This window comes from Clostridium rhizosphaerae, assembly GCF_016765585.1.
GTDB classification, from domain to species: domain Bacteria; phylum Bacillota; class Clostridia; order Clostridiales; family Clostridiaceae; genus Clostridium_AT; species Clostridium_AT rhizosphaerae.
The window spans coordinates 807,400-1,038,085 of sequence record NZ_JAESWC010000002.1 but is presented as its reverse complement, the minus strand read 5'-3'; the positions used below and the strand labels follow the sequence as shown (position 1 = coordinate 1,038,085).

The following is a 230,686-nucleotide window of genomic DNA, read 5'->3' as shown; positions in this document are numbered from 1 at the left end:
ACAACTACAAATTTCGGAAATTATGACCAGATGAAAAGAGAAATTGCATCTTCTGTTATAAATAATCAAACCTATGATATAAATTTAGGTCGAAATAATACTGATATGGGACAAAACTGGAAGTTAGCAGTTAGAAGAGCTTTAGAGCAAGCAAAATAATATTATGAATTCCTAAATACAAATAAATCCTATAGAATGAACTTTAAGTTTAATTTCTATAGGGTTTATTTTTAAATTTAAATAGTTTACAAATTATGATAAAATTATAGTTATTATATATAGGGAAGCAAGTTCAACTATTAACCTATACATGTCCTAAAAAGGTTTAAAACTACCTATTTTATGACATGTATAAATTAAGTTTCACCTTTGTTTCCCTATAGAAAAGAGGAACGTTATGAAATTATCAGGTAAAACAGCATTAGTTACCGGGGCTTCAAGTGGCATAGGAAGAAGTATAGCTGTAGAATTATCAAAGGCTGGCGCTGTAGTAGCAGTAAACTATAATAAAAATGAAGAGGGAGCTTACGAAACTTTAAAAATAATTAAAGAAAATGGCGGCTTTGGCATTATTGTTAAAGGCAATGTAGGCTCCTATGAAGAAGTTAAAAATATGATAGATTTAACTATTCATAAATTTGGAAGGATAGATATCTTAGTTAATAATGCAGGAATATCAAAGGTGGGATTATTTATGGATATGCAAGAAGATGAATGGTCTGATCTTTTAAATATAGATTTAAATGGAGTAATAAATTGCAGCCATTATGCTCTTAAATATATGGCATATCAAAAGAGCGGCAATATAATAAATATATCTTCTATATGGGGAAATTCAGGAGCTTCCTGTGAAACCGTATATTCAGCAGCTAAGGGTGCAGTAAACAGCTTTACAAAGGCTTTAGCAAAGGAAATGGCTCTATCTAATATAAGAGTAAATGCAATAGCACCTGGTGTAATTGATACTGAAATGAACAAGTGGCTTTCATTAGAAGATAAAGAGGCACTTCTTCAGGAAATTCCAATGATGAGGTTTGGTACAGGAGAAGATATAGGAAAGCTTGCTATGTTTTTAGCTAGTGATGAAGCTAAGTATATAACTGGTCAGATTATTACAGTTGATGGGGGAATGATGTAAAAATAATCAGCTGACTAAAAACAAGTAATAATTTCTAATAGTGACCGCATCTTTTATATTTGTAAAAGAAAAAAGCTGATTATAGATAATCAGCTTTTGTAGAGTTGTATTTATTTTACATCTATAAATAAGTTTATATCCCTGCTTATGCTGCCGCTTAAGGATGAGTTTATAGTGTAAGTAGTTCCATTAAAATTGAAATTTTTAAAATAAATCTTTATTCCTTGCTTAACAGAGCTTGGAGGAATTGGAAGCTTTGTAATAGCACTTGGATTATAGCACTTTATAGCTTCATTATTTTCATCTGTAAAATATGTCTTCTCTAAATCTATATTAATTAAGTCTTTGGTTTTATTTTCTATATTTAAATTGGCAATTAGAGTATTGTCAATTAATTGAACGGAATCAACTCCAATGTTAAACTTAGAATTGCTAATTGAAGCATTAGGGTTTAAATTAAATTGAAACTGTAAATCTTTACTTTCATTTTTTCCCTTACCTTTAGCTTTACCTTTCGAGCCGCTACTGCTGCTTTTTAAAGTAATAGCATTATTTTTAAATAGTACACCTCTTGAAATTATATCTTTCTCTTCCGCTTGTTTAGGCTCAGAAGTATTTTCATTTTTTTTGATATCATTATTACCAGTATTTTTAGAAGCTGTATTATCTGGAGTATTAGTGTTTGACAGCTTGCTTTTATTACTGTTTATAAGTGATGTTAATAATATTAATATTACAGCTAATATTATGATTAAAGCAGCTAATATTTTGTATACAGGTTTTTTTGTTTTGATTTTTTTATCTGCTAATTCAGTTTTAGGAGCCAGAATGGTTTTATCATCTCTATTAACAGCTTTAGTTTTAAAGTTATTTAAATTGTAAATATAGTTAATTAAAGTCTCTTTAAGTTCACGTATATCTCTATAACGATTTTCAGGCTCAATAGCAGAAGCTTTAAGCATAATATTGACAAGAGCATATTCCATAGTTTTTGGGTAATTATCCTTATTTATAATTTCTGTTGGATAGGAAGGCATCCTGCCAGTAGTCATAAAATACATAGTAGCACCTAAGGAGTATATATCAGTTTGAACATTAGATTGTACATTCATTAATTGTTCAGGTGCTATATACCCCTTTGAACCAAGTATTATTGTATCACTGTCTTGATTTTCCTTATAGGTTCTTGATATCCCAAAGTCTACCAATATTACTTTTCCATTCTTTTGAAGCATTATGTTAGACGGCTTTAAATCTCTGTATATAATTGGTGGATTAAAGTTATGAAGATAATCAAGTATACTGCAAAGCTGCAGAGATATATCTATTAGTTTTTCAGGATTAAGACTTCCATATTTACTGATATATTCTTTTAAGGTTTCTCCTTCTATGTAGTCTTCAACCATGTATAGATAATTTTGTTCATAAAATATGTCTACTATTCTTGGGATTCCATCATGAACTAAATCTTTTAAAATATTAGATTCTGCTAAAAAATTTATTTTTTCAGACTCATCTATTTTAGTTTCCTTTACGGCCCATAGGTTTCCTAGGCGATTATTTTTACAAAGATATACAGTTCCCATTCCACCTTGGCCCAGAACCTTAATGACCTCATATTTATTATCAAGTATATGTCCTATATTTAACATGCAATTCACCTCAAGCCAAGAATTTTATAGATAAAAAAATATAAAACCCTATAAATTGATTACTATAAAAGTTTAGTATTGTTTATAAATTTTTTCTACAGGAAAATTATAGTATAAAAAGTTACATCTTATTCCACTCTTGAATAATATAAATAATAAGGGAAGTAATATTCTTGCTTATTTTAGTAAAAGGAGTTGGATGCAGTGGGACATAAAAGAAAGCCGGCATTAGTAAGTGATGTTAAAGTTGAAAGCCCAGGACTTAATCTTACCTATCCCAAGGTCAGTGGACTTAAGCATAAGAGTGCTGAGTCTGGAATTAATAGATATATAAAAAAAGAAGTACATCAGATGCTTAAGAAAGAGGAATATGGAAAAAATGAAAATAAAAAATTTACAGGAGGCTATACTGTAAAATTAAACAAAAGAGGTACTTTAAGTATAATTATTGAGATTTATTCTTTTGTAAAAGGTGAGGAGAGAGGAAAGACTATCAGAAAAGCTATTAATGTTAGTCTTAAGGATGCAAGAGTTTACCATATAGATGACTTATTCAGCAGAAAAGTTAAAAAGATTAAATTTATAGCAAGACTTAATGATCTGATTAAAGCTCAAATTGGTTTTAAAGGAATAAATCATGATAAGGTATTTGATACCGTTGCTGTAGAGCAGGCTTATTATCTTACGGAAAATTCTTTAGTAATATATTTTGAGCCTGATTTATTTACACCTGCTGACTATGGTTTCTTGGAGCTTGAAATAGCATTTTCAGATATTGAAGATATAATAAATAGTAAGGGGCCGATAGGAAGACTATTAAGAGATAAAGAAGATAATGAAAGTAATGAAACAGCAGACGAATAATTGTCTGCTGTTTCATTTCTAGTTTATAGCATAGTGTCATCAATACCGTTCAAGTAATTCTCTATAAATCCTATAATGGATTCAATGCATCCATTCTCAAAAGGAGACTTTAAATTTGCAAGCTTAACTAAATTAATAAAGGAATAACTTCCGCCTGCCTTGCAAAGCCTTAGATAATCCGTCCAGGCCGTTTCTCTGTTTTCATTAGCTTTAACAAAGAACTGGAAAGCGCAGATTTGTGCTAACGTATAGTCTATATAATAAAATGGTGTTCCGAAAATATGACCCTGTTGATGCCAAAAACCGCCTTTTTCTAGGTAGCTGTTATCTTCATAGTCTCTATGAGGTAAATATTTCTTTTCAATATTTCTCCAAGCTGTCTTTCTTTCAGAAGGAGTAGCCTCTGGATTTTCATAAACAAAATGCTGGAATTCGTCTACAGATACTCCATAAGGGATAAATAACAGAGCTTCAGACAAATGCGAAAACTTGTATTTATCTACATCTTCTTTAAAGAATAACTGCATCCACGGATATGTAAAAAATTCCATGCTCATAGAGTGGATTTCAGCTGCTTCATAAGTTGGGAAGCCGTACTCAGGTACTTCAAATTTTCTGCTGCAGTATGCTTGGAAGGCATGACCTGCTTCATGAGTAAGTACATCTACATCCCCGGAGGTACCATTAAAGTTAGAGAAAATAAATGGTGCCTTATAGGTTGCAATATAAGTACAATAGCCGCCGCCTGCTTTTCCCTTTTTACTTACTAAATCCATAAGCTCATTCTCTACCATAAAGTTAAAGTATTCTTTAGTTTCAGGAGAAAGCTCATTATACATTTCTTTTCCGCAGTTTAGTATAAATTCTGGGCTTCCTTTTGGTGTAGCATTACCAGTCTTAAAACTGAATCTTTCATCATAGTATTTAAGCTTATCTAAACCAAGACGAACTCTTTGTTTTTCTCTAAGCTTAGTTGCAATAGGAACTATGTAATCTTCTACTTGCTTTCTAAAGTTTGCTACCATTTCTGCATTGTAGTCTGCTCTAAGCATGCGTGCATAACCAAGACCTACATAATTTTCATAGCCAAGCTTTTTAGCAATTTTTGTTCTTACTTTAACTAAACCATCATAAATTTCATCAAGCTTAGCTTCATGCTCTACCATAAAGTTATATTTAGCTTCATTAGCCTTCTTTCTCATAGCTCTATCAGTAGACTGCATAAAAGGAGCTAATTGAGAAAGATTTCTCTCTTGTCCTTCAAACATTATCTTGGCTGAAGCTATAAGCTTTGTATACTCGCTGGAGAGTTTGTTCTCAAGCTGTAAGTCTTCAATAATCTCAGGTTTGAAAGTTTTTAGAGTAAGCTCAGCAATATTGAACAGCTGATTTCCCCACTTCTTCTCTAATTCGCTTCTAAATTTTGAGTTAACTAAAGAATTATAGTACCTTGAAATTAAGCCTTGATAGATAGGCGTATTTTCATCAAAAAAATCTTGCTCCTCTTCATAAAATTTGTCTGTTGTGTCAATTGTATGTCTAATGCTTGCTATTTGAGACAAGGACTCAAATTCATTTCTTAGATTGTTTATTTTTTCCATAAATGAGTTTTGAGCTTCAAAATTTTCCGCATTATCGAATCCTTCTAACAATTGATAAAAATCTGTTTCTAGAACCTTTATATCAGGTCTTTTATATTGAAATTCAGTGAACTTCATAATGTTGCCCCCTTTTAAGTAAATTAAAGCTTTGCTTTATATTACAATTATATGTTTATGAGGATAATTTTACAAGAGAGCAGATATAAAATAATAATATCAAGAAGGCAAAGAATCAAATACATTAATGATGTCCCAAAAATCCTTGAAGATTGTAAGAACTTTATTGGATATAGCATATTTACACAAAGCATATCTTATATTAAAGTATGAACAATAATAGAGGAGGTAATAAGATTGCCGGAAAAGTTAAGAAATAGTAAGCTGGGTAATATTGCTGCTTTAATTGCAAGCATAATAATTGCAGAAGGAGCAGGAATTTTAAGTGCTTATCTTGGGATGTCCAATAGAGAAAATTATGAAAGCTTTATAAAACCAAGCTTTGCTCCTCCAGAGTGGGTATTTGGAATAGTATGGACTATTTTATATTTGTTAATGGCTATTGCAGCATATAGAATTTGGCTTAAGGGTAAAAAAGAAGCCAATGTAAGAAAAGCACTAACTCTTTACGGTATACAATTATTGTTGAATTTTTTATGGACTATAATATTTTTTAGATTTAGGCTTATTGGTTTAGCTTTTTTTGAACTTATGCTGCTTTTAATATTTACCCTGCTTACAACTTTTGAATTTTTTAGAATTGATAAGATAGCAGGAATACTTATGATTCCATACATACTTTGGGTCTCTTTTGCAGGAGTATTAAATTTTACATTTTGGATGCTTAATAATATGTAAAAATTTATTCCTTGACTAAACTAAAGTTTTATCGCATAATAATACAAGTAAGATAAAAGTAAATAGCTAGGGTAGAGGCGCGGTTTTTAATAGTACTTTTGTGGAGGTAAGCACAAGGAAGCAAAAGAAAAGGAAAAATCGCCGAAGCGTACAATCAACGCTTTAAGATTGTACAGCTGGTTTTGCATAGAATATGTGCAAAACTGTCACAAGTTTCTTGTGGAGAGCTATCATTCAGTGGGATTTAACACGATGATTGTTTATTTGCGTGCTTAAAAGCCTTGAGTGTATGCTCAAGGCTTTCTTTACGTTATTCTAGTACATTTGCTTTATCGGAAAAAATCTGATAAGGGGGTTCTGTAATGGAACAAAATACAAAACTTAAAAAAGAATTAGGCTTAGTTATAGCTACAGCCTTAGTTACAGGAAATATGATGGGATCAGGTATATTTATGCTGCCTGCAACCTTAGCTGGAAAGGCAGGTCCAGGAGCTACCATAGGAGCATGGATGCTTACAGCCTTTGGATCAATACTATTAGCTCTTTGCTTTGCAAAGCTAAGCAGACGACTTCCTAAGACAGGTGGTCCTTACAAATATTCTAAGACAGCATTTGGAGAGTTTGCGGGTTTTATGAATGCTTGGCTATACTGGAATGGTTCTTGGATAGGAAATGCAGCAGTTGTTATTGCAGTAGCAAGCTATGCAGGTAAGCTAGTACCTTTCATAGGAAACAGTAATCTGGGAGCATTTTTATTTGCAAGCGCTGTATTATGGATATTCACTATTATTAATATACTAGGCGTTAAAATGGCAGGTAAAATTCAAACTGCTATAACTATATTTGAAATTTTATTATTTCTATTTTTTATTATCGCAGCAGCAATGCATTTTAATGCAGGAAACTTAGTTCCAATGTTTCCAGAGGGAAAGGGCATGGAAACTCTTCCTGTGGCCGCAACCTTAACATTATGGTCCTTTGTTGGACTTGAAAGTTCATCTATTGCTGCTGGTGAAATAAGAAATCCAGAAAAAAATGTTGGAAGAAGTACAATAATTGGTATACTTATTGCCGCTATAATGTACATGGCAATTAATTTCTTTGCAATGGGCGCTATGCCGCAGGGAACACTCCAAAAGAGTACTGCACCTATCGCGGATATTTTATCTCAATATTTTGGTAGTGGAATGGTTCAGTTTATAACTCTAGGTGTAGTTGTAAGCGTGCTTGGAACAACAATCGGCTGGCTTTTATCAACAGCAAGAGTAGCTTTTGCAGCAGGGGAAGATGGGATGTTCCCAAGCTTTTTTAGCAAGACTCATGCAAAGTACAAAACACCACATGTAGCTTTGATACTTGGTTCTGTGCTAGTAAATCTATTATTAGCTATGAACTATGCAAATAATAAGACTTTAGCGTCTGCTTTTAACTTTACAGTACTTCTAGCAACATTGTCCTTCCTTCCTGTTTATGCAACTACTGCAGCAGCAGAAATAAAATATGCCTTAAAGGAAGGAAAGAAATTAACTTTTTTATCATCAGTAAAAACCTTTTTCATCCCAGTAGCAGCACTAATATATTCAGGCTGGGCAATATACGGTTCAGGGCTTGAGGCTATAGAATACGGTATACTTTTAGCTGTAATTGGAGTGCCAGTTTATGCATATATGGCAGCAAAGAATAAGAAAAGAATGAGTTCAAGTGAAACAATTGGAGCATAACTAAAAAAGTTAACTTAAAACTTTTAGTATTAAAATTAAATAGATTTCTCCATTAATTTACCATAGGCCATGTTATTAACTTGAATATAACATGGTCTAATTTATTATGTTGTTTTTAATATTTTGTAATATTATTAATAAATTTGGGAATTATAAGTGTATAAGTTGGTAAGTTGAGGTGAGATAATGAAAATAAGAGTAAGCGCAGCTATACTGTTTGGAATGTTTGTTTTTGGAACTGCAGGGTATATTGGAAACAATATATTTAAGAGTGCTTTAAATTATGAACAGACCACTAAACCTGTTACAGCATTAAATGTTCAAACAAGCAAAATAGACGTAATAAAGAATCAGACAATACTAAAACGAGGGGAAGCTGGAATTATAACTATAAAAGCTAAACCTAATACAACATATACTATAAAGACTTCTTATAAAATGAATGGCAGAACAATAAATGTAACGCAAAGCCGTTCAACTGATTCCATCGGAGAGGCAACCTTTAACTGGGTTGTAGATAAAAAAACAGATTCTGGAACTCAGAATGCTGTAATAACTGGCGGTGGAGAAGCTTTAAATCTTTCTCATACTGTAGTTCAATAAATGTTAAAGCCTCAGGATTTAAAAAGATATCCTGAGGCTTTGTATTACTATTATTTTAATTCATTCATCATTGTATTTGCATCATCTTTAGCCTTTTGTACATCGGTATCTGCAGCATCTTTAACTGCATACCAGCCTTTTTGCCTCATAGCATCGAATACTTTATATTGAGTATCTTGAGCATTTTTTAAATTTGATACTAAGGTATTTCTAAGATTTGGACAAGAAGCCTCAGTAATACCAGTGCTATAGGCTGATATAACTTGTTTTTCTGTTGCGAGCAAATCATGCATTAGGTCTTTTTCGCTAAGTTTATTATTCATTATTTAATCCCTCCAGCTAATAATTTATTATTGATGAGAATCTAGATAGTTTTTCAAACTGTCAAAATTCTGCTTGTGGGTATCACTAGCAGAACAGCACAAATTTTTTAAATTTTGGTCTGTACACATGGATTCATATTCCTTATATTTTTTTGTGAGCAGTGCTTCATAGCCTATTTGATCTTTTATAACCTTTAGGTTGTTATCATCTAATTGTGGCTTTTGATTGTTATTTTCCATATTAAAATCCTCCTTATTAATGTAATCCACTATTACAAAATTATTATTTACATATAAAATTTAAATATATGTGGTAGTTAAAGGAAAGTAAACAAGAGTTTTAATATACCATATAAAATAGTAACAAAATCTTAATAACTAATTAAGTAAATCTTAATAATTTAACATAAAAGTTATGCTATAATAATTTCATGAATAAGAAAGAGAGTGTGAATTCAAATGTATTTTGCTAATAAAGGTATTTCAGGTTTCTTAGTTTTAGCTTTAGTAATAATTATTGGGATTACTTTATTAAACTTTTTGCCATTTATTCTCTTAATAGCCGCAGTAGTTATTGGAGTAAACTATATTATTAAAGCCTTTAAAAAGTGGGACAACAATAGATCTAAAATCTTCAACACAAAAGCTGAAAAAGCTAAAACTGTGAAAAGTGATTTTTCACAAACTTATACAAGTGGAAATGTTATTGATGTTGAGTATACAGAGGTAAAGTAAGGACAGCCTAACTGGCTGTCCTTTTATTGTTTTTATTTATGGGGTGGAATATAATGTTAATATAATCAAATAATCAAAGGGGATGAGAAATTGAAATATGATTTTGATAAGGTGATTGATAGAAAAAATACAAGGTCAGTAAAATGGGATTTAAAGAAAAAGGATATAATTCCTATGTGGGTTGCAGATATGGATTTTGAAGTACCTGATGAAGTTGTGCAAGCTATAAAAAATAGAGCAGAGCATAAAATTTACGGGTATACCGCTCCTGATAAGGAATATTATGATTCTATTATAAACTGGTTTGAAAGAAGGCATGGCTTTGTTATTAAAAAAGAATGGATAAATTATTGTCCAGGTGTTGTTCCTGCAGTTAATATGCTTATTAGGGCTTTCACAAAGCCAGGTGATAAGGTTATACTACAAGTTCCAGTTTACCATCCTTTTTTTACAGCAGTTGAAAATAATGGCTGCGAGGTAGTGGAAAATCCTTTGAAGTTAACTGAAGATAAATATGAAATAGATTTTGAAGATTTAGAGAAAAAAATAGAGGATAATAAAGTAAAAGTATTAGTTTTATGCAATCCACATAACCCTGTAGGCCGTGTTTGGACTAAGGAAGAACTCGTAAGACTTGGAGAGCTTTGTATAAAAAACAATGTAATAGTTATATCTGATGAGATACACTGTGATTTAGTGTATAAGGAATACAACCATATATCCTTTGCATCAATTAAAGACGATTTTGCTCAAATTTCAGCTGTTTGCACAGCACCTAGTAAAACCTTTAATCTTGCAGGACTCCAAACTTCATCAATTATTATAGCTAACAATGATCTTAGGAAAAAATTTTTCGATGTATTGGAGGATAACGGAATCTGGGCACCAAATATTTTTGGAATAGAAGCTTTAGAAGCAGCCTATAACTATGGAGAACAATGGCTTGATGAAGTCATTGAATATTTAAAAGGTAATTTAGATTTTTTAACTCAATATATAAGTAAAAATATTCCTAAGCTTAAAATTATAAAACCAGAGGGGACTTATTTGGTTTGGGTAGATTGTAGAGGGCTCGGTATGGATTCTAAAGAGCTTCATAATTTTTTCTTAAATAAGGCAGGAGTTTGGTTTGATGAAGGTTATATATTTGGAAGAGGCGGCGAGGGATATGAAAGAATAAATATTGCATGCTCAAGAAAGCTTCTTGAAGAGGCACTTAAAAGGATAGAAGCTGCTGTAAGAGACTTATAAAGGAAAAGGGTGTCACAATTTAGGTGACACCCTTTAGTATTACTTGGTTTCAATGTTTGTAGGTTTAATTTTGTTTAGTATTTCTTTTTTGATTCTTTCAGATTCCGGTGAAAGCTCAGACTGTTGGATTTCATTAAGTGAAAGTTTTTCACTTAATAGCAGCATAACAAGACTTTCAAAGGCATTAGGAACAGCTTTACCATCTTCGCTTGAACCGTTAGTTATTATTGTTTTAGGAACGATATCAACCTTCGAAGTTTTTATAGCATCAGCAAAATTATTCATAACATCTTGAACTATCTTGTACTGAGAACCTCCATAAGCATTAACTTGTTCTTTAGCTGCGATAGCTTTAGATATACCAACTCTAGCTTCTCTATCTGCATCAGCTTCACCTACAGACTTAATTTTAAAGGCCTCAGCCTCACCAGTCTGCTTTAAGGTATAAGCTTGAGCTTCGGCTTGCTGCTTAACCTTAAAAGCTTCGGCTTCAGCCTGCTGCTTAACTTTATAAGCATCAGCCTCAGATAATCTTTGAATCTTTTCGGCATCCTGTCTTGATTTCATCAGTTCAGCCTTACCTTGGTTTTCCTGAATTCTAATATTAATATCTGATTCAGTAAGTGAGGTTTGCTGTTTTGCAATTGCTTCGGCTTCTTTAAGTTCTTTTTCTTTTTCAGCGGCCTTTTGCTGGGTTTCATAGGTTTCAAGCTGCTCCTTGGCTATTTGTCTTGAACGGAGCTGAGTTAATATCTGCTCTATATTAGTATCATTTTTAGAGCTTGTAGGAGTACCTATTAAAACTTCTTCAAGCTCGAGATTATAGTGAGAAAATTTAGCTTTCATCTCAACTGAAGATTGATTTTGAATTTCGTTTCTTTGCTGTATAAGTTCTATTAAAGTCTTTGTCTGACCAACATTTTTAAAGTAAGCCGACACCATAGGGTCAAGGGTTTGGTCTACAAGCATTTTTATGTCTCCAAAACGTTGAATAACCATAGGAGCCTTCTTATAGTCTATATGAAATACAACTGAAAGTGGGAGAGAAGGCTCGAAAGCATCCTTAGTTATAAGATTAACTTCTTTAAGATTCTCGTCATATTTATGGTTCCCACTTTGATTACTTATCCATTTTAATATTACATTTGTTGTAGGAACTTGAATAATACTTCCTGCATAAGTGTTAAAAGCATATTTTCCAGGCATAAGAGGATCACTCCATACACCTCTATATCCTCTTTGAACCAGTTCTCCATGCTTGTAGTCATCTCCAGAGCTGTCTTCGCCCTTAGCACCAGTATAAGAAACAACGACTCCAACATAACCGACTTGAATTACAGTCTTTTTAATAAACTCAACTGTTGCAAAAAGCCTGTTTATAAGGTAAGTACCATCTGCTAATACTTGGTATTGTCTACCTCTATAACCGCCAGCTCTCAAAAACTTTTCAGGATCTTGGAAGTTATTATGATAATTTTCGTTTGAAGGTTCATCACCTACTGTAGGACAAATAATATTGTCCTTACCAAGTGAAGGACCATCATGAACAGTAACTATACCGACTAAGTCGCTTTCACCTTGTATAACTATTGGATCAAAACCATTTCGTTCTCTAATCTTTTGAGCCATTTCCATTATTGTCTTCTGTTCAGTGTCATTACCCATTGGAAGATAGTAAGTTTTAGTTTCAGTAATTATTATAAATTGAGCTAAGTTAAAAGCATAAGTACCTTCACGAATAATTCCACGCTGAGGTCCTTTTTGACCACCATTTTGTATAAAAGCTTTAACATTTTGAAAGTTATTTGCTTCAGGTACAATTTTTCCTAAGGTTTGTATAGGCTCAAGAGGTTTTCCGTCTCTAGCAAACACATAAGCAATCTTACCTTGAGGAATGGTTACAAGTGGAACCTTATGCATTTTGTATACTAAAGGACTTAAAAAGTGAATACCTCCTCTTAAAACCTCCGGCTGATAACCAGCCTCGCCGTTTAAAGCTATAATCTGCTCTTTTAAGGAGCCTTTTCCTGACCACCATTTTTCAATAATAGCAACCTTGTCATTAGGTATGATTCTTATCCCTATAATCCAAATCAGAAATAAGAAAGCTACTATTCCAATGCCAACCCAAATAAGTGTAGATGCAAGTTCTGGACTAAGATTCATAATTTTAATACCCCCCATTTATTTTTTAAAAAGTATGTAGTATTATTTATGACTACATATATTATTTTATAATATGGTATTAAATAACTCAACGGTTGTTTTAAATTAAGCTTTGGTAGGGGGATTAAATTTTATTATATTCTACAGTTTTATCTTCATTTATCATAGCTTTGCTTTGATTATCACCCTTTAACAAAGTAAAAAAGTGTAATAGCAGTTTTGCTATTACACTTTAATTTAAGTTGTCATTCCTATATCGTTTGTACCGCTAAGATTTAAGTCACGGGTATCTATATTTCTTAAATTTAGATCTTTTATTCTGTCAGGTATATTTAAGTTAGGACTTTCTAAAGAGCCACCCATTTCTTTTATTATTTTGCTGGCTGCTTCCTTATTATTGTCGTCAACATTTGCAACAACTTTATAATTGACATCCATAACCTCTTCAAACTTTCCGAAGCCGCTAACCATTGGACTTGCTGCAATAAGTGGTGACTTATCTGTAACAGAGCTTGCATCTCCAGATCTTAATACTAAATCAGAAAGACTAGGGGTGTTTTCATTTCCCGGGAAGTTTGTTTCTACATTATTATTTACCATATAATGTTCATTTATATCTGCATAAGAATTATTAAAGCCAGCTGATCTAAGTTTTTCCACAGCTTCATTAGCATTTTTTATTCCACTAAAAAAACCTTCAATTTTCATCTTATTCCTCCTTCACTCGGAACAGTGAGCATCTTGAGAGTAATTGTTTAAATCCAATTCGAATTTCAACCTTCTCGTATTGATGATAGAACTATTTTTTCACTATAAAAAAATATTATTCAATAAAAAAACACGGCTTTGCAGCCGTGTATTATTTTTTTTCTTTACTGTCTTTTTTTTCTTCATGATTTTCTTTATGATTACTATATTTTGAAGAATTATTATTTTTATCTTTAAGTTCATCTTTACTAATATTTCCATTACTCTTAACAGGATTGCTTTCAGATTTTACAGAATTATTATTAGGAACATCTGTTGAGGAATTTCTATTTGAATTACCTTTAGAGTTACTATTATCCGGGTTACTTTTTTTATCCTGAGGATTATTATTATTATTATTATTATTATTATTATTAGTATTTGGTTTAGCATCCTTTGTTTCATTAGTTTCAGATTTTTTAGTGTCCTCTAATTGAGGTTTAAATTCCTCTTTTTTAATTATCTTCACATTAAGCTTATTTTCCTTTGCATGTTCTTCAAATTTGGATAAGTTAAAATCTTTTTTTAATTTATTATCTTCTACAGCTATAGTTATGGTTTTGCCGTTCTCAATATAGTCCTCATTTATAAAATTATCTTTTTTAGATTCATCAATAATTTTATCTAAAGCAGAATTTATAGAGTTGTTATTCAAATTCAAGCTTTGCAATAATGCGCTTCCGTCTTCATTTAAGGGGATAGATTTTATTACTCTATCCCATCTGTTCAATTGTAGCTTTACAGATGGATTTATATTAACTAAGATTGAAGCAGTTGGGGTATAGTAGGCATAAGCTCCGCTGCCTGAAAGAAGAACAAAAATCAGGCTGGCAGCTGCAGCAGCATATTTGTAAAAAGTATTTTTTGAAGAAACTTCACCAGTAAATAATTCTCCTATTTTTGCAGCATTTTTATTTAGCTTAACTTTCAAAAATTCTCCCGTATCAGTCATAATAAAAACATGTCTTTTACTTAGCTGCATTACTATTCCGGTATTACTTTTCATTATCATCACCTACCTTTATATTTAAATATGATTTCAAATAAGGATACTCATCGTTTGAAAGTATCAATATAAGTATTAAAATATATCTTCTCCACTTTTCAAGAAGCTTTCTGCTGCTTGAAGTTAGAAGCATTATTTCTTTAATAGGCAAAAGTTTTTTTTGTTTAATATAATTTACAATGCCGTCTTCTTTAGAACATGTGAAGGCTATATTAAGCAGGGTATCTCTCGTATCTTTATGTGAAGGCGAGGATTTAACCATAATATTAAAATCAAGTTTGTAGTTTATAAGTTCCTTAGAAAACGATGCAATCTCCTCGGCGCGTCTTTTATTTTCATTTTCGATTTCGTAATTATCAATAGAATTTTTATAATCTATATACTCCAAAGTCTCATCTTCATTATTAAATACCACATAAGGCGTTTTGCTCATTTTTCTAAAGTAGTCTATTAAAGCATTTCTTATTATTACTTTTGCATAGCTGTAGAAATTACCCTTGTCATTTTTATAAGTATTGCATGCATTGTTAAAGGCGATGAGAGAGATTGAAAGTTCGTCATCATTTTCTAAGGAAAGATTTCTTTTACATACTTTATAAGTGACATTGTATATAAAAGCTTTATTTTCTTCTATAAATTTATCTCTATTTTCTAGAGACAACATTTCAGTATCCATAGATCCTCCTAACGAGTAGAAACAAATATAAAACAAATATTAGTTTTTCTCTCTCAAATATATTTACGTATATTATAAGATATTTTAAGGTGTAGGTCTTTAACAAAATATTAGTATTTTAACCAATAAAAGATCACCCCCTTAAAATATGAAATTAGCGGCGTACATATATGTGAAAACACAAAAATACACAAAGTGCACATAATTTTATATGTATAAAGGAGAGTTGTAAGATGAAGAAAATAGCGGTATTGGTGGCTTCAGTATTAATAGCAACAGGTTTTAGTGTTAGAGCTTTTGCTGATGATCCGTCAGAATCATTTAAAGCAGAGGCAGGTATTACACCAGACAGTATATTATATCCTATAGATAAGGCAATTGATAACTTAAAAATAACCTTAGCTTCTACAGATGAAAAGAAAGCAGAGGTTATGGATGAAATAGCTCAAGAAAGACTTGGGGAAAGCGAAGTTATGACAGAAGAGCAAAAAGTAGATTTAGCAAATAAGGTTTTAGAGGAATATAATAACACAATGACTCAGGCTGCTGATAAACTTCAATCATCATTAGATAAGGTTTCGGACGGTTCAGATGATAAGCTTGATCAGAAAATAGAAGAACTTCAAAATAATATTCAAGAAACCCAAGAAAAATCCCTTAAGATTCTAAGCAAGATTAAAGATAAAGTAGGGGATAAGGCTAGTGATGTTGTAAATAAGGTAATTGAGGACCAAACTGCTAAGAAAGAAGCAGTAGCTGACTTTGTAAGAGAAAGACATGAGTTTAATGCAGCTAAAAAAGACTTGAATATGGCTAAGGTAGAACTTAAAAAGGTTGAAAAGAGCGGAGATGCAGAGTCTGTTAAAAAAGCTGAAGAAACACTTGCTCAGTATCAAGAAGCCTTTAATAAAGAAAAGTCAGAGCTTCAGGATGCTTTCCAAAAGAAGCAGCAGGCAGCGAAAAAAGCTAATAAGGAAGATGACAATAAAAAAGATGATATAGTAAAAGCTACTGTTCAAACAGTACAGCCGACAAATCAAGTTAAGGCTGACTCTAAGGATATAGTTAATACAGCAGAACAAATCAAAAGCAATAATGGTAATGGAAATGGCAAAAATATAGAAAAAGAAGATAAGAAAGACCAGGAAAAGGGCGAAAAAGAACATGGTAAATCAAACGAAGCAAAAGGAAAAAATAAATAATATTTATTTTATAAATCCGTCATGAAAATGACGGATTTATCTTATAACAGGAAATTGAGCATTTCAGACTGTTCACCGCAGGAGTAAATATATAGTTTGTGAAGAGGTCTTGTCATAGCTACGTATAGAAGCTTTGCATCAAGTTCATTACATGTAAATTGTGTTTTAGAGGCATTGGCTATTATAACCATATCAAATTCCAGGCCTTTAACAAGATAAGAAGGCACAATAACAATACCTCCACTGTACTCTTTCTCATTTCCGGTAATAACCTTGGTGTTTATTTTAAAACCTTTTAATAAAGCTTTAAATCTTATACATTCATCCATAGTTTTACAAATTATTGCTGCCGATTTGTAGCCTTTGCTGCTCATGATTTTTAAGTTGTTTTTTATAGCTATGCATATATTCTCAAGAGAATCTTTTACAATAAGCTCAACTTTATCGCCATGTCTTATTACAGGTTTCGCTGCAGGCAGGTTTGAATCTTTAAGACTTTCAATTACAGTTGAAGCAGCTTCCATTATTTCTATTGTAGTTCTATAGCTTTGCTCAAGAGATAAAAAGTTAGGTGAATCTTCCTTAAATATAATATCTGATACATTATCCCAGCTGTTAATACCTCTATAAGAATGAATTCCCTGGCATAAGTCACCAAGTATTGTGAAGGAGGAGCTGTTTAGTATCTTTTTAAGCACATATAGCTGAAACAAACTAAAGTCTTGAGCTTCATCAATTATTATATGTCTTACTTTTAATTTATCCTCAAGTCCGTAAACAAAAATTTTTATATACATTAAGGGTGCAAGATCTTCAAGTTCTGTTAATCCAGACTGAAGATTTGATATAGTAGACTGTGCCAGGTAGTTCCAAGTCTCGTCATCAATATATTCTTTTACTAGATTGCAGCTGAGTACTTTATCTTGCAGAAAATTTTTATAATATTCTATAGGATTCAGTGGAGAAAACTTGGATAAATACTCACGCACAACTATTTTCGAGTGTTTGTTCACTTTTTCTATTAAGGCTTCTCTCTCATTTGTAATATCTATTATAAGCTGGCGTCTTTCTGCACAATCCTTCATTTCATATCTAATATCCTCAAGCTGTCTGTCGTATTCAAATATTATATTTTCTATTATTTCTAGTTTTTTTCGTTTTAGAGTATTCATAAGATTTTTTTTGATTTCATCTAATCTCTTTGTCAAAGGAAGATATGAGTAGTCTTCAAAAAATAATTTTTTGAGTTCTGATGAACTTATTATTGTAAAATTGGATACTTTAAAATCGGCTTCAGGAATAAAGCTATCTTCAATTTTTCTCATATAATTTTCAGTCAAATCTTTAAACTTTATCGAAGATTTAAAACTTGAGGATTGTTTTATGAGAGTACTATCTCTTGAGTAACTTATAAGCGTTGAAAGTTTTTCGTGAGGCTCTATTATTTTTAGTTTCTGTCCTATAATTTCAATAGCAAAATCCTCAAAGGTAGTCTGTTTTACGTTTTCTACACCCAACTCAGGAAGTACTTCCGATATATAGCTTAGGAAAAATTTATTTGGAGCTATAATCATAAAGTTTTGAGGACTAAAAGATTTTTCGTAATTATAAAGAAGATAGGCAATTCTATGAAGAGCTATAGTAGTCTTTCCACCTCCGGCGGCTCCCTGCACTATTAGGGGTTTCCACATATCAGCTCTTATGACTTTATTCTGCTCTGATTGAATGGTTGAGACTATATCTTTTAATCTATTATCTTTGCTGGAATTGAGGCATGCCTGAAGAAAGTCATCATTTGTTGTTATGTCTATGTCATATATCTCATGAAGATAGGCATTTTCTATGGTGTATTGTCTTTTCAAGAGGAGTTCCCCATTTATTTTTCCTTCGGGGCAGTTATAATGAGCTGTGCCGATTCTCCCTTCATAATATAGATTTGCTGCAGGGGATCGCCAATCAAGCACAATAGGTTCGTTATCTTCATCTCTTAAAAGAGCCATTTTTCCGATATAAAGCTTTTGCAGTTTTGAGTTTTCTTCCGTGAAATCTACACGTGCAAAATAGGGCTTCGAGCAGGCTCTTATTAAATTGTTAAGCTTTTGTTTCATGTTGTCTAAAAGAGTACTGTTAATAATAAGATCATTAAACTGTTCGGCATTATCAGAGTTGTAATGTTTTATTCCATAATCCACGTCTTTAGCAATTCTTTCCTTCTCAGAAAGAATGCGGTTATTATAGTTTCTTGCATATTCAAGTGTGTAGTCTAGATATTTTTTTTCATTTTCATAATCAGGATGAGTTAAGGCAGACATAAGTTTACACCTCACATTTTTTAATGAAGGATATGTACCAGCCGCAATACACACCTATACAATTTTTTACTGCTTCTTAATTTTAATAAAATAAGAACAAAAAGTGAAATCTGCTATTAACTCATATTTTATTCTCAATAGCTGTAAAGACAGAGAAATCTATGTAAAATCTATTTTTCACAATTTTATAAAATATTTCTTGACACTTTGAAGCTTTTGTAATAAGATAAATATGTAAGGTATATAAAAGCTAAATATACCGGTGTTATGTTTAAGAAATTGAATTTGAATGTGAATGCGCTAAACCAAGAGCCCATCTGGAAACAGGTGGGCTTTTAGTATTTAAAAAGGTTTGAAAGGAAGATTACTGTGGATACAGTTTTAAATATAAGAAATATCGGCATATTGGCACATGTAGATGCAGGAAAAACAACAGTAACTGAACAAATGCTATATAAAAGCGGAACTATAAGAACTTTAGGAAGTGTAGACAAAGGTACAGCACATACAGATAGTATGGAGATTGAGAGGCAGAGAGGTATTTCAATAAAGTCTGCTTATGCTAATTTAGTGTGGAAGAATACAGATATAAACATAATTGATACTCCAGGACATATAGACTTCTCAGCGGAGGTTGAACGTTCACTCAGCGTATTGAATGGTGCTGTGCTAGTAATTTCGGCGGTTGAAGGTGTACAACCTCAGACTGAAGTGTACTTTAGAGCGCTGCAGTCAATGCGAATACCTACAGTAGTTTTTATTAATAAGGTTGATAGAACAGGAGCAGATACTAACAAGGTTATTAAGGATATAAATAAAAGCCTTACTAAAGATATAGTTGTTCTAGAAACTCTAGTAGGGGAGAAAAGTAATAATCCAATGGTTACATACAGTGTTAATAGCAGTGTGCTTGAACAAATTGCAGACAAGGAAGAGGAGTTACTTGAAAAGTATATTAATGAAGAAGAGGTTACTGAAAGCTGTTTAAGGGGAAAACTTATAAAACTTATTAAGGAATGCAGGATATATCCTGTTTTATATGGCTCTGCTATTAAAGCTGTTGGAATAGAGGAACTTCTCAACTCTTTGGTTGATTTATTGCCAACACCTGCTGGTACTAAAAGTGAAGAATTATCTGCTTTGGTATTCAAAATAGAACATATTAAAAATTTTGGAAAAGCAGCTTTTATAAGATTGTATAGCGGTGAAATAAAAAGCAGAGATTCAGTATATAATACAGCAAAGAAGGTTGAGGAAAAAATTACTCAGATAAAAAAGCTCAAAGGCCTGAAGGAAGTAGAAGCTGGAGAGATAAAGGCAGGAGGAATTGCATTAGTTTCAGGACTCTCAAGATGCAGCATTGGAGATATTCTAGGAAGTAAAGATAATGTGCCAAAGGTTCCAAGCATTGCAACACCTCTTCTGACGATTCAAGTACTTCCTAAAATAAAAAATGAGTACACAAAGCTTCTGGAGGCTTTAGAAGAACTGCAGGAGGAAGACCCTCTTCTTCATGTTCAAAGAATAAGAGAAAAGGAAGAACTCCATATTCAAATAATGGGAATGATACAACTTGAAATACTTCAAAACATACTTCAAAATAGATTCAACTTAGAAGTATCATTTGGAAAGCCATCTATTATTTATAAGGAAACTCCGAGTAAAGCAGGCTATGGGTTTGCTGCTTATACTATGCCAAAACCCTGCTGGGCTATTGTAAGATTTTATATCGAACCTCTTAAAACAGGTTCAGGGATAGTTTATGAATCGAAGGTAAGAACTGACGATATTAAGTTAAGGTATCAAAATGAAGTGGAAAGACAAATTCCAATTACTCTAGAGCAGGGGATATACGGATGGAATGTAGTTGATTTAAAGGTGACCTTAGTAGAAGGTGAAGACCATATAATGCATAGCAATCCAGGCGACTTTTTAATAGCTACTGTAATGGGAATAATGGATGGATTGCAAAGCATTGGAACAACACTATTGGAACCTATATTAAAGTTTAGGATTACTGTGCCTGAAGAAGCAGGAGGAAAAGTATTAGGAGATATTATAAATATGAGAGGAAGCTTCGACAGCCCTGTAATAACAAATGGCAATTTTACAGTAGAGGGAGAAATGCCCGCTGCTACATCCCTTGATTACCCGGTTAGATTAGGCATAATTTCCGGTGGAAAAGGTATAATCAGTTCCAAGCTTTCAGGCTATAAACCGATTGCCTTAGAATTAGGTGAAGTTAGAGAACGGCAGGGAGTAAATCCATTAGACAGAGCTAAATTTATACTGGCAATGAGAAATGCATTAGGGTAAAGCAAACCTGCTGAAATATTACTTTCAGCAGGTTTGCTTTTTATTCCTCTCTATTGATGCTTCTTTCTACATCCCAGCCGTCAGGATATCTCCTTTTTAATTTTTCAATATTCATTTGAGCAATTTCTTCAAGGCTACAGCCGATTATTTCAGCTGTAGAAGCTAAGTACCAAAGTACATCACCAAGTTCCTCTGCAAGTTTTTCTTTATTTAAATCATGAGAATGAAAAACTACCTTTTTAAGGTAATCTGTTACTTCTCCCGCCTCGCCGGAAATGCCCATGGCACTCCAGCATAAGTTTTCATTTGTAAGCTCAAGATTGCCTGCAGTTCTTTTCATGTTTTCTGTGTAGTCTTTAAAATTCATAAGTTTCCTCCTTTTAGTCGGAAGCACTGAGCAATTAATCACTGGACTGTCTATTCTCGCAGGTTTCCACCAGTTAGACAGCCCGTTAATGTCCATTTAGGACATTAACCTCGCTCCCGCTCGCTAATTGCTCGTAAAAGTCCATTTAGGACTTTTACTTCGTCCACGGGGCAGCCTAAACTCGCTCGTTCTCACTCGCTAGTCTGCCCGTAAAAGTCCATTTAGGACTTTTACCTCCTTAAATAGTGTTAATTACTTTCTTATTAATTTGAATTAGTAATTCCTGAACTGAATCATAATCAGGTTCATCAGGCAAGATGGTATTTTCAGCGGCATATTTAAATTCTTTATCAAATTTATCAACCATTTCAAATATCTCATTGTAATTAAAGCTGCCATTTCTTATATCCATTAAAAGAGATATTTCTTTTTCTCTGTAAGTATGAACCTCTTTACCTTCAAGTATTTCTTTACCCATAATTAAGAGACGTATAAGATGCATGGCGTGTTTATTAAGATGAAGTTCATCCTTCTTGCTGTTTCTATGATTAAGCTTATCATAATCTTTTAAAACATTATTCATATCAGAGTATATATTTTTAAAATCTCTAAGAGGATAGTGTTTTAAGTTTATATCCATAAATATTTCTTCGTCAAAATCTTCTTTCATAGATGTATCTAAATATATATTAAGAGCTCCCTTTGTAATTTCTTTATATCTTTCTGGAAGAGTAAGAAGCTGTTTTTGGATGCTGCTTAATATATGCTTTTCTTTTTCCTTCTGTGGATAACTATCTCTGGCTAGAGCGTTTTGAAGTCTTCTAAGTTGAGCTATAGCATAACCTCCAAAACTTGCAGCTGCTTTTTTTGAAAGAAAAAGATCAGCGTTATTTCTTAAAAGTCTGCCTTCTTCAGTGCAAATAAAAAGATGTTCCTCTTTTGTACCAAGTATTTCTATAGTATTTGGATTACAGTTTAGAAGGAGTGAAACTATTTGCTTTAAAAAGTATATAACTGTGTCTGTAGGTCTGTCTTCTATAGGCTTATCGTTATAATTCATAGTGAGTATTTCTTCTGCAGAGTTTAGAGTAATGCCTCTAATATCTAAATCGCTCTTGGGCGTATCAGTACCATAAGCATGTGAACCGCCTGTTGTTAAAAGAATTATATTTTTTCCTAAGCTCTTATTACGTCTTAAAAAGTCATATTCCACTGAATTAAGCTTTTCCTTAATTTGCAAAGTATTCATTGTTATCCTCCGCGTATATTATACTATTATTTATAATAGTATTTATTTTATATTTCTGCAATAATATAGATATAAAACTTCAACTATAAATTGAGTTTACATATTTTTTATCAATAGGTATTAGTTATTTAATATTAAATTGGGAATAACTATAACAAATGTAATGAAAAAGTTGAAAGGCAGGATTATATAATGAAGAAGTCAACAATGGTAAAAGGTACAGGGAGTTTACTTGGAGCTATGTTTCAATATAACGTATTATTAACAGGGGTTGTTATTGGGGGCATTGCAGTATTGGCAGGAAAAAAAGATTTAGGAAAAAACATAATAAAGACAGGCAAAGTTATAGGAAAGGCTGCAGGCAAAGCAACAAAGCTGTCAGTAAAATTAGTTGGAAACATAATAGAAGTTACTTCTGATGAAGGTTTTATCAGCGGAAAGACTTTAGGAGAAAGATTTGTTAGAACAAGAGTAAAAATATATGGCGATCCAAATGCATTTTATGATAAGGATAAGATCATAGAAGCTGCCTATAATGAAATTGATAAGTAATTATATTTTTTAAAAATTTAGTTGACAATGAATAATTATATTTATATATTAATATTAGATAAATTTCTAATGTTAAATAATATTAATATTAGAAATTAAAATTAGAGGTGATTTTTATAAAAGCTATACATGAACAAATATTAAAAAACGCTAAGTTTGTACTAAATCCTTGTCTGGAGTTTGCATGTGCATTAGGAGCTGTTGGCAAAAGAGAAAATATCTTTGATATGGCTAGAGAAATGAATTTTACTATAGATAAAAGTGATGAAAAGCTTTTGGATGAATTAGAAAAAGGCATGTCTAAATATATAAGAAATGAAATGGAATATTTTTTTGGAGTTTGTGATATTGGAGTTCTTGTAGCCGCTTATATATCAGATTATGAAGATATAAACACAGTGTATAAATTCTTAGATATCTTTGATAAAGAGGATGTAAAAGTATTATACAAATACCTTGGAGGGATTTTTATAGCTTCAGAGCTTCCAAAGCTTAATAGTGACTGGGATGAGGTAAAAAGCGATATATATAAAATGAAAGCCTATATAGAAGCTGCTAAAGTTGAAAATATAAATGCTAAGGGAAAGCTTTTAGAGTGCATGGATAATCCTGAAGAAACTAAACAAAGGCTGAGTTTCTTCTTTAAGCAGTTTTATGAAAAGTCATATTTGCAGGTTGAGAGCATTGTACTTAATGAGATTAAAGAAGCCGAAAAACAATATAAAAAAATAATGGAGAGCAGTCCGGAGGAATTTATATCGAAGTATTTTTTTAATTTTTTTAAGATAGAAAATAAAAGCTGGAATTATAAGCTGAATATTCATCTGAGTTTGTTTCTAAATATTTATTTTTGGACTGTAAATTTACATGATTATAAAGAAAAGCAGGGCTGGGTTGTAGTCGGTATTAGAACTTATAAGTTTTTCTATCAAAAGGAAGCTTTTGAAAAGGTAGATAGGTTTCTAAAAGTCTTAGGAGATAAAAGAAGAGTAGATATTGTAAAAATGCTTTCACATAAGCCTTACTATGGCTATGAGATAGCTGCTAAGTTAGAACTTACTCCAGCAACTGTAAATTATCATATTAATCTGCTTATGGATGCAGGAATTTTAACCTTTGACAGGGAAGAAAACAAAGTTTACTACACTCTTAATAAAGATAGAGTTAAAGAATTATTGAATGAAACAAGTATGATGCTTATAAATGAGCCGTTGAAATAAACGGTTTATTTTTAAAATAGATATTAGAAAAATATCTAATATTATATGTAAAATAAATATAATATGTGGAGGCATATGATGGAAGGTCAAGTAAGTACAGGATTTAAGACTGAAAGTATATTTAAAAATAAAAACTTCATGCTGCTTTTTATAGGAAAGCTGGTTTCACAGTTTGGTGATGTGATATACAATATGGCTATTGGCTGGTATATTCTTAGCGTTACCAGCTCGGCTATACAGATGTCCATATATATGGCTCTTGGAACTGTAGTTTATATAGTTATGGGACCCATTGGTGGAGTAATTGCTGATAGATATGACAGAAAGAAAATAATTATTTGGATGGATATTATAAGAGGAATTGCTGTAGCGGTTACAGGAATATTAATGTATTTTAATATAGAGTCTATATATTTATTTTATATTTCATCAACTATTTTGAGTATATGCGGTGCTCTTTTTGTGCCAGCTTCAAATGCTATGATGCCAATGATAGTCGATGACAATCAGCTTACAAAAGCAAATTCCATGGGTGGATCAGTAGGAAGCATGGCTAATATAGTCGGAACTATTGTTGGAGGGATACTTTATGCTCTACTCGGAATTAAAATAATATTTGTTTTAAATGCAGTTTCATATATTGCATGCGGTATATTAGAAGTGCTTATTACTATGCCTTCTAATAATAGAGATAATAATGGGCAGGAAGATTCACAAGATAAAAAACATATTTTTAAAGAGCTTTCTGAAAGCTATAGTTTCGTTAAAAATCAAAATGGCTTATTTATATTGATGTGGTTTTCTACAATTATAAACTTTATTCTTATACCATTAATGGCTGTCTATGTACCATATATATTTAATCAAATATTAAAGGTATCAACTGAGCAATATTCTTATGTTGGAGCTGCTTCAGCTGTTGGCTTCATTATCGGTGCAACAACAATATCTATGCTTCCGCAAAGAGATAAAATATATAAATATATAAATATGAGCTTAATAGCTTTTAGTATACTTATATTTTCAATTTACTTTGTAATGCTCGCAAGCTCTAAAGGAATACTGCCAAGCAAAATGGTTGTAATTTTATTTATTGCAATATACTTGTTTATAGGTATGGCAAACTCAATCTTAAATATTCCTATTGGAGTCGTTGTACAAAGACTTGTACCAAATGAGATATTAGGGAAAGTTACATCTCTTCTTAATACTCTAATAATGGCTGCAATGCCTTTAGGAATGCTTATGGGGGGGGCTACTGCGGACTTAATGCCCATGAATATGCTTCTTCTTATAACCTCTGTAATTTTCTCAATAATTACTATATACTTGTCTCTTCAAAAAGATATAAGAAGAATTTAGTAAAAATATCATTATTGATTTAAATTACAAAATTAACTAAAATATAAAGTAATAGGGCAGAGTAGATAATTGTGCGTCAAGTGCTAGTTGGACGGGAAGTTGCCGCTAGACGAAAGCTTTAAAAAGCTGCGGTGCATTTATCGCATTCCGCTGCCACAAAAAAAGGGTTCTCCTTCTTTTGTGGTATTATGCCATTAATAAAAGAGGGGGAACTTATTTATGAACAAAACAAGAAAAATTATTCTTATGGGATTATTTATAGCTATTGATATTGTACTAACAAGATTTTTATCGATACAAACTCCAATAGTTAGAATAAGCTTTGATTTTCTACCTATAGCATTAGCAGCCATTATGTTCGGTCCACTAATAGGAGGGACTACTGCAGCTATTGCAGATTTAATAGGAATGATGCTTTTTCCAAAGGGAGCATATTTTCCGGGCTTTACTTTAAGTGCTTTTTTAACAGGCGCAATTTATGGAATATTTTTGTACAAAAAAACTTTAAGTACCATAAGAGTAAGTATATCTGTATTAACAATTAAATTATTTATTGATTTAGGGCTGAATACACTGTGGCTCCACATACTGCTCAACAAGGCAGTATTTGCAATACTTCCAACACGTATAATATCTAATGCAGTCATGCTTCCCATACAAGTTATAGTAATATGCATAGTTTATAAAGCGTTAAATTCTGCTTTTAAAATAAAAATAGTAAATGAAATGGGTAAATAGATGGATAGAAAGATAATTCATGTGGATATGGATGCATTCTTTGCCTCGGTTGAGATTATGGATAATCCGAGGCTTAAAGGAAAACCTGTTATAGTAGGAGGAACCACTGAAAGAGGTGTGGTTGCTACATGTTCTTATGAGGCTAGAGAATTTGGAGTAAGAAGCGCTATGCCTATATACATGGCAAAAGCAAAGTGTCCTGAGGCTGTCTTTATGCCTGTAAGATACGGAAGATATAAAGAAATATCTAATAAAATTTTTAGTATATTTCATAAGATAACAGATTTAGTAGAGCCTTTAAGTATAGATGAGGCTTATCTAGATATCACACACCTAGAAAAAGATCCTGTTGAAATTGCAGTATTTATTAAGCAGGAAGTAAAAAGACAAACAGGTCTTACTATTTCTGCTGGAGTTTCTTATAATAAGTTTTTAGCAAAGCTTGCTTCAGACTGGAATAAGCCTGATGGCTTAAAAATAATTGAGAAACACATGGTTCCTGAAATACTATTTCCGCTTTCAATAAGTAAGGTTTATGGACTTGGTCAGAAGTCGGTAAAGAAGCTTAATGATATTGGTGTTTTTACTGTTAAAGAGCTTTATGGACTTCCAAAGGAGCTTTTGATAGAGTTTTTTGGCAAGTTTGGAGTAGAAATTTATGAAAGAGCACGTGGAATTGACGGTAGAGAGATTAATATAGATAGAGAGAGAAAATCCATAGGTAGAGAGACGACCTTAAGAGTGGATACAGATATTAAAGACGACTTAAAGCTTTATTTGAATGATTTTTCTGAATCAATAGCGGATACCATGAGAAATAAAAACGTCAGTGGAAAAAGTATTACTATAAAAATAAAAACTTCCTCTTTTGTTAATCATACAAAAAGCAAAACATTGAATCATTATATATATAATAAAGAGGATATATATGAGGAAGCTTTAAATATACTAGATGAGATTGAACTAATGGAAAAGATCAGACTAATTGGCCTTTCAATTTCCTCGCTAAGGGAAAATAAAACAGAACAAATTTCTATGTTTTAACAGATTGACAAAAAAATAACAAAATTTTATAATTAAATTATAAAATTAATTGAAAGAAGGTTTATAAAATGAAAGCCTTAGGATTAATAAAACCAAATCTTGTAGCATGGATTGAAAAAGAAAGACCAATTGCAGGACCATATGATGCGATAATTAGGCCAATAGCTATTGCACCATGTTCTTCAGATGTACATACTGCTTTTGAAGGAGGAGCGGAAAAACCTTCAGGGTTTGTTCTTGGACATGAGGCAGTTGGAGAAGTAGTTGAAGTTGGAGAATTGGTTAATGAGTTTAAAGTTGGGGACAAGGTTGTTGTACCAGCAGGTACTCCAAATTGGCGTGCAAGAGGAATTCAAGAACATAATTTTAAGCATGCAGGGGGTCCTTTTTCAGGGCTTGAACTTTCAGGATCAAGAGACGGAGTTTTTGCCGAATTATTTATGGTAAATGATGCTGATAATAACTTAGCTCTTATGCCTGAGGATATTTCCATTGAAGATGCTCTTATGACAGTAGATATGGTTACTACTGGCTTTAGCGGAGCAGAACTTGCTGATATCAAGTTTGGAGATACTGTATGCGTAATTGGTATAGGGCCTGTAGGACTTATGGCAGTTGCGGGTGCAAAGCTTCGTGGTGCTGCTCGTATTTTTGCTGTTGGGACAAGACCAGATTGTGTTACTCTTGCAAAGGAATACGGTGCAACTGATATTATAAGTTATAAAGATGGAAATATTGCTAAACAAGTTCTTGAGCTGACTTCAGGGAGAGGTACAGATGCAACAATTATAGCAGGGGGAAATGCCGAAACTTTTGCATTGGCTGTTGCTATGACTCGCTTTGGAGGAGGAAATATAGCTAATATAAATTACTTTACAGGTTCAGACTATCTGCCTATACCTACATTGGCTTTTGGACGTGGAATGGCTGGAAAAACAATTAAAGGCGATCTTTGTGAAGGTGGACGTGTTCGTATTGAAAGATTGTTAAATATGATTCGATATGGAAGAATTCAGCCTGGAAAGATGGTTACTCATAAGTTCTACGGTTTTGATAAACTTGAAGAAGCCTTCTATCTTATGAGAGACAAGCCAAAAGATTTAATTAAGACTGTTGTTTATATAGATTGGAATAAAGAAAAATAATAAAATAAAAATCCAGCGGTTTAATCTAACTGCTGGATTTTTATTTTATTATAAATCTACGGGCATCTTTTTTCTAAGATTATCTACAGTTGATCTTATTAAATCATCTAAGAATTTATCTACTGCTTTAGGTGTAATTCCAAATACTTTTAGGATATCAAATACCCAAGGAAGGTTACGTCTTAATTCTTCAATCAAGTCGTCTGTAGCATCATCTATGACGTTCTCATATTTATAGTAGTTATTGCAGATATATGTTATGAGAGCAGCCAGCATATAGTCCATTAATCTTGTATCAGTAATGAAATTTTCAATGTCTTTAAATATATGCATAGAATCTTTTCTTATGGATGCAGTTATGTCGTCTATAATATCTTTTGTTATGTTAAAGTTTCTTTCAAGAGTATTTGTGTTTTCGAAACTAGTATCTATAAAATCTTCATCCGTTGATCTGTAAAAGCTGTCATAGTTATTGCTGTAATAATCCTGATAGTATGGTTGCATCTCATAGGATCTGTAATAGTCTTGCATTACGGGACATTCATTGCAATAATAGTAGGAATTTTGATAAGGGTTTTGATAATACTGATTTTGATTATACCAGTAGTTATTGTTCATTTTAAACCTCCAAATAATTTCATCACTATTATGTTATGTAAATTATTTAGAATTGACACAATACTTAATGTTTATCTATAAGCTTTTAATATTGCCATTAAGTGTGATAGAATAAGAAGGATAATTTTATACAAATTGAGGTGCCTAAGTAGTGGGGAAAAAAGTTATAATAGCGGAAAAACCAAGCGTTGCAAAAAATATAGCTGAGGCTTTAAATATAAAATTACGTAAAGATGGATATCTTGAAGGACAGGATTATATTGTAAGCTGGGCCTTTGGACATTTGCTGCAGCTTTATGATGCAAAGGATTATGATCCTAATATGGCAAGCTGGAGAATGGAGAAGTTTCCTTTTATACCTAAGAGATTTAAATATAAGGTTAAAAGTGCTTCTGGAGACAGGACTAAAAAAGACAGCGGCGCAGATAAACAAGTTAATATAATAAAATATCTAATATCAAGAGATGATGTAGAAGCAGTTATTTCGGCTTGTGACTATGATAGAGAAGGTCAGATTATTGGAGATATAATATTAAAATATTTAAGAGTTAATAAACCTATATACAGATTACTGCTTAACGAATGGACACCAAAGGAGGTTTTGGAAGGTCTTAAAAGACTAAAGCCAAATGACTTGATGAAGCCAATGCAGGATGCTGGAATAAGCAGGCAGTGGGCAGACTGGGTAATAGGAATAAATTTAACTTCAGTGGCTACCTTGAAATATCAAAGGGGGATGGGTAAGCCATTAAGCATTGGAAGAGTTATACTTCCAACTCTTAAAATTATTTATGACAGAGACAAGGAAGTAGAGAGTTTTGTACCTAATGATTATTTTAAGCTTCAAGGAACCTTTAAGACAGAAAAGAATGCAGAATATGAAGGTACCTATACACTAAAAGGCGAGGAAAAGTTTAGTGTCAAAAAAGAGCTTGAAGAAGCACTGAAGAATCTAAAGGGTAAAAGCGGTGTTGTAGTAGATAAAGAAGTAGAGAAGAAAAAGGAATATCCTCCATTTTTATTTAATTTATCGAACCTTCAGGGATATGTAACAAGTAAAAACAAGGGGTGGACTTCTGATAAGGTGCTTACTGTAGCTCAAGCCTTGTATGAAAAAAAGCATATTACCTATCCAAGAACAGCAAGTTCTGTTTTGGAAGAGAGCCTTGCGGGAAAGGCTGAGGAAGTTTTAAAGCTTTTAAAGAGAGGACTTCCCTTTGAAGAAGAAATTCAGTTTAAAGTAACAAAAAGAGTATTTGATAATTCAAAGGTAGAAAGCCATAGTGCCATAATACCAACATATATGCTTCCAAAATCGCTATCAAATGATGAAGCAATTGTATACAATGCAATAAAAAACAGGTTCATTGCTCAATTTATGCCAATTGCAGAGGTTGAAGAAACTAAGATAACTACCAGAGTAAATGATGCTTTAACAGAAGGTATGTTTTTATCAAAGGGAAAGGTTCAAATAGTAGAAGGATGGAAGAAGATAGAAAAGATTGAATCAAAGGATGTTATACTTCCATTTGTAAATATTAACGAGTCAGTTGAATTGGTTAATTTGAAAATAACTTCACATAAAACCACACCTCCAAAGCATCATATTGAGAAGACCTTATTAAGAGTTATGGAGACCTGCGGAAAGAAGTTCGAAGATGAAGACAGTAATGAGATGATGGCTGCAATACTGAGCGGCTTTAGTATTGGGACTCCAGCAACTAGGGCAGAAACTATTAAGAAACTTAAGGATATCGGCTATATTTATAGTAAAGATAAATCTCTAATTTGTACAGATTTAGGAAGAAAAATAGTAGAGAGCTTTCCAATAAAGGATTTATTTGATTTAGAGTATACAGGAAGACTTGAAAAGACACTATCAGATATAGAAAAAGAAAAGTTTAATAAGCAGGATTTTTTAAAGCTCGTTTTTGAATTTGTAGCAAAAGCAGTAGAGGATATAAAAAGAGATAAGCCTATTATACTGAAGGATTGTACTGATAAATCAAAGATATATGGTAATAAAAAAGCAGCTTCAGGAGATAAAAAAACACCTGACAAAGAAAATAATGACAAAAAGACTAGAGTAAAAAAAGAAACAGCTGATAAGAAAGAAAGTTCTGATGAAAAAACTAAAATTGAGACCTTTGGAAAATGTCCGATATGCGGACATCCTATTATTGAGGGTCAGAGGGGATTCGGCTGCAGCAATTGGAAGAATGGATGCAAATTTGTTATTTGGAAGGAAGACGAGTTTTTTAAATCCATCAATAAAAAACTTACAAAGACTATGGTAAAAAAACTATTGAAAGACGGAAGCGTTGAACTTAAAGATATTGGTATCCTAAGATATGTGAAAGATATTAAAGACAATAGTTTTAACTGGAAGCTAAATACAATGCAGTAAAGTTCTTATATTAATGATGTCATAAAATATCCAATCTTCAAGGATTTTTAGGATATCATTAATGTATTAGAACTTTTGCATTGTATATAGAGAAAAAATAAGTGGCAGAGGTATTATTCCTCTGCCTAATTAACTTACAGCACAAATTTGGTTTCTGCCGCTGCGCTTTGCTTTGTAAAGTCTCATGTCTGCAGCTCTGAATAATTCGCTAAAGTGCATGGCCATACTATCCAAGTTATCTGTAACACCTATACTAACTGTAATGTCAATAGTTTTATCTCCATAATTTATGTTCAAACTTCTTATAGTTTCTAATATCTGTTCAGCTTTTTTTATGCCATCATTAAGAGAGGCTCCTCTTAAAATTATTACGAACTCATCTCCTCCAAAACGCCCAATCAAATCATCTTCTCTAATAATGTTTGAGCAAGCTCTGCTGACTTGTTTTACAACCTCATCTCCAAAAAGGTGGCCAAACTCATCATTAATACACTTAAATCTATCAATGTCTAAAACCAGGCACACTACGCTTTCATTTTTTTGGTACGCTTCATTAAGCCAGTTATTTGTAGTGTTTTCTAAATAATCCCTATTATATATTCCTGTAAGCTGGTCAGTATAAGCTTTTTTCTCTAAAAGCATTATGTTATGTTTAATTTCAAGCTTTAGAGCTGCTAAAGAAAGCTCACGTTCACTAATTTCCTTTAAAATCGATATATATTCCTTTTGCAATTTATAGCCTAGATTAAAATCATCCATCAGTTCGCATAACTTACAGCGTTCTTCTTGAATAGTTTTTAATAAGTAAATATCATTGTAACTCTCAACAATAACTTTAGCATTAGTAAAAGATTCATAAGCTTGTCTGTATAAATTCTGCTCTCTATACCACTGCCCTTCTAGGTCATAACACTGAGACTTTTCTCGCGGAAAGGAATCTAGAAAAGGACTATTAAGCATTTCGTCAAGCAAAACTTTTGAATCATGGAAATCCTTTAGATAAATATAGGCTTTTGCAATATTTAATTTTACTCTTAATTCTAAAATAGGAGAAGCTGGTTTATGAAGCTTTGCAGCATCAAGGCCCAATATTCCCATTTCCAAAGCTTTATTATAATCTTCATCCAGCATACAAATGTGGCTATAATTACTGTATGCATTGCTTACAATGTTATACTTGTTAAGCTTTTTGCCTAAAGCAATGCTCTTTTCAAGGGTAGCTTTCGATTTATCAATGTTTTTGTTATACTCATATATTAAAAAAGAAATATTGTAGGAATTTAATTTGTCTAAATCATCGCCATGTATATTGCATATAGCTTCATGTTCTTCGATACATTTAAAGGCTTCCTCTATATCTCCAATACAATAATAGGAGGCTGCAAGATTTATATATGCAGTCAAAATAGACTTATAATCTTTCATCTCCATACTCGCATTGAGAAGACTAAAGCAATTTTGAATAGTGTCTTTATATTTTCCTTCTGCTCTAAGCAAAGTAACCTCTTGTTGTAATTTAACCAATTCTTTTTTTGTCATAAGCACAACTCCTTTATAACCGCAGATGTTACAAATATTTTATTATAATTTCGTTTGCAGTTCAATGATAGTTATATAAATTAATGAAGATTCTGATTGATAATAATATATGCTATAATGAATTTTGAAAAGGAAGGTGCATCATGAACGAATTAACAAATGATTTATTGAATTTAAATGCTAAAAAAGCATGGGAAGTTTTATATGGAAAAGAACTGAATACAAAAAAGAATATATTAGAGTACGTTGAACTTTTAAAGGTGTTTAAGCAGGACAATATGCCTAGCGAAAAGATACAAGAAAACTATAATTTTGTATATAAAGCTATTGATGATTTAGGCGGGACTATTAAAGTCAATACAAAACTGTATTTGAAAAATCAGTTAAAAGCACAGCTTGGAAAATTAGTTAAAGAAAAAGATCCAAAACCTATTAATTATTTTATAGAATTTTTCAAGGAAGCCTATCCTGAAAATAGTAGAAGAAAAGATTTTACCTGGGTCCTCATGGATATCAATAAAATCACAGATGAGCAGATCTGGAACACACTGACTTATATTAATTCATGGATATTAAAAGAGGAAAATAAGCTAAATGAAAATCAGAAAAAAGATACTATTAAGATGATAGAGCTTTTGGTTAAAAGAAATAATATAAGATATATTAATAATACTAGAAGCCTAGAGAAATTGCTTATAAGCTTAAATATTAAGATAGTTTCCATAAAAGATAAATTTATAGTTAAATTTAGATAAAGATTTATTAATATAGAAAACTATTGTCTAATATATTTTAGTAATAACCTAAGAAAGAGGGATAAGTTATGGAGATATATTTAGACAATAGTGCTACTACAAAGCCTTATATCAATGTAGTCCATACAGTTTCAAAATGTATGATTGACTTTTATGGAAATCCTTCATCAATACATTCTCTTGGTGAAAAAGCAAAAAAGTATCTTACTGAATGTAGAGAATATATAGCTTTAACTATGAATGCTAAGCCTCAGGAAATAATATTTACTTCAGGAGGAAGTGAAAGTAATAATCTTTTGCTTAAAGGCTTCTTAAACAAAGGAGATCACCTAATAACTACTTGTATTGAACATTCCAGTTTATTAAATTCAGCAGTACAACTACAAGAGAAGGGGATAGAAGTAACTTATCTAAAAGTTGATGAGTCTGGCAGAATTAACATTGATGATTTAAAATCATCAATGAAACCAAGTACCAAACTAGTAAGTATCATGCATGTAAATAATGAGATAGGTGTAATTGAAGATATTGAAGCTATAGGAAAAGCAGTTAGGGAATATAATGCAAATATAAAGCTTCATGTAGATGCAGTGCAGAGCTATGGAAAGCTTAAAATTGATGTTAATAAAATGAATATAGACTTGCTTTCTTTAAGCGCTCATAAGATTCATGGGCCTCGAGGCGTTGGAGCAGCATACATAAGAGAAAATACTCCATTGAAAGCTTTGATTGACGGCGGCGGTCAGGAATTTGGCTTTAGATCGGGAACTGAAAACCTGCCGGCCATTGCTGGTTTTGCACAGGCTTCTAAGCAAATACACAAAAATATAGAACAAAATTATTTGAAAGTATACAAGTTAAGAAATTATTTGGTACAAAAGCTTCAAAATATTAATGGTATAAAAATTAACTGCAGAACTGATGAAGACTTTCTTCCGTATATTGTTAGCATTTCAACAGTAGGAATCAGATCAGGAAAGGTACTGTTCTATCTTAATGATAAAGAAATATATATATCAAAAAGTTCAGCCTGCTCTTCAAGGAATTTAAAAGACAGCCATGTTTTAAAGGCCATAGGATTAAGACCTGAGGAAATAATGGGTGGGCTTAGAATAAGTTTTAGTGAGGAAAATAGTTTCGAAGATGTTGATATACTTGTGTACCATATGGGAAAGTGTTTGGAAAAGTTAAGAGGTGAAGCTGCAAATGAATAATATTTTAATTATTGGTGAGAGACGCAGCAGCAAGTCCTCAGAACTTCTATCAGAAGTAAGGGCTCTATTAAATTGCAGTATCGGAGGGTATTGGGTAGATATAACAAGAGATAGTGAGAATAAGGATATAAGAATTTTTGATTTAACATCGCTTTATGAGGAAGACAGAAATAATGTGTTTTTCAGGAAGGATGATTCAACAGGGTTCTCTAAATTAAACATTGAAATGTTTAACACTAAGGGCGTGGAAATACTTACTAAAAGCTTTAATTATTCAGATGTAATTATTATGAATGAAATAGGCTTTCTTGAGTCAAAGGCGACAGCTTTTACCAGTGAAGTGAAAAAAATACTAGACAGCAAAAAGGTTGTTATTGCAGCATTAAAGGATGTTCCTTGCCTATATATCGATACAATAAAAAGCCGTGAGGATATATATATATTTAAAGTTAATGATAACAATAAGGATAGTATTAGACAGGAGATAATCAAGCTCCTGAGATTGTGGCTGGTCAAGCTGAAATAAATATAAAGGGCTGTGCATAAGTTTAAAAGATGCACAGCCTTTATAAATTTGCGAAATTGATCTAACTAAGTTTAAACTTATTAACTTGTTCCAGCATTTCTTTAGTCATTTCGCTTAGGAATTGCGCGGAAACTGCAACCTCTTCGGAGGAGCTGTTCATTTCTTCTGCAGATGCGGATATTTCTTCAGAAGAGGCAGAAACCTCTTCAGCTACTGATGAAGTTTCCTCAATCTTTTCAAGTATTATATTTTTATCATTGTTAATGCTCACTACAGAAGAACTAACTTCATGAATTTGAGGAAGTATTCCATTGATTGAGTTTATAATATTTTTAAAGGATGAGATTGTGTTATTTATTATTTCAACCTGATTTTCAACCTCTGAGTTCATGTCTTCTGATGTCTTTATAATTGATTCAGAGTTTCCTGATATTCCTTTAATTAATGAATTTATACTTTCTGAAGAAGCTTTGCTTTGCTCAGCAAGCTTTCTTATTTCCTCAGCTACAACAGAAAAGCCTTTTCCTGCTTCACCAGCTCTTGCCGCCTCTATCGCAGCATTTAAGGCTAAAAGATTTGTTTGCTCAGATATACTGTTTATAAAGTTAGTAATTTCATTTATTTTATTTATATCTTTGCTTAAGATAGAAATTTTGTTTGTGAATTCGTTGAAAGCTGACATAACCTTGTTAACCGATTCAACTAAAATCTGCATATTGCTATTGCTGTTATTGGCTACTGAATTAATATTTTTTGCGCTAAGGTCTACTTCTTCTATGGAATGTACGATGTTTTCAAGTTTTATAGCAAATTCATTTAAAATCATAGTTGTACTTATTAACTCTTGAGCTTGAGAAGAAGTACCCTTTGCAACTTCATTTATTGCTGTTGCAACATTTTCAGAGGAAGAAGCCATTTCTTCTGAAATTGAAGATAGATCTTCAGATTTTGAGTCTATTGACAAGGATTTTTCCCTTATTGTTTTAAGCATAGAAGCTATATTGTCTACAGTACGTGATAAAGTCTTCTGAATAATCCCAAATTCATTGTTGCTTTTAGTTTCAAGTTTAATCGTAAAATCTCCATCAGCAATTGTATCCATAGTATTTATTAGTTTGCTTGAAGATTTCTTTATAACGGACATTATATAAAAGCAGATAATAGAGAAGATTACTATACAGGCAGCAAATATATAAAACATGACAGCTCTTGTATTTAAGTACATTTTATCGCTTGAGGTATTTACTTCTCCCGCTTGTTTTTCATTAAAATCTTTAAGAACTGCTAATTTTTCCTCACCCAAAGCACCAAGTTCCGAAAGCTTATCCCTGTCATCATTTGAAACTTTTAAGTTATCTTTTAAGGCAGAATTTATATTTTCCCAGGCTTTAACATACTCATTGAAGTTATCAGAAAATGCAGTTAAAGTTTGCTTTTCAGAATCTGTTAGGTTTGACTGCTGATATTGTTTAATACTATCATTAACCTTATCGATATATTGCCTTATATTATCGTCTGTTTTTGAGTTATATGCCATAAACGCGTTTGAAGCTTCTATTCTCATATTTAAGAAGTCAGCCCTCATGCCTCCTAGTCTGGCTATTGGCTGAAGATTGTTTCTATACATGTTTTCCATATTATCATTAATGTTTTTTATATTAACAAAGCCTAAACCTCCAACTAAAAAGATTAATAATAAAGATAGAACACTAATAATAAAGATAGAAGTTGATATTTTAAGATTTTTAAAGAACCTAGCCATGATTTCCTCCTCTGTATTTATGCAAATTGGTAATTGAGAAATATTTTGCTAATTAACTAAATTATCGAAATAAAATAACAAAACTTTATTCACCTAGCAAAGTTTTTATGTACAATGCAATTTTTTATGTGTATCATATTTTATATAGATAGATTTAATTTTTAAGTATTAAGGTGGGGATTTTATGTATCATTTAAAAAATTATATGGAGATATTGGTTGATGAGATATTGCCAGGTATGCTTGTTAAAGAAAACACTATTTGTAAGTGTGAAAGATGCATTATGGATATTAAGGCTATAGCACTTAACAGACTTCCGGCAAAATATATAGTAAGTGACATTGGGGAAATATACAGAAGATATGATGAATTAGGAAAACAGCTTGAAATAGATGTTATGGAAGCAATAATGAGAGCTATTGAATTAGTAAAATTGTATCCAAAACATGATGCTTAATATACTAAAGAGAGCCAAAAATAAAGGAGGCTTTCTTTTTTTATGAAATTGACACGAACATAAGTTCGAGATATAATATAAATAGAAAGAAGGTGGGTAATATGTATGAACATATTTTAAAAGCTTCACTAGAGAGAAATTTAATAATAACTATAGTGTATTTAAAGGGTAATGAGATCACAATGAGAAACATAAGAGTGTTGGAATTAAAAGAGGATAGAATCAAAGCCTATTGTTATTTAAGAAAAGAGAACAGGGTATTTAAAAAAGAAAATATATTGTCTGCAGCTTTTGCTAAAAGCAATGAACTTATAACCCACAGCATTAAATTTGTATAACTGAATAGATAACTGATAAAGGCTCCAAAGGTATCTATAATCCTTTGGAGCCTTTATCAATTATATGCTTATTTTTAAGAAATGATATCTAGAGGCTCCCCAGGAACGGGTATATGGAATATTCAGAGCTTCGTAAGAATGATGTGAAACTAAAGGGACGCTGCCAGAAAAACCAGTAACAATTGCAGAGTGAAAGATAAGTCCTTTATTGTCTTCGAAAAGAATTAAATCGCCCAGTTCAAGCATAGATGCATTTGAAACTTCCAAGCCTTTTACAGCGGGGTATTTATTAGCCTGATTAATTTTTAGATACCAATAAAGAGAATGTGCAACTGTCCAGGATAAGGACCATTTATTATTATTGTAAAACCAGCTGTATTTTGGATTATAAGTCATAGGAGCACCTCCAGCATGAAGACATTGTGAAATAAAATTTGCGCAATCACCGCTGCTGTCTTTAACTATTGGAAAGTATCTGTAGGCTGGATTTGGTTTTAAGGCATAGGTTACTGCATAATTTACTGCAGCGCTTCTTGAATAAGAACCCTGTCTGTAAAGATGGCTCTCCTCATAAGGATTTGAAATATACATTATTAAATCTCCTTAATATTATTAGGCTGTCATATATATTTTATGATTTTGGAATGAATTTGCTCACTAAGATAATTTTCTTAAAACATTATAATATTTTTAAAATCCGTGATATATGTTACAGCTTTAAAAGGGTTATTTTAGTAATATAGAACCTGTAAGATATGAAAAACAAAGACGACTTAGATAAAACTTATAATATATAGATTTACAGGGAGGTTTTTTAATAATGAGTATGTTCTGTTATCAATGTCAAGAAACAGCTGGTGGAAAAGGCTGTACACTAAGAGGGGTTTGCGGTAAGACTTCAGACTTAGCTAATTTACAAGATTTATTAATGTATGTAGTAAAGGGAATATCTGTTGCTAACGTAAAAGCTAGAGAGCTTGGAGTTAATAAAGCAGAAACTGATAAATTTGTATTTAATGGATTATTCATGACTATAACTAATGCTAACTGGGATAAGGCTAGATTCTTAAATGAAGTTAGAGCAGGGCTTAAGCTAAGAGATGAAATAGTTGCTGCAGTTAAGGCTGCTGGCGGAAATATAGAAAGCAATTATGAAGGTTTAACATGGAATGGTTCTACTGATGCTGAATTAGAGCTTAAGGCAGAGTCAGGAGATGTAAGCATTCTTCAAACTAAGGATGAAGACATAAGAAGTTTAAGAGAGTTATTAACATATGGACTAAAGGGTATGGCTGCTTATGCAGAGCATGCATTTAACTTAGGTTTTGAAGATCAAGGTGTGCATGAGTTCATGCAAAGAGCACTTGCAGCAACAACTGATGACAGTCTTGGTGTAAATGAATACGTAGGAATAGTATTGGAATGTGGTAAGTTTGGCGTAGATGCTATGGCACTTTTAGACAAAGCAAATACAACAGCTTATGGAAATCCAGAAATAACAAAAGTTAATATAGGTGTTAGAAATAACCCAGCTATACTTGTAAGCGGACACGACCTAAAGGATTTAGAGTTACTATTAGCTCAAACAGAAGGAACTGGAGTAGACGTATATACTCACTCAGAAATGCTTCCAGCTCACTACTATCCAGCATTCAAGAAGTATTCACATTTTGCAGGAAACTACGGAAATGCTTGGTGGTTACAAGACAAGGAATTTGAAAGCTTTAATGGAGTTATTTTAATGACAACTAACTGTATAGTACCTCCAAAAGCTTCATACGTAAACAGAATGTTTACAACTGGTGCAACTGGCGTTGAAGGTGTTAAGCATATAGATAAGAAGGAAGACGGAACAAAGGATTTCTCAGAACTAATTACACTCGCTAAGACATTACCAGCTCCAACTGAAATTGAAAAGGGAGAAATCGTTGGTGGATTTGCTCATGCTCAAGTTTTAGCTCTTGCTGACCAAGTTGTTGAAGCAGTTAAGACTGGCGCAATAAAGAGATTCTTTGTAATGGCAGGCTGCGATGGAAGAATGAAGAGCAGAAACTACTACACCGATTTTGCAAATGAGCTTCCAAAGGATACAGTAATCCTTACAGCTGGATGTGCTAAGTACAAGTACAATAAGCTAGATCTTGGAGATATTAACGGAATACCAAGAGTATTAGACGCTGGACAATGTAACGACTCTTACTCCTTAGCAGTTATAGCTCTTAAGCTTAAAGAAGTATTTGGTCTTGAAAACGTGAATGAACTTCCAATTTCCTACAATATTGCTTGGTATGAGCAAAAGGCTGTTATAGTATTACTTGCTCTATTACACTTAGGAGTAAAGAATATTCATTTAGGACCAACACTACCAGGCTTCTTATCTCCAAATGTAACTAAAGTTTTAGTTGAAAATTTTGGTATCGGCGGAATAACAAACGTTGAAGACGACATGAAAATGTTTATGGGTGCATAATTAAATAATAGAATTTTACTAAGGACTTCCTAAAATATAGGGAGTCCTGATTTTTTAGTTAAGTTAGTGTTATAATATAGCTTAATAGGTAAACTGTAAGTTTATAGTTTATGTAATGTTTATCTATAATAGCATAATATTTAAGCAAGGAGATAGGTTTATGAATTATATACCAGCTGAAACTAGATATGATTCTATGAAATATAGAAGGTGTGGCAGAAGCGGGTTAATGCTGCCAGCCATATCACTTGGACTATGGCATAACTTTGGTAATGAAGATTCTTTTGAAAATGGGAAAGCTTTGATTAGAAGAGCCTTTGATTTAGGAATAACACATTTTGATCTTGCTAATAACTATGGCCCACCAGCAGGGGCAGCAGAAGAAAACTTCGGTAAAATATTGAGGCAGGACTTTGAAAACTATAGAGATGAAATGGTTATATCAACAAAGGCAGGACATTTAATGTGGCCTGGACCGTATGGAGACTGGGGATCAAAAAAGTATTTAACAGCAAGTCTTGATCAAAGCTTAAGGAGAATGGGATTAGACTACGTAGATATTTTTTATCATCATAGACCGGATCCTAATACTCCGCTTGAAGAAACCATAAGGACGCTAGATTTGCTTGTAAAGCAGGGGAAGGCTTTATATGTAGGTATTTCAAAATATAGTGCTGAGCAGACAAAACAGGCAATAGATATGTTTAAGAGCTTAGGAACTCCATTTATCATTCATCAGACACCTTACTCAATGTTTGATAGAAAGGCAGAAGAAGAGCTTTTGGATTTATTAGAGCAGGAAGGTATAGGAACTATAGTTTTCAAGCCCTTATATCAAGGAGTACTTACTGATAAATATTTAAACGGAATACCAAAAGATTCAAGGGCAGCAGGTAATTCTATATTCTTAAAGAAAGAAGATATAACAGAAGATAAACTCCAAAAAGTAAAAAAGCTTAATGAAATAGCAAAGAAAAGAAATCAAACTTTAGCTCAAATGGCATTGGCTTGGGTATTAAGAAAAAATGTTGTAACTTCAGCCTTAATTGGAGCAAGCAGGATAGAACAAATAGAGGATAATATAGAAGCTCTTAAGAACTTGGAGTTTAGTAAGGAAGAATTTGATAACATAGAAAAAATCATTTCTTAGAGCAGATAAAAAATATATTACAGATAAATATTATGAAACTATAGAGATTTACAATGAAAACTCTATAGTTTCTTTTTTGTGTTTATAATTTATAATACATGTCCACAATATAATATACCAAAGGATTAATGTTAAAAGGGGTGGACATTTGTTAAGTTTATTAAGAGGTTATAATCTTGAAAAAATAAAAATTAAATTTATAATAATATATTTCTTTAATATAACGGATATAATATTTACCTTGATTCTTTTAAAATCAGGAGTATTTCTTGAGGCTAATACATTCATGAAACATATAGTACAAAATGAGGCAGCAAGTTTAGTGATTAAGTTAGGAATTCCTTTTGTATTATTACTTTTTTTATATAAAAGATTAAAAGATGCCAGTGAAAGGCAGCTGTTCCTGGGGAATATTTTAATAAATATATGCATGATAAGCTATTTTCTTATTAATCTATTACATGTGATTTGGACCTTTTTATTATTTTTATACATAATTTAAATATCTATAGTTAATACTATGTATGTTTTTTATGAGGCTAAAGTCCTAAATGGACTTTAGCGGGTAACTTATGAGCGAAGCGAATGTCTTAAGTTACCCTGTGTCCGAAGCGGAGCGAGAGTTTTAAATTACTCAGTGCTTCCGACTAAAAGGAGGTTAAAGGTCTGAATGACCTTTAACGAGTAATTTTTGAGCGGAGCGAGAGTTTTAAATTACTCGGTGTTTCCGACTAAAAGGAGGTTAAAGTCCTAAATGGACTTTTACGAGCAATTAGCGAGCGGAAGCGAGTGATTTTTAATTGCTCAGTCTTCCGACTAAAAGGAGGAATTCACATGAAATTTAAAAGTTTAGCTGCATTATTAGTTGCAGTTTCTGTAAGTACAGGAGTCAGCGTTCATGCAGCAGTGGTACCGGCAGCAGATGTGCCAAGCCAGCAGGATAAAAAAATTGAAATGAAAGATCACAAGGAAAAGAGTGGTCACAATGGAGGCATGTTTAGAGCTGCTAAGGAAATGGGTATTACAAAGGAAGAAATGAAAGAAGCAAGAAATTCAGGCAAAAACTTTTTTGAACTTGCTAAGCAAAAGGGATTCAATGAGCAGCAGGCAAAAGATATGATAATCAAGAATAAAATTGCAGTCATTGATGAAAAGGTAAAGGAAGGCGAGCTAACAAAAGAAAAAGGTGAAGAAATAAAAACTCATGTTAAAGATAAGGTTTCAAAATGGGATGGAAAATTTAAAGAACATAAGGATGTAAAGCAGGAAAGCAAAGAAGAAGAAAAACAAGACTAATTTAAAACTGAGGCTGGAAATACTTCCAGCCTCAAATTTTTTAAAAAATTAATTATTAATAATACTCAAATTGAAATATGTGTAATAAAATAGGTATAATAATATTAGACTAATTATAGATGCAAAGGAGACATGTTATGGCAATATTAAATTTACCTATAGAAGTGGTTGCAATTTACGATTCGGCAAAAGAAATAAAACCGATACGTTTTTATAGAATAAGCTCAGAGGATACAAATGAGTTTGTGAAAATTCAAAGAATAATAAGACGTGATAAAGAGAAGATTGATGGAGAGTACATAACTACTTTCACTTGCGAGATATTAATTGATAATTCCAGAAAGTTATATGATTTAAGATATAACAATGAAACCGAAGAATGGTTTTTATATAAAATGTAAAATAAATAGTATATTATTTATTTTACTGGATATATTAATTAACGTGGGACTAAGACTTGACAATTTAATACTCCTTTTAAAAAAGCATAGGTTGGTATTTAACCTGTGCTTTTTTAAAATTTAGGCGCTGTTTAATAATAGTGTTGATATAAGCATGTTCATTGATATTGTAAAAAGCAAATCTATTGCAAACCAGCATGACTCAAGTAAATATTTAAATATTTTTATAGGTGTATATATAAATATGTGAATGATAAAAAGGTCATTACTTGCTTTTTATAAAACCCAAATTTAAAATTAAAACAATTTTTACCTTGGTTTAAACTTCATAGTCTTCGTACATTTTCATAGGATATATACTTGTATTTTGAGCAAACTTATACTACAAACCTAAATAAAAATAATTATTTAAATTAAAAGGAGGAGTTAACTATGTCAAGAAGAAATAATAGAGTGTTAGTACCACAAGCTAGAGCAGGTTTAGATAGATTTAAAGAAGAAGTAGCAAGTGAAATAGGAATACCAAATTATGCTTCAATAGACAAAGGAAATCTTCCTTCAAGAGATAATGGATATGTAGGCGGTTATATGGTTAAAAAAATGGTTGAAGCTTACGAAAAAAATCTATAGTACAAGAAAAGGTCAGGCGCTGTGCCTGACCTTTTTATGGGTGTTGGGGATTAGGGAATTATTTAATTTGGGGGATGATGAATTTGGTTAAAATTTTCTTCCTTGAATATATTATACAAGTATAAGTAATAGCTTGTCAATAATAATTTATAATATTTAATAATAATTATTCGAAAAAATATAATTTGAAATTTGTTAGGATTAAGGTATGCTTTAGTATATAATATTAAATTATAATATCAAAGGCAAGGTGATTAAAGGTGTATAAAGTTGAAGTTTTTGAAGACAAGTTTCTAATGTATAAACTTTATGAAGCGAGTACAAACTCTTCTGTTGTTATTTGTCCAGAAAGAGGTGGAATAATAACAAGTTATATAGTCAATGGAGAGGAAGTTTTTTATCTAGATAAAGAAACTTTTTATGATGAAAAGTCAAATATAAGAGGTGGGAATCCAATACTTTTTCCAATATGTGGACAACTTGAACAAGGCAAGTATGAGCTTAATAAAAAAGTGTATAGAATGAAAAATCATGGAGTTGCCAGAACTAATGCTTGGGGAGTTATTGATACTAAAAATAATAATATGGCAGCTGTTAAGTTAAGCTTAAAAAGCAGTGAAATAACTAAGGAAGAATTTCCTTTTGATTTTGAACTAATTTTTACATACACATTAAAAGATGGCAAGCTTACTATAGATCAAGAGTATATTAATAATTCAAATGAAATAATGCCAATTTACGCAGGTTTTCATCCATATTTCAAAGCTAAGGGTAAAGACATCAGTTATGACACAGATGCAGAGAATTATCTTGACTATAATGATATGAAGATAAAAAGGTATACAGGAAATATTGATTTGGAAAATATGAATGAATCGGCCGCTTTTATTGATGAAAAGAAGAATAATATCAGTTTTGAGCTCAAAGATTTAAAACGAAAAATAACTTTAAGTTATGGAAAAGAATTTAAATATATTGTACTTTGGACTGTAAAAGAAAAGGAATTTATATGTGTAGAACCTTGGATGTCAAGAAATGGAGCACTAAACTCAAAAGAAGGGCTTGTTTATATTAATCCTAAAGAAAGCTTAAAAACCTTTCTTACTTTTGAAATTCAAACGAATATTTAATAAAATACTAAGCGAGTTTTCTTTGCTTAGTATTTTAATATAAAAAACTTTAATAAACTTATAATCCTATTCTATGAGAAATAGTTATAAAAATATTGTTTCCTTCATTATGAAAGCTTTCTAAGATGTCACCTCTTAAATTTTCCTCAACAAGTGCTTTAAAAGATTCCATAGACTCTTTTGAAAGGCTGATTGGTGTAGTTATTTCAAGTATATAACTGGAATTGCTGCTTAATGTAATATCTTTTATATCAAAATATTGTTTATACTTGTTTCTGATTTCTTTACTAGATAAAGTATTCTGCCATCTTTTTTTTATTGTTTCTGTAAGTACTATGGGATCTTTGTTTACTTTAACAACAATATAGCCTTTATATTTATCCCAACTTATAGATATATCTCCTCCAAAGCTGTATTCTAATGCCTTTTCTATTTTATAAAGGTTGTCTGGAGTCAAACCAGCAGGTATCTTTGCTTTTAAATCGAAGCTGCCATATCTGTATACATCTATTGATTTAACTTCAAAGGTTTCTTCAAGACTGTTTTTGGTTTTGGTAACCTCCATTATCTTATACCAATCTTTCTTTATTTTATTTTTTCGAAAGGAATCTGTTCTGGGAAGTAAGGAATATATTCCTGCTGCACAAACACTTACTAATAATAAACCTTCAACAATCATTTTAAATCTCCTAACAAATGTATATAGTTAAATTTATTCAAAAGCAGAATTATTTATTACTTGTGCTGATTATTGAATGTAGCCTTTAAATGCAGGTTTTCATATGATGATATTATAGATTTACGGGAGGTGCGGAAAGTTTGAATCTAAAGGCTAAGTTTAATACATTTCAGGAGGAACTGAATTGTTCAATAGGTTTTTTTGAAGATAAACATAAAAGAACAAAAAATAGAGCCTATGGGATAAAAATAACTTCTGTATGCTTTAGTGCTCTTATTACAGTTATATTAGGGTTAAGTGTAAGCGAAAATTTACTTGTTTTATTTAAAGATATAGCACTTGTTTTAGGAGCTGCGGTAACGATAATAAATGCTGTGGATGCATTTTATAATTATGGAGCTCTTTGGATTAAAAATACAGTTACTTTATCAAAGCTTAGGGAATTAAAAATAAAGTCTGAAATGTACTTAGCAGGATGCCAGGACTCTGATCTGTCAGAAAAAAAGATTAATGAATTTATTGGAGAATTTCAAAAAATACTTAGAGAAGACATGAAAGAATGGCTTAGAATAAGAGAAAGGGTAGGCAGGATGGAAGATGTTAAGGAAAATTTAATTGGAGGTTCTACTGCAATTATACAAGATAAGGGCGTAGATAAATTTAGAAGCGAAAAAACGGATATATCTAAAAGTGAAGAAAATAATTAATATATTGTACAAGTGGCTATATCCATTTTTGGATGCAGCCTTTTGTTTTGGAAAAAATATAATAAAATACATAAGATTTATTTTACACATAATAAAATTGACTACGATATGTTGGAGGGTGTTATGTGTAAAGAAGCTAAAATTCTTTTAATCATCAGCGCGATATTTACTTTTGCTATGGGACTATCAGGGATATTTGTAAATGTATTTTTCTGGAGGCAGACCAGTGAATTCATTGTGATAGTAATTTATAATTTAATGCATTACATTTCTACTCCAATTGGTTTTATATTAGCTGGCATAGTAGCTAAAAAGAAAAACGGAATATGGGCTCTTAGAATTGGACTGGCGATTTTTGCAATATTTTACGGATTAATGCTTTTAATAGGAGGAAGAGGGATATTATACATATATCTTCTAGGAATTATATATGGAATGGCTACAGGTTTTTATTGGCTTGCCTTTAATACCTTAAGCTTTGATTTTACTTGTATAAATAATAGAGATACTTTTAATGGGTTTAATGGCAGTTGTGCAGGTATAGCAGCAGCGGTGGCTCCTATAACTTCAGCCTTTATAATAAGCAGGTTTACGAGTAATAAGGGATATAGTATAGTGTTTTCTACAACGCTTGCTTTGTTTGTAGTTCTAATATTAGTGAGTTTAACTTTAAAATGCAAAAATTATGGAAGCAGAATAAATTATAAACTAGCCTTTGGAAGAAATTGCAGGGAGTGGGGTATTATTAGAAAAGCTACTTTGCTTTGGGGGTTTAGAGATGTTATTATTGCTTTTACTGTCAACATATTGATAATTCAGGCTACAGGAAGTGAATTATCGCTTGGAAAGCTTACTTTTATAGCTTCACTTTTATCTTCAGCTTCTTATGTGCTGGTTCAAAAAATAATTAAACCGCCTAAAAGAAGCCTTGCAGTATATGTTGGTACAATAGGTTCCTATGCAGCAGTGCTCATAATAGCTTATAAGGTAATATATAGTACCTTAATGCTTTATGTATTATTAGATGCATTTTTCCTGCCATTTTTCTTGATACAACTAAGCTCTTCTTCATTTAACGTTATAAATAGAGCGCATGATGAGGATATGAGAGTAGAATATATGATTAATAAAGATATAGTTTTAAATATCGGAAGAATAATTAGTGCAGTTATACTAATAATACTTTTAAGTATATTTAAAAAATCTTCAATATTAAAGCTATATTTAATATTCATAGGTCTTGCTCCTATAGTTTCAGGTTTTTTCTTAAGACAGTTAAAGGAAGTTTTAGGCGGAGGCTGTGCGACAGAGCCTAAGGCACCAATGAGTAATGAAGATCAGCAGTAAGGTTATAAACTGTCTCAAGTTTTTGAGGCAGTTTATAAAATATAAGTATATAAAAAAGCTTAAAATAATATAATAAATTAGCCTGTTTAAAAAGAATTTGTATTTGGGGGGCTTAGAATATGATCAATGCTATGGATGAGGATATTATAGAGTTAAATATAGCGGTAAAAAACACTGAAGAAATTTTTCAGCAATTTGGTTACAGCTCTATAAGTGAAAATACAATAAGCAAGGACTTTGAGGAATATATACTAAATTCCATAAAGAATTATCCGTTAGAGGAAAAGTTAAAGCTTATAATACATATACAAAAAAAGGACCAAAGAGAATTAGATAATTTAGATAACTACATACATAAGCATTTTTCCAATAAGCTTTCAGATATTGAACTCAACTTAAAACAACAGTTTAAGGAATGGAAGATTAACATGACAATCGGTATATTATTTTTAGTGCTGTGCCTTGTTTTAGTACAAGTTCTAGAGGCTTTTCAGCATATAAATTTTATGAAGATTATAAAAGAGGGGCTCATTATAATAGGCTGGGTTGCATTATGGGAACCTGTTACTTTTATACTTTTTAGCTGGAGGAATTTAAAGCGCGACAGGCTATACTATAAAAAACTTTGCAGTATACCTATTAGTGTAGTAGAATATTAGTGTTATAACACAATATGAAACACATTAGGGGGTATACTATGGATTTACAGCAAAAATTTCAAAAGCTTAAAGATATTCTTAAGGAAATAGGCAGTGCTGCAATTGCTTATTCAGGCGGTGTTGACAGCACATTTTTATTAAAGGTAGCTCATGATGAATTAGGAGAGAAAATAGTAGCTGTAACAGCAAAGTCCTCTACCTATCCAGAAAGAGAATATAAAGAAGCTCAAAAGTACATAGCACAGTTTGGTGCAAAACATATTACAATAGTTTCAGAGGAATTAGAAATAGAAGGATTTGCAAAAAATCCAGTAAATAGATGTTACTTCTGCAAAACAGAATTATTTGGTAAGGTAAGACAAGAAGCGGATAAATACGGCTTAAAGCATGTGCTTGATGGCTCTAACTTTGACGATATAGGCGATTACAGACCAGGTATGAAGGCTGCTAAGGAGCAGGGAGTAAGAAGTCCTTTAAAGGAAGCAGAGCTTACTAAAAATGACATTCGTGAACTTTCCAAAATGCTTAACATACCTACCTGGAATAAACCTTCATTTGCTTGTCTTTCTTCAAGATTCCCATATGGAAATGAAATAACTGTTCAAAAGTTAACTATGGTTGATAAAGCTGAGCAGTTTTTAATGGATATGGGCTTTAATCAATTAAGAGTAAGACATCATGGAGATATAGCAAGAATTGAAGTTGCTCCAGAGGACAGAGTTAAGTTTTTTGATGTTGAAGTTATGGACAAGGTTGGAAGTGAATTTAAAAAAATAGGATTTAAATATGTAACTTTAGATATGCTTGGTTACAGAACAGGAAGTATGAATGAAGTTTTAAGTGAAAAGGAAAAAGCTTCAGCTAAATAGTATTTATACGAAATGAGGTTTTAAAGTGAGTTTATCTTTTGAAGGTGTAGAGCAGAGCCTTATGGATATACTTGATGCAAGAGAAGAAAGAGTTAGGTATCAGGAACATTTGCTTATTGAGTACAAATGTACAATTATATCATATAAACTTAATATACCTGGAAACAGAAAATATAACTTGCTTATAAAGCAGATTTTTGATGAGGGACTTTCAATATTTAATAAGAAATTAGATGAACTCTCAATAAATAAGATTAGTGAAAAAATAATCTATAAAGACAGCGGTCCTGAATACTTTGCTGTATTTAATGAATCTGAGCATAAGATTAAAAAACTCACAACTGACATTGAAGAAAAGCATGCTTTAGGAAGATTGTTTGATTTTGATGTCATAAGTAAAGAAGGAAAACAAATTTCAAGAAAAGAACTTGGAATAGCATCAAGAAGATGTTTTTTATGCGGCAATAATGCTTTTGAGTGCGGAAGAAGCAGAAGGCATAAAATTAGCGATTTGACTGATAGAATAGAAAAAATGGCGCTTGATTATTTTACAAAACAAAAAAGTATGGATTAAAGACCCATACTTTTTTGTTTTGTAAAATTTATTTACTCTATACGATTGTTACTATTGTGCCTATGGGAACCAGGTTAAATATTTCTATAACATTATTGTTATACGTTCTGATGCATCCGTTTGATACAGCTTTTCCAATAGAAGAGGGATTATTTGTGCCATGGATCCCATAGTCGCCATTTGGAGCATTTAAGCCCATCCATCTTGCACCAAAGGGACCGCCTGGGTTTACTGCTTTATTAATTATCTTAAAAGTTCCTTTCGGGGTTGGTGTTGAAGGCTTACCTATAGCTATAGGATATGTTTTAAACACTTTTCCGTCTCTATACAAGGTCATTCTTTTTTCAGCGGTATTGACAGTTATACTGTATCTGGGAGCACGATAAAGTTCTTCGTAATCCGGATAACTAATGAACATATATTCCTCCAATAATAAATCAATTCATGATTATAATATGAGGGAGGAATAAGGAGTGTGACCATGAGAAATATCTATGGCCTGCGAGATAACTATTTCCTTATGTGATAAACAGGTGGCGTAACATAGGTATTATATAAAATTAAAAGTTTCTACATATAAGTGTTTAAATTAGTAAGCTTTTACCACATCGATGAGGAAGGAAATAGGGCCGCTTGACATATTGAAGGCAGCATATGAAAACGTTATAATAAAATTGTAAGTTGAAATTAATGTAAGGGAGGTAAAATTATGGATAGGCTGCAAAAGATACTGGAGCTGGTTTTGAAAAACCACACACCTGTATCAGTGGATTATATTGCTGAGCAATTAAAGGTATCCAATAAAACTATCAGAAATGATTTTGCCAAACTCGAGAGCCTTGTTTTAAAAGCAGATTTGAAACTGAGTAAAAAACCAGGTGTGGGCATAACCATTGAAGGCCCTGAAGAAAAGAAACTGGAGCTTATAAATAAAATTAAGGATAGTGCAAACTATGTGGAACCATATTCTCCGGAGGATAGGTTGAATCATATCTTGAAGGTTTTATTTATGTGCAAGACTTCAACTACTGCCAGAGAGCTTTCTGAAAGCTTATATGTAAGCCGTGTAACTCTTCAGAAGGACTTGGAAAGGGTAGAAGAATGGCTGTCTAAATTTAATCTGGGTCTTTTGAAAAAGCCAAATCACGGTATAGAAGTAGTTGGCAGTGAAGAGGATTGGAGAAAAGCTGTTGCTTCCTTATTAGTCAGTAATAAAGGATATGTTGAACTAAATGAACTTATTTCTGAAGACTACGAGGGCAAGATAGATCATAACTCAATTTCCAAATTAAAAGACTTAGTTAATATTGATTATAGTCTATTAGAGAAAATAGTTAACAAGGCTGAGGACAAGCTACAATTTAAGTTCTCAGATGAGGCTTTTATAAGTCTAATAATGCATATAGCAATAGCAATCAAGAGGCTTGAGGAAAAGAAGGACATTAAGCTTTCGGAGGAAACTCTTAAAGGCCTTAGAGAAAATGAAGAATATGAGATTGCCAGGCAGATTGCAGCTGATATTGAAAGCTCCTTTAAGGTAAAACTGCCTGAGGCTGAAATAGGATACATACTGCTGCACATACTGGGCACAAAGATTCTGGAGGGAAAAAGCTGTGATATTAAGGTCAGCTTTGAAGAACAAAGTGAAAATGAACTTGCAGTGATTATGGCGAAGGAAATAGTTTCTGTAGCTGAGCGAGCCCTGAATATCAGTTTAAGCAAGGACAAACAGCTGATGAATGGATTAATTCTTCATCTGAGGCCTACAATTAACAGACTAAAATACGGCTTAACCCTAAGAAATACTATTTTAAAAGAAATAAAAGAAAACTACATGGAAATTTTTGGAGCAGCTTGCATGACCAATACCATATTTGAGAGATACATTGGTGTTACTATGCCGGAGGAGGAAATAGGCTATATATGTCTTCATTTAGCAGCAGCTGTAGAGAGAAATAAAAATCCTCTAAGGGCTCTTGTTGTATGTGCCAGCGGAATTGGCACCTCTCAGATAATATCTGCCAGAATTGAGAGAAGCTTTAAGGAAGTAGAAATAGTTGATGTAATATCTGCAATTGAACTCAAACATAGGAAGCTTGAGGATGTGGACATAGTGATATCCACGGTGCCTGTTACGGCTGCAAAGCCTGTGCTTATGATAAGCCCGCTTCTGAGCCAGAATGATATCAGAAGGATTGATCTGTATATAGACCACTTAACAAGCAGAGGTGCAGACAAAAGTACAGTACATGAATTTATTGACAAAAGCATGATTTTCATAAGAAAGGAACAATTCAGCAAGGAAGATTTGCTCAGAGAGATGTGTGAAGGTCTTGTGAAAAGAGGATATGTTGAGAAGGGATTTATTGATAGTGTTTTAGGGAGAGAAAAGGTTTATTCTACCGCCTTGGGCTGGGGGATTTCACTTCCCCATGGAGAACCTAGGTTGGTTAAGACTTCCTGCCTTACCATAAGCATATTAAAGAAGCCGATAGATTGGGGAAGCGAAAAAACGGATATAGTGTTTCTGCTATGTATAAGCCCGGATAATATTAAAAGGTCAACAAAATGGGTTAGAGGCTTATATAACTTTATAGAATCCAGTGAGAATAGAGCCCTTCTGAAAAATTCGAAGGACAGCGAGGAAGTTTATAGGATTATGGAGGAATTTATGTATGTTGATTAACAGGAATCTGATAGCACTGAACATGGAGGCAAAAGATAAGAATGAGGCACTAAGAGAGCTGATAGCCCTAGTGAAGAGGGAAAACAAGATAGCCTCTGAAGAGAAATTTTTAGACTGTGTACTGCATAGGGAAAAGGAATTCAGCACGGGAGTGGGAAATGGAATTGCAATTCCTCACGGCAGATCAGAAACGGTAAACGAGGCATTAGTTGCATTTGCAAAATTAAACAACAGGATAGATTGGAATTCTGTCGATGACGAACTGGTTGATCTGATATTTCTCCTGGGTGTGCCTGAAAAGAATACGGAAAATCTTCATCTAAAGATACTTGCACAGCTTTCTAGAAAGCTTATGGATGAAGAATTTGTCAAGGTGCTTAGAGAGGCGCGCACGGAGCAAGAAGTGTTTGATGCCTTGAGCGATATTGAGGTAGGCTAGTTAACTGATTGATAATCCTTTAAGAGATAATTTTTAAAGGATTTGAAATAATAAATTATTTTAATTATTGGGGGTATTAAAAATGAAACAAGAACTAAAAAGACTGCGTGAGTATCTGATGACGGGGGTTTCCTACATGATACCTATAGTTGTTATAGGTGGAGTACTTATTGCTTTTTCAATCGCGCTTAGTGGAGTTCAGGAAGGAAAAGGTGCAGTTGTTACAGCTCCAATCTTAAAGAACATGATGGATATCGGTTCAGCAGCTTTCTCGCTGATGGTTCCAATATTAGCTGGTTTTATAGCTTATGGTATAGCTGACAGGCCTGGTATTGCTCCTGGTATGGTTGCCGGTGTTCTGGCAAACAACATTAAGGCTGGATTTTTAGGCGGTATCATAGCAGGTTTATTAGCAGGATATATTGCAAGATGGATAAAAGGATGGAAGGTTCATAAAAACTTAAGACCAATAATGCCAATATTTGTTATTCCACTTTTAACTTCATTAATCGTTGGCGGACTTATGATATATGTTTTGGGAAATCCTATAAGCTCATTAATGGCAAGCATGACAAATGGCTTAAAGAGCATGAGCCAGGGAAGTTCAGTATTCCTAGCACTTATTATGGGAGCTATGATTGCTTTTGATATGGGCGGACCGGTAAATAAGGTTGCTTTCATGTTCGGTTCAGCAATGATAGCAGAAGGCTTGTCAACAGTAATGGGACCAGTTGCGGCAGCTATTTGTATTCCTCCGCTTGGAATGGGAGTTGCAACTCTTTTAGCACCAAGAAAATATTCCGAAACTGAGAAGGAAGCAGGAAAAGGTGCGCTGGCAATGGGACTTATAGGAATTACAGAAGGAGCTATACCTTTTGCAGCTGCAGACCCTCTTAGAGTAATACCATCAATAATGATAGGCTCATCAGTTGGTGCAGCTGTAGCTGCTTTAGGAAAAGTTGCGGACCATGCTCCACACGGGGGGCCAATAGTGCTTCCGGTTGTGGATAACAAGCTTATGTTCATAATAGCCGTTCTTGTAGGTATTGCCGTTACAGCTACCATGGTAAATGCCTTGAAGAAACCTGTTTCTCAGGAAGTTGAAGAAGACCAGGGATTAGGAATGTAGCCTTTGCACAGCCTTATCAATTACTTTAAATAAAGCTTAAATGGGAAGAGGGATAAAATGAAAATAGTTGCAGTTACTGCATGCCCAACAGGCATTGCACATACCTACATGGCAGCCGAAGCTCTTGAAAAAGCTGCTAAGACTCTGGGACACCAAATAAAGGTGGAGACCCAGGGATCTATAGGAATAGAGAATAAAATTTCACAAAAGGAAGCTGATAATGCTGATTTGGTTATCTTCGCAGCTGATGTGGCTGTTAAGGAAGAAAAGAGGTTTAAGAACAAGCCAATCTACAGAGTTGAGGCACAAAAGGCAATAAAAAATGCCAAGGCTATTGTAGAGGAAGCAGTAAAAATAGTAAACCTATAAATTAATCAAATATAGCTTGAGCATGTGCAGGGCAAGAAGTAAAGCTATAGCTGATTCTTGCCCTGTAGTTTTAAGAGGATAAGCTTTGGTTTGTTGGGGGAGAAAATGGGAAAAATTAAGAAGAAGCAATCTAAGAAAAAAGGGTTCAATAAGAATCGGTGGATTAAACCTGTCATATTTTTAGCCGTTTTGCTGATCTTTATAGGCATATATGCAGTTTACAGCTATCCGAGAAAAATTGAGTTGGAGTACACAATAAAGCCTTTCTCAGTAGAAGAAAAAATGCTTAATGTGAATGTAAGAATAAAGCCTCTAAAGGCAGCAGAAGAAAAAACTTTTATATTGGTAAAGGGTGCAATGAATACCAGTGAAGAGAAGTGTACGGACAATCTCAACAGAAAGGTGAATTTTAAGGAGCAAAACGGGATTATAGTTATAGATAAATTAAGCGAAGGTGCTGAATATATAAACTACTCCTACAATGTTCAAATTGGAGGCTCTGGAAAACACGGCGACAATGGACAAATTTATCAGGATATGATGACCTTTGCAGGAGAGTCTGTTTTGGCTCTGCCAATGAGGGCTCTTAATTACGATAATCCCAAGGAAGATATCATTAGGAAAATCACAGTAAAGTCTGCAGTGCCGGATACCTGGGAGGCTATTATACCCTATCCCAAACAAGGTACCATAGCCGAATCTGAATTAGAAAACCCAAATTGGATGCAGTTGTACGAGCTTAGGCAAGCAACCTTCACCTTTGGAAGGTTTGAAAAGCATATACATACAGATTCCAAGGGCAAAGGTTATACAGTGTATCTGGATTCAGAGGCTAAGCAGTACTATGATTCAGAAGCCGAAAAAGGCATAGATAGCCTATATAATTATTATTCAGTTTTGTTTGACCACAAGCTGGATAATTACTCGATGATAATTCTTAGAAAAAGCAGGGAAAAACAGAACTATATCATAGGCGGAGTAAGCTCACAGAATTTAGCAAGCACCTTTGATCCTGATAATAAACGGGACTGGCAGCTTCTATCACACAGGATGTTCCATTCCTTCTTTGAAGCAAAACTGCCAGAAGAAAGATATCTCAAAGCACCTCTCCTTGAATTTTATGAAGGTCTTGCTACCTACTATGAAAACCTGTCTCTTGTCAGCTTGCCAGAGAACATAAGGGGCAGCCTAAACCTTTCCTATGATAAAGAGCTTCAATATCTATTTGAACGCTACGCCTACATGAGATTGAAAGACCCTAAAAGTTTAGCGCTTATTCCTCTTAACGAGGCACAGCTTCAGAATTCACCTTCAAGAATAGAATTCCTTCACTATACTCAGATGCCTTTAACTGTGGCTTATATGGAAGAGTTAATAAATCATGACACGGGCAGGAAGGATAATATCCTAAACTACATTCTTAAAAATAGCGGCGATAATAATGTGACTGTGGAAAAGATTGCCGATAAACTCTTAGGAAAGGCTTCAAAGGATTTTGTTTCTAAATATTTAAGAGGAAGTGAGCTTTTGCCGCTTTGGAATACCTATGCTGGAAAGCTTGAAAAGGATGAAGAAGTAGTAAAGAGGCTAAACAATTACGAAATGGAACTTTACACCTGGTTTTCCCAAGAAAATCTTCTATACAAATATGATCTTGCAGATGCAAAAGATATTGAGAAGCTTTATGAGGAAGCAGAACGAGAAAAAGTCCAGTTTTCAGATGAAACAACCGAGGAATTGGCGAAAAACACTTCGCCTGTATTGTATAAGCTTTTAAAGAGCCATGCACTTAGAGCAAAGGTGTGTTCTGTAGAATACAATGATGCCTCCTTAAGAGAAAAGCTCCTGGCAAGCCAGAGCAACCTAAGCAAATGGGATAGCTTTAAAAAGGGTTTAAAGTAATCAACTGACAGCTGGATAAAAAAAGCAGAATAGGGTGCTGCTGAATAATTTATTATTTCAACTATGGTAAACAAATAAATGGGGGGAGAATATGAGAAAAGCATTAAAAAAATTTATAGGCGCGGGTATGACGGCATCTATGATATTGACTGTACTGCCTGCGGGAACCGTTCAAGCCTATGATAAGACATCTACCGTCAATATGATAGGAAATGCCCATATTGATGCTGCTTGGAACTGGAGATATTCAGAGACTATAAAGGATATAATTCCTGATACCTTCAACAGAGCGCTTAGCTTAATGGATGCGAATCCCAATTATCGTTTTACAGCTTCTTCATCTCAGCTTTATCAATGGGCACAGGAATATTACCCTGATATGGCTGCAAAGATTGCAGAAAAAGTAAAGAACGGACAGTGGGAGATAGTAGGTGGACAAGTTGTTGAGCCGGATTTGAACAATACCGATGGTGAATCCATGGTAAGGCAGTCTTTGCTTGCACAGAACTACTTTAGAGACACTTATGGTACTATGCCTAAGGTAGCTTATGTGCCAGACGTATTTGGTTTTGGCTACAACATGCCTCAGTTCTTTAAAAAGAGCGGCATGGACTACTTTGTAACTACTAAGCTTAACTGGAACGACACGAACAGATGGCCCTACGAGTATTTTAATTGGACAGCACCTGACGGCAGCACTGTTACAAGTTACAAGCCAACCAATGATTACGTATTTGGTGATGTAACTCAGGACAGAGTTTTAAACACCTTAGCTTATCCAATAAGCCAGGGACTTACTTCAAGTCTTGTTCTCTATGGTAGTGGTGACCACGGCGGCGGGCCTAATCAGACGGAGATAAGCAGGATTAATCAGTTCGATAGCAACCCTGCTAATCCAAATGTAAAAATGAACACTACCATCAATGTTTTTAAGGATTTAGAACAGCAGGTAAAGGATAAGAATATCAAGGTACCAAATGTTGATAACGAATTATATTTTGAGAATCACAGGGGTGTCAGCACAACCTCAGATCCTATAAAAAAGTATAATCGATACTCTGAAGAAGCTGCTGAGCAGGCTGAAATATATAGCTCTGTAGGCGAATTATTAGGAGCAGTAAGCTATCCTCAGCAAAAGATTAATGAAGCATGGCAGAGAACGCTTTTAAATCAATTCCACGATGTGCTTCCAGGTTCAGCAATAGCTCCTGTATATAATGATGCTTTCAATGATGCTGAAATTGCTTTGAATAAGCTAAACAGTGCAAAGAACACTGCCTTAAACGGTATAGCAAGCAGAATAAAAACACAGGGCGAAGGACAGCCAATAGTACTTTACAACTCATTAGCATGGGAAAGAACAGAAGTTGTACAGGCAGATGTTGCATTAACTTCTGCAGGGAAGCCGGTTGCAATACTGGATGCCAGCGGCAAGGAAGTCCCAAGCCAAATTTTAAGCAGAAGTGGAAGCAGGGCTGTAGTGGCCTTTGAAGTAGCTGTTCCTGCTATGGGCTATTCAGTTTACAGAGCAGTAGAAAAAGATGCTGCTGGGCTAGCTACTACTATTAAGGTAGACGAAAGCAGCGGAAGTTTTGAAAACCAATTCTTTAAGGTAACTATAGACAAAGAAACAGGAAATATATCAAGCATATATGACAAGAAGAATAACAGAGAAGTTGTTGAAGCCGGAAAGCAGTTTAACGAACTTCAATTTCTGGAAGACACTCCAAGAGAGTGGGAAGCCTGGAATGTAGATTATGATGATATGACAGCAACACCTAAGGTGGCTAATACTGTAAAAAAACCTGTAGCGCTAGTTGAGAATGGCCCTACAAAGGCAACCTTTAAGGTATCAAAGGTTTCTCCATCAGGACTTTCTACAATTGATCAGTATATAACTATCTATAACAATACCGACAGAATAGATGTACAGCTTAAAATAAATTGGCAGGAAAAGCAGAAGATGCTTAAGGCGGCCTTCCCAATGAGCGTACATCCTGAAAATGTTACCTACGATATAGCTTATGCTACAATAAGCAGGCCTGCAGTAGATACACAGAGCCAATTTGAGGTAGTAGGCTATAAGTTTGCGGATATGTCAAAGGATGGCTATGGGGTATCAGTACTAAGCGACAGCAAGAGCGGTTGGGACTGTCCTGAAGGAGTTCTCCGTCTGTCATTGCTGAGATCTCCTACGGATAACAGAGGTGGAGCATCAGACATAGGAAACAGAGATATTAAATACTCCTTCTACCCTCACAGCGGAGATTGGAAAGAAGCTGAGGTTGCTTTAAAGGGCTACCAGTATAATTATCCAATAACAGCTTTCGCTGCTTCAAATCATGAAGGTGACCTTCCTTCTTCAGCTTCCTTTGCAAAGGTAAGCTCTGCAGATAATAACGTTGTAATGCCAACCCTGAAGAAGGCAGAAGTAAGAGGAATAGACCAAAAGAATGGCGAAGACAGATCAAGAAGCTATATAGTAAGATTAGTTGAAACTGAAGGGAAAGACAATTCAAGCGTTAAGGTAACTCTCCCAGCGTCAATTACTGAGGCTAAGGAAGTTAACCTTATCGAGGACGTAATTACTGGCACAGCTTCTCCAGAGATAAGCGGAAACAGCTTTACAACCAGCTTAAACAAGTATGAAATTAAGACATTCCTTGTTAATCTTGACAATTCCGCAATGTTTAAGGAAGCAAAGCCGCAATCGAAACCTGTAGACCTTGCATCTTATTACAATATTGACGGCATGTCTTATGATGCAAATAGAAAAGATGGAAATTATAACGGAAACGGAGAAACTTACTCAGCAGACTTAATGCCAGATAAGGTTGTAAATGAGGATGTAACATTTAATTTAGGACCTAAGGCGGATGGAAAGAACAATATAGTTCAGGCAGCGGGTCAGACAATAGAGGTAGCTAATGCAGGAAAGCATCAATATCTATTTATGCTTGGCAGCTCTACTTCAGGTATTGGAATCGGAGAGTTCAAGGTTAATTATACAGATGGAACCTCAGCTATGAGAACCTTCAGCTTCGCAGGCTGGAAGGATATTGTAGGCTACGCTCAAAATACCTATATTAAGGATACTATAGGCCTTCACCTTACACATACACATATGCCGGATGGAAACACCTTTGATATAGATAATAATATGTATGTTTATAAGATGGCGCTTGATGCTGAGAAGACAGTAAAGAGCATAACCTTACCGGATGTAAAGGCTATAAAGCTTGCTGCTATAACTCTGGTTGATGGTAATGTTTTAATATCTACTGATCAACAGGCTCCATCCAAGGTAAATAACCTTACTGCATCTGGAGCAAAGCAGTATTACAACACTGCAATTAATTTGTCCTGGGAGGCAGCCAGCGATAATACTGGAGTTTCGAACTACTTTATTTACAGAGCCACCAAGGAAGATTTCTCTGATGCCAAGCTTCTTGTAAGTACTACTGACACTAATTATACAGATACAGATTTTACAGGTATAAGCAAGTATTATTACGCTGTGTGTGCTCAAGATAATTCAGGCAATATAGGTGCTTTATCAGAGAAGGTTTCAGCCTTTGCTGGAGCAAATATAGCATTACTTAAGCCGACTAAAGCTGATGGAGAGATGAATTCAAACGAGGCAGCTAACCTAATTAATGATGGTAATACGGCTACAAAATGGTGCTATAACAATGGTCGCGCTGATGTTCACTGGAACGTTATAGACCTAGAGACCGAGAGAACAATAGATGGCTTCAAGCTTTATCACGCAGGCGCTGGTGGAGAGTCAGCGGAGTGGAATACAAGGGATTATAAGATATTAGTCAGCAGTGATAATAATAGCTGGACAGAGGTGGTAACACGTACTGGAAACAAGGACAGTATTACTGAAGATATACTTTCAGCTCCTGTGAAAGGAAGATATGTAAAGCTTGAGGTTACAAAACCTACAAATTCCAATGACGTGGCTGCCAGAATTTATGAATTCCAAGTTTATGGAGATGATGCAGACTTCCCGAAGGCTGTGCCGGAGGCACCACAGATAGAGAGCATAGTTCAAAATAATACTTCTGTTACATTAAACCTGAATTTTGCTAAAGACACTGAAAGCGTGGACGTGAAATATGGCACAGAACCAGGTGTATATGGAAGTACAATTACAGCGATTAAGAAAAACACTGTTACTATTGATAATCTAATCATAGGAAAAGCTTATTACTTCAGTGTTGTTCCTCGCAACATACTTGGAGAAGGAAAAGCTTCAGAAGAGATTTCCTATAAGATGCTGCAGAGCAAATCTTCTTCAGTGGATCTTTCTGCTTACTTCGATCTTGATGGTGCAAGCACACCTGACAAACCAAAAGAAGGTATGTTTGACGGAGTGGGCTGGGCCTATGATGGTAATGCAATACCATCAATAATAGAATATGGTAATATTAGATTCAAGCTTGGTTCCATGACCGGAACTGATAAAAATATAGTTTCTAGCTTAGGTCAAACAATTACTCTTCCTCAGGAAGCTTCAGCTCAAACAATTTACCTGCTTGAAGCTGGTGCTAATGGTACTCATACTGGAACTATAAAGGTTAACTATGCAGATGGAACAAGCGACAGCAAAAATCTTACCTTTACAGACTGGTGTCAGGGACCTGGTACCAATGAGAAGGTAGCTTACTCCATTGACCATAGAATATCGAATAATTCTGGTATAGTTGGGCCTGCGACGAACCTGTTTAGTCAGCCTGTAACTGTAGATAGCTCAAAAAAGATTTTAAGCATAACGCTACCAAATAAGAGTGGTGCTAAGATATTTGCAATATCACTTGTTAGCCTGGCAGACCCTGATACTTTATCTCATAATGCAAGCTTAAGCTCAATTAAAGCAGGGGATACTCTGATTGCAAGCTTCGACAAAAATACCTTTGAGTACAATGTACCTCTTCCAGCTGCAACAAAGGTTGCAGCAAAGGTTACTGTAACAACAGAGGATCCAAATGCTTTCGCATTTGTAACTCAGGCAGGAAGGTTCCCAGGAAGCTCCACTATAAATGTAGTTGCAGAAGATGGATTAACAAGAGCAACTTATAAGGTTAACTTCAAGGTTATGCTTGGCAGTGCAGCTCTAACAGTTAATAATGTGCAGCTTGAGAGAAATAATACTTCCAGTGCGACCGTTACAGCAAAGCTTGATAATGGAGATGCTGTTGACTTAAAGGAAGCAAAGGTGGAATTCCTCACAACAAATTCAGCTGTTGCCGCAGTAAATAGTAATACAGGAGTTATCACAGCAGGAAATGTTGGTATTGCAGAAATTTATGCAAAAGTAACACTTGATGGAATAACGGTAGAAAGCAATAGGATTGCAGTAACTGTGGATACAAGCATAATTTCCGTAGAAAAGCTACTTAACGGATATATTGCTGACAAAGAGGTAGTTGGACCACTAGTACCTCAGTTATCGAACAGTCTTCGTCAGGCAAAATTCTTTAGTGACAGCAGCAAAGCTTCTCAGGCTGTACAACACTTAGAGGACTTTGTTAAGCACCTTAACAATGCTCCAATGGACAGCCGAGTATCAGATAAGGCAAAAGAAGTATTAAACCTTGATGCAAAGGCTCTTATAGCTAAGTGGTCAAACTAATAGAGTACATTTGATGAAAAAGATTAGATAATTTTCTAAATAATCTAATCCTATATAAACCAGCCTCAGGAAAAAAGCTTTAGTTTCTGCTTTGTCCCTGAGGCAGGTTTGATTTTACAGCATAAATGGTTGATATGGGTAGCTCGGTTTACAAATTGTAATGTAAGCAGTGAACTGCAACAGGTTAAGCGTGGTAAGCACAAGTAAGGGGTGAGATATATGCAAAACTTTGATTGGCAATTATTGAAATCTGAACATATTGTCAGGGACAGATGGATTTCTTTGAGGGTAGATACATGTAGAATGCCAAATGGCAGGATTATTGCTCCGTATTATGTATATGAATATCCAACATGGGTAAATGTTGTAGCAATAACTACACAAAAGGAAGTTGTTTTAGTGGAACAATATCGTCATGGGTGTCAAAAGACACTTTTAGAATTACCATCGGGTGGGATGGAGCCAACAGATAAGTCTCCTGTTGAAGCAATAAAGAGAGAATTGGCAGAGGAGACAGGCTATACAGGAGAAGAGTTTATTCATACATGTACTATTTCTGCCAATCCAGCAAATCATAATAATTTAACTTATTGTTTTCTCGCATTGAATGTTGAATTAACTAAAGATGCTAGTCTTGATGAAACAGAACAAATAAGAGTAATATTAAAACCATTGAATGAAGTGCTCGAAAATCTTAAAAATAATGATTTTTTACAAGCACTACACGTTTCATCTTTATTTCATGCCTTAATTAATATGGATATCATAAAGATTTAATACTAAATAGTCTTATAAACTTTGTGTTAAAGTAAGAATTTAGTCTGAAATAGAAATATAATATTATAGAAACTATGGAATACCTCCAATGGTTCTTACAGAAAAGCTAAAGTAAATATTAGTTTTGAAAGACTCTGCATCTAGTACCAAGCTAGAAGTAGAGTCTTTTTATATTTTAGATTTTATAAAATATGAGTGTTAATTGAAATTGAATATCGAGGTGCTCTTAACTTTTCTTCAGCCTAAGGATAAAAGTACATTATATCCTCCTAATAATTATGCTCTTAATTATACTATGCATAAGTAGATAAAAGTGATAATAAATTATTATGTCATATAATAAAATAAAAAATCGAATTGAAAGTTATTTTCATTGACTCGTTGAGATTTTTTTAATAAAATATGAATATAATTAAAAATATCATAAAAAGTATTTACAACAAATAACACAAGAAAGGAATTTAATTTATGGAAGCTCGTAAGCTTGATGATCATGTAGAAGATTCAAAAAAGACCCTTAAGAAAGAAATAGGACTCTCAGAAGCTATTACTGTAGTTATTGGAGTAGTTATCGGTTCGGGAATATTTTTTAAAGCCTCTTCAGTTTTTAAAAATGCCGGCACTCCTATGCTTGGAATTTTAGCCTGGGTAATCGGCGGCGTTATAACAATGGCCTCAGCTCTTACTGTAGCAGAGATTGCAGCGGCTATTCCCAAGACAGGAGGAGTATTTGCATACTTAAAGGAACTTTATAGTGAAAGATGGGCCTTTTTATTTGGTTGGGTTCAAGCTTTAGTATATGTTCCAGGGGTTGCAGCAGCGCTGTCAATTGTATTTGTTACACAGGCTACTTATTTTATTCCAATGACTGAAGTTCAGCAAAAGATGCTTGCTATTTTTATGCTGTTTTTCATAACTGGGGTTAATATTATTTCAACAAAGCTTGGCAGTAAAGTACAGTTATTTGCAACTATAGGGAAACTGATACCTATATTTGTCATAATAGTTTTTGGACTTATAAAAGGTCAGGTAAACAGCTTCTCAGCTGCTCAGCCAGCAGTTTCAACGGGCATAGCTGGCTTTGGAGCCGCAATACTTGGTACTCTATGGGCTTATGATGGCTGGGTTGGAGTAGGAAATATGGCCGGAGAACTTAAAAATCCTAAGAAGGATCTTCCAAGATCTATAATAGTTGGACTAGCAGTTACAATAGGAGTTTATATACTTATTAATATTGCAATCGTAAAGATTATGCCTGTTTCAGAGGTTATTAACTCATCAAAACCTGCTTCTGATGCTGCGGTTATATTGTTTGGAAAATCTGGTGCCGGCCTTGTCGCAGCAGGTATAATGATATCTATTTTTGGTGCTTTAAACGGTTATTTAATGACAGGTGTTAGAGTTCCATTTGCTATGGCTTCTGATAATCTGTTTCCATTTGCTAAATTCTTTGGAATGGTAAATGAAAAGTTTGGAACACCGATAAATGTTTTTGTGTTTGAGGTTGTTTTAGCGGCTTTATATGTTCTGAGCGGTTCTTTTGATACACTTACAAATCTTGCTGTATTTGTTATGTGGATATTCTTTGTAATGACTGTTGCGGGAATATTTATATTAAGATCAAAGCACAAACATCTTGAAAGGCCATACAAGGTTCCATTATATCCGATTGTTCCTATAATTGGAATTGTTGGCGGTATCTATATATTGATAAGTACTCTTATAACTGATACAACTTATGCAATATACGGATTAGCAGTTACTTTAATAGGTCTTCCAGTATATATGTTAATTAAAAAAGTATACAAATAAAAAAGATAAATAGTAAAGGCAGATTTTGAATTCAAAATCTGCCTTTATTATTTATCTATAAATTAGTTACCTTTACTTTGAAGATACTCATCATAAGTTACTCTTTTGTCAATAACACCAGTTTCAGTTATTTCTATAATTCTATTAGCTATAGTTTGAATAAACTGATGGTCGTGTGAAGCAAATAACACAACGCTCTTGTAGTCTATAAGTCCGTTATTTACTGCAGTAATTGATTCAAGATCTAAGTGGTTTGTAGGTTGGTCTAGTATTAAAACATTAGCACTTGATAACATCATTCTAGAAAGCATACATCTTACTCTTTCGCCTCCGGAAAGTACCTTTGCCTGCTTTAACGCTTCTTCTCCAGAGAAAAGCATTCTGCCCAAGAAGCCTCTTAAATAGCTTTCAGCTTTTTCATCAGAGAACTGTCTCATCCAATCAACTAAGCTTAAATCTACATCATTGAAGAACTCAGAGTTATCCTTAGGGAAGTATGCCTTAGTTATTGTTATTCCCCATTTAAACTCACCGCTGTCTGGCTCAAGCTCTCCAGTTAAAATCTTAAATAAAGTAGTAGTAGCTATTTCGTTTTCTCCAACAAAAGCTATTTTATCATCTTTAGAAATAGTAAAGCTTACATTATCTAAAACTTTAACCCCATCGATAGTTTTAGAAATTCTATCTACAGTTAATATATCATTTCCAACTTCTCTTTCAGGTTTAAAGCCGACAAATGGATATCTTCTGCTTGAAGGTTGAATATCATCTAAAGAAATTTTATCTAAAAGCTTCTTACGGGACGTAGCCTGCTTTGATTTAGAAGCATTAGCGCTAAATCTAGCAACAAACTCTTGGAGCTGTTTAATTTTTTCTTCTTTTTTCTTATTCTGGTCTTTAGCCATTTGAGTTGCTAATTGGCTTGACTCATACCAGAAGTCATAGTTACCGACATAAAGCTTAATCTTTCCAAAGTCAACGTCAGCCATATGAGTACATACATTATTTAAAAAGTGTCTGTCATGGGATACAACGATAATTGTACCTTGAAAGTTTATTAAAAACTCTTCAAGCCAATTAATAGACTTTATGTCAAGGTGGTTAGTAGGCTCATCTAGTATAAGAACGCCAGGGTTTCCAAATATTGCTTGAGCTAAGAGTACCTTAACCTTTTCAGAACCGGAAAGCTCAGACATTCTTTTAGTATGAATATCTATTCCTATTCCAAGCCCCTGAAGAAGAGTTGAAGCCTCTGATTCTGCTTCCCAACCGTTAAGTTCAGCAAATTCTCCCTCAAGCTCTGATGCTTTAATTCCATCTTCATCAGTAAAATCAGCTTTAGCATAAAGCTCATCTTTTTCCTTCATTATCTCATAAAGTCTGGCATTTCCCATTATAACTGTTTCTAAAACTTCATATTCATCATATTGATAATGGTCCTGCTTTAAAACAGACATTCTAACACCAGGGGCAATGCTTACTTCTCCAGTGTTTGCTTCTATTTCACCAGATAAAATTTTCAAAAAAGTACTTTTGCCGGCACCGTTTGCTCCTATAACTCCATAACAGTTTCCAGGAGTGAATTTTATATTTACATCATCAAAAAGTTTTCTATCACCGTATCTTAAACTAACATTAGTTACTGTAATCAAAGTTTACATCCATCCTTTATTTATAATTTTGACACACAAGTTCAAATTATAACATAAATTCTTCTTAATTTCACTACATTTAAGTAAAGTTAACGTAAATATAAAAACTGCTGAATTAAGCTTCAACAGTTTTTATGGAAAGCTAAGTATTTTATTTTAAAAAGTCTGGTTTAGGCATCATGAATAAGTGAGGCTCCTGTAAATGATCCTGAACTATTCGTAAAGCTTCTCCAAATCTTTGAAAATGAACAACTTCTCTTTCTCGAAGGAACTTTAATGGTTCTATAACGTCAGGGTCATCAGCCATATTAATTAAGTATTCGTAGGTAGCTCTTGCTTTTTGTTCAGCGGCAAGGTCCTCTGTCAGGTCAACTATTGGGTCGCCTTTTACTTGAATATATGCAGCGTTAAAAGGAACTCCTGCCGCACTTACAGGATAAATTCCTCTATCGTGATCCACATAATAGGTGTCTAATCCTGCCTTTTTTATTTCCTCGAGACTAGCACCTTTAACTAGCTGATTAACAATAGCTCCAACAATTTCAAGGTGAGCTAATTCTTCTGTTCCTATGTCGTTTAAAGTTGCAATAGCTTGAGGGGTAATCATTGAAAATCTTTGGCTTAGGTATCTCAATGAAGCGGCAAGTTCTCCATCTGGTCCCCCGTATTGAGTTATTATAAGTTTTGCCATAGCTGGATTAGGATTTTTTATTTTAACTGGGAATTCAAGTATCTTGTCGTATGTCCACATATACTAAATCTCCTTTCCTTAAAGCTTATAATTTGCTTCGTATTCCCAAGGCCAAGGTTCATTAATCCAATGCCATGGGTATGGGCTGAGTGAATCGTCCTGAGATATCATGCCAAAACACTTGTTATACTCGTCTCTTAACATTTTAAATTCTTTAACAAAAGTATTTCGCTTTGCTAAAGCTTCTTTATCTGTGGGATGGGTATTAAGATATAATTGAAGATCTTCAAGCATCATATGAACTGCTGCTATTTGTCTTTTTAGATCCATTTTACTCATATTTTCTTTCATAATAATGCCTCCTTCTTAATCGCATTCATATGACTTTGGTGATTTGTATTTTTTATCTCTTGGTTCATAAGGACTATAGAGCTCAGGAAAGGCTGTGCCCCTCTTTAATGCCTCTATTGGTCTAAAGAGCTCGCACATAAACTGATATGGAACATAGGCAGCTGCAAGTCTTACATTTTTAATCACAGTCTCTTGGGGGATACAATTCATCATAGGCATACAATTTGCATCGTACATTTCTCCATCTGGTTTTGCTATATAAGCCATTTTTTCTCCTCCTTAAAGGTTTCTAAAGTTGCTAACACAATATCAGTATATGATTTAAGAATAACTTTGCTACTGAAAGCATAAAATATAGATTGAAATTTACACGAAAAATATATACGAACACTAGGCTTGAAAATAAATTAATAAATTCGTTAAATGCAAACTATATTGGATATTTTTAATAAATTGTTCGTAAACTATATTGATTTTTTAAAGTAAAACTGATAATATGGACAAGTGCTTAAAAGAAATAACTCGGGAGATGATAAAATGTTACAAACATTTTTTAAATTAAAGGAGAACAAGACAACAGTTAAAACTGAAATTGTGGCAGGTATAACTACCTTTATGACCATGGCGTACATACTAATTGTTAATCCAAGTATACTATCCCAGTCTGGAATGGATTTTGGTGCTGTCTTTACTGCAACTGCTATAGCTACAATAATAACTACGCTATTTATAGGAATTTATGCAAAACTACCTTTTGCTGCGGCACCAGGTATGGGACTTAACGCCTTCTTTGCCTTTACAGTAGTCAAAGGTATGGGGTACTCCTGGCAGTTTGCATTAACTGCAGTTCTGCTTGAAGGAATTATATTTATACTCTTAACTGTATTTAATGTTCGTGAAGCTATAGTTAACTGTATTCCACTTAATATAAAAAGAGCAATTTCCGTTGGAATAGGACTTTTTATAGCGTTTCTAGGTTTTGATAATGCTAAAATTGTAATTCATAAAGAGGGCAGTACAATAGTACAGCTTGGAAACTTAGGAGATCCGTTTACTCTTCTTGCTATAATAGGAATATTAATAACAGCAATATTAGTAGCAAGAAAGGTTAAAGGAGCATTTCTTATTGGAATACTGGCAACAACTCTTATAGGAATTCCAATGGGAATAACAAAAATACCTACAAGCTTTATAAGTGCTCCACCATCCTTAAGACCAACTTTTATGCATTTTGAATGGAATCATGTATTTAGTTTAGATATGCTTGTTGTCTTATTTACATTCTTATTTATGGATATGTTTGATACTATAGGTACCTTAGTAGGAGTTGCCACAAAGGCAAATATGATTGATGAAAAGGGAAATGTGCCAAGAGCTAAACATGCACTGCTTGCTGATGCAATTGGAACAACTTTAGGTGCTATGCTTGGAACAAGTGCCTTAACTGCTTATGTTGAAAGTGCATCAGGAGTAGCGGAAGGTGGAAGAACTGGACTTACCGCTGTTTCTACTGCTGTTATGTTTATAATAGCATTATTTCTATCACCACTATTTTTAATGATACCTGCACCAGCAACAGCACCAGCATTAATATTAGTTGGATTGTTTATGCTTGAGCCAATAAAAGAAATAGACCTTACTGATTTTTCAGAGGCTATACCAGCCTTTATTACACTTATAATAATGCCTTTATCCTACAGCATAGCTGATGGTATTGCATTTGGAATGATATCCTATGTAGTTATTAAACTAGCTACTGGAAAGGCTAAAGATATATCAATTGCAACTTTTATAATAGGAATATTATTTGTGTTAAAGTTTTTTATATAATTATAGTTAAAAAACAGCTGAAGCAAGAATAATAAAATCCTGCCTCAGCTGTTTCTATTAGTAAAAAGTTTTCCAAAAGAAATAACTTGTGTTTTATGGCTGAATATATTATACTTATTAAGTTGATAAAAAAATCAATTAAATTATAGAATAGTTGCAAGTTAAAATTTGCAAAATTGACTTTGTTTTAAATATTAGAAATATAGATAATTAGAATTGACAGGTCTGTTACAATCAATATTGCCCTTCTTTTCCTTCTAATTTAATTCCTGATTATTAAAATTCTGTTTGTGTTTTGTACTAAATGATACTTCTTATAAGTATACTAGTATATTGCAGCGATTCTATAAGAAGACGCAGACTACAGAATTTATGTTGAAATTCAAGGTCTCTAGGAAATTAGGAGGTAAAAATGAACGAAGAAAGAATATTTGTAATAACAGAAGATGTTATTGAAGAATGTTTGGCTGAATCTTTAGCTGACTAATAGTATAAATGCTATCAGTGCTTAAGGTATTGATAGCATTTATTTTATAACATAAGCTAATTTGTTACATATACTATAATAATAAAATAAATTTGTGTTAAACTAAAAGGTAAAATAATGGAGGTGTTATTATTAATAAAAATGCAAATTTAAACGAAGGAATAAGAGAAAAGGAAATTAGATTAGTTTCTGATGAAGGTAGTGAAATAATTAGTACAAGAGCAGCATTGGATATGGCGATAGAGAAGGACATGGACTTAGTTATGATTTCGCCTGGAGCTAATCCGCCTGTATGCAGAATTATGGACTATAATAAATTTCTTTATGAACAATCTAAGAAACAAAAAGAAATGAAGAAAAATCAGAAGATTGTTGATCTTAAAGAAATAAGATTAAGCCCGACTATCGAAGATCATGATATAGATGTTAAGGCTAATAATGCTAAAAGATTTTTAGAAAATGAAGATAAAGTTAAGGTAACTATTAGATTTAGAGGAAGACAAAATGCTAATACTAATGTTGGATATAAAGTAATGCAGGATTTTGTTGATAGAATTGGTGAAGCAGGAGTAGTTGAGAAGCCTGCAAAGCTTGAAGGAAATAATATGATAATGATTATGGCACCTAAAAAGCAGTAATATAATATTTTGATGAATATTTTAAAGCCGGCTTAAACATTGTATTTTATACATTGCTTAAGCCGGCTTTTGTGCTATCTTCGGTATACTCAGCAGTGGCAAGATCCCTCTTTTTATCATTTTGAAACTTCACTTAATAAGCTGACGGTGTACTGTACTGCAATACTTTGCTGCTGAACTGCAGGAATTTTAGCGGGATTATCACCCTTTTGAGCACCATAGCTTCCAAATTGAGCATGATTTCCGCCTTCAATAGGCATAAACTCAGCATCTTTAGGAACTATAGCTTTAGCTCCAGTAACTTTAGAAATGTCCGCACAACCATCTTCACTTCCCCATAATGATAAAACTTTTAGATCATCTTTAGACATATCGTCTTTTGCTTGAGGATAAGCTGCAAACATAACAAGTCCTTTTATTTCATCAGTATGCTTTTTAGCAAAGCTTGCTGCAATAACACCCCCTAAAGAATGTCCACCTATAACCCAATTTTTAATTTCGGGATAAGCTTTTATTACCTCTTGAGCTTTATCGCCATTTAAGACTGCAAGATTTAAAGGCATAGGTACTATTATAACCTTATAGCCTTGTGAAGCTATTTTGCTGCATATAGGAGCGTAGGCTTCAGGAGCTACCTTGCCGCCTGGATAAAATATAAATCCGGTTTCAGTTTTCTTATCTTTTGGTGTAAAAGTTATAAACTTATCATTTAATACTTCAATATTACTATTGCTATTAAATGCTGTAATAGCATCTTCGGTAGGGCGGGAATAACTTAATACCCAGAAAGCAGAGTAACTGATTATTAAGACGATTAATAGAAGAGGGATGAATCTTAAAAATTTTCTTTTATTCATTATAAAATCTCCCTAAAAAATAATATGAAATGAAAAATATCACTTTAAGGATACATTGCATTTCATATTGATTATATTATATATTTAATTAGAGGGCTATAGTAATTGATACTAAAAGGAAACAAAAAATTTCTTTGAAGAAAGCATTATTTTTTCCATGAAGATTGAAGGATTTTCATCTTGTAGATATTCTTCAAAATTATTGTGCTTTTTATCAATATCATTTTCTCCATCTGTTTTTATTATTAGCTTTGAAAATTGAAGTTCTCGTCTGTAAAGCTCCTCAATATGAGAGAGGTACCTTTCTCCTAAGGTTTCTTTAATATATTGATTAGGAACAGTAATTATAATATTTTCTTCTTCAATAAAAGCTTTTTCAGTAAAGAAAAGCCATGCCTTATATATAACCTCATTGTATTCTCCTTTAAGTAAATCACAGATATTTTGACTGATTAATGATAAATTTTTCATACAAAAATCTCCTTTCAAGCTTATATTTATATCAGATTAATATAAAATGTCATAGTTTGATGTAAAATGATGAAGTATGCAAAAATGAATTATTCATCCTTCATAATAATTATTATATGCTTTATTTATGGTTATAGTCAATGCTAAAAATGAATTTTTAAATATTTAAATTGCAAAATTTATATGAACAAAAAATATAAATAATATAAAAATATAATATATTTGTTATATGAAGCATAAGACAACAAAATAAGTGCAAGAATTAGATGGAAAACTTTCAATTAGCTTTGATGGCAAGATGAATTCAAATAGTAAATTGTGTTATAATATTTTTATTAGTTGCAAATACAAGTATTTAAGGGGATGGTCTAGTGAAGCCGTATAAGAAATACATACAAAAATACTGGAAGCTTTTTATGCTTGCAATATGTTTTTTAATGGTGGAGGCAATTTGTGATTTGCTTCAGCCAACGATAATGTCAAAAATTATAGATAGGGGAGTAGCTGGCGGTAAAATGGATTATGTGCTTTCTTATGGAGGATTAATGCTCCTTGTAACAGCGATAGGCGCTGTAGGCGCAGTGGTGAGAAATATTGTTTCAAGCAATGTATCACAAAGCTTTGGAGCAGATTTACGCTCTGACCTATATAAGAAAGTACAAAGCTTTTCCTTTGAAAATATAGACAAGCTGCAGACAGCTTCTCTGATTACAAGACTTACAAACGATGTTACTCAAGTACAGGGTTTTGTTCATGGAACAATGAGAATCTTCGTAAAAGCTCCCATAGTGTGTATTGGAAGTCTTATTATGGCCTATGTACTAAATCCTAAAATGGCAATAATTTTGCTTATAGTAGTACCTGTGGTTGGATTAATAATCTATTTGAGTATGAAAACAGGATACCCTTATTTTGTAAAGGTTCAAAGAGCTCTAGATAAAGTAAACAGTGTTATGAGAGAGTACCTTTCAGGAGTAAGAGTAGTAAAAGCTTTTAATAGATTTAACTATGAAACTGAACGTTTTAATGAAGCTAATGATTTACTTGCTTCTCAAAATATTAAAGCTATGAGAGTAATGGCTATGTTTAATCCTTTTATAACTTTTACTGTAAATATGGGTATAGTAGTTGTACTTTGGCTTGGAGGACTAAGAGTTAGTCAAGGACAAATAAAGGTTGGCCAGATTATTGCGTTTACAAATTACATGACTCAAATTTTGTTTTCTCTGATGATGATTTCAAATGTTTTTATGATGTTTATTAGAGCCAGAGCTTCTGCTGAAAGAATCGGTGAAGTGTTTTTAGAAGAAAATAATCTTATATTTGCAGAGAGTAGTATGGAGTCTTCAGAAATAAAGGGAAGAGTTGATTTTGAAAATGTAAGTTTTTCTTATAATAAGAATTCTGGCGAACCAGTTCTTACAAATATTAATCTAAGTTTTCTTAAAGGAGAAACTGTTGGAATTATAGGTTCTACAGGTTCGGGAAAAAGTACGCTTGTAAGCTTAATCCCTAGATTTTATGATTGCAATTTTGGAAGAGTCTTAGTAGATGGGATAGATGTAAAGCAATATACTCTAAATAACCTAAGAGAAAAAATAGCTTTGGTTCCTCAAAAGAGTATTCTTTTTACTGGAAGCTTAATAGAGAATATAAAATGGGGAAAGGAAGATGCTTCGGAAGAAGAGGTTATTGAAGCTGCAAAGGTTTCAGAAGCACATAGCTTTATACAAACCATGCCAGAAGGATATAATACTCAGCTTGGCCAAGGGGGAGTTAATCTATCCGGCGGACAAAAGCAGCGTGTATCTATAGCTCGTGCTTTAATTAAAAAACCTGAGATACTTATACTTGATGACAGTACAAGTGCAGTAGATGTTACTACAGAAGCAAAAATCAGAGAGGCCTTAAAGGATTATTCTAAAAATCTTACAACAATAATAATAGCTCAAAGAATAACTTCAGTAATGGGAGCAGACAAGATAGTGGTTTTAGATAATGGAAGCATAGCAGGACTTGGAACCCATGAAAAACTTATGGAAAGCTGCAAGGTTTATCAGGATATATTCCGTTCTCAAATAGGCAAGGAGTTGATGCAAAATGGAAAATAGAAGATTTGGCCCTGGCGGCGGAAGAACTCCAGGAGGAATTGGAAGATTTGCTCCTGTTGTAAAACCAAAGGATCTTAAGGGTACTATGAGGAGGCTTTGGAAATACTTTGGAAGAGAACGTTCAATGTTTACAATAATATTTGTGCTTTTATTTATAAGTACGATAATAGGACTTATTGTACCTTACCTCATAGGAAAAGCAGTGGATGCGATGTCTTTAGAAAAAATAGGCGTTGATTTTGTGAGTTTAAAAATAGTTGTAATAACTCTTGTTATAGCATATATCGCAGATTCCTTTATAAACCTTGTTCAAGGATGGCTTATGGCAGGAGTATCTCAAAGGATAGTAAAAAATCTTAGGAGCACATTATTTGAAAAACTTCAAAAGCTTCCTGTATCATTTTTTGATATGAGAACTCATGGTGATTTAATGAGCAGACTGTCAAATGATATAGACAATGTCAGCTCCACAATTTCTCAATCAACAACACAGCTTATGTCAAATGTAATTATGATAACAGGTTCTCTTGTGATGATGCTTGTAAGAAGTCCTCTTTTAACTCTGGCAAGTGTAATAACTATCCCTATGGTTTTTGGACTTACAAAGACAATTGCAAAGAAGACAAAGCCTTTATTTAAAGAGCAGCAGGTTGCTCTTGGAAAGTTAAATGGCCAAATTGAGGAAACTATTTCAGGAATTCAAGTTGTAAAGGCTTTTAATCATGAAGCAAAAGTTATAGAGGAATTTGAAGAAACTAACTCACAGCTTCGAAAGGTTGGTATAAGAGCACAAATTTTATCAGGGTATATTATGCCCTTAATGAATGTGATAAATAATATAGGTTTTGCAGCAGTTGCTGCTGTTGGTGGAGCTTTAGCTGTTAGGAATATGATTACTATAGGGGTAATCGCAAGCTTTTTAAGCTACTCGAGACAATTTTCAAGACCTTTAAACGAAGTTGCAAGTATATTCAATACGCTCCAATCAGCAATTGCAGGTGCTGAAAGAGTTTTTGAGATACTGGATGAGAAAGAAGAAGATAAGGATGTAGAAGGCGCAGAGGCAATGGATAAACTAAAGGGGCATGTTGTATTTGATAATGTTGATTTTGGATACAGAGAGGATGTGCCAATACTCAAAAATATAAGTTTTGAGGCAAAGCCAGGAACAAATATTGCTTTAGTTGGTCCTACAGGTGCAGGAAAGACTACTGTAGTAAACCTCCTAACAAGATTTTATGATGTAACAGGCGGAAAAATATTAATTGATGGGCAGGATATAAGAAACTATACAAGAGACAGTCTAAGAAGATGCTTTGGCATAGTTCTTCAGGATACTTACTTATTCTCTGGAACAGTAAGGGAAAATATAAAGTATGGAAGGCTTGATGCAACAGATGAAGAAATGGAAAAGGCAGCTGCAATGGCAAATGCAGATATATTCATTAGACGTCTTCCAAAGGGTTATGATACGATTCTTACTGAGAGCGGAAGTAATCTAAGTCAGGGGCAAAGACAGCTTTTGGCTATTGCCAGGGCAATACTTAGTGATCCTCCAATACTAATACTTGATGAGGCTACAAGCAGCGTTGATACTCGTACAGAACTTCATATACAGGAAGCTATGCTTAAGCTTATGGAGGGAAGAACAAGTTTTATTATAGCTCACAGATTAAGTACTATTCGCGATGCAGATACTATAATGGTGATTGACAATGGACAGATAATGGAAAGAGGAAACCATGAAGAACTTATAAAAAATCAGGGTAAATATCATGATATGTACTTTAGCCAATTTAAAAACTTGGGAGTTGAAGAAATTTGATTTAAATCACAGCTTATTACTAATACTAAGGTTATAATCTGTATATAACAATTTAACCTAGGGAGGCTAATAAGATGAGTAATTTTTCAGCAACAGTAGATGCAAGACAATATCCGCCAAGAGACAAACATGCAGTTATCTTTGATACATATGGAAATCTAAAGAGCGGAGAAAAAATGGAACTTATAAATGATCATGATCCAAAGCCGCTTTACTATCAATTTTCAGCCGAATTTGCTGGACAATTTGAATGGCAGTACCTAGAGGAAGGCCCAGAAGTTTGGAGAGTTTCAATAGGGAAAAAATAAATATTCTACTAGCCCAAAAAGCTTGAGTTAATTCTCAAGCTTTTTATTTGTTTAAAAACATTAAAAAACAGTTGCAAAAATGAACAGCGTTCACTATAATATAAGTATGGATAATTACTATTATTTAGAAATAAGTTTAGGAGTGACATTTTTATGAAAAAGAAGAAATCACCAATATTAACAATATTTTTTACTGTATTTTTAGATTTATTAGGCCTAGGTATTATTATACCAATACTGCCGGCTGTACTCCTTGATCCAAGAGGAGGGGTTCTTCCATTTAGCTACAGTTTTTCAACCAGAACCATGCTGTATGGATTTATGATTGCTGCTTATCCTCTTGCTCAGTTTTTTGGAGCACCTATACTAGGTACGCTTGCAGATCAAAAGGGGAGAAAGAAACTTCTTATAGTATCGCTTATAGGTACTTTGGCAGGTTATATTATTTTTGCCATAGGAATAATTCAAAAGGATATATATTTACTATTTGCAGGTAGAATTTTAGATGGTTTTACTGGCGGTAATATTTCTATTGCACAATCAGCTATCGCAGATGTAAGTGATGAAAAGACAAAATCAAAAAACTTCGGTCTTATAGGAATGGCTTTTGGTCTAGGATTTATAATAGGGCCTTATATAGGAGGAAAGCTTTCAGATGCTTCAGTAGTAAGCTGGTTTACTTATTCGACTCCATTTTGGCTTTCGGTTATATTAACAACGATAAATATTGCTTTAGTCATATGGAATTTTCCAGAGACACTGCCTAGTGGAAGAAAGGTAAAAGTAAGTGCATTAACAGGAATAAAAAATATAGGTAAAGCCTTTAAATATGAAAACTTAAGAGTAATGTTTTTAGTAGTATTCCTTTTAACTGTTGGCTTCAATTTTTTCACACAATTCTTTCAAGTATTTTTAATAGGCAAATTCAGATTTACACAATCTCAAATAGGCGACTTCTTTGCCTATATGGGACTTTGGATAGCAGTTGCACAAGGGGCTGTTTTAAGACCTTTATCTAAAAAATATAAGCCATCTGCAATTTTAAAGTATTCTATAATCTTATTGGCAGCGACTTTCCCAATACTTTTATTGCCTGATAAAGCTAAGTGGCTATATTTCATTGTACCTTTTATATCAATTTTTCAAGGACTAACTCAGCCAAACAGTACAGCTATAATTTCAAATTTAAGCGACAAAGATAAGCAGGGGGAAATACTTGGAATAAATCAGTCAATTTTATCAGTGGCTCAAGCTATTCCGCCTATAATTGCAGGTTTTGTAACTTCAGTAAGCTTAAATCTGCCAACACTGTTTGCAGCAGGAGCAACTATATTTGCATGGATCATATTTGTATTTTTATTTAAAAGGTCTAAAACCTCAAAAGTAAATGAGGAAAGTATAGCATAAAAATAAAAAATACTGGAGGAGACATATCAGAGCTCTTCCAGTATTTTTTATAAGTTTAGTTCCAAAACCAAAAATCTATATCAGTAACATTTTCAAAACGTATAGCAAGACTATCCTGAAGTTTTAAAAGTTCTTTTGTTGGCCCTGTGAGTTGAAGTCCGTAAATTTTTAAACCGTTTTTTACAACATAGGCTGCCTTTGAGCCTACTCCGTTGTTTATAGAGTTATCCTTCATAAGTTCTGTATCGTTTTTAACATACTTCTTATTATTTTCTAACCACTTCATTTCTTCTATAATTTTTTCACTATATTCTTTTATATTCTTTTTGTTAAGCTCAATGCTATGCATATCAGGCTCTCTTATAAAAAGTGTTCCGGGTATGCCCCATTGAATATATTGATTCTGTCCCATGGACATATTTTTAGGCTTAAAGCTTTCTTCTCCACACTCAACAGCCATCCAGGTTATCTTAACATCATAACCGTTTAGAAGCTTTTCAATTTCATTTAAGTCTATAGTCTTACTTAGCGATAGGTTAATCTTAGCTACAGTATTATCGCCATTTTTAGTCAATATTATTTTTGTATTTTCTGGAGAAGCTTCATCTAGATAACTACTTTCTGGAGAAACCTTCGGGTGAATAAAAGATGGACCTTTAAAATCCTTATATATCATATTTCCGGTTATCAGGCTTAGCTTTGCTTCAATAGGAGCAGAAGGTTTTTTCTTAGTGCCTATCTCCTCATATGTGAAGGCAGACAAGGTAGTAGAATAAAACTGAAGTCCTTTGAAGGAGTTTCCGTAACCTCCCACATTAACCGGCTGTGAAAATTGGGCTAAATCCACCAAGGCTCTGCTGTATTTGCTAAGGTTAAGCATTCTAGTCATATTTAATATTCCAGGTACAACTAAAAATAATATACAAGCTGCAGCTAGTATAACTCCTGTAACTTTTATTGAAATTTTAGCTATAAGTTTTTTTCTAGCTTTGATTAGAGCTTTTTCTACTTCTTTATCGTTAGGTACTATAGCATTGTTGTTGAGGTTGTTTTCATCTAAGGCGGTCATTTCTTTCATACACTCTGGGCATTCGCTCAAGTGTCTCGATATTTTATCTCTTTCTTCATTGCTGCACGTTCCGGAAATATATTTACTGAGGCTTTCTTTAACATCACTGCACTTCATTATTTATTTCTCCTTTCACTCGAAATACTGGGAATCTTAGAGTGCTCACTACCATTCGCAAGATTCCCGCTAAAGTCCATTTAGAGCTTTGCTCCGCCACGGGGCAGTCTAATCTCACTCGCTCACGCTCGTAGACTGCCCGTAAAAGTCCATTTAGGACTTTAACCTCCTTTCATACATTTTTTTAAAATTCTTTCTGGCTCTAAAAAGTGTTATCTTAACTTGCCCTACGCTTATATTCATAAACTTGGCGATTTCTTCGTAGGAAAGCTCTTTAAATTCTCTAAGGATTAAAATATTTTTATAGCTCTCCTTCATAGAGTTTAGGACAACCTCTATATCTTTCCTATCAATAGATTTTGAAAGCTCAGAGTCAGAGGGCGTGCTGGACTTATCAATAAGCTCTTCTATTTTATCAGAGGGCTCCTGCCGGTGCTGTCTCCTGACATAGTCAAAGAAAAGGTTTCGTCCTACCGTATAAAACCAAGCTTTATTAAGTACTTCGTTTCCGAGAAGTATTTGCTCCATGGCTCTGAAAAAAGTCTCCTGAACAATTTCTTCTGATATATCCTTGTTTCCAGAAAGCTTATAGATGTATATATAAAGTTCCTTGCTTATATCACTATAAAGCCTCTCTATATCCAGCACACTCTCACCACCTTTCAACTATATAACGGTAAAAAATACAAAAGGTTACACTTATATTATAAAGTAATGTTAAAAAATATAGTAGCCTAATCTAAGATAAGAATTCAATAATTATTTATTGAAAAACAATAAATAATTATTGAATTAATTTAAAAACTGTAGTATTATAAAGATGGAATTAATGATTTTCGCCTAGGGAAGTTCAAAAGATTTAAGGTTTGAGGAGGTTTTTAAAATGGAACAAAAAAATAGTTTAAATGCGCTATACTGCATAATAATTTCTTTAACTCTCGGAATAATTTTTGATAAATTCTTTTTTAATGGAAATTTAGGTGTTTCATACTTTATTTTTATTGCCTTATGTATAACATTTTTCCTATGGTCAGCAAAAAGTGAGATTAAATTAGAAAAAAATATAGGATGGTTTTTAATGATACCTATAGCACTTCTGGCCTTAAGCTATACAGTTTACACCAATCCGGTTTTTATGGTCCTGAATTTTTTGGCTGTGCCGGCACTGATGATTATAAGTTCCGTACTTATTTATAATCCTAAAATAAAATGGGATAAAATTAGTTTTGTTTTCTATTTAGTGAAAAAAGGTATTGTTGATGTGCTAGAAGGCATAGGAAGTGCATTCAATACTGCAGGTAAGGGTTTTAGGAGAATTGAAAAAAAGGAAGAAAGTAGAACTAGAAATCAAATAATAATCGGTTTAGTAATTTCAATTCCTATAATAGCAATAGTAATTATGCTTTTAAGCTCAGCAGACATGATATTTAACTATTATTTAAATAACATAACAAGAATTTTTGACAATATAGATTTATCAAATGTTGTACCGCACATCATTATGATAGGTATTGTAACTTTTTATCTTTTAGGTTATGTATGGAGTTTTAAAATTGAAAGAAAACAGCAGGAGGATAAAGAAGAACTTGAGGCAGTTAATCTTGAGACTTTGGTGTTTATAACAGTCTTAACTGTAATGAATGTGTTGTATTTAATTTTTACACTTATTCAGTTCTCCTATTTGTATGGAGGAGAAGGTATGGTGCTTCCATCAAACTTTACTTATGCAGAATATGCAAGAAGAGGTTTCTTTGAGCTTGTAGCAGTAACTATAATAAACTTTGTCATCATATTAGGCTGTCTCAAATATGCTAAGAAGGAAAATGAAGTGCTGCTTAAAATATTGGATGTTTTGCTAAGTGTTTTAATATTGTTTACTGTAAATATGCTTTACTCAGCCAATTTCAAGCTTTCTTTATATGAGAGCAGTTTTGGATATACTTATCAAAGAGTATTTGTACATCTCTTTATGATACTTTTATTTATTCTTTGTATTATAACTTTTGCAGGCATTTGGAACAGAAAAATACCTGTAATGAAGAGTATTATCATAACAACAGTTATTGCTTATACCATAGCTAATTATTTAAATATTGATGTCTTCATTGCAAAGAAAAATATAGAAAGATATTATTCAACAGGAAAACTGGACGCACAGTATTTAACGTCTCTTTCCTATGAGGCTGTACCGCTCATATTGGACATGAAAAATATTAAGGATATCAGTATGCAAAATACTATAAATGAAGGCTTGAAATATAAAAAAGAAGAGCTGGCAAGACATAAGAACCTTGGTGAATTTAATTTTAGCAGGAGAAAAGTCCAAAAATTGTTTGAAAATAATTATACAGATAAATAAACGCGAAGAAAATAATCTACAATTAATCAGTCTATATCAATGATGTAGGCTGATTTTTTATATTTAAAAAGCATATTTGTTAAATACATTTTTGCCGTAATTTTTTTGAAGTATTTTGAACTTTATACAGCATGTAAAAGTTAATATAATTAAGTTGTGAAAATGATTACAGTATTTTTAAAGATGAAACAAACCCATAAAGTAACTCAGAGTAATAAAAGGAGGATTAATATGAATATTAAGGATTTGAAGGTTAAAATATATGCCGATGGTGCAGACATTAAAGACATGCTTGAGATTAGGCAAAAAGATTTCATAAAAGGGTTTACTACTAATCCATCATTAATGAAAAAGGCAGGTATCAAGGATTATAAAAGCTTTTCGAAAGAAGTACTTAGCAAAATAACAGATATGCCTGTATCCTTCGAGGTGTTTTCAGATGACTTTAAAACAATGGAAAAAGAAGCTAGAGAAATTGCTTCATGGGGTAAAAATGTTTATATAAAGATACCAGTAACTAATACAAAGGGAGAGTCCTCAGTAGAACTAATTAAAAAACTTTCAGCAGAAGGATTTCAACTCAATATAACTGCTATTTTTACTATAAGTCAAGTAAAAGCAGTAGTAGATGTATTAAAACCTGGAGTGAAAAATATAATTTCAGTTTTCGCAGGAAGGATAGCAGATACAGGAGCTGATCCAGTTGAGCTTATGAAAGAAGCTAAAGTAATATGCAGCTCAGTAGAGGGCGTAGAGTTATTGTGGGCAAGCTGTAGAGAATTCTATAATATAATACAAGCTGAGCAAAGTAATTGTGATATAATTACAGTTCAAAATGAGATTTTAAATAAAGTGAGTAACTATGGGAAAAATCTTGAAGAGTATTCTCTAGAAACTGTAAAAGGTTTTTATAAAGATGCTTTAGGTTTAGGTTACTCAATAATCTAGACAAAAGAGAGGCGGTATAAATATGCTTAAAGAACTACTTAATGAAGATACTATCGAAGCAAATGTGGAAGTGGAGAATTGGGAGCAGGCAGTGATTTATGGAGGTATGATTTTGGAAAAGTGTGGTGCTGCGCAAAGCTCCTATACTAATGCCATGGTTGATACTGTAAAAAACATTGGACCATATATAGTTATTGCTCCAGGTGTAGCTATGCCTCATGCAAGACCTGAAGCAGGGGTTAATAAGGTTGGTATGAGTTTAATAACTTTAAAAAAGCCAGTTGCATTTGGAAATGATGAATATGACCCTGTAAATATCGTTATATCTTTATGTGCATTCGATAATGATTCACATCTTAATATTCTATCAAATTTAATGAATCTTATTGAAGATGAAAAATTTATTGAACTAGCTAAGAAAGCAGAAAGTAAAGATGAACTAGTAAATTATATTAATAACATTGCGTAAAAAGGAGGGATGAAATTATGAAGATAGTAACAGTTTGTGGAAATGGCATCGGAAGCAGCCTTATGCTGGCAATGAAAATAGAAGAACTTTGCCGTGAGAATGGCATAAAGGCTGATGTTGAGTCTTGCGATTTTAACTCAGCACATGGAAAAAATGCAGACTTAATTATTACGGTAAAAGAGCTAGCCGTACAGTTTGAAGGAAAGGAGGTTGGAATAGTAAGAAGTTATATAAATAAAAAGAAAATAGCTGAAGATGTTTTAGACATAATAAGTAAAAAATATGAACAACTAAAATAGGGGGTAAGAATATGTTAGTAGGTATTTTACAAACTTTAAGGGACATTCTTAAACAGCCGGCATTATTAATGGGGATAATGGCATTTGTTGGCCTTGTGGCACTTAGAAAGCCTGCACATAAGGTTATGACAGGAACACTTAAGCCAATTTTAGGATATATAATGCTCGGTGCTGGAGCAGACTTTATCGTTGCAAATCTTGATCCGTTGGGTAAGATGATTCAAAAGGGTTTTCATATAACAGGAGTTGTTCCAAACAACGAAGCTATAGTTTCAGTAGCTCAAAAGCTATTAGGAGTAGAAACTATGTCAATTCTTGTTACAGGTCTTATAATTAACTTAATTATCGCACGTTTTACAAAATATAAATATGTTTTTCTAACTGGACATCATAGCTTTTTCATGGCATGTCTGCTTTCAGCAGTACTTGGAACCTCTGGAATGAAGGGAACTGAACTTATATTATTTGGAGGATTCATATTAGGAGCGTGGAGTGCAATATCACCAGCTATTGGACAAAAATATACTTTAAAAGTTACAGATGGTGATGAAATTGCTATGGGCCATTTTGGAAGTTTAGCGTACTATATTTCAGCTTGGGTAGGTTCAAAGGTTGGAAAGCCTGAGGAAAGTACAGAAAAGATGCAAATTCCTGAACAATGGGGATTCTTAAGAGACAGTACGATTGCAACAGCAGTAACAATGATGATATTTTATGTAGTTGTAGCTTTAGTTGCTGGCCCAGCTTATGTTTCTACAATTTCTGATGGCACAGCTCCAATTCTGTTTGCATTAATGGCAGGACTAAAGTTTGCAGTAGGAGTAACTATTGTTTATAATGGTGTAAGAATGATCCTTGGAGATTTAATTCCTGCATTTCAAGGTATTGCAACTAAAGTTATTCCAAATGCTATACCGGCTGTTGACTGCGCTGTATTCTTTACATATGCTCCAACAGCAGTAGTAATAGGATTTGTAAGCAGTTTTATAGGTGGAGTAATTGGAATGATTGCGCTAGGAGCGTTAGGCGGAGTATTAATTATACCTGGCCTTGTCCCACACTTCTTCTGTGGAGCTACTGCTGGTATATTTGGTAATGCTACAGGAGGAAGAAAGGGCGCTATTGTTGGATCTTTCGTTAATGGGCTTTTAATAACATTTGCGCCAGCGCTTCTTCTACCAGTATTGGGAACTTTAGGTTTCCAAAATACAACCTTCGGAGACTTTGACTTTGGAGTATTAGGAATCTTATTTGGAAAGGCGTCTAATATTGCAGGAAAAGGTGGAGTTATATTGCTTGTAGCTTTACTGCTTGTGGCTTTAATTGTTCCTAGTTTTATAAAAACAAAATCAAATACCTTAAATAACAATATAGAAGCTTAAAACATTAGGGAACTGTTAAGTCAGTTCCCTATAATTTAATGTTATTTGTCTAAGCAGCAGCATGTTAATAAATATACAGTTAGTTCATTTATTAACATCAGGTATTAAGTTGTAAAGAAGGTGATTTAATGCTGAATAAAAGGTGTCTTAGTATATTAAGTACTCTCTTAAAATCAAATAAGCCTGTAATTATAGATGAATTGGCAAAAACTTTTAACATAAGTAACAGAACTATAAGATATGATTTAGATAAAATTGATGACTACCTTAGAGAAAAAAAGCTCCCTTTGCTATCTAGGAAACCTAATTTTGGTATTGAAATAGTATTTACAGAAGATCAGAAAAAAGAAATTATAGGCGATGAGGTAGGAATCGATGTGTATGTACTTTCTCAAGAGGAAAGAGTAAAAGCAATTCTCTTTGAACTTATACAAGAAAGGGAATTTACAACGATTAATAATTTAGCAGACAAGCTTTATGTGAGCAGAGGAACTATTTTAAAGGATATACCCCAAGTAAAAGACTGGCTTAATAACAATAAGATAAAACTAATTACTTATAAAAGCCGAGGTATAAAAGCAGTTGGAGAAGAAAAGTATTTTAGGAAAGCAGCAGCTCTTCTTATGGCAGAAAATATAGATACAAACAAAGAGATAGATATAATAAAAGACAGAATATACAAAAATGATGAAGTTAAGTTAAAGTATCAAGTTAATAGGTTATTTGAAGATATTGATATAGCATATATTGAACATTGCTTAAATATTGCAGAAGAACAGCTGGAAACAACGTTTTCCGATGATGCCTTTAATGCTTTAGTAATTCATATAGCAATTGCAATAAAGAGAATTCAGCTTAGAAAAGATATAGTTATGGATTTAAAGGAATTGAAAAGGCTAGAAAAATCAAAAGAATTTGTTATTGCTGCTTCCGTTGCAAAACTTCTAGAAGATAAATTTAAAATAACTATTCCTAATGACGAAATAGGTTATATTACTATTCATTTATTAGGCAGCAATGTAACTTATACTGACGATATGGATAAAGATAATTGGATAAGACATAGTATAGTTACCACAGAGATAATAGAAAATATGGAAAGACTTACTGGATTAAATCTTCTAAATGATAGGCAGTTATTTGAAGGACTTTTACAGCACATAAGACCCGCAATGTATAGATTTAAACATGAACTTGATATAAAAAATCCTTTAATAGGTGAAATTAAATGTACTTATAATGAATTATTTAATCAGGTCAGAAAAAGCACAGCTTTTTTAGAAGATGAGTTACACATAAAAATAAGTGATGAAGAAATAGGATATATTGTTCTGCATTTTGGTGCTTCTCTAGAAAGAAATAATTCTAGAGAAGCTAAAATACTCGATGTGCTTGTGGTATGTGCTACAGGTATAGGCACGGCTAGACTTGTTTCATCGAGATTGAACTCACTATTTGATGTAAATATTGTGGATAGCATATCTTATCATGGAGTAGATAAAGCGCTTAAAAAGCATAATGTAGACTTAATTGTTACGACAGTTCCTTTAAATATAAAAAATATTAAATGCGTTAAGGTTAGCCCATTTCTAACAGACGAAAATATAACTGAGTTAAGTATTATATTAAGTAAGGCAAAGCAAGTAAAAAATAATAAAAAGTTAGATATAGACAAGCTGATAAAAGTCATTAACGAGAACTGCAATATTAATGATTTCAATAAACTAAGAATTGAACTGTCAGAGTATTTTGGCATACAAAACGGGAACGAAAATTCTAATTATAAACCAAGACTTGTAAATTTTGTTAATGATAAATTTGTCGAAGCTAATTCAGAAGCTTATAGCTGGGAGGAAGCAATACAAAAGAGCGGCGAAATATTGCTTAGAAATGGATGTATAACTAGCAGCTATATATCATCTATGATAAATATAGTTAAAAATATAGGACCATATATTGTAATGGCGCCAGGTGTAGCAATAGCACATGCAAGACCAGAAGACGGCGTATTTAGTGTAGGACTTAGTATTTTAACATTAAGAACTCCTATATGTTTTGGAAATGAAGATAATGACCCTGTTAAAGTTGTTGCGTGTATATGTTCCACGGATCACTCAAGCCATATGACTGTATTATCGGAATTAGTTGAAATTATTGATAAAGAGGGTTTTATTGAACATATTTCAAAGGCGGAGAATAAACAAGGACTAATTGAACTTCTACTTGAAAAAGTTATATAAAGCTATTAAAAAGGATCCATAAGAAATGGGTCCTTTTGTTTGTAAAAATAAATTATGAGAAAATTACAAAGAAGTATTGACATATAGTGGAATAAGAGGTACTATAATTACATAATATCAGTTTGATAATATCTAGTTGAGACTAAGGCGGTGATAAAATGGAAGAACATCTTATAAATAACGAAAAAGAATTTTTGAAAAACTATGACGAGAGTAAATATAAAAGGCCAAGTGTTACAAACGACATAATCATATTTACAACCGCTGATATAGAAGAGGATAACCAGCGAAAGGTTCCTAAAAAAGGAATGCAAGTTATATTAATTAAAAGAGATGATTATCCATACATTAACAAGTGGGCACTTCCAGGAGGTTTCGTAGATATAAATGAAAGCCTTCAAGAAGGAGCAAAACGAAAGTTAAAAGAAAAGACAGGTATAGATAATGTATATATGGAACAGCTTTATACCTTTGGTGATGTTGATAGAGACAAAAGAACAAGGGTAATTAGTGTGGGAAATATGGCACTTGTGGAAAAGAGCAGCATAAAGCATGATGAGTCTGATTCTAAGAAAAGTACATGGTTTTGGATAAATAAAACTCTTATAAGTTCAATTGAGAATGAAAAAAACATAGAAAACAAGTATCTATTATCGCTGAAATCTATTGATGAAACTGTCATAATAAACTATGAAATAACTGAAGTAACCGGAAGAGATGTTTTTAGAAGAAAAAATATAGTATATAAATTGCTGAATAGCTCTACAGAGGAACTGGCTTTTGATCACTATAAAATATTAGACTATGGAATTGACAGGTTGAGAAATAAAGTAGAGTACACTCCTATTGCCTTTAATCTTCTGCCAAGGCTGTTCACTGTAAAGGAATTGCAGAATGTGTATGAAGCAATTATGGGAAGAGAAATATTAAATTTCAGAAGAAAAATGGGAGACATGATTATAGAAACGGATGAAAAGATAGAGGGAAAACCCTTTAGGCCAGCTGCAGTGTTCAAGTTTAATGAGAATTGGGAGCATAATTTTTAATATGACAAGGAGGTAAAGTCCTAAATGGACTTTAGCGGGTGATTTGCGAGGCTGAAGTCTTAAATAGACTTTAGCGGGTAACTTGTGAGCGAAAGCGAATATTTTAAGTTACCCAGTGCCCAAAGGGAACGAGCGCTCATAAATTACCCAGTGATCCGACAAAAAGGAGGCTAAAGTCCTAAATGGACTTTGGCGGGTAATTTGCGAGTGGAACGAGCACTCATAAATTACCCAGTGATCCGACAAAAAGGAGGCTAAAGTCCTAAATGGACTTTGGCGGGTAATTTGCGAGTGGAACGAGCACTCATAAATTACCCAGTGATCCGACAAAAAGGAGGATAAAGATGATTTATTTTAATGGTGAAAAAGTAGAGATTAAGAAGTTTCCAAATGGGGAAGCTTTGATGCAAAGCAAGACTCTAAATATTAAAGAAGAAAAAAATGAAATTAGAGTTAAGTTTGAAAGTGATGAAGATATAACTCATTTAATATTTTTAAAATGCAATTTAGATGAACTAGGAGTAAAAAGCAGCTTAGAGCTACCCTATATGCCCTACAGCAGAATGGACAGAACAGAGGGTATAACAGTATTTACCTTAAAGCATCTATGTAAAGTAATTAACAACTTAAACTTTGAAAGCGTAACAATTTATGAGCCTCACTCAGATGTAACTGTTGCTTTGCTTGACAGAGTTAAGGTAATAGATATGTCGAAAACACTGGCAGAGGAACTTCTGGAAAAACTGAAAGCTTCAGAAGAAGAGGTATATCTAGTTTATCCGGATGCAGGTGCTGCAAAGAGGTATGGAAAACAAATAAACTATGACAAAATTCTGACTGCAAGCAAGGATAGAGATTTTAAAACAGGACGCATAAAGAGTTTAGAGATTGATGGAGATACAAATGGCAAAAGCTTCAAAGCTATAATAGTTGATGATTTATGTTCAAAAGGAGGTACCTTTGTACTGACGGCCTCAAAGCTTAAGTCTATGGGTGCATCAGAAGTGTATTTAGTTGTTACTCATTGTGAAGATACAATTTTTGAAGGTGAGTTGTTGACTACAGATTTAATAAATGAAATATATACAACTAACAGCATTTTAAGTAAAGAGCATGAAAAAATTAAGATATATGAAATTTAATGTAGCATAACAATTAATAATTGTTATGTGCCTATAAGGAATACAGGAGGCATGACAATTAATAATTGTCATGGATATATAAGGAATACAGGAGGGTAAAAATGAAAAAGTTATTGGTAGTTATAGATTATCAAAAGGATTTTGTGGATGGAACCTTAGGTTTCCCTAAAGCTGTTACACTAGAACAAGGTATTTACGATAAGGTTAATAAATATTTAGAAAATGGCGATAAAGTTTTATTCACTTATGATACTCATTATGAAAATTATCTGTCTACTAGAGAGGGTAGAAATCTACCTGTAATGCACTGTATCAAGGATTCTGAAGGGCATAAGCTTTTTGGAAAACTTGTTGATTTTGCAAATGCGGAAAATACTCTTCATTATGAGAAAAGAGGCTTTGGAATAGCTCCTGAGGATATGCTTAAAATAGCAGAAGAATTGGGAGAAGATATTGAAGAAATTGAACTTGTTGGGGTTGTTACAAATATATGTGTAATAAGCAATATGGTAATGTTTCAATCACAATTTAGAGATGCAGATGTAATAGTAGATGCAAGCCTATGTGCAAGCTTTGATGATTTGCTGCATGAAAAAACACTGGATGTAGTTGAAGGCCTTCAAGGAAAAGTAATTAACAGGAAGTAATATGGCTGTAGGGGGAATTAATTATGCTTAATCCGCTTTTGCTCACTGATTTTTATAAAACAATTCATCATATGTGTTACGCTCCAGGAATGACAAAGCTTGTAAGCTACTGGACTCCAAGAATGTCTAGAAAAGAAGATATGAATAAGGTTGTAATGTTTGGGCTTCAACCCTTTATAAAGAAGTATTTAATAGAGTATTTTAATGTATATTTCTTTAAAAGAGATAAAGAAGAAGTGATTTCAGAATATAAAAGGATTATTTCTAAGACCTTAGGAGAAAGAGCAGCTGATACAAAGCATATAGAAGCACTTCATGATTTAGGCTATCTTCCTATACAAATAAAAGCTGTTGCTGAAGGTACAAGAGTAAATATAAAAACGCCAATGATTGAAATCACAAATACTCATGAGGATTTTGCGTGGCTTGTAAATTACCTTGAAACCTTTATGAGCTGCAATATATGGCAGCCAATGACAAGTGCCACTATTGCTTATAGATATAGAGAAATAGTTGAAAAATATTTTGGTCTTACTGTAGATAATGGTGATGTAAGAAGGGCCTGTGGAGATTTCAGTATGAGAGGCTTCAGCTCTGTTGAAAGCGCAGAGTTAAGTGGAGCGGCTCATCTATTATCATTTTTAGGAACTGCAACCATACCTGCTATAAGCTATCTGGAAGAATACTATAACTGCAATGTAGAAGAAGAACTTATTGGACTTGGAACACCATCTACAGAACACAGTGTGATGTGCAGCTATGGACAGGATGAACTTACTGCCTATAAAAGATTGATAATGGAAGTATTCCCAAGCGGAGTATTAAGCATAGTTTCAGACACCTATGATTATTGGAATGTGGTAACAAATATACTTCCTCAATTAAAGGAAGATATCCTAAATAGAGATGGAAAAATAGTTATAAGAGGGGATAGTGGAGACCCTGTGAAAATTATATGCGGAAATAAAAATTCGCCTAAAGACAGCCCTGCTTATAAGGGGACAGTTGAACTCTTATGGGATATATTTGGAGGAGAAATTAATTCAAAAGGCTATAAGGTATTAAACAGCAAAATAGGCACAATCTACGGAGACAGCATAACTATAGAACGCTGCGAAGAAATTTGTAGTGGACTTATGGAAAAAGGCTTTGCAGCTAATAACTGCGTATTTGGCATAGGCTCTTATACCTATCAATACAATACAAGAGATACCTTTGGCTTTGCCCTTAAGGCTACCCATGCAATTATCAATGGTGAGGAAAAGTTTATCTTCAAAGATCCCAAAACAGATGATGGAAACTTTAAAAAATCTCAAAAGGGGATGTGCTATGTATACAAAGCTGGTGAGGATATTTTATATAAGGATGAACTGACTATAAAGGAACAGGAAGAACTGAGAGATAATCTTTTGGAGCTCGTATTTAAAGATGGAAACCTAATAAAGGATTATTCTTTGTCAGAAATAAGAAACAGACTTCATTGTAAATTTTGATTTGTTGGAGGTGGAAAAGTATGAGAATAGCATTCGATTCAGCAGAGGTAAGTAAAAATATAATAAATTGGATTAAAGATTATTTCAATAATCAGCCTAACGCAAAGGGTGCTGTTATAGGTATAAGCGGCGGAAAAGACAGCACTATAACAGCAAAGCTGTTAGTAGAAGCTTTAGGAAAAGAAAGAGTATTTGGAGTTCTAATGCCAAATGGTGAGCAAAAGGATATATCGGACAGCCTAAGAGTTGTAAGTTTGCTTGGAATTAATTATAAAATAGTTAATATAGAAAAGGCCTATAATGGTCTTTTAGAAGGCATTTCAGAAGACTTGTCTGTTGATTCAAAAATAAATATTCCTCCAAGATTAAGAATGACTGTTTTATATGCTGTAAGCGCTAATCTTCACTACAGAGTATGTGGTACGGGAAATAAATCTGAAGGCTTTGTAGGCTACACCACAAAATGGGGAGATAATGCCTATGATTTTAATCCTATAGGAGATTTGACTACAGAAGAGGTTGTTGCTGTAGGTGATTTCCTAGGCCTGCCCTATGAGTTAGTCCATAAAACTCCAAGTGATGGTCTCACAGGGCAGTCTGATGAAGAGAAACTAGGTTTTACGTACACACAAATCAATGCTTATATAGAAAATGGCACCTGTGGGAACAAAGAAATAGATGAAAAAATACGATTAAAGCACGAATATAATAAGCATAAAGGAATATTTCCTCCAAAGTATATAATAGAATAACAGTGTAAAAAGGTGCTGTGTAAAACAGCGCCTTTGTAATCAGTGGATTTTGTGCTTTAAAAGCTGTGTATTTATATTTTCTGCTTGAGTGATAAACTTGCTCGAAATTTCAATCCTGAACATATTGTCCTCCATGCTAAAGTAGTTTTTCTTTAGCTTCTCAACAACAAATATCCTAGTGCCAAGCTTTTTCTTATATTCCACCTTTACCTCGTCATAGTCAAAAGAATGAATATAATTTTTATCAATGTTATCAGCATTATCTTTTTCAAATACAATAATTCGTTTATCAGTAACAGCAAAAATACAATCAATGCTCACAGTATAAATGCTAGGTGGAAAGTAATTAAAAAAAGGGTAAGGGAGAAAGCTATAAAATATATCATAAAAAAAATTTAATTTAAAAGTACCTGGAACTCCACAAATAAATTTTTCACTTAGTTTTCTATATTTATTTAAATCTAGATCAGGTGTGGTTTCTAACATGCTGCCAACTCCTTTTCTATTTTTACTATATTATATGCTGGACAAGTAACATTAACATGGCAATTTAAAAAAATGAATAAAAATTTATCATTAAGTGATATAATGTTATTAAGAGTAACTATTAAGGGAGAGGATTTCCATATGATAAATATTAAGTTTGGTGTAACAAAAGAAAATCTGGAGCTTTTAAATAATATTGTAAATGAAGCGGCAGAGTATGGAATATGGTCTGTATTTTACGGAGAACAGGAAATAACTGCTGTAGATAATATAAAAAACAAAGTAAGCTCTTTACATAACGAAAGCTTAGAAAAAAATAATTTCCTTTTAGATTTAAACTTTATTGAAGGTCAGACTTTTAAGAAAATTATAGTGTTTTATCTTACAAACAACTTTAAAAACTTAGGAAGAAGGGAATTTGAAACTATAACTGATTTTATACTATTTGTTGATGACAGCCTTGCTTTTGAAATAGAAGAAAAAGGGCTTTAATAGCAGAACATAAAGAAAGGAGTGTGTGAACTATGAAAGAGATAGTTTTAGCAGGAGGCTGCTTTTGGGGAGTTGAAGAATTCTTTGCAAGAATAGATGGAGTTATAGAAACCGATGCAGGCTATGCAAACGGCAGAATTGAAAATCCTACCTATGAGCAGGTTTGTTATGAAAATACAGGCTTTGCAGAGGCGGTTTATATTCAATATGATGAAACAAAACTGTCTCTTGAAGAACTTTTAGATAAATATTGGAGCATAATAAATCCTACTGCTTTAAACAGACAAGGAAATGATGTAGGCAGTCAATATAGAACAGGAATTTATTATTTAAATGAAGAGGATTTACGTGCAATAGTAGAAAGTAAGGAAAGGATACAGCATAATTATGAAAAAAAAGTTGTTACAGAAATTAAGCTCCTTGAAAACTACTATAAGGCAGAAGAATATCATCAAAGATATTTAAAGAAAAATCCAGGCGGCTACTGTCATATAAAACTGGATTAAGCAAGTTATTGAAAAATATAAAGTTTTAATATATATTTTATATAGAGATAAAAACACAGATCCGGTTGGTAGTCCGGACCTATATAACTATATAAATATTTATATAGTTATATAGAAGTAACCTTCCCTCCTGGGGTCGTCCGTTCTCTATGATTCATTAATTAATCAGGAGGAAAATAAAATGAAAACACAAATCAAATTAACTGTATTTTTTGAAGGCATTTTTTGGGTAGGAGTTTTTGAAAAGATTTCTGAGGAAAGATACGAAGCAGCAAGAGTAGTTTTTGGCTCAGAGCCCAAGGATTATGAAGTTTATGACTTTATTCTTAAGAATTTCAATAGAATAAACTTTATAAGTTCTACAGAGCTTGAGGTTTTTGAAGAGAAGAGAATAAATCCTAAAAGACTTCAAAGAGAAGTTAAGAAAGAGGTTGAAAACTCTGGAGCTTCAACAAAGGCTCAGCTTGCTGTAAAAGAGCAGTATGAACAATTAAAGCTTCAGCGTAAAATGCTTTCAAAGGAAGAAAAGGAAGAGCAGTTAAAAAGAAAGTTTGATTTGAGACAGCAGAAGAAAAAAGAAAAACACAGAGGGCATTAATGAGGGCAGCGAGCATTGAAGGAGCCTTTAAGAAACTTATAATTAAAGAAATATAAAAAACAAGCTGAAGCAAGGTATGTTGAACTGCTTCAGCTTGTTTTTTTATAACTTTAACACTGGACCGTGTCCGGGAATAATGTAATTAAGAGAAAGCTCAGAAAGGATTCCTTGAACTGCTTTATGTGCACTAGGGTCAGGAATCTGATGAGGTGCAATTCTAATAACTTCGTCTTTTAAGCTGGAATCAACTATTGGTTCAGTAACCTCTCCCATGCGTATAAACAAATCACTACTGAATAAAAGTCCATTGGTAGTTTCAAAGGCCAAAAGTCCCTCCCAAAGATGCATTTCTGAGGGATAAGTTATGAATTTAAAACTTAAGTCATTTAAAACAAGAGTTTCCTCAGGTACTTTACTTACAGCATTTTTAGTAATGCCAAAGCCCATAAGCTGACGAGCTGTAACTGCCGAGCAAATGGTTTTTGCATCAGGAAAATGTTCTAATAAAAGACTTAATCCTCCACATTCATCGCTTTCAAAATGGGAAACAAAAATATAGGATAGACTTTTATCACCTAGTATCTCTTTTAGAATAGGAATAAGTGCTTCAGTCATTTGGAAGCTACCTGTATGTATAAGCATAGGCTCTTCGCCTAGAAGCAGAAACTGATTAAAGGATAAATTTATCTGAGGATTGTAAGTATTAAACATATAAAGGTTGTCAAAAATTTTTATCTGCTGCATAAATAAAATCTCCTTTTTTAGCTAGAATATATATTATTTTAACACACTTTGTAAAACACGGAGGATATTCTATGAAAATAATAAAAGACAATGAAAAACTTAGAAACTACTCTCAGGTTGAAAGCTTTAACAGAATGTCGGACTTAGATGAAGAAACAACCTCAAGAGAAACTGCAGGAGGAGATAAGGAGCTTCTTAAGGCAGATATTAATGATAAAGATTATGTAGAGAAAGAAAACACATAGGCAGCAGCCTATGTGTTTGAATTTTGCTTGGAAGTCTTTTTACCTTTAGAAGTATTGATCTCCTGAGTACCAAGACCCATTTGCTTATTGTTTGGCCTTGTACGTTCGGGTATTGAAGTGGATGTTTCTGTATAGTTATTTATTAATTGTGATCTGTCAGCCATGTTAATCACCTCCATAAACTTAGGATGTCTAATAAAGCATAAATTATAATTGGATAACTTAAATACGTAACACTAATTTTACATACCTTGGCAATAAATAGGGTATTCATATTTGATGTGGATGTATTTTACTGATATCATGTTTATAATGTAATATTAACAAGAAATGAGGTATTAAAATGAATAAACCTAAAGTATATATAACAAATAGTATTCCTAAGGAAGTTTTAGATTATATTGGCAAGCACTGCGATTATGAAATATGGGATAATGAAGAAAATATCCAAAGAGAAGAGCTTAAGCTAAATCTAAAAGATAAAGCTGGTGTCATGCTTACAGGCATAAAAATTGATGAGGACTTGCTGCAGTATGCACCTAGCCTAAAGGTAGTAAGCAACATAGCTGTCGGGTATAATAATTTTGATATAGAAGCAATGAAAAAAAGAAAGGTTATAGGCACAAATACTCCATATGTATTGGATGGAGCAGTAGCCGATTTAATCTTTGGACTAATTTTATCGACTTCAAGAAGGATTACAGAGCTAGATAGCTACGTTAAAAAAGGTCAGTGGAAGGCAAGTGATGATAAAAATCTTTACGGAACTGATGTGCATCGTACAACCTTGGGTATTATAGGAATGGGGAGAATAGGGGAAGCAGTAGCTAAGAGAGCTAAACTTGGATTTGAAATGGAAGTGCTTTACTATAATAGAAGCAGAAAAGTGGAGACTGAGAAAAGTCTAGGAGTAAAGTATTCCGATATGGATAATCTCCTTGAGAAATCAGATTTCATAGTTCTTATGACTCCACTTACAAAAGATACCTATCATTTAATCGATGCTGAGGAGTTTAGCAAAATGAAAAGGACAGCTATTTTCATAAATGCATCTAGAGGGCAGACCGTTAACGAGAAGGCTTTAATTGAAGCTTTGGAAAATAAGAAGATACTCGCTGCAGGTCTTGATGTATATGAAACTGAACCTATTAATAAAGATAATCCTCTTTTAAAGATGGATAATGTTGTTACTCTTCCTCACATAGGTTCAGCTACAGCTAGAACGCGATTTGATATGGCTATGACTGCAGCTGAAAACCTTGTTAAGGGGGTACTTGGAGAAAAGCCTAAGTACGTTGTGCCGGAATTAGAGGATCTAATATAATGCCAAGTGTTTCAGGAAGGTGAAAAGAATGAACGCGAAAATAAGCATAGCTCCAATGGTAGATAAAACAGATAGACACTTTAGATATTTTTCAAGAATAATGACAAAAGAATCTCTTTTATATACGGAAATGATAACTGCGCAAGCTATATTAAATGGCGACAGAAATAAAATTTTGGACTTTAATCCTGTTGAAAAGCCTTTAGCTCTTCAGATAGCAGGGTGCAATCCAAAAGATATTTATGAAGCGATAAAAATAGCTGAGGATTGGGATTATGATGAAATAAATTTAAATGCAGGTTGTCCTTCAGACAGAGTTGCCGGCAATGAAATGGGTGCTGTTTTAATGGCATACCCGCATCTTGTAGCAGAAATGATAGAGGCTATGAAAAAGGCTACAAATAAGCCCGTTACAGTAAAAAACAGAATAGGAATAGAAGGAAAAAATGTGCTGCCTGAAAGTTATGGAAGAACTTTGCTAGATAGATATGAAGATATGGAAAGTTTTATAAGAATAGTTTCCAAGGCAGGGGCAGATACCTTTATAGTTCATGCAAGAATTGCAATTCTTGAGGGATTAAGTCCAAAGGAAAACAGAGAAATACCTCCAATGAGATATGAGGATGTATATAGACTTAAAAACGAAAATCCAAGTTTAAATATAATAATAAATGGAGGAATAAAAACAAAAGAGGATATCAAAAGGCACCTTAAACTTGTAGACGGGGCTATGATTGGCCGTGCAGCCTATGAAAATCCTTATTTTCTAACCTGTTTTGACAACTTCTTTCCCGGGAAAACTTCAGAGGGACTTACAAGGAGACAGATTATAGAAAAATTCATACCTTATGTTGAAGAGGAAGAGAGAAAGGGAAACTCAACTAATTCTCTTTTAAGACATACCATTAATCTCTTTTATGAGAAAAAAGGAAGCAGACTATTTAAGCAGCTTATAACACCTCCTTATGAAAAAGGTATGAATGGCAGTAAAATACTTAATAAGGCTCTAGAGCTTCTGCCTCATGACGTTTTAGATGAAAAATCATAAATTTGTATATAAATATGTCCTAAGGTTTGGAAAACTAATCTTAAGCGAGCATTAAAGAGTAAACATCAAGTGAAATGCTTTAACCTATGAAAACAAAGGAATTACAGCTGTTTGGAATGAATTTGCTGTATTGAATATAAACGCTTATGGTACTATAATTGTTATATTATATTGGTTTTGGTTAATTTTATCAGGGGGAATAATTTATGGTTAGAGAATTAAAACAGTTTCTCATTGGAGAACCTTTAAATAATGTTGATTTAAAGGATGAAAAGTACAATGTTCGTTGGGGTCTTCCAATACTTTCAAGTGATGCTATTTCGTCCGTTGCCTATGCTGGGGAGGAAATGCTTCTTGTAATGATACCGGTTATTGGTCTTATGTCTTATAAGTATGTGTTTTATATATCGTTAGCTATCATAGGCTTACTAACGCTTCTTATGCTTTCTTATAGACAAACAATCGATAATTATCCAAACGGCGGAGGAGCTTATATTGTTGCAAAAGAAAACTTAGGAGTATTTGCAGGAGTTACAGCAGGTGCTGCGCTTTCCATTGACTATATTATGACTGTGGCAGTTAGTGTATCCTCTGGAGTTGCTCAGATTGCCTCAGCTTTTGAAGTTTTAAGACCCTATGTAGTACCTATAAGTGTAATTCTTGTTATTTTACTCATGTTAGGCAATCTTAGAGGAATTAGAGAATCTTCTAAGATTTTTGGACTGCCTGCATATTTGTTTATATTTGCGGTATTAAGTATGCTTGTAGTTGGATTTTACAAATATTTCACTGGAGTTCCAATTGTTGAACCAAAGGTTTCAAGTAATTACTATGGAACTACTGCATCCGTTTCAATAATACTGATTCTGCGTGCTTTTTCAAATGGCTGCACAGCTTTGACAGGAGTTGAAGCAGTAAGCAATGCGGTTCCAAACTTTAAGGAACCTTCAACTAAAAATGCTAAAATGGTTCTTCTATTATTGTCAGCTATTATACTCGTTTTATTTGGAGGAACTTCAATACTTGCTAATATATATCATGCTACACCTGGTGCAGGACATCAAACAGTACTTGTTCAGATGGCAGATCAAATATTTGGACGTGCTACATTTTTAAATTCAGCGATGTTCTACTTTATTACTACAATGCTGTTTTTGATATTAGTACTGGCTGCAAACACAGCGTTTTCCGGTTTCCCTATGCTGGTATCAGTAATGGCAAGCGAAGGCTTTGTTCCAAGGCAGCTTAAAATGCGTGGAGACAGATTAAGCTATTCCAATGGGATAATCATACTCTCAGTCGCTGCAGCATTATTAATAATTATATTTGATGCAAAAGTTTCTTCCCTTATGGGATTATATGCTGTAGGAGTATTTATTTCCTTTACGCTATCACAAACAGGCATGCTTTTTAGATGGTTTAGAAATAAAGGTAATCATTGGCACATAAAAGCTTTGATAAATGGAGCAGGAGCATTAGTTACGGGTATTGCAGTCATAATAATAGCTGTAACAAAATTTAATGAGGGAGCCTGGATAGTAGTTATTGTTATACCTATTCTAATGACTCTAATGTTAAAGGTTAAAAAACATTATGTTGCTCTTGCAAAGCAGCTTCGAATAAATCAAGAGGAATACGAATCAATAGATATATCAAGAGATCATTATAGAAATAGAGTCATAGTTCCAATTGCAAGCATCAATAAGTCAAGTGTGCGTGCTCTTAGATATGCGAAAACTATTTCGGATAATGTAACAGCTTTTAGTGTTGCCATAGATGATGAAGCTGAACAGAAGCTGAAAAATAATTATGGAAAGATAAAAACTGATATTCCGCTTATAGTAAAGTATTCACCTTATAGAAAGGTTATTGAACCTCTTCTTGAATTTATAAAATCTGAAGAATACGACTATAAACCCGGTGATATTATTACAGTAATTCTTCCTCAATTTGCTGTTAAAAAGTGGTGGCAGAAACTGCTTCATAACGGTACAAGAATATTTATTGAAAGAGAACTTATGAAGCATAAGCATATAGTTGTGTCTACAATACCTCTTCAAATGAATGATGATGATGATGTAATAAGATCTCCAAAGTATAATCCAACCCATGAAAAACCTTGGGAGATGTAATATTTAACTAAAGGCCAGAAATTATACAATTTAGTATAATTTCTGGCCTTTATTAATTAAAGCTCCGGTTTATACAGATTTCTTGTGACTTTTTAAGTCATTGATTAGAAGGCTAATTTCATGCATACTGTATTTTTTATTAGGAAGGGTTTCGTTTTTAACCATATCCATAAGGTATCTTGCATAAAATATCTGCTTTTGAGTAGCTGGCTTATCCATATAACTTATTGAAGGTTTTACTTCAGAAGCTTCTTCCTTTTCAGCAATATTATAAGCCTCCTTTAAGAAAATATCTTCCATTGTAGAAAGCAAATCTTTATAAAGCTCCTCATCAATCAATAAAAGATCATAATATTTCTTTCCTTGGTTAGTGCTTATATATCTTCTTTTCCAAATATTAAATGCAGTTGCATATTCTAAAACTTCCACCTTTTCAGGATTTAGCTTAATGAGCTTTTGAGCAATTCTTCGCATAGATGCTTTTATCTGTTTTTTTACCGAGGCTTCAAGCGATTTAAACTTCATAGAAAGACCTCCTAAATATAATTTAGAACATACGTTCTATTTATATTTTACATTATTTTTAGAAAATTGTCACAAGAAAATTAATGGAAAAAAGTTTTTGAGTCCAATGCTTTTTTTATATTGAAATTAAGTATAATAAAATTATGAAATTTAAGATCATCAAGTGCTTAATTTTTTAAATGCGGCAATACTAAAAATAGTTATGCTATTGATTGGAAGTGTTGAGATGAAAGAAAAATTAATAGAATTTTGCAATTCTATAAATATAGACTGCGTAGGAATAGCGCCTCCAGGGCCTTATTATGACTTCGGGGAAAAGTGGAGAAAACAGATTGAAAGAGGATATATAACTGGTTTTGAGGAAAAGGATTTTAATAGGAGGATTTATCCTGATTTAACTTTTGAAGGTACAAAATCAGTTATAGTATGTCTGTTTCCATATTATATAGGGAATGTGGAAGAAGCAAATATGTCCAAATACTGCTTCAGCAAAGATTATCATATTATAGCAAAGGAAAAGCTTGAAACTATAGGAAGCTTTCTAAAGGAAACTATAGATGACTTTGACTATAAGGCTTTCGTAGATACAGGTCCGTTAAGCGACAGATACATGGCTCACAAAGCAGGGCTTGGCTTTTGGGGAATAAATAATCATCTTATTACAGATAAGTATGGTTCTTATTTTTTTATAGGATATATTTTAAATAACTATTCTTTTGAACCGGATAAACCACAGGAAAGAACCTGCTATCAGTGCTTTAACTGTGTTAGAAAGTGTCCGGGTCAGTGCATACTAGGAGACTTTACAATAAATCCATTAAAATGCAAGTCATACATAACACAAAAGAAAGGTGAGCTTTCAGAAGAGGATATAGAAACCTTAAAAAAACATAAGCTTGTATGGGGCTGCGATGTTTGTCAAGATGTATGTCCTCATAATAAAAAGGTTGAAAAGACACCAATAGAAGAGTTTAGAAAAGACTTAAAGTATACAATTGAGTATGAAGAAATAAGCAAATTTCAAACAAGGAGTTTTTAAGAAGATATAAAGACAGAGCTTTCAGCTGGAGAGGAAGAGCTGTAATAGTTAGAAATCATGAAATTATACATGAATTGAATAAAGATAGGGGGTAAAAATAAACTTTAATAATAGTTTTTTAGAGCTTTGGAAAAACTATCATTGAAGGAGTGATAAAAGTGGAAATAGTACATGATTATAAAAGTATACCTCTTACTTCAGCGGAAATAGGTTATCTGTGGCTCACTTATCTTCTTAACTCAAAAGCAAAGCAGATTATTACTTATGCTGTAGAAACAAGCGAAGATGAAAATATAAAAGAAATAATGCAGGAATCAGTTAACTTATCAAACAAAAATACAGAGGTTTCAAAAGAAATTTTTCAAAGTGTTTCTCATCCAGTACCCTATGGTTTTTCCGAGTTTGACATTAAACTGAAAAGTGGGAAACTATATAGTGATAAGCTAATGCTGCAAACCTTAAAACTGTATTTAACTGTAGGTATTTCTCAATACGGGTTTGCTTTGGGCTTAGCAGCAAGAAAAGATATTAAAGCATTTTTTTATGAAAGCATGCAGGATAGTTTAAATCTACTAAATAAAATTGACAATGTTGCTTTAAATAAGGGTATTTTTATGAGAACACCTAATATACCGATTCCAAATCAAGTTGAATTCGCAGAAAATAAGAGCATAATGGGGAAATTTATAGGACATAAAAGGCCTATGACAGCATTGGAAGCAGCTAGTATGTTTAACGCTTCTTTATCAAACTGTATAACAAAAGCAAATATAATGGGTCTTGCTCAAACTATGAAGGACGATAAGATCAGAGATCTTTATGAAAAAATAGTTAGAACCTTAAAAGAACATACAGAAGACCTTAATGTTAAGCTTCAAAATGAAAATCTTTTAACACCATCTAATTTAAATAGTGAAATATTAAACTCAACAGAATCCCCATTTTCAGACAGACTTTCATTGTACTATGCATATACATTAATGGGTGACTTACTAGGAACCTATGCCATATCAAAGATAAATGTGGTAAGAAAGGACTTGATGCTGGCACTTACACATTTAAGCGGTGAAGTGCTATTACTTATTAAAGATGCATCAGACATAATGACAGAGAGAGGCTGGTACGAAGAAATGCCTAAAAATGTTGACAGATATGATATAATTGACAGTAATGAGGAAGATTAAAATAAAGTTTTAAGTCGGGGGGATTAGTTATGTACAGCTTTAAAAATGATTACAGCGAAGGTGCACATCCTAGAATATTGAATGCACTTTTAGAAACTAACCTTGAGCAAGGTGAAGGCTACGGAGAAGACAAATATACTGAAGAAGCTGTTAAGCTGCTAAAAGAGAAGATAGGAAGAAACGATATAGATATTCATCTTTTTCCAGGAGGTACTCAAACAAATTTAACGGCAATATCAGCATTTTTGAGACCACATGAGGCTGCTGTGGCAGTGAGTACAGGACATATACTCGTACATGAAACCGGAGCTATTGAAGCTACAGGCCATAAGGTTATATCTATTGAGGCAAAAGATGGAAAACTTACTCCAGAACATATAAAAGAAGCTTTGGAGGCTCATACTGATGAGCATATGGTAAAGCCGAAGCTTGTTTACATATCAAACTCTACAGAAATCGGGTCTATTTATAAAAAAGCTGAGCTTATTGAATTAAGCAGATTCTGCAGAGAAAACAAATTATACTTATATGTTGATGGTGCAAGATTAGGTTCAGCATTATGCTCAGAGGAAAATGATCTTGAGCTTTCTGATTTTGGCAGTCTTGTTGATGCTTTTTACATAGGAGGCACGAAAAATGGAGCACTTTTAGGAGAGGCACTTGTGATTTGTAATAACTCTCTAAAAGAAGATTTTAGATTTTTTATAAAACAAAAGGGAGCCCTTCTTGCAAAAGGGAGACTTCTAGGAATACAGTTCTTAGAGCTCTTTAGAGATAACTTATATTTTGAACTCGCAAAACATGCTAATTCCATGGCGCAGCTTTTGAAAAAAGGAATTAGTGAAGAAGGATATTCATTTTTGATTGACTCACCTTCAAATCAAATTTTTCCCATACTGCCTGATAATATAATCGAAAAGCTTCAGGAGAAATATTTGTTTATTATTTGGCAGAAAAATAATTATAATACCTCTGTTATCCGACTTGTAACTTCCTGGGCAACAAAGGAAGAAAAGGTGTTAGAATTTATTAAAGATTTAAAATGCTAAGTATTATAAAAAAGAAGCTAAACTTGAACGGCTCAAGTTTAGCTTCTTCCTTTTATTTAAACTAAATTTTAAACTTGTTTATCTGCTCTTCAAGCTTGCTTGAAAGCTCTTTTAACTCTAGCGCAGAGTTTGTAAATTCATTCATTGCCGCAGTAACTTCTTCTGTAGTAGCAGAAACCTCTTCAGCACTTGCGGAAGACTCTTCAGATACAGCTGAAATATTCTGCATCCTTGAAACTATCTCCTGCTTTCCTTTATTAGTTTCAACAACAGAAGCTTGTATTTGGTTAAAGCCGTTTAATATATCAGTAACAGCCTCAAGTATCTTATTAAATATGTGTTTTGTATCTGCAACAGCCTGGTTTTGAAGAGCTGCAATACGATTAGCCTCTTCCATTGACTGTACTGCTTTATTGGACTTAACTTTAATGGCTTCAATCAAACCTTGAATTTGATTGGTAGCAGAAGTAGATTGCTCCGCAAGCTTTCTTATCTCATCAGCCACTACTGAGAAACCTTTTCCAGCTTCCCCAGCTCTGGCTGCTTCTATAGCTGCATTTAAAGCTAATAAGTTAGTCTGAGATGCAATATTATTAATAGTATCCGTTATCATACCTATCTGCCCGGTTGACGCATTCATTTCGCTTACAACTTCACCAACTTCTAAAGAAGCTGCGTTGCTCTTTTCTGTCGTTTCTGTAAGCTTATTTACAATATTTAAACCATCTCTACCAAGCTTATTTGATTTCTCAGATACATTTATCATATCTTCTGCAAGAGCATCTATTGTATCAATCTGGCCAGCTAAAACATTGACTGCATCAACTCCAGTTTGAATATCCTGTGAGGTTTCGGAAGCTCCTTGAGCAACCTGATCAATGGTTAAAGCTACTTCGTTAATAGCATTATTTGTTTCACTTGCCATATTGCCTATACTGTTAGAAGTAGAAGCAATAACTTCAGAAGATGCTTTTACATTAAGAATAAGCTCTCCAATCTTTCTCATCATCATGTTAAAGTGATTTCCGACTTCTTCGAACTCGTCTTTGGAATGAATATTAACTCCAACAGTCAAATCTCCTTCAGCAGCCTTTTCAAAGGTTTCTTTAAGCTGTTTAAGCTTTGATGCCATTCCAGAACTTACAATGATGGAAACAATAACTGCCAAAACAGCTACAACAGAAATTACTACTAATGTAACCTTTAATATTGCATTAGTCTTTGATGTAAGTTCAGTCACGGGTAGTGAAGCCATTATTCTCCAGCCTGTTAGCTTGTTAGTTGTGTAATTAATAAATTTATTTTCTCCCTTATATACAAAGGATTGATAACCGCTTTCATTCTTTTGTGCATTGCTCCAGTATTCTAGTGTAGTAGCAACATTGCCTCCAAGAAGAGAGCTGTCTGGATGAGCTATCATAATACCCTTTGAATCAGATATAAATACGTAGCCTTTTGAGCCAATTGTAACACCGGAAAGAACCTTTGATACTTCATCAAGATTTACATCCATAGACAAAACACCAACAAATTGACCATTATTTTCTACAGTTTTTGAAAGTGATATCATCATTTTGCCAGATGTAGCATCCTTATAAGGATCAGTAAAAACAATTTTCCCTTTATTATTAAATGCATTGTTATACCAATCTCTTGTTGTAGGGTCATAGTCAGCTGGAAAATTTGTAGCGGGGAATACAGTCATATGTTTGTTAGGAGTAGCAATATAAATAGAAGCAATATCACTTCGAGACGACTGCATATTTTGAAGTAAACCAAGAGCAAAAGGTTCATATTCAGGATGAAGTGTTATTTCTTTGAAATCGATGTTATTAGACAGCATGTTAAGATTTCCAGATATTCCTGAGAAATAGTTATCAATTCCCCTGTTAACCTCTCTTAGTGTTTCTGAAGTTGATCTGTGAAACTCATTAGTCATTGAATTGTTTGCTGTTGTATAGGCAAAAAAGCCTAATATTCCAGCGGGTAATAAAGAAACAGCAATTAATATAACTAATAACTTTACTCGAATACTTCTTAAATTAATTGTTTTTTTCTTCAATGTACGACACTCCTCACTATTATTCGACATGATTTTATTATATATATCGTACATTGTACACTTTACTTTAGTGAATTCTTATTAAAATTATTAAATATTTATGCACATTTTTCAACCATTGCAGAAATTGCTTCATCTGTGCTCCAAAATATATTTTCATCGCTTATAATATTTGAAGTATCTGTTCTTTTCAGCATTTCTGAGACTTTGGGGTTAACCGCTGAAAATGCAACTTGAATACCTTTATTTTGTAAATCCATAAGACATTCGTGAAGTACCATAGAACCAGAAATATCAATCATTGGCATACCCCTCATTGATAAAATTATAAGCTCCACACCCTCAAGCTCAGAAAGTATAGAAGAGAGTTTTTCTGCTGTTCCAAAGAATAAAGGACCAGTAAAATATATAACTTTTGTGCTTTGAAGCAAAGCTAAGTCTAAGTTTTTTGATGAAAGCTTTTCAGGATAAACATCGCTGACAACTATATCAATATCTGAAATTCTAACCATAAACAAAATAAGTGAAAATATTATTCCAACAATAATAGCAATAGTCAAGTCAAATACAATAGTAGCGGTCATAGTAAGTATAAACTTCCATATTGCTCCTTTAAATCTTTTACTGAAGATATTCTTAATGCCTTCCCACTCATTCATTCTCCATGCAGTTATCATAAGCACTCCAGCAAGAGCTGAAAGAGGAATCTTTGACATTACAGGAGAAAGCAAAAACATAGATATTATAAGACCAATAGAATGAATTACTGAAGTAAGCCTTGTCTTTGAACCGGATTTTATAGCAACACTGGTTCTGGCGATAGCTGCAGTTGCTGGTACGCCTCCAAATAAAGGAATAAGCATATTTCCGATACCTTGGGCTACAAGCTCTCTGTCAGCATTTATTTTCTCGCCTTTCATTCTCCCTGCAGAGGAACCGCAAAGAAGAGTCTCAATAAGACCAAGTGCAGCAATGCTTATTGAAGGTATAATAAAATCCTTAATATTACCTAATGAAAGATATGAAAAACGCAGTCTTTCGTCTAATATAAGCTTACGTGGTATATCACCAACAACAGCTACATTTAACTTAAATAATATAGATACAAGTACTGCGGCTATTATAGCTGCAAGAGAAGATGGAAAAATCATATTAAATTTTTTTGGCCAGGCTATCATAATCGCAATAACTAACAAACCAATAGTAAGTGCTGTATAATTAGGCTTAAAGCCAAGATAAGAATAAGATAAAAGCTTTTTAACAGCATTATCTCCCTTGCTAACAGTTCCAAATAAATTATCTATCTGACCTAGTGCAATAATAACAGCAATACCTGACGTAAAGCCTGTTATTACAGGCACAGGAATATAATGTACAATATGACCAATCTTAAAAATTCCTGCAATTAATAAAATAACACCGGATAAAAATCCTGCAATAAAAATTCCCTTCATTCCATACTTCATTGCAATAGGCACTAAAACTGCAGTCATAGCACCGGTTGGACCTGAAATTTGATAAGAAGCGCCACCTAAAAGTGCAATGACTATACCGGCAAAAATAGCTGTAATTATTCCAGAAGCACCAGTTGCACCGCTGCTTACCCCAAAAGCCAAAGCCAGAGGAAGAGCAACAGCTGTAACTGTAAGACCGGAAAGCATGTCCTTCACTAAAGAAGAACTGTTGTAGCCTTTAAATTCTTTTTTTAAATCATAAACAAAATCCCTAATCAAAATAAAGCCTTCTTTCGTCTAATTTTAACAATATACGACTTGCCTTTAATATTTTAACATAAAATTCACAAGTTTTTCACACTTTATGGCGAAAAGTTTCAAAATAAAAAGTGATAATGGAAAAATATGATATAATACACATAGAAAGAAGGTAATAAAATGATAACTATAGTCTCTAAAAATATTGTAAAAGAAGGCAAAGCGGAAGAATTTAAAAACCTTGCAAAAGAGCTTATAGAGGAAAGTAGAAAAGAAGCGGGCTGCATATCCTATAATTTAAATCAAGATATAAATAACAGCAATATATTAACTTTCATTGAGGAATGGAAGGATAAAGAGGCAATAGAAAAGCATAATAAAAGCACTCATTTTACATCAATTGTTCCTAAGCTTGGTGAACTTAGAGAAGATAAGGAATTAAATTTATACGTAAGAGTTTAAAAACGTTAAACCTAGGGGAATATGAAAGTATCCTCTAGGTTTATTTAACACAAAAAAGGAGTGATAATGTGCCTAAAAATTATAACAAGCCAGATCCAAAGGAACTTAAAGAAAAGTTAAACGACCTTCAGTATAAAGTCACACAGGAAAATGCTACAGAGCCGCCCTTTAGAAACTCCTATGACGAGCATTTTGAAAAGGGCATATATGTTGATGTTGTATCAGGAGAGCCGCTGTTTGCTTCAAGCAGCAAATATAATTCTGGATGTGGGTGGCCGGCATTTACAAAGCCTATAAGCAGAGAATTTATTAAGGAAAAAGCCGATTTTGGCCACAACATGCATAGAATCGAAGTTAGAAGCAAGTTTGGAGATTCTCATCTTGGACACGTTTTTAATGACGGACCTATCGAGGAAGGCGGGTTAAGATACTGCATCAATTCTGCTGCTTTAAGATTTGTTCCTCTTGATAAGATGAGGGAAGAAGGCTATGAGGAATTTATTTCTTTAGTTGAATAAATATACTAACAATGAAGGGCTGTTTTTAAGTGCAGCCCTTTACCTTTTTATAATATTATCAATAGATATTTGGAGATTAATTTCATCATTATTTTCTATACATGCTTCAGGGATTGAAAAATAATTGCAGCTTTTTTGTTTACTGTTTAAATAGGAGTATATTATTTGAGTTTGATCTATTTCATTTTTGCCGATTTCTGTGGAAGCATCATAAGGTTTGCTTTTTAATAGCTTTATTACAGTATTGCTTAGATAAGCTGCAAGTGGTTTAAGCTTGCAGTCATCAAGGCTGAACTTTTCCTTATATATAATAGAAATGCCGCTTATAAGAAAGAATTTTATATTACTCTCATCAAGAAATTCAACTACAGCTATATTCTCATTTTCTTTGACAAACTCTAGAATTTTTTCTCTGTTTATCAAGCTATTGACCGCAGTAATATAATCTCTATATTTTATAGCTGTATCAAATTCTAAGTTTTGTGCTGCTGAATTCATATTAAGCTCCATTTTATTGATTATATTTTTGTTATCTCCCAAAAGAAGCTCTGATATTTCTTTAATTACAGCAGGATACTTAAGTTTGGCAGAAGCATCAAAGCAAATACCCATGCATTTTCCAAGTGAATAATTAAGGCAGGGAGAAGTACTTTTAAAGCTGCCGCTGCATTTGATTTTGCAGGTTTCCTTTATTCCTTCTAGAGCATTTTCAACTGTACTCTTGCTTCCATAGGGGCCGAAATAGTAATTGCTTGCAGTATCTTTTTTTTCACTGCATAGTCCAATATTTAAATAATCCCTGCTGATTTCTATATAGGTGTAAGATAAAGGATTTTTCATCATTCTATTATAAATAGGCTTTAGATCCTTAATTAATTTACATTCTAGCAGAAAGGCTTCAAACTCTGTATCAGTAAGTATGAAATCAAAATCCTTTAAATGCTTTGTAAGCTTAACAACCTTTGGACTATGAGCCTTTGAACTGTGAAAATAAGAACTTACTCTGCTTTTTAAGTTTTTAGACTTTCCTACATAAAGTATGCTGCCTGAGGAGTCCTTCATCAAATAAACTCCAGGTGATTTTGGTAGAGTTTTAAGTTTTTCTTTTAAGTCCATAGGTAGGCCTCCATAATTAGTAATTTTGTGCTATATTTTATATATTATCATTATTTAAGATATATACAATGCGAAAGTTCTAATACATTAGTGATGTCATAAAATCCTTGAAGTTTGGATATTTTATGACCGTATTAATTTAAGAATTTTATTACTTTGTATATAGTACGGATAAGAAATTTACTAAACATCTTTGAAGGGTATAATGCATATTATACTATCACACAGAAATAGGGGAATGAGGGTTAATATGAAAAAGAAAATATTTAACAGTAGACTTTTAGTTATCATTGTGTTTATTACTTTTGTACTATCGGCTATATATGTTACAGTTAAAATAGTATTATCACCTGTAGCAGCACCGAATAATAATGTATCGGTTCGTGTAAAAGGAGATTATGTAATAATGCTTCTGCAGTGCATATTGGGAGCTGTTGCTTTATTTCTTCCGAGTATGCTGAAAAAACGCTTGCATCTTTATATACCATCAAAAATGGTTATAGTATATGCGCTTTTTCTTTACTCGGCAATATATTTAGGTGAAGTACATTCCTTTTATTACAGGGTCAAAAACTTCGATACAATACTGCATACTTGTAGTGGAGCAATGCTTGGAGCCCTTGGTTTTTCCTTCATAACTATTCTAAATAAAGCAGATACGGTTCCGATGAATTTGAGCCCTGCTTTTGTAGCTTGGTTTACCTTTTGCTTTGCAGTAACTCTTGGTACCATATGGGAGATATATGAGTTCTCAGTGGACTTTATTTTCAATACAAATATGCAAAAATATGCTCTTGAAAGCGGTAAAGCGCTGATTGGAAAGGCTGCTTTGCTGGATACAATGAAGGATCTTATTGTTGATACATTAGGCTCATTAACTATGTCAGTAATAGGGTATATTTCTTTAAAAAACAAAAAGGGCTGGATTGAAAAATTTCAGCTAAGATTTATAAAATATAATAAAGAAAAGATGGAAGATAGGTACTTCTAATAAGAGTTAGCCAGCGGAATCAGGCGAGAATAGACAGCCTAGTGTTTAATTTTTTAGTGATTCCCGTTTAGAGGAGGATAAAGTTGAGTAACGTAAAGACAAATGCTATGAGAATTCTTGATAAGTCAGGAATCTCATATAATACATATAATTATGATATAGGTGATGGATTGATTGATGGAGTTTCAGTTGCAAATAAAATAGGAAAACCCGCAGAGCAGGTTTATAAAACTCTTGTGACTCAAGGCACAAGTAGAGAATACTATGTTTTTGTTATTCCCGTAGCTAAAGAACTGGATTTAAAAGCTGCTGCCAAAGCTGTAGGAGAAAAGGCAGTTGAAATGATAAAGGTTTCAGATATAAATAAAGTTACAGGCTATATTCGAGGCGGTTGTTCTCCAATAGGAATGAAAAAAGAATATAAGACTGTTCTTGATAGATCCTGCCAAGAATTAAGTACTTTTATTATCAGTGCGGGCAAAATAGGACATCAAATTGAATTACCTCCAAGTGACTTAAAGGAGCTTATAGGCTGCAGCATAGAAGATGTTGTTATTAAGCAGCCTCTAACAGGAGGAATATAATATGGATTCTAAAATGAATCTTATAGAATTAAAATCTATAGTGCTGAAATCTGCTTCAAGTGCTATGAAAAGAGAAGGAGAGAATGCTTTTAAAAAGGGATTGGTTACTTATTTTAAGGGCAGAAAAATAGATAATATCTATCACATATACGGAAGAGTTAAAGATGAAAGTACTCGTAGGGAGCTTAATACTCATATTAAAATAAATCTTCAAAAGAAAAAGCTAGAAAGTATTGAATGCAGCTGCGACGAATTTAAAGAATTTTCCTTAAAGGGCTATACATTTATGTGCAGCCATCTAACTGCTTCAGCCTATAAATTTTTCAACCTGCTTTCAAAGGGCAAGGATGACATAAGTGAAGAGGCAGAAAGTAAAGCTTCAAGTGAAGAGAAAAAAATAGATAACACTGGAGGTTTAAAGCTTACACGAAAAACTGATAAAGACTCTGAATATTATGAAGTGCTAGAGGGGTATGGAAGCGAAAAACGAATACTTCAGCCCAGCGAGCTTAGAACCTTCTTAGAAAGTATTAAAACAGATAAAATTAAATTTAAATATGATTATATAGAATTTACAACTCCTATTTTTCATAAGGATATCCCTGTAACTTTCAATTTAAAAGAGGATAGCGGACGCATAATTTTAACTACTCACAAAAAGCTGCCTATTTACCTAAATTCAAGTAATGATGTTTTTTACTATAAAAACGAGCTATATCTTCCCTCAAAAAAACAGATTGACAGCTATATGCCGCTATATGAAAAATTAAAGAGCAATGGTGCAATTGCTTATAAAAAAGATATAGATAACTACAATAAGCTCATTTTTCTTTTAAATAAAATTACAAAAAACATCAATATTGCTGAGAACCTAAAAAATTTTGCAGCTAAGCTTTTAAAAATAGAATTCTTTGTATACGAAGAAAAAGGAAAAGTTTATGCTGATATATTTCTAAACTACGGCATCAGGAAAATTAATATTCTGGACGAAATAAAGGGGACAGACAGCTCTATAAGAGATTTTAAGAGAGAAGAAAGACTCCTTATGGAAATTGAAAAATATAGCTTTGTAATAAGTAAAAAAAGGTTCATGTTTACAGGTACAGATGAAGAGCTATTTAATATTTTAGCAGGAAGAACAAGTACTATACATTCTTTAGGAAAAGTTGTTTTAGGCAAAGGTCTTAAAGAAAGACAAATATATGGTTCATCCTCAATTAAAGCAGACTTATATGAGCAGGAAGACTTTTATAACTTTTCTTACAGTATTGGAAATATTGAAAGAGCTGAACTTAGAAGTGCCTTTGAAAAATATGAGGCAAAAGCAAAATTTTATAAAACAAAAAACAATGATTTTATAGATTTTGAAGATGATGGAGTAAGAAGTTTTTTCAATTTGTTTGACGTTTTAGATATAAATAAAGCTGTAGAGCAAGGAGAAACTGAGCTAACAAGAGATAAAGCTTTATACTTATTAGAGGCCATACATAATAAAGGATTAGATTTCATAAATGGTTTTGAGGCTCTGGAGAAAATAGAAAGCATGCTAAATAATTTAAACAGCATAGAAATAGATTTTCCTAAAAATTTCAATGGTACTCTTAGAGAATATCAGATTAAAGGATTTAAATGGCTTAAGACTTTAAGTGAGTTAGGCTTTGGAGGTATACTTGCAGATGAGATGGGGCTTGGAAAAACAATCCAAACTATAGCCTTTATTTTGTCTGAAGAAGATAAGAAGTTTCTTATAGTCTGTCCAACCTCACTTATATTCAACTGGAAAGAGGAGATAGAGAAATTTGCTAAAGGCCTTAAAGTTTTAATAATGCATGGCTCAGAAAGAACAGAATCAGCAGAAGACATAAATGAATATGATGTCATCTTAACTACTTATGGAACTCTTCGAATGGATATAGATTTTTATAAGGGTTTTGTTTTTGATTTTTTCATTATTGATGAGGCTCAAAACATAAAAAATGCCTCAGCGCAAAATACCCAGGTTGTAAAGGAAATCAAGGCTAAGACAAAATTTGCACTAACAGGAACTCCTATGGAAAACAACCTTGCAGAGCTTTGGTCCATATTCGATTTTATAATGCCTGGATATTTGTATTCAAAGCAAAGATTTGAAGAAAAATTTATTTTAAAGTATCAGGACAATTTGGAAAGCCTCAAACTTTTAATAAAGCCATTTGTGTTAAGAAGAACTAAAAAAGAAGTAATAAAAGAGCTTCCAGACAAGATAGAAAAGAAGCTTTTAATTGAAATGACGGCCGCTCAAAAGGCTGTTTACAGCACATACATTAAAAGTGTAAGAGAACTTGTTAAGAATTCAGACAGCAAAATCGAGATATTCTCCTATTTAACAAAGCTTAGGCAGCTTTGCCTTGATCCTTCTCTAATAATAGAAGATTATGAAGGAGGAAGCGGAAAATTAGAAATGGCAATAGAGCTTATTAAGGACCATATCGAATCTGAGGGGAAAGTGCTTTTATTCTCTCAATTCACTTCAGTTTTAGATAAATTGGGTGAAAGTTTAAAGGAAGAAGGTATTGAATTCTTTTATATAGATGGAAAAACCAAACCTAAGGACAGAATACAGCGGGTTAAGGATTTTAACAGCAGTAAAGATATTAATGTATTTCTAATTTCCTTAAAAGCCGGGGGTACTGGTTTAAATTTGACTTCGGCAAATTTAGTAATTCATTTTGATCCGTGGTGGAATCCAGCTGTAGAAGCTCAGGCATCGGATAGAGCTCATAGAATTGGACAAAAAAACTTGGTAGAGGTAATTAAGCTTGTCGCAAGAGGAACTATAGAAGAAAAAATCGTAAAGCTTCAGGAAGATAAAAAGGAACTTATCGACAAAGTCTTAACAGAGAGCCTTGAAAACAGCGGTTTGATGAACAGTCTGACTAAAGAACAATTGGCTCAGCTTTTTATTAGGGACTAAATATTTTCAACCAGCGAATCTATATTGATAAAATAAGAATTTTATAAAAATATGACTTGATTTTGCTAAGAAAATGCTAGTATTGTAAAAAATTTAAAGTATATATGAAATTATAGAGGATTTTTGTTATTATTATCGAAATATTTAGATAAAAGGATTCAACTATAAATTTACAGACAATAAAGTCAGTAAAGATTTGATGTTTGTATTGTTTATATATAATTATCATATTACTTTAAAGATGGTGATTTAATGTTTGGAAATGTACCATTAATTAAATTAAATTCTAAAAATAGTGAAATAAAGAAGATACCGATAGAGTATAAGGAAGAATTACAGCTGCAGCTTCTTAAAAGTAATCTGCAAAAAGAAGCTGTTCTTAGTTTTATGTTTTTGCTCATTGGTACTTTTTTGCCTGGAATGCGCTTTATATCAAAGTTTTGGAATATTGACAGGAATATATATTGCTATTTTTTCTATTTGCATATGGCACTTTTGATAGCTCCTTTTGCTTTTTTAGCTGCACTATTCTTTGTGAGAAATGATATAGCATCAAATATTAAGCTTTGTAAATGGATGCACAGAATTATATGCTTTTTCCTATTAGCCTTTTGTGCCATAATATCAATCCAAAATAGAAATATTGACAGATTGCCTTTTCCGTATCTAATAATAATGTTTTATATAACATTTGTAATTTTTCTTGATAAAAAAGAAAGGTATTTTGTTTATATTATTTCATATATGATTTACATTATCGGATGCGTTGTGCTTGGAGCTGACATTTACCATTCTATTCGCAATGCACTGCTGATTACGTTTCTTATTATTATGGCACTAAAAGTTTCTAATATTAATTACTGCTCTTTTGCAACCGACTTCATAAACAATAAATTAATACTCGATAAAAACAAAGAACTTGATAAGCTGTTAAAGCAGCGTACAAAAGAATTAAATGAAACCATGGAATATGAAAAGCTCAGAGCTGCCTTTTTTGCAAACATATCACATGAACTTAGAACACCTCTTAATGTTATTTTTTCTGCTGAACAGATGATTGATTTGACAATAAACGGTGAGATACGTAATTATGGCAAAGAAGACATAAAAAAGTATTCTAAGCTTATCAAACAAAACTGCTACAGACTAATACGGCTGGTTGCAAATTTAATTGATATTACAAAAATAGATGCGGGGTATTTTCAGGTAAACTTAGAAAACTCCGATATTATAAAAGTAGTTGAAGATATAACCTTATCTGTTGCAGCCTTTGCAGAGCAAAGAGATTTAATCTTAGTATTTGATACGGAAATTGAAGAATTAACTATCGCCTGCGATCCTGATAAAATAGAAAGAATAATGTTGAATCTATTGTCCAATGCAGTTAAATTTACTCCTAAAGGCGGAAGTATTTTTGTAAATATATACGAGAAAGCTGACAGCATAAGCATAGTTGTAAAGGATACTGGAATAGGAATACCTGAAAATATGAGGCAGTCTATTTTTGAAAGATTTGTCCAGGTGGATAGAAGCATTTCAAGAAATCAAGAAGGAAGCGGCATCGGACTTTCCCTTGTTAAGTCGTTGGTAGATTTGCATGGAGGTACTATAAGCCTTGTAAGTGAAGAAGGAAAGGGGAGCAAGTTTACTATTGAACTTCCAAAGAGAACAGTAGATAAAAATGCAGAAGTACAGGACGGAGCTTTCATAGATGTAAAGCAAAATGTAGAAAAAATAGAGATAGAGTTTTCAGATATATATGAGTAAATATTAAAACACCTCTCTAAATCACGGGAAGGTGTTTTCTATTGTTTATCTATAATTATAAATTAAACTCTTACCATTTGTTCTGATTACTTCTTTATACCAGTAAAAGCTCTTTTTCCTATACCTTTCAAGAGTACCTGTTCCGTCATCATTACGATCCACATAAATAAAGCCATAACGTTTCTTAAGTTCTGCAGTTGTTGCGCTGACAAGATCGATACATCCCCATGTAGTATAGCCCATTATTTCTACACCGTCTTTTATTGCTTCAGCCACTTCAACTAAATGATTATTAAGATACTTGATCCTATAATCATCAATTACTGTTTTATTACCACTTTCATCTGTTACCAACTCATCAACAGCCCCTAAACCATTTTCAACAATAAATAATGGTTTTTGATATCGGTCATAGAAAAGATTAAGAATATACCTTAACCCTTGAGGATCTATCTGCCATCCCCAATCAGAAGCTTTAAGGTATGGATTTGCAACACCTGAAATTATATTGCCTGCTGCATTTGAAGCTTTCTTTTTTTCTGTATCTGCGGTTGCGCAGGAGCTCATATAGTAGCTGAAGGAAACAAAATCCACAGTATTTTTAAGTATTTCTTTATCTTCAGGTTCCATATGTATTTTAATATTGCTTTCTTTAAAATATCTGTCCATATATTTAGGATAAGCACCTCTTGCCTGAACATCTGCAAAATATAGAATTTCTCTATCCTGTTTCATAGATTCAAATACATCACTAGGATTAGGTGTCAATGGATAATTAGGTACACCAAGAATCATACATCCAATTTTTGAATCAGGCATAATTTTATGTCCAATTTTGACTGCCAAGGCGCTTGCTACTAATTCATGATGAATTGCCTGGTATAAATCCTGCTTTGTTAACTTTTCCTTATCTGTAAATATTCCTCCGCTCATATAGGGGGCGTGCAATACTGAATTTATTTCATTAAAGGTAAGCCAGTATTTTACCTTATCCTTGTATCTATTAAAAATTACATTCACATAATTTTCAAAAAAACCAATCAGTTTACGATTTACCCATCCATCATAATTTTTAGAGAGAGCAAGAGGAGTCTCGTAGTGAGAGATTGTAACAAGAGGTTCAATGCCGTATTTTAAGCATTCATCAAATAAGTTATCGTAAAACTCCAACCCCTTTTCATTGGGCTTTTCATCGTCACCATTTGGAAATATACGAGACCAGGCAATAGAGGTTCTAAAAGTTTTAAAACCCATCTCAGCAAAAAGTTTAATATCCTCTTTATATCGATGGTAAAAATCAATACCTATTAACTTTAGATTATCTTCAGTTGGTTTTTCTGTAATGGGGCCTCTTAGTCCTTTTGGAGCTATATCCTGTATCGATAACCCTTTGCCATCTTCGTTATATGCTCCCTCGCATTGGTTAGCCGCCACTGCACCGCCCCATAAAAAACCTTCAGGAAAACTATATTCCATATAAAAATCCTCCTTGAGAATCATGTATTTATTTATATAACCATAGTATAAGCATATATTAATTAGTAATTCCTAAATAAGAATGATAAAAAGCTTTGCTTAAGGTTAAAATTAGACATCAGGCTTTAAATAAATTCTTTTTTAGTTACTAAAAACCGTCTGGAAAGCATAATAATAACTATGATTATTGGCGGGGGTAAAACATGGAAAAGAAATTGTACAGATCAAATTCTAACAGAATGATTGCAGGTGTATGCAGCGGACTAGCAGAATATCTTGACTTCGATGCTTCTATAATACGTATACTATGGGCTCTATCAGTACTGCTTCTTGGTACTGGATTACTTATTTATATTGTATGTGCAATAATAATTCCCAATAAACCTTATTAAATATTTATGTGGTCAAAAAACCAGGCTGTCTCAAACACTGAGGATTTTAAAGTGTTTAAAGACAGCCTGGTTCTATTTTTTTTGATGAAATTCAATGGAACTGGATTTTATCGGTAAATAATGCTTGTTGTGAACCATAGGAAATTCTGAGTCTTCGTACATAGTTTCTTGTATTAGATAAAACTGATTTTCTGATGAAATTGGAGAAAACTTTGCTGATATATTTCCGGCAGTTGAATATTTAACTTCAACTAATACATTGCTGCATATTTCGTAAATTTCCTTTTCTACGAATTCTAGTACTTTAGGATGATCATTTAAATCTATATTAAATTTTGAAATGGTCTCAATTGGAAATATAGTAAAGGAGTAAGCAGCAGGATTTCCTTGATATGTATACCATCTATCTATAACAACAACAGCAGCAGTCTTTCTCCCCAGGGTTTCATTCATATAATCTGAGGAAGGTTCTATGCGCAGCTGCATTTTAACGTCATCAATTTTATCAGCAGAACATTTGTATACTGGATGCCCAATTGCTTCTAAACCAATAGGCTTATCTGAATGTGATTTTATTATAAAATTTCCTTTGCCTCTTATGTTTTTAACCAATCCGTCATCCTGAAGCAGGGCAAGTGCCTGCCTTAAAGTTGATCTGCTGACTCCAAGCATTTTCGATAGGTCAGGCTCAGAGGGCAATCTGCTCCCTTCAGGAAAATTACCTTCCTTTATCATTTTAAAAAGCTGATTATACACAGTTAAAAATTTAAATTCCTTTTCTTTTTCGATGATATTAAATTTATCCATAAAAATAACACCTTTCTGGTATGTATAGGTTTATCTAGACAAGTATATCGAGTAAATCGCTAATATTCAATAAAAATTTTGCTAATACTAATTATAGCTGTAATTTTGAAGTTAGACAATAAAATACTAAATATAGCTTCATAGCAGCTATAAAAATGCTTGTTTAAATTATAGGTTTAGCGGCTTTTTGCAGCAATGAAATGCTTTAAATTAAAAGCGAGTCTCAAAGGGCAAAATACGACTAAAATAGGCTGAAATAGGCTGAAAAAACTTGACAGAGAATTATAGGCATGATAAACTTTTGTACAGACAATAATACAAGTTAACGGACAAGTTAAAAAGATGTCTGTTTTTATGCTAGATATGTAAACGTATAATGAAAAGAATTTAAATGAGAATTTATGGAGGGGATAATATGATTTATTCACAAGGTTCAGGAAAACAATATCATATTAATGTGGGAGAAGGGGCAGTAGGAAAGTACGTTATACTTCCAGGAGATCCAAAGAGATGTGAAAAGATAGCAGCACACTTTGACGATCCAAAGTTAATTGCAGACAGTAGAGAATATGTTACATATACCGGGTATTTAGATGGGGTTAAAGTAAGTGTTACATCTACAGGAATAGGCGGACCGTCAGCTTCAATAGCCCTAGAAGAACTGGTTAATTGCGGAGCGGATACTTTCATCAGAGTAGGCACATGCGGCGGAATGGATATAGATGTTAAAGGCGGAGATGTAGTTGTAGCTACGGGGGCTATTAGAATGGAAGGTACAAGCAAGGAATATGCACCAATAGAATTCCCAGCAGTAGCAAACTTTGAAGTAGCAAACTCATTAGTAGATTCCTGCAAAACTTTAAATAAGAATTATCATGTTGGCGTAGTTCAATGCAAAGATTCCTTTTATGGACAGCACTCTCCAGAAATAAAACCAGTAAGCTATGAATTAATGGATAAGTGGAATGCATGGCTGAGATTAGGAACACTTGCTTCTGAAATGGAGTCAGCTGCTTTATTTGTAGTAGGAAGCTATTTAAAGGTAAGAGTTGGATCAGTATTTTTAGTAGTTGCTAATCAGGAACGTGAAAAAGCGGGACTAGAAAATATACAAGTGCATGATACTGAAACAGCAATAGAAGTTGCAGTACAAGCAATTAGAAATTTGATAAAAAATGACAGGAAATAGTTGGTTAATATAATGGCAAGAATTTAAAGGAGAGTAAGAATGAAGAAATATAAAAGAATTTTTACAATAGTAATAGATTCCCTTGGAGTGGGAGAAATGAATGATTCAAAAGAATATGGAGATATAGGAGTAGATACTCTAGGACATATTTCAGAATCAGTAGAAAGCTTTAAAATTCCTAACCTTCAAAGAGTAGGATTAGCTAATCTGCATCCAATAAAGCATGTAGAGGCAGTAGAAAAACCTTTAGCGCATTTTATGAAAATGAAAGAAGCAAGTGTAGGTAAGGATACAATGACTGGTCATTGGGAAATGATGGGCTTAAAGATTGAAACTCCATTTCAAACTTTTACAGAAACAGGCTTTCCAGATGAACTTTTGGAGGAACTAAAGAAGAGAACCGGGCATGGCATAGTAGGAAACAAGAGTGCCAGCGGTACAGAGATTTTAGATGAATTCGGCGAACACCAAATGAAAACTGGAGACATGATTGTATATACTTCAGCAGATTCAGTGCTTCAGATATGCGGACATGAAGAAACTTTCGGCCTTGAAGAACTTTATCGCTGCTGCGAGATTGCAAGAGAATTAACCTTCAAAGATGAATGGAAGGTTGGAAGAGTTATAGCAAGACCATATTTAGGAGCAAAGAAGGGTGAGTTTAAGCGTACAAGTAATAGACACGATTATGCCTTAAAGCCATACGGACAAACTACTCTAACTGCACTAAAAGACAATGGCTTTGATGTAATATCTGTTGGAAAGATAAGGGACATATACGACGGTGAAGGTATAACTGAAAGTTATAAATCAAAGAGTTCTGTTCATGGTATGGAACAAACCTTGGAGATAATGGATAAAGATTTTAAAGGACTATGTTTTGTTAACTTAGTTGATTTTGATGCTCTATGGGGACATAGAAGAAATCCTATAGGCTATGCTGAAGAGTTAGAAAAATTTGATGTAAATTTAGGTAAAGTACTAGATAAGTTAAAGGAAGATGATTTGCTCATAATTACTGCAGACCATGGAAATGATCCGACTTATACAGGTACTGACCATACAAGAGAATTTGTTCCTTTCTTAGCATATTCACCATCCATGACTCAAAATGGACTGATGGAAACAAGTAATTGCTTTGCAGCTATTGGGGCTACTATATCAGATAATTTTAGTATTGAAATGCCTGAAAATACAATTGGTGAATCAGTATTAGAAAAGCTTGTTTAATAAGTGAGTAGAAAGGTATAGATAATGGACAACACAATTAGTAAGTTTAAAAACAAATCCTATGAAACTCTGCTAAGGAAGCTGCCCATAGCATTAGCAGGAGTTATCCTAGTAGGTTTTGGGCTGGCATTTAATTCAGCCGGAAGGCTAGGAAACGACCCTGTTGCAGTTTTATATGATGGAGTCCGCAGTATACTCGGCTTTCCAATAGAGAAGCTTGGACTGGTAACGAACATGGTAAACGTAGTTTTTCTTGCCATAGTACTTATCTTTAATCGCAAATATATAAATATAGGAACATTTATTTATGCACTGCCGCTTGGAAACTTCATAAGTTTAGGATTTAAGCTTCATGATGTACTTAATATTCCGGGAACAATGGGAGGAAGAATATTAACTTCTTTTCTTGGGTGTACAATGTTGTTTTTAGGTGTTGGCATCTTTATAGCAATGAATATTGGAATGGATCCGGTTACAGGCGTAACTATGATTGTCAGAGATAAAATGAGACGCCAATATAAAGTAGCAAAAGTAATGTGCGATATTATATCTTTGGCTGTAGGATTTTCCTTTGGAGGAAAAGTAGGAGCTGTTACAGTTATTGCGGCCCTTATAGCTGGACCTATTATACAAAAGGTATCAGAGACTTTTGACAAAACAGTTCTTAAAAAAATTAATTTAAGCAAATTAGCTGCTTAACTATGGAATTAAGGCTGCCTAAAATGCCTTAAACCTACCGCGTGTTATTTGCACCCTAGGAAACCTTCGTTGCAAATAACACGCTAAGTTTAGGCATTTTATTCAGCATTGTTCCATGATTAATATATAGACATTAAGGAGGTTAAAGCCCTAAATGGACTTTAACGAGCAATTAGCAAGCGGGAGCGAGCAATCTTTAATTGCTCAGTGCTTCCGACTAAAAGGAGGAATTTACAATGAGTACACCAACTCCACACATTGGAGCTAAAGCAGGAGAAATAGCAAAAACAGTATTAATGCCGGGAGACCCACTGAGAGCAAAATTTATTGCAGAAACTTTTCTAGAAGACGTGGTTCAGTTTAATTCAGTAAGAAACATGTTTGGATATACAGGAACCTACAGAGGAAAACGCATCTCTGTAATGGGCGGCGGAATGGGAATGCCATCTATCGGTATCTATTCCTATGAATTATTTAATTTTTACGGTGTAGATAATATTATCCGTATTGGAACTGCAGGAAGCATGAATGAAAATGTCAAGGTACGTGATGTTGTTATCGCTTTAGGAGCATCTACAAATTCAAACTATGCTGCGCAGTATTGCCTACCTGGAACCTTTGCACCAATTGCAAGCTTTGATTTAGCAAGCGCTGCAGCTGCGGTAGCAAAAGAGAAAAATATAAACGCTGTAGTAGGAAACATATTATCCTCTGACACTTTCTACTGTGCAGATCAAACTGCAACAGAAAAGTGGATAAGCATGGGAATCTTAGCGGTAGAAATGGAAGCGGCTGCACTTTACATGAATGCTGCACAAGCTAAGAAAAGTGCATTATGCTTACTTACAATTTCAGACAGCCTTATAACTGGTGAATCGCTTTCAGCTGAAGAGAGACAGCTAAGTTTTACAGACATGATGGAAATTGCACTTGAAATAGCAGAATAATTTATTTATCTAACTTTATAGTTAATTTTGGAGAAGACGTAACAAACAGTATATTAAAAGCTTTAAATGTAGATATTACTGTTATTATAGATTTAGCAGCAGTTATATTTGGTAAATGGACTCCTTATGGAGCTTATGGATCACGTTAATTAATGTAGAATTAAGAATGATGGGGGAAATTCAGCTTATAGCTGAATTTCTTGTTAATACTGCATATTGAATAGAGCGCATATGAGTATTAAAATGGTATTAGATATAAGTTTTGTAATTAAATAAAGAAAGGAAGGTAAAAAAATGAGATTTTTTCTAGATACAGCTAATATAGAACATATAAGAGAAGCTAATGAAATGGGGGTAATATGCGGGGTTACTACAAATCCTTCCCTAGTTGCAAAAGAAGGAAGAGACTTTAATGAAGTTCTAAACGAAATTACTCAAATAGTAGACGGACCAATAAGCGGAGAAGTTATAAGCGAAGATGCTCAAGGAATGATAAAAGAAGGAAGAGAAATCGCTAAAATTCATAAAAATATGATCGTAAAAATTCCAATGACAGGCGAAGGACTTAAAGCATGTAAGGTTCTATCCAAAGAAGGAATTAAGACAAATGTAACTTTGATTTTTTCGGCGCCACAAGCTTTACTTGCAGCTAATGCAGGAGCAACTTATGTAAGCCCATTTTTAGGCAGACTAGATGATATTTCAATGGATGGAATGGATTTAGTCAGAACAATTGCAGATATATTTGCTATTCACGGAATAAATACACAAATAATTGCAGCAAGCGTAAGAAACCCAATTCACGTTATTGAAGCAGCTAAGGCAGGAGCAGATATAGCAACTATTCCTTACAGCTTAGTTATGCAAATGCTAAAGCATCCTCTAACAGATCAAGGCCTTGCAAAATTCAAGGCAGATTGGGCAGCAGCTTTTGGAAAATAACGTTGTTCAAAGCGCAGTAAAGCTATATAGAAAGTATTAATAATCTTTACATTGAGCTGTCCTAAAATGTCCAATCTTCAAGGACTTATGGGACAGCTCAATGTAATTAGATTATTACTTTCTATATAGTTAGAAAATAATTTGTATAAGTTTTCTATTTATGTAACACAAAAGGTCGGGCAGATTCTAGAGTTTCTAGGTCTGCCTGGCTTTTTACTTTTTAATTGTAAATCTTTGGTGTTAGAAATATAATATAAATAGACTCATAACAATAATTGTAAAGTTTACAATATATTATATTTTATGATGTGAAGGGGATGGAAATATGAGAAAATTAGCAGCTCTAGTTTCAGTATTTATGCTTTTTAGCGGAATTGCTGGCTGTGGTAGAGCAAAAACAACCAATACAACAGATATATCAAGTAAACCAGATACAACAGATACTGCTCAGAAATATTCTGTTGCAGAAAACCCTATGTATCCTAAAAGTATGGCTTTCGATGATTATGATGGACGTATTTCAGTTATGAAAGACAACAAACTTGAAGACAGTTTTTCAAATGCACTAAAAGATTTTACCTATAAATCAACTTCTGAAATATTGAAGAATAAGACAAATAACATTACTTATTCACCTGTAAGTCTTTATATGGCTCTCTCACTTGCAGGCACAGGAGCAGGAGGAAGTACTCAAAAGGAAATTTTTTCAGTGCTTGGAGCGGAAAACAATAAAGCTGATTATATCAGTAATGAAAATTCAAAGCTTTTTAGACTTTTATATTCTGATAATGAAATAGGAAAGATTAAAATAGCAAATTCAGTGTGGCTTGATAAAGACAAGAAATTTAAGAAAAGTTTTTTAGACACAGCAGTAAAAGATTTTTATTCATCCGTATACAACCTTGATTTTGAAGATAAAACTTCCTCTAAACTTATGGAGGATTGGATTTCTAAAAATACAAATGGTGTTATTTCACCAAAAATAAGCTTGGACAAGAATCAGATTATGTCCATTCTAAACACTATTTATTACAAGGATCAATGGATGGATAAATTCGATGATAAAGCAACTAAAACAGATACCTTTTATTTAAAGAATGGACAAGAGCTTAAATGCGATTTTATGAACAGTACCTATGCAACTCATAGTTTTACTAGAGGAGAGGGCTTTACAAGCTCAGCTTTAAGTTTAAAAAACAATGGGAGCCTGCTTTTTATTCTGCCTGACAAGGGTGTAAGTATAGACAGCCTGCTGCAGTCACCTGAAAAAGCGGCAAAGCTCTTTGATGAACAAAGCAATGTTAATGGAAAGGTAATTTTTCAAATACCGAAGTTTTCCTATGGAAGCAGTCTTGATCTTAAAGAAGCTTTAAACAACCTTGGAATAAAAGAGGCTTTTAAAGATAATGCAGACTTCTCAGGAATTACAGAGGGGAAAGCCTTTATTTCCAATATAAAGCAGGAAAGCCATATAGCCATTGACGAAAAAGGGGTAGAGGCTGCTGCATTTACGCAAATAGATTATGCCGGCTCAGCTGCTCCAAAGCCAGAAAAAGCAGAAATGATTTTAAACAGACCGTTTATCTTTGCTATAAAAGTTAATCGCGATAATATTTTGTTTGTTGGGATAGTTAATAATCCAAAGGAAAAATAAAATATACACCAAAACATTATAAATGCGAGACTGATAAATCATATATCTTATTAGGATTTATTGTTACAAATAAATTTGGAGGATAAAAACGAATATGGGGGGACAAATAAAAGAAAATCGAAAAAGTGTGTGGATTAAAAGAATCTTATTAATTAGTATAATTGCCTTCTTTGTATTAGTAAGCTTCTTTAGGGCAAAAAGTGAAGGGGCTTTCGAGGATATTTTCCATAAGAAAAGCGGTATTAAAATTGAGAGCATAAATGATAATCAGATTAGAGATTTAAGCAAGCTGTGCAAAGTATGGGGCTTTGTTAAATATTATCATCCCAAAGTTATAGATTCCTCTGTAAATTGGGATTTTGAATTATTTAAAGTTATACCGGAAGTTATGGAAGCAAAGGACTCAGAAGAAACTGATAAGATTTTATACAGCTGGATTAGTAAGCTTGGAGAAGTAAAAGAAGGCTCTGAAAGCAGCAGCAAAGATATTATGCTGGCTCCGGATATAGAGTGGATTAAAGACAGTAATTATGTCAGTAAGGATTTAAGCGATTTATTAATTAGGCTATCAAAGACATATATTTCTGAGAGAAATAAAGGATATGTCAGCTTTGATAAAGATTCACCCTATGCAAGCTTTAAAAATGAAAAGTCTTACCCTAACATGACTTATGATGATGAAGGATATAAGCTGCTCAGTCTGTTTAGATATTGGAATATAATTGAGTACTATTATCCTTATAGGGAGGTAATTAGTGAAGACTGGAATAAAGTTTTGGCAGAATTTATACCTAAGTTTATTGAAACTAAGGATTCCTTATCCTATAAGCTTGCTGTTTCTGAATTGACAACTAAAATCCATGATTCACACGTTAATGTTACGGATAAAAGAAACGAGCTTTATAGATACTTTGGATTTAACGCGGTGCCTGTAAAGTTTCAATTAATTGAAGATAAGGTTGTTATAACAGAAATAATAGAAAAGTATTCTGCAGGCTGCAAGGTGCAAAAAGGAGATATTGTATCAAAAATCAATGACAAAGATATATTTGATGTCATAAAAGAAAAAGCTAAATATAAATCAACCTCCAATGACAGGGAGATTGTAAAAGATTTGTTTGTTTATTTGTTTAGTACAAACGAGGGTAGTTTAAATCTTACTTTAGAGAGAAACGGTAAGGAGATAAGAGAAAATGTTACGTGCTACAGCTTAACAAATATGTTTTCAGGAACAGATCAGTCCCACAGGCTTGTGGAAGGAAATATAGGATATATAAATCCTGGTGCACTGGCAAAAGGTGAGATAGACAAAATTATGAGTGAGTTTAAGGATACAAAAGGACTCATTGTAGATTTAAGAAATTATCCGTCGGATCCCATAATGTATACTCTAGGGCGTTATCTTATGCCTCAAAAGTCTGCCTTTGCAAAGGTAGCTGTAGCAAATCCTTCTGTGCCCGGAGAATTTATATATTCGGATAACCTGGAGGTTGGAGAGAATAATTCGGATTTTTATAAAGGAAAAGTTATTATAATCATCAATGAATACAGCCAAAGTCAGGCAGAATTCACCACAATGGCTTTAAGAAAGGCACCTAATGCACAGGTCATTGGAAGCGACTCAGCTGGTGCAGATGGCAACATAGTTACATTCAGCCTTCCTGGAGGTATAAGCACAGTTTTCTCAGGAATTGGAGTCTATTATCCTGATAAATCGGAAACTCAAAGGGTAGGTGTAAAGCCTGATATTTACGTGAAACCTACAATAAATGGGATAAAAGCGGGAAGAGATGAGCTTGTGGAAAAGGCCATAGAGCTTATTAAAAAGTAGGATAAGTCCTTTTGAAATAAATATATGCATACAGCAGGTTCATCTGGGCCTGCTTTTTTTATGCTATAGGGTTTTAAGTTCAACTAATAACTTATACATGCTCAAAAAGTGTTGAAGAATCACTATTTTGAGACATGTATAAGTTAAGTTTCACAAATAAAACCCAATGGTTAATTGTGTAAAAAAGCAATTGACAACTATATCATTTATTGATATATTATATTTAATGATATATCAATAAATGATATATTTTTTAAGGAGGTCTTTATGCCAAGAAAAGATTCTATTGATATCGGGGAGCTTACGGATTCTGCTTTTTATATTTTATCAAGCGTTATTGAGGAAAAGCATGGCTACCTTATTATGAAAACTATTGAGAAGTTCACAAACAATGAAGTTGTTATTGGTCCTGCAACACTTTATACAACACTTAAAAAGCTTTTAGAGGCAGATTTAGTAGAGTTAAATTCTGATACAGAAGAAAATAAAAAGGTGTACAAAATAACAAATAAAGGGCGAGAGATGCTCATAAAAGAGATAGAACGTAAAAAACAGATGGTCAAATTTGCTGAGAATTTTTTGAAATAAAAGGGGGCTATTTATGAAAACTAAATATGTAATGATAAGAGGGCTTGCTTTCAGTGAAGAAAGCGATATGAAAACATTAAGTGATTATGCAAAGCAGGGCTGGATACTTCAAGGCATTTCTGGAGGATTTTTATATAAACTAAAAAAAGATACGCCTCAAGACCTTGTATACAGCTTAGATTATCAAATTAATGCGGATGAGGAGTATTTTACAATATTTAAAGAGGCAGGCTGGCAGAAGGTTGTATCTGTAGAAAATCAAATGCACATTTTTTCAGCTCAAGCAGGAACTAAGCCTATTTACAGCGATGGCCAATCAGAAATAGATAAATATATAAGTGTGAGAAATACAACCAAAAGAGGAACTATCTATTCCTTAATAGCAGGTATAGTTATAATAGCACTGTTAGCTTTATCTCTATTTGCTGCAAGACCTATATTCTTAATTTTATTTGGCTTTTTAATAATAGATATGATTATATTTACTTTTAATTTCATGCCGTATCTGGCATACAATTCTAGAATCAAGCAAATAAAAAAATACGGCAAGTTAAATGATATGGATGATAAAAAAAGGTTAGGGAAAATAAACCTGTTTATAGGTATCACCTTTACTGTTTTAGGAATATTATATTTGAATGAGAGTAAATACTCTGCAATAATATTCATACTTTTAGGCATTATAAATATTTTTGCAAGCATAAACAGCTATAAGAAATATAAAAAATCTCTATGATATAGGTGGCAAACTACTAATCTGATGCAGGTTTAATTCTATTTAGACTTCTTAACTCATATATTTATTAGTGATACTAATTCATCAAGGAGTTAAGATGAGATTAAAATCCTCATATAGCTTTCTAAAAGCATATTTTAATTATACCGGATCAGGAAACCGCATCTATGCAAGAGCAGTTTCAGAAGCCATGAAGGTTATCAGAGAAACTGCTCAAGAAAATAACTTAAAGCCAATACAAACTTACCTTCACAAACAATTTTCTCTTAAGCTTACAAAAGATATGCTTCTAAGATTAGTTTCACAGGCAATGCTTCAGTATCAAGACCCATTTAGTGAAATACATTATTTTAATATTATAGCAGCTATAGATAAAAACTTAATTACCACAAAGCACAGAGGAATAGAAATACCTATAGAAGGTGGATGGGATAAGAAAAATAAAAAGCTCATAATCTTCACCTTCAGTCAGCCAAATAACATGAGAGAAGAGCTTAGAGTAATTAAAGGGCTGCTTAAGGAATTTGCACCAGCAGGCCATTTGCCAGCCGATATTAAAACAGCAGCTTATTGGGATTTAAGCAAGGGGAAGATAGCAGAAGTAGACTATCAAGCCTTGCAAGGCGTTGACAGGCAGAGCCTAATTGATGCAGCTAATAGGATTAATTAGAGAGTGAGTTAAAATTATAAGGACTTATTCTCGTATAATCAACTATAACCAATGAGATAATCTATTATTCAAATTAAAACAGACTTTGTCCATCTATATAGTATCATGCTATATTAACTAAAAAAATTAATTAACATTGAAGTGAAAAGCATTATCTTGTAATTAAGATAATGCTTTTTTTATTGAGTTTATACCTTGAGGTTATCAATATAAGTTAAATGTGATAATACTTAACATAAACTAGAGAAACATCCAAAAAAAATAAGATTAAGGCATAATATTTTGTTTTAATAGACTTATAGTATATGGATGTGATTTTTAAGGGTAAGGATATTAAATTTAACCAAATCAGTATTGAGATTTATAATATACTTGTACTAAGATTTAAGTTCAAGGAAAGGTGAAATGCCAAATGAAAAGGTTTATTGCTTTTTTAGTTTTTGTAATCTTATTAATATATCTATTTGCAGGTAATAATACTGGTTCTTACTCTGGAATATACGATTTCAAAGAAAACCCTAATATAACTTTAAAGGTTAACGATAATGATACATTTACCTTATATAGTAATATCGGTAAAACTAGTGAGTTAGTAAGAGGAAAGTATACAGTTAAGGATAATAACATAGAACTTGTTCCAAGCAAAGATAATATTGATAAGTATACCTTCTTACCTCTACAAGGAAATATTGAAGGTTCCTCCATAAAGGTTCCAACTTTAAAAGGAGAATTTTTAAAGAGAAAGTGAACAAGACATAAGCTTTTATAGAGGTAATAAAACAAAAGAAGATACTGTGATAATTGTAGGAGAGTTTCACAGAGCATGTGCTGAAAATGGGGGAGATATGAAATACTTATAGAAAAAATAGAATGCACACCCTCGATGCAAAATCCATGTAATAGTAGATTTTTAACCCGGGTGTGCATATTTTAAATCTTTGTAGTCAATTGATTAGTAAAATGATGAAAATCTTTTATTGTGCTTTATGTGCTTTTACATATTCAGCTGATTTTGTACCAGCTTGACGACCGAAAATAACTATATCAACAACAGAGTTGCCGCCAATTCTGTTATTACCGTGTAGTCCGCCTGTAACTTCGCCTGCTGCGAATAGACCTGGAATAGGTGCGCCTTTTTCAGTTAAAACTTCTGTGTTAGCATTAATTTTAACTCCACCCATAGAGTAGTGAATTCCAGGAGCAATTTTAATAGCATAGAATGGTGCGCCTGACAAATCCTTGTCCATTCCGGTTGTTCTGCCAAACTCAGCATCCTTTTTGTTCTTAACTGCGCTGTTCCAAGTATCCATAGTTGTTTTTAACTGGTCTGCAGGAACATTCATTTTTTTAGCTAAGGCTTCGAAGGAATCTCCCTCAAGTACAAAGCCCATCTTTTGATATTGCTCAATTGCTTTAACACGGGATTTTACTCCTGAATCAAATACAAGATAAGCTGATTTTTCAGGAAGCTTATTAATTGCATCAGTAACTGCATCTCTAGTGGTCATTTCGTTTACGAAGCGTTTACCTTTACTTGTAACAAGAACTGCGCCTTCTCCACGAACAGCTTCCCCGATTAAATAAGAATTTTCTTGCTGTACTGTTGGGTGAACTTGGATTTGATCCATATCAACTGTAGTACCGCCAAGCTTTTGAATCATTAGTATACCATCACCAGTAGTTCCTGGTTGGTTTGTTGTAACTAAGCCTTTTAGGTCAGGTCTAACTTTAGCAATAATATCTTGATTAGCACCGTAACCGCCTGTTGCTACAACTACAGCGTCTGCTTGAATTGTTTTTTCATCTTTTTGGTTGATGAGAACTTTAACACCATTTATCTTACCATCTTTTTGCGTAATTTCTTTAACGTCAGCATTTACAAAAAGAGGAATATCTTTTTCTTGTACATTTTTTATTAAACCATTGAAAAGGTATTGGCCAACTGCTGAGCCGTCTTCAGGTCTGTGGGTACGTTTTACACTCATACCGCCAGTAATTGTAAGGTTATTCAATTTAATTCCTATAGAATCCAGCCAATCGATGGCACTTGCAGAATTGTCAACAAAATAACGAAGTAAATTTTTGTCGTTAGTGCCTTTACCGCCTTCTAATGTTTCTTTATAAAATAAATCATTGCTATCTTTAATGCCTTGCTCTTTTTCGAATTTTGTTTCTGATGCATTCATTCCAGAAGATGCTTTAACTGTATTTCCGCCAGCAACCGGCATTTTTTCAAAAATAACAGGGTTCATGCCCTTAGCTTTTGCCTCAAGAGCAGCAGTCATTCCAGCACCGCCAGCACCTATAATTATGATATCATACTTTTCTTTAAGTTTATCGATGCTTGTATAGCTGTTTTGAGATGCTGTGGAAACTGCCTCAGTTTCTTTAGTGTTTTGGTTTTGTTTTGCCGTCTTGACGCTGCAGCCCGCGGTTACGAACATGACCGTCATAACGGAAACAAGTGTTGTCAATAGTTTCTTTTTCATTGTATGTCCCCCTTACTAATGTAAATAAATGATTTAGTACAGTACAGTATGTTATAATATATTGGAAAGATTGTCAAGGAATTAACAGTGTTTATATTCAACATGTAAAGGTTTTTAAAATAAAATAACTCTAAAATACTAAGCCAAATAGACAATGTTTAGATAATTAGCTTTATAAAGGGTTTAGTGCTGATAAAATGGTAAAAGTTTTGTTATATATGGAAGGATTGGGAAGAAGCATTGTGAATCATTTTTTAAAACAGGTAATAAAAAACGGAACTCCTTTTGTGAGTTCCGTTAATTTGTAATTGGATTATGTTCTTTCCACAGACAATCCGTTATCTTTATTTCAGTAAATACAGCCTTAAAAGAATTTTTATTAGGTGAACATGCAAGTAACCCAATATTAATTTCTTTGTCACCTTCAAACAAGTGAAAAATTCTCATCTGCTTGAAAGTAATGCCATCAAAGGAATTCTCAATACAATAATCACTTTCTCGTCTGCTCAATCTATACCATACACATTTTACAAATGCGCCAATATCAGTGGTTGCCCAATCAGAATATCCATGGTTGGTTACTACGCTTCCAAGCCATGCAGTATTATTATTATGAAATTCTATTCCTGCCTTAACCCAATTATCACTATTTTGATAAATTGCAACTCCACACTGATCAAATAATACCGTACTATTAAATTCTGCCTTTACAGTAAATGAAAAATATTTTTCATCAGTTGTAATATAAAGCACATGAGCATTATCATTTCTAAATCCATAATAAGTTCTCTGCCAAAAATCAGTGTTAGGATCTGTTGTAATTTCAACTCTATCTTTTTCAATTACATAGTTTTGAGGTTCAAAAAACCATTTTGCTTCTTTAGGATTAAATTCAAACATATTAATTTCCCCCTAATTAAAATACATTGTAATTTTTTGCTTATTTAATTATAAGTTACTATGTATTACAAAACAAGAAGTATTTAACTTGAAAAATTCTAGGGATATAAATATTGATGGTTATGATCTCATTGGATTTGGGTCTGTAGTTTACAATGAAACAGCTAAGCCCAACAATTGTTATACATATGCATTATAGAACAAAAGCCTTAGGCCTGAGAGGACATGTATTTGCCAAGGCTGAAAGATTCATTTTAGCTTCAGGGCTTAAGGCTAAAGAATATGAGGAACTTAACTTAAGCAAAGAAAATATAAAAGACTTTTCAGGAGTTGCAGTGCTTAAGTATGATTGAAGAAAAGTTACCAAAAGCTGTAGAAATGTGCAATAATATAAATTGTAATTAATTTAGAATGTTAATTCATAGGAGGATTTCATGGCTTGGAGCAAAATGAAGCAAAGTCTAGAGAGTTTTCTAAGCCCAGCGTTATATGACAGGGTAGAATATAGTGCCACCAGCTACCGTTATTTACCTGATAAAGCTGGGCGATCTTATATTAAAGTAGATAAAAAGTACGTGTTCAATATGAATGATACAACTACCTCAATCAGATGGTATCAGACGGAGCAGGAAATAAAGAATGATCCGGAGCTTCAAATTCCTATCAGCAGTGAGGAAATTGAAAAGGTCAGAAAAGATTCTAAGGGTACAATCCCAGAGGATAGATTAATAGTAATTGCAAGAAGCAGAAAAATATCAGAATATGCAAAGGAAATACTATCTGCTCAGTCAGCTTTAAGCAAATCAAATTTTGAGGTTGAAGCAAATAGATTTTTAACTAATTCTATAGAGGAAAGCCTTGAGAGTAAGGATATCTTAATGAATATTTTTGCGTTGGTGGACAGACGAGTTGGAAAAAAGAGACTTTTAAACATGGCTGAGAAAATGAAGCTGAAGCACCCAATCGTACTGTATTTTTATGAGCTGCGGCTTAGTGCTTTTGATAATGGAACTAATTCAAAATTGTAAGATAAAGCGAAACATATATGAATTTGATTTCTCAGTATTTGTCTAAGATGATAACAAAGAAGGTGAGGTATATTTAAATGAATGAAGTAGACGTATATATTAAAGAGTTTCCTGTGGAAGTACAGGAACGATTGACCTCAATCAGAAATATTATACTTGAATTAGCACCACAGGCTACAGAACGAATTTGTATGAGAATGCCTACATACGATTTGAATGGAAAATGGTTGGTTCATTTTGCCGGATTTCAAAAACACATTGGTTTCTATCCACAACCTGAAGGTATAATAGCTTTTAAAGAAAAACTAACCGACTATAAAACAACAAAGGGAACAATACAATTCCCTTTGAACAGACCAATGCCATTAGATTTAATTCGTGAAATTGTAAGGTTCAGGGTAGCTGAGCAATCAAAATAATTTGCACTTAAATATCTCAAATTCCCATTATCCATATAACCAATTGTTAAGTAGTCTGTAATCATAATGAGTACAGGCTTTTTTATAGATAATTAATATACATCAAAATTATCCTATATTTTATGACTGCACGCATAATTTATTACAGAAACTGTGGCACTTTTCTGTTTATGTTCATAAGATGTTATGGAGAATAATAATAGGAAAAGGAAAGTTATGTATAACTGTTGTTTTAGAGCTGACAGCGATGAAGTCTACGAAGATGATAATGTTCTTACTATTTTAGATGCTACTATAGAAAAAATCTTTACAAATGAAAACACAGGATATGTATTGATATCTTATATAACTACAGACCCAAATTTTAATGTTAGTAAAGATTTTATCACTTTGGTAGTGGGGCCTGATACAGTAATACTGGATCCCTTTGGAGAAAAAACCTCATTTAACGCCTTAAGACCGGGACTTAGAATATATGCTGATTTTTCAGCTGCTATGACATATAGCATTCCGCCTCAGGCAAGGGCTTTTAAAATAGTTATAAGTTATAAAAATATGGTTTTCAATGGCAGGATGGACAGAATTTTAGAGATAGATTCCGAAAACAGATTTCTTTACACAGGCAGAGCTGAGGACATGTTAAGCCAAGTAAGATTTGTAATAACTGATGCAACACAAATTCTAGACGAAGAAGGAAAAATAATAAGACTAGAAGATTTGAGGCCAGGTCAGCTAGTAAGGATAGCTTATGCAACCTTTATGACCGCTAGTATTCCTCCACAAACTACAGCCTTTAGAGTACAGCTTTTGAGAGAAAATTAATAAATATTATTGATCTCCTTGCTCCTTTTTATAAATGCTACCCCTTGAAATTAAACTTTACAAAAAATATCGGCAGATTTATTCTGCCGATATTTTTTGTAACAATTCAAAGTGAATATCATATTATGTACCAGGACAGAAGTCCTGAAAACTACACATATATTTATAGAGGAGGGGACAGAGGATGCCTGATGGAAATTTTGTAGCTAATTTAGCAAGACACATCGGACAAACAGTAACTATATTTACAACAAGCGGTGGAGAATCAGGAAGAGGCTTTACCGGAGTACTGGTTAGTGTAAACCGTGACTTTGTAAGACTGATAGATCGGATAGGACCAGCTCCTGGCTGTGCACTTGGCAACTGCTGTGACCAGCATTTAGGCCGCGGAAATTTAGAAGGACAAGGTGGAACATTACCAAGTGGAATAAGCTGTAATGCAAACAATGGACTTGGAGCAGTAGTAGATATACCAGTTAATAGAATAGCAGCATTTGTTCACAACTCAGTAGGCAGCGGCTGGTAGAAGTTTAGGATAATTAATAAATCATGTACATTAAGCCCTTATCCTTTTGGATAAGGGCTTTATAATGGAACTAATTAGCAATTGTAAGCTATGTTGAAATCCTTTAAAGGATGAACTAGTAAGTAGAAATTAATCCACCTTATTTAATTAACTTCTGACAGCAGAAATCAACTATTTTTATGATATTGCAGAAAATCTTCATATTATCTTTAAATCAATGGACTATAATCTTTTCATATTGATAGAAAAATAATTGAATAGTTGATGAAAGGAAGTTAAGTAATGAAAGAACTTATTAGTTTTGGACCAGTTCATATTTATTTCTTCGGCTTAATGATAGCAATAGGAATAATTTCAGCAAGCATTTTTGCAGTGAAACAGGCAGAAAAAAGAGGAGTAAGCGAAGATTCAATGCTAAACCTTATTATAATTGTGGTGATAGCGGGAGTTGTTGGAGCAAGGCTCTTTTATATTCTTTTCTATAACCCAGCCTTCTATTATAATAACCCTTCAGAGATTCTTAAAATAGATGAAGGAGGCCTTTCAATACATGGAGGTGTTTTTCTGGCAATTGCAGCAGGCTATTTTTACTCACTTAAAAGTAAAATATCCTTCTTTAAATTAGCCGATATAGCAGTAATGGCCCTGCCTTTGGCACAAGGTATTGGAAGGGTAGGCTGTGATGTATTTGGGAAGCCTATGACAACCATAATGCCATGGGGTATCAATTATGGCGGGCAAATACTGCATCCCGCACAGGTTTATGAGTTTATATTAGATTATATATTATTTGTGGTTTTATGGAGAAGAAGCTACAAAAAGAAATTTGAGGGAGAACTATTTATTATTTATTTAATTTCCTTTTCCATAATAAGAGGTGTAGTTGAGTTTTTTAGAATAAATCCGGTTATTTGGGGTCCTTTCTCAATTTCACATCTGTTAAGCTTGGGCTTGGCTATTATTGGATTAGTAATTTATATACTGCTTTTAAGGAAGAATGCTCAATATGTGGAGAGGTTACCACAAAATAAAGTGAAGCTTAGTACTTCAATTTTATGTCTAATAGCATTGATTGTAATATCAGCCTTAATTTTTTACTTTGTGCAGGGATAACTGTACAAGCCGATTTTTTATTTATCTGCACTATAAAATCAAAATATGAAGTTCTATACAAAAACAAAGGCTAGTCAAGAATATGACTAGCCCTACTAATTTGCAGCATTTTAGATTAAGTATATAATATTACATCTTAGGCATGGCTGACATCTTGCTTATAATTTCAGGATTTACCATACCAAGTATCATAGCAACGTGTGCAACAACAAGGAAGCCAACTGCGAGAATGAAGTTTATCTTCATCTTTTCGTATGCTGTTTTGTTCCTAAATATTAAACCAAATTCCAATCAGAGCTCCTAAAAACATTACAGAAGTAACAATCCTTAAATTTATTTTCCTGCGGCTACCAATAATGCGGCCTGGTGCTGAGGATCCTTCTGTCCATCTTTATGCCTAGTGCTGTTTAAAAAGTGAATGTCGAAGTGTCCATCCATTCCATTTCCCTTAATTACATCAAGATTTTGACCAGTGCCATAGCCTTCAGAACGATTATTTATAGTTGCATATTCTGGCGCTGAGTCTAAGCCGGCATGGGGCATAGCACTCATAGAAGCTGCATATCTTTTTCCACCAATCGTTAATATTACAGGACGTCTATTCCAGGAAAAGCCTCCCCAGATACTTTTTATTATATCGGTGTCTTTTTTAGTTAAAGCTTCCGAATCAGCATGATTAGTACCCATTGTTCTTTTAACCATAAAGGTTTTTCCGGTGTAAAAATCCTTAACCTCAGCTACAGTACCAATTGAGAAGGTAAATTGTCCACTTTTCCACCAATCTAATAGCTGTACATTAGAAGAAGCTGTTGTTTGAGTCGTGCTTCCAGATTTACCAGCTGCTGAATTCTGCTTTTTTACAACTGATTTTTCAGAGGAAACAGCTTGTGATTTGGATAAGCCTGTCCCTCCTCTAGATAATGCAGGTGCAGGCTTAGTGTCTTGGGCATCAGAAGTTGATGAATCTTTTATGTTAGCACTTTCAGCTAATATTATTTGCTGGTTAGCTAAAAGCTGACTTTCGGCTGAGATTTGTGCATCCTGTTCACTTGTAAGATATGTAACTGGTGCTGAATCAAAGCTTGTCCGAAGATTTTTTGAAATAAATTGAGAAGATACAGCAAGACTAACTGTAAGTAAAAAATAGGCAATAAATTTTTTTTTCATAAGTTCTTCCTCCTAATAGCCTGCGAAGTTAGTTGACGGGTTCGGGAAGAGGAATCCCTGCACAAATGTGCTTCACCCCCAAAGATGTATCCTCCGCTGATTATGCATTCGGCTAATTTATAGTTTTAAACATTTGATTAACGTTAAGAATATACTATAAAAATATGAACAAGGTATGAAGAATGACTATAAAAGACCCTGGTAAGTTATGCTAATAGAAATAAGGCCTTCAATCATAACATGTTTGGATAAAATAAAAAATACTTCCCAGATTGATTCTTAAACTGGGAAGTTTTTTATGATTATATATTACCACAAAATTACCAAAATGTCAAGTCTTGTACTGGGTTAAAGCTAGGAGTACAGTGTATTTAGAGGTGATTATAGTGAATAAAAATATGGCATTAGCATTTCAAGATATACAAAAAAAACAAGCTGTAATCGAGTTAAAAGCATGTAATAAAATGACAATTAAGTATGGATTAGCTTTATCTGATGGAGATATTAATGAACTGGTTGAAAATCGTTTTAAGGCACTAAAAGATACAGGAAGAATTGAGTTTTCTGAAGGAATTTTGAAAAAGATAGTGGAAGTTTTCTGTGATTCACCTTATATAATGCAGCAGAATTATAAAGAGACATTAATGGAGATTCAGGAGTGCTTTTATTTCTTTAAAAATGAAGCAATGGATCAAATAGCTGATGATGAACTTATAGAGTTTATGAAAATACATTTTGATGGAAAATGTCAAGGTTCTTTAGAGTATTTAAGTGGAACTAATCTAGAGGAGCTTTGTAGAAATACAAGATATGGCTATAAAGTTAATGATACAGATATATAAGGACAGTATAAAGAATACAGGAGGCATAAAGATTAATAATCTTTATGGACAGAATAAGGAATACAGGAGGGTATATGGAGGAAAATAACAAGAGCTTATTGGCATTTTTAGATAATTTTCAAATAGATAAAGATATATGTGAAGAAGATAGGATGCTTATTGAAGCAAAAGTATGGAATATACTTGGCAAACGTACTGAGAAATATACCATGGGGGATAGTACATCAGTTCCAATAGAAATAGCAGAAGAACTGCTCAATTCAATTTGCTTTTCCTTGGACTTAGAGCTAAGAGGATTAATGAATGTAAGTGAAATATTGATAGAGGAAGAGATTGAGGACTTATTAAGAGCCTCTTGGAGAAAAATAGCATCTTTGATGGAGTATGGGAAGAAATTATTAGAAGCGGTTAAAAAAAGTTCACCTAGTATAGAAAACATATCATATAACGATACATTAAATGAAATAGGTGAATTCTTTAATAAAAACAAATATGATTACAGATTTTTCGCTCATAGGATAAATTGCAGCATAGATTATCAACTTTCTAATCCTATATCAGAAAAGCTGCAGGGAATTGAATATATAAATGAATACTTAAAAGCACTGCTTATTGAAAATGAGTTTTGTATATGTTTTGATAGGGAGAATATCATAGGTATTTTAAATAGCTATTGCAGTGATTATAAAGGCTTATTAATTAATATTTTTGAACCAATACTAACAAATGCAATAGGGCTTGATATTCTAGGCGAGGATATATTAACATTAGATATAACAACTTTGCAAAGTAAAGAATTATTAAGGATTTTCAGAAACTTATCCAAAGCTGAAATTTTGACTAAACTAAGAAATTCAGCAAAGAGAGTATGTGATACTTTAGGAATAGCTGATAGTGATAAGATAAAATATATCCAAAATACAGCTGCAAATATATATCCTAGAATTGAATTGGTACTGTCTACAGGGAATATTAATAATGTATTTTTATCCTTTAAGTATGAAGAGGACTTAGTAGAAGGTGAGTTTATAGATAATTATCCTATGGAGGACGAAAGGTTACGTGATTTAATAAATGAAATAAATGATTGTAGATTTATTTCTGATAAGATTGCAATGGTAAAAGAAGAGATTCATAGCTTACGTGACTTGGTGGAAGTGCTAAGCGTGTGTTTTTGGGATGATGAAGCATTTGAATTATTTAAAACACTTTCAGAAGAAGAAATCCAGATTATTAAACATTATTTAGATAGCAAGGATAAAGTATATAGTTCGGATTCTAAATGGGAAATTAAATTTATGGATTATATAAGAATGTTAAATAAATAATAGCAAAAGCTGCACTTTTGGAGAGCGAGTAAAATCGCTCTATTTGTCTTTTTGGAAGGAATTAAGAGATTTGTGAAGAATATTAAATATATACTTAAAAGGTTTTGCTGATAGACTTTCTAATAAGGGGTGACTTAGAAATGAAATACGAAGAATTTTTTAGTGACAATAAATATAAAACAGTTAATGACAAAAATAAGATTCTGATTAATAACATCCTTAAAATTTTTGAAGAAAAATGTACAAAAGAATTTTATCCAGCATGGCGCAATAATGAAGGTAATGTAAAAGTTTTTGCTATTAAATTAAAGGAAAAGCTTATGAGTAAGTATGGCAGCAAAAGGGAGAATATTGTTACTATCAGATTAAGAATAGAACAATTGGACATTGAGGTATTTAGAGGAACATATTGTAAGAATGAAGAGTTCCCATATAACTTAGATACTACAGAAAATGATCTTGCAAGGTTGTATGAAGATATTAATAATTTATTTGCATCAGGACTTATCACTGTTAAGAACTAGATAATAAGGGATCAACTATTATAGAAAGCTGATGTAATAAAGGCTTTAATTTAATAGAAATGCACATATTTGCAGTAAATATTTATATATTTAAATTTATACATAGGTAAAAATATATATATTAAAATTGTTTTATATATAAATATTTAAATTTAAAAGTATTTATATATAAATGAGCTTGGAATGTGATATGATGAACCGTATCATAAATAAATGAGGATTATAGTTTTAGGTATTGATACAAATAATAGCCTTTGCGAATCCTAATATATTTTAAAATAGGAGGAGCATTGCAACGCTATGTATTATAAAAAGGCTAGTGACATTTTTGAAGTGATATATTTAGAAGCGATTCAACAGTATGTTGATTGAGAATATATATATATCTAAAAAAGATGATAGTAAGAAAAAATGGGGAGAAAATACAAACATAAAAGAAGAATATAATAAGAGAAATATTAAAATTTATGAAGAATATAAAGCAGGTATCAACAAAAAGGTACTTAAAGAAAAATGCTTTTTGACTTTAAAAAGTATAGAAAGAATTATACTAAAACAAAAAAGATTAAATCAAAATAGGCTTTATTCTAACTGAATAAGGCACAGTCTTATTTATGAATTAATATTGAGGTTGCTGTGGAAAAGCAAAGTGGTAATATGAAGATGTCAATGGAATATTGACTAATAATTTTGTATACTGGGGGATTATCATGGAGGTAGTTACAAAACCAAAGGATTTTATTATTAATATGGCACTTGAGAGCGGCGGAAAAGTAATATCAAATTTTCTTTTACATGGATTAAGAATTAAAAACAGTTCTGATAAGAAGCTAATACTAAAAGACATAAAATTTGAGTTATATACATCAAATACTTTAGTAAAAGAAATCGTATATCAGGGAGAATCGTTGAGCAATATTATTAAAAAATTTGCAGAGAATGGTGCTTGGCTTGGTAAAGGATTTGGGGCAAAGTTATTTTTGGGTGAAGAGGGATTTTGGAATCCAGAATGCTATACAGATTCTGTGGAGATGAGACCTAATCAGGAAACAGGGATATTTAATGAATATTTTGTGGTAATATATGATAAAGTTATAGATAAATTGGTAATAAAAGTTAATTATCTTCAATGTGAAGAAGAACATGTGCATGAACTTAAAATTCCACTAATTCAATATAAAAATAAGAATCAATATATATTGCCACTTAAAGGTAGTATTTCAACCTGCGGCAATTATAATAGCTTACCTGACCATCGACAACATTATTCCATGGAATTTGCTTTTGATATGGCTCAGTATAATGTTGACCAAAAGCTATGTTATAAGGAAAATATGTGTGATGAGGATTACATAGTTTATGGTAAGGATGTATTAGCAATAGCGGATGGAGAAGTAGTGGATTGTTATTATAGTTTTGATATGACAACTTCTTGGAACTGGGATGAGAGAAAACCTTATATAGATAAGTATGGGCTAGCTGCTCAGTGTGGGAACTACATAGTTTTAAAGCATGAAAATGAGGAGTATTCATTTTATGGGCATTTATTAACAAATAGTCTAACTATAAAAAATGGGGATAAAGTGAAGCAAGGGCAAGTCATTGGTAAGGTAGGAAATACAGGATTGTCTAACTGTCCACATCTTCATTTTCAACTTATGGACGGTCCGGATTTCTTGACTGCAAGAGGATTACCTTGTTCCTTTTTAAACATAACAGATGTGGCTGGCAATAGGCTTAATTTTATACAAGAAGAAAACATAATTGTACATGCTGAATAAAATGAAAAAACCTCATTTAGAGTAGTTATGGAGAACCGTATCATAGATAACAAGGATTTTCTTTAAAACCATTGATATCACTATATTTGAGGTGAAAAATACAAAATAAAAGCATTAATTGAAAAAACGCCATTATTTCAATTAATGCTTTTATTTTGAGTAATTAATATAAAACAGAAAATCATTTAGTGCGGTAACAATTAAAATCTTTGAGAAGTTCAATAAAGGTTTCAAGCTTGGAATCATCCCACTTTTCAATTCTTTCATAAAAAGCGTTTTCTTTCTCTTTTAAAGCATCCATTGTTCTTTGTTGTCCAAGTTCAGTTAAGGATACAAGTACACCACGCCGATCACTTGGAGATTGTTCGCTCTTTACATAGCCAAGATTCTTTAGCTGATTTACAAGGCGACTAACAGAACTACGATCCATAGCTGTTGATTCTGATAGAGCTGTTGCACTTGTTGGGCCAAATGAAAAAAGCCAACGAACAATGATAAAGGCCGCGGGCTGTAATGTAGGATCAAAACGGGCTGCAGTTCTCACATTAAGTGCATGTGAGGCACTTATAATTACATTTAGCTGTTCACCTAAATCCAGTTCTAATTGAACTCGAGTAGCATCATTGTTTTTAATATTATCCTTCATAGTTTACCTCAATTAAATTAATCTAATATAAAAATATTTGACATATGTCAAATAAAAATATATAGTTGATATATGTCAAGTATAATTAATTGTACAAATCATGTCAAGAAATTAAACTATTAGATAACATTGTGCAAACAGATAATAGTATTTTAAACTGCATTAAATTTAAGGAGGCTGCCTATGAATAAACTCACAACTGTTGCAATTACTGGTGCTACGAGTGGACTTGGACAATTAGTGGCAATTGAGTTAGTAAAACAAAATGCACATTTAGTATTAACAGCCAGAAACAAAGAGCGGGCTGAAGCAACTCAAAAAATACTAAAAGGTATTAATCCTAAAGCTAAGGTTGACTTTTTCTATGGAGATTTATCATTAATGAAAGAGGTAAAAAGGGTTGGGGAGGAAATTAAAGCTTCTTACACTAAAATCGATATATTAGTAAATAATGCTGGACTTCATGCCTTCGAACAGAGAGTAACTTCCGAGGGTTTTGCAGAAATGATAGCAGTGAACTATTTAGCTCCTTGGCTATTAACTAATACATTGCTGCAAACTTTAATTGAGTCAGAAAATGCACGGATTGTAAATGTTGCTTCTGAAGCATCACGTAACCATGGTGAACTTAAGTTACCAGAAGACTTGATAGATATATCTAATTTTACAGCTAGGGAGTCTTCTGTTATTTATGGAAAAACCAAATTGTTAAATATTATGTTTACTGCAGAATTATCATACCGACTTTCTGGAACAAGAGTTATAGTTAATGCTCTTAATCCAGGTTTTAATGTTACAGGCCTCGGGCGAGAGCTTTGGTTTGCTCCTTTGCTTGAACGTATATTGAAGCTTTTGCATATTGGTGATCCACATAAAGGAGCAGAAATCATAACTCGTTTAGCTATAGATCCTCAATATAATGGTGTGACGGGTGGATATTTTAATGTGGTAACCGGAAAACCTATAATTCCTATATATCCAGGTGATGATAGGGGAATGCAAAATAAGTTATGGAGAGATACCGAGATATTACTGCAGCAAAAAGGTTTTATATAACAAATAAGCTAACTAAACATCTAAAAATAAACATAACAAGATAGTATGTGAAAAAGTCTACGTTATGGCCGATGCGGAGAACCATACCGTGGGTTCAAATCCCACTCTCTCCGCCAAAATGAAGAGCTCTAGCAGTTTATGCTAGAGCATTTTCTATACTCATTTTTGAGATTGTTCAAATTATTATTGATTTGACAGGTTGTCCTGAAGCTCTTACCACATTTAGCAGCCCTGTTCCAATGCCTTGAAATACAGTACCATAGAGAATGACAGTCATAAAATCCACTGCATAAGAATTTATATGAAATACAATATAGACTGTAATTATCTATAATTAGAATAAAAAATCGACAGTTAAAACTGCCTATGCTTTTTAACAGCTAAAACAGTATATATAGCATCATTAATTTTAGTCTTCTTCACAATTTCAAAGCCAATTAAAGATAATGTATTTTCCAGTTCCTCTGATCCAATGCGAATGGACATTGGAGGCCCTTCCACTATCAAGTCGTCTTTTTCATATTCCAGACATAACAGGTGCCCTCCTGCGTTTAGTACCTCATATATTTTTGACAGTGCTTTTGACAGCGAACTTACTTCGTGGAGTATTAAGGATGACATAGCAAAATCAACGCTGTCATTTTGAAGATTTAAGTTTTCAATATAATCTTGAATCAATTCAATATTAGTAAGTCCTTTTTCCTTAGCCTTATCTTCTATAATGCTGAGCATACGTCTATCAGGGTCCATAGCATACACTTTGCCAGATGTACTTTCTGCCATAGGAATTGTAAAAAAACCTGTGCCGGCACCGATATCCAGTAGAGTATGATTTTCTTCAATTGGCATTTGGCTGATAAGTTCTTCGGGTGGTATGAGACGCTCTCTTTGCCTACTATCTAAAAAGGCAATTTTGGTTGAAAAATTTTGATCCGGATGGTTGTGATGATGCATGTGATTCATAATAAGACCTCCTATAAAATATAATACAGACTGTAATTATCTATAATTATGCTAAAAAATGAGCAGTTAAAACTGCCTATATTTGTTGGTTCATTTTTTAGAAAATGTCGCAGATACGTTTTTCTTTAAGGTCGTTCACCATTTTCTCTTCGGCGTCTCTCATAACCTTTTCTATTTGGCAAGCATGATTCTCGTCCATTTCACAAGTAAAAAGTGATCCGCTGCCTTCAATGGCTTGAATGACGTCATAAAAGCTTATTTCAGTCTTAGGTTTCCTAAGGCTATAGCCTCCATTTACTCCTGGTGTAGACTGAATAAGATCGGCCTTCACTAATTGAGTTAGTATCTTGGACAGGTAAGTAGGGGATATATTCATGTGGCTAGCTAAAGGTTGAAGGCTTAAATTGTCTTTACCTTCTTGCTTAACCAAGTAGGTCATTATATGCAAGGCATAATTCGTTGCTTTTGTATACTTCATAGTATCTCCTCCATAAAGATAACACAGACTGTCTTTATCTATAATAATACATGATGGGTTTTTCTGCGTCAATAAGAATTTTTAATTGCTATTGTAAATTTAAATGTAAATAAGGTGCTTGCTTTTATGAAGAAGGATTTTGAAATGTAATCTCTAATCGTATAAACCTTCTCTACTTTGCTCTAAGAGACTTAATAAAATCATCTATCATGGATTGAAAACTTTCTTCCAAATTAACTTCACCGTGGAAATATCCAAAGGAATATAAGGATACAAAACCATGTAAAAGGCTCCTTAATGTTCTGCCTTTATGAACACGCTGAGTTCTATCCTTGATATAAAACTCTAAAATCTGATAAATAATACCGGTGGTCTCTATTGCTAAACGGTATAGTTCCTCATTTTCTGTACTTGGAATATTCATAAAGAGCCCATAGGCAGTTCTGTTTTCAAAGGCAAAATCACGATAAACATAAGCAAATTCCTTGATAGCAGCCTCACCGCTTTTCCCCACCAATCTTTTCATTAATATGGAATTCAAATCATTTAAAAGATATACCGTCATTTCTATTCTAAGAGCATCCATATTGTTGAAATGATTATATAAAGAAGGATATTTTATATCAAGTTTTTCTGCAAGTTTTGAGAAAGTGACCTGATTAAGACCAATTTCATCGGCTAATAAGAAAGCAGTCTGAATAATTTTTTCCTTTGTTAAATTTCTTTTTTGCATCAGTGTTTCACTCCTTGAAATTTATCTTCTTATGAATAGTTTAACATTACATAGTATATTTATCAAACTATAAAATGTAGTTTACAAACAATAATTTATAGTTTATTATTATTTTGTAAAGTAAGATATGGATTTTTCATAGAACTATATGAAGGGGGGACATTTATGAAAATGTGGAAAAGAAATTTAATAGTCTGCTGGTTTGGCATGTTTGTAACAGGCATAGGAATGAGTCAGATTGCACCGGTAATGCCTCTTTATATAAAACAGCTTGGTATTTCTAATACATCTTCAATTGCTGAGCTTTCAGGAATTGCCTTTGGTATCACCTATATAATTTCAGCTATTTTTTCACCTATTTGGGGTAATGCTGCTGACAGGTTTGGACGTAAACCAATGCTCCTAAGAGCAAGCCTCGGCATGGCGGTGGTTATAAGCTGTATGGGTTTTGCACCAAATGTATATGTACTTATTGGATTGAGATTGCTGCAAGGGGCCATCACAGGCTACAGTACAGCCTGCACTACACTTATTGCAACTCAGACTGATAAGGAGCACGCTGGATATGCGTTAGGTACGCTTTCAACGGCAAGTATTGCAGGATCGCTTCTTGGGCCAACTATTGGAGGCTTAATAGAGGAGATGGTTGGGTTACAGCCTGTATTTTTTATAACAGGGGCTCTACTCTTAGTCGCTTTTATCACAACTCTTTTATTTGTAGAGGAATCTTTTATTCGTGAAGATAAAAAACCGCTCAGTGCAAGGGAAGTTTGGAATAGTGTTCCTGAAAAGAACTTGACTATTGTTTTGTCTGTGACCTTTTTTGTAATAACCTTGGCACTATATACTATTGAGCCAATCATAACGGTATATGTTACTCAGTTAAGCAAGGATACCAGCCATGTTGCTCTTATATCAGGCTTGGCATTCTCGGCTTCGGGACTGGCAAATATAATTGCTGCTCCAAACTTAGGCAAACTTTCAGATAAAGTAGGGGCACATAAAGTTATATTAATTGCCATTGTAGCTGCAGGACTTATTTATATACCACAGGCCTTTGTAGTAAACCCCTGGCAGCTGATGGGGCTTCGATTCCTATTAGGATTAACTTTAGGAGGATTAAATCCCTCTGTAAATACCTTGGTCAAGAAGATTACACCGGCTTCTATTACGGGGAGAATTTTTGGCTTTACCGTATCGGCAGGTTATTTAGGTATATTCGGAGGTTCGGTTCTAGGAGGACAAGTAGCAGCCAGGTTTGGTATTAGTTATGTTTTCTTTGTTACAAGCGCATTGTTACTATTAAATGCGGTATGGGTTTATTTTAAAGTGTATAAAAAATATAACTTGAATTAGTGGAGACGTAAAGAGTAATAATCTTTATGCGTTTAAAAGGAATACGGGAGGAATTTTAAATGAAAATTAAATGGTTTGGTCATTCATGTTTTATGATAACGTCCGAAAATGGAACGAAAATACTGATGGATCCTTATAAAAATACGTTGGGGTATAAATTGCCGGAAGAAATTACAGCAGATATTGTAGCAACAAGTCATGATCACAGTGATCATAATTATATACAGGCAGTAAAGAGTGGTTTTGTACACATAAATGAAACAGGTAGTTTTTCAGAATATGGAATAGAAATAAAAGGTGTGGAAACCTTTCATGATAAAGTCTCAGGAGCCAAGAAGGGTAAAAATACCATATACAACTTTAAAATTGATGGAATAAATGTTTGTCACTCTGGTGATTTAGGACATACTCTGAATTCTAAGCTAGTAAAGGAAATAGGCAATGTAGATATACTGCTTCTTCCTGTTGGCGGTGGATATACAATAGATGCCTTTGAGGCAGTTAATGTAATGAAGCAGTTAAACCCTACAGTGGTTATACCTATGCACTACAGAACAAAAGCATTAGGGGTAGTGGGTCTCATATTTGACAAGGTTGATAAATTTATATCGGCCTCAGGGCTGCAAGCAAAAGAATATACAGAACTTGAATTAAACATTGTAAATATTAAAGATTATTCGGGAATTGCTGTGCTTAAGTATGATTAGGATTTACCTTTGAGTACTGGAAAAGTTAATATCATATTGTTAACGGATAACTCTAAAAAGTCTACGTTATACCACTTACGGCGAACCCTACCATAAGTATCTGTAGCATTTTTAGCCTTAGGTATTGATAAAAATAGCCTAAGGCTATTTTTATAGGTGAAACATTATATAACAAGAAACTAATAAATAGGAACTTATTGGGTAATTATGCAAATAGATTATTTATATAATACATATATGTAAGTAGCTTAATATAACACCTGCAACTGGTAGTTGCGAAAGTTCAAGGTCTATTTGGTAGAATGCAACTAAGCAAAATGGTAAACTAAAAGTAAGAAAACAGGAGGTGGGTTTTATGACATTTGGGGAAAAACTGCAATCATTAAGAAAAGCAAAAGGTATGTCCCAAGAACAACTTGCTACACAAATTAATGTATCACGACAATCTATTTCGAAATGGGAGGTCGGTGAATCAAATCCTGATTTGGATAAGATTGTGCAAGTAAGTAATATTTTTGATGTAACAACAGATTATCTTTTAAAAGATGAACAAGAAAGCAGCATAGGAAAAAATACACTGCAAGGGAACAAAAATGGTGTCACCGCACAAATTTTATTAATATCTTCTGTAGCTTTTTTAGCAATTGGTTTATTTTGTGCATTTGGCGGTTGGTATTCAGAGAAATCTGCTGAAGGTATTTTTGGCGGAATGATTATACAAGTTATCGGTATTGTAGGTTACTTTATTGGAAAGATATATTCTCAATCAAAAATACCATTTGCAATAAACTTTACTAATTTGGCAATTGTTCTATTTATGCCAATTTCTATAGCGAGTTCATTATTATGCAAACAGGCCATTTCTCCTTATCCTACAGATAATTATACCATTATGATTTTTATTGTTATATATATCATTGCTTTGACTTTTAGTTATATTCTTCTGAAAAAACAAGAAAGAAAGTAAGTGTAATGTTAAGTTAATAAATACCAGTTTATATAATAAAAATATAGGGTATCAATTGTAAAACTTCACTTGTAAGTGTTACGGAGAACCGTACCATAGGTAACGAAGCTTGTGGCCTTATCCATTGATATTAATTGGGTAAGGCCATTTTTGTATGTTGGAAATATGCACATTAGGCAGTAGGCATTTACAAAATATGCTATAATACAAGAGACAAATAATTTTTTACACTATGGATAGGGTTGCAATGTTTGATTTTCAAGGAAAATGCATAGCCATTATAAATGGCCATTTTGACTCGAAAAATCCTGATTTGGTTGTTCATAAGGATGAGTATTCAGTGAAATCTTAAAAATTGCAACAGATAACTTATAGTTTGGAGATGATTTTATGGGGGAAATATGCATATCGAAGGAACAGTTAAGAAAATTTTTAGTTATTTATCAAGGGCTGCATTACCCAAAAACATTTAATGGGTATTTAGGTATTAAGGAATTTGTTAAAAGAGTTGGATGTTTACAATATGATCCGCTAAATGTTGTAGGTCGAAATATAGATCTTATTCTGCAATCCAGAATAGAAAATTACGAACCTAAAATGCTAGAAAAATTAATGTATGAGGATAGAGAATTAATAGATGGATGGGATAAAATGATGTCCATCTATTGCATTGAAGATTGGGCATACTTTGAAAGAATAAGAAATAGAAGGAAATCAGAGTTAGAAGAACTGCTCAAAAGGCGAAACTCAAGAGAAGCAATTACCTATGTTGATTTTATAAAAGGATACATAGCTGAGAATGGAGCATGCTTGCCTTCTAAGATAGACTTAGGAGGAGCCAAATGCGGGAGTTGGGGACATGGTAAACTTTCCAGTGCAGCTATGGATTATATGTTCAATATAGGGATTCTAGGAGTTAAAGAGAAGAAGAATGTTCAAAGAGTTTATGACCTTATTGAGAATGTGCTTCCGAAAGAAATTCTGCAGATGAAAGATCCTTTTGACAGCGATAGAAGCTTCTATAAATGGTACTTCAAAAGAAGGATAGGCAGTATAGGAGTATACTGGGATAGAAATGGCGGCGGATGGCTGGGACATTTTCTATCAGAAAAGCAATTAAGAAGTGAAATATTACAGGAGTTATGTGCTGAAGGAGAGCTGTTAAGAGTTGAGGTAGAAGGAGTTAATGAGAACTTTTATATAAGAGCAGAGGACTCACATATGCTGGCGGAATTGGAACAAAATTTTGATAAAAAGGTAACCTTCTTAGCTCCTCTTGATAATCTTCTTTGGGACAGAAAGTTAGTTAAGGATATTTTTGATTTTGAATATAGCTGGGAAGTTTATGTACCTGTTTCTAAAAGAAAGTATGGGTATTATGTGCTGCCGGTATTATATGGAGATAAAATAATAGCAAGGTTTGAGCCGGAAATACATAGGGGAGATGCACCACTGGTTATAAAAAATTGGTGGTGGGAGGATAGAACGGTTGTAACAGATGAAGTTATAAATGAAGTTATTGATTGTTTTGCGAGATTTTGCAGATTCTTAAAAGCAAGCGGGCTATCAGATGAAGCTTATAAGGTTATACTTGGGAAATAGATAACAATTATATTTGACTAAACTATGGAGGTACTAAATAGAATGAAAAATACAAAGAAAAGCATCGGTATAGCCTCACTGCTAAGCCTTATGTTTTTATTTGCAGGTGTTGGCTGTTCAGAGGCATCTAAGACAGTCTCTAATACAGTAACTAAAACTACGGAGTCAACAAAAGAAACTTCTAAAGAGACTGTGGCTGATACAAAAGATACTACGACTAAAGAAGCAGAAAAAACTAATACTGCTTTAGGGCAGTTAAAGCTGCACTTTATAGATGTTGGACAGGCTGACTCTATACTTATCCAAAACGGTGATAAATCAATGCTTATAGATGCAGGAAACAATCCAGATGGTGATGATGTAGTTAATTATATAAAAGGCCTTGGCATTAAAAAGCTTGATGTAGTTGTTGGAACTCATGCTCATGAAGATCATATCGGCGGCATGGATACTGTTATTAAGAGCTTTGATATTGGACAAATTATTATGCCTAAAGCCGGTAACACCACTAAGACTTTTGAAGATGTATTAACAGCTATTGCAAATAAAGGTCTTAAAATAACTTCTCCTGTTCCGGGAAATGAAATAAAGCTTAATTCTGCCACAGCTAAAATAGTAGCACCTAATGGCTCAGAGTATAAAGATTTAAATGATAGTTCAGTAGCTATAAAATTAACCTTTGGTGAAAATTCTTTTATGCTAATGGGTGACGCTGAAGCTGTTTCTGAAAAAGAAATACTGGCAAAAGGTTTTGATATAAAAGCTGACTTATTAAAGGTTGGTCATCATGGCAGCAGTTCCTCTACAACACAAGAATTTTTAAATGCCGTTAATCCTAAATATGCAGTTATAAGTGTTGGTAAAGAAAATGACTATGGACATCCACATAAGTCAACCATGGACAAGTTAAAGGCTAAAGGAATTAAGGTATATAGAACTGATGAATTAGGTACAATAGTAGCAACTTCTGACGGTAAGAGTATTACCTTTAACACTAAGGAAGGAAGCTACAACTATGCAGGACTTGGAACATCTGCTTCTAGTGGAAGCAATTCCTCAAGCGGCAGCACAGCTGCTAAGTCAACTGCCCCTGCTTCGACACCTACTCCTGCTCCGGCAGTGACAAAAAGCTCTTCTGATGATAGGATAGCTTACTATGTACCGGCAGGAAAGTCTTATCATTTCAACAAGTCCTGCTCAACTTTAGCTAGAAGCAAGGCCATATTAAGCGGAAAATTATCTGATGTAATAGCACTTGGAAAATCTGATCCTTGTGATAAATGCGCAAAGTAGGTGATAAAATGAAAGTTATAATTGATAGGTTTGAAGGAAACTTCGCTGTATGCGAAAAAGAAGATGAAGAAATGATTAATATAGAAAAAAGTAAGCTCCCTATAAATTCTAAAGAGGGAGATGTACTAACAATAGATGGTGAAAATATAACTTTTGATGAAGAAGAAACCAATGCTCGCAGGGAGAGAATGAGAAAACTCATGGATAGTTTATGGGAATAGTAAAGGCAGAGTTTAAGCTCTGCTTTTTAATTTGGCAGGGAAGATATATAAGCTTGTTGAATTATGGACGAGGGCAGGGCATATTAAAGTCAATCTAAAAAAGGGAGAAGATATACGTAAGTTTGATAGGTTGATAGCCAGCACTGCTGAAGTAATGATACTTAAGAAGTGAAGTGCTTAAATGTCATAGGGCTAAGGAAGAACATTTATCCAGAGAGCGAGTTGAATCGCTCTTTTTGTCTTTTTTGGAAGGAATTAAGAGATTGGTGAAGAATACTATAAGTATACTATAGAATCTAAAAACTACAACTGATGGATCTTTGTAAATGAAAAGAGCAAGTACTGGATGCAGAAATTTAAGATAGGGCAGAAGGAAAGGTTCTATAATACTATTTGGCCAAACCAGATACATATAAGAACAACATTAATTTTAAGACTTGGTTGATAAAATAGGTCAGGTTGGAAGAATTCAACTTAGCAGGTAGTAAAAATTGCGATAATAAGGTTAAATTCGACAATTAATACTGATATAACACTTATTAGTTGAAGGCTTTTTTGATATAATGAAATTGTGATTTTAATGGAACAAGGGTGAAAATATGATTAATTATAGATGTAATAATTGCAATATACCATGTGAAACTAGTATTTGTCCAGTTTGTAATCAGAGAGCTGACATAGTTGGTTCAAAGGTATACTGGTGCGATGAGTGTAATATACCCCTATACAACAAAGAATGTAAGCATGAAGGTCATAATGTACGAGAATTAACAACTGATATTAGGCCAGTATTCCCTGAGGAGAGACTCATGCTAGAAATTCTAATCGGAGAACCTTTTAAGTTTATTAACTGCTCAGTGTGGAATGGAGTCGGTAACAAATATTATATTGATGGGAAGCGCTTAAAAGTTACAGTTGATAAATTAATGGAGAGAAAGTCATCTGAAGTAATTGATGAGCTAAAGACATTAAATCCTCAAAACAATTATGAGATGTTTTATGAATATATTGATAAATTCTTAGAAGAAAATAGGTATAGATTTAATGAGATAGACACTGAGGCTATGAATTTTATTAATGAGCAGAAAGACAATTTCAAATTCGATGAAACCTTTGTTTCTTTCTCTGGTGGAAAGGATAGCACAGTAGTAAGCGATTTAGTCACTAGAGCTCTTGGAACACAAAAGGTTCTTCATATATTCGGAGATACTACACTTGAATTTCCTCACACTATGGAGTATGCGGACAGATTCCATAAAAATAATCCTAAGATACCATTTCTCTCAGCTAGGAATAAAGAGAAAAATTTTTATGATATGTGTGAAGTAATAGGGCCACCAAGCAGGGTAATGCGGTGGTGCTGTATTGTTTTTAAGACAGGTGCAATTACGAGACGTATTGATACGACATTCAAAAATAAAAAAAGAGTCTTAACTTTTTATGGAATTCGAAGAAGCGAATCGGTAAGTAGAAGTAAATATGATAAGGTAAGTCAAAGTCCCAAAATAACAAAGCAACATGTTGTTTCTCCAATTATAGACTGGTATGATTTCGATATTTGGCTGTATATCTTATCACGTAATATTGATTTTAATTATGCTTATAGGCTTGGATATTCGAGAGTAGGATGCTGGTGCTGTCCAAATAATTCAAAGTGGTCGCAATACTTATCTAGTATATATATGCCAGATGAATATGAAAAATGGAGAAAATTATTAATTAATTTTGCAAAAAAAGTGGGCAAGCCTGATGCCGAAGTTTATGTTGATGAAGGAAAATGGAAGGCAAGACAAGGTGGGAATGGTTTATCCATAAGTAGGAGTACATTTGTTGAATTTAAACCCTGTGTAACAGCAAGCGACTCCTTTAATTATGAGTTAAATAAACCTATAACTGAAGAATTATATGAGTTCTTTAAACCTTTCGGATGGTTGAATTTTGATATGGGTAATAAAAGATTAGGACAAGTTTATGTAAACGATAGAAGCAACAATCCTGTGTTAATACTTGAGGGAAGATTAGGCGAAAAGAACCTTAAAGTTACAATAATTAACACAAAGATATTAGGATCAAAGAGTCTTAGAGATGTCAAACAAAAGGTTGATTGTCAAATAACAAAGTATCAAATGTGTCTTGGTTGCTTAGCATGTGAGAGTGTTTGCAAACACGATGCTATTTCAGTGAAAAAGGCTGCGCACAAGAATGAGAATATTGGTAAGAATGATAATGAGTATTATAAGATTAATGATGATAAATGCAAGAGATGTGGTGAATGTATAAATCATTTTGATGGTGGATGTTACATGAGGAAAGTACTAATAACTAAACGAGGTGAGTAAAATGACAGTAAAGATAAGACTTAAAGGACATGAGAGCTTTAGTTTAAGAGAAGGTTGGCTGAGAAAAGGAATTGCCGCTATAGAGGAATATAATTTGCCTAATATGACTGATGAAGATGCAAAAGATATATTCAGTAGAGATGATGCTGTTGATATTCTTGGGGTAGGTTCTAACATGGTAAAGTCAATAAAGTATTGGCTTCAGGCATGCGGATTAATAGAAGAATTAAGAACAAAAAAAGGTCGTAGAATCTCAAAGTTAAGCCAGCCATTTGGAATGTTGATAAATAAGTATGATCCGTACTTCGAAGAGATTTTTACATTATGGCTTATGCATTATAAACTTGTTACAAATAAAGAAAATGCTACGGCATGGTACGTTTTCTTTAATGATTTAAAGGCACAAGAGTTTAGAAAAAAAGAACTGTTCGATGGGTTAAGCTTAAGCTTATCAAAACTTGATCCAGAAATAGGTTTTTCTGAAAAGTCACTGCAAGATGACTGTAGTTGTATTATCAAAACCTATTATTCTAATCATGAGGATTTGATAAGTCCAGAAGAAAGTTTGAGCAGTCCATTAGTTGAATTAGGATTAATCGGATGTAAGAATTCATCAAATGAAAAAGAGGTGTTTTACAAGAAAAAGCCTCAAAAAGATGCACTTGATCCGCTCGTAGTGCTATATGTTATTTTAGAACAGCTAGGTAACGAAAAGAGTACAACTATTGATCGACTCATAAGTGATGATTGCAATGTTGGAAATGTCTTTAATTTAGATAGAGTGCAGGTTAATTATTATTTGGATAGTCTTGAAAGGTTGGGTTATATCGAAGTAAATAGGACTGCGGGCTTAGATACAGTGTATCTTAAATCGAAAATTAGATGTGAGGATGTATTAGAAAACTATTATGAGCAACTAAGGAGCGAGGCATGATGAAGTACATTGAATTTTTAAAGCCTGCAGAAGGATTTCAATATTCTATAAACCTACAATATGATTTGGGCAGTAACAATAAAGTAAAAGGTTATATACCTACTATATCAACATTAGATATATTGAAGGATTATTTAAAGAAGATTTACTATGGAAAAGGAGAATCTTCTACCGTCTTAATAGGACCGTATGGTAAAGGAAAGAGTCATTTACTGTTAATATTACTTACATTGTTAGAACAAAAGGAAGAGAACAAAGAAGCATTAAATGACCTTATTTTGAATATTGAAAGAATAGATGTTGAGACAGCGCAGCTAGCTAGAGTGATACTAGATGAGGAAATAAAACTATTACCAGTCATAATTAATGGGAGCCATATTAATATACAACAGGCGTTTCTATTGGCGCTGAGTGATGCGCTAAAGAAAAATAATATTGATGATATTAAGCCTAATACTTACTTTGAATCGGTATTAGATATAATACAGAATTGGAAAGCAAACTATAAGGACACTATAGAAGTTTTAAAAAGTGAGCTGCTTAAGGATGGCATAAGATTAGATGAGTTAGAAAATGGGCTAAAGAATTATAACGGTGATGCATTTCAAGCTTTCAAGAAAGCTTATCTTGCTGTCAGTTCAGGAATTGAATATAATCCGATGGTTAATTCAGATGTAGTAAGACTTTATGATGAAACCAACTTTTTACTTTGTGAGAAGTATGGATATAAAGGAATGTTTGTGGTATTTGATGAGTTTAGCAAGTTTATGGAAGCAAGTGTAACGAATGATACTGCGAAAGACTTAAAGATTTTGCAAGACTTTGCTGAACTCGCAAGTCGAAGTAACAACAAGCAGCAGCTAAACTTTGCATGCATTACGCATAAGACAATAAATGAGTATATTTCAAAGTTACCAAAGCAGGTTATTAATTCGTGGAGAGCTATTGAAGGAAGATTTAAGGAGATATATCTTACTTCGTCATCTAAACAAAATTATGAACTAATATCGAATGCAATATTTAAAGATAAGCCAAAGTTAGAAAAGTTTATTTATAATAAAAATAATGACTATTTTAATAAAATAGAGAAAGCATTGGGTATTTTTCAAGGTATTTATACTGAAAAAGAGTACAAAGAAAATGTAGGAATTGAATGTTTCCCATTAAATCCAATTTCAGTATATTGTTTACCTAAGATAAGTGAAAAAGTAGCCCAAAATGAAAGAACCTTATTCACTTTTCTTTGTAAGAATGAGAGTAATACTTTAGCTAATTTTATATATAAAAATGAAGGAAAACTGCAGCTACTTAACTTAGATTCAATATATGATTATTTTGAGGATCTTTTTAAAAAAGAGACATTTAATGATTTAGTTCATAACACATGGATAAAGGCAGATTCCGCTTTGCATAAATGTGCTGATAGCAAGGAATCAGAAATAGTAAAATCATTAGCAATAGTTTATATTGTCAATGAATTTGATAGATTAATGCCAACAGTTGAAACATTAGTAGCGGCTTTAAATTATGATGAGGAAGAAATTCTTCAAGGATTAATAGCCTTGAAGGAGAAAAACTTAATATATACCAAAAAGAGCAATGGTTATATCAATTTTATTCCGGTATCAGAGATTAATGTAAAAGCAAAGATAGATACAATAAAAAATACTAGGGTAAGAAATATTAATATATCTCAAGAATTATCAGAGATATATAACTTAGGTTTTATTCTGCCTAAGAGATATAATGATACTTTTAAGATGGTTAGGTATTTCAAAAATATATACATGACAACTGAGCAATTGATTGCTTTTCAGGATATAGCATCACTTACAGAATTCTATTGTGCGGATGGGGTTGTAGTGAACCTTATATATCTTGATGAGGTTGAAAAGGAACAGGCTATTAGTAAAATTATGCGATTTAATAATGGAAGAATAATACTTAACATTCCTAAAAGGCCATTTGATAAAGTAGATTCTATAAAAGAATTGATGGCAATAAAATTACTAAAGGAAGATAAAAACTTCTTAAGTGAGGAGACACTAGCAGATCAATTAATTGAGATTTATGAAGATGATTTAGTTGAAGATATAAAGTCTTATGTTGAAGAATTTTTTGTGATTGAAAATAGAAAAAGTGATTTTTATATAAATGGTGCAAAAGTATTTATAGATAGAAAGGCTGAATTGAATAAAATTATCTCCAATATATGCTCTGAAAGATTTAGTAGGACACCGCTTATCAATAATGAGCTTATTAACAAAAATAATATTACAACTGTAATTTCAAAAGCACGAGGTAAAATTGTTGAGCTTATTTTAAATAGCTATAACAATGAAGTATCTGAATCATTAGCTGGTAATGGGCCAGAGGTTACGATTTATAGAGCTACTATAAAAAGATTTGGATTAGATAACAATACTTCAACCGATGATTTTCGCTTATCTAATGTACTAAATTTAATAAGAACGTTTATTTATCAAGCAGAAACAGAAAAAAAATGTTTCAATGAGTTATATGAAGAATTAACTGGTGAAGATATTGGCTTAAGAAAAGGCGTTATACCAATTTATTTAGCGTTTATTATTAGAGAGTTTAAAGATGATTCTATTATATATTTTGGTAGTAAGGGAAGTAAGGAACTCAATTTATCATATGATACTCTTAATAATATCAATAACAATCCAAGGGAGTATTTTATTAGAATTGAGAAGGGTACAAAGGAAAGAGAAGAATATCTAAACTTAATGATAGAACTGTTTGGAAAACAAATAAAGGATAAGGAACTAGTTTCAAATAAATATGAAGCAATTATAAAAGGCATGCAGTCTTATATACAGTCCTTAAGTCAATTTGCAAGAACTCATAAGCATGGAATCGATGGAGTTGAGATTGGTAAGAGTATAACTAGACTTCGAATAGAACTATTGAAATTTGATATTAATTCCAGGGAGTTTTTATTTAAGAAGTTGTTTAAAATCATGGAAACAGAGGATTATTTTCATTGTTTCAATAAAATCAAAGAAGTAAAAATTTATTTGGATGAGATAGTGGAGAAATTTAAATTATATCTAATAGAAACAACTTTGCAAAAGATAAACCCTAATTATAAAGGCAAACTAACACAGGGGCTAAAAATATGGTTTGATAAGTTAGATGATACGAAAAAAGAACATTTATTTGATTTAACTACAAATAGGTTCTTAGAGTTTGTAAAACAACTAGATAATCATGATGAAAGCTATGTTATAGGCAAACTAGCTGAAATTATTACAGGACTTTCTATTGAAGATTGGCAAGATGGTACTGTTCACCAGTATATAGAGGATTTAGACAAAATTATTGCCAATGTTGAGGGCTTAGAGTTAGACGAAATAGACTCAACAGATGGAATGTATAAGATAAAAATAGACCGAGATGGTGAAGCAGTTGGAAAAAGCTTTAATGTTGAGGAAATTTCAGAAATTGGTGTAACCCTACTAAATGAAATTGAAGAGCTTTTTGAAGAATATGGTGAGTCTATAGAAGCAAATGAAAAGCGTAACATTTTGATGAATTTATTAAAAAAGTATATGTAAAAGTTATAATTTACATGTACTTTTAAAGAGGTGATGTAATGGACAAGACTATTTATCTTGATAATGCTGCTACGACTTTTCCAAAGCCGGAATGTGTTTACACATTTATGGATGAGTTTTATAGAAATTATGGAGTTAATGCTGGTAGGAGTGGGTATAAATTATCTAAGAAAGCTAGTGAAATTATACAAGAAACTAGAACAGAATTATCTAATTTAGTAGGGGTAAACGATCAAAGGAAAATAATTTTTACTCCCTCTGCTACAATCGCCATAAATCAAGTTTTGTATGGGTTGGACTGGTCAAAAATAAGGAATGTATATATTTCTGAATTTGAACACAATGCAATTGCGAGAACTCTGCATCATTTAAGTAAGAAATTTAACTTCAAAATACACTTTCTTAAGTTTAGTCCGGACACTTTCGAAATTAACACAAAGGATTTAGCACCAAAATTAATTAATGATAAACCAGATTTGGTATGCATATCACATATAAGTAATGTGACAGGGTACATTCTTCCAATTGAACAAATTATTGAAATGGTGAGCGTAAGCAGCCCAATTATCTTACTAGATTGCGCTCAATCAATAGGATTGGTAGATATAGATTTGAGTAAGCTTGATATAGACTTTGCAGTTTTTGCTGGTCATAAAACATTATATGGACCTTTTGGGGTAGCGGGTATAGTAAATAACTCAAAAAAGGTTAAGTTGAGTGAATTTATTGTAGGTGGTACAGGGAGCGATTCTACTAATTTAGATATGCCAAGTGATGGTACTCTTAGGTATGAGGCTGGCAGCTACAATATTCAAGCTATTGCAGGCTTGAATGCTGCTATTAAGTGGATAGAAGAAACTAAAACAAATGTTATATATAGGAAAGAAAAAGAACTTACAGACTATCTGGTTAATAAATTGGAGGAAATTGAAGAAATACAATTATATCTTCCTAAAGATAGGGACAGACATATTGGGATTGTTTCATTTAATATAGACGGTTACTCTTCTCAGGAAGTAGCTAGTATACTAGATCGGGATTTCAATATTTCTGTGAGAGCTGGGCATCATTGTGCACCTTATGTAGGGAGATTTTTGAATACAAATGAGGGTGTAGTTAGAGTAAGTTTAAGTTACTTTAATGATAAAGAAGATGTAGACATATTGATAGAAGCATTGAATGAAATCTTATGGAGGTAGGGGATATGGAGAATGGATTTGTAGATTATTTAAAATCTATGAATAATGCTACAAGTGGTAATATAAATGCTTTAGCAGAATCGCAAGTTACAAATAAATTTTATAATTCAATAAGGGTTACTAGAAAGTTAGGCACTAATATTAGTAATCAGATAAAGAGTGCTAACAATGTTGTGTATATCCTTACAGGGCATGCTGGAGATGGGAAAACTAGCATACTTATACAAGTCTTAAAAGAATTAGGAATGCTTGGAGATGGAGAGAAGTTAAAAGTAGATGATGAAATAAACAAAGATGGTATTTCCTTATATTATGTTAAAGATATGAGCGAGTTGGCTCAAGAAAGGCAAATAGATTTATTAAAAAGAGCATTGGAAGCACCTACTAATAATAAATCGGCCATTCTTATTAGCAACACTGGGCCTCTGCTAAATTCATTTCAAAGACTACTAGGTAGTAGTGATGAAATAAAGGATAAGATAGAAAATACTCTATTGGAACAATTAGATACAAATGAAAATAAAAAGATTAGTCTGCTAGGATATGATTTTTATTTAGTTAATATCGCAAGGATTGATAATACAGGATTCGTTAAAGAGATTATAAATAAAATATGTAAAGAGGAAAATTGGACTGGATGCAGACAATGTGAAAATAAGGAAAGGTGCCCCGTATTTAGTAACTATACATCAATAAGTGAAAATAAAAATACGGTTATAGATTTCGTCGAAAGTTACTATAGATGGCTCTATGAAAATGATAAGAGGATAACCATAAGACAAATGCTATCGCAAATAAGTTTTGCTATAACTGGAAATGTAAAATGTGATGATTTAAAGAAATGGGACAAACGTGTATTTACAAAGTTTCAATATAGTTTCGCTAACCTGTTTTTTGGCTATAAGGGTATAAACATGTTAAGTAACGCCAAACAAATCAAGGCCATTGATTATCTGCAACAGCTTGAGTTAGACTCTATTGCATTAAAAAGTGATTATGAAATGTTCGTGAAGAATAACTTTTCTATTTTACCGAATGGAATTCAAGAAACTGTAGTGAGAGTTTGGAAAGAGTTTTCTAAGAGGTACCACAACGAAGAGGATTCTAAAATAAACCTTGAAAACGATTTAGAAATGAGAAGGGCTATAAGACGATTCTATTTGGTATACGGATTGAAAACAGATTTATCTCAAGATAGATTTAGTGAAATTTTAGGCGATACTTTTGTTGAATATAAACGCCTGATTTCAGAGAAGCAATCTCCTAGAAGTCTTAGATCAATGAAGAAGGTCATTTTTGATGCACTTTACATTAAGAATATAGGGATACCTCCTAAAAATGAAAATAAACTGTATCTTACTTTAACCAGATATGATGGGGCATTTCAAAGTGTTTTGTTACTACTTGGAAAAGCGAATTATGATGAAATTGAAGTTGTACAAATTGAGAAGGATATGAGTAACGAGGATATTAGCAAGAAGTTTGACTTATATCTTAGTATCAAAAATGGGGTAGAAAGGTTTAAATTAAACTTGCCTATTTTAATGTACTTTAAGTCAGTAGTAGATGGTGCAATTAGCACTGACATGAATCCTGCTCTTTCTCATGGTTTAGCAGAACTTAACTCAAAATTATTAAAAGTATTTAGGTATTCTGATAAAAATACTATAAAAATGATTGTTAATACTCTTGCGGGAACTCAAGATGTTGAAGCACAGTTCGAGGAAGATAAAGTTTATATCATTTAAGGAGTGAGATTATGTTTCCTAATAACAGTGAATTAATCAGTGCCTACCCCCTCCAAAGTAAAGTTTTCGGACATAGATTTACACCAAACCAAAGTCTATACGAGTATATATTGGAATTTTTGTTGGTGGCAATTTCAAGGAAAACTGTTGGTAACAATGAGGAGGAAGCATTGTTTCCGATGAACCCTGATGTATATGATAAAGAAATTAAGTACTTTCCTGAAGGGAAAGTTGGATTAAAGAGATTTATTTTCTTCAATAAAAGTAAACTTGAAGGTAAATTTGAAATGGATACTATGGCATATGAACTGTGTGTCAAGTATCTTAAAGATAGAATCGAGATTGAAACCGCTAGAGAGTTTATAGATGAGGATTATGTGATTTCTTTATTCCAGAATCTATTGTATGGGTTTAATGCAGTAATACAGAATAGATCATGGTTTGCGCAAAGCTTGCTACCTATATGCAAAGAAGCAATATTTCCAGAGATGATGGGAATGAAAAAAGATAGAAATGGGAAATACGATAATTCCTTTGATGAGGAATTCATTGATAATGTAGATACTAAGTTTGAAAAAAATCGATATAACTTTATGGCAAGAGGTGGAGAAGTTTATTATCTTCACGTTCTAAAGGCATTAAACGATTATCCAAAATATTCTCATGAAATTGAACAGGGTTTTAATAACTTACTTAACCAATTTAATGAATTCTCTTTGCTTTCCAATTTTATAGAAAGTGTTTGGGAGGAGGGAGAAGGAGAGGGATTCAAACAACCTGAGATAAATAAAACATTAGGAGTAATACCTGATGGATTCAATAATCGAGAAGAGAAGACACTTGTTGAGCTGAAGAATATATTAACCAGCACTATGCATCCTTTTGAGAAAATAGATATTCTTTCCTATGGAATTATTCTTCAAATAATTACTATGTCTTATCAACAGGCCAAATTTGCCTCAGGACAAAAATTAGGATGCTGGATTTTTGATATTAATTGCAATAGAGGAACATCACATCCAGAGGTAAAGAAACTTGCTCAAAATGCGTTCTCAAAATATGAGGAAGTATATCTCAAAGCATTGTATAACAATGTTGAAGGGAATATCAAAGAGGGCAAGGGTGGTAAATTAAGAAGTGAGCAAGAAACTATTGATGAAGCAGTGAACAATTCTCTAAAAGTATATAGAAAATTAGGTAAAAGAATTGGGATTATTAGACCTGTGAATGAAAAGGGTATGCGATTTACATTAAATGAAACAATATTAAAATTTCTTGTAACATCTTTAATTGCACCAGGAACCAAGATGACGCTTGATAGATTCCTTTACAAGATACATGACCATTTTAGAATAGTTATAGGTCAATACGAGTATAAAAAAGAAATTCTAGAAGGTAATGTTGAAACTTTGAGTGATGTGTCATTTTTGGACAAGAACAAGGAGGATTTTCATATTATGCTTAAGGAATGTGGATTTTTGAGAGAGTTATCAGATTCTACTTCTATCGTTGAGAATCCATATAAAGAGGTGACTTTATGAAGAAGTATATTGACTCAATAGAGCATGAAATATTACTACAAAATAAGAGTAACTCGGTTAGTCTAATAAGGCTAGAAGGTATCAATACTCCTGTAATATATATGGAGATATGCAAATATCTTAAGAATAATTTAAGGGATACGGAATTTATTGCAAAATTAGCAAAGGAAAAGTTTGATGACTTTAATGCACAAAGTAGAAATGAATGGAAGCAATCAATAGATTTCCTTGTAAAGAATGATTATGTAGATAGTGATGGTGCAATGACTGCCTGGAGAAATAATACTTCTGATTTGGTGGCTACCTACCAGGGAAAAAAGGTTATAGTCCTTCTTATGGGGACGGAATCTGTTCCGGATAAAGGTGGGCTAGCGGATTTCTATTACATTAGCCCAGATACTATACTAAAATCATTAAGTAAGGATTACTCGAATTGGTTTCAGGATTTATTTAATGATAAAGGTTTTAACGCAGAAGATTTAAAAGCATTAAACACTCTATTTAAGGCAATATTTAATAATGTGAATGTGGATTTAGTAAAGTTCAGTTGTATAATAGATGAATTGGAGAACAATCAGATTTATTCCGTTGATGAGCTTATAGAAGAAATATGTTATAGGCTAGATACCGATTGGGGGATACCGTCTATAAGATCAAGTAAAAAGGTACCTAAGTGCAAAAATCTTAAAAATGGTAAGATTAGTTCGGCAGACATAATTGCTAGATCATATAGTTTCATTACTAGACAAGCTTATAGAAATGGTATATCAAATAATAATTTCACTAAGCTAATAGCCAAGATTGATAAGTATGCTGAAGAGAATGAAATAAATGATGAAGTCGCTTTTCCTTATGATAATTCTTTATTTTCTTCGTTTAGTGAGTTTAAGAAATCACTTATTGATTTTATTTTAGGGAAAAATTATGAAAGTTTAAGAGGAGTTTTTGTCAATATTGATTATTCTATTATTGATGACTTGCTAAATATCAAGACAGACACAACTATAAAAATTGACAAAGTAAAAACAAATAAATTAGTAGGTAACCCTATAGATGTTTATTTGGAAATGATTTTAAAGGCATGTTTGGAGTATAAGAGACAATACAAAGAATTACCTAAATCAATAAAAATAAAAGTTAACGATATTAAATTATCAAATTGCAGCACAACTACAGAGAGAGACAATTCATATAAGAGAATTTGTATTTTCCTAGGTGGGATTCTTGATTTTGTAAAAGAAAGCAAAGTTTTACAGTCAGAGAATATTGAGTTATCTTATGAGGATGTTCAGGATCCATTCAATTATATAAATAAGGACGAATTGTCGTTAACTAAGACAGCTAATATGAATGAATTAAGTAAAGTTTACTTCACTGTTAGAGCTCTTGGGGAGGACGATGAAGCTAGGAAGCTCGACTTCATCTATTTATTTGAATCCAATTCCTCATGGTCACAGGCATTTTCTCTACTAAACCAAGATAGTTTGTTGGATTTCGATTCTAACTATATAAGGCTGCCGTTATATGCTTCCTGTAGGCAGTTAAACGAATATGTCTGTTGTGAAAGCGAAGAGGAGTTCTTCATTAAGCTTGAAAAGATTAATTTAACCTATGAATATGAGGAATATATAAATAGGCTAATTGAAGAGTTTCCTCAGATAGAAATCAGCAATCCTTTAGGATTACTTGAATCAAACTATAAGGAATTCATAGTTAGTCTGACTAATGAAGGTTATTATAGAACTATACTTAGTAATGGGAACTGCAGCAAAGTAATTAATAGATATAGTGATTTATTAAGTGCTGTAAGAGACAACTATGAAAAATTGACATCTTCTCAAAAAGAAAAAATTTACATGATATTAAATATATTTATTATATCACATTCACCTTTTTCGAGTTTCATAGAGGGCAATATTGATTCATTAATAATGCCTCCATATAATCCAGTTATGCTTGAAAAGTTATATCACCAAATGTGTTTTATGAGAAATGGCTTCGATGAAATACTAGAAATGACAGCCAATGGAAGTATACTAACAGAAAAAGATATAGAGCATAGGATAAATTATTTCACAAGAACTTGTATAATTACTTCTGGGTTTGATGTCTTTTCATTGGACAAGAATAATCAAATACCTACTGAAAAAGTTTATCAGTTTTATGCTATATACAACACGGGAAAGTGTAGTTATAACTTAATATCTGAGAAGGTGTTCGAAAATGAGCTAGTTGATGATGAGGAATTAGATAAAAAGGAATTAATAAAAAAATCCCATAAGTCAGATATTCTATCTAAGAACATTGATGATTATCTAAAAACCTTCCCTTCAACTTTAGATGGAATAAATATTCTTTTTATTAACCCTGACGATATGCAACATGTTGTAGCAGGTGTACATGATGTAATAGATAAAATTAGAAATAGACAGCAAAAGGGTAAAATCAATTTAAGAATAATTGTATCAGACCAAAGAAAAAATGGTGCCGATTATTTGAAGTATTGGTTAGACGCTTTCTTTATGGATGAAAGTGATATTATAGTAAAAACCTATTTAAACTATGCTGATTTTTCATCGATAAAGGTAAAAGATAGCATCGATAAATATACTGAGGGGCAAGATATTGTATTTATATACAATATACTTGATAGCAGTGGAATTGAATTTGATAAGACACTTATAGAGATTACAGCTGATGAAAATAAATATCCTGCTATTTTCACACCGATTCCAGTTTCGATAACCCAAGATAGTAGAGGAATAGATATTTCCCAGAGACAGTTTAGAACATCAAATGAGCATTTACAATTACTTCATAAATACATTCAACCTTTTACCAGCGATGGAAATTATAAGATTATTCGAAAACTTAAGGTAAGTGAAAGTAATAAGGGTTTGCTTAATTTAATTCATGAGAAATGCAAGTGGGTTATTTGCATTGATCAATCAATTGACAAAGAAATTTTAAATCATTGCGATAGAAAAATAATAGGCTTTTCTACAGGAAAGGGCATATTCGGTGAACTTAATGTAACTGTTTCCGCACGTCTGGATATTATTGAGGATATTCAGCTAAAGCTTAAACAGAGATTGATTAATAAGTTTTGTAAATGGAATACTCATAGACTTGAAGAAGCGGCAAAATATTGTATAGAGTTAACGAAAGATATGGACGGAAGTAGATTATTAAAAGCTTTAAATCCTTCCGATCATGAGATTCATAATTTTTTAGCGTATGTACTAACTATTCAAAACTTACAATTAAATGTGTATAGCGAAAAGTTCTTAATAAGAACATTAATAAATCTTGATAATCATCAGCATTGGTTTGATACTCATATTAGAGATAATAATACAGAATCAGCTAGTAGGCCAGATTTTCTATTATTAGAGATAGAAAACAATGATGAAAATTTAAGCTCGAATGGTAAGCTGAAAATTAAGGCTACTGTTATAGAATGTAAGATGGGCTTTGAAAATGAAAATCACATTATTAAAGCCAAGAATCAAATATATCATGGCATTAAAGTTTTATCAAGTAACTTTGATTCAAATATAGTAAGGGTAAATAAGAGATACTGGTTTAACCAATTGTATAGGGCTTTAGTTTTCTCCGAAATTCAAATTGAAGATAATAAACCAGGATATAAGATGTTAGTAGATAAATTAGCCAATATTTATAATGGTAACTTCGATATTGAATGGAACGGTAATATTTTTGCTTATTGGTTAAATCAAGATGATGATAAATATACCGTAGAGAATGTTGATTTTAGCGACGACGAGTTCCAAACAACAGTAAATCAAATAAGACTCTATAAGGCAGGTCAGTTATTTATTCAAAAATTATTAGTTCCTAAAAGCGAGAGAAATGAAGTGTTTGAATTTAATGAGATTGAAAAACCTGAAGTTCAAGAAGAGTTTTATGCAGAATTAATTGATGACACGACAGAGGTTGAATTAGATTCTGATATCAAAGAACCAACCGGTAAGGGTTCAATAGAAGGAGAAACTTTAAATCCTGGAAAGCAAGCTGCTAGCGATAAAGAGTCGCCTGAGGACAGCACAGAAATTACAGCAGTAGAATATGTGGATGTTGATGAAACCTTTTTATCTAAGCAAGAGTCTAAGGTTGCTGAGAAAAATGAACAACAAAAGATTAAGTCTACTAAGGAAGAATCAGGCAAAGAAAATGAAAATAAGGAATACTCTCTAAAGGACGTAAGATTCCTTCTGGGTAAAGACAGCAAAAGCAATGAGGATATATATTGGGAATTTGGTAATCCAAGATTAAATAATAGACACTTGCTTATAAATGGAAACTCCGGTTCGGGTAAAACCTATTGTATACAAACTCTTATTATGGAAGCAGCGATGAATAAAATTTCAGTTATTGTATTTGATTATACTGATGGTTTTACTGAATCCAAACTTTCAAGCACTTTAAAAAATTATTTGGGAAATAAACTAAAGGAACGAAGCGTTAAATTTGAAAAGTTTCCAGTAAACCCTTTCAAGAAGCATAAAGTATATCATGGTGGAAAAGAATTTGATGAATTTGACGCGGATATTGCAAATAGAATAGCTTCTAGCTTTAAAGCAGTTTATAAATTTGGTGACCAACAAAGAAATGTTGTATACGAGGCTGTTTTACAAGGATTAAATCAGCATGGCAATAATATGAACTTTAGAATTATGGCTGAACTAATAAACGAGAGCAAGAATCCATCTGCATCAACGGTTTATAGCAAGATAAAACCTTTTATAGACTACGATCCTTTCTTAACTGGAAATGAGTTTAGTTGGAAAGATATTTTAGACTCAAAAGGTGAGCTATATATTATACAATTAAGTGGTTTTGATAGAGAAATACAGGTTATGCTAACTGAGATAATACTATGGGATATATGGAGCTATGCTACTAAGTTTGGCAATGAAGATAATCCGATGCCTATTGTGTTAGATGAAGCTCACAACCTTTCCCATGACTCTTCCTCACCAAGTGGTAGATTCCTTGCAGAGGGAAGAAAGTTTGGAATATCGGGTTGGTATGCCACTCAATTTATGAAAGGTCGAATGGATTCAGAATCCATTGGTAACCTTCAACAGGCAGCACAAAAGTTGTATTTCAGTCCTCCAGAAGAAACTTTGCTAGAAGTAAGCAAGTATATAGATATAACTAATGATGGCAGTAAGTTATGGGCAGAAAAACTTAAAAAGCTTACAAAAGGGTATAGCGTAACCTGTGGATTTAGAATGAGAAATAACAAGTTTGATAAGTATGAGCCAAAAATTATAAACATTACGAGCCTGGAGGACAGACTAAATGATTAACTCACATAAATCAACATCATTTCATGGCTCATTTCAACCTCAATTAGTTTACTTGTCAAAGATACTTGAGTTGGCAAGTCAAAATTATGAAGGTAATATGTTTGATATAAGCCGTATAACGGGTATACCAACTGGAGAATCAACAGGTAAAGTTGTTCCTCATATAAAATATATGGAATACATGGGACTTATAAAAAGTAGCACTGGTGGTGGCAAGTACAAGCTGGCACTTACCAAACTCGGTGAAGTTGTTTATAGCGAAGATAAGTATTTGCTTGAGGATATTACAAAGCAAGCACTACATTATTATTTAACTCATCAAGAAATAGGAGCACCTCAATGGAGCTACCTATTTAGAGAGTACCCATATGAGTATGACGAAAAGCTAGACCTAAATTCCGTGGAGGAGAAAGGTAAGATTGCATTAGGAAAACCAATAGAGGTGGGGCCATTGAAGGGGATGTATTCAATTGGAGACTTTTCCTCATTAAATTTAATTGAATATTCTAAAGGTAGTGAATTGCTAATCAAAAGATGCTATCCTAAGATGGAGGCATATCATTTATATGCATTTACGCTTATAGCTGACTGGGAAAAGTATTTTTCAAATCAACAGGAGATAACTATAGATATAATTACAGATGAACTAAAATGGAACAGGGGATTCGGATTTGATTACGATACAACATTAGAAGTTTTAGATGAATTGTGTGCGCTAGGGTATGTGAATATAAACAAACAATTAATGCCAATCACGATAATTAGAAATTCTGAATCAAAAGATATTATAAACTTAATTTATAGTGATTTGATTTAGGGGGAACTATGGTTAAAATTAACGATATACTTGAATTTAAAAAGGAAAATTTTTTTGACGGCGCTGTTCAAGCAGATTGGTTTTATGATGATAGGATGAGAGTAAAGTCGTCAGACAGCTATATATTCCATGGACCTAAGTATTATGGAGTAAACCAATCAGATGTGACGAAAACAAAGCATAAATTAATAGATACTGCATCTTTTGTTAAGGTAATATATGATAAACTCTATGACAATTTTCAAAGTAGTAGATTTATGCTCACCATAGCAGGCTATGGGGCAGGTAAGTCACATTTATCTGTTACTTTGGCTTCTCTCCTATCTGGAGATAACAACGAATTACGTAATAGCATTATAGAGAAGCTTTATAATGTAGATGAAGGTATTGGGAGAGAGATTAAAGAAAAAGAGGATAAGAATTTAATTATTGTTTTAAACGGCATGAATGACTTTAATCTGAATAATGAAATCCTAAAAAGTGCAAAGAAATCGTTGAAAATGAATGCTTTAGATGATTCTATTTTTGAAGATATGACTATTGCTTATCAAACTGCTGCTAATTTTCTTAATACTACATTTGCGGCATTTCAAGACAGCTATATGAATTTTGCTTCAAAGAGCGCAAGATTTAAACGGCTTAAGGCTAGCGAACTTGTAAAGTTACTATCAGCGAAGGTTTTCGAAGATGCAGAGGCATATGAGATTATAAACGAAGTTTATAAAGAGAAAACTGGAAGTTTTATTAAATGGGAAGAGGGAATATCAGCATCTTCTATATTAACTAAGCTTCACGACAAATATGTTATAAAAGAAAAGAAGTTTAAAGGGATTATTATTTTATTTGATGAGTTTGGAAGGTATTTAGAGTATGCGGCGGCTCATCCGAATCTTGCATCTGAGTCGGCAATTCAACAGATTTTTGAAGCAGTACAGAACTGTAAGCCATCTTTGTTATTTGTCGGATTTATCCAATCAGACTTAAGTGCGTATTTATCAAGAGTAAGTAACCAGAATATAGCAAGATATGTAAGTAGGTATGAGAACAGTGATAAGTACTATTTATCTTCGAACCTAGAGACGGTATTAGCAAATCTAGTAAAGAAGAAAAGCAAAAATGCAGAAGATATTGTTAACAATATATTTAATAATACTTTAAAGTCATTTGCTCACCGGTTATTTGAGAATATGAATAGATGGATTCCAGAAAATAGTGCTAAAAGTGTTTGGAGTAGCGAACAATTATTTAACCAAACTATTGTAAGAGGCTGTTATCCAATACATCCAGCAACTATTTCTTTCCTATCATTGTTATCTTCGTGGATGCAGCAGAGATCGACTCTTAGCTTTTTAAGCGAAATATTTGATGGGTATAAAGATCAAGTTGTAGGTGAAAATGGTATTCCATATATTTACCCGACTGCTGTTATTAAATCAAGGATATTTAATGAGATGTTAAATGCTGAGGAGAAAGGTAGGCATCAAGGCCAACAATGTACTCAATTTAACGACTTGATGGATAAGTTTGAGGAGAAACTTTCAGAGCAAGAAAAAGATATTCTTAGGGGAATACTATTATTAAACATTGCTAGGTATAAAATCTATGACAGAGCTGATAATATCCTAGCACTCATGTATAATACCGGATTCACTGAAGAAGAGACGCGTACGGTATTAAATAATCTAGAGAATGAATTAGGAATTATATATTTTGACCAGGCGTTAAAGAGATATGCATTTACGGCTGAATCAAATTCGAAGGTTGATTTCAATAAAGAATTTGCAATTAAAAAGTTAAAGGTAAGCAGACATGGTTTATTCAACGCACTAAACGATGAAATAAAAAGGGAGATAGGTTTAGACAAGTTAGAAGAAACCCCTTTTGGTAGGGTTAATGGTATAACGACCGGTGAGTGGAATTTTAATAAGAAATTCATTGAGATAGATGAGTTTGATGAGAGGTACGCAATCAATTTGATAAGTGAATTCAAAGCTGCTGTTCATCCAGATACACCTAAGGGTTCCATAGTATTTCTATATAGCAATAGAGGTAGAAATGATCTTGTAATAGATGCACAAAAGGTTATAGAAAAATACAATTTAGACGCACTGCCTTTTATCATGTATTTAATTAACGATGATGATGATACAATCAGTGATGCTCTTCTGGAAATAAGAAGTTTATCTGCATTTTCATTAGAGGAGAGAAATAAATTTAAGAAATATATATCCATAAAATATGATGAGAATACAAAAAAAATTATTAGAAGATTTAATGAGTTAGCTAGGAAAAGGCAAATTATCACTTCAAATGGCATCGAAGTAACTGAATTAAGACTAAAGGATATGTGCATGAAGAAATTTGAAGACATATATAAATCTGCGATACCATTTGTATTTGATGGCTTTGAAAAGAAGGTAACGGCGGGAGTAAGAAAAAGATATAATAATGTTGCAACTGCTATTATAAATAGAACAATTTGTAGTAAAAGTAGTTTTGAATCTTTAGATATAGAGCTCAGAAACAGAATCAACTCAGTACTGAGTGTGAATAGCACTAATTCATGGAAGGTGCTTCTAGATACACATATTTTAACGGAACCAGTTTCGCCAGTTTTGAAAAGAATTTATGATAATATACTCAAGAGCATAAAATCGGCAGATTCTATATCTGTTGAGAGAATATTAAATGAATATATGCTTCCTCCTTACGGAGTAAATATTTACTCGTTAGTGTTATTCTTTATATATGTTTTAAGCTATAATTCTAAAAATATTGAAATTTACTCAGGTACGAGTAAAATAAAAATTAATGCATTGCAAACCTACTTTAATGACGAAAAGAAAGAAATAGTACAGAATGTATTAAAACTTAAAGTTGGCTTTAGAGAAAAGGTTAGCGATAATGTTATAAAAGATTTTATTGATGAAGTAAATAGTAATACTAGGATTGAGAGATGCGAGGAGCTGCTGCAAAGAGCTAACAAGATTAGACAAGATGAGGATATACCAGAAAACTTAGAGGGGATATTAATTAACATTGAGACACAATTAAAGATTGGAGTAGAAGCTTCCAATAAAATTTATAGAGATTTAGAGGAGGCAAAAAAAGAATATGAGGAATCTTTTGAAAAATCTTTTAAACCATTTAATTATGTTAGAATTAATAGCTATATAAGCAATATAAAAGAAGGAAAGATTCCGCGAACCAATTTTTATTATAGTGCAGAATATATTGAGAAGATACAAGGTATTCGAGAAAAATCTCTTGAGAAGATTGTGTCAGGGCTAGAGAATTATCTCGATAAGATAAAACTTGATGTAAATAATATAGATAATATCAAGAGAGCTACGGTTCAATTGTGTAAGCTTCTAAAAGGTATTGGCAGTGTTGAATTCGCAGAAAAAATTGAGCATAAAATTATTTCTATTGAAGTCAGGCTTAAGGAGAAAGCAAAGTACGAAACTATATTAGCTCAGTGCGACGAGGAGCTCGGTCGATGTGAAGAATATATAGTTAAGTATAATAGCTTCGATCAAGCGGAGAGAATTTTAATTTATTGGTCAGATTATTTAAACAGCAATAAAGTGCCAGATGATATAAGAAATGAGTACTTACCTAAATTAGGTAAGCTAAGAGCAATATTAGATAAGATGTATGAAAAGATTGTAGAAGATACTAAGGCTTTAATTTCGAAGGTGGAAACTCTAACCGATAGTACCCAACTGAAAAAATATAAAGAAGAGTTAGAGAAAACACTAAAGAAAGGTGTTCATAATGATTTTAAAGAAATTTTTACTAAACTTATTGAATTATGCGAAGATGTTATAAATGATATAAATAGTTTATACAATGCTGAGCTAACTAGATCTGAATTAGAGAGAGATGCATCATTATTGAAGAATAAATACTCTAAAGAAATATTAATTAATATTGTTAATAATTCTATAGCAGAGAAGTATGATAAGGAAAATACAAAAGAAGAATCCTGGAGGCAAAAGTATATAAAGAATATAAAAGAATTGACAACTATGTCTCCATCACAGCTACTACAATGGAAAAGTCAGACTGAATTAAAACCATATTACTTAACTGATGAAACTTTAGAAGAGTGTGAAATGATTCTAGATATAGTGAATGAAAAGCTAGTACAGTTCAAGATAGAAAATATAATTGAGTTGTTTAAACAACTTGATGATAAACAACGTCAGTTGTGCGTAGAAAAATTAAAAAGTGTATAGTGAATTATGATTCAGTTAAGCCATGTCAATTTATGGCTTAACTTATTTTTTGTAATTTATTATTATTTGATGTAAAATAGAAGTTGATAAACATTATCAACTAGAGGAAGTGTGTGAGAAATATATGAAACATATAATATTTTATTCAGGGGGCATAGGCAGTTATTTTGCTGCAAAACGTGTCATAGAAATATATAATAGAGAAGACATAATTCTATTATTTACAGATACTATGATGGAAGATCAGGATTTACATAGATTTATTGAAGAAACATCCATAAAACTTGGAGTTGAACTTGTCACTATAAAGGATGGAAGAACACCTTGGGATGTTGCAAGAGATGTACGATTTTTGCCTAACAGCAGAGTAGCACAATGTTCACATCTTTTGAAACAAAAGGTAGCAGAAAAATACATAAAGCAGAATTTCAATCCTGAAGAATGTATACTATACTTAGGCATTGATTGGACAGAAGAACATAGAAAGAAAGCTCCTATAAAAAATTGGCACCCGTATACAGTTGAGTTCCCTATGTGTGAACCTCCTTATTTGACAAAGATAGAAATGCTAAATAAATTAGTGAATGAAGATAATATCCAAGTGCCAGAACTTTATAAATTAGGTTTTGCACACAATAATTGTGGAGGATTCTGTTTTCGAGCAGGGATAGGTCACTTTAAAAATTTATTAGAGAAAAGACCGGAGTTGTACAAGTATCATGAAGAAAAGGAGCTAGAAATAAGGGAATATCTACAGAGAGATGATATAACTATTTTAAGAAGAAGAAAAAATGGGAAAAATGTAAATATTACTTTAAGAGAACTCAGAATAGAATTAGAAAATTCACCTCAGCAACTTGATTTAATGGATTTAATTGATCATGGTGGATGTGGATGTTTTGTAAATGAGGTAAGCGATGAAGATTTAGAGGCGCACAGTGGAGATTATGTCTATAGGGCAAATAAATGATTGCTAAACTTTATATCAGAGGTAGTATATATGTGTAAAGAAAATGTGGAAACTAAACTATACACCCTAATTGATAAAAGCAATAAATCATATAAGAGTGAAATAAAAGGAAAATTAGGCGGTCACAAACGCCTAAAAATATATGGAAGGCTTGATTGCCCGTCTGCTTTACGATACATAGCAAAAGGGCAGTATGTAAAATACCGTGTATTCTTTACAGATGAAGAAACCGCAATTGCTGCTGGTTATAGGCCTTGCGCGGTTTGTATGCCGGAAGAATATAAACAATGGAAAAAGAATAAAGGTAAATAAATCAACGATGTGATTTAACTCAATTACAATCAATCGATAATCTATCAAGAATTAGGGTAGAGAGTTAGCTCAATGACCCTATACCAACCTGCTTAACAGTAAGGTGGTTCTGCTAACAGCGATAAGAGGGTTAAAGGCCTAAATGACCTTTAACGGGCTATCTGCGAATAGCAATGAGCGTGTATAGATAGCCCAGGGTTGTTATTATGATGACGTAGTATCTTCTTATCTTAGGGTAAGAAGTTTTTTTGTTATATCGAATTTGAGATTATTAGCATGAGGAGTGAAATATATGGATAAAAAAATAGAGGTTGTAACCCTGGCTGAGGTAATTAAAGACATGACGCCTGAAGAACTTATATGAAATACCAAAGTAGGATTTTAAATGTAAGTCCAAAATCATATCTGCCGTCGTGATTTACGACGGCAGGTTAAACACAAATTTTCAATAATTAAAGCTTGACCTAAGGTGGCGATTTGCCATGTCAGGTCAAGCTTTTTGTTACCATTGCAACATCATTCTTCTATATATATTTATATAGGCATATTAGGCATATTATATATAACCTATATATACCTATATTATCTATTTTATATTTATATATAATTTAAAGTTACAAAGTTACCAATATATAAGAAAGCCTTGATTTATCTGCTCTTTGGGATGTAACTTTCTTTGTAACTTTCTGATTTTTAAAGTTACAAAATTACGAATGAAAGTTACAAAGTTACAAGTGAAAGTTACACCATTTTGCAGTGAATAAAACCCTAAAAATTTTATATATCTTCCAGTCTTGTAAAACCTTTTGTGGACCATAACAGCCAAATCTGCAGGTGAAATTACATCTTTTCCATCCAGGAATGAATGCCAAAATACTGTTTATCTTAAATATGAGGTATGTAAAGCCTTTCAAAGCTGTATTCCCATTTTGGGAACTTAGGTTTTATCTTAAAAATGTGATATTTGAATTATTCGTATTAATAAATATACAAAAAGAATAGTTTGCAGTTGTTTAATTACATACCTCTTGTTAAATTTAACCTCAATTCCTATAATAAAAATATAATCCCAAAAACATCACAGGAGGCAAATTAGATGAAAGCAATACTAAACAGAAAAAGCATAAGAAAATATAAAGACATAAAGATAAGCGATGAAACCATAGAAGAATTATTAAGAGCGGCTATGGCAGCACCTTCGGCAGGAAATGAACAGCCTTGGGAGTTTATAGTTTTAAGAGACAAGGAAATTATGAAAAAGATAACTGAAGTACATCCATACTCAAAGATGCTGCTAAATACAGATACAGCAATTGTTATTTGCGGTGATGAAGCTAAGGAAGTATTTAAGGGCTATTGGGTGCAGGATTGTTCAGCTGCAACTGAAAACATATTGATAGCTGCGGAGGATATGGGACTTGGAGCTGTTTGGTTAGGCGTTTATCCAACAGAGGATAGGGTGCAAGCCATAAAAGAGCTTTTAAATCTTCCTAATAGCGTAATTCCTTTATCAATAGTACCAATAGGATATCCTGATGAAGATAGAAAGATGGCAGATAGATTTAATAAAGCAAGAATACATTATGACAGATGGTAAGATTGACTTAACAATATAACTCTTTTGTTAACATTGCTACGTATTTTCCTATATATATATTTATATTAGGCATATTAGGTATATTATATATACTCTATATATACCTATATCCCCTATTTATTATTTATATATATATTAATGTTAACAAAGTTAACAAATATTAATAAAGCCAGTAATATCAATGGTTAAGGCTGTTAACATTCTTGTTAACATTCTAAAAGTGTATGTTAACAATATTAACATTAGAATGTTAACAAAATAATGCTTGTTAACATAGAAAGTTAACAAAATTTCTAATCATAATAAGCTGAAGTGTTTAAAGCATGACCTAAGGCGGCGATTTACCGTGTTAGGTCATGCTTTTTAACTTATGGATGTAGTAATGTATGCTAGCTTTGTATACTATCTTGGAGTTTTTTAGATTGATTATTCTCCACAGCAATAATTATCTTTTTCTGAAAAACCTGGTAAAGGCATACACAAATAAGATAAATGGTGCTAGAACTACTAGCAAAGCTATATATTCTGCTATTTTATATAAATAGGTTAAAACAAGGAAAATTATACTAATTGAAATAAGGGTTATAGGTATTTGAATTAAGAGCTTAAAAAGTTCGTTTTTATTTAATTTATAAAAGATATAGCTGGTTACAATAGATGTTATTATTAAAAGGATGCAGTAAAGTATATAGTGATTAGTTGAAATAGCTTCCGGATTAAGATTGAAAAATTTTAAAAAACGTAATTTAATAAATAGCAATGCCGGAAGCAAAGCAATTAGAGATTCTAATAGGTAAATACTAAAAGAAAGAAAGAGTCTTATGGGATAAAAAATTTCAAATAAGAAAGAGATGTCATCCCACCCTTTACGAGAGGTGAACATTTGAAGAATGCTTCTAATGAAGCCGCTTACTGTTGCTAATGTCAAAAATTCTATCAATTCAATAAATAGGTCTTTGCTTTGTGCTGTTAAGGTCCATTGCTGCTTAACTATCTGAAAGTTAAAATGTCCATTTTCAATGCCTTGCTGAACGGCCTGAATAAAAATTCCAATAAATTTAAAATCACCTACAATTTCATCTCTTAAGTCTTCTATAATGCTAAAATCACCATGAAAAAAAGCATTCTTTAAAAAAGGTATTACAAACATGTAGAGTATAAGCGAGTAAATAGCGCAAGTGATAACCAAACTTCCAATTCCTCTTTTTCTTATTCCCATTACCCCCCTAATCAGATTAAGCTGATAAAAAAATATCATTTAATTATATTCATTTCACCTGAAAATTATATGTGTAAAGGTCTATTTATTTCAAAAATTAAATATAAATAAATATGTAATAATTGTGCTAGATAGGCTGTGGCAAGCTACATAAATAACAATATAAGCGACGCTGTTGCGTTAGAATTGCTTAAGAAATCATTAGTCATTCAAAAGATTTATTATGAAGTTATTGGGGCTGGATTGTTCATCAAAGATGGGAAAGTAAAATTACAGGCATAACTTTTTAGGGGGGAAGCTATGGATTATAAGTGAAGTACAGGCGTAGAAGTATTTGGCATAAAGACTTAAGAAGCAATAGAAATACAAAATGATATGAGAGGTTTCAAATGATAATAGAGTAAAACTATAAAACCGTATACTCTATTATTTTGTAATGTTCTTAAATGCTAACCATCCATAAAAATAAATCTGACTTTCTAATATTTATAAGTCAACGTTAAGGAGGTATTCTTCTATGTCAGAACAAAGGGTAATTAGTGCGGCAAACTTATCTCTAATAGAGAACAATCTTCAAACTATCTACAGGAATATTGAAGTGGTTAACAACAATGTTGATGTAGTTAATCAAAGGGTAAATGCTATAGATCAGAATGTAAATGTGGTTTACAATGAGGTAGCTAAATTGGCCGCAGAGTTTCAAGATTATGTAGATATGGCTGTTAAACAGCATAACCTTGAAGTGGCATTAGCTAACATTATAAAAATACGTCAAGAACTAGAGAAAAAATATGGTCACTATGATGAAGTTCGTAGAACAACAACCGGAATTCTTCAGGCAGATGATTTGGGTATCGTGAGAAAGGATACTATTAGTACTGCCACAGAAGAACTTATGATTTCAAATCCAAATTATTGGCTTGCACCATGCTTAGTAGCTATAGCAGCATGGATAAATAATCAGCAGGAACTTGCAGAAAAAGCTCTGCATGAAGCAATTAAGAGAAATGATGAAAAAACTTCCTTACTCTTTGCACTTATATGTCGTCGTGCAGATAGAAAAGATGCCTGTTTAAAATGGACACAAAGATATTTTGCAAATCAAGATGAAGAAAACTTAGACAGAAAATGTATTGTTATTATAGATGCTTTTGCCAGTGGTTTATTAGGTACTGACTCAGAAGGAGTCATTTCAAGGCAGATGACTGAATGGTTAAACAAATTATCAGATAAGCCGGGGTTTGTTGAGCAGCAAACAACTCAATGGTCTGAGGCTATCAATGCAAAGCGTCCTCCTCTAACAGAAAGCTGTTATCCATATCTAAAAAAATACAGCAGGACATGGCCTGTATTAGAACATATTATGGAAGGAGCTTACCTGCATGCAGAAGTTTTCAATTATCTTGAGAACATCTTTTCTCAGGAGGCATCAACGGACTCGCTGAAAGAACAATTAGATGAGGAACTAATGAAACTAGTTACAGATTTTGACGATGAAGAGCTGCCATTAAGAAGAGAAGAAAAATTTAATCAGTTTATTATTGATTTCGAAGGCGATAAGAAAAGAGCTCAAGCAAGTATGAAGGTGGAGCAGACTGCCTTTGAAGAGCGTAAAAATTTCACGCAGCTTTTAACTGATGCAGCTATGAAGCCTGAAAGCTCACATGCAGGCATCTCAACACAAAAGTTTGCAATAGCTCTTTCTCGCGATTGGATAATCAATGCATATAATGATGTTACTGCTCAGAACAGAATGAATATTCCTAATGAAATTGAAATTAACATAGATTCCTTTAATGACAAAACAACAGACGGAAAAGATGAGCGTGAACTTGCGGACAGATTTAACAGTCTTGTAGATAAAGAAAAAACAGAAGCCTTGGCAAAACTCAAACTTTCAATGTTTGAAAAGTATTCGTTGTGGGGAGGGGGAGCCATAGGTGTTATAGGACTTATAATGATAATTTCAGGAAACGCCCTGTTTGGCTTTATTGGGATAATTGCCGGTATTGGTTTGGTTATAAATCATTTTTCAAAGAAAAAGAAGCTTGAGGAGCTTAGGAGCAAGCTTGAAACTCAGTTTGAAGAAAAGCGTAGCAGCGGAACACAGATTTTACTTGCAACCTTAGCTGAAGTAGTTGACTTTAGAGCTGAGTTCCAGGAGAAGGATAGTGAAAGTCAAAAGGTTATCGATTATCTGGAACAAATATCTCCTGAGCAATACATCAAAAAGCTTTCAGATTCAAATAGAAGAATCAGAATTTCTTAATAAAGATAGGAGGGCTAATTATGAACGCTAAGGATAGAGCTAATTTCATTAATTCGGTACAGACAGATACAATTGAAAAACTAATATGCAGTGCATGTGGTGCTGAAATTACGGCTGGAGATAAGTTTTGCGATAATTGTGGTGCAGAGGTTGTCATAAATAATAGAGAGCTCATGGAGGAGAAAGCACCTCTAAATAGAGTCAGAGAGCCTGCAGTAAAAGCGGCTGAAAAGGTTAAAAGTAAAATTGCAGACACACAAAGGAAAACCTATGTTGAACCGATTAATATTTTTGCTTTAGGACTGCCGGAGTGGAGTATTGAGCCTCCGCAGGTAGTAGTTAGGAGGAAGAGAAAAATATGATTCAAGTTCCGCATACCTATTCTGAATGGGTTGCTATTTTAGAACTTTTAAAGACAAAGTCAAATGATATTGAGGTTTTAGAAGCAATGCAGCAGGGAACCGTGCAATGGCAGTCCGGTGTGGCAGAACGTTTTGCTAAAAAACTTGTAGATGTTATCAATTACAGAATGAATTCAGCTGCTGATAAATTTCAAAGAGATTACAGCTTTGCAAGGGGACAGGAAGCGCTAATTATCCAATCGCTTCTTGCACTTCGAAAGGAACTTAATTTTCTTGCTCAAGCTATTAATTTAAATGCTGTACCTGAGAAGGATAGATATCAGTATGTAAAGCTTGTACAAGAGCAGGCAAACAGCATGCAGAAATCACTTGAGGATTCAGCAAAGAAGGATAGAACAGGAAAGCTTCTAAGCCTTGTTAGAAACAATAAAGTAAATTCATTTTAGCTACTGCGAAGGGAGCAATTTTATGAGTGACTTATCTAAATGTAAAGAACTGCTTAAAAGATATTCTATAGCTAGAATTCCATTTATAGCAGTTAATACAATAGAGCGGGGAAGAACCTTGGAAATTCTAAAGCAAGTGGGGGAAGAACTAAACCTTCAGTTTTTTGTTCATACCTTGTCAAAGGGTGTATATGATTTGACAAGTGAGAAAGTTTTGAGCGAGGATAAATCTATTTATGGTGCAATTGATTTTATGGGTGAACAGATGAAAAGAAAGCAGTGTCTGACTCTTGTGCTGACAGAAGTACCTGATTTAAGCGGTGACAACAGCGACGCAAGACAAGTTTTGGATCTGGTAACACTTGCCGAGGAGTCTGGCGGTGTAGTAATTATTCTTACAAGCAATGAGGTTTGGAATCAGCTCCAGAGGCTGGGGATGACCATAAAGGTTGATCTTCCAAATGAAGATGAGATGTATGACATTATTAAGGAATACATTGACGATTACCGCAATGATATTCCTATTGAATGGGATAACAAAGACATTCGAGAAGCTGCTTCAATGCTGGCGGGAGTGACAAGAATTGAGGCGCAGAATGTAATAGCAGCCCTAATTGCCAACAGGAGTATTAAAAAATCAGACTTGGATGAAATAAGATTTGCAAAGGATAGGCTTTTCTCTGATATATCCGGTCTTGAAAAAATAGAAGTGGATGAGAGGGTTAAGGATGTTGGCGGATTAGAGGGACTTCGCAAGTGGCTTGAAGAGAAAAAAGCCTTATTAACTCCTGAGAAACGAGATGAAATGAAAGCTAGAGGACTTCAGTCACCAAGAGGGATTCTTCTTGTAGGAGTTCCCGGCTGCGGAAAATCTTTATCTGCTAAATCTATTTCGGCAAATTGGAAGCTGCCCTTATATAGGCTGGACTTTGCAACAGTACAAGGCAGCTATGTTGGTCAATCAGAGCAGCAGCTTAAGAACGCCTTAACTACTGCAGAAAACGTTTCGCCATGTGTATTGTGGATAGATGAAATTGAAAAAGGTTTATCAGGAGCAGGCGGCAGCAATGACGGCGGTGTGTCAACAAGAATGGTTGGGCAATTTTTATTCTGGCTTCAGGAGTGTAAAAAACAAGTATTTGTTGTGGCGACTGCCAATGATGTTTCCATGCTTCCTTCAGAGCTTTTAAGACGTGGACGATTTGACGAGTTATTTTTTGTAGACTTGCCGACGGCTAATGAAAGAAGAGAAATTATAACAATGTATATGAAAAAATATCTGAAATTAAATTTTACAGGACCTTTCTCAGATAAAATTGTAGAAATTACTGATGGCTTTACCGGAGCTGATATAGAGTCAACTATCAGGGAGCTTGCTTATAGAATTGTTGCCAATGAAAGTTATGAGCTTACAGAGGAGAACATGATTACAACTTTCAATAATGTTGTACCTCTTTCTCAAACGAGCCCGGAAAAAATTGATGCTATTCGTGATTGGGGAAAGGAAAGAGCTGTTCCGGCTTCAGGAAGGCCTATCGGGGCAGAGGAATTGTCTCAAAAAAACAAAACCGTAAAAACAAGAAAAGTTTTAGTATAGGTTAGATATATAATAACTAGAGGGAGGGAAATGCAGAACCTCCCTTTCCTGTAGTTTTAAATAGGGGGGATGGATGTTGCCAAGACCAATGTTAAAACTTACACAGCAAAACAAAGCTCAGACGAATAATGTGCTTAGTGTAACTAATCAGGAACAAAAAAATCAGATTACGCAAATGGATAAGATGAAGCTTGACAGAATTCTTCGTCAGCGCCGTTCGAAGGAATATATGGATGCACTTAACAAATTGGATGTAGGGGGACATGTTCATAACCAGGAAAAGGTTAACAATATAATCAATGTAATAAAAAGCGAGTTCCCTGAAGTGCAGCTTTCAGGTATCCTTCTTGGATATGTATCTGTGTGTTATTTAGGCAGACCTTATGAAGTTCATATACTTGATATAACAGGTGGGATTATCGAGCACTTTGAAGCCGGACACTCTCTTCCAAATGGAATGGAAAAAGCTCGTTCTATTGCTATGAGAGGTGGGTATGATTTTATTGAAGTTTACGTAGACTGCTGTCGCGCTGTTAGTTCAAATGGAACAGTATCAGTAATTTCGGGCTTATGATTTGAAGCTTATAAAAACAAGAAATGACATAATTAAGTATTTCGCATATAGATTTTATCTTTTCTCTTAAAAATGAGTATGTTCTTAAAATAGAGGGGGATAACCTAATGAGTATTTGTAAAAAATGTGGTTTTGAAGTTAGAAGTACAAGTAAGTTTTGTCCAAAATGTGGAACACAAATAGAGCATGATACTGATGCTGTTAAATCAGAGGAGCATCAGATAGATGATATTCCCTCAAATGCAATCATAGAGGATAAAACGAACATATCTGAAGAAAAAAATGATCCTATAAAATTTAAGGAGTCGTTTGAAAAACTAAGTGTAAATTTTATAAAAGTGTTTAGAAAAATTCCAAAGCTCTATTTAGAAGTAACTATTGTAGTAGTAGTTATTATAGCTGTAGCAATAGGCAGTGGTAGTTATATATTCAGTAAAGATCGTGCTCTAAGTAGATTTAAGAGTGCCATGACTTCTCATAAGGCAAATGAAATTGCGAAAATACTATCTGAAGGCAGTTCTGGAGTTGAAATTAATGAAAAAACGATCCAACCTTTGATAAAATATATGGATAAGAATCCCCAATGGCTAAATTTGATGTTAGATTCTATAAAGCAGCAAAGTGATAAGGTGGGCGGTGAAGCTGCAAAACTTGCACTAAGCTCAAAGGAAGCAAGTTCTCCGGATATAGTTTTTATTAATAAGGGGAAAAAATTTTTGATTTTTAATAAATATGCTTTCGAGATTAAGCCGTACTATATAAATCTTAATATGAAACTTAAGAATTCAAAGGTAAGTTTGAACGAAGGGACTCCTGTTGTATCAGATAAGGATAACTACACTGCAAAACTTGGACCTTTTATACCCGGAATATATCAATTGAAATCATCTTTTGAAGAAAAATATCTTAATGTTAAAAAGGATATGGACATTGAACTCATAAGCAGTCATAAAAATTTGGGAGCATCTCAAAATACAATTGATGTGAACATAAATTTTGATGAGATCGTATTTGTACAGGTAAGCTCAGATTATGATAATGCAAAAATATACGTAGATGGAAAAGATTCCGGTGTTTTAGTTAAAGATGCAAATAAATTTGGACCGCTTTCCTCATCTTCAGAAATTTATGCAGAAAATATAGTGGATGGCAAAGCTATCCAAAGCGATAAAGCGGTAATTGGAAATAATAACTCTATCTATCTTAAGTTTCCTAGTATAAAAAAGCCAGAACCAGATACTGAAGCTATACCGTCAGGTGCGCCTGTATTTAATAAAGTATCTGCATCATCAGATCTAAAAGAAGTTAATTTCAACCATGAGCCTAAACTTGTTTACGATGGAGATAAAACAACCGCATGGGTTGAAGGAAGCTCAGATGATGGAATTGGTCAATGGGTAGAACTTTATAATGATTCATTGCAGAGTGTTTCAGGCATAGATATAATTAATGGGTATTCAAAAAGCACTAAATCCTATTATTCTAACAACAGAGCAGCCAAAATAAAAGTAGATTTTTCAAATGGAAAAAGTTTAACCTATGATTTGCAGGACGGTATAATGGATACGCAGCGTCTAAATTTTGGAGAGGTAATTAAGACACAGTATATAAAGATTACCATTTTGCAGGTTTATAAAGGAAATACTTATAGTGACACCTGCATATCTGAAATAAATGCATATTAATTAAGGCTAATGTATTTAAAGCTTGACCTGACACAGCAAATCGCCGCTTTAGGTCAAGCTTTTAAATTTACAGCTAGCAGTTACTCATTATTTTTTAACCCAAACTCATAATAATACCTAATAGCTTCATCAACAATGGTATTCATATAAACATTAACATCATGATGAGAAGCTTTAATCTCGTTGAGCATTTTTGCAGTAGAGTAGCGGATCTTATAATATCTCCCCACAGTATAAGGCTCATCATCAACCTTAGGAGTGGCAACGTTGGCTTCTGTTTTTATTTTTCGATTATCTGTTAAAGCTGTATTATTTTTATTAAAGTTAAAAGTATTTGATGGAGTGGGTTCAGCAGCAGGCGGGGCTGGAGCAAAGCTAAAGGATGTAATGACATTGCCAAAATCTACATCGCCTTCTATAAAACCGCAATCATCTTCTTCAATCACATCTAAGGACTCTGCATCTAAATCTAATCTCTTTTTTCTAACCATAATATCTTCACCTCTTTTTTTATATATAAATATGCAAATAGTTCCTTTAATTTTGAAAAAGGCGCATGGTTGCAGTAAATATTTATATATTTAATTTTATACATAGGTAAAAATATATATATTTATATGGTTTTATATTTAAATATTTAAATTTGTATAAGATGTTGGTGCGTGTAAATGTAGATAAACTTTTCTTTACTATGCCTATTATTGAAATGATAGGTAAATTCTTTATAATGCCTTAAAAACATATCTTTTCTACTTTCAAGTTCGAAATATAAGAATACTGCTTAATATAAATACTTAGAATTTCATAAGGTCAACTAGTGTTTCTTGAAGTCGTGCACTTGCCCATTTAAATTGATTTTCATCAGGATACTTACGATAAGAGCATTCTATAACCATAATGAGATAAAGATATATTTGATAAAGAACTGCTCTTATTTCCTCTTCCTTCTCAAGGACTAGTCTTCCTTTATAGCTTTTCATGAATTCTTTATTATTTAAAAGAAAACCGCATACTGGATCAAGCAGTGCATCTCCATATACTGCACGCTCACAATCAAGAATACCTGTTATTTTTGATGTCTTAGGGTCTACAAATATGTTTCCATCCCACAAATCCTTGTGTATTAGAGATGGTATTTTTACCGCATTTAATACCTCACGCTTTTCATATATCATATTATAAATTTTATCATAATCGTAGGGGAGCATAACCCTAACATCCATGGCATCGGCTAATAAATCCTTTATCATACATAAAAAAGCCTGATCCCATGTGTCAAATTTCTTATCATCTTGTGATATATATCCGAAATAGCTGCCTTCTATACTGTGTATTTTACGTGCAAGCCCACCAAGCTCAGATGATATTTCTCTATACTGTTCTTCTGAAAGTTCCGAACGTATCTTATTGAGTGGTACACCATCTACAAACTCCATGAAGAAAAAGTCATTTTTAATAATTTCTCCACTTTGATCATAATAGAAAACCTTTGGAATCGGTATATCTCCAAGTGATTTAATCTTATTTAGAACATACACTTCTGTTTCCATGATGTTTTTCTCATATCTCATTACAGTCACATCCTCAGGTGGTGAAACCTTGAGTACCGTTTTAAATCCATTTGTGAGCGTTAACATATATGCAGTGTTGAAATAACCATCTGTTAACTCTGTTATTATTTCAGGTTTTGCACTATTTCCGAATGCTTGTCTTGTCATCATATTGATTTGCTCATAGGTTAGTTTTGATTTTGTTATACTCTCCATATTGATTACTCCTCTACGAATTTATTACTGGCAATTATACCATATTTTGTATTGCAAAACAAAAACACCGTAAAATTAAGTTCTGAATAATACGGTGTTTTGAATAAATATTCTGTTTTTATGTTATTTCACAATATTTGAAAGTTGACACTTAATGGAACTATATGTAATGATTACTTTTTTAGTATATTTATATCTTCATATTTCATTAAATAATAAGGTTCATTTTCTATAACTTCTTCCTCGATTGTCCACCCTTGAGATAAATAAAAATGAAAAGCATTTACATTTGCCTTTACACACTTCAATGTTAGCGGTAATCCAACTACTTTTGCAGACTGATTTATCAATGCTTTGCCTACCCCACATCTTTTAAAATTTGATGAAACAAATAAATTGTGAATAAATTTATCTTCTTCCCAAATTGAAATAAACCCAGCAATTTCATTGTCTATTTTTGCTGTTAGTATTAATTCACCTTCTGTACTACTATCAAAATCTTCTAGCTTTATACTACCATGTTCCACCCAATTAAAATTTTCCTGTCTTGTGTTAAAAAAAATCTTGCGTAGCTCATCATAATCTTTTTTTTGAGCTTTTTGTATAGAAATATTATTTTTATTCATTATATCTTCTCCTCTCATGCTATAAAACAATTCACAATAGTTTACAAAGATTCCTTAACCTATGTATTGAACTAGCGAATCATATAAGAATGTTCCACAACAATGACTCGCTATGCTCATTAGTCTAACTTTTGAATTTTAATAATGGACTTAGAGTGCTTTAAGTATGAGATTTTATATTTGTTATATTGTTTAATTGTTGGCGTAAACCATGTATCTTCTTGAATTTTGGTATTATTAATATAAATTGTATTGTAGGCCCTGTTATGTTCAATATTGGTGACAGTCCCTTCAGCTAATAAAAAATTACCAGTAATTAATGCTGGAACATCTCTAATAATTGGTATTTGAATAAAAAATAAATAACAGCAAATAACAGCAGTTATTGCAACCTGACTTAAATATATGAAAATCATCTTTGTTCTACTTTCTTTATTAAAAGAATGTAAGTATGAAAAAGTCCCTTCTCTTATCTTCTTTCTTATACGCATATCTTTATGGGTAAGAAATATAACAAACGGCAAAAATATTGTCATTACTAAACCTACAATAAAATTTAAGATAAACTCAATTAAATACTTAGTCATATATTCTACCTTTCTGGTTGCTTAGCGCTTAATATATTGCGCTTACGAATTCGTTATTGGTAATTATACCATATATTTCAAACCAATTCATGTAAATATTTATAGAGCAAAGAGAATACTTCATTAATTAATACCTATATTGTGAAGTTCACATAATATGTTATAAGAAATATATTAAAAAACTAGATTGGATTGAATCCTGTATTCAGCAGGAATCAGTCCAAATCTATCTATATCATCATCGTATCAAATTTAGTAGCCGTTCTCTTCTAAATATTTTACCAGATTATTTTGCTGTTTTATGGACTATAAATGCTATAATTTGAGTTGCTATACCAAAAATACAAACTCCGTACCATCCAAAATGTGAATAACTGTAAGTTCCTAGAAAAGAGCCAAGGGATCCACCAAGAAAGAAGCTTACCATATATACTGTATTAATCCTGTTGCGCATTTCCTCATTCAATGAATGTACTCTTGTTTGATTGGAGACATTACATGATTGGACTCCTAAGTCAAGCAATATAACTCCTAAAATCAACCCAAACATTTTAAATCCAAGGAAAAGAAATAATATATAAGAAAGTATTACAACAGATATACATATTCCTATAACAAATCTAGGCCCTCTCTTGTCAGCTATTCTTCCTACCAAAGGTGCAGCTAAAGCACCACTGATGCCAACCAATCCTAATAAACCTGCTGCTTGTGATCCCATATTATAATGAGAGCTTTCAAGTAAAAACGTTAGTGATGTCCAAAAGGCACTGAAGGCCGCAAACATCATAGCACCATTTATAGAAGCCTCTCTTAAAACAGATTCAGTCTTTATTAAACGAAACAATGATTTTAGTAAATCAATATATTTAATATTAGAAACAGGTTTGTGTACGGGAATTATTTTTCTTAAAACAAACATAAGGATTATCATCATAGCTGCTGCAATAATATATACTATTCTCCAACCAAAATAACCTCCTAAAATGCCGCTGAATGTACGTGAGGCCAAGATACCGATTAATAAACCGCTCATAACCGTTCCTATTATTCGTCCTCTCTCCTTTGGATCAGATAACTGAGCAGCCAAGGGTATAATGAGCTGAGGGATAATAGATGTAAAGCCAACTGCAAAAGAAGAAATTATTAACATAGATATATTGCGGGAAAAAAACATACTTAAAAGAGAAAGCACTGAAAGCAAGAGCATAACAGTTATTAAATTTCTTTTTTCTTTTATATCACCAAGAGGTAATATTAGTATCATTCCGGCTGCATAGCCTATTTGTGTGAGCATTGCAGCAGAGCCTACACTAATTTCACTGACATTAAATGTCTTAGCCATATCTGCCAGTAATGGCTGAATATAATATAGATTTGCGACTGTAAGACCGCAGGCTATGGCCATTACTGTAATTAATAAATTACTCAATACAGGGTTACTTTTTGTAGAATTATCTTTTAATAGTTCCATAATACTCCACTCCTTTTAATAGATAAAATAATAAAAATGGCAAAGGTAAAATAAATGTATATAGTAAACTGAACGTTTAGTTTATAAATATATAATATACCAAACGTTCAGTTTTGTAAAGTGCTATTTTGCTTGAAAATCAAAAAAAATAAATATATAATATACGTATAGTTTATTAATGATATGGTCAAAACTTTAATATTAGTAAGTGGTAGAAACCGCACACCATTTTTCATTAATGTTTGTGCCGCAGCGGTAACGGCGAGGTGGAGGATAAAATGGAGAAAAAATTAGGACGTCCTAGAAGTGAAGAAACAAAAAATGATATTCTGGAAGCTTCATATGATTTGCTAATCGAAAATGGCTTTGCGGCAGTAACCGTTGAAAAGATTGCAGAAAGGGCAAAAGTAAGTAAAGCTACTATTTATAAATGGTGGCCAAACAAGGCTGCTGTTGTTATAGACGGATTCCTAAATGCCACTAAGGCTGAATTACCAATACCTGATACTGGATCAGCAATTAAAGACATATTTATTCAAGTTGATAACTTTGCAAAATTTCTGTCGAACAGAAAAGGAAACGTAATTACTCAAATAATTGCTGAAGGACAACATGATATTCAATTAGCTGAAATATATCGTAAAGCATATTTTACGCCGCGTCGTGAGATTTCAAAACAAATTTTAGAGCGTGGAATTTCGCGAGGGGAATTAAGGAAGGATTTAAATATAGGAGCTTGTATTGACTTAATTTGGGGACCTATATTTTATAGATTACTGATAACCGGTGAAGTAATTGATGAGACCTTTATAAAGGAAATTGTGGACTACGCTTTTAAAGGAATAAGACAGTAACCATATATTTTGCTTTATGGCTATTGTATTAACTGAATAGGTAATTAGAGAAAGCATGATAGATAATGCTGTCTTAAAATGATTCAGCCGTACCATCTCTTTTGGTACGGCTGTTCTTCTCTATAATTCCATTTTAAATCTATTATTTCTGTTGTTTTTGAGAAATACATTTTTTAGGACAAGCCAATTGGCAAGCGCCACAGTCTACACAAGCAGATTCGTTGATTATTCTTTTCCTGTCTTTATCTTCTGCTATGCATCCAACAATGCATACCCGCTGGCAAGTTCCACAGCCTACACAATCCGACTTATTAATTATTCTGGGCATATTTCTCTCCTTATATCCGGAAAATTATAATGTTTGTTTGCAGGAGGTAACAGTAACTTCTAAGGTTCTTGTAAGGAATGGACACTTTTCCTTCATCAGTTTAAAGTTCTCCCCATCCTTTAGGAATTTAGCAGTTCCTTCAATTGAAAATCCGGTTCCCATATATTTGTAGCCCATTACTTCTTTACTACCTAGAGTCAATTTAATTTTTGGGTTAGCATTAATATTTTCTTCTGTTTTTATCATAGCAGCTGCAGGGATTAAGATTTTATCTTCTTTTACAATTAAATAACTGTTCCATGTATTAGCAACATGAGCTTCATTATTTGCGCAAGTAACAATAGAAACTACTCCTTCATGATTTAGTACCTCAAAAAATTTTTCTGTAAACATATAATATTCCTTCTTTCTTTTTAGTTTTGATAACTATAATTATGGATACAATATATCGTCGACAATTATTGTCTTTAATAATAATATGATTTTTTATTTCATTTGTCAATAGATATTTTTTGGGATAAGTGTACATATTTAATACTGTAGGATTATATTGAATGAGAATTAATAATAGGATATTATAAATAAAAGACTACATATCAAAGGAGTATGAGAAATGAAATTTTCAGTAGGAGTGGAATATGCAATACATTGCTTATTATATATGGTAAACACTGAAGAAGGTAAAACTGTGGGAATAAGGGATTTAGCAACATTTCAAGGTATTTCGGAAACTTATTTATCAAAGGTATATGCAAAATTAAGCAAGTCAGGAATTATAAAATCCGTGCCTGGTGCAAATGGGGGATATGCTCTAGCCCGCAGTGCGGAAGAGATAACCTTTTGGGATATTGTTGAGGCCGTAGAAGGAAGTGAACCTTTTTTTCAATGTGCAGAAATCAGACAAAATAATATATTATTAGATAAAGATAATTTACCTGATACAGTTACTAAATGTCCTTGTACAATAAAAGTTGTAATGCTAGAGGCAGAAAATGAAATGAGAAAATATTTAAGCAATAAGACATTGGCATGGCTATATGACGATGTATTTAATAAAACACTTCCAAAAGAGGTGGAAAAAGCAACCATTGAATGGTTTAATAGTAAAAAGTAATTATTATTAAAAACATCGGATATCCATAATAATCATTCTTGAATTAACTCTGCAGAATTTAAAAGATTATATTATTGATTAATAAGACTTAATTACTACTGTACTAGTAATTAAGGCTTTTATTTATAAAAACATGGAAACTTCTCTTAAATTGGAACTAGCTATCAATTGCCCTGTGCCGTATATTGGATAAAAACAAAATAACGATAACTATAATGCAAGCGGTGGCTGAGAACTGAAAGGGGAGCCTTACAGAAGAAGTTCCTGTTATTTTCCCAGCAGCATTTACAACAAGGGGAGATAAAAACTGACCTAAAAGAGCAAAGCTGCCAACAATACTTAGGGCAAATGTACTCTCATATTGCGGCACGCATTTTGTAGCATCTATAAGAAATAATGGGAATATAATTGCAAATGCGAATCCTATAAACAGCACTGCTATAAAAAGAAATATTATTGAGTGTGATGTACTTAATACAAGAAAACCTAAGAACATTGCAAGCCATCCTGATAATTCAGAATAGATCTTTAACGAGAGTATTATTTTACTAAAATATAATCCGGTCACAAATGACATAAAAGATGTGCTGGCAATGAAAAGAGCAGCTGTATTAGTTGATCCCAAATTTTCATTTTTTATGAATAATGATATATTTGTTGGCAGAACATAAAATATCATATAAAATAGCAGCATTTTCATGAACACAGTTATCAAGCTCTTACTTACAATATCTTTTAAATTTTTTCGTTTACCCTCTATTTTTGGGGGCTCAGGCAATACAAAAATAACCATAATCAATGGAAATGCAGCTATAAGGTAAGTTCCAAAAGAATATCTCCAGCTAAGCCTTCCAAGAATTCCTGAAAGCAGTACTGCTGCGGCACCCCCTATATTATTCCAAGCAGAAGAAAGTCCTATCATTTTTTTCCTTTCATCTCCATCAAAAAAGTCAGTTATGATAGATGTGGAAAGGGGAAGTATCAGACCGACACCTACTCCTAGGAAACCTCGGTAAAACAATAGTGAGTATATATTATTCGAAAAATAAGGAAGAAAGCCGCCAAGCCAATAAAATAATATACCTGCAATCAGTATATGACGTTTTTTTAGTATGGATACAAGCTTTCCCGATAGAAGACTCACCGGAATTGTTACGATAGCTGGTATAGTTAAAATCATTTTTATCAGGGTAGGATTTGTATTTATAAAAGTATCTCCTATGCTGCCGAGTATGGGCGCTACTGCTGTGGCAGCCATAATTGGTAACAGAGATATCGATAAAATTGATATCTTTAACAATTTACTGTTTGTGTTATCTTTCATAATTATCCTCCATTTCACGTTAGCTAAGTGGCCTAGAATTTATGATTCCCGGGTGCATAATCAAATATTCGAGATGGATCCTGTCTGAAATATACTATAGGTAAACTGCATAATCAATTCAATATTGTGATACAATTATTCCATAAAAGAATTGACTAAGAGGTGGCATAGTGGAAATTGAGCAATTAAAGTATTTTTTAGCGGTGATAAAGTATAAAAACTTTTCTACTGCAGCAAATGAACTCTGTATATCACAATCCTCATTATCAAAACGATTAAAGGCATTAGAAGATGAATTGGGAGCTGAATTAATCAATAGAACAACAAAAACAGCAACATTACCCGGAGAAGAGTTGATTAAGTTTTCAGAAGATGTTTTAGAAAAGTTCGATGATTTGAAATTAAAGCTTAGAAAATATAGCATTCTTGAAGAAGGACATATAACTTTAGGTATGTCACAGATTGTTAACTGCCAAGGACTTATAGGATTGATTGCCTCATTTCAGAAGGAGCACCCGGGTATTAAGATAAGTTTGGTAGAGAAAAAAACTAAAGACCTTATTATGCTTCTTAGAGATAATAAAATTGATGCTGCATTTATTCTTACAAATTCGTCTGAAGATATCGGCCTTAAAGTTTATCCTCTCATAAAAGATGAGTATGTGTTGGTAACTGATAGGAGACATCCCCTTGCCAAAAATAAATACATAGATTTGCCTAAAGCAGGTAATGAAAAATTTATTTTACTAGACCCAAGTACTGGTATGTATCATGCTCCGGTTGAAGCATGTAAAAAAGCAGGTTTTGAACCTTCAATATTATACGAAAGCGATCAAATAGACACTATACTTGACCTTGTGTCGGAGGGGCTCGGTGTTTCTTTGTTGATGCATAACAGTGTTGATTATTATGATCACCTTGGAGTTAAAATTGTTAGGCTTAATGAACCTATTTTAGGAATCACAGCTTTGACATTTCCACAGAATAAAACCTTAAATAATTGTATTTCGGCGTTTCAAAAGTATGTATTTTCATGGGTAAAAGATAACAAGTAATGTTATAAGTATTATAGTGTATTGCGGTATGTCAGTTCTTCCTAAAATAGAATCCGGACACGGATCGTCAATCAATAACTGGACAAACAGAGCTATGGCTTCATTATCTATGGTATGTTATAAGCCTTTTTATTTTGCCAGCTACATTGCCGCTTGGTATTTTTCTTAAAAGAGAAAGGTGAGTCTATGCAGACTCACCAAGCTTTAAAGCATTTTTAATTTTCATCTTTTGTCGAATTTCAAATACCATAAAAGATGCAGGAAGAATAACTAACGGCATAGCAGGATACATATATCTGGAGTAACAATAGAATGGAAGATATATGCAGTTAGTATAAATTACTGAGTAGAGGATTAGATAAAAACTATAATTCTCCTTTGTTTTTCTTATATGAAAGATAGTTCCTCGTACTGCCAGACAAAGCAATATAAAGTGATAAAGAGCCGCTAAAACATGGTTGATTCCCAATATCTCTTTCAAGTAAAATGGAAGTATCCAATTAATAAATGTTTTACCTATAGTATACCAATATAAATATTTAAAAGGTTCTTTTGGAATTAAGGTTTTCATGCGCAGCTTTGCAATGTCTGTTTCAACTTTATTATTTTCCTGTTCGTCATCAGAGTACTTAAAAGATGAGCTGTCTATATAAGCATCACTGCCATCTTTATCATTGTAGTGAATATAAGTGCCTTGAAGCATGGGGTTTCCTGAAGAGGCTGTAAAGGGAATAAATTTATCATACAGCCTATAGTTTCTTAGCCACCATGGACTCATTATCAATACAAAAATTGTAGAAACAACAATAGTGTATTTTATAATCTCACCGATTTTATATTTCTTTTTTATCCACATTATAAGTATTACAATTGGAAATGCTGCTATTGGCGGTCTGAAAAGAGCTGAAAGGCCCCAGAATATACCTCCTAGGATATAGTATTTAAGCTTCTTTTCTTCTACGGCATACAAGCAGAAGTATATTAACATAAGAAAGAAAAATTTAAATATTGTTTCAGTAATAATTATATTGCTCACCCAGACTTCCGGTATATAAAGTGCATTTAATAGTACTGCAAGCAAGGCTACTCTGCTGTTAAATGCTTTTCTTCCTATGAAAAACACTAGTAGTAGAGAGGCTGTTTGTAAAATAGCCTGAAAAACTCTAAAAGCAGTTACACCTTCCCAGGTTCCGAAAATACCCATGAAAAATGACAATACATAAGGCAGCCCCGGCATGATAAAAACTGTAGGGCTTGATGGAGCTTTATAGGTTAAGTTCCCTGTAGATAATAACGTAAATGCACTACGGATGTACTTTACATCATCATTGTTGTAGGTTTCAACACTGCCCAGTAAGGTGGAGTTTCCATAGTGAAAAATTGTAAACATAGTTACGGCAAAAAATACAGCTAATATTACTGAAAGAATTACTTTTGTTTTACGAGACTCATTTTTTAGACTAAACATTAAGCACCTCTTATTTCTTAGACACAAAGTATGCGCCAATAATAATAAACATTATCCCCAGCCATCTGGTTGGTGGTATCTTTTCTTTAAAGATATACATTCCAACAAAAGCAGCAATAACATAGCACAAGCTTTGCAGAGGATAGATTAAGGAAAGGTCCGCCTTAGACAGTATATAGAACCAGATTAAGGTTGCAACTGCGTAAAGCGCGAGCCCTATTAAAATATATATATTAGTAAAGATCTTTAGTATGGAAACTAAGGTCAGCTGTAAATTTATGTTTTGCAGTCCCATTTTCCACATGGTTTGTCCAATTACGAGCAGCAGAATATTAATAAGTAATAAACCATATACTTTATGCATTTTTGTCCTCCATGTTGTTCTTAAGAATTGCAAGCTCTTGAGTTAACTTTACTACTCTTTTTTTCAAATCAGATATTACAATAGTTAAATGAAAAATCAGTAAAAAGCTGAATACAATACCGGTAACAAATAATAAAGCAGGAGAATAGTAAATTCCTATTTTTCTCGAGATAGTCTCAAGAATGTTTTTATTGATACTTAAAATAATTAAAGTTAATGAAATAATTATCCAAAATACGCAGTATTGAAACTCTAATTTTCTTTTTTTTACATAATGAACGGTAACCGTTAAAAATAATAAAGATAAAAGTGCGCAGTAAATATATGTATTCATTTTTTCACCTTCTTAATATATTTTAAAGGACTATTGAAAGTGTAACTTTAATCATGTAGTATATGGATTTAATAGGTGTTATCGAGGATTTTCCACCTTGTCTATAATTCATACATACAGGTACTTCACTTATTCTAATACCACGTGAGGAACAATATACTATTGTTTCAACCTCAGGATAATCTGAAGGATAGTATTTTGCAAACAGTTCTATAGTTTTTCTGTTTATTGCTCTAAAACCAGAGGTAGTATCAAATATAGGTTTATGAGTTATATGAGAAACCAATCTTGAAAAATACCTTATTCCTATACTTCTGAAAAAGCTTGGCGTATAGCCTGTCTCCTCTAAAAAGCGGGAACCTATAACCATATCAGCCTTATCATCAATTAGCGGCTGAATAAGCTTATTTAAGTATTTAGGATTATGCTGACCGTCTCCATCTATTTGTACAGCGATATCATAATCTTTGTAAAGGGCATATAAATAACCGGTCTGAACAGCACCGCCTATTCCAACATTTACTGGAAGGTCTATAACCTCCGCACCAGCTTGTACAGCTTTTTGAGAGGTACAGTCGTTGGAACCATCATTTATTACCAGCACATCCACCTTTAAACCGCAATTTTTAACTTGCGTCACAACGTTGTAAATAGTATCCTGCTCGTTATAGGCCGGTATAATAACTAATGTTTTCATATTTACCTCCAAAATTCCTCAAAATGATATAATATTATACCATTTTTTTAAGCTTTTATCTAATCTAGTAGGTGACTGGAATCGACAAAGTTTTTAATGATTTCTTCTAATGAAGCTATATAAGCAAGCTGCTATTAATAAAAAGAAGAATTGTAAATATGCAGTAAAGTAATTATAGAATATCACTAAAATAAGTAAGTGGCTAAATCTTATATAAATTGATATAATTATAATCAGTAAGAATTTAAAGTATAATAAAAACTTAGAATAAATTTTAAGTTTCTGAGGAGTTTTTTTATGTTTGAAGAGATTGATAGAAAAAAACTATTATTAGACAGCAAAAGACCTTTGCCGCAGTATACAATAAAAAGTATAAGAGAACAATTAAATTTAGAATGGACATATAATTCTAATGCTATAGAAGGAAATACCTTAACTTTAATGGAGACAAAGGTGGTCCTTGAGGGGATAACTATAGGTGGAAAGACTTTAAGGGAGCATCTTGAGGTAATAAATCATAGAGATGCAATACTTTATGTTGAAGAAATTGTTAAAAATAATGAACCATTTTCTGAATGGCAAATAAAGAACATTCACAGACTTGTTTTAAAAGGTATAAATGATGAATATGCTGGTGCTTATAGAGATCAGCAGGTTATTATTGCTGGAGCCAAACATATACCGCCCGAGCCATTTCTTATAAAGGAACAAATGGAAAACTTAATTAAATGGTATGAAGGAGAGGGTGCTAAACTTCATCCGATTTTAAGAGCCGCTATGCTTCATGTTATTTTCGTAGGTATACATCCTTTTATTGATGGCAACGGAAGAACTTCAAGATTGCTTTTAAATTTGGAGCTTATGAAGAATGGATATCCGCCTATGGTAATTCGTAATGAAAATAGAATTAAGTATTATAACGCACTTGATAAAGCACATACAACTAACGATAATACAGATTTTGCTGAATTGGTTTTAGAGGAATTAAATAAAACCATGGATTTATACTTAAACTTGATTAAATAGACTCTATTGAAGTGTTTAAAGCTTGACCTAGGGTGGCCATTCGCCATGTCAGGTCAAGCTTTTTAAATTTACTTCTGGCTGTTATTTATTACTTTTAACTCAAACTCATAGTAATACCTAATAGCTTCATCAACAATGGTATTCATATAAACATTAACATTGTCATGAGAAGCTTTAATCTCGTTGAGCATCTTTGCAGTTGAGTAGCGGATTTTATAATATCTCCCGACAGTATAAGGCTCATCATCAACCTTAGGAGTAGTAACGTTGGCTTCTGTTTTTATTTTTCGATTATCAGTTAAGGCTGTATTACTTTTATTAAAGTCAAAAGTATTTGATGGAGCAGGTTCAGCAGCAGGCGAGGCTGGAGCAAAGCTAAAGGCTTTAATGACATTGGAAGCTTCTACATCGCCTTCTATAAAGCCGCAATCATCATCTTCAATCATATCTAAGGACTCGGCATCTAAGTCAAATCTCTTTTTTCTAACCATAATATCTTCACCTCTTTCTTTATATATAAATATGCAAATAGTACATCTGATTTTGAAAAAGGTACATGGTTGCAGTAAATATTTATATATTTAAAGTTATATATAGGTAAAAATATATATATTTATATCGGTTTATATTTAAATATTCAAATTATGTTAGTTTTTCATTTCTCATCAGCAGAGCTTCCATGGTTTCTGCATTAACAGGCCTACTAAAATAATAGCCTTGGCCTATGTCGCAGCCCATATCCTTTAAAAGTTCTAATTGCACTTTAGTCTCTACGCCTTCTGCTACAACTTTATAGCCAAGCTTATGAGAGAGGTTTATTATAACATCAACTATTAATCTTTGTTCAGTATTATCGCAGATCTCCTGCACAAAGGACTTATCAATCTTCAATACATTTATAGGCAGCTGCCTTAGATAATTTAGAGATGAATAGCCAGTTCCAAAGTCATCTAAAGAAATTTTTACACCCATTGCTTTTAGGTCTTTTAATTTGTTAATATTATCTTCTGTAGAGTCCATAAGCAAGCTCTCTGTTATTTCAATTTCTAAAAATATGCTTTGCAGGTTCTCACTGGTTAATATATCGTTTACTTTATCTATGAAGTCATGCCTTATAAATTGAATACAGGATACATTGACGGCTATAGAATTGTAACTAAGACCTTTATCCAGCCAAAGTCTATTTTGCTTACAGGCAGTTTCTAAAACCCAATTGCCTATAGGAACTATAAGTCCTGTTTTTTCAGCTATAGGTATAAAATTGTTAGGAGGCACAAACCCTAATTCCTTGTTGTTCCACCTAATTAAAGCTTCCATACCTTCAACCTTTCCATTAAATAAATTTACTTGAGGCTGGTAGTATAATTCGAATTCCTTATTTTCCAGAGCATCTCTAAGATTATTTTCTATGGTTATTTTTTTTACCAGCTCTTTTCCCATGGAATAGCTAAAGAAGCAGTATTGATTTTTACCTTGTTCCTTTGCCCTATACATTGCTGTATCTGCATTTTTTAAAAGTACTTCAGGCTTTTCACCATCTATGGGGGCTATGGAGATTCCTATACTTGTAGTAACGTAATTTAATGCACCGTCTATTATAAAGGGTTCCTTAAACATATTTAATAAATTATTGCAGATAACTTCTAACTCTTTTATATCGTCAAATTCAGGGATCAGAACTAAAAACTCATCCCCGCCAAACCTTCCTGCAATTGAATTCAATGGTATAGAATCGTTTAATCTTATTGCAATTTCTTTTAAAAGATAATCTCCTTTGTCATGACCTAGGGTATCATTGATTCTTTTAAATTCATCTAGATCTAAAAACATTAATGCTGAATTCTTATTACATAAACATTTAGAACTTAATATTTCTTTGAATTTTTGCATAAAGTAGTATCTGTTTGGCAAATTTGTAACAACATCAAAGTAAGCTATTTGCTTGATTTGCTTTTCACTAAGCTTTCTTTCGGTAATATCAGTGATAGAACCTGCTATCTTTAAAGCCCTGCCATTTGAATTTGTTAATAGCTTACCTCTATTTGCAAGCCATTTAATTGAACCATCTTTTGCTGTAATTCTAAATTCGCTTTTATATATTTTGTTATTATTTAGAGCCTCATTTAAATCTTTTTCTACTGAAGCTTTATCTGCGGGATATATGTATTTGCTGTAGATATCTTTAAAGTTAGAAAATATATCATGGCCGGTTATTTCTGTCCATTTTTCTGAGATAAAGAAAGAGTTATTCACTAGATTCCATTCCCAAATGGCGTCGTTGGCTCCTTCAATAGCAAGCCTATATCGTTCCTCACTATTTCTTATTATTTCTTCATTCTCCTGCAGTTCTTCATATTGAGCTCTAAGCTCTTCTTCTGTGGCGGTGAGTTCTTCATGCACTGCACTTAGTTCCTCATAACTATTATTTAGTTCTATCTCGTTCTTTCTTTTTTGATTAATAATTACGGATAAAAGGGAAATTATAGTAATAAGAAATAAAAAAACTACTACGGCTCCTATAACTAACCACTTATATCTTTGAAAAAAAGAATAATTTTCATTAATAATGATGCTGCCCTTAGGAAGTACCTTTGGATTTATTTTAAAGTTTTTTAATTGAGCATAATCAAACATGTACTTGTTAGGGCTCTCAGATACTTGAAGTATAGATTGTAGTGGAGAACCACTTATTATTTTTAGAGCAATTTTTGCAGCTTCCTCTCCTTGATAAAACCCGCTGGTAATCTTTCCGCCTATGGTTCCATAGCCTAAGTCAAAATCCCAAAAAGAAAAAAGGGGGACAGGAGAATTTTTAAAAATATCATCCTTTAAATTGTTTATATATCTATAATGCCCGGACTCATCTAAAAATGGGTCTGTTACAAATATAAAAGCTGTATTTTTATTTGAGCTTCTTATATCATCCTTTACCTTCTCAATAGGAGTGTTTTCATAAAAATTAAATTTATATTCATTAGTAAATTTGCTTGAAATTGCTTTTATATGATTGAAGTCATTTTTTCCAGAGTTAGTATTACTTCCATAAACGTTGAAAGTAGTAGTATTAGGTAAAATTGATAGAATGTTTTTTATCATTTCTTCAACTTCAAGATTCTCTTTTACAATTTTGTACTGTGGTTTGTCTAGTAGGATAGAAGGATTTATTTCATTTATACCGCAAAAGACCACAGGAGTATTAGGGAATAACTTGTCACCATATTTTATAAGATAATCCATAGCACCATTATCGGATGCTATAATTGCATCAAACTTAATATTGGAATATTTCATCTTTTGAAGATTATAAAAGTTATCTAAATAATCGGCACTTGAATTTTCTTTTAAATCCATATAATCATATTTTATATTGACATTAATATAGCCTGTATCAAAAACAGAATTAATCCCCTTTGAGACTGAGTTTGTCCAAGCGAAACCCTCATTATAAGAATGTATTACTAATATATTTTTTACTTCTGCCGCATCTACTGAACTACTTTTAAATGCTGCAAAAATTACAAGGAAGAAAATACAGATAAAAAGCTTAATTTTTTTCATATTTTTGCATCACCTCCTGATATTAATTACAATTATAACATATAAATACAAATAACATACATAATAGTGGAAATTGGGACAACATATAATGCAAAAAATACTATCTTAGCGCAGCAGTTGTTAAAACTAAGAAATTCATAATAATAAGCTATACCCCTCTAAAAACTGCATATGGATACGTATATAGAGTAGACGTAAGATGTATCATAAGTTGTGAAAGAGGTAAAATATGCTGAATATAAGGACTAGAAATGATAAAATAAACAAAGTTATAAAGATTTTGCAGGTTAAGGATTTGGAAGTAGGATATTCAGGAAACAAAGACTTTACTGAGGTGGAGGAAGGTCAAACACTAGAGGAATACGTAAAAAATAGGGATTTTTTAGAAGCAAAGAATGTGTATAATATTACCTTAAGTTTATGCGAAACACTATCAAATTTAAATAGTTTAAATTATTCTATTATGCACAGCCAGCTTGTTCCTTCAAATATTATTATAAATAGTAACATGAGAATATACATAAAGGATCTTGGAGTTTCAAATAATCCTCAGTTTAATAACAGTAATTTTGCTTGTATATCAAGCATTAAGAGTACATATGATAATAAGCTTGAGTTTTTCAAAGCCAGCAGTAAAAAGGATATAAGCAGTATTGGCATGCTTATGTATTTTATGGCTACAGGTAAAGAACCTGTTACAATGCTACAGCCTCTTTTAGAGGATAGCTATGGCAGCAATGTTGAAAGCAGCTTGAAAAGGATAATAAAGAAATGTTTTTATGTTAATAGTAAAAAGAGATATGTTTCAATTGAAGAGCTAAATAAAGAAATAATTATTGAACTTTTGCTAAAAAATAAATATGAAAAGATAGAAAGCTTATGCAGCAGCTATAGGGAGTCGGATAAACCATTGAATAACAGGGTAACAAGGTCACAAAAGCGTAAATCTAAAATAACAAGCAGGGCTTTAAGGTTTATATTTAATAACTAGAAAATGAAAAAGGCTGTACTAAAAAACGTTAAATTTTTAGTACAGCCTTCTTTGCGCAGCGAATAGTTCTTGGAACATATTTTATATATCGGGGCATATTTAGTTGAACTGGCGCACTGGGTTAAATCAAGTTCCAGAACATTACTGTATTAGCAACTGTAATCATAGTAAACAGTATTGTGTTTAAGAAAGCTGCCAGCCATATGTTTCCTGTCTTGTTGAAGATTTTCTTTGAATATACTGCAGCTATAGCAAGGCATGGAACTAATGCTATTAAAACTATTCCGTTTAGTGCGTCTGCAGGATATGCACCTACGTGTCTTATGAGGTCTGAGCCGTATTGATAAATCAGCCATAAAACCAGTCCGCCTACATTCATGATTATGGCTACTATATATCCCTTTGCACCCTTCATACCTGAGAATCTGGTATTTGCGTTGATTGCGATAGAATTAATGAAATAATATATGAAGAATACAGGGAAGTATCTTAAGGCTGTTACTAGATGCTGTGCGGTAAAGGTCTTTACTGCAAGTGTCCAGATTCTATAGTCAGTTGTAAATATTGCCTGTGTTAACCATAAAAGAGCATAGCCTGCTGCAACAACTATTGCTGCTATTGCAAGGCTTGATAGTATAGAAGGTATATTAAAGGAGATACCATAGCTCTTAAAGGAAGTACCTGATGGTCTCTTGCTTACATAGTAGAAGCATATAGTAACCATAGCTGCAATAATTCCTGACATTATAGCCCAATAAGCAACCTGATTAGTTACTGGTTCGTTAAAATACTTGCTGAGTGTAAGAACTTTTGCGGACTTAACAATTAATATTCTAAAAATGATAGCTGAAGCTCCTAATATTACTGCAAAGATAGTTGCTTTGATTGCACTTTCCTTTGCATGTGTGCGGTCAGAAGCCTTTGTGAAAGTTGATTTTTTAGAATATATTCCCCAATAAGTAATTATAATAATTGCAGCTACTATGATAAAAGCATCAGCAAAAATCTTCAAAGTACTCATACCCTGCATATCTTTATTCATCAAAGCAGGGAAGAAGTATGCTGGAATAAGTGCACTTATTACGATTGAAACCCAGTATACAGTTTTTTGAATAGAAGTTTTCGGTTCGCTTACTGATTCTGGAACATCTACTTTTGCACGGCTTAAGCCAGGAACCTTTAGAAGCAATGTAATAAGTGGTACAAATAACATAAAGAAGCCTATTAGTGCTACTAAATTAAATAACTCCTTAAGCTGCCATATTTGATTTCCGGCTGCTAAGTCAACGTTTTTCTGGTTAGCCGAAGTAACTCCTGCAAAGGCTGTATGGTAAAAATTAATTAAATCATCAGTTGCTGTTCTAGAAAAATGATTCCAAGGGTGAGTCTGAGAAGGAGTGTATATAACTCTCTTTCCTTCCTGTGACGCACGAACATCCTGGTTTTGAACTGATACAGCACCGGAATTTACTGTATAGAATTTTCCTTGCTCGCCTGCAGGATCTGAGGCACTAAGACCTAAGAATGCCTTTCCTGATGTTCTTGCTGCAAAATCCTTATAGGTTACTGTTCCGTTAATAGTCTTGTCTGCTGCAGTTTTTTCATCATCTGCTTTATTAAAGAAGAACTCGTCATAGTGAGCAGCAATCATACCTACAGTTCTTGATCCATAGGCAGCTTGAAGCTGATCCTGTTTTGCTATAGCTGAAGCATAGGAAAAATCAGCACCAACAGAAATTCCTGAGTAGATCATTCTGTGGCCTGCTTTTAAGGAATTCATTTCATCCAAGTACATAGCTACTAATGTAGAAAAACCTCCCATGGAGTGACCGCTTACAGCAATATAAGCATTTCCTTTATCGTCTTTCTTAACATAGTTTTGGTTGTACATATATTTAGCTGCGTCAAATTGAGAATAAATCCAGAAGGTGCTGAACTGCTTTCCAACCTCGATTTTGTCTGCCCAGTGGGAATCACCATGATCATACATATCAAGAGCCAATACTATGTATCCGCGTCTTGACATCTCCACAGCTGGAGCATCCTGCATTTCTTTTGAATTAAGGTAACCGTGAGTAGTAATGATTAATGGCCTTGGGTCATCAGCACCTGCCCCCTTTGGCATATACAATAAGCCTGTTAAGGTGCCGTGATCTGCCTGAAAGGTTATCTTATTAACCTTAACAGAGTAAAAAGAGGTGTTGAAAAGTGATGCAAAGAAACTTCCCACAATGCATAGTACTAACGCAAGCGCCAGCATGCCTTGAGGTTTTTTCAGTGATACTAAGAATTTTTTCATAATAGTCCCCCCAGTAATATTATTTTATATTATACTGACCATTTAATATGAGCAGAAATATAAACATACTTAGCAAGAGAAAAATAAAAAGAGCCGCAATTAATAAACCTGAAGTTGGTTTAAGAAATACGGCTCTCAATCTCTGCCTCTACACTAATATATATATTACAGTGTGTTAATAATTATTTGTAAATGATTACAATAATTTTATTTATACTCCATCTTATTAATAATTTACTATTTTAAATAAAATTTTTAATGTAAACATTGTCATTGGAATATGGCTATTGCAACCATGGAAAAAACATGGTATTATTTAAAAAATGAAATTTGCAATTTGTTATCCTGCAAAGTTCATATTAGTAAGAAAAAGTGTATCTAGGGTTCCGTTAAGCTTTGCTTAAGTCTGGACCGAGCGATACAGGCATTGCACCTAACGCGATGTTACACCGCTGATATAAAAGGTCCGGCGTAGGTTTTTCTTTCACCAAAGTGTTTCACAGTGTGATACACCATAGTGAATGGAAAATTTGCACCGGACCTTTTATTTTTATGCAAAAAAATAGTTATTGGGGGGGATTTAAAATGCAGTCAGACATTAGCGATATAAGCGACATTAGTGACTTTAGAAATTATATGATTGAAAAAAGGTTAAGTATTAAGGGGGAAATTTTAAATGGTAAAAAAGAAAATCGCTTTAGCACTAAGTATGATGTTGATATTGGGAGCTATGACAGGCTGCGGCAAAGCCGGGGCAAGCTCTAATGATATAAAAATAGGAGTTATCTTATCTCTCACAGGTGATGTAGCAAGCTATGGACAGTCAGGAAAAAACGCACTGGAGATACTTCAGGAGGAAGTTAATAAATCCGGCGGAGCTCTTGGCAAGAACATAAAATTTATTTTTGAAGATGACGAAAGCAAGCCTGCTACTTCAGCTACTGCAGCCCAAAAGCTTATAAACAATGATAAGGTTGTAGGTATAGTAGGACCTCTTACAAGCTCTCAATGCAACTCTGTAGGACCGATTGCAAATCAATTTAAGGTTCCTATGGTAACGGGAACCGGCACAAATCTAAAAATAACTGACGCCGGGGAATATGTATTCCGTTCCTGCTTCCAGGATCCGTTTCAGGGAGTTGTTACTTCCAAATTTGCTTATGAAAGCTTAAAAGCACAAACTGCTGCTGTGCTGTTTGACAACGGAAATGATTATTCCAGCGGTTTGGCTGAGAATTTTAAAGCAAACTTTGAAAAGCTTGGAGGTAAAGTTGTTGCTTCTGAAAACTATAATAAAGGGGAGCAGGACTTTAATGCACAATTAACTAAATTAAAAGCATTAAATCCACAGGTATTATTCCTTCCTGATTATTACGGAACAGTTGCACTTATTGCTAAACAGGCAAGAGCCTTAGGGATAACTTCTACCTTTGTAGGCAGCGACGGCTGGGACTCAGCAGACCTTTTTAAAATAGGGGGCAATGCAGTTGACGGAGCTTATTTTTCAAATCATTACTCACCTGAAGATACTTCAAAGGAAGTAACAGATTTTAAGAAATCCTATGAAGATAAATATAAAACTACACCTGATACTATGGCTGTTTTAAACTATGATGCAGGAAAAATTCTTGTCGAAGCAATTAAAGCTGCCGGAAAGACAGATGGCGAGAGCATAAAGGAAGCTTTAAAGAAAACTAATCTTACTGTAGTTTCAGGGAAAGTATCCTTTGATGAGAAGAGAAATGCAGTAAAATCCGCAGTTATTGTTAAGGTTGAGGGAGACAAAACTAAATTTACAATGAGAGTCAACCCTTAATTAATGATGACAGCAGGCTTCTGCTGTCATTACAAAGCTTGTGGAGGAGATGATGATTTTGGTAGTAATTCAGCAGATTATAAACGGCTTGGCTCTTGGCAGCGTCTATGCATTAATAGCACTAGGCTATACTATGGTTTATGGAATTATAGGACTTATAAATTTTGCTCACGGAGATGTGTATATGGCAGGAGCGTTTATAGGCTTCTATGTCTGTACAGCGCTGCATTTAAGCTTTGTACCTACACTTTTATTAGCTATGGCAGCCTCGGCAGCTCTTGGTATTTTAATTGAAAAAGCAGCCTATAAACCGCTGCGTAAGTCGCCTAAAATAGCTCTTTTAATTACAGCAATAGGTGTTTCACTGTTTTTAGAAAATGCGGTTAGATTTATTGCCGGACCTAATCCTAAGCCTTATCCGGCAGCTATTTTACCGCAAAAGAATATTAGCTTTGGGGCGATTCAAATAAATAATTTACAGCTCATAATCTTATGTGTATCAGTAGCTTTAGCATTGCTGCTTCAGTTTGTTGTTTATAAAACAAAGGTGGGAAAGGCTATGAGAGCAGCTGCACTAGACAAGGATGCTGCAGTGCTTATGGGGATCAATATAGATAATATAATTTCTATAACCTTTGCCATAGGCTCTGCACTTGCAGGCGCTGCAGGTGTTCTTGTTGGCATCCTCTATAACAGGATTGATCCTCTGATGGGTGTAATGCCTGGTTTAAAAGCCTTTATAGCAGCAGTTTTGGGAGGTATAGGTATAATACCTGGAGCTATCTTTGGAGGCCTGTTCATGGGTATAGCTGAAACCTTAACTAAAGCTTATATATCCTCTAAGCTTTCAGATGCAATTGCTTTTGGCATATTGATCTTAGTATTGATAATTAAACCATCAGGACTTCTGGGCAGGAAGTCCAGTGAGAAAGTGTAGGTGATATATATGCTGAAAATTAATAAAAAGACAATTGTTAATTTTATCGCTGTTGCAATAGTTTATCTTGTGTTGTTTGGATTAATAAAAGGGGGACTTTTAAATAGATATTATGAGCAAATATTAGTACTTATCGGGATAAACATTATTCTGGCGCTCAGCTTGAATTTAGTTATAGGCTTTACTGGACAACTGACATTGGGGCATGCCGGTTTTATGTCAGTAGGAGCCTATGCAGCAGCAATGTTAACTATAAAACTTCACCTTCCTTTCTTATTATGCATTGTATTAGGAGGAGCTGCAGCCGGACTTGTAGGTTTTTTAATAGGCCTTCCTATATTAAGGCTTAAAGGAGATTATCTTGCTATTACTACTCTTGGGTTCGGGGAGATGATAAGAGTTGCAATAACAAACATTGAGCCTGTTGGAGGAGCTAGGGGGCTAGCGGGTATTCCTCCAAAAACTACTTTTACCACAGTATTTCTAGGCGTAATTATTACATTTATAATACTTAAAAATATAATAAATTCAACTCAAGGCAGAGCTATGATTGCAACACGAGAAAATGAAATTGCAGCGGAGGCAATGGGTATAAATACCACGGAATACAAGCTTATTGCCTTTGTAATAGCTTCATTCTTTGCAGGAGTTGCGGGAGCTTTATATGCTCATTACTTTATGTTCTTAGAGCCAAACAGCTTTAACTTTATGAAATCTATAGAAATTGTAACCTATGTAGTTCTTGGAGGCATGGGAAGTCTTTCCGGCTCAATGCTTTCTGCCGGTATACTTACACTGCTTCCTGAGGCTCTTAGAGAATTTGCAAACTATAGAATGATTGTATATTCTCTTCTTCTAATACTAATTATGATATTCAGGCCTCAGGGGTTGATGGGCAACAAGGAATTATCCTTTAAAATGTTTAAAAGTCTTAATAAAAAAGGAGGTAATGCAAATGCTTCTTCAGGCAGATAGCTTAAAAATATGCTTTGGCGGTCTTACCGCTGTTTCTGATTTTTCAATTAACATAAACCAAGGAGAGCTTGTGGGACTCATAGGTCCTAATGGTGCGGGAAAAACTACTATTTTCAATATGCTTACAGGGGTTTATGCTCCTACCAGCGGAACCATAAGCTTCAATAATGAATATGTTCATGGTAAAAAACCTTATGAAATAACAAAAAAACGCATTTGCAGAACCTTTCAAAATATAAGGCTTTTCAGCAGCATGACTGTACTTGATAATGTTAAAATATCCTTTAACTTTCAAGCAAAATACAATCTGCTTCACTCAATACTAAGGACTCCGCGTTATTTCAGCGAAGAAGCAAGAATTGAAGCTGAAAGTTTAAGGCTTTTAGAGGTATTCGGTCTTTGGGAGAAAAGAAATGAATTGGCTTTAAGTCTTTCTTACGGTGAGCAGAGAAAGCTTGAAATAGTCAGAGCACTGGCTGCTAAACCGAGGCTTCTGCTTTTGGATGAGCCGGCAGCGGGGATGAATCCTCAGGAAACTCAAGAGCTTATGAAGCTTATAACTTGGATTAGAAAAGAGTATGAGCTGGCAGTACTTTTGATTGAACATGATATGAAGCTTGTTATGGGTCTTTGCGAGAGAATTGTGGTGGTTGACTACGGGAAAATAATAGCCCAAGGTTCTCCAGACTATATAAAGAGCCATCCTGCAGTTATTAAAGCTTATCTTGGAGAGGAGGCGGCTCCATGCTAAGTGTTAAAGACTTGAATCTCTATTATGGTTCAATTCATGCTTTAAAGGGTATAAACTTAGAAATAAGAGAGGGGGAAATAGTTACTCTCATTGGCGCTAATGGTGCCGGAAAGACTTCGACGCTCAGAACTCTTTCCGGGCTTGAAGCTCCTGAATCCGGTGAAATATTTTTTGGCGCCAGGTCCCTTAAAGCAGCAGCCGCACATAAACTCCCAAGCCTTGGCATGGCACATGTGCCGGAAGGAAGAAGAGTATTTTCTTCCATGACTGTTATGGAAAATTTAGAGCTTGGCGCTTACGCCAGAAAGGATAAAGCTAAGCTCAAAACAGACTATGATTATGTGTTTGAGAAGTTTCCAAGACTTAAGGAAAGAAGAAAACAGCTGGCAGGCACTCTAAGCGGCGGGGAACAGCAAATGCTTGCTATCGGCAGAGCTATGATGACACAGCCTAAGCTGCTGCTTTTAGACGAACCTTCTATGGGGCTTGCTCCAATTGTAGTTCAAGAAATCTTTAATATAATTAAGCAGATAAATGAGGCAGGGACTACAATTCTTTTAGTTGAACAAAATGCTAATCTGGCTCTTTCTATAGCTGATAGGGCTTATGTGCTGGAAACCGGCAGAATTGTATTAGAGGGCAATGCCCAAGAACTTTTAAAAGATGAAAAGGTTAAGGAAGCTTATTTAGGATAAATATAAAATCACCCTCATTATTTTTAATAAAAAAGCATAGGGGCTGTCTAAAAATAGCTTAAACTAGCTGTTTTGAGATAGCCTCTTATATTTATTATTTAAAAGAAATATTGTATTTTGTAATCCGAAAATAGTTTATTACCACCTGTTTACGGCATGTTCTGCGAAGGCTGTAAGATCTTTAACTTCAAGTACTCTGCCATCATCGAGTACAGCTTTTCCGGTGAATCTTCCAAAAACCTGGTGGCAGTGGTTGTTGACAAAGAGCAGTTTTGTCTCAGTATAGTTATCAAAGACAGGTATAAATTCCATCTCGAAACGGTTATCGCTGCTTGTGAAGGTCCATGGTTTTGTATAACTGTCTTTTGGAATATTGAAGCTAACGTCTTCAAGCTTGTGGCAAGTTCCATCATAAAAAAGCATGTTTTCTGTAGCTGCGGAGGTGTTTCCGAAGCCGTAGCCAATATTGAAGCCGAAGAGCTTTCCATCAATTATTGAGCTGCCGTTGCTCCAAAACCATTCATGCTTAAAGGGCCAGACACCTCGTCCCCAATCAATCAGACCAATGGTGGTGTCAGGATTAATATCATAGGTTTCAATTCCAAAGACAGCTTTTCCAGAGGCCGGCATACAATTTATTTTATGATTGTAGTAAAAATAATTGGGGCCTTCATCAAAGGGAGTAGCCATAACAATGGAGGCTTTGCTTGGCTGATTCAGTGTAATATCAATTTCTACAGGCAAAAGCTTTGGGTCATCTACTTTACAGTATAATCTTCTGCCTCCTTCAATGTGAGTAAAGGACATTTCAAAGCCCTTTACTTTGTAGGAAAGGTCTCCCTCCTCGGCACTTCTTGGCATATGAAGCCTGTTAAAGGGAAGAACAAGGGGCTTTGATACACTTTGCTTTTTTCCTGTTATAATATCAAAAGCAGTAATCGTAACAGTGCCTGCATAGGAAACATGTCCAATTGTGAACTGAATGCAGAATCTGTCATTGCTTACTTGATAAAAATCCCACTCTTTTATTTTCCATGGAGTTTTTATTGCCTCACGATTATAGTCTAAAACTCTTCTTGTAGAGTAGCCGGCTGTGGCAAGGGTACCATTATCTTTTAAAACATTTCCTTTTTCGGTTATTTCATTTTGCATAATTACATTTCCACTCCTTTCTTTATAGATTGAATACGTGCCTTATTAAGTTTATATGCCGGAATCAACGGGAGTACTGTAAGGCTTGTTAATACAGCCGAGAACAGAAACAAAGATTCTGTAGGAATCATGCCCGAAGTTCCATCTATGACTCCCTGAACACCAAAATTATTTATAACAACTGTAGCTATTGAAGGACCTATAATCATAGGGAGACAAACAAAAAATATTTGTTTTATTCCTTCAAACTGACCCCTTTGATCCTCTGGATAGAGATTTTTAATCCAAGCGATAAGTGTTTGAAATGTGAGTACATAGCCAATGCCTGAGCCTAAAACACCTATTAAAAGTACTGGAATTTTACTTGAAAGTGTTATTACAAAAAGACCAATGAAATTAGCAACCAATGCAAATAGTATGACAGCAGGGGACTTGCCTTTGTCAATAAAGCGTGCGGTTGGCATTGTTAGAAGCACAGCTCCTAAAAGACCTGCTCCCTGAATTAGTCCTGTCATAGTATAATCAAGCTTTAAATAATTGGCAAAGTAAATTGTGATATATGGAAAATAGACGTCAAAGCCGATAAAGTAAACTAATATCACCATAAATACCCAAAACAATTCCTTATTTTCCTTAACTGTCCTGATATTGAATACGGATAGAAACTGATGCAAGAATCCTTTTTCATCTTTTTTGGGTTTAAGGGTAGGGGAATCCTTAAGGTTAAAGATTGTAAATATTCCAACCAGCATTACGGTACCGCCCATTATTATAAAGAATGGGAAAAAGTCTACTGTATCAATTATAATACCTGAAACTACGGAGCCAAATATTGTTGCAAGCACCGGCATTGCTGCGAGAGCACCGCCCAGCTTGCCCCTGTTATGCTCGTTTGAAATATCTGTAGTCCATGTACTGAAGCCCGAGTCATTTCCAACAGAACCAAAGAAGCTCATGACTGCATCTGCTGATATAACAAATATGGCTGCCAGAATAAAAGGATTCTTTGGGAAAAATTCTGCTGCCCCAAATGCGATTGTGAACAATCCCCATAATATATATCCTACAGCAATAAAGGGTTTTCGTTTTCCTTTTCTATCGCTTAATGTACCTACAAAGAAGGTAGCAAAGGTAGTTACTGCAGCACTTACACCTACCATCCAGGATACAATGGAAGGGCTAGGGGCAATTTTTGCATACACAAAGGTGTTAAACCATGAATTCTCAACATTCCAGCAGATTTGGCCAGCCATTCCAAGAACCCATATAAGTGTCCAGTTTTTTTTACTGATATCATTAGTCTCCAAGGGCACCGCCTCCAATTATAATTTAATTGTGTTTAATTCCTTCATTATTTCGGGATCAATTTTTACAACTTCTCTGTCGTAGGTTATAATGCCGTTTATTTCTGTTTCAACGTCCGTTAACTGTGTAAATACTGCTGCCGAGACTCCCCTTGGTACTAATGGTCTAAGCTGAGAATTTATAAGAGAAGTATAGGCATTTTTTAACTCCTCCCTGGTTTCAAAATGTTTATATCCATACTCTTTGTCTTCTCGCCACACATGTCCTTTTTCAAGAAGGCTATAACCTCCATACTCTGTAATTGCCGCAGCTCTGTTTTTTAATTTTTTTGGCATATAAAGCTTGCAAAAGTAAATATGAACACTTTTAATATCCCCTGAGCCCTGGTCGTACCATCCGCTAGCATGATCTACAAGGCGGGTTGGATCATATTCCTTGACCCATTTGGAAATTTCAGACGCATCGAATTGTCCCCATGCCTCGTTAAAAGGAACCCATAGGCCAATGCTTACAGTATTATAGAGACCGTCAATCATTTCTTTCAGTTCTTTTTTGTAATTGTCTCGATTGGATTGCTTATGCCTCCCATATTTTTTATGGCTTGTATCTTCAAAGGAAACTCCTCTGGCTAAGTTTGGGATAAGCAAATGACGCAGTTTTTCAATACTGCCTCCTCCATTTATCATATCCTGCCACACAATAATGCCTAGTTTGTCACAGTGATAATACCACCTTAAAGGTTCTACCTTAATATGTTTGCGTATCATATTAAACCCAAGCCTCTTTGCTGTTTCAACATCATACTTAAGAGCGTCGTCAGTTGGAGTGGTATAGAGGCCATCAGGCCAGTATCCCTGATCTAAAACACCGTTTTGAAAGAGAGGCAGATTATTAAGAAGCAATCTTTTAATACCTATATTGTCTTCGCCAATGCTGAATTTTCTCATGCCAAAATAACTGGTGATTTCATCTATTACAGCGGCATCCTTAATAAGCCTGATTTTCAAATCATAAAGAAAGGGTGAGTCAGGACTCCACAGCTTTGGAGATGAAATCTTTAGTTTTAATGTTTCTCCCATGCTGTGTCTATCAATTATAATCTCCTTATTACCCTCATATGCAGAAGCTTCAATATGAATTTCTCCATCTGCTGCATCTACTTCAACTTCCACTGAAAGCTCTTCGTTGTCTATATCAGGAATCAGCTTAATGGACTTAATATAGTTTTTAGGAACCGGTTCAATCCAAACAGTTTGCCAAATGCCGGATACTGGAGTATAAAACATTCCTTTAGGTTTTAATACTTGCTTTCCTCTTTCCTGCCCGTATGTATCTGTAGGGTCCCATACAGATACTACAACTTCATTTTCGCCTTCTTTAATAAATTCAGTGATTTCGAAAGTAAAAGGATAATAGCCTCCTGTATGCTCGCCGACTTTTAGGTTATTAATCCATACTTCAGCCTTCCAGTCAACAGCCCCAAAGTGAAGCAGCAGCCTATCTTTTTTCCACTTATCACAAACAGTGAAGCTTCTTCTGTACCATAGTTTTTCTTTGGGCAGAAGTGACTTTTTCACTCCTGAGAGGGAGGATTCCAAAGGATAGGGTACAAGAATTTTACCTTCAAAATCAGAAGGTATGTCCTCTTTATCGGGTTTAATAACATAATCCCATAATCCATTCAGATTCATCCAATTGTTTCTTTTCATCTGGGGTCTTGGATATTCGGGAAGTACATTACAAGGATCAATTTCCCCAGCCCATCTTGTAAGTATATTGCCCTGAGCAGGCTTCCATTTTGAGTTATCATTCATGATTATCTGCACCTCTTCACGTAGTAGCTATATCCAAATTATAGCAATATAAATTAAACAGTTCAATGAAGTATTCAGATTTTTTGAAATATATGTCAATTTAATTTAAATAATATAACCTTAATGCAAACTGCTCAAAATGAAGTTAAATATTGTATTTTAAAAGCAGCGATTAATTTCGCTGCTTTTTGTATTGATAAATTATTCTTCAATGAATCTTGCTAGCTCTTCATTAAATTTATCTTTCTGATCATAAAAGGATGCGTGGCCGCTATAATTGAAGGGCAGGAGTTTTGATCCTTTTATCATTTTATTTTGGACTTCACCTAGTTCAAAGGGAACAACCTTATCATGAATTCCATGAATAATTAACGTTGGAACATTTACAGCTTCCAAATCGGAAAACAACACTTCATTCAGCCAAGTATTTGCAATTGCCGCAGTAGACCATCCGGCAGCCTGTAATCCTATTTGGAAGAACCAATCTGAGAAAGCTTCAGTTATATGTTTATAGAAGAATATATCTCCAAAACCACGCAGCATTTTAGGCCTGTCTGTATAAGTACCTTCTATTATTTGGTCTACCGTCTCTTTATCTAAGCCATAAGGGAAATTAGGACGCTTAATAAGACTTGGTGCTGCTGCGTCAACTAGAACAAGCTTTGATATTCCATGACCTTTATGCCTGCCCATATACCTTGCAGCTATAGCACCTCCGGTTGAATGGCCTGCAAGAGTAATATCATGCAATCCCAATGTATCAATTACATATCTGACATCATCTGAAAGTGTATTATAATCATATCCTGACCAGGGTTTATCAGAACTTCCAAATCCTCTTGTATCTATTCCTATGCATCTGTAACCTAGTTTTGGAAGCTTGTCAAATTGATATTCAAACAATCTGTTACTGCCTGGCCAACCATGTAAGAACAGTATTGTCTTTTTTCCTTCAGGGTTTAAATCCTCTACATAGATTTTTACGTTTGTTGGGGTTTTAACGTAATATCCCATTGTAAACCTCCAATAATTATTACTATAAAATTAAATTATGTTTTTTTAATAAAAGTGTGAATGATAAAGTGCGAAAATAGTTAATAACTCTATGCGGATATATTAAAAAAGTTGTTATTCTCAAGACATAGTACAGTATGTTACAATATCTCTATAATATTTTGATTAAACAACAAATTTTGATAAATAAATCAGCATTATGACTGAAAGGATGAAAAGTTATGGTTTGTAACAGCTGCAAAAGTGAATTTGATAATATTAATGGTCTGAAATTTTGCCCCTACTGCGGAATAAAGCTTGAAGAAGCTGAATCTGTAGAAACAAAAGAAATTACTGCTGCAGGCGTGGAAGCTGCAAGCGCTGAAAAAAAGTATGATACCTTAAAAATGCCTGTTATAACTGAAAAGCAGATTAAAGAATATAAAAGAGATAAATTTCTTAAAGCATTAGTAAAGCCTTTTAAAAACATAAAGGTTGTTATAAGCTTAATAACCTTGATTGTTATTATTGCAGCAGGGGGAGCAGGGTATCTATATTTCTCAGGAAGAACTGTGGATGAAGGGAGAATAAAAGAGGATCTTATAGGAAAAGCTATAGTACTTCCGAAGGGGACAAGTTTTGATATTAAAAAAGGATTTATAAAAAGCCTAAGTATAAGTGAAAGAAATACAAATAAGCGTGAAAAAAAGGACGATATAAAGATAGCTGTAGACTTAAATAACGGCAGTCTTGAAGTAAAAACATTGTTAGCGCTTCAGTATACAATGAATGATAATAAAAAGTGGGTAATTAATGATAAGATAACTATCTCCGGGGATACTTCTGTAAAGCCGTTGGTAGGTATGGAGGAAAATCAGATACTTGAAGGAGTTAAGAAATTAAATATAAATATAGGTGATAAGGAAAAAGCCTTAAGCGATGCAGATGTTAAAACTTTCAAAATGGATTCAAGAACTCCGGATTTTGACAATCTTAAGGAAACAGCACTTATTGATGCTGGCATAGACAGCGGCATTATTGCCTCAGCAGGCAAATTAAAATGTAATCTTGTTTTTGAAAATGAGGCTTGGAAGATAGCTTCTATTGAGAGAAACAGCAGTGAGGATTTTGTATTAGCTTTATCACCATCCTTTTCACAGGATAAAATGCTTGAACTTATTAAAAAGGAGCCTATAGAGCAGTCTGTGAGCAATGCAGGCGTTTTTGGAGGCAAGAGTTTTTATGTAAATGACAGCTTTACGAAGAGCATTGATATAGCTGATAAAAAGTTTGATGCTCAGAGCAAAAATTTAAGTGTTACTGTTAAAAGACAGAACAGCGCAGGGGAAGTAAAAGCAGTGCTTTCAACGGATTATACCTATGCACTGTCTTTTGATAAAATACAATTAGTTAAAAAATCTAAGACAACAGCTGAAAGCGTCACTATATCTGATGTATCAAAGGACGTTGTGGCAGCTAGTCTTGTAAATGCACAAATAGAAGGAAGCTATCAGTTTTTATGGTTTTCCGATAAGCACACTATAACAGCTGATGAAGCAAAAACCTTTAAAACTACTAAAGTGTCCTCTAAAAAAGGAATGGAAAATGTTAAGATTGTTACTGGAACCATTACTTATAACGATGGAGGAAAACAAAAAACTTCTTCTATTGCAGCAGTGTATGTCCTTGTTTATGACAACACAAAGGGTTATTCCTGGAAGCTTGATAAGGTGGCTGGAGAAGATTCAGCAAGTTATAAGCAGTATACAAGTGAATAAAAATAGAACCTTCATTATAGAAGGTTCTATTTTTTTGCTACATAATTAAACATTAACATGACTATAATAAACACAGGTCAAGCATTTTGCACTGCAAAACGTATATATCGTAAAGGGATGTGGCAGACATTGAATAAGGGTATGAGACTGGATTTCAGGTTAGATAATAATTTGAGAATTTTAAATTACTATTTTACTGATTGTCCAGATATAATAAAAAAGCAAGTGGCATTAAAAGAAATGAAAAGAGGCTGTTTTATATTTATTAAGGAATTTATAAATTCAGATTTGCTTCAAAGGGATTTTATAAGGCCGCTTATGATGATGGACTATTCTATGTTATCAGACAAGAATATAATAGAACATCTGCCTACACTAAACAATTTATTATGCTATGATATTGATTCTGTTGTTACTTCAGTGCTTGAAGGAAAAATAGTCTTTTTATTTGATGGAGTTAGTTTTGCAGTAGCATGTGATTTGATGAATGTAGAAAAAAGAGTCATAAGCGAGCCTGATGGAGAAAAAAATGTACGTGGTCCTCATGATGGATTTATTGAGTCACTAAACACAAATATTTCACTGCTAAGAAGCAAAATTAAGAGCAGTAAGCTTAAGTTTAAATCTATAGTTTTAGGAAATTTAACAAATCAGAATTTAGCTATAGCTTATATTGAGGGGATAGCTAACCCTGAAATAGTAAACAACTTTTATAATAAGATTAGTAATATAAAAATTGATGGATTGCTATCTATAGGTTATATTGAACAGCTGATAGTAGATTCCAAACTGTCAGTATTTCCTCAATATATAGCTACTGAAAGGATAGATAGATCTGTGGCAGCTCTTTTAGAGGGGAAAGTTGTAGTACTATTAGATGGTATTCCATATGCGCTGATAGCACCTATTTCCTTTTCTTCTTTTTTTGATGCCCCTGATGATTACAGCAGTAATTGGATACCCGGTACAATAATTAGATTTGTGAGATTTCTTAGCGTAATAACTACACTAACACTACCGGGCATATATATTTCTATTACATCATTTCAATATTACCTAATTCCAACTGATATATTAGTACAATTAGGTAAATCGAGGACAGCTGTTGCATTTCCTCCTGTAGCTGAAGCGCTTATGATGGAATTTACAGTTCAAATGATCAGGGAAGCTTCAATAAGGCTTCCAACATATATAGGTGCCACTATAGGTGTTGTTGGAGGTATTATAATTGGGCAGGCAGCAGTATCTGCAGGTATTGTAAGTAATTTGTTTATCATTGTAGTTGGAATAATGGCTATAGCATCTTACGTTACTCCAAACTACGAGTTTGGAATGACAATAACAGTACTAAGAATTTCTATTTTATTAATGGCATCTCTATTTGGAATTGTAGGAATGATTACCTGTTTTTCTTTACTTTTGATGCATTTATTATCCTTGGAATCCTTAGGTCAACCTTATTTTGCACCAATAATGCCATTAAAAATCCAAGATATTAAGGATACAATAATAAGATTTCCTTTGAAGTTTATGAAAAGAAGACCTAATACAGCACAACCTATAGAAAAAAGGAGAAGTGGTGAAGGTGAATAACCCTAAACATGAAATTACATCTGTTCAGCTAATGGGTTTCATAGTTTCAGCGCAAATAGGTATAGGAATTTTAACTTTCCCCTCTATTCTAGCACAGAAGGTAGGTCATGATGGCTGGATTTCAATCATTGGTGCAGGTGGTGCATGCTTATTTGAAGGTTTACTGATTACATATTTATTAAAAAGCTACTCAGATAAAACAATTTTTGAAATAAATAATATTGCCTATGGAAAAATTTTAGGCAGTATCCTCAATTTAGGGTTTATATTATATTTATTATTTATAACAGGCGTAACCTTGAGAATTTTTGAGGAAGCTGTAAATATTATTATACTTAAGCTTACGCCGCCTATAGTTATTACTTTTTTAATCCTTTTATCCACAATATATGGTATTTCAAAAGGATTAAAAGTTGTTTGCAGATTTGCGGTCATGCTGCTTTTTTCTTATCTTATTTTGTTTATAACTTTATTATTAGTTGTTAAATATACAAGATATACTTATTTGATGCCAATTGGGAATGCAGGTCTAATGCCAATAATACAAGGAATTAAAATAAGTTCATATTCATTTCTTGGATTTGAATTAATAGCATTTATATATCCTAATATTAAAGATAAAGAAAATGTCCCTAAGTATATGAGTTCAGCTTTAATTTTTACAACAATATATTATGCTTTATCAGTAATTGTTTCAATAATGGTGTTTGGAGAAAAAAAGTTAAGTATGGTTGTGTTTCCTGTTTATAATATTGAGCAGGCAATTGAGGTACCTATTATCGAAAGGTTGGATACACTATACATTCTATTTTGGTTTCCTACTATGGCTTCCAGTGTGCGAGCATATCTATTTTCAGCATATTATAGTATTTCAATGATGTTTAAAACAAAAAAAAGAAATCCTTTATTATTTATTATAGTTGCAATAGAAATAATAATAAGCAGGATACCTAAAGATTTTGAATCAACTTATGTTTATGCAGAATATGCAGGAAATATTGGAATGATAGTAGTGGCTATTATCATTTTCACTTTTTTCATTTCTATTTTCAGAAAGAAGGTGAAAATATAAAGTGAAAAAAACAATAATTTTTTTGCTGACTATAATAATGACTATAAATTTATCTGGGTGCTGGGATCAGAAGATATATGAAAAGTCTGGATTTGTACTGCAGGTAGGTTTTGAATCAACTAGTACAAAGGATATGTTAATATCCTTTACTATTCCTGTAGTTGATTTGACTGCAAAAGAAAGAACAGAATTAATTTATTCAAATGCAGGTATGCTTAGAGAATTTAGAGAAAAAGCGAGAAAAACATCAGCTAAGGTGGTTGAAGGCGGAAAAATACAGCAATTTTTAATAGAAGATTCTCTAGCAAGCAAGGGGATTAATAACTTGATAGAAGTAATTGAACGTGACTCTACTGATCCTCCAACTGCATTTGTTTTAATAACTGAGGGCAGTCCTAAGGAAATGCTTGAAGCATTGCAAGGATTTGGAGATAAACCGTTGCCGGCATTTTATATTCATGATTTGATTAGGAGCAATATAAAGTCATCCTATGTGCCTGAGACAAAGATATTTCAATTCAGCACACTGTATTTTGCACCAGGTATAGACCCTGTAGCACCAATTATAAAACTTCAGACAGACAAAGGAAAGGGAGTTGAAGTAACCGGTACTGCACTGTTTTCTGGGGATAAATTAGTAGGAAAAATTGATACAAAAGAAACCCCTTTCTTATTAGCTATGATGGGGAAAATGAAGGGCACTGTTTTTGTTTCTAAAAGGCTCCAAGAAAAGGAATTGGAGAATAATAAGAAAGGATGCGCTTTAAATATTAATAAAGTGAAACGTAAGCTTTCTGTAGAAATATTGGACAATAAACCTATAGTTAATATATCATTAAATTTAAACGCCACTGTTGCAGAATTTAAATGGAATGAAATGTATGATAGTGATTTTCAGCAACATATCGAGGAGGTTATTTCAGCAGAAATAAAAGAAATTTGTGAAAAAGTTTTGAAGTATACACAAGAAGTAGGCAGTGACCCCATAGGAATAGGTGATATTATACGCGCAAAGCATAATAACTACTGGAAAACGGTTAATTGGGAAAATGCTTATAAGGATGTAGTTTTTGATGTTAATGTTAATGTTAATATAAGCAATCATGGGGTAATACGATAATTATTAAAAGGTTCTGAACCATTAAAATAATATAACAGCCATGCGGTGGCACATGTCACCGCTTTTAACGTTTCTATAAGCATTTTAGTAAATATATTTGTTATGCATTTCGAAATAGGCGCCTATTTTGTCAAAGGTATCACTGATGAAGGGCAGCTGATCAAGCAGAAGAAAGACAATACAGGCAATAAGAAGAACACCAGCTGTATATAACCAATCTTTAAAAGTAATTGGACTTTTCACCCTAATCACATCCTTATAATCTCTTTTTTTTAGTATATTATGGTTAGTTTTTGTTTTGGTTAATTGAAGGTTAAAATCATGTTAATTAATTTTTTAAGCAATGATTATAAGTTGCTGCTTTTCTTATTGTAAAATTATGATATACTATCATTTAAGAAATTGATTATACGAGGAGAATTTATCATGTACGATTATCTGATTGTCGGAGCAGGTCTGTTTGGAGCAACCTTTGCTTATGAAGCTAATAAAAGAGGCAAGAAATGCCTTGTTATAGACAAGCGTTCACATATTGCAGGAAATATATATACAGCTGAGATTGATGGAATTCAGGTACATATGTATGGAGCACATATTTTTCATACCAGCAGTAAAGAAATTTGGGAGTATGTAAATCAGTTTGCTGAGTTTAATAGATATACAAATTCACCGGTTGCAAGGTACAAATCGGAGCTTTATAATATGCCTTTCAACATGAATACCTTCAATAAGATGTGGGGAGTAATAACCCCTGAAGAGGCAAAGGCTAAAATACAGCAGCAGATTGAGGAAGCAGGCATTACTGAGCCTGAAAATCTTGAGCAGCAGGCTATAAGCCTTGTTGGAAAAGATGTTTACGAAAAGCTTGTTAAGGGATATACAGAGAAGCAGTGGGGGCGCAGAGCAACAGAGCTTCCGAGCTTTATAATAAAAAGACTGCCTGTACGGTTTACCTATGATAACAACTACTTCAACGACAGGTATCAGGGAATACCAATTGGTGGTTATACTAAGATTATTGAGAAAATGCTTGAAGGCATAGAAGTGAAACTTAACACTGATTTCTTCAAGGATCGCAAGGAATTGAGTAGTCTAGCGGATAAGATAGTTTTTACTGGAATGATTGATGAATATTATGATTACTTATATGGTGAACTTGAATATCGTTCACTAAGATTTGAAACAGAAGTTATTGACGCTGAGAATTATCAGGGAAATGCAGTAGTTAATTATACTGAATATGAAATACCTTATACAAGAATAATTGAGCACAAGCATTTTGAGTTTGGAACTGAAAATGGAACAGTAAATCCTAAAACGGTAATTACAAAAGAGTATCCTGCAAACTGGAAACGAGGAGACGAACCTTATTACCCAATGAATGACGATAAAAACAATAACCTTTATGCAAAGTATAAGACTCTTTCTGATAAAGAAACAAATGTTATTTTTGGCGGCCGCCTTGGAATGTATAAATATCTTGATATGCATAATGTAGTGGCAGAAGCTTTAAAATGTGTAGAAAAGGAAATAGAGCAAAAATAATTAATTAAAACAAGGGGCTGACTCAAAACAGCTTAAACCTATCGCGTGGTATTTGAATTCTAGGAAACGTTCGCTTCGCAGATAAGACTAATAATTAAAAAATTTATAAAGCCTAAATCCTATAAACTCGTTTCACTCTGACAATATAGGATTTTTAACGGCTTTATAAATTTTTAAATTAAAGTCTTATTGCTGCTTGCTCAAATGTTTCTACGTATTCAAATACCACGCTAAGTTTAGCTGTTTTGAGTCAGCCCATTTTAATTATATTTTGTATATTAGATTAATTAAATCCAAAGACTTTTCTTGATAGTGAATAAGCGAATAATATAAGCTTTCTTCCCATAAGTCCTTTGAATTGTACAAACAGTCCTAGAAAGGATCTGCTGACTTCCTTATATAAATTATTGTTTTTGTAATTTAGATAATTCCAAAGTTCTTTCTTTTTATTTAAGTTTTCCTCTGTGTTATCCTTCAATAAAAGTACAGTAGTAATTGTCATCATCATAACCAGATATTTAACCATGTATTTGCGAAGTTTTTCGGATTTTACAATGGCTGGATTATAGCTGTCTATCATTATCTTCGTTACTTTAATCTGCTGGTCTATACGAGCAATCATTATCTTTTCATTTACAGATTGATCATCTCTTCCGATGAAGTATCTGTAAAGGTCCAAGTTTACATAATATATTGAATTTACATAAGGCAGCGGATTATATACAAATATGTTGTCAACATAAAAGGTATGTTTTGGAAGTTCAAGATTACACTTTCTAAGAACCTCAGTACGATAAATGACAGAGTGCATCAATATATTCTGGCTGCCTTTAAGATAACCCAAGTCATTCCAGGTAAATATTTTTTCTTCAGGCATTGCTCCTTTATAATTAATGCTTGTTGACTTTCCTAAACTCACATTTTCATATACATAATTTGCAATAAGCATGTCCAATTGTGTGGAACTGCTAATCATGTCTCTTAATATATTAAGTACTTTTTTAAAACTTTCCGTATCAAACCAATCATCGCTGTCAAGAACTTTAAAATATAAACCCGAAGCGTTTTTAAGGCCTGTGTTTACGGCATCTCCGTGGCCACCGTTTTCTTTATGAATTGCACGTATTATATTTGGATATTTTTTTTCATATTCGTCGGCTATTACTGAAGTATTATCTTTTGAACCATCATTTATAATTAAGATTTCTATATCCTCACTTCCAATTAGCAGAGATTCTATAGCCTTATTCATATAAGCTGCCGAATTGTAGCAAGGAATTGCTATTGTTAGAACTTTCATTTATGCCTCCTGATTAAAAGAATCTATTGTTTTATTAATTTGCAAGCGTAATGCAAATTGCCATGTCAGTTCCGAGAGTATAAGTCCTGCAAAAACATCAACTAAAACATGCTGTTTTGTTGCTAAGGTTGAAATACATATCATTATTGCTGTAAATAATGAAAAATAGCGGTACCATTTTGGTACAGATTCAGAGTTTCTAATACCAATAAAACAGTTCCAGCTTACTAAAACATGAATAGATGGAAAAAGATTATTTGCAGCATCTATACTGTATAAGAATTTAAGCATGTCCACAAATATGCCTGAAGAGGCTATATCTGGTCTTACATTTGTTGTAGGATAAGCGATGTATATAATACCGCAAATTAGTTTTCCGGTCAAATCTGCTATGGCTAAACGATAGCACTGCTCTTTGCTTATGCGGCTGATTAATATATAGTTAACAATCCAAAAAAGATAACAGCCAAAATAAACAACAACAAAAATTGGAATTACCGGAATTTTATTATCTAAATAAGAGGTTAAAGTATGAAAAATACGATTTTTATAAAATAGTCGTACCCCAGAATACACTGAAAAATTAACGATAACAACCAAAAGTAATGGAAGTGCAGAGTATTTTGGTATAATGCTGGATAATTTCTTCATCAAGTGTTGTAATTCCCTTCAGATTAATTAATTAATATTTTGCTTGGTTAAGACTGAATGTTAGTCTTACTTCAAAATGATACACTATAAGTATAATGTTTTTTATCATAACCAGTCAATATCTTTTGCTTTTATATAGAAAAAACTGCCAGACAAAGCCGTACAAAAGCTTCATTTGGCAGACAGAATGCTGCAAGAGCAAATATTATATTGCAAATATGATTACATAGTAAACAATCATCATGCCTATTCCCAGAGGAACTCCTAGTTTAATCCATTCACTGCTTTTAATTCTCAGTTTTCCTGCAGAAATGATATTTGGAATGTTTCCGGGGATCATCATTCCTCCGCTGATTAAAAGTCCCATTAATACAGCTTTAATTTGCGTTTCAGTCATCTTAGAGCTTATCTCAGCTGCAGCTAGTGTTGCATTATCAAGAACAGCTGAGGACATATTAACCCAATACAAATAACGTGTATCAAGAGGCAGTATAAAAGCATCGATTATCGGCTTGAAACCTTCTCCAAGAAGTTCTAGTGCAATTATAAACAAAAATATTTTAAGAGCTCTTATTATTATTACTGAAGTAGTTTCTACAATAGTAATTTCCTGAGAGTGGTCTATAGTCTTATTTTGCTGAGCTCCGAAGAGGGCACCGATAATTCCAAGGATTATTATTCCCGGTACAACATAAACGCCGAATTCCTTTAAAAGAAACCAGAAATCTACACCAAGTCTTGATACTACTATTGTAGATAAGGGTTCGCCTATTGGAGTTAATACAGCTCCAAGCCCGATTGAAAAGCAGGCGACTATATCGACTTTTATTTTATTTGCTCTGCTGATTGGAAGTATGCTTACAATTTCAACCAGAAGAAGTGCTGCAATAATTGCAGTTATAACACTTGATAAAAGTCCTATAATTACAATCAGAAGAAATATAAAAATTTTTAGGGGAATACGCTTTAGAGCATACTCTATTGCACCTTCAATGCGTTCGTTCAGCGCTTTAAATAAAAAGCCACCTACAAGCACCGCAAATGCAATTATATACATGAATTTATTTTCGGTAATCTTTAGCAAAAGTTCTTTATTGAGAACCCCTGAAGCAATAGAAGCTGCAAGTCCCACTAAAAATAGAAAAACTTCAAGATTTTTTTCTACTTTCTTAGATACAATCGGCAGCACAAAAGTTATTATTAAAAGTAAAATTAATACGTAGAGCATTGTTTTAAACCTCCTATATGCTTAATAAAAATCAAATCACGCCCAGTGTCTTTATTATGATTTGAAAGATAAATAAAAATTAAACTTATTTTTTATTTGCGTTTTTTTCTTTTTCTTCTTTTTCAAGCCTCTTTGGAAAAACAACATTTAAGTAAATAAATCCCACTATTAATGCTGCAATAGGTAAAAAATAATTATGCTTTTAAAATTCATGCTACTACCTCCCTATAATAATTCTCCTAGTCAAAATAAACACTGGGCAAACAAAAAAATAAAAAAGGTGGGAAACTCAAATAAGAGTTTCCCACCCTAGAAACAAATTTCTCGGAATCAGATATTAATAAATCTGTCCAACCGAAAGAAAATTTGCAATTTTATATTAGGAGTATACCATAAATTTTAATATAATACAATTCTTACGGATGTAAGTTAGGTTAATATTCTGTTTAATTTTATATTTAACAATATTTGTCTGCAAATTAAGATAACTGCTTCTATTGAATAAAAACTTGCTAATAAGCAAAGTGTGAATAATTTACATCACACATTTTTGCGAAAATTTTAATTAAATATTGTATAATTTCAGAAATTGTGATAAAATTCAAATATGTGTTAATAGTGTGTTAATTGATACATAATTTAGCAATAATTATATAAAAAATATGTCGAATTGCGCAATTTACATATTTAGTAGCTGCTAGTGATTTTTAATTATGGATGCAGCAAATTTTCAAGATAGACAAGCTGTAGAATCAAAAAACTAAATTTTATTTAAAGGGGGAATAATCGTGAGTGACAACACAGAAAGAAATCTTACCTGGAAAAACCTTGCCCTGATGGCCTTTGTAATGGTATGGGGATTTGGTAACGTTGTTAACAATTTTGCAAATCAAGGTTTAAAAGTAATAGTTTCATGGGTACTTATCATTTCATTGTATTTTATTCCATACGCACTAATGGTAGGAGAGTTAGGATCTACCTTTAAGGATGGGAAAGGCGGGGTTAGTACTTGGATAAAAGCTTCCATGGGACCTCTTCTTGCTTATCTTGCAGGATGGACTTATTGGGTAGTCCACGTTCCATATTTGGCTCAAAAGCCTCAGTCAATACTTATTGCATTAGGATGGGTTTTTACCCAAAATGGAAATTTTATTAAAGGCTTAAATCCATTGCTTCTGCAGTCAATAATACTTGTTCTTTTCATTTTCTTCTTATGGGTTGCTTCAAAGGGAGTAAATTCACTAAAGAGAATTGGAACAGTGGCAGGAACAGCAACTTTTGTAATGTCTATATTATATATAATTATGGTTATCACAGCACCAAAAATCACTGGGATGAAGATTGCAACAACTCATATAACTGCAAAGACTTTTATTCCGGATTTTAATTTTGCATACTTTACTACGATATCAATGCTAGTGTTTGCTGTAGGAGGATGTGAAAAAATATCTCCTTATGTTAATAATACAAAGAATCCATCAAAGAACTTTCCAAAAGGAATGATAGTTTTAGCTATAATGGTTGCTGTATCTGCACTTTTAGGTTCTGTAGCAATGGGAATGATGTTTGATGCTAATAATATTCCTAAGGACTTAAAGATGAACGGTCAATATTATGCCTTTAAGATGCTTGGTCAATATTATGGTCTAGGAAACTTATTCTTAATACTATATGCAGTTGCTAACATGCTTGCTCAGATTTCAGCGCTGGCATTTTCTATCGATGCACCACTTAAGGTTTTATTTGCAGACTCAGATAGAAGATATATTCCAGAGAGCTTAACTAAGGTAAACAAGCATGGTACTCCAATCAATGGATACAAAATGACTGCAGTTTTAGTTGGTATATTAATTATGCTTCCTGCTTTTGGTATGGGAGATATAAACACAATATTTAACTGGCTTCTGGATTTAAACTCTGTAGTTATGCCTTTAAGATACTTATGGGTATTTGCAGCTTATATGGCTGTAAGAGGTTTTGCTAAGCATAAGTTCTCTTCAGAGTATAAGTTTGTTAAAAACGATAAAGTAGGCGTTGGTATAGGGTTATGGTGCTTTGTGTTTACTGCATTTGCTTGTATTATGGGTATGTTTCCAAAGAGCAATATTCCAGTTTATTCATCACAATGGTACTTCCAGTTAACTCTTAATTTTGTAACTCCTGTTGTTTTAATTGGACTTGGATTAATACTGCCTATTATTGCAAGAAGAAATAACAAAAATATTACTGCTTCAATAACAGAAGAAATAGGACAATAAAACTTTAATACTATACAAAAGAGAGAACGTGGCGTTCTCTCTTTTTGCATACTTAAAATTTATTAATTTAACCTATATAGTTCAGATGTAACTATTAACGTAAAATATGCATAACATAAATTGTATTATTTTATTTGGAGGATATAATGAATTTGGAGAATTATCAATACCCTTTTTTCAATGATTACTATTATGGATACAGAAATGATGCAGGGCAAAAAAGTAAGTTTACTAAGGCTGTAGCGTACATTACCGGAGGACCTTTGGCATCAGGTATAACTGGAACAGTAATTTTTACAGATGTACAAGGTGGGACAGAGGTATCTGTAGAAGTAAATGGACTGCCATCTTATAAGAGCGCTTCCGGAGGGAATCCACAGGTTGGACCTCATGGTTTTCACATACATGAAAATGGCGACTGCAGTGTAGACAGCAGTTCAAATCCATTTGCAGCAGCAGGAGGACACTGGAACCCAACTAATCAGCCACATGGCAATCATGCCGGAGATTTTCCTGTTCTTTTTTCAAATAACGGCTATGCAAGAATGATATTCTTTACAAATAAATTTGACGTTTCACAGGTTATAGGGAAGTCGGTAATTATACATGAAGGACCGGACGACTATAAGACACAGCCCGCTGGAGGCTCTGGAAGAAGGCTGGCTTGCGGATTGATTCAGGGAATGATGTAATTTTATATACATTGTGGTATAATAACTAAACGTTAATAAAGTAGTCAGGAGGTCAACTATGGACAAATATAAGATAAAGAAAGTGCTTAATAACAATGTTGTAATTGCAGAAAAAGAAAAAAGAGAATTTGTCCTAGTTGGAAAGGCTATCGGGTACAAAATAAATAAAGGCTCAATTATTTCAGAGGATAAGGTTGAAAATATTTTTGTTAAAAAGTCACAAGAGTCAACAGAGAACTTTAATAAGGTTCTTGAGAATGTAGATAGTGAGATTGTAGGTATTTCCGAAGAAATAATATCTATATGCGAAAAGGAGCTAAAGGTTAAGCTCAGCGAGGCTATACATGTGTCTCTTCCGGATCATATTAATTTTTCAATTAGAAGAATAAAGCAGGGCGTTAAGATTGAAAATCCGTTCTTGCATGAACTTATGGCTTTATATCCAGTGGAGTATATATTAGCACAAAAGGCTTTGATTATGATAAATACGAGGTTTAACATGGAACTTCCAGAGGATGAAATAGGTTTTATATGTATGCATATTAAGGCTGCGGAAAATCAGCAGGAGGTTACAAGTGCGCTTGCTTATACAAAGAAAATAGGTGAGGTTATGGAACTTATATCAAAGCTTTTAAAAAAGAATTTTGATAAGAATTCTTTAGAATATGTAAGAACAGTAACTCATATAAATTTTATGATTGAAAGAATAGTGAGCAGGAAAACTGTAAAAAATTACTTGCTTGACAGCATAAAAAAAGATTTGTATAATGAGTACGATATTGCAATCAAGGTTGCAATGAAAATTGAAAATTTATTTTCTGTTAAAGTTCCTGAGGATGAGATAGGTTTTATAACCTTGCATCTTAGCAGAATTTCGGAAACATAAGCAGTGTTACTATTGAATTAGGCACGAGCTTAAAGGGAATAGCTATATTATAGCTATAAGTGTACCCTTTTTGCTCGTGTTTTTGTTTTTTGTTTCCACTAATTAAAATTTTTAAGGAGGTTTTTTAAGTGAAAAAGTTATTTGCAGTACTGCAAAAAATAGGTAAGTCACTAATGCTGCCAGTTTCAGTACTTCCAGCAGCTGGACTTTTACTAAGATTTGGTCAGCCTGACCTTTTAAACATACCTTATATGGCTCAGGCAGGCGATGTAATTTTCAGCAATCTTCCAATGATTTTTGCGGTTGGAGTTGCCATTGGTTTCTCAGGAGGCGAGGGAGTTGCCGCTTTAGCTGCCACAGTAGGTCAGCTTATTCTTGAAGGTATTATTAAAGTAGCCAGTGCTAATGCTGCCGCTGCTATGGCTGCTAAGATTGCAGCTGAAAAGGGCATGCAGCTCTCAGATTTCATGAAAACTGCTGCTTATGCTGATGTAGTGAAGAACACAACCATAAATATGGGTGTATTTGGCGGTATCATTATAGGTTTAATTGCAGGCTATTTATACAATAAGTTCCATGATATTAAACTGCCGCAGGTTTTAGGTTTCTTCGGCGGAAAAAGATTTGTGCCAATTATAACTTCTTTTGCAGCTTTGCTGTTTGCAATCATTGGTGTTAATATATGGGCTCCAATTCAAAATGCAATAAATGTTTTTGCCCAGTTTGCAACCACTTCAGTATTAGGACCTGCTTTTTATGCAGCAGGTAAGAGACTTTTAATACCGGTAGGCCTGCATCATATGTATTATCCACCATTCTTATATCAATTTGGACAGTATGTTTCAAATGGTGTAACTTACTTTGGAGATTCAGCTAGGTTCTTCCACGGAGATCCTACTGCAGGAATATTTATGGCATCAGAATATCCAATACTTATGTTTGGTCTTCCAGGAGCAGCTTTAGCTATGATAGCTGCTGCAAAGAAGGAAAACAGAAAGAAAGTATCCGGTATGATGATTTCAGCAGCTTTTGTTGCTTTCTTGACAGGAATAACAGAGCCAATCGAATTTTCCTTTATATTCGTAGCACCAGTTTTATTTGTATTCCACGTAGCGGCAGCTTTTGCAGCTGGTATAGTTACAAGTTTGTTAAAGATTAGATTAGGTTACACCTTCTCAGCATCTTTTATAGATTATCTTTTAGGTTTTAAATTTGCGGGACATCCAATGTTGATGTGGTTAGTTGGACTTGTATTCTTTGCACTTTACTTTGTAGTTTTCTATTTTGTAATTACAAAGTTCAATATAAAGACTCCAGGAAGAGAAGATGAGGAAGAAGTGTCTTCTGAACTTACAAATGCAAAGGGTTCCGAAAGAGCTGCAAGAGTTTTAGAAGCAATCGGAGGCTCAGAAAATATCCAGGTTTTAGATGCATGTATTACAAGACTTAGACTTACATTAAATGATGTTTCAAAGGTTGATCAAGGAAAGCTTAAAGCTCTTGGAGCTGCAGGCGTATTAACTGCAGGAAACAGTGTTCAGGCTATTTTTGGAACTGAAGCAGAAAGAATTAAAGATGATATGAAAGCTATTATAGCAAAGGGTGGTGTTTTTCAAACTAATAGAGAAGATAGTGCTAATGAAAAGGAAACTGCAGTGACTTCAGCGGATAAAAAGGTTAAGTCCGGTTCTTATACACTTTACAGCCCTATGGAAGGTGAAGTTGTTTCATTAGATAAGGTTCCTGATGATGTATTTTCAGCAATGCTTTTAGGTGATGGCTTCGGAATAATCCCTGCTAAAGGTGAAGTTTACGCTCCGGCAGACGGAGAGGTAACTGTTTTATTCCCAACTAAGCATGCTGCTGCTGTTACAACTGATAACGGACTTGAGGTTTTAGTTCATATAGGTATTGATACAGTAGCCTTAAATGGTGAAGGTTTTACAGCTCACGTTGCTCAAGGCGACAAGGTTAAAAAAGGCGATCTTTTAATAAGCTTTGATACGAAAGTAGTGGGAGAAAAGGCTAAGAGCCTTACTTCAGCAGTTATAGTAACAAACATGGATAATGTTGAAAGCATAGACGTAAGCTATGGAAATAAAAAAGCTAAGGAAGAAG

207 protein-coding genes, 1 pseudogene, 3 riboswitches and 1 other annotated feature (2 of these 212 running past the window's edge) are annotated in these 230,686 nt (G+C 33.2%); of the genes and pseudogenes, 142 read left to right on the top strand and 66 right to left on the bottom strand.

Annotation, left to right across the window (positions count from 1 at the left end; translation table 11 throughout):
* A protein-coding gene (locus JK636_RS08050) for a hypothetical protein (RefSeq protein WP_202748308.1) crosses the window boundary here: on the top strand, positions 1-159 show its end. It extends 594 nt beyond the left edge of the window; 159 of the gene's 753 nt are visible here — the last part of the coding sequence; its start codon lies beyond the left edge, outside the window; it ends in the stop codon at positions 157-159.
* Positions 160-397: 238 nt separating this feature from the next.
* Complete coding sequence (gene ymfI / locus JK636_RS08045; RefSeq protein ID WP_202748307.1) at positions 398-1,138, top strand: elongation factor P 5-aminopentanone reductase; 741 nt, start codon at positions 398-400, stop codon at positions 1,136-1,138.
* A gap of 110 nt (positions 1,139-1,248) precedes the next feature.
* Here the strand turns inward: ymfI and JK636_RS08040 are convergent, their stop codons facing one another.
* Positions 1,249-2,790: a serine/threonine-protein kinase gene (locus JK636_RS08040; protein WP_202748306.1), complete on the bottom strand. Its 1,542-nt coding sequence runs from the start codon at positions 2,788-2,790 to the stop codon at positions 1,249-1,251.
* A gap of 204 nt (positions 2,791-2,994) precedes the next feature.
* On the opposite strand from JK636_RS08040, the gene JK636_RS08035 reads away from it, so the two are divergent.
* Positions 2,995-3,654, top strand: coding sequence for a DUF3298 domain-containing protein (locus JK636_RS08035; RefSeq protein WP_202748305.1), 660 nt, complete (start codon positions 2,995-2,997; stop codon positions 3,652-3,654).
* Positions 3,655-3,677: 23 nt separating this feature from the next.
* On the opposite strand, the gene JK636_RS08030 is transcribed toward JK636_RS08035, so the two are convergent.
* Positions 3,678-5,372, bottom strand: a complete 1,695-nt coding sequence (locus JK636_RS08030) for a M3 family oligoendopeptidase (protein ID WP_202748304.1) — start codon at positions 5,370-5,372, stop codon at positions 3,678-3,680.
* A gap of 237 nt (positions 5,373-5,609) precedes the next feature.
* Here JK636_RS08030 and JK636_RS08025 point away from each other — a divergent pair, with 237 nt between their 5' ends.
* The 3 genes from JK636_RS08025 (at position 5,610) to JK636_RS08015 (ending at position 8,434) form a co-directional block, all read left to right on the top strand.
* Positions 5,610-6,110: a TspO/MBR family protein gene (locus JK636_RS08025; protein ID WP_243428140.1), complete on the top strand. Its 501-nt coding sequence runs from the start codon at positions 5,610-5,612 to the stop codon at positions 6,108-6,110.
* Between the two features lie 64 nt (positions 6,111-6,174).
* A riboswitch (Lysine riboswitch) is annotated at positions 6,175-6,348 on the top strand.
* A 124-nt stretch (positions 6,349-6,472) separates the two neighbouring features.
* Positions 6,473-7,831 carry an APC family permease gene (locus JK636_RS08020; protein WP_202748303.1) on the top strand — a complete coding sequence of 453 codons (1,359 nt, stop codon included), beginning with the start codon at positions 6,473-6,475 and terminating at the stop codon, positions 7,829-7,831.
* A 186-nt stretch (positions 7,832-8,017) separates the two neighbouring features.
* The gene (locus JK636_RS08015; RefSeq protein WP_202748302.1) at positions 8,018-8,434 is read left to right on the top strand and encodes a hypothetical protein; all 417 of its coding nucleotides are present in this window, start codon (positions 8,018-8,020) and stop codon (positions 8,432-8,434) included.
* A 50-nt stretch (positions 8,435-8,484) separates the two neighbouring features.
* Here JK636_RS08015 and JK636_RS08010 read toward each other — a convergent pair whose 3' ends face one another.
* The gene (locus tag JK636_RS08010) at positions 8,485-8,757 is read right to left on the bottom strand and encodes a spore coat protein (protein WP_202748301.1); all 273 of its coding nucleotides are present in this window, start codon (positions 8,755-8,757) and stop codon (positions 8,485-8,487) included.
* 27 nt (positions 8,758-8,784) lie between these two features.
* Positions 8,785-8,997: a hypothetical protein gene (locus tag JK636_RS08005; protein ID WP_202748300.1), complete on the bottom strand. Its 213-nt coding sequence runs from the start codon at positions 8,995-8,997 to the stop codon at positions 8,785-8,787.
* A gap of 219 nt (positions 8,998-9,216) precedes the next feature.
* On the opposite strand from JK636_RS08005, the gene JK636_RS08000 reads away from it, so the two are divergent.
* Positions 9,217-9,492: a hypothetical protein gene (locus tag JK636_RS08000; RefSeq protein ID WP_202748299.1), complete on the top strand. Its 276-nt coding sequence runs from the start codon at positions 9,217-9,219 to the stop codon at positions 9,490-9,492.
* Between the two features lie 90 nt (positions 9,493-9,582).
* The gene (locus JK636_RS07995; protein WP_202748298.1) at positions 9,583-10,743 is read left to right on the top strand and encodes a MalY/PatB family protein; all 1,161 of its coding nucleotides are present in this window, start codon (positions 9,583-9,585) and stop codon (positions 10,741-10,743) included.
* A gap of 39 nt (positions 10,744-10,782) precedes the next feature.
* Here JK636_RS07995 and JK636_RS07990 read toward each other — a convergent pair whose 3' ends face one another.
* The 4 genes from JK636_RS07990 to JK636_RS07975 form a co-directional block, all read right to left on the bottom strand.
* Complete coding sequence (locus JK636_RS07990) at positions 10,783-12,909, bottom strand: SPFH domain-containing protein (protein ID WP_202748297.1); 2,127 nt, start codon at positions 12,907-12,909, stop codon at positions 10,783-10,785.
* A gap of 237 nt (positions 12,910-13,146) precedes the next feature.
* Positions 13,147-13,617 carry a hypothetical protein gene (locus JK636_RS07985; RefSeq protein ID WP_202748296.1) on the bottom strand — a complete coding sequence of 157 codons (471 nt, stop codon included), beginning with the start codon at positions 13,615-13,617 and terminating at the stop codon, positions 13,147-13,149.
* A gap of 151 nt (positions 13,618-13,768) precedes the next feature.
* Positions 13,769-14,662 carry an anti-sigma factor domain-containing protein gene (locus JK636_RS07980; protein ID WP_202748295.1) on the bottom strand — a complete coding sequence of 298 codons (894 nt, stop codon included), beginning with the start codon at positions 14,660-14,662 and terminating at the stop codon, positions 13,769-13,771.
* The gene (locus JK636_RS07975; protein ID WP_202748294.1) at positions 14,652-15,338 is read right to left on the bottom strand and encodes a sigma-70 family RNA polymerase sigma factor; all 687 of its coding nucleotides are present in this window, start codon (positions 15,336-15,338) and stop codon (positions 14,652-14,654) included. The genes JK636_RS07980 and JK636_RS07975 overlap by 11 nt, the downstream gene beginning before the upstream one ends.
* 233 nt (positions 15,339-15,571) lie before the next feature.
* Here JK636_RS07975 and JK636_RS07970 point away from each other — a divergent pair, with 233 nt between their 5' ends.
* Positions 15,572-16,540, top strand: coding sequence for a DUF5667 domain-containing protein (locus tag JK636_RS07970; protein WP_202748293.1), 969 nt, complete (start codon positions 15,572-15,574; stop codon positions 16,538-16,540).
* Between the two features lie 41 nt (positions 16,541-16,581).
* Here JK636_RS07970 and helD read toward each other — a convergent pair whose 3' ends face one another.
* Complete coding sequence (helD, locus tag JK636_RS07965; RefSeq protein ID WP_202748292.1) at positions 16,582-18,852, bottom strand: RNA polymerase recycling motor HelD; 2,271 nt, start codon at positions 18,850-18,852, stop codon at positions 16,582-16,584.
* A 369-nt stretch (positions 18,853-19,221) separates the two neighbouring features.
* Between helD and JK636_RS07960 the strand changes: the two genes are divergently transcribed.
* On the top strand, positions 19,222-21,168 hold the full coding sequence (locus tag JK636_RS07960; protein WP_338025741.1) for a GTP-binding protein: 1,947 nt from the start codon (positions 19,222-19,224) through the stop codon (positions 21,166-21,168).
* A 40-nt stretch (positions 21,169-21,208) separates the two neighbouring features.
* On the opposite strand, the gene JK636_RS07955 is transcribed toward JK636_RS07960, so the two are convergent.
* Together JK636_RS07955 and JK636_RS07950 are read right to left on the bottom strand one after the other, a co-directional pair.
* The gene (locus JK636_RS07955; protein WP_202748291.1) at positions 21,209-21,535 is read right to left on the bottom strand and encodes a nucleoside triphosphate pyrophosphohydrolase family protein; all 327 of its coding nucleotides are present in this window, start codon (positions 21,533-21,535) and stop codon (positions 21,209-21,211) included.
* 238 nt (positions 21,536-21,773) lie between these two features.
* Entirely contained in the window at positions 21,774-22,784 is a 1,011-nt protein-coding gene (locus tag JK636_RS07950; RefSeq protein ID WP_202748290.1) for a DNA polymerase beta superfamily protein, read from the bottom strand.
* 192 nt (positions 22,785-22,976) lie between these two features.
* Between JK636_RS07950 and JK636_RS07945 the strand changes: the two genes are divergently transcribed.
* The 6 genes from JK636_RS07945 to JK636_RS07920 all read left to right on the top strand — a co-directional run bounded on the left by JK636_RS07945 (position 22,977) and on the right by JK636_RS07920 (position 28,845).
* A complete protein-coding gene (locus JK636_RS07945) occupies positions 22,977-23,336 on the top strand; it encodes a hypothetical protein (protein WP_202748289.1) in 360 nt (119 codons plus the stop codon).
* Positions 23,337-23,443: 107 nt separating this feature from the next.
* Positions 23,444-24,556 carry an ArsR family transcriptional regulator gene (locus JK636_RS24015; RefSeq protein WP_202748288.1) on the top strand — a complete coding sequence of 371 codons (1,113 nt, stop codon included), beginning with the start codon at positions 23,444-23,446 and terminating at the stop codon, positions 24,554-24,556.
* A 78-nt stretch (positions 24,557-24,634) separates the two neighbouring features.
* On the top strand, positions 24,635-25,918 hold the full coding sequence (locus JK636_RS07935) for an MFS transporter (protein ID WP_202748287.1): 1,284 nt from the start codon (positions 24,635-24,637) through the stop codon (positions 25,916-25,918).
* Positions 25,919-25,973: 55 nt separating this feature from the next.
* Positions 25,974-26,073: riboswitch (THF riboswitch) on the top strand.
* Positions 26,074-26,137: 64 nt separating this feature from the next.
* Positions 26,138-26,656 (top strand): folate family ECF transporter S component, encoded by a 519-nt coding sequence (locus JK636_RS07930; protein ID WP_202748286.1) that lies wholly within the window; start codon positions 26,138-26,140, stop codon positions 26,654-26,656.
* Complete coding sequence (locus JK636_RS07925) at positions 26,657-27,700, top strand: DNA polymerase IV (protein ID WP_202748285.1); 1,044 nt, start codon at positions 26,657-26,659, stop codon at positions 27,698-27,700.
* Positions 27,701-27,768: 68 nt separating this feature from the next.
* Entirely contained in the window at positions 27,769-28,845 is a 1,077-nt protein-coding gene (locus tag JK636_RS07920; RefSeq protein WP_202748284.1) for an NAD(P)-dependent alcohol dehydrogenase, read from the top strand.
* 48 nt (positions 28,846-28,893) lie between these two features.
* Here JK636_RS07920 and JK636_RS07915 read toward each other — a convergent pair whose 3' ends face one another.
* Positions 28,894-29,463 (bottom strand): hypothetical protein, encoded by a 570-nt coding sequence (locus tag JK636_RS07915; RefSeq protein ID WP_202748283.1) that lies wholly within the window; start codon positions 29,461-29,463, stop codon positions 28,894-28,896.
* A 151-nt stretch (positions 29,464-29,614) separates the two neighbouring features.
* On the opposite strand from JK636_RS07915, the gene JK636_RS07910 reads away from it, so the two are divergent.
* The gene (locus JK636_RS07910) at positions 29,615-31,870 is read left to right on the top strand and encodes a type IA DNA topoisomerase (protein WP_338025740.1); all 2,256 of its coding nucleotides are present in this window, start codon (positions 29,615-29,617) and stop codon (positions 31,868-31,870) included.
* 129 nt (positions 31,871-31,999) lie between these two features.
* On the opposite strand, the gene JK636_RS07905 is transcribed toward JK636_RS07910, so the two are convergent.
* Complete coding sequence (locus tag JK636_RS07905; RefSeq protein WP_202748282.1) at positions 32,000-33,409, bottom strand: GGDEF domain-containing protein; 1,410 nt, start codon at positions 33,407-33,409, stop codon at positions 32,000-32,002.
* A gap of 143 nt (positions 33,410-33,552) precedes the next feature.
* Between JK636_RS07905 and JK636_RS07900 the strand changes: the two genes are divergently transcribed.
* From JK636_RS07900 to JK636_RS07890, 3 genes are all read left to right on the top strand, one after another.
* Positions 33,553-34,164, top strand: a complete 612-nt coding sequence (locus JK636_RS07900) for a hypothetical protein (protein WP_202748281.1) — start codon at positions 33,553-33,555, stop codon at positions 34,162-34,164.
* Between the two features lie 68 nt (positions 34,165-34,232).
* Positions 34,233-35,378 carry a cysteine desulfurase family protein gene (locus JK636_RS07895; protein ID WP_202748280.1) on the top strand — a complete coding sequence of 382 codons (1,146 nt, stop codon included), beginning with the start codon at positions 34,233-34,235 and terminating at the stop codon, positions 35,376-35,378.
* On the top strand, positions 35,371-35,904 hold the full coding sequence (locus JK636_RS07890) for a nucleoside-triphosphatase (RefSeq protein WP_202748279.1): 534 nt from the start codon (positions 35,371-35,373) through the stop codon (positions 35,902-35,904). Before JK636_RS07895 ends, JK636_RS07890 begins: the two co-directional genes overlap by 8 nt.
* A gap of 61 nt (positions 35,905-35,965) precedes the next feature.
* On the opposite strand, the gene JK636_RS07885 is transcribed toward JK636_RS07890, so the two are convergent.
* Positions 35,966-37,666 (bottom strand): methyl-accepting chemotaxis protein, encoded by a 1,701-nt coding sequence (locus JK636_RS07885; RefSeq protein WP_202748278.1) that lies wholly within the window; start codon positions 37,664-37,666, stop codon positions 35,966-35,968.
* A 184-nt stretch (positions 37,667-37,850) separates the two neighbouring features.
* Between JK636_RS07885 and JK636_RS07880 the strand changes: the two genes are divergently transcribed.
* Positions 37,851-38,123, top strand: a complete 273-nt coding sequence (locus JK636_RS07880; protein ID WP_202748277.1) for a late competence development ComFB family protein — start codon at positions 37,851-37,853, stop codon at positions 38,121-38,123.
* Between the two features lie 101 nt (positions 38,124-38,224).
* On the top strand, positions 38,225-38,461 hold the full coding sequence (locus JK636_RS07875; RefSeq protein ID WP_202748276.1) for a hypothetical protein: 237 nt from the start codon (positions 38,225-38,227) through the stop codon (positions 38,459-38,461).
* Between the two features lie 60 nt (positions 38,462-38,521).
* On the opposite strand, the gene JK636_RS07870 is transcribed toward JK636_RS07875, so the two are convergent.
* Positions 38,522-39,052, bottom strand: coding sequence for an amidase domain-containing protein (locus JK636_RS07870; RefSeq protein WP_202748275.1), 531 nt, complete (start codon positions 39,050-39,052; stop codon positions 38,522-38,524).
* Between the two features lie 229 nt (positions 39,053-39,281).
* Between JK636_RS07870 and hcp the strand changes: the two genes are divergently transcribed.
* The 7 genes from hcp to JK636_RS07840 all read left to right on the top strand — a co-directional run bounded on the left by hcp (position 39,282) and on the right by JK636_RS07840 (position 45,538).
* Entirely contained in the window at positions 39,282-40,931 is a 1,650-nt protein-coding gene (hcp, locus tag JK636_RS07865; RefSeq protein WP_202748274.1) for a hydroxylamine reductase, read from the top strand.
* 160 nt (positions 40,932-41,091) lie between these two features.
* Positions 41,092-42,081, top strand: a complete 990-nt coding sequence (gene mgrA / locus JK636_RS07860) for an L-glyceraldehyde 3-phosphate reductase (RefSeq protein ID WP_202748273.1) — start codon at positions 41,092-41,094, stop codon at positions 42,079-42,081.
* A gap of 148 nt (positions 42,082-42,229) precedes the next feature.
* Positions 42,230-42,583 carry a DUF5658 family protein gene (locus tag JK636_RS24130; protein ID WP_420839264.1) on the top strand — a complete coding sequence of 118 codons (354 nt, stop codon included), beginning with the start codon at positions 42,230-42,232 and terminating at the stop codon, positions 42,581-42,583.
* Positions 42,584-42,915: 332 nt separating this feature from the next.
* Positions 42,916-43,377 carry a hypothetical protein gene (locus JK636_RS07855; protein ID WP_202748272.1) on the top strand — a complete coding sequence of 154 codons (462 nt, stop codon included), beginning with the start codon at positions 42,916-42,918 and terminating at the stop codon, positions 43,375-43,377.
* 137 nt (positions 43,378-43,514) lie between these two features.
* A complete protein-coding gene (locus tag JK636_RS07850) occupies positions 43,515-43,778 on the top strand; it encodes a hypothetical protein (RefSeq protein ID WP_202748271.1) in 264 nt (87 codons plus the stop codon).
* 432 nt (positions 43,779-44,210) lie between these two features.
* Complete coding sequence (locus JK636_RS07845; RefSeq protein ID WP_202748270.1) at positions 44,211-44,408, top strand: alpha/beta-type small acid-soluble spore protein; 198 nt, start codon at positions 44,211-44,213, stop codon at positions 44,406-44,408.
* Positions 44,409-44,668: 260 nt separating this feature from the next.
* Complete coding sequence (locus tag JK636_RS07840) at positions 44,669-45,538, top strand: aldose epimerase family protein (protein WP_202748269.1); 870 nt, start codon at positions 44,669-44,671, stop codon at positions 45,536-45,538.
* A 58-nt stretch (positions 45,539-45,596) separates the two neighbouring features.
* Here the strand turns inward: JK636_RS07840 and JK636_RS07835 are convergent, their stop codons facing one another.
* A complete protein-coding gene (locus JK636_RS07835; RefSeq protein WP_202748268.1) occupies positions 45,597-46,217 on the bottom strand; it encodes a hypothetical protein in 621 nt (206 codons plus the stop codon).
* Between the two features lie 140 nt (positions 46,218-46,357).
* On the opposite strand from JK636_RS07835, the gene JK636_RS07830 reads away from it, so the two are divergent.
* From JK636_RS07830 to citX, 5 genes are all read left to right on the top strand, one after another.
* Positions 46,358-46,924, top strand: a complete 567-nt coding sequence (locus JK636_RS07830) for a DUF4231 domain-containing protein (RefSeq protein WP_202748267.1) — start codon at positions 46,358-46,360, stop codon at positions 46,922-46,924.
* A 123-nt stretch (positions 46,925-47,047) separates the two neighbouring features.
* Complete coding sequence (locus tag JK636_RS07825) at positions 47,048-48,271, top strand: MFS transporter (RefSeq protein WP_202748266.1); 1,224 nt, start codon at positions 47,048-47,050, stop codon at positions 48,269-48,271.
* A 119-nt stretch (positions 48,272-48,390) separates the two neighbouring features.
* Positions 48,391-48,930, top strand: a complete 540-nt coding sequence (locus JK636_RS07820; RefSeq protein ID WP_202748265.1) for a hypothetical protein — start codon at positions 48,391-48,393, stop codon at positions 48,928-48,930.
* Between the two features lie 38 nt (positions 48,931-48,968).
* Entirely contained in the window at positions 48,969-49,799 is an 831-nt protein-coding gene (gene larE / locus JK636_RS07815) for an ATP-dependent sacrificial sulfur transferase LarE (RefSeq protein ID WP_202748264.1), read from the top strand.
* 25 nt (positions 49,800-49,824) lie between these two features.
* Entirely contained in the window at positions 49,825-50,373 is a 549-nt protein-coding gene (gene citX / locus JK636_RS07810; RefSeq protein ID WP_202748263.1) for a citrate lyase holo-[acyl-carrier protein] synthase, read from the top strand.
* A gap of 37 nt (positions 50,374-50,410) precedes the next feature.
* On the opposite strand, the gene JK636_RS07805 is transcribed toward citX, so the two are convergent.
* Positions 50,411-50,791 (bottom strand): L,D-transpeptidase, encoded by a 381-nt coding sequence (locus JK636_RS07805; protein ID WP_202748262.1) that lies wholly within the window; start codon positions 50,789-50,791, stop codon positions 50,411-50,413.
* Between the two features lie 291 nt (positions 50,792-51,082).
* On the opposite strand from JK636_RS07805, the gene JK636_RS07800 reads away from it, so the two are divergent.
* From JK636_RS07800 to JK636_RS07765, 8 genes are all read left to right on the top strand, one after another.
* Positions 51,083-53,059 (top strand): BglG family transcription antiterminator, encoded by a 1,977-nt coding sequence (locus tag JK636_RS07800; RefSeq protein WP_202748261.1) that lies wholly within the window; start codon positions 51,083-51,085, stop codon positions 53,057-53,059.
* A complete protein-coding gene (locus tag JK636_RS07795) occupies positions 53,049-53,498 on the top strand; it encodes a PTS sugar transporter subunit IIA (protein ID WP_202748260.1) in 450 nt (149 codons plus the stop codon). Before JK636_RS07800 ends, JK636_RS07795 begins: the two co-directional genes overlap by 11 nt.
* Before the next feature lie 82 nt (positions 53,499-53,580).
* On the top strand, positions 53,581-54,627 hold the full coding sequence (locus JK636_RS07790; RefSeq protein WP_202748259.1) for a PTS fructose transporter subunit IIC: 1,047 nt from the start codon (positions 53,581-53,583) through the stop codon (positions 54,625-54,627).
* A 57-nt stretch (positions 54,628-54,684) separates the two neighbouring features.
* Positions 54,685-54,996 (top strand): PTS fructose transporter subunit IIB, encoded by a 312-nt coding sequence (locus JK636_RS07785; RefSeq protein WP_202748258.1) that lies wholly within the window; start codon positions 54,685-54,687, stop codon positions 54,994-54,996.
* A gap of 105 nt (positions 54,997-55,101) precedes the next feature.
* Positions 55,102-56,898 carry a hypothetical protein gene (locus JK636_RS07780; protein WP_202748257.1) on the top strand — a complete coding sequence of 599 codons (1,797 nt, stop codon included), beginning with the start codon at positions 55,102-55,104 and terminating at the stop codon, positions 56,896-56,898.
* Positions 56,899-56,989: 91 nt separating this feature from the next.
* Entirely contained in the window at positions 56,990-62,539 is a 5,550-nt protein-coding gene (locus JK636_RS07775; protein WP_202748256.1) for a glycoside hydrolase family 38 N-terminal domain-containing protein, read from the top strand.
* Positions 62,540-62,821: 282 nt separating this feature from the next.
* Entirely contained in the window at positions 62,822-63,316 is a 495-nt protein-coding gene (locus JK636_RS07770) for an NUDIX hydrolase (RefSeq protein ID WP_202748255.1), read from the top strand.
* 468 nt (positions 63,317-63,784) lie between these two features.
* Positions 63,785-65,128, top strand: coding sequence for an APC family permease (locus JK636_RS07765; RefSeq protein WP_202748254.1), 1,344 nt, complete (start codon positions 63,785-63,787; stop codon positions 65,126-65,128).
* A 62-nt stretch (positions 65,129-65,190) separates the two neighbouring features.
* Here JK636_RS07765 and JK636_RS07760 read toward each other — a convergent pair whose 3' ends face one another.
* From JK636_RS07760 to JK636_RS07745, 4 genes are all read right to left on the bottom strand, one after another.
* Entirely contained in the window at positions 65,191-66,780 is a 1,590-nt protein-coding gene (locus tag JK636_RS07760) for an ABC-F family ATP-binding cassette domain-containing protein (RefSeq protein ID WP_202748253.1), read from the bottom strand.
* Between the two features lie 151 nt (positions 66,781-66,931).
* Positions 66,932-67,531, bottom strand: a complete 600-nt coding sequence (locus JK636_RS07755; protein ID WP_202748252.1) for a manganese catalase family protein — start codon at positions 67,529-67,531, stop codon at positions 66,932-66,934.
* 18 nt (positions 67,532-67,549) lie between these two features.
* Entirely contained in the window at positions 67,550-67,822 is a 273-nt protein-coding gene (locus JK636_RS07750) for a spore coat protein CotJB (protein ID WP_207751703.1), read from the bottom strand.
* A gap of 15 nt (positions 67,823-67,837) precedes the next feature.
* A complete protein-coding gene (locus JK636_RS07745) occupies positions 67,838-68,089 on the bottom strand; it encodes a spore coat associated protein CotJA (RefSeq protein ID WP_202748251.1) in 252 nt (83 codons plus the stop codon).
* Between the two features lie 270 nt (positions 68,090-68,359).
* On the opposite strand from JK636_RS07745, the gene JK636_RS07740 reads away from it, so the two are divergent.
* A complete protein-coding gene (locus JK636_RS07740) occupies positions 68,360-69,652 on the top strand; it encodes an NCS2 family permease (protein ID WP_202748250.1) in 1,293 nt (430 codons plus the stop codon).
* Between the two features lie 615 nt (positions 69,653-70,267).
* The gene (gene infC / locus JK636_RS07735) at positions 70,268-70,777 is read left to right on the top strand and encodes a translation initiation factor IF-3 (RefSeq protein ID WP_202748792.1); all 510 of its coding nucleotides are present in this window, start codon (positions 70,268-70,270) and stop codon (positions 70,775-70,777) included.
* A 116-nt stretch (positions 70,778-70,893) separates the two neighbouring features.
* On the opposite strand, the gene JK636_RS07730 is transcribed toward infC, so the two are convergent.
* Positions 70,894-71,634 (bottom strand): alpha/beta hydrolase, encoded by a 741-nt coding sequence (locus JK636_RS07730; protein ID WP_202748249.1) that lies wholly within the window; start codon positions 71,632-71,634, stop codon positions 70,894-70,896.
* 111 nt (positions 71,635-71,745) lie between these two features.
* Positions 71,746-72,105 (bottom strand): DnaA N-terminal domain-containing protein, encoded by a 360-nt coding sequence (locus JK636_RS07725; RefSeq protein ID WP_202748248.1) that lies wholly within the window; start codon positions 72,103-72,105, stop codon positions 71,746-71,748.
* A gap of 371 nt (positions 72,106-72,476) precedes the next feature.
* On the opposite strand from JK636_RS07725, the gene JK636_RS07720 reads away from it, so the two are divergent.
* From JK636_RS07720 to JK636_RS07705, 4 genes are all read left to right on the top strand, one after another.
* Positions 72,477-74,216 carry an ABC transporter transmembrane domain-containing protein gene (locus JK636_RS07720; protein WP_202748247.1) on the top strand — a complete coding sequence of 580 codons (1,740 nt, stop codon included), beginning with the start codon at positions 72,477-72,479 and terminating at the stop codon, positions 74,214-74,216.
* Positions 74,206-76,041 carry an ABC transporter ATP-binding protein gene (locus JK636_RS07715; protein WP_202748246.1) on the top strand — a complete coding sequence of 612 codons (1,836 nt, stop codon included), beginning with the start codon at positions 74,206-74,208 and terminating at the stop codon, positions 76,039-76,041. The genes JK636_RS07720 and JK636_RS07715 overlap by 11 nt, the downstream gene beginning before the upstream one ends.
* Before the next feature lie 74 nt (positions 76,042-76,115).
* On the top strand, positions 76,116-76,349 hold the full coding sequence (locus JK636_RS07710) for a DUF2249 domain-containing protein (protein WP_202748245.1): 234 nt from the start codon (positions 76,116-76,118) through the stop codon (positions 76,347-76,349).
* Between the two features lie 153 nt (positions 76,350-76,502).
* Positions 76,503-77,756, top strand: a complete 1,254-nt coding sequence (locus tag JK636_RS07705) for an MFS transporter (RefSeq protein ID WP_202748244.1) — start codon at positions 76,503-76,505, stop codon at positions 77,754-77,756.
* 55 nt (positions 77,757-77,811) lie between these two features.
* Here JK636_RS07705 and JK636_RS07700 read toward each other — a convergent pair whose 3' ends face one another.
* Together JK636_RS07700 and JK636_RS07695 are read right to left on the bottom strand one after the other, a co-directional pair.
* Positions 77,812-78,942 (bottom strand): anti sigma factor C-terminal domain-containing protein, encoded by a 1,131-nt coding sequence (locus tag JK636_RS07700; protein ID WP_202748243.1) that lies wholly within the window; start codon positions 78,940-78,942, stop codon positions 77,812-77,814.
* 153 nt (positions 78,943-79,095) lie between these two features.
* Positions 79,096-79,590 carry a sigma-70 family RNA polymerase sigma factor gene (locus JK636_RS07695; RefSeq protein WP_202748242.1) on the bottom strand — a complete coding sequence of 165 codons (495 nt, stop codon included), beginning with the start codon at positions 79,588-79,590 and terminating at the stop codon, positions 79,096-79,098.
* Between the two features lie 235 nt (positions 79,591-79,825).
* Here JK636_RS07695 and JK636_RS07690 point away from each other — a divergent pair, with 235 nt between their 5' ends.
* From JK636_RS07690 to nadE, 11 genes are all read left to right on the top strand, one after another.
* Positions 79,826-81,301 carry a DUF4153 domain-containing protein gene (locus tag JK636_RS07690; RefSeq protein ID WP_202748241.1) on the top strand — a complete coding sequence of 492 codons (1,476 nt, stop codon included), beginning with the start codon at positions 79,826-79,828 and terminating at the stop codon, positions 81,299-81,301.
* A gap of 231 nt (positions 81,302-81,532) precedes the next feature.
* Positions 81,533-82,249, top strand: coding sequence for a transaldolase (locus JK636_RS07685; protein ID WP_202748240.1), 717 nt, complete (start codon positions 81,533-81,535; stop codon positions 82,247-82,249).
* 22 nt (positions 82,250-82,271) lie between these two features.
* Positions 82,272-82,718, top strand: a complete 447-nt coding sequence (locus JK636_RS07680) for a PTS sugar transporter subunit IIA (protein ID WP_021655170.1) — start codon at positions 82,272-82,274, stop codon at positions 82,716-82,718.
* A 17-nt stretch (positions 82,719-82,735) separates the two neighbouring features.
* On the top strand, positions 82,736-83,017 hold the full coding sequence (locus JK636_RS07675) for a PTS sugar transporter subunit IIB (RefSeq protein WP_202748239.1): 282 nt from the start codon (positions 82,736-82,738) through the stop codon (positions 83,015-83,017).
* Between the two features lie 11 nt (positions 83,018-83,028).
* On the top strand, positions 83,029-84,399 hold the full coding sequence (locus JK636_RS07670) for a PTS ascorbate transporter subunit IIC (RefSeq protein ID WP_202748238.1): 1,371 nt from the start codon (positions 83,029-83,031) through the stop codon (positions 84,397-84,399).
* Between the two features lie 128 nt (positions 84,400-84,527).
* Entirely contained in the window at positions 84,528-86,639 is a 2,112-nt protein-coding gene (locus JK636_RS07665) for a BglG family transcription antiterminator (protein ID WP_202748237.1), read from the top strand.
* Positions 86,640-86,797: 158 nt separating this feature from the next.
* Positions 86,798-87,685, top strand: a complete 888-nt coding sequence (locus JK636_RS07660; RefSeq protein ID WP_202748236.1) for an NUDIX hydrolase — start codon at positions 86,798-86,800, stop codon at positions 87,683-87,685.
* Between the two features lie 344 nt (positions 87,686-88,029).
* A complete protein-coding gene (locus tag JK636_RS07655; RefSeq protein ID WP_202748235.1) occupies positions 88,030-88,827 on the top strand; it encodes a ribose-phosphate diphosphokinase in 798 nt (265 codons plus the stop codon).
* A 101-nt stretch (positions 88,828-88,928) separates the two neighbouring features.
* Positions 88,929-89,474: a cysteine hydrolase family protein gene (locus JK636_RS07650; RefSeq protein WP_202748234.1), complete on the top strand. Its 546-nt coding sequence runs from the start codon at positions 88,929-88,931 to the stop codon at positions 89,472-89,474.
* 23 nt (positions 89,475-89,497) lie between these two features.
* Positions 89,498-90,967, top strand: coding sequence for a nicotinate phosphoribosyltransferase (locus tag JK636_RS07645; protein WP_202748233.1), 1,470 nt, complete (start codon positions 89,498-89,500; stop codon positions 90,965-90,967).
* A gap of 20 nt (positions 90,968-90,987) precedes the next feature.
* The gene (gene nadE / locus JK636_RS07640) at positions 90,988-91,719 is read left to right on the top strand and encodes an NAD(+) synthase (protein ID WP_202748232.1); all 732 of its coding nucleotides are present in this window, start codon (positions 90,988-90,990) and stop codon (positions 91,717-91,719) included.
* A gap of 39 nt (positions 91,720-91,758) precedes the next feature.
* Here nadE and JK636_RS07635 read toward each other — a convergent pair whose 3' ends face one another.
* Positions 91,759-92,205 carry a PH domain-containing protein gene (locus JK636_RS07635; RefSeq protein ID WP_202748231.1) on the bottom strand — a complete coding sequence of 149 codons (447 nt, stop codon included), beginning with the start codon at positions 92,203-92,205 and terminating at the stop codon, positions 91,759-91,761.
* A 141-nt stretch (positions 92,206-92,346) separates the two neighbouring features.
* Here JK636_RS07635 and JK636_RS07630 point away from each other — a divergent pair, with 141 nt between their 5' ends.
* The 3 genes from JK636_RS07630 to JK636_RS07620 all read left to right on the top strand — a co-directional run bounded on the left by JK636_RS07630 (position 92,347) and on the right by JK636_RS07620 (position 93,801).
* Complete coding sequence (locus JK636_RS07630; RefSeq protein ID WP_202748230.1) at positions 92,347-92,697, top strand: hypothetical protein; 351 nt, start codon at positions 92,347-92,349, stop codon at positions 92,695-92,697.
* A 32-nt stretch (positions 92,698-92,729) separates the two neighbouring features.
* Positions 92,730-93,203: a peptide-methionine (S)-S-oxide reductase MsrA gene (msrA, locus tag JK636_RS07625; protein ID WP_202748229.1), complete on the top strand. Its 474-nt coding sequence runs from the start codon at positions 92,730-92,732 to the stop codon at positions 93,201-93,203.
* Between the two features lie 181 nt (positions 93,204-93,384).
* Positions 93,385-93,801: a YjdF family protein gene (locus tag JK636_RS07620; RefSeq protein WP_202748228.1), complete on the top strand. Its 417-nt coding sequence runs from the start codon at positions 93,385-93,387 to the stop codon at positions 93,799-93,801.
* A 102-nt stretch (positions 93,802-93,903) separates the two neighbouring features.
* Here JK636_RS07620 and JK636_RS07615 read toward each other — a convergent pair whose 3' ends face one another.
* Positions 93,904-94,545, bottom strand: coding sequence for an oxygen-binding di-iron domain-containing protein (locus JK636_RS07615; protein WP_202748227.1), 642 nt, complete (start codon positions 94,543-94,545; stop codon positions 93,904-93,906).
* A 71-nt stretch (positions 94,546-94,616) separates the two neighbouring features.
* Between JK636_RS07615 and JK636_RS07610 the strand changes: the two genes are divergently transcribed.
* A complete protein-coding gene (locus tag JK636_RS07610) occupies positions 94,617-94,790 on the top strand; it encodes a hypothetical protein (RefSeq protein WP_202748226.1) in 174 nt (57 codons plus the stop codon).
* A gap of 8 nt (positions 94,791-94,798) precedes the next feature.
* Here JK636_RS07610 and JK636_RS07605 read toward each other — a convergent pair whose 3' ends face one another.
* On the bottom strand, positions 94,799-94,954 hold the full coding sequence (locus JK636_RS07605; RefSeq protein WP_202748225.1) for a hypothetical protein: 156 nt from the start codon (positions 94,952-94,954) through the stop codon (positions 94,799-94,801).
* Positions 94,955-95,133: 179 nt separating this feature from the next.
* On the opposite strand from JK636_RS07605, the gene JK636_RS07600 reads away from it, so the two are divergent.
* The 3 genes from JK636_RS07600 (at position 95,134) to JK636_RS07590 (ending at position 99,294) form a co-directional block, all read left to right on the top strand.
* On the top strand, positions 95,134-96,114 hold the full coding sequence (locus tag JK636_RS07600; RefSeq protein ID WP_202748224.1) for a 2-hydroxyacid dehydrogenase: 981 nt from the start codon (positions 95,134-95,136) through the stop codon (positions 96,112-96,114).
* 28 nt (positions 96,115-96,142) lie between these two features.
* A complete protein-coding gene (gene dusA / locus JK636_RS07595) occupies positions 96,143-97,162 on the top strand; it encodes a tRNA dihydrouridine(20/20a) synthase DusA (protein ID WP_202748223.1) in 1,020 nt (339 codons plus the stop codon).
* Between the two features lie 206 nt (positions 97,163-97,368).
* Positions 97,369-99,294, top strand: a complete 1,926-nt coding sequence (locus JK636_RS07590; protein WP_202748222.1) for an APC family permease — start codon at positions 97,369-97,371, stop codon at positions 99,292-99,294.
* A gap of 69 nt (positions 99,295-99,363) precedes the next feature.
* Here the strand turns inward: JK636_RS07590 and JK636_RS07585 are convergent, their stop codons facing one another.
* Positions 99,364-99,819 carry a hypothetical protein gene (locus tag JK636_RS07585; RefSeq protein ID WP_202748221.1) on the bottom strand — a complete coding sequence of 152 codons (456 nt, stop codon included), beginning with the start codon at positions 99,817-99,819 and terminating at the stop codon, positions 99,364-99,366.
* A 226-nt stretch (positions 99,820-100,045) separates the two neighbouring features.
* On the opposite strand from JK636_RS07585, the gene queG reads away from it, so the two are divergent.
* The 3 genes from queG (at position 100,046) to JK636_RS07570 (ending at position 103,091) form a co-directional block, all read left to right on the top strand.
* The gene (gene queG / locus JK636_RS07580; RefSeq protein ID WP_243428139.1) at positions 100,046-100,858 is read left to right on the top strand and encodes a tRNA epoxyqueuosine(34) reductase QueG; all 813 of its coding nucleotides are present in this window, start codon (positions 100,046-100,048) and stop codon (positions 100,856-100,858) included.
* 158 nt (positions 100,859-101,016) lie between these two features.
* On the top strand, positions 101,017-102,042 hold the full coding sequence (locus tag JK636_RS24010) for a DUF3231 family protein (RefSeq protein WP_202748220.1): 1,026 nt from the start codon (positions 101,017-101,019) through the stop codon (positions 102,040-102,042).
* Between the two features lie 29 nt (positions 102,043-102,071).
* Entirely contained in the window at positions 102,072-103,091 is a 1,020-nt protein-coding gene (locus tag JK636_RS07570) for a threonine aldolase family protein (RefSeq protein ID WP_202748219.1), read from the top strand.
* Positions 103,092-103,152: 61 nt separating this feature from the next.
* On the opposite strand, the gene JK636_RS07565 is transcribed toward JK636_RS07570, so the two are convergent.
* Together JK636_RS07565 and JK636_RS07560 are read right to left on the bottom strand one after the other, a co-directional pair.
* Positions 103,153-105,153 (bottom strand): methyl-accepting chemotaxis protein, encoded by a 2,001-nt coding sequence (locus JK636_RS07565; protein WP_243428138.1) that lies wholly within the window; start codon positions 105,151-105,153, stop codon positions 103,153-103,155.
* A 98-nt stretch (positions 105,154-105,251) separates the two neighbouring features.
* Positions 105,252-106,886 carry a SulP family inorganic anion transporter gene (locus JK636_RS07560; protein ID WP_202748218.1) on the bottom strand — a complete coding sequence of 545 codons (1,635 nt, stop codon included), beginning with the start codon at positions 106,884-106,886 and terminating at the stop codon, positions 105,252-105,254.
* A 159-nt stretch (positions 106,887-107,045) separates the two neighbouring features.
* Here JK636_RS07560 and JK636_RS07555 point away from each other — a divergent pair, with 159 nt between their 5' ends.
* Both JK636_RS07555 and msrB read left to right on the top strand, forming a co-directional pair.
* Positions 107,046-107,327, top strand: coding sequence for a putative quinol monooxygenase (locus JK636_RS07555; protein WP_202748217.1), 282 nt, complete (start codon positions 107,046-107,048; stop codon positions 107,325-107,327).
* Between the two features lie 68 nt (positions 107,328-107,395).
* Positions 107,396-107,845 (top strand): peptide-methionine (R)-S-oxide reductase MsrB, encoded by a 450-nt coding sequence (gene msrB, locus JK636_RS07550; RefSeq protein WP_202748216.1) that lies wholly within the window; start codon positions 107,396-107,398, stop codon positions 107,843-107,845.
* 39 nt (positions 107,846-107,884) lie between these two features.
* On the opposite strand, the gene JK636_RS07545 is transcribed toward msrB, so the two are convergent.
* Positions 107,885-108,961, bottom strand: a complete 1,077-nt coding sequence (locus tag JK636_RS07545) for a GIY-YIG nuclease family protein (protein ID WP_202748215.1) — start codon at positions 108,959-108,961, stop codon at positions 107,885-107,887.
* Between the two features lie 250 nt (positions 108,962-109,211).
* On the opposite strand from JK636_RS07545, the gene JK636_RS07540 reads away from it, so the two are divergent.
* From JK636_RS07540 to JK636_RS07525, 4 genes are all read left to right on the top strand, one after another.
* Positions 109,212-109,952 carry a DUF2238 domain-containing protein gene (locus JK636_RS07540; protein ID WP_202748214.1) on the top strand — a complete coding sequence of 247 codons (741 nt, stop codon included), beginning with the start codon at positions 109,212-109,214 and terminating at the stop codon, positions 109,950-109,952.
* Between the two features lie 107 nt (positions 109,953-110,059).
* Positions 110,060-110,536 carry a Cys-tRNA(Pro) deacylase gene (gene ybaK / locus JK636_RS07535; RefSeq protein WP_476727380.1) on the top strand — a complete coding sequence of 159 codons (477 nt, stop codon included), beginning with the start codon at positions 110,060-110,062 and terminating at the stop codon, positions 110,534-110,536.
* 1 nt (position 110,537) lies between these two features.
* A complete protein-coding gene (locus JK636_RS07530) occupies positions 110,538-113,489 on the top strand; it encodes a DEAD/DEAH box helicase (RefSeq protein WP_476727379.1) in 2,952 nt (983 codons plus the stop codon).
* A gap of 252 nt (positions 113,490-113,741) precedes the next feature.
* A complete protein-coding gene (locus tag JK636_RS07525; RefSeq protein ID WP_202748212.1) occupies positions 113,742-115,256 on the top strand; it encodes a sensor histidine kinase in 1,515 nt (504 codons plus the stop codon).
* 45 nt (positions 115,257-115,301) lie between these two features.
* Here JK636_RS07525 and JK636_RS07520 read toward each other — a convergent pair whose 3' ends face one another.
* Positions 115,302-116,732, bottom strand: coding sequence for a glycoside hydrolase family 1 protein (locus JK636_RS07520; RefSeq protein ID WP_202748211.1), 1,431 nt, complete (start codon positions 116,730-116,732; stop codon positions 115,302-115,304).
* Between the two features lie 203 nt (positions 116,733-116,935).
* Here JK636_RS07520 and JK636_RS07515 point away from each other — a divergent pair, with 203 nt between their 5' ends.
* Entirely contained in the window at positions 116,936-117,124 is a 189-nt protein-coding gene (locus tag JK636_RS07515; protein ID WP_202748210.1) for a PspC domain-containing protein, read from the top strand.
* A gap of 72 nt (positions 117,125-117,196) precedes the next feature.
* Here JK636_RS07515 and JK636_RS07510 read toward each other — a convergent pair whose 3' ends face one another.
* Positions 117,197-117,931 (bottom strand): GntR family transcriptional regulator, encoded by a 735-nt coding sequence (locus tag JK636_RS07510; protein WP_202748209.1) that lies wholly within the window; start codon positions 117,929-117,931, stop codon positions 117,197-117,199.
* Positions 117,932-118,346: 415 nt separating this feature from the next.
* Between JK636_RS07510 and udp the strand changes: the two genes are divergently transcribed.
* The 11 genes from udp to JK636_RS07455 all read left to right on the top strand — a co-directional run bounded on the left by udp (position 118,347) and on the right by JK636_RS07455 (position 129,165).
* Entirely contained in the window at positions 118,347-119,120 is a 774-nt protein-coding gene (udp, locus tag JK636_RS07505) for a uridine phosphorylase (protein WP_202748208.1), read from the top strand.
* Between the two features lie 39 nt (positions 119,121-119,159).
* Positions 119,160-120,350: a phosphopentomutase gene (locus tag JK636_RS07500; protein ID WP_202748207.1), complete on the top strand. Its 1,191-nt coding sequence runs from the start codon at positions 119,160-119,162 to the stop codon at positions 120,348-120,350.
* A 24-nt stretch (positions 120,351-120,374) separates the two neighbouring features.
* Positions 120,375-121,049 carry a YczE/YyaS/YitT family protein gene (locus JK636_RS07495; RefSeq protein ID WP_202748206.1) on the top strand — a complete coding sequence of 225 codons (675 nt, stop codon included), beginning with the start codon at positions 120,375-120,377 and terminating at the stop codon, positions 121,047-121,049.
* A gap of 236 nt (positions 121,050-121,285) precedes the next feature.
* Positions 121,286-121,996, top strand: coding sequence for a purine-nucleoside phosphorylase (gene deoD / locus JK636_RS07490; RefSeq protein WP_202748205.1), 711 nt, complete (start codon positions 121,286-121,288; stop codon positions 121,994-121,996).
* 294 nt (positions 121,997-122,290) lie between these two features.
* A complete protein-coding gene (gene fsa, locus JK636_RS07485; protein WP_202748204.1) occupies positions 122,291-122,938 on the top strand; it encodes a fructose-6-phosphate aldolase in 648 nt (215 codons plus the stop codon).
* Positions 122,939-123,263: 325 nt separating this feature from the next.
* On the top strand, positions 123,264-124,592 hold the full coding sequence (locus tag JK636_RS07480; RefSeq protein ID WP_202748203.1) for a serpin family protein: 1,329 nt from the start codon (positions 123,264-123,266) through the stop codon (positions 124,590-124,592).
* Between the two features lie 94 nt (positions 124,593-124,686).
* Positions 124,687-126,423, top strand: coding sequence for a S41 family peptidase (locus JK636_RS07475; RefSeq protein WP_202748202.1), 1,737 nt, complete (start codon positions 124,687-124,689; stop codon positions 126,421-126,423).
* A gap of 267 nt (positions 126,424-126,690) precedes the next feature.
* Entirely contained in the window at positions 126,691-127,011 is a 321-nt protein-coding gene (locus JK636_RS07470; RefSeq protein WP_202748201.1) for a PadR family transcriptional regulator, read from the top strand.
* Positions 127,012-127,024: 13 nt separating this feature from the next.
* The gene (locus JK636_RS07465) at positions 127,025-127,747 is read left to right on the top strand and encodes a DUF2812 domain-containing protein (RefSeq protein WP_202748200.1); all 723 of its coding nucleotides are present in this window, start codon (positions 127,025-127,027) and stop codon (positions 127,745-127,747) included.
* 97 nt (positions 127,748-127,844) lie between these two features.
* Positions 127,845-128,417 (top strand): hypothetical protein, encoded by a 573-nt coding sequence (locus tag JK636_RS07460; protein ID WP_202748199.1) that lies wholly within the window; start codon positions 127,845-127,847, stop codon positions 128,415-128,417.
* A 412-nt stretch (positions 128,418-128,829) separates the two neighbouring features.
* Positions 128,830-129,165 carry a hypothetical protein gene (locus JK636_RS07455; protein ID WP_202748198.1) on the top strand — a complete coding sequence of 112 codons (336 nt, stop codon included), beginning with the start codon at positions 128,830-128,832 and terminating at the stop codon, positions 129,163-129,165.
* Positions 129,166-129,391: 226 nt separating this feature from the next.
* Here JK636_RS07455 and JK636_RS07450 read toward each other — a convergent pair whose 3' ends face one another.
* Both JK636_RS07450 and JK636_RS07445 read right to left on the bottom strand, forming a co-directional pair.
* The gene (locus tag JK636_RS07450; protein WP_202748197.1) at positions 129,392-130,906 is read right to left on the bottom strand and encodes a flavocytochrome c; all 1,515 of its coding nucleotides are present in this window, start codon (positions 130,904-130,906) and stop codon (positions 129,392-129,394) included.
* A gap of 297 nt (positions 130,907-131,203) precedes the next feature.
* Positions 131,204-131,806: a DUF1349 domain-containing protein gene (locus tag JK636_RS07445; RefSeq protein ID WP_202748196.1), complete on the bottom strand. Its 603-nt coding sequence runs from the start codon at positions 131,804-131,806 to the stop codon at positions 131,204-131,206.
* A gap of 155 nt (positions 131,807-131,961) precedes the next feature.
* Here JK636_RS07445 and JK636_RS07440 point away from each other — a divergent pair, with 155 nt between their 5' ends.
* From JK636_RS07440 to lgt, 6 genes are all read left to right on the top strand, one after another.
* The gene (locus tag JK636_RS07440; RefSeq protein ID WP_243428137.1) at positions 131,962-132,159 is read left to right on the top strand and encodes a hypothetical protein; all 198 of its coding nucleotides are present in this window, start codon (positions 131,962-131,964) and stop codon (positions 132,157-132,159) included.
* 81 nt (positions 132,160-132,240) lie between these two features.
* Complete coding sequence (locus JK636_RS07435; protein ID WP_202748195.1) at positions 132,241-132,834, top strand: SF0329 family protein; 594 nt, start codon at positions 132,241-132,243, stop codon at positions 132,832-132,834.
* Positions 132,835-132,911: 77 nt separating this feature from the next.
* Complete coding sequence (locus JK636_RS07430) at positions 132,912-133,253, top strand: iron chaperone (RefSeq protein ID WP_202748194.1); 342 nt, start codon at positions 132,912-132,914, stop codon at positions 133,251-133,253.
* A gap of 216 nt (positions 133,254-133,469) precedes the next feature.
* On the top strand, positions 133,470-134,075 hold the full coding sequence (locus JK636_RS07425) for a hypothetical protein (protein ID WP_202748193.1): 606 nt from the start codon (positions 133,470-133,472) through the stop codon (positions 134,073-134,075).
* A 184-nt stretch (positions 134,076-134,259) separates the two neighbouring features.
* The gene (locus JK636_RS07420; RefSeq protein ID WP_202748192.1) at positions 134,260-134,601 is read left to right on the top strand and encodes a hypothetical protein; all 342 of its coding nucleotides are present in this window, start codon (positions 134,260-134,262) and stop codon (positions 134,599-134,601) included.
* Positions 134,602-134,883: 282 nt separating this feature from the next.
* The gene (gene lgt / locus JK636_RS07415) at positions 134,884-135,714 is read left to right on the top strand and encodes a prolipoprotein diacylglyceryl transferase (protein WP_202748191.1); all 831 of its coding nucleotides are present in this window, start codon (positions 134,884-134,886) and stop codon (positions 135,712-135,714) included.
* A 129-nt stretch (positions 135,715-135,843) separates the two neighbouring features.
* Here the strand turns inward: lgt and JK636_RS07410 are convergent.
* A pseudogene (locus tag JK636_RS07410) lies at positions 135,844-136,005 on the bottom strand (DUF6803 family protein); the annotation flags it as partial.
* A 42-nt stretch (positions 136,006-136,047) separates the two neighbouring features.
* Positions 136,048-136,881 carry a hypothetical protein gene (locus tag JK636_RS07405; protein WP_202748190.1) on the bottom strand — a complete coding sequence of 278 codons (834 nt, stop codon included), beginning with the start codon at positions 136,879-136,881 and terminating at the stop codon, positions 136,048-136,050.
* A 2-nt stretch (positions 136,882-136,883) separates the two neighbouring features.
* A riboswitch (cyclic di-AMP (ydaO/yuaA leader) is annotated at positions 136,884-137,005 on the bottom strand.
* A 262-nt stretch (positions 137,006-137,267) separates the two neighbouring features.
* Between JK636_RS07405 and JK636_RS07400 the strand changes: the two genes are divergently transcribed.
* The 5 genes from JK636_RS07400 to JK636_RS23840 all read left to right on the top strand — a co-directional run bounded on the left by JK636_RS07400 (position 137,268) and on the right by JK636_RS23840 (position 141,356).
* Positions 137,268-137,723: a DUF6323 family protein gene (locus JK636_RS07400; protein ID WP_202748189.1), complete on the top strand. Its 456-nt coding sequence runs from the start codon at positions 137,268-137,270 to the stop codon at positions 137,721-137,723.
* Between the two features lie 74 nt (positions 137,724-137,797).
* Positions 137,798-139,051 carry a DUF6179 domain-containing protein gene (locus JK636_RS07395; protein WP_202748188.1) on the top strand — a complete coding sequence of 418 codons (1,254 nt, stop codon included), beginning with the start codon at positions 137,798-137,800 and terminating at the stop codon, positions 139,049-139,051.
* Positions 139,052-139,191: 140 nt separating this feature from the next.
* Positions 139,192-139,575 (top strand): hypothetical protein, encoded by a 384-nt coding sequence (locus JK636_RS07390; protein ID WP_202748187.1) that lies wholly within the window; start codon positions 139,192-139,194, stop codon positions 139,573-139,575.
* Positions 139,576-139,936: 361 nt separating this feature from the next.
* Positions 139,937-140,170, top strand: a complete 234-nt coding sequence (locus tag JK636_RS07385; protein ID WP_243428135.1) for a hypothetical protein — start codon at positions 139,937-139,939, stop codon at positions 140,168-140,170.
* Positions 140,171-140,285: 115 nt separating this feature from the next.
* On the top strand, positions 140,286-141,356 hold the full coding sequence (locus JK636_RS23840) for a peptidoglycan DD-metalloendopeptidase family protein (protein ID WP_202748186.1): 1,071 nt from the start codon (positions 140,286-140,288) through the stop codon (positions 141,354-141,356).
* A 181-nt stretch (positions 141,357-141,537) separates the two neighbouring features.
* On the opposite strand, the gene JK636_RS07375 is transcribed toward JK636_RS23840, so the two are convergent.
* A complete protein-coding gene (locus JK636_RS07375; RefSeq protein WP_021653707.1) occupies positions 141,538-142,002 on the bottom strand; it encodes a MarR family winged helix-turn-helix transcriptional regulator in 465 nt (154 codons plus the stop codon).
* A gap of 183 nt (positions 142,003-142,185) precedes the next feature.
* Between JK636_RS07375 and JK636_RS07370 the strand changes: the two genes are divergently transcribed.
* Complete coding sequence (locus JK636_RS07370) at positions 142,186-143,058, top strand: SDR family NAD(P)-dependent oxidoreductase (RefSeq protein WP_202748185.1); 873 nt, start codon at positions 142,186-142,188, stop codon at positions 143,056-143,058.
* Positions 143,059-143,412: 354 nt separating this feature from the next.
* On the opposite strand, the gene JK636_RS07365 is transcribed toward JK636_RS07370, so the two are convergent.
* The 3 genes from JK636_RS07365 to JK636_RS07355 form a co-directional block, all read right to left on the bottom strand.
* Positions 143,413-144,021 (bottom strand): class I SAM-dependent methyltransferase, encoded by a 609-nt coding sequence (locus tag JK636_RS07365; RefSeq protein ID WP_202748184.1) that lies wholly within the window; start codon positions 144,019-144,021, stop codon positions 143,413-143,415.
* Positions 144,022-144,118: 97 nt separating this feature from the next.
* The gene (locus JK636_RS07360) at positions 144,119-144,499 is read right to left on the bottom strand and encodes an Rrf2 family transcriptional regulator (RefSeq protein WP_202748183.1); all 381 of its coding nucleotides are present in this window, start codon (positions 144,497-144,499) and stop codon (positions 144,119-144,121) included.
* Positions 144,500-144,671: 172 nt separating this feature from the next.
* A complete protein-coding gene (locus JK636_RS07355) occupies positions 144,672-145,232 on the bottom strand; it encodes a TetR/AcrR family transcriptional regulator (protein WP_202748182.1) in 561 nt (186 codons plus the stop codon).
* A 165-nt stretch (positions 145,233-145,397) separates the two neighbouring features.
* Between JK636_RS07355 and JK636_RS07350 the strand changes: the two genes are divergently transcribed.
* The 18 genes from JK636_RS07350 (at position 145,398) to JK636_RS07265 (ending at position 175,993) form a co-directional block, all read left to right on the top strand.
* On the top strand, positions 145,398-146,588 hold the full coding sequence (locus tag JK636_RS07350; protein ID WP_202748181.1) for a multidrug efflux MFS transporter: 1,191 nt from the start codon (positions 145,398-145,400) through the stop codon (positions 146,586-146,588).
* A 59-nt stretch (positions 146,589-146,647) separates the two neighbouring features.
* Positions 146,648-147,295 (top strand): MBL fold metallo-hydrolase, encoded by a 648-nt coding sequence (locus JK636_RS07345; protein WP_202748180.1) that lies wholly within the window; start codon positions 146,648-146,650, stop codon positions 147,293-147,295.
* Between the two features lie 355 nt (positions 147,296-147,650).
* Positions 147,651-148,262, top strand: coding sequence for a helix-turn-helix domain-containing protein (locus JK636_RS07340; RefSeq protein WP_202748179.1), 612 nt, complete (start codon positions 147,651-147,653; stop codon positions 148,260-148,262).
* A gap of 390 nt (positions 148,263-148,652) precedes the next feature.
* Complete coding sequence (locus JK636_RS07335) at positions 148,653-149,864, top strand: DNA glycosylase AlkZ-like family protein (protein ID WP_202748178.1); 1,212 nt, start codon at positions 148,653-148,655, stop codon at positions 149,862-149,864.
* A 42-nt stretch (positions 149,865-149,906) separates the two neighbouring features.
* Positions 149,907-151,157 (top strand): ComEC/Rec2 family competence protein, encoded by a 1,251-nt coding sequence (locus JK636_RS07330; protein ID WP_243428134.1) that lies wholly within the window; start codon positions 149,907-149,909, stop codon positions 151,155-151,157.
* Between the two features lie 8 nt (positions 151,158-151,165).
* The gene (locus JK636_RS07325; protein ID WP_202748177.1) at positions 151,166-151,378 is read left to right on the top strand and encodes a DUF3006 domain-containing protein; all 213 of its coding nucleotides are present in this window, start codon (positions 151,166-151,168) and stop codon (positions 151,376-151,378) included.
* 599 nt (positions 151,379-151,977) lie between these two features.
* Positions 151,978-153,717, top strand: a complete 1,740-nt coding sequence (locus JK636_RS07320; RefSeq protein WP_202748176.1) for a phosphoadenosine phosphosulfate reductase domain-containing protein — start codon at positions 151,978-151,980, stop codon at positions 153,715-153,717.
* A 1-nt stretch (position 153,718) separates the two neighbouring features.
* Complete coding sequence (locus JK636_RS07315) at positions 153,719-154,651, top strand: DUF4007 family protein (RefSeq protein WP_202748175.1); 933 nt, start codon at positions 153,719-153,721, stop codon at positions 154,649-154,651.
* Positions 154,648-158,232, top strand: a complete 3,585-nt coding sequence (locus JK636_RS07310) for a hypothetical protein (protein WP_202748174.1) — start codon at positions 154,648-154,650, stop codon at positions 158,230-158,232. Before JK636_RS07315 ends, JK636_RS07310 begins: the two co-directional genes overlap by 4 nt.
* 38 nt (positions 158,233-158,270) lie before the next feature.
* Positions 158,271-159,431, top strand: coding sequence for an aminotransferase class V-fold PLP-dependent enzyme (locus JK636_RS07305; protein ID WP_202748173.1), 1,161 nt, complete (start codon positions 158,271-158,273; stop codon positions 159,429-159,431).
* A gap of 5 nt (positions 159,432-159,436) precedes the next feature.
* Positions 159,437-161,179, top strand: a complete 1,743-nt coding sequence (locus JK636_RS07300) for a hypothetical protein (RefSeq protein WP_202748172.1) — start codon at positions 159,437-159,439, stop codon at positions 161,177-161,179.
* 11 nt (positions 161,180-161,190) lie between these two features.
* Positions 161,191-162,720 (top strand): hypothetical protein, encoded by a 1,530-nt coding sequence (locus tag JK636_RS07295; protein ID WP_202748171.1) that lies wholly within the window; start codon positions 161,191-161,193, stop codon positions 162,718-162,720.
* Complete coding sequence (locus tag JK636_RS07290) at positions 162,717-168,056, top strand: ATP-binding protein (RefSeq protein WP_202748170.1); 5,340 nt, start codon at positions 162,717-162,719, stop codon at positions 168,054-168,056. The genes JK636_RS07295 and JK636_RS07290 overlap by 4 nt, the downstream gene beginning before the upstream one ends.
* On the top strand, positions 168,049-168,873 hold the full coding sequence (locus JK636_RS07285) for a hypothetical protein (RefSeq protein ID WP_202748169.1): 825 nt from the start codon (positions 168,049-168,051) through the stop codon (positions 168,871-168,873). Before JK636_RS07290 ends, JK636_RS07285 begins: the two co-directional genes overlap by 8 nt.
* Positions 168,874-168,881: 8 nt before the next feature.
* Positions 168,882-173,114 carry a hypothetical protein gene (locus JK636_RS07280; RefSeq protein WP_202748168.1) on the top strand — a complete coding sequence of 1,411 codons (4,233 nt, stop codon included), beginning with the start codon at positions 168,882-168,884 and terminating at the stop codon, positions 173,112-173,114.
* A gap of 124 nt (positions 173,115-173,238) precedes the next feature.
* Positions 173,239-174,084 carry a hypothetical protein gene (locus JK636_RS07275; protein ID WP_202748167.1) on the top strand — a complete coding sequence of 282 codons (846 nt, stop codon included), beginning with the start codon at positions 173,239-173,241 and terminating at the stop codon, positions 174,082-174,084.
* Positions 174,085-174,114: 30 nt separating this feature from the next.
* A complete protein-coding gene (locus JK636_RS07270) occupies positions 174,115-174,396 on the top strand; it encodes an Ada metal-binding domain-containing protein (RefSeq protein WP_202748166.1) in 282 nt (93 codons plus the stop codon).
* A 1,096-nt stretch (positions 174,397-175,492) separates the two neighbouring features.
* Positions 175,493-175,993, top strand: a complete 501-nt coding sequence (locus JK636_RS07265; protein WP_202748165.1) for a nitroreductase family protein — start codon at positions 175,493-175,495, stop codon at positions 175,991-175,993.
* A 445-nt stretch (positions 175,994-176,438) separates the two neighbouring features.
* On the opposite strand, the gene JK636_RS07260 is transcribed toward JK636_RS07265, so the two are convergent.
* Positions 176,439-177,212: a hypothetical protein gene (locus JK636_RS07260; protein ID WP_202748164.1), complete on the bottom strand. Its 774-nt coding sequence runs from the start codon at positions 177,210-177,212 to the stop codon at positions 176,439-176,441.
* Between the two features lie 517 nt (positions 177,213-177,729).
* Between JK636_RS07260 and JK636_RS07255 the strand changes: the two genes are divergently transcribed.
* From JK636_RS07255 to JK636_RS07230, 6 genes are all read left to right on the top strand, one after another.
* Complete coding sequence (locus JK636_RS07255) at positions 177,730-179,481, top strand: hypothetical protein (protein ID WP_202748163.1); 1,752 nt, start codon at positions 177,730-177,732, stop codon at positions 179,479-179,481.
* Positions 179,482-179,501: 20 nt separating this feature from the next.
* Positions 179,502-179,843 carry a zinc ribbon domain-containing protein gene (locus JK636_RS07250; protein WP_202748162.1) on the top strand — a complete coding sequence of 114 codons (342 nt, stop codon included), beginning with the start codon at positions 179,502-179,504 and terminating at the stop codon, positions 179,841-179,843.
* Entirely contained in the window at positions 179,840-180,289 is a 450-nt protein-coding gene (locus JK636_RS07245; protein WP_202748161.1) for a hypothetical protein, read from the top strand. Before JK636_RS07250 ends, JK636_RS07245 begins: the two co-directional genes overlap by 4 nt.
* A 22-nt stretch (positions 180,290-180,311) precedes the next feature.
* Complete coding sequence (locus tag JK636_RS07240; protein ID WP_202748160.1) at positions 180,312-181,886, top strand: AAA family ATPase; 1,575 nt, start codon at positions 180,312-180,314, stop codon at positions 181,884-181,886.
* A 73-nt stretch (positions 181,887-181,959) separates the two neighbouring features.
* Complete coding sequence (locus JK636_RS07235) at positions 181,960-182,460, top strand: hypothetical protein (protein WP_202748159.1); 501 nt, start codon at positions 181,960-181,962, stop codon at positions 182,458-182,460.
* A gap of 107 nt (positions 182,461-182,567) precedes the next feature.
* The gene (locus tag JK636_RS07230) at positions 182,568-184,145 is read left to right on the top strand and encodes an NADase-type glycan-binding domain-containing protein (RefSeq protein ID WP_202748786.1); all 1,578 of its coding nucleotides are present in this window, start codon (positions 182,568-182,570) and stop codon (positions 184,143-184,145) included.
* An 80-nt stretch (positions 184,146-184,225) separates the two neighbouring features.
* Here JK636_RS07230 and JK636_RS07225 read toward each other — a convergent pair whose 3' ends face one another.
* From JK636_RS07225 to JK636_RS07205, 5 genes are all read right to left on the bottom strand, one after another.
* Positions 184,226-184,636, bottom strand: coding sequence for a hypothetical protein (locus tag JK636_RS07225; protein WP_202748158.1), 411 nt, complete (start codon positions 184,634-184,636; stop codon positions 184,226-184,228).
* Between the two features lie 303 nt (positions 184,637-184,939).
* On the bottom strand, positions 184,940-185,911 hold the full coding sequence (locus JK636_RS07220) for a phosphotransferase family protein (RefSeq protein ID WP_202748157.1): 972 nt from the start codon (positions 185,909-185,911) through the stop codon (positions 184,940-184,942).
* A gap of 173 nt (positions 185,912-186,084) precedes the next feature.
* On the bottom strand, positions 186,085-186,537 hold the full coding sequence (locus tag JK636_RS07215) for a GNAT family N-acetyltransferase (RefSeq protein ID WP_202748156.1): 453 nt from the start codon (positions 186,535-186,537) through the stop codon (positions 186,085-186,087).
* 119 nt (positions 186,538-186,656) lie between these two features.
* Entirely contained in the window at positions 186,657-187,124 is a 468-nt protein-coding gene (locus JK636_RS07210; protein WP_202748155.1) for a hypothetical protein, read from the bottom strand.
* A 286-nt stretch (positions 187,125-187,410) separates the two neighbouring features.
* Positions 187,411-188,595: an MFS transporter gene (locus JK636_RS07205; RefSeq protein ID WP_202748154.1), complete on the bottom strand. Its 1,185-nt coding sequence runs from the start codon at positions 188,593-188,595 to the stop codon at positions 187,411-187,413.
* Positions 188,596-188,873: 278 nt separating this feature from the next.
* Between JK636_RS07205 and JK636_RS07200 the strand changes: the two genes are divergently transcribed.
* The gene (locus tag JK636_RS07200) at positions 188,874-189,449 is read left to right on the top strand and encodes a TetR/AcrR family transcriptional regulator (protein WP_202748153.1); all 576 of its coding nucleotides are present in this window, start codon (positions 188,874-188,876) and stop codon (positions 189,447-189,449) included.
* Between the two features lie 142 nt (positions 189,450-189,591).
* Here the strand turns inward: JK636_RS07200 and JK636_RS07195 are convergent, their stop codons facing one another.
* Together JK636_RS07195 and JK636_RS07190 are read right to left on the bottom strand one after the other, a co-directional pair.
* Entirely contained in the window at positions 189,592-189,777 is a 186-nt protein-coding gene (locus JK636_RS07195; RefSeq protein ID WP_202748152.1) for a 4Fe-4S binding protein, read from the bottom strand.
* 24 nt (positions 189,778-189,801) lie between these two features.
* Positions 189,802-190,170 (bottom strand): pyridoxamine 5'-phosphate oxidase family protein, encoded by a 369-nt coding sequence (locus JK636_RS07190; protein WP_202748151.1) that lies wholly within the window; start codon positions 190,168-190,170, stop codon positions 189,802-189,804.
* 220 nt (positions 190,171-190,390) lie between these two features.
* Here JK636_RS07190 and JK636_RS07185 point away from each other — a divergent pair, with 220 nt between their 5' ends.
* The gene (locus tag JK636_RS07185) at positions 190,391-190,891 is read left to right on the top strand and encodes an RrF2 family transcriptional regulator (protein WP_202748150.1); all 501 of its coding nucleotides are present in this window, start codon (positions 190,391-190,393) and stop codon (positions 190,889-190,891) included.
* Between the two features lie 157 nt (positions 190,892-191,048).
* On the opposite strand, the gene JK636_RS07180 is transcribed toward JK636_RS07185, so the two are convergent.
* Complete coding sequence (locus JK636_RS07180; protein ID WP_202748149.1) at positions 191,049-192,215, bottom strand: MFS transporter; 1,167 nt, start codon at positions 192,213-192,215, stop codon at positions 191,049-191,051.
* Between the two features lie 170 nt (positions 192,216-192,385).
* Between JK636_RS07180 and JK636_RS07175 the strand changes: the two genes are divergently transcribed.
* Complete coding sequence (locus JK636_RS07175; RefSeq protein WP_202748148.1) at positions 192,386-193,270, top strand: LysR substrate-binding domain-containing protein; 885 nt, start codon at positions 192,386-192,388, stop codon at positions 193,268-193,270.
* A 184-nt stretch (positions 193,271-193,454) separates the two neighbouring features.
* Here the strand turns inward: JK636_RS07175 and JK636_RS07170 are convergent, their stop codons facing one another.
* The 4 genes from JK636_RS07170 to JK636_RS07155 are packed head-to-tail and all read right to left on the bottom strand — an operon-like array spanning position 193,455 to position 196,133.
* Positions 193,455-194,738, bottom strand: coding sequence for an ArnT family glycosyltransferase (locus tag JK636_RS07170; protein ID WP_202748147.1), 1,284 nt, complete (start codon positions 194,736-194,738; stop codon positions 193,455-193,457).
* Between the two features lie 10 nt (positions 194,739-194,748).
* Entirely contained in the window at positions 194,749-195,102 is a 354-nt protein-coding gene (locus JK636_RS07165; protein ID WP_202748146.1) for an EamA family transporter, read from the bottom strand.
* The gene (locus JK636_RS07160; protein WP_202748145.1) at positions 195,095-195,436 is read right to left on the bottom strand and encodes a DUF2304 domain-containing protein; all 342 of its coding nucleotides are present in this window, start codon (positions 195,434-195,436) and stop codon (positions 195,095-195,097) included. The genes JK636_RS07165 and JK636_RS07160 overlap by 8 nt, the downstream gene beginning before the upstream one ends.
* Before the next feature lie 22 nt (positions 195,437-195,458).
* Complete coding sequence (locus JK636_RS07155) at positions 195,459-196,133, bottom strand: glycosyltransferase family 2 protein (RefSeq protein ID WP_202748144.1); 675 nt, start codon at positions 196,131-196,133, stop codon at positions 195,459-195,461.
* A gap of 297 nt (positions 196,134-196,430) precedes the next feature.
* Between JK636_RS07155 and JK636_RS07150 the strand changes: the two genes are divergently transcribed.
* Complete coding sequence (locus JK636_RS07150; RefSeq protein WP_202748143.1) at positions 196,431-197,159, top strand: Fic family protein; 729 nt, start codon at positions 196,431-196,433, stop codon at positions 197,157-197,159.
* Between the two features lie 68 nt (positions 197,160-197,227).
* Here the strand turns inward: JK636_RS07150 and JK636_RS07145 are convergent, their stop codons facing one another.
* Together JK636_RS07145 and JK636_RS07140 are read right to left on the bottom strand one after the other, a co-directional pair.
* The gene (locus JK636_RS07145; protein ID WP_202748142.1) at positions 197,228-197,650 is read right to left on the bottom strand and encodes a hypothetical protein; all 423 of its coding nucleotides are present in this window, start codon (positions 197,648-197,650) and stop codon (positions 197,228-197,230) included.
* 151 nt (positions 197,651-197,801) lie between these two features.
* Positions 197,802-200,717 carry an EAL domain-containing protein gene (locus JK636_RS07140; RefSeq protein ID WP_202748141.1) on the bottom strand — a complete coding sequence of 972 codons (2,916 nt, stop codon included), beginning with the start codon at positions 200,715-200,717 and terminating at the stop codon, positions 197,802-197,804.
* A gap of 229 nt (positions 200,718-200,946) precedes the next feature.
* Here JK636_RS07140 and JK636_RS07135 point away from each other — a divergent pair, with 229 nt between their 5' ends.
* Positions 200,947-201,708 (top strand): protein kinase domain-containing protein, encoded by a 762-nt coding sequence (locus tag JK636_RS07135; protein WP_202748140.1) that lies wholly within the window; start codon positions 200,947-200,949, stop codon positions 201,706-201,708.
* A 121-nt stretch (positions 201,709-201,829) separates the two neighbouring features.
* On the opposite strand, the gene JK636_RS07130 is transcribed toward JK636_RS07135, so the two are convergent.
* Complete coding sequence (locus JK636_RS07130) at positions 201,830-204,007, bottom strand: alpha/beta hydrolase family protein (RefSeq protein WP_202748139.1); 2,178 nt, start codon at positions 204,005-204,007, stop codon at positions 201,830-201,832.
* A gap of 676 nt (positions 204,008-204,683) precedes the next feature.
* Here JK636_RS07130 and JK636_RS07125 point away from each other — a divergent pair.
* Genes JK636_RS07125 through JK636_RS07105 form a run of 5 tightly spaced genes read left to right on the top strand, consistent with a single transcriptional unit; the run spans position 204,684 to position 209,181 of the window.
* Complete coding sequence (locus JK636_RS07125) at positions 204,684-205,823, top strand: ABC transporter substrate-binding protein (RefSeq protein ID WP_202748138.1); 1,140 nt, start codon at positions 204,684-204,686, stop codon at positions 205,821-205,823.
* A gap of 55 nt (positions 205,824-205,878) precedes the next feature.
* The gene (locus tag JK636_RS07120; RefSeq protein WP_338025756.1) at positions 205,879-206,760 is read left to right on the top strand and encodes a branched-chain amino acid ABC transporter permease; all 882 of its coding nucleotides are present in this window, start codon (positions 205,879-205,881) and stop codon (positions 206,758-206,760) included.
* Between the two features lie 9 nt (positions 206,761-206,769).
* Positions 206,770-207,735 carry a branched-chain amino acid ABC transporter permease gene (locus JK636_RS07115; protein ID WP_202748136.1) on the top strand — a complete coding sequence of 322 codons (966 nt, stop codon included), beginning with the start codon at positions 206,770-206,772 and terminating at the stop codon, positions 207,733-207,735.
* Positions 207,710-208,486 (top strand): ABC transporter ATP-binding protein, encoded by a 777-nt coding sequence (locus tag JK636_RS07110; protein WP_202748135.1) that lies wholly within the window; start codon positions 207,710-207,712, stop codon positions 208,484-208,486. The genes JK636_RS07115 and JK636_RS07110 overlap by 26 nt, the downstream gene beginning before the upstream one ends.
* Positions 208,480-209,181 carry an ABC transporter ATP-binding protein gene (locus JK636_RS07105; protein ID WP_202748134.1) on the top strand — a complete coding sequence of 234 codons (702 nt, stop codon included), beginning with the start codon at positions 208,480-208,482 and terminating at the stop codon, positions 209,179-209,181. Before JK636_RS07110 ends, JK636_RS07105 begins: the two co-directional genes overlap by 7 nt.
* A gap of 138 nt (positions 209,182-209,319) precedes the next feature.
* Here the strand turns inward: JK636_RS07105 and JK636_RS07100 are convergent, their stop codons facing one another.
* The 4 genes from JK636_RS07100 to JK636_RS07085 all read right to left on the bottom strand — a co-directional run bounded on the left by JK636_RS07100 (position 209,320) and on the right by JK636_RS07085 (position 214,466).
* On the bottom strand, positions 209,320-210,333 hold the full coding sequence (locus JK636_RS07100; protein ID WP_202748133.1) for a DUF2804 domain-containing protein: 1,014 nt from the start codon (positions 210,331-210,333) through the stop codon (positions 209,320-209,322).
* Between the two features lie 2 nt (positions 210,334-210,335).
* Positions 210,336-211,640 carry an MFS transporter gene (locus JK636_RS07095; protein ID WP_243428133.1) on the bottom strand — a complete coding sequence of 435 codons (1,305 nt, stop codon included), beginning with the start codon at positions 211,638-211,640 and terminating at the stop codon, positions 210,336-210,338.
* 15 nt (positions 211,641-211,655) lie between these two features.
* Positions 211,656-213,452 carry a glycoside hydrolase family 2 protein gene (locus JK636_RS07090; protein ID WP_202748132.1) on the bottom strand — a complete coding sequence of 599 codons (1,797 nt, stop codon included), beginning with the start codon at positions 213,450-213,452 and terminating at the stop codon, positions 211,656-211,658.
* 201 nt (positions 213,453-213,653) lie between these two features.
* Positions 213,654-214,466 carry an alpha/beta fold hydrolase gene (locus tag JK636_RS07085; protein WP_202748131.1) on the bottom strand — a complete coding sequence of 271 codons (813 nt, stop codon included), beginning with the start codon at positions 214,464-214,466 and terminating at the stop codon, positions 213,654-213,656.
* 221 nt (positions 214,467-214,687) lie between these two features.
* Here JK636_RS07085 and JK636_RS07080 point away from each other — a divergent pair, with 221 nt between their 5' ends.
* The 4 genes from JK636_RS07080 to JK636_RS07065 all read left to right on the top strand — a co-directional run bounded on the left by JK636_RS07080 (position 214,688) and on the right by JK636_RS07065 (position 220,008).
* Positions 214,688-216,223, top strand: a complete 1,536-nt coding sequence (locus JK636_RS07080) for a hypothetical protein (protein WP_202748130.1) — start codon at positions 214,688-214,690, stop codon at positions 216,221-216,223.
* A 129-nt stretch (positions 216,224-216,352) separates the two neighbouring features.
* Positions 216,353-217,816: a spore germination protein gene (locus tag JK636_RS07075; protein WP_243428132.1), complete on the top strand. Its 1,464-nt coding sequence runs from the start codon at positions 216,353-216,355 to the stop codon at positions 217,814-217,816.
* Entirely contained in the window at positions 217,809-218,888 is a 1,080-nt protein-coding gene (locus tag JK636_RS07070; RefSeq protein ID WP_202748129.1) for a GerAB/ArcD/ProY family transporter, read from the top strand. The genes JK636_RS07075 and JK636_RS07070 overlap by 8 nt, the downstream gene beginning before the upstream one ends.
* 1 nt (position 218,889) lies before the next feature.
* Positions 218,890-220,008: a Ger(x)C family spore germination protein gene (locus tag JK636_RS07065; RefSeq protein ID WP_202748128.1), complete on the top strand. Its 1,119-nt coding sequence runs from the start codon at positions 218,890-218,892 to the stop codon at positions 220,006-220,008.
* An 84-nt stretch (positions 220,009-220,092) separates the two neighbouring features.
* On the opposite strand, the gene JK636_RS07060 is transcribed toward JK636_RS07065, so the two are convergent.
* Positions 220,093-220,251, bottom strand: coding sequence for a hypothetical protein (locus JK636_RS07060; RefSeq protein WP_202748127.1), 159 nt, complete (start codon positions 220,249-220,251; stop codon positions 220,093-220,095).
* A gap of 183 nt (positions 220,252-220,434) precedes the next feature.
* Here JK636_RS07060 and glf point away from each other — a divergent pair, with 183 nt between their 5' ends.
* On the top strand, positions 220,435-221,553 hold the full coding sequence (gene glf / locus JK636_RS07055; RefSeq protein WP_202748126.1) for a UDP-galactopyranose mutase: 1,119 nt from the start codon (positions 220,435-220,437) through the stop codon (positions 221,551-221,553).
* Between the two features lie 283 nt (positions 221,554-221,836).
* On the opposite strand, the gene JK636_RS07050 is transcribed toward glf, so the two are convergent.
* The 3 genes from JK636_RS07050 to JK636_RS07040 form a co-directional block, all read right to left on the bottom strand.
* Complete coding sequence (locus tag JK636_RS07050) at positions 221,837-222,853, bottom strand: glycosyltransferase family 2 protein (protein ID WP_202748125.1); 1,017 nt, start codon at positions 222,851-222,853, stop codon at positions 221,837-221,839.
* Positions 222,854-223,504, bottom strand: a complete 651-nt coding sequence (locus tag JK636_RS07045) for a phosphatase PAP2 family protein (RefSeq protein ID WP_202748780.1) — start codon at positions 223,502-223,504, stop codon at positions 222,854-222,856.
* 205 nt (positions 223,505-223,709) lie between these two features.
* Positions 223,710-224,732 carry a DUF1646 family protein gene (locus JK636_RS07040; RefSeq protein ID WP_202748124.1) on the bottom strand — a complete coding sequence of 341 codons (1,023 nt, stop codon included), beginning with the start codon at positions 224,730-224,732 and terminating at the stop codon, positions 223,710-223,712.
* 298 nt (positions 224,733-225,030) lie between these two features.
* Positions 225,031-225,088 (bottom strand) — a sequence feature (sodium ion sensor (DUF1646 type); this cis-regulatory element may regulate processes involved in with the transportation of sodium ions).
* 429 nt (positions 225,089-225,517) lie between these two features.
* Here JK636_RS07040 and JK636_RS07035 point away from each other — a divergent pair.
* From JK636_RS07035 to JK636_RS07020, 4 genes are all read left to right on the top strand, one after another.
* The gene (locus JK636_RS07035) at positions 225,518-226,990 is read left to right on the top strand and encodes an amino acid permease (protein WP_420839269.1); all 1,473 of its coding nucleotides are present in this window, start codon (positions 225,518-225,520) and stop codon (positions 226,988-226,990) included.
* 146 nt (positions 226,991-227,136) lie between these two features.
* Positions 227,137-227,682 carry a superoxide dismutase family protein gene (locus tag JK636_RS07030; RefSeq protein ID WP_202748122.1) on the top strand — a complete coding sequence of 182 codons (546 nt, stop codon included), beginning with the start codon at positions 227,137-227,139 and terminating at the stop codon, positions 227,680-227,682.
* A gap of 58 nt (positions 227,683-227,740) precedes the next feature.
* Positions 227,741-228,568, top strand: coding sequence for a PRD domain-containing protein (locus JK636_RS07025; RefSeq protein ID WP_202748121.1), 828 nt, complete (start codon positions 227,741-227,743; stop codon positions 228,566-228,568).
* A 173-nt stretch (positions 228,569-228,741) separates the two neighbouring features.
* On the top strand, positions 228,742-230,686 hold the 5' portion of the coding sequence (locus JK636_RS07020) for a glucose PTS transporter subunit IIA (RefSeq protein ID WP_202748778.1). It continues 23 nt past the right edge of the window; 1,945 of the gene's 1,968 nt are visible here — the first part of the coding sequence; the start codon lies at positions 228,742-228,744; its stop codon lies beyond the right edge, outside the window.

Bases quoted from the DNA above. Each gene is read 5' to 3' on its own strand.
- JK636_RS07885 (WP_202748278.1), bottom strand. From the start codon at position 37,666: ATGGCTAGGTTCTTTAAAAATCTTAAAATATCAACTTCTATCTTTATT.
- JK636_RS07290 (WP_202748170.1), top strand. From the start codon at position 162,717: ATGAAGAAGTATATTGACTCAATAGAGCATGAAATATTACTACAAAAT.
- JK636_RS07090 (WP_202748132.1), bottom strand. From the start codon at position 213,452: ATGAATGATAACTCAAAATGGAAGCCTGCTCAGGGCAATATACTTACA.
- JK636_RS07620 (WP_202748228.1), top strand. From the start codon at position 93,385: ATGAAAACACAAATCAAATTAACTGTATTTTTTGAAGGCATTTTTTGG.
- dusA (WP_202748223.1), top strand. From the start codon at position 96,143: ATGAACGCGAAAATAAGCATAGCTCCAATGGTAGATAAAACAGATAGA.
- JK636_RS07710 (WP_202748245.1), top strand. From the start codon at position 76,116: ATGAGTAATTTTTCAGCAACAGTAGATGCAAGACAATATCCGCCAAGA.
- JK636_RS07755 (WP_202748252.1), bottom strand. From the start codon at position 67,531: ATGTGGACATACGACAAGATACTTGAATTCCCAGTTAAAATAAAAAAT.
- glf (WP_202748126.1), top strand. From the start codon at position 220,435: ATGTACGATTATCTGATTGTCGGAGCAGGTCTGTTTGGAGCAACCTTT.
- JK636_RS08015 (WP_202748302.1), top strand. From the start codon at position 8,018: ATGAAAATAAGAGTAAGCGCAGCTATACTGTTTGGAATGTTTGTTTTT.
- JK636_RS07890 (WP_202748279.1), top strand. From the start codon at position 35,371: ATGAATAATATTTTAATTATTGGTGAGAGACGCAGCAGCAAGTCCTCA.
- JK636_RS07555 (WP_202748217.1), top strand. From the start codon at position 107,046: ATGATAACTATAGTCTCTAAAAATATTGTAAAAGAAGGCAAAGCGGAA.
- JK636_RS07615 (WP_202748227.1), bottom strand. From the start codon at position 94,545: ATGCAGCAGATAAAAATTTTTGACAACCTTTATATGTTTAATACTTAC.
- JK636_RS07805 (WP_202748262.1), bottom strand. From the start codon at position 50,791: ATGTTCATTAGTTATCCGGATTACGAAGAACTTTATCGTGCTCCCAGA.
- JK636_RS07610 (WP_202748226.1), top strand. From the start codon at position 94,617: ATGAAAATAATAAAAGACAATGAAAAACTTAGAAACTACTCTCAGGTT.
- JK636_RS07980 (WP_202748295.1), bottom strand. From the start codon at position 14,662: ATGAAAAGTAATACCGGAATAGTAATGCAGCTAAGTAAAAGACATGTT.
- JK636_RS07430 (WP_202748194.1), top strand. From the start codon at position 132,912: ATGAATGAAGTAGACGTATATATTAAAGAGTTTCCTGTGGAAGTACAG.
- JK636_RS07590 (WP_202748222.1), top strand. From the start codon at position 97,369: ATGGTTAGAGAATTAAAACAGTTTCTCATTGGAGAACCTTTAAATAAT.
- JK636_RS07350 (WP_202748181.1), top strand. From the start codon at position 145,398: ATGAAAATGTGGAAAAGAAATTTAATAGTCTGCTGGTTTGGCATGTTT.
- JK636_RS07310 (WP_202748174.1), top strand. From the start codon at position 154,648: ATGATGAAGTACATTGAATTTTTAAAGCCTGCAGAAGGATTTCAATAT.
- JK636_RS07750 (WP_207751703.1), bottom strand. From the start codon at position 67,822: ATGAAAGAAAATATGAGTAAAATGGATCTAAAAAGACAAATAGCAGCA.
- JK636_RS07085 (WP_202748131.1), bottom strand. From the start codon at position 214,466: ATGGGATATTACGTTAAAACCCCAACAAACGTAAAAATCTATGTAGAG.
- JK636_RS07180 (WP_202748149.1), bottom strand. From the start codon at position 192,215: ATGAAAGATAACACAAACAGTAAATTGTTAAAGATATCAATTTTATCG.
- JK636_RS07335 (WP_202748178.1), top strand. From the start codon at position 148,653: ATGGGGGAAATATGCATATCGAAGGAACAGTTAAGAAAATTTTTAGTT.
- udp (WP_202748208.1), top strand. From the start codon at position 118,347: ATGATTTATTCACAAGGTTCAGGAAAACAATATCATATTAATGTGGGA.
- JK636_RS07355 (WP_202748182.1), bottom strand. From the start codon at position 145,232: ATGCAAAAAAGAAATTTAACAAAGGAAAAAATTATTCAGACTGCTTTC.
- JK636_RS07800 (WP_202748261.1), top strand. From the start codon at position 51,083: ATGGATAGGCTGCAAAAGATACTGGAGCTGGTTTTGAAAAACCACACA.
- JK636_RS07905 (WP_202748282.1), bottom strand. From the start codon at position 33,409: ATGACAAAAAAAGAATTGGTTAAATTACAACAAGAGGTTACTTTGCTT.
- JK636_RS07795 (WP_202748260.1), top strand. From the start codon at position 53,049: ATGTTGATTAACAGGAATCTGATAGCACTGAACATGGAGGCAAAAGAT.
- JK636_RS07880 (WP_202748277.1), top strand. From the start codon at position 37,851: ATGTATCATTTAAAAAATTATATGGAGATATTGGTTGATGAGATATTG.
- JK636_RS07725 (WP_202748248.1), bottom strand. From the start codon at position 72,105: ATGAAAAATTTATCATTAATCAGTCAAAATATCTGTGATTTACTTAAA.
- JK636_RS07945 (WP_202748289.1), top strand. From the start codon at position 22,977: ATGAAGAAGTCAACAATGGTAAAAGGTACAGGGAGTTTACTTGGAGCT.
- JK636_RS07670 (WP_202748238.1), top strand. From the start codon at position 83,029: ATGTTAGTAGGTATTTTACAAACTTTAAGGGACATTCTTAAACAGCCG.
- JK636_RS07585 (WP_202748221.1), bottom strand. From the start codon at position 99,819: ATGAAGTTTAAATCGCTTGAAGCCTCGGTAAAAAAACAGATAAAAGCA.
- fsa (WP_202748204.1), top strand. From the start codon at position 122,291: ATGAGATTTTTTCTAGATACAGCTAATATAGAACATATAAGAGAAGCT.
- JK636_RS07150 (WP_202748143.1), top strand. From the start codon at position 196,431: ATGTTTGAAGAGATTGATAGAAAAAAACTATTATTAGACAGCAAAAGA.
- JK636_RS07510 (WP_202748209.1), bottom strand. From the start codon at position 117,931: ATGGATAAATTTAATATCATCGAAAAAGAAAAGGAATTTAAATTTTTA.
- JK636_RS07665 (WP_202748237.1), top strand. From the start codon at position 84,528: ATGCTGAATAAAAGGTGTCTTAGTATATTAAGTACTCTCTTAAAATCA.
- queG (WP_243428139.1), top strand. From the start codon at position 100,046: ATGAAAGAAAAATTAATAGAATTTTGCAATTCTATAAATATAGACTGC.
- JK636_RS07325 (WP_202748177.1), top strand. From the start codon at position 151,166: ATGAAAGTTATAATTGATAGGTTTGAAGGAAACTTCGCTGTATGCGAA.
- helD (WP_202748292.1), bottom strand. From the start codon at position 18,852: ATGTCTGCCTTAACTCATCCTGATTATGAAAATGAAAAAAAATATCTA.
- JK636_RS07440 (WP_243428137.1), top strand. From the start codon at position 131,962: ATGAAACAGCTAAGCCCAACAATTGTTATACATATGCATTATAGAACA.
- JK636_RS07370 (WP_202748185.1), top strand. From the start codon at position 142,186: ATGAATAAACTCACAACTGTTGCAATTACTGGTGCTACGAGTGGACTT.
- JK636_RS07475 (WP_202748202.1), top strand. From the start codon at position 124,687: ATGGGGGGACAAATAAAAGAAAATCGAAAAAGTGTGTGGATTAAAAGA.
- msrA (WP_202748229.1), top strand. From the start codon at position 92,730: ATGAAAGAGATAGTTTTAGCAGGAGGCTGCTTTTGGGGAGTTGAAGAA.
- JK636_RS07420 (WP_202748192.1), top strand. From the start codon at position 134,260: ATGCCTGATGGAAATTTTGTAGCTAATTTAGCAAGACACATCGGACAA.
- JK636_RS07775 (WP_202748256.1), top strand. From the start codon at position 56,990: ATGAGAAAAGCATTAAAAAAATTTATAGGCGCGGGTATGACGGCATCT.
- JK636_RS07745 (WP_202748251.1), bottom strand. From the start codon at position 68,089: ATGGCTTATATAGCAAAACCAGATGGAGAAATGTACGATGCAAATTGT.
- JK636_RS07545 (WP_202748215.1), bottom strand. From the start codon at position 108,961: ATGGACTTAAAAGAAAAACTTAAAACTCTACCAAAATCACCTGGAGTT.
- JK636_RS07360 (WP_202748183.1), bottom strand. From the start codon at position 144,499: ATGAAGTATACAAAAGCAACGAATTATGCCTTGCATATAATGACCTAC.
- JK636_RS07630 (WP_202748230.1), top strand. From the start codon at position 92,347: ATGATAAATATTAAGTTTGGTGTAACAAAAGAAAATCTGGAGCTTTTA.
- JK636_RS07130 (WP_202748139.1), bottom strand. From the start codon at position 204,007: ATGAAAAAATTCTTAGTATCACTGAAAAAACCTCAAGGCATGCTGGCG.
- JK636_RS07470 (WP_202748201.1), top strand. From the start codon at position 126,691: ATGCCAAGAAAAGATTCTATTGATATCGGGGAGCTTACGGATTCTGCT.
- JK636_RS07245 (WP_202748161.1), top strand. From the start codon at position 179,840: ATGATTCAAGTTCCGCATACCTATTCTGAATGGGTTGCTATTTTAGAA.
- JK636_RS07345 (WP_202748180.1), top strand. From the start codon at position 146,648: ATGAAAATTAAATGGTTTGGTCATTCATGTTTTATGATAACGTCCGAA.
- JK636_RS07845 (WP_202748270.1), top strand. From the start codon at position 44,211: ATGTCAAGAAGAAATAATAGAGTGTTAGTACCACAAGCTAGAGCAGGT.
- JK636_RS07135 (WP_202748140.1), top strand. From the start codon at position 200,947: ATGCTGAATATAAGGACTAGAAATGATAAAATAAACAAAGTTATAAAG.
- JK636_RS07215 (WP_202748156.1), bottom strand. From the start codon at position 186,537: ATGAATAAAAATAATATTTCTATACAAAAAGCTCAAAAAAAAGATTAT.
- JK636_RS07465 (WP_202748200.1), top strand. From the start codon at position 127,025: ATGAAAACTAAATATGTAATGATAAGAGGGCTTGCTTTCAGTGAAGAA.
- JK636_RS07255 (WP_202748163.1), top strand. From the start codon at position 177,730: ATGTCAGAACAAAGGGTAATTAGTGCGGCAAACTTATCTCTAATAGAG.
- JK636_RS07365 (WP_202748184.1), bottom strand. From the start codon at position 144,021: ATGAATCACATGCATCATCACAACCATCCGGATCAAAATTTTTCAACC.
- JK636_RS07955 (WP_202748291.1), bottom strand. From the start codon at position 21,535: ATGAATTTTAAAGACTACACAGAAAACATGAAAAGAACTGCAGGCAAT.
- mgrA (WP_202748273.1), top strand. From the start codon at position 41,092: ATGAATTATATACCAGCTGAAACTAGATATGATTCTATGAAATATAGA.
- JK636_RS23840 (WP_202748186.1), top strand. From the start codon at position 140,286: ATGGAGGTAGTTACAAAACCAAAGGATTTTATTATTAATATGGCACTT.
- JK636_RS07920 (WP_202748284.1), top strand. From the start codon at position 27,769: ATGAAAGCCTTAGGATTAATAAAACCAAATCTTGTAGCATGGATTGAA.
- JK636_RS07455 (WP_202748198.1), top strand. From the start codon at position 128,830: ATGAAAAGGTTTATTGCTTTTTTAGTTTTTGTAATCTTATTAATATAT.
- lgt (WP_202748191.1), top strand. From the start codon at position 134,884: ATGAAAGAACTTATTAGTTTTGGACCAGTTCATATTTATTTCTTCGGC.
- JK636_RS07275 (WP_202748167.1), top strand. From the start codon at position 173,239: ATGAAACATATAATATTTTATTCAGGGGGCATAGGCAGTTATTTTGCT.
- JK636_RS07460 (WP_202748199.1), top strand. From the start codon at position 127,845: ATGAGATTAAAATCCTCATATAGCTTTCTAAAAGCATATTTTAATTAT.
- JK636_RS07635 (WP_202748231.1), bottom strand. From the start codon at position 92,205: ATGTTAGAAACCACACCTGATCTAGATTTAAATAAATATAGAAAACTA.
- JK636_RS07655 (WP_202748235.1), top strand. From the start codon at position 88,030: ATGATTTATTTTAATGGTGAAAAAGTAGAGATTAAGAAGTTTCCAAAT.
- JK636_RS07820 (WP_202748265.1), top strand. From the start codon at position 48,391: ATGATCAATGCTATGGATGAGGATATTATAGAGTTAAATATAGCGGTA.
- JK636_RS07870 (WP_202748275.1), bottom strand. From the start codon at position 39,052: ATGTATATTTCAAATCCTTATGAGGAGAGCCATCTTTACAGACAGGGT.
- JK636_RS07935 (WP_202748287.1), top strand. From the start codon at position 24,635: ATGGAAGGTCAAGTAAGTACAGGATTTAAGACTGAAAGTATATTTAAA.
- JK636_RS07160 (WP_202748145.1), bottom strand. From the start codon at position 195,436: ATGAATACATATATTTACTGCGCACTTTTATCTTTATTATTTTTAACG.
- JK636_RS07210 (WP_202748155.1), bottom strand. From the start codon at position 187,124: ATGACTAAGTATTTAATTGAGTTTATCTTAAATTTTATTGTAGGTTTA.
- JK636_RS08040 (WP_202748306.1), bottom strand. From the start codon at position 2,790: ATGTTAAATATAGGACATATACTTGATAATAAATATGAGGTCATTAAG.
- JK636_RS07110 (WP_202748135.1), top strand. From the start codon at position 207,710: ATGCAAATGCTTCTTCAGGCAGATAGCTTAAAAATATGCTTTGGCGGT.
- JK636_RS07445 (WP_202748196.1), bottom strand. From the start codon at position 131,806: ATGTTTGAATTTAATCCTAAAGAAGCAAAATGGTTTTTTGAACCTCAA.
- ymfI (WP_202748307.1), top strand. From the start codon at position 398: ATGAAATTATCAGGTAAAACAGCATTAGTTACCGGGGCTTCAAGTGGC.
- JK636_RS07895 (WP_202748280.1), top strand. From the start codon at position 34,233: ATGGAGATATATTTAGACAATAGTGCTACTACAAAGCCTTATATCAAT.
- JK636_RS07100 (WP_202748133.1), bottom strand. From the start codon at position 210,333: ATGCAAAATGAAATAACCGAAAAAGGAAATGTTTTAAAAGATAATGGT.
- JK636_RS07970 (WP_202748293.1), top strand. From the start codon at position 15,572: ATGAAGAAAATAGCGGTATTGGTGGCTTCAGTATTAATAGCAACAGGT.
- JK636_RS07780 (WP_202748257.1), top strand. From the start codon at position 55,102: ATGGGAAAAATTAAGAAGAAGCAATCTAAGAAAAAAGGGTTCAATAAG.
- larE (WP_202748264.1), top strand. From the start codon at position 48,969: ATGGATTTACAGCAAAAATTTCAAAAGCTTAAAGATATTCTTAAGGAA.
- JK636_RS07530 (WP_476727379.1), top strand. From the start codon at position 110,538: ATGGATTCTAAAATGAATCTTATAGAATTAAAATCTATAGTGCTGAAA.
- JK636_RS07165 (WP_202748146.1), bottom strand. From the start codon at position 195,102: ATGCATAAAGTATATGGTTTATTACTTATTAATATTCTGCTGCTCGTA.
- JK636_RS07930 (WP_202748286.1), top strand. From the start codon at position 26,138: ATGAACAAAACAAGAAAAATTATTCTTATGGGATTATTTATAGCTATT.
- JK636_RS07425 (WP_202748193.1), top strand. From the start codon at position 133,470: ATGTATAACTGTTGTTTTAGAGCTGACAGCGATGAAGTCTACGAAGAT.
- JK636_RS07540 (WP_202748214.1), top strand. From the start codon at position 109,212: ATGAAAAAGAAAATATTTAACAGTAGACTTTTAGTTATCATTGTGTTT.
- JK636_RS07975 (WP_202748294.1), bottom strand. From the start codon at position 15,338: ATGGATACTGAAATGTTGTCTCTAGAAAATAGAGATAAATTTATAGAA.
- JK636_RS07170 (WP_202748147.1), bottom strand. From the start codon at position 194,738: ATGTTTAGTCTAAAAAATGAGTCTCGTAAAACAAAAGTAATTCTTTCA.
- JK636_RS07190 (WP_202748151.1), bottom strand. From the start codon at position 190,170: ATGTTTACAGAAAAATTTTTTGAGGTACTAAATCATGAAGGAGTAGTT.
- JK636_RS07855 (WP_202748272.1), top strand. From the start codon at position 42,916: ATGAAATTTAAAAGTTTAGCTGCATTATTAGTTGCAGTTTCTGTAAGT.
- JK636_RS07685 (WP_202748240.1), top strand. From the start codon at position 81,533: ATGAATATTAAGGATTTGAAGGTTAAAATATATGCCGATGGTGCAGAC.
- JK636_RS07300 (WP_202748172.1), top strand. From the start codon at position 159,437: ATGGAGAATGGATTTGTAGATTATTTAAAATCTATGAATAATGCTACA.
- JK636_RS07680 (WP_021655170.1), top strand. From the start codon at position 82,272: ATGCTTAAAGAACTACTTAATGAAGATACTATCGAAGCAAATGTGGAA.
- JK636_RS07690 (WP_202748241.1), top strand. From the start codon at position 79,826: ATGGAACAAAAAAATAGTTTAAATGCGCTATACTGCATAATAATTTCT.
- JK636_RS07270 (WP_202748166.1), top strand. From the start codon at position 174,115: ATGTGTAAAGAAAATGTGGAAACTAAACTATACACCCTAATTGATAAA.
- JK636_RS07900 (WP_202748281.1), top strand. From the start codon at position 33,553: ATGAACGAATTAACAAATGATTTATTGAATTTAAATGCTAAAAAAGCA.
- JK636_RS07315 (WP_202748175.1), top strand. From the start codon at position 153,719: ATGACAGTAAAGATAAGACTTAAAGGACATGAGAGCTTTAGTTTAAGA.
- JK636_RS07040 (WP_202748124.1), bottom strand. From the start codon at position 224,732: ATGCTCTACGTATTAATTTTACTTTTAATAATAACTTTTGTGCTGCCG.
- JK636_RS07705 (WP_202748244.1), top strand. From the start codon at position 76,503: ATGAAAAAGAAGAAATCACCAATATTAACAATATTTTTTACTGTATTT.
- JK636_RS07390 (WP_202748187.1), top strand. From the start codon at position 139,192: ATGAAATACGAAGAATTTTTTAGTGACAATAAATATAAAACAGTTAAT.
- JK636_RS07825 (WP_202748266.1), top strand. From the start codon at position 47,048: ATGTGTAAAGAAGCTAAAATTCTTTTAATCATCAGCGCGATATTTACT.
- JK636_RS07835 (WP_202748268.1), bottom strand. From the start codon at position 46,217: ATGATTGTTGAAGGTTTATTATTAGTAAGTGTTTGTGCAGCAGGAATA.
- JK636_RS07200 (WP_202748153.1), top strand. From the start codon at position 188,874: ATGGAGAAAAAATTAGGACGTCCTAGAAGTGAAGAAACAAAAAATGAT.
- JK636_RS08005 (WP_202748300.1), bottom strand. From the start codon at position 8,997: ATGGAAAATAACAATCAAAAGCCACAATTAGATGATAACAACCTAAAG.
- JK636_RS07660 (WP_202748236.1), top strand. From the start codon at position 86,798: ATGGAAGAACATCTTATAAATAACGAAAAAGAATTTTTGAAAAACTAT.
- JK636_RS07295 (WP_202748171.1), top strand. From the start codon at position 161,191: ATGTTTCCTAATAACAGTGAATTAATCAGTGCCTACCCCCTCCAAAGT.
- JK636_RS07050 (WP_202748125.1), bottom strand. From the start codon at position 222,853: ATGAAAGTTCTAACAATAGCAATTCCTTGCTACAATTCGGCAGCTTAT.
- JK636_RS07405 (WP_202748190.1), bottom strand. From the start codon at position 136,881: ATGAAAAAAAAATTTATTGCCTATTTTTTACTTACAGTTAGTCTTGCT.
- JK636_RS07080 (WP_202748130.1), top strand. From the start codon at position 214,688: ATGGTTTGTAACAGCTGCAAAAGTGAATTTGATAATATTAATGGTCTG.
- JK636_RS07225 (WP_202748158.1), bottom strand. From the start codon at position 184,636: ATGGTTAGAAAAAAGAGATTAGATTTAGATGCAGAGTCCTTAGATGTG.
- JK636_RS07025 (WP_202748121.1), top strand. From the start codon at position 227,741: ATGGACAAATATAAGATAAAGAAAGTGCTTAATAACAATGTTGTAATT.
- JK636_RS07030 (WP_202748122.1), top strand. From the start codon at position 227,137: ATGAATTTGGAGAATTATCAATACCCTTTTTTCAATGATTACTATTAT.
- JK636_RS07115 (WP_202748136.1), top strand. From the start codon at position 206,770: ATGCTGAAAATTAATAAAAAGACAATTGTTAATTTTATCGCTGTTGCA.
- JK636_RS07125 (WP_202748138.1), top strand. From the start codon at position 204,684: ATGGTAAAAAAGAAAATCGCTTTAGCACTAAGTATGATGTTGATATTG.
- JK636_RS07715 (WP_202748246.1), top strand. From the start codon at position 74,206: ATGGAAAATAGAAGATTTGGCCCTGGCGGCGGAAGAACTCCAGGAGGA.
- JK636_RS07435 (WP_202748195.1), top strand. From the start codon at position 132,241: ATGGCTTGGAGCAAAATGAAGCAAAGTCTAGAGAGTTTTCTAAGCCCA.
- JK636_RS07155 (WP_202748144.1), bottom strand. From the start codon at position 196,133: ATGAAAACATTAGTTATTATACCGGCCTATAACGAGCAGGATACTATT.
- JK636_RS07235 (WP_202748159.1), top strand. From the start codon at position 181,960: ATGTTGCCAAGACCAATGTTAAAACTTACACAGCAAAACAAAGCTCAG.
- JK636_RS07265 (WP_202748165.1), top strand. From the start codon at position 175,493: ATGAAAGCAATACTAAACAGAAAAAGCATAAGAAAATATAAAGACATA.
- JK636_RS07605 (WP_202748225.1), bottom strand. From the start codon at position 94,954: ATGGCTGACAGATCACAATTAATAAATAACTATACAGAAACATCCACT.
- JK636_RS07765 (WP_202748254.1), top strand. From the start codon at position 63,785: ATGGAAGCTCGTAAGCTTGATGATCATGTAGAAGATTCAAAAAAGACC.
- JK636_RS07280 (WP_202748168.1), top strand. From the start codon at position 168,882: ATGGTTAAAATTAACGATATACTTGAATTTAAAAAGGAAAATTTTTTT.
- JK636_RS07950 (WP_202748290.1), bottom strand. From the start codon at position 22,784: ATGAATACTTTGCAAATTAAGGAAAAGCTTAATTCAGTGGAATATGAC.
- JK636_RS07195 (WP_202748152.1), bottom strand. From the start codon at position 189,777: ATGCCCAGAATAATTAATAAGTCGGATTGTGTAGGCTGTGGAACTTGC.
- JK636_RS07740 (WP_202748250.1), top strand. From the start codon at position 68,360: ATGTTACAAACATTTTTTAAATTAAAGGAGAACAAGACAACAGTTAAA.
- JK636_RS07480 (WP_202748203.1), top strand. From the start codon at position 123,264: ATGAGAAAATTAGCAGCTCTAGTTTCAGTATTTATGCTTTTTAGCGGA.
- ybaK (WP_476727380.1), top strand. From the start codon at position 110,060: ATGAGAATTCTTGATAAGTCAGGAATCTCATATAATACATATAATTAT.
- JK636_RS07915 (WP_202748283.1), bottom strand. From the start codon at position 29,463: ATGAACAATAACTACTGGTATAATCAAAATCAGTATTATCAAAACCCT.
- JK636_RS07340 (WP_202748179.1), top strand. From the start codon at position 147,651: ATGACATTTGGGGAAAAACTGCAATCATTAAGAAAAGCAAAAGGTATG.
- JK636_RS07495 (WP_202748206.1), top strand. From the start codon at position 120,375: ATGGACAACACAATTAGTAAGTTTAAAAACAAATCCTATGAAACTCTG.
- JK636_RS07645 (WP_202748233.1), top strand. From the start codon at position 89,498: ATGCTTAATCCGCTTTTGCTCACTGATTTTTATAAAACAATTCATCAT.
- JK636_RS07985 (WP_202748296.1), bottom strand. From the start codon at position 13,617: ATGAAAATTGAAGGTTTTTTTAGTGGAATAAAAAATGCTAATGAAGCT.
- JK636_RS07675 (WP_202748239.1), top strand. From the start codon at position 82,736: ATGAAGATAGTAACAGTTTGTGGAAATGGCATCGGAAGCAGCCTTATG.
- JK636_RS07250 (WP_202748162.1), top strand. From the start codon at position 179,502: ATGAACGCTAAGGATAGAGCTAATTTCATTAATTCGGTACAGACAGAT.
- JK636_RS07790 (WP_202748259.1), top strand. From the start codon at position 53,581: ATGAAACAAGAACTAAAAAGACTGCGTGAGTATCTGATGACGGGGGTT.
- JK636_RS07785 (WP_202748258.1), top strand. From the start codon at position 54,685: ATGAAAATAGTTGCAGTTACTGCATGCCCAACAGGCATTGCACATACC.
- JK636_RS07730 (WP_202748249.1), bottom strand. From the start codon at position 71,634: ATGAATAAAAGAAAATTTTTAAGATTCATCCCTCTTCTATTAATCGTC.
- JK636_RS08030 (WP_202748304.1), bottom strand. From the start codon at position 5,372: ATGAAGTTCACTGAATTTCAATATAAAAGACCTGATATAAAGGTTCTA.
- JK636_RS07600 (WP_202748224.1), top strand. From the start codon at position 95,134: ATGAATAAACCTAAAGTATATATAACAAATAGTATTCCTAAGGAAGTT.
- JK636_RS07145 (WP_202748142.1), bottom strand. From the start codon at position 197,650: ATGGTTAGAAAAAAGAGATTTGACTTAGATGCCGAGTCCTTAGATATG.
- JK636_RS07525 (WP_202748212.1), top strand. From the start codon at position 113,742: ATGTTTGGAAATGTACCATTAATTAAATTAAATTCTAAAAATAGTGAA.
- JK636_RS07105 (WP_202748134.1), top strand. From the start codon at position 208,480: ATGCTAAGTGTTAAAGACTTGAATCTCTATTATGGTTCAATTCATGCT.
- JK636_RS07260 (WP_202748164.1), bottom strand. From the start codon at position 177,212: ATGGGAATAAGAAAAAGAGGAATTGGAAGTTTGGTTATCACTTGCGCT.
- JK636_RS07395 (WP_202748188.1), top strand. From the start codon at position 137,798: ATGGAGGAAAATAACAAGAGCTTATTGGCATTTTTAGATAATTTTCAA.
- JK636_RS07220 (WP_202748157.1), bottom strand. From the start codon at position 185,911: ATGGAGAGTATAACAAAATCAAAACTAACCTATGAGCAAATCAATATG.
- JK636_RS07450 (WP_202748197.1), bottom strand. From the start codon at position 130,906: ATGAAAAAGAAACTATTGACAACACTTGTTTCCGTTATGACGGTCATG.
- JK636_RS07570 (WP_202748219.1), top strand. From the start codon at position 102,072: ATGTACAGCTTTAAAAATGATTACAGCGAAGGTGCACATCCTAGAATA.
- JK636_RS07515 (WP_202748210.1), top strand. From the start codon at position 116,936: ATGGAAAAGAAATTGTACAGATCAAATTCTAACAGAATGATTGCAGGT.
- JK636_RS07500 (WP_202748207.1), top strand. From the start codon at position 119,160: ATGAAGAAATATAAAAGAATTTTTACAATAGTAATAGATTCCCTTGGA.
- JK636_RS07375 (WP_021653707.1), bottom strand. From the start codon at position 142,002: ATGAAGGATAATATTAAAAACAATGATGCTACTCGAGTTCAATTAGAA.
- JK636_RS07285 (WP_202748169.1), top strand. From the start codon at position 168,049: ATGATTAACTCACATAAATCAACATCATTTCATGGCTCATTTCAACCT.
- JK636_RS07925 (WP_202748285.1), top strand. From the start codon at position 26,657: ATGGATAGAAAGATAATTCATGTGGATATGGATGCATTCTTTGCCTCG.
- JK636_RS08020 (WP_202748303.1), top strand. From the start codon at position 6,473: ATGGAACAAAATACAAAACTTAAAAAAGAATTAGGCTTAGTTATAGCT.
- JK636_RS07990 (WP_202748297.1), bottom strand. From the start codon at position 12,909: ATGAATCTTAGTCCAGAACTTGCATCTACACTTATTTGGGTTGGCATT.
- JK636_RS08010 (WP_202748301.1), bottom strand. From the start codon at position 8,757: ATGAATAATAAACTTAGCGAAAAAGACCTAATGCATGATTTGCTCGCA.
- JK636_RS07650 (WP_202748234.1), top strand. From the start codon at position 88,929: ATGAAAAAGTTATTGGTAGTTATAGATTATCAAAAGGATTTTGTGGAT.
- JK636_RS07850 (WP_202748271.1), top strand. From the start codon at position 43,515: ATGGCAATATTAAATTTACCTATAGAAGTGGTTGCAATTTACGATTCG.
- JK636_RS07185 (WP_202748150.1), top strand. From the start codon at position 190,391: ATGAAATTTTCAGTAGGAGTGGAATATGCAATACATTGCTTATTATAT.
- JK636_RS07700 (WP_202748243.1), bottom strand. From the start codon at position 78,942: ATGAAGTGCAGTGATGTTAAAGAAAGCCTCAGTAAATATATTTCCGGA.
- JK636_RS07875 (WP_202748276.1), top strand. From the start codon at position 38,225: ATGTATGAACATATTTTAAAAGCTTCACTAGAGAGAAATTTAATAATA.
- hcp (WP_202748274.1), top strand. From the start codon at position 39,282: ATGAGTATGTTCTGTTATCAATGTCAAGAAACAGCTGGTGGAAAAGGC.
- deoD (WP_202748205.1), top strand. From the start codon at position 121,286: ATGAGTACACCAACTCCACACATTGGAGCTAAAGCAGGAGAAATAGCA.
- JK636_RS07320 (WP_202748176.1), top strand. From the start codon at position 151,978: ATGATTAATTATAGATGTAATAATTGCAATATACCATGTGAAACTAGT.
- nadE (WP_202748232.1), top strand. From the start codon at position 90,988: ATGAGAATAGCATTCGATTCAGCAGAGGTAAGTAAAAATATAATAAAT.
- JK636_RS07205 (WP_202748154.1), bottom strand. From the start codon at position 188,595: ATGGAACTATTAAAAGATAATTCTACAAAAAGTAACCCTGTATTGAGT.
- JK636_RS07305 (WP_202748173.1), top strand. From the start codon at position 158,271: ATGGACAAGACTATTTATCTTGATAATGCTGCTACGACTTTTCCAAAG.
- JK636_RS07520 (WP_202748211.1), bottom strand. From the start codon at position 116,732: ATGGAATATAGTTTTCCTGAAGGTTTTTTATGGGGCGGTGCAGTGGCG.
- JK636_RS07240 (WP_202748160.1), top strand. From the start codon at position 180,312: ATGAGTGACTTATCTAAATGTAAAGAACTGCTTAAAAGATATTCTATA.
- JK636_RS07140 (WP_202748141.1), bottom strand. From the start codon at position 200,717: ATGAAAAAAATTAAGCTTTTTATCTGTATTTTCTTCCTTGTAATTTTT.
- JK636_RS07045 (WP_202748780.1), bottom strand. From the start codon at position 223,504: ATGAAGAAATTATCCAGCATTATACCAAAATACTCTGCACTTCCATTA.
- JK636_RS08000 (WP_202748299.1), top strand. From the start codon at position 9,217: ATGTATTTTGCTAATAAAGGTATTTCAGGTTTCTTAGTTTTAGCTTTA.
- JK636_RS07230 (WP_202748786.1), top strand. From the start codon at position 182,568: ATGAGTATTTGTAAAAAATGTGGTTTTGAAGTTAGAAGTACAAGTAAG.
- JK636_RS07385 (WP_243428135.1), top strand. From the start codon at position 139,937: ATGTTGATTGAGAATATATATATATCTAAAAAAGATGATAGTAAGAAA.
- JK636_RS07330 (WP_243428134.1), top strand. From the start codon at position 149,907: ATGAAAAATACAAAGAAAAGCATCGGTATAGCCTCACTGCTAAGCCTT.